We start from the raw sequence: 230,686 nt of genomic DNA, 5'->3' as shown, positions 1-230,686 counted from the left end.
CCCCGCCTGGCTCTCCGAGACCGAACTCGACGAACTGGCGGAGGAGTTCGAGCGTACGGGGCTCACCGGCGGGCTCAACCGCTACCGCAACATCGACCGGGACTGGGAAGACCTCGCCGCCTGGGACGGCGCGCCGATCACCCAGCCCTCGCTCTACATCGGCGGCGACCGCGACGCTTCCACGACCTGGCTGGCCGACGCCATCGAGGCGTTCCCCCGCACGCTCCCCGGCCTGTCGGCCAGTCACCTGCTCAAGGACTGCGGGCACTGGATCCAGCAGGAGCGGCCCGAAGAGGTCAACCGGATCCTCACCGGGTGGCTCCGCTCGCTGACCTGACGGCCCGGCGGTGACCGCGCCGCCGGACGCTACCGGGCGCTCGCCGTCGGCCGTACGACGAGTTCGTTCACATCGACGTCCGTCGGCCGGGCGACCGCGAAGGCGATGGCGTTCGCGACCGCGGAGGCCGGCAGGGCCACCGCGCGGTAGTCCCGCATCACCTGCCGGGCCAGCGGATCACCGATGCCGTCCGCCAGTTCGGACTCGGTGACGCCGGGGGAGACGACGGTGACGCGGATGTCTCCCCCGGACTCCTTGCGCAGCCCCTCGGACAGGGCGCGCACCGCGAACTTCGTGGCGCAGTAGACCGCGGCGGTGGGCGAGACCTCGTACGCGCCGACCGAGGCGATGTTCACGAAGTGCCCGCCTCCCTGGGCCCGCATCACCGGCAGCGCGGCGGCGATGCCGTGGAGCACGCCGCGGACGTTCACGTCGAGCATCCGGTCCCACTCCTCGGTCCGCAGCGCCTCCAGGGGCGAAAGCGGCATCACACCGGCGTTGTTGACCAGGACGTCGACCCGCCCGTACGCGGCGCGCGCCGCGTCGACGAAAGCCCGCACGTCGGCGGCGTCGGTGACATCCAGGCGCCGGTACGCCGCCGAGCCGCCCGCGTCGGTGAGCCGGCCGGCCAGCTCCTTCAGCCGCCCGGTGCGGCGGGCACCGAGGAAGACGTGGTGCCCGTCGGCGGCCAGCCGCTGCGCGGTCGCCTCGCCGATGCCGCTGCTCGCGCCGGTGATCAGGACGACCTTGCCGCGGTCCTCTCCCGTACGCGCGGGGGTGTTCACATTCATGCTGTGCTGCCTTTCGAGAGCTCGGTGCCAGCGCTCAAAAGGCTGGATCACGGCGCACGCGGCCACCAGGACGGACCGAACCCGGGCATCCCGCACCCACCCTCCGCCGCACCGTCCGCCGAGAGGCGCGGTGCGGTGGCCGCGGTCAGTGCACCAGCGGGAGGAAGACCGTGTCGACGGTCTCTTCGAGGGCGTGGTCGGGCACGGGCCCGGACGCGGGTGGCGTCGATCTCCGCCGCCAACTCCCCTCCCCGCTCAACCGATTGACCTCCGTGCCACTAGGATGGGCCCATGCACCTAGTCACTCCAGGCGCATAAAGGGAAGCCGGGCCCCGCGACGACAAGGGGCGTTGCGGGGCCCGGCGTCCCTTCTCCGGGCAGGGCGAGCTCCCTTACTCGCCCTGGCAGTGAAGGCACGTTCGCTTCACTGCGTCGTCTGGAGTAGAGGAAGGTGCAAGATGGCCGCGAAGGAGCAGAGGTCGTGGACCAAGGAGCTGGCCTCGCGATTCGCCGTCGCAGTCGCCGTTAAGGCGTTGTGGACGGCCATTTCGAGGATCGCTCTGCGCGACGACGCCTGAGTGACGCCGTCCGGCTGACCCCCGTCGGGTCCCCTTCCCGTCCGGGGGCCAGCCGTCCCGACGCGGCTGCCGTGACCTCGTCCACGTGTGCGCCGGTCGGCCGTAAGTGTGGCGCCGTGGCGCGTAGTTGTCGCTCCGTTGGTGCCTTTTCGGTCGGGTGCGCACCGGCTGCGCCCGGAGCGCATCGACACCCGGCCCGGCCGGGCAGGCTCCTCGCCTACATCGTCTGAACACGTGCTGTACGGGGGTGCCGGTGGGTCGCAACAAGGATCTGATGACGGCTCTGTTCAACATCCGCAGGACGCTCACCGAAGAGATCTCGGGGCTGGACCGGCGTCTGGGTGACTCGCGGCACGAGGTGCTGGAGCGCCTCACCGCGGAAGCGGCGGAACTGCGGCGTGACAGCCGCGAGGCCCGCGACCACGCCGACCGCAACACCGCCGCCGCCGTGGAGACGGAGCGGGCGGTGTCGCTGCTGCGGCAGGAGATCTCCGACGTCCGGCAGTCCATCGCCGGACTCCGGCAGTCGCTGGACGCGCTGGCGCAGCACCCGGTGTTCCGTACGGAGCCCGCCGACCGGCAGGGCCCTCCCGACGAGGAGTGCGAGGACCCCGTGTGGAGGGGGCCGGACTTGATCGACGCCGGGCAGGAGCCGCCCTTCCCGCCGCTCGCGGATGGCGATGAGGACGAGGGCGGCGTCGATGACGGCGAGGACGGCGAGGACGGCGATGACGACGTGGACGACGTGGACGACGCGAACGGTGAAGGTGACACCACCGAAGAGGCCGTCCCCGTCCCCGTCCCCGAATCGGCCCCCCTCCCCATCGGCCACCCCGACCACGAGCGTATCCGTCGCGAGACGCAGGAGGACGTCGACCACGGTGTGTTGCTCCTGAAGGCGGCCCAGGCCGGGTCGGCCGTCCTGGTCTGTCACCGTGAGGCGTGGGAGTTCTTCGCCGCCTGCGCCGCCGGCAACGAGCACTTCCGTTCCGCGTACGAGCTGGCGGACGAGGGTGACGGCCGGGTGCGGGCCGTGCTGTCCGGCCGGTCCGTCATCGGTGCGCTGACCGCTTTGCGCCGTACCCGCGACGACAGTCACCTGGACGGCACGTGGGCTCTGGCGAGCGCTTTCTACTCCCGTATCGCCGAGGGGCTGCGCGCCACGGCCCGGGACGGGAGGCGGCCGCTGACCGTCGTCTTCGACGACGGCGTGCACGGCGCGGTGGCCTGCCCGGGTGCCGACTCCGGTGCGGCGCGGACTCCCGACGCGTAGCGCTCGCTCGCCATGATCAGCGAACTGATGGGAATCGATTGATTTTCGATCGATTCCCATCGACAATCGATAGATGCACCGATACTTCATCGCCATACTCCGGGCGGGCATCGCCGCGGCCGTCCTGTTCGGCCTCTTCGGTCAGGCCGTGGTCATCCCGTCGACGGCGGCCGACGAGGTCGACCGCTTCCCTCCGTACGCCGCGTTCGCCGTGCCCTACGTGGTGGTGGCGATCATCGGTGTCGCCTGCGTGCAGGTGGGGCTCGCCGCCGTGTGGATGCTGCTCACCATGGTCGAACGCGACGCCATCTTCACGCCACGGGCCTTCCGCTGGGTCGACACCATCATCGGAGCCTCGGTCGTGGCGACGCTGCTGGCGGCCGGTGTCACCGTGCACCTGGCGGTTGCCGAGATCCCGTCGCCCGACGACGGCATGGACGTCATCGGCGCCCTGGCCGCCGCGGTCGCGGCCGCCGGCGTGGGAGCGGCATTCACGATGCTCGTCGTCGTCATGCGGAGCCTGCTGCGCAAGGCGACGGACCTGGAGACCGAGATGGCCGAGGTGGTCTGATGGCGATCGTCGTCGAACTCGACGTCCAGCTCGCCCGGCGCAACCTGTCCGTCGGCGAATTCGCGGACGCCGTCGGCATCACGCCCGCCAACATCGCCGTACTGAAGAACGGCCGCGCCAAGGCGGTGCGCTTCACGACGCTCGACGCGATCTGCCGCACCCTGGGCTGCCAGCCCGGCGACGTACTGCGGTGGGTGCCCGACGAGGGCGTGGACGACGACTGAGGGGCGTACGGAACTCCCCTGCCGGCGGCTGGGCTGACGGGGAGTCAGCCCGGACTCGCCCCGGGCCGGTCGCTCGGCGCGTTCTCCACGACGCACGGTACGGCCCTGAGCAGAGCACGGCCCGGCCGGAGCCGCCGTCCCGGGGTGCGCCCCGGTGGGATCAGTCGTCCACGGCCTTCAGCACGTCCCCGAGGCCGACGAACTTGAAGCCGGTCGAGGGGCGTTCGCCGTCCCCGGGGGTGTCGTGGCCGTCCTGTACGACGAGCAGGCCCTTCGGGTACTTGCGGCCCAGGGGAGCCGCCAGCGCGGCGGCGCCGTCGCACTCCTCCGAGCCGTCGAGGCCGGCCGAAGCGGCGGCGACACGGAAGCCGCCCTCGTACTCGTTGTCGTCGGACCTCTCGCGGTCGTACGCCACGAAGGTGTTGTCACCCTGGCTGGACGCCAGCAGGTACCCGTCGCCGCCGGACTCGGTGACCAGCGTCAGGCCCTCCACGTCGGCCGTCAGCCGCTTGCCGCCGTAACCCGGGTCGGCGCCCGCGACGCACTCCTCGGTGGCCTCGTCGTACGTGGCGGGGACGCCGTACTCGCGGACCTTGTCGATCAGCTTCGGCGTGCCGGTCAGGTCGGCGCGCAGCCGCCAGATGCCGACGTCCTCCTGGCCCGCGTACAGGGTGCCGTTGTCCGGGTCGACCACCATGCCCTCGACCTGCGGGAGTTCGCCGGGCTCGGCGCAGGGGGACCAGGACCTGCCGTTCGGGAGGCGGAAGGCGGCGGGCAGGTCCAGGGTGCGGACCTTGCGGTAACCGACCGTGCCGCGGGCGCCGGGGGTGAGCTCCAGGAGGGCGAGGGTGGTGCGTTCACGTCGGCTGACCAGGGCGTACGAGCGGCCGGTGGCCTGGTTGGTCCAGGTGGCGAGGCCGTAAGCGGTCCGCTGCTTGTCGACCTCCTGCTGGGAGGTGGAGAAGACGGGCGGGGCCGCGGGGTCCGTCACGTCGGTGAGCGGGCCGCCGGCCCGGTCGCGGTCGATGCGGTAGAAGCGCAGCCGGTCGCTGCCGCGGTCGCTGGTCACCGCGAGGTCGGCGCGGCCCGTCGACAGGCGCAGTCCGTGCACGAGGTCGACGTTGTTGAAGCGTCCGGGCGCGTGACCGGCGCCGGGCGCGGCGGGCGCGGGCAGCGACTGCACCTGGCGGGCGTCGAGGTCGTAGACGCGCAGGCCGCCCTGTTTCGCGGTGGCGATCACCAGGCTGCGGTCCGGGTCGGTGGCGTTGCGCCAGATCGCCGGGTCGTCGGCGTCGGCGTTGCCGCCGGCCTCGTCGTCGTGCAGGGCCGCGGTCTCGGCCCGCGGGGTGACGGCGGGCAGTGCCGCGGACGGGGCGGCCCCGGCCGGGAACGGCACGCTCGCGAGGCTGAGCGCGGTAAGTGCCGTGGCGAGCGCGAGTCCTGCCGTCCGGGCGCTGGGGGAGGTGGCCACGTGAAGGCTCCTTGTTCTCGGGAAACGGGAAGAAGCACGGGGAGTCTGGGTCCCGGGAGTGACGACCTGACAGAAGGTAACGTGGCGGCGGCGGGGCCGAGAGGTGAACGGCCGGTACTACGCGGCCACTTGGAGGAGCGCGGCCACCGCGCCCGCTCGGGAGCGCCCGGTCACCGTGCCCACTGCGGCGTCCACGTACCCCCGTCCCTGCGTGGACCCGGCTGCCCGGACTCCAGGAAGCCGCGGAGCGCGGCGAGCGCGGGATGCGGGTTGTCGCCGCGCCAGAGCAGTGAGTGCGGGTAGACCGGCGTCGGGTGGGTCACGGCGATCCGCCGCAGACCGTGGTCGGCGGGCGACACGAAGGACGTGCCCGCACCGACCAGCGTCGCCAGCGACGGCGAGCCGGCGATGGTGTCGAGCAGCGGCTCAGTGCCGAAGTCCGGCCCGGTCACCTCGATGGTGAGCCCGAACGCGGCGGCGAACTCCTCGTAGTATGCGGCCCACTCGGTACCGGCGACGAGGCCGGGCATCCAGATCCGGTGCCCGGCCAGCCGGCCGGGGGTGACCGCGCCGGCGTCGGCCAGCGGATGGTCCGGGCCGGTGAGCAGGTGGATGGGCTCGTCCAGGACCCGGGCGGCCGTGACTCCGCCGGGGAGCTGCCGCGCGGGCACGGTGACGGCGCGGAACGACGCGTCGACCGTGCCGGACCGGACGGCGGCGACGGCCGCCTCGGCGTCGAAGAGCGTCACCACGTCGAGACCGGCCTCGGGGTGCGCGCGGTGGAAGCCGCGTAGCAGACCGGCCGGCGCCAGACGTCGGCCGATCACGTCGACGCGCAGGGCGCGGCCGCCGTGCCGTACGGAAGCGACCGCCCGCTCCGCGACCCGCAGCAGCTCCCGGGCGTGCGGCAGGAACGCCTGCCCGTCGACGCTGAGTTGCGCCCCGCGCGCCGTACGGATGAACAAGCGCACCCCGAGGGCCTTCTCCAGTGCGGCGATGCGCTTGGAGGCAGCCTGCTGCGTGACCGACAGGAGAGCGGCGGCCTCCTGGAACTGCCCGGTTTCGGCGACGGCGGTGAAGGTGCGTACGGCATTGAGATCCATGCGCGCACGCTACCTACAACCAGAGGTTGTACAGCAGGCGTGCGCCGGTTGTTTGCGCCGCACCAGCCCGCCCCGCTTCGATGTCCGAGCCGGCCGGACGGGCGCACGCGACGAACCAGAAATGATGGGAGAAGCACGGATATGAGGGGGGCGAGGCGGGAGCCGTCGCTGGGGCGGCGCTTCCGGTGGCTGTGGGCGTCGTACACGGTCAGCGCGTTCGGGACGGGGATCGCCTTCGACGCGTTCCCCCTGATCGCCATCCTGGCGCTGCACGCCGGGCCCGCCGAGGTGTCGTCGCTGGCGGCGGCGGGCGCGGCCGTGGGAGCGGTGCTGGCGGTGCCGCTCGGCCCGTGGGTGGAGTTCCGCCGCAAGCGGCCCGTGATGATCGCGATGGACCTGGTCCGGTGCGCCGCGCTGGTGAGTGTCCCCGTCGCGTTCGTGCTGGGGCGGCTCGGCGTGTTCCAGCTGCTGCTCGTGGCGGTCGTCGTCGCGGCGGCGGAGATCACGTTCCGGGCTGCCGCCGGTGCCTGCCTGAAGGCCCTCGTACGGCCGTCGGACCTGATCGTCGCGAACGGCCGGTTCGAGGCGACGACCTGGACCGCGACCGTGCTCGGACCGCCGCTCGGCGGAGCCGCGGTCGCGCTGTGCGGGCCGGTGGTGACCGTACTCGCCGACGCGGTCAGCTATCTGCTCTCGGCCGCAGGAATCCGGGCGATCGGCGGCCGGGAACCCCACCCGGTCCGCGCCGGAACCTCGTCGCCGTCACGCGCCGCCGGCCTGCTCGAAGGCTGGCGGTACATCCTGGGTCACCCGGTGCTGCGCCCGCTGTTCCTGAACACGGCCCTGGTCAACGGGCTGACCATGGCGACCCAGCCGCTCCTCGCCGTCCTCATGCTCGGTCCCCTCGGCTTCGCGCCCTGGCAGTACGGGCTCGCCTTCGCGGTGCCGTGCCTCGGTGGCCTGGCAGGTTCGCGGCTCTGCCGTCGGCTGGTCGCGCGCCACGGGCAGCACGCGGTGCTGCGTACCGCCGGGACGCTGCGGGTCTGCTGGCTGCTCGGCCTGGCTCTCCTCCACCCCGGTGTCTCCGGGCTGGCGCTGGTCATGGCCGTGGAGCTGGGCATGATCTTCTGCATGAGCGTCTTCACCCCGGTGCTCGCCACGTACCGGCTGGAGCTGAGTCCGTCGGACCGCGTCGCCCGCACCTTGTCCGCATGGACGGTGACCAGCAAACTCACCACCGCAGCGCTGACCGCCCTGTGGGGTCTGCTCGCCACCCTCACCACCCCCCGCACCGCCATCATGACCGCCGGTCTTCTCATCCTGGTGACCCCGTTGCTCCTGCCCCGGCACGTCGCGGCAGGGGTGCGGGGGAGTGCGCAGGGTGTTTGCGGAGGAGGAGGCGGCCCTCTGCGTATGTCCGGGCCGCGGGCGGGAGGGGAGCGTGGCGGCCGTTGAGGAGGACTGTCAGGGTGCCCGTGGTGGGGGCTTCGGGGACGGGGAGGTGGCCCGTGCGGCGTAGCGCCTGCGCGGCGACCGCGTCGGCCGAGCCGTGCAGGACGAGGGGCGGCAGGCCCGGGCGCCGGACGGCCGCGCGGATGCGTTCGGCGACGAGTTCGTAGTGGGTGCAGCCGAGCACGAGGGCGGTGACGTCCTCCGGGGTGCGCCGCGCCGCGGCGGCGATGGCGCGGTCGACGGCTGCTTTGTCCGCCTGCTCCACGGCGTCGGACAGCCCGGGGCACGGGACCTCGGTGACGGGCAGGCCGTCGGCGAACTGCCCGATGAGGGAGCGCTGGTACGGGCTTCCGGTGGTGGCGGGGGTGGCCCAGACGGCGACGGGGCCGCCGCCCGCGGCAGCCGGTCTGACCGCCGGAACCGTGCCGATGACGGACAGTTCTGGTTCGAAGCGGGCGCGCAGCGCGGGCAGGGCGTGCACGGTGGCGGTGTTGCAGGCGACGATGAGCGCCTGCGGGTGGTGTGCGGCGGCCGACTCGGCGACGGCGAGCGCGCGGGCCGTGATGTCCTGCGGGCTGCGCGGCCCCCAGGGCATCCCGTCGGGGTCCGACGCGAGGACGAGGTCGGCGTCGGGGCGCAGCCGGCGTACCGCCGCGGCTGCTCCCAGCAGCCCGATGCCCACGTCCATGACGGCGATCCTGAGTTCGTCGTCGTATCCGGTCATGCCCTGTTCTCCCTGCGCTCTCCTGCGGCGGCCGGTCGGACGCCGGTGTGCCGGGCCGGAATTCTCTCCAGGTGGGCGGCCCGGACGGCATGGCCAATTCCGCGGAAGTGGCACGGAAGGCGGGATGTGAGGGGCGCTGCGGCCCGCGTGCCACCCGTAAGGACTCCGTGACCGTGGCAAACGGTGCGATCCCGGACCAAAGGGCGTTTCCCGCTGTGCACCGGCTCGTTGGGCGTGGACGAGTCCTTTCGTGCCGCCGGTTTCGGACGAGCTGCCGGAAGGCTCGGACGTGTCCGGAGCGCTGGGCTCCGGCGCAGGGAGAACCAAGGAGAGAGACGACCATGCGACGGATGAGCTTCGCCCTGGCAGCGGCTGTGGCGATGAGCGGTGTGCTGTTCAGCGGGGCGGCCGCCGAGGCAGCCGCGACGGCGCACTCCCGGCAGGAGAAGAGCGGTCCGCCGTTCCCGTACGCCGACTGCCTCAAGGAAGTGAAGAAGCAGTACAAGGGGAAGAAGGACCCGGTGGCCACGTGCGACGCCCTGGTGGAGAAGGGCTGGATCAAGAAGTAGCGGGCTCCGGCCGGCCGGACCGGCGCCCGCGGCCCCGGCCGCGCCTCTCACGGCGCGGCCCGGGGCCGCCGGGCGGGGCGTGGCGTCGCGGCCGTACCGTCACGCCTGCCGTCTCACCGGCCCCGGTTCCCCGCCTTCCCGAACCAGTCGAGGCAGAGCACCAGCGCGTCGTCCATCGACTCCGCGTCGCGGTGCTCGGCCAGGTCGCGCAGGACGGCCCGGGGGACGCTCGCGGCGGGGAGCAGGCTGGTGGCGTGGATCGCGCGGGCGAGGGCGTGCTCGCCGTACTCCTCGCCGGGCGGCGAGACCGCCGCGTACACGCCGTCGCTGACGAAGAGCAGCCGGTCGCCGGGGAGCACCTCGAACTCCTGGGCCACGTACTGCGTCTCCTCGAACATGCCGAGCGGCAGCTGTGGTTCCAGGGGGACGCGGTCGATGGTGCGGCCGCGGCGCCGCCACAGCTGCGGGGAACCGGCGTCCACGACCTCGGCCCGGCCGGTCGCGAGCTGGAAGCGGAGCAGCAGCGTCGAGACGTACGAGGAGCCGCGGTACTGCCCGTAGAGGGCCTGGTCGGCGAGGGCGGCCTGGTCCGCGATGCCGATGCCGGCGCGGCGGGCGTTGCGCAGCGCGTTGACCGCGAGGTGGGAGAGGACCGATGCCTCGACGCCGGTGCCCATGCCGTTGGTGACGGCAAGGGTCAGTTCGTCCGCGTCGGCGGCCCAGTCGTAATTGTCGCCGTGGATCGCGTAGGCGGGCTCCAGCTGGGCGCCGATGGCGTACTCCTCGGCCACGCAGGCGCGCGCGGGCAGCAGCTGCCACTGCATCTCGGCTGCCAGGGTGAGCCGGGTCGTACGGCGGGCCCGCTGGTAGACGTCGGTGTCGCGCTCGGCGACGAAGATCTCGTGGCCGAGCAGGTCGGCCGCGTGGGCGAGGTCGTCGGCGACCCCGGGCAGGTTGCGCCCGGCGGGCAGCCGGACGGTCAGGATGCCGAGGCGTTCGCCGCGGACCGTCACCGGCAGGTGGTGGTCGACGGCGTCGCCCTGGCCGGCCTGCCGTTCGTGCCGTTCCTGGCTGCCGAAGGCGCGTCCCTCCGGGGTGTTGGAGATGGACAGCGCGCCCACGGGATCCTCGTCGAGCGAGGAGAACGGCCTGAGCACCGTACCGCCGTAGTCCGCGAGGAACAGGTCCACGGCCGTGGCTCCGTAGGCCGCGGTGAGCGCTGCGCGCAGCGCGTCCACCAAGGCGTGCGGCGCCGCCGCGCGAACCGCTCTTTCCACATCACAGCTCAGGGTCACGGTCTCTCAAACATTCTTATTTCGGTGGATTTCGACTTGGCCGGGCTGACGCGGGCGGCCGGAGGGTGACAGAGTGGTCGTGTGTCCCGTTTCCCCGGTCAGTCGTACCCACGCGAGCAGGTGACCGAGGCCACCCTTGCCGCCTCCGAGTTGCTGGAGGTGCTGTGGGGTCGCGGTCAGGAGACGGCACGCTCGGCGCAGGTCTCGCCGTCCCAGTTGCGGGCTCTGCTGGTGATCGAGGAACACGAGGGTACTAATCTGCGCGCGCTCGCCGGCGAACTCGGCTCGCGACCGCCCGCGGTGAGCCGCCTGTGCGACCGTCTGGAGGCCATGGGCCTGGCCGAGCGGTGCCAGAGCGCCACGAGCCGGCGGGAGGTCGAACTGCGGCTGAGTCTGCGCGGGCGGGCGTTCCTGGAGGAGTACCGGGCGGCCCGGACGGGCGAGGTCGCGGCCATCGTGGCGCGGATGGATCCGGCGGAGGTCGCCGACCTGGCGTCGGGGCTGGCCGCGTTCCGCAGGGCGGCAGCCGTGCACCGCGCGGCCAAGGACGGCCGTCCGGTCACCGGACACCGCGCGCTCGGCGCGGACAGCGCGGACAGTGCGTGAAGACATTCAGGCCCCGCTTCTCGATCCGAAGTCACTCCGGGCAGAGCCGTGTTGCTCAGTGACGGGGACAAGATTGTTGCCTTTCTGGAATATTGTCAAACGGCAACAATCGCTTCTATTGTTGATCATCCGATCCGGTCGGACAGCAGTCCGCAACCGGCCACCGAACCCGTAACCGCTGAGGATTACCGTGCAGTCACAGCCCAGCCCGGACCGGCCGACGCAGGTCGTGGTGCGGGAGAGCCACCGTGCCGGGGACGCGGTGGTCGTCGCCGTCACCGGCCCGCTCGACATCGACACCGTCGCACCGCTGGAGGGCGCCCTCCGGGAGGCGGGCGGCGGGGCCGGAGCGGGCGGAGGCGGCACGCGGCCCGTCGTCGTCGATCTGTCCCAGGTGGATTTCGCGGACTCCACGACCGTCAATGTGCTGCTTCAGCAGCACGCCGCGCTCGGCACCCGGCTGCGCCTGGCCGCGCCCTCGCCCGGCCTGCGCCGCCTCTTCGAGCTGACCGGCCTCGAAGGAGTGCTCCCGCTGTACGAGACGGTGCGCGAGGCGGCGGCGGCCGACGGCGTGGCCGGCGCGGGGGAGTAGCCGTACGGCGGGCAGCCGGGGCCGCGTGCCTCAGCCCGCCGCGGCGGTCTCCGCGAGTTTCCGGAACTCCCCGAGGTCATGGTTGGCGAGGGTGGAGTCCAGATTCGTCAGGGCACCCAGATGCTCCACAAAACCTTCCGGCGAGTACTCTATTTGCAGCGTGACTCGGCTTGATGTGTCACTGAGCCGGTGGAAGGTGACGACGCCCGCGTGATGGACGCCTTCCGTCGTTTTCCAGGCGATGCGGTCCTGCGGTTTCACTTCTGTGAGTTCCGCCACGAAATTCTTGTCCGCGCCCGGCAGTGAGAGCTGCCAGGCGAAATGCGTGTCGCCCAGGCGCTCGACCAGCCGCACATGGCTCAGGAACTTCGGCCAGTTCGTCACGTCCGACCACAGTGCCCAGCTCACCGCGACGGGAGCCTTGATGTCCACACTCTCCAGCAGCGAGGACGACATGGCGCATTCCTCCTTGATCTCGTGAGCGGTTGCGCGCGGACATCCGCCCCCACGGCCGCGCACGGCCATATCCGCGGGTGTCCCGCTTTCCCGGCCGACGGTGTCGCCGGCCGGCCCGAGGTTGCCCTTGTACCCCGTCGAGAACGGGGTATCCGGTCTGGGGGCAGCGCTTACGAGCAGCCCGCCGGGGCCGGTAATCACGCCAAGGGGAATGTTCGGTTCCCTGTGAGCGGGGGTGATTGCGCCGTTGCCTGGCGGGCAAACTGCCTACTTGTACGCCTAACGGTTCAACGGGAAACGAGGTGAGTCCGATGAGCAGCGCCACGGTCGCGCACAGGGTTTCCGCCGCGCCCTCGGCGGTGGTGAGGCTGGAGAACTCCCCCGAAGCGGCAGCCGCCGCACGGGACGTGGCCGGTGACTTCCTGAAAGGCCTGGGACCGCCGCCGGGCCGGGACACCTCCGACGCCGTGGTGCTGATCGTCTCCGAGCTGGTCACCAACGCCGTCCGGCACACCCGTACCCGCACCTGCACCCTGAGCCTGACGGCCGGGCCCGGCACCGTCACGGTGGCCGTGGCCGACGCCAGCCCCCGGCCGCCTTGCGAGCGCAGCCCGGACGTACGCGGCGAGGGCGGCGGCTTCGGCTGGCCGATGGTCCGCCGCCTCGCCGTCTCCACCTCGGTGGAGACCACCTCCCAGGGCAAGACCATCAGCGCCGTCGTCGCCCGGGAGGACAAGCGCTCAGCCTGAGCGGGGTGACAGCCGGACGGCCAGGGCGAGCGTGTCGTCGGAGTGCAGGATGACGGTGTGCATGTCCTCGGCTATGGCGCCGGGAATCTCCCCGACGGGCCGGTTCCGGTGCCGCCTGGCGCTCTCGGCCAGCCGCTGCTCGCCCTCCCTGGGGTCCCGCCGGCTCTCGGTCAGTCCGTCGGTGTACAGGACGAGCAGGTCCCCCTCGTCCAGCTTCGCGCGCAGCAGGCGCTCGCTGCCGGGGAAGGGATAACCCACTCCGCGCCCCCTGACCTCCAGATATTCTTCCCCGCCGGCGGCCCGTACGACCAGGGCCGGGGGATGGCTGCCGTTGGCGAGCAGCAGGTCCCCGCTGACCGGGTCGATCCGGGCCAGCAGCACGGTGGCCATCAGCTCCGGGTCCAGCGGCGCGAGGATCTCGTCCGTCCGGGCCACGATGGACTTCAGCGGGTGGCCCTCCAGAGCCAGCGTCCGTACGGCGTGCGTGACGTTCAGCGCACTGCGCGTACTGCGTACGCCGTGCCCCAGCGCGTCGACGACGGTGATGTGGACCGTCCCGTCGGGCAGCGTGAACCAGTCGTAGAAGTCGCCTCCGGTGGGCGCGTCGGTACCGGCCGGCGCGTAGTGGACGGCGAGCTCCAGCCCGTCCACCGCGATCGGCGGCGGGCGCAGCGCGTCCTCCAGCTCGCGTAGGATGTGGCCGTGGGCCGTACGCAGCTGCTCGTCACGCTCCTCCAGCTGGACGTAGAGCGCCAGCACCCCGCTGTTCGTCTCGGCCAGCTCGTGCGTCAGGCGGCGCTGGTCGGCGGCGAGGGAGTCCACCCTGGCCAGGGCGGCCCGCAGCTCCTCCTCCAGCAGACGGTTCTCGGTGGCCGGATCGGTCGCCGAGCCGTCCCCGTTGCCGCCGGACGCGCCCGTCGGCAGGGGAGCGGCGTCGCTGCCGCGCCGTCGGCCGCGGCTGCCCGGCGTCGCGTCGCCCGGCAGCCGTCCCGAGGGGATCCGGACCTCCGGTGTGCCGGCCGGGAGCGGTACGTGCCAGGTGGCCGCGTCGGGCGACACCTCGGCGGGGAGCAGCAGGGTGGCGTCGGCGGGCGGGGTGAGCAGCGGGGCGGGAGTGCGCAGTGTGACGGCCAGGAAACCGGACCCGGCGGGCACGGCGGAGGCGTCGGCGGAGTCGTCCGCCGCCGGTGCGGACCCGTCGGCGGCGGAAGCGCCCGGGGCAGCGGCGGACGCCGTGTCCCCGTCGCCCGAGCGGGCTGCGGGAATCCCGGCAGCGGGCCCGGCGCCGCCCGCGGGCCCGGCATCCGACCGGCCACCGGGACCACGGCCGTCACGGGAAGCACCGCCGCTGGCGCCGTCCCGGGAACCGGTACCCGGCTCCCCGGCGTCCTGAAGACCGACCGCACCACCGGCGGCGCTCCCCGGCACCTCGCCGGAGCCGCCGGAACCACCGGAGTCGCGGGGCCCCGCGCCCGCACCGTCCCAGGAGGAACGATCCGCCGCACACGTACGGGACGACTCCAGCGTGACTCCGTACCCGGCCCGTATCACCGTGTCCGCCAGCGTGCTCACGGACAGCACGAGTCGCGCCCGGGTCTCGACGGGCAGGGCGTTGGCCGCGCCCAGCCGGCGCACGGCGTGGCGCAGGGGTGGCAGCGCATGGAAGGTGTGACGTGTCACGAGAGTCTCTGGTGAAGGTTGGCGGCGAATACGGTCGCGTCGTCCCGGCTGCGGCGGTGGCCGTGCACGAGGGCCGTGGCCAGCAGCGGCGCGGGCAGACGTATGAGGAAGGGGTCCGGGCTGTATGCCCAGCGGTGGTCGATGCCGTCGGTGTGCAGGAGGGCGGTGAAACGCGGCTCCCACGGGAACTCGCGGACCATCGGCTGCGGCATCTCCAGCCCCGCCACACCGGGCTGGCCGGTCAGGCGGCTCTGGACGTCCTGCTGCGTGAGCGTCAGACACCGTACGTTGCCGATGCCGCAGTACTGCGCGCGCCCGGCGTGCAGCCGCAGCAGCCCGACGGCCGCGCCCCGGCTGCGCCGCAGAGCGCGGTGGACCGTGGTCAGCAGCCCGGGCAGCGGCTGGTCCGGCACCCTGGCGAAGGCGCGCAACGCGAGCTGCGCCGCCTCGGCCGCCTCCGGGCCGTGCCCGAGGCCGTCGACCACGATCGCGGTCAGCCCGTGCTCGGTCTCGGTGACCGCGCACGCGTCGCCGCTGACCTCCTCCCGCTCGGCAGGCAGGCAGACGGCGCCGACCGAGCGGCGGGCGGCGTCCGCGTCCTCGGGCGGCGTGAGCCGGGCACAGGCCACGGTGCCGCCGGGCTCGTGGGTCCGGACGGTGAAGCTGGTCGCTATGCGGTTGACGCCGCCGATGCCGGCGCCGAGCGTCTCGGTCGTCGTGTATCCGTCGACCAGGCAGCGCCGGAACTCCCGCATGCCCGGCCCCCGGTCCGCGGCGATGATCTCCACGCCGGTGCCCAGCGGCAGGGCCTGGACGTACAGTGCCCCGTCCACCGCGTGCTTGGCGAGGTTGCTGCCCAGCTCGGACGCGATCACCGCGGCCTGGTCGGGCAGCGCCCCCTGGAGCCCGCAGCGCTGCGCCACCGACCGCGCGGCCTGGGCGGCCAGGTGCACGGCGCTGTAGTGGTCGACGGGGATGCAGGACGTCGGAGGTACGACGGGGGACAGGGTCAACGGTCGGCCCACCGCGTCGCGGTCACCGTCGTACCGCCGCCCTCCCGGGTACGGATCTCGAACTCGTCCATCAGGCGCTGCGCGCCGCCCAGCCCGTGCCCGAGACCCGCGCCGGTGGTGTAGCCGTCGGTGAGCGCCGCGTCGATGTCGGCGATGCCGGGGCCGGCGTCGACGACCGTCAGCCGCAGGCCCACCGCGCCGGGCCGGGTCGGGTACTCGATCCGTACCGTGCCGCCACCTCCGTGGATGTAGGCGTTGCGGGCCAGTTCGCTGGCGGCCGTGACCACCCGCGTCTGGTCGACGATGCTGAAGCCGACCGTGAGGGTGGCGTCGCGCACCGCGTGCCGGATCGCGAGCAGATCCTGTTCGCTGCGCACGGTGAGGACCGTGGGCTCGGCCGGGAGACCGGCCTGCTCCGTACTGTCACCGCTCAGCGTCGTGGTACCGGTGGCGCCGGTACCGCCGTGTTCACCGGGTCCCGTCATGTGGTGCCTCTCCTGAGGGACGGGGACTCTGATGCCAGCCCAGGGCCGCCATGCCGTGTTCCGTGTTCAGGGCGGTCTCCACGCCGGCCAGGCGCAGTCCCAGTTCGGCCAGGGTCATGGCCACCGGCGGACGCATACCCGCGACGATCACCCGGGCGCCCAGCAGCCGGGCCATCGTGGTGAGTTCCATCAGCGTGCGCGCCACGAAGGAGTCGATGATCTCCAGGCGGGAGATGTCGATGAGCACGCCACGGGCCCGGTCGGCCGTGATGCGGGTGGTCAGCTCCTCGGTGAAGGCGACCACCGTGGCGTCGTCCAGCTCGTTGAGCAGTCCGGTGACCAGGACGTCACCCAGCCTGAGAATGGGCACGCCGGCCGTGGGCCGGGCGTTCATCGCTTCTCCTGCGCGCCCGTGGACGTATGGGTGGACGCCTCGTCGGTCAGTTTGACGGCGGCGGCCAGCGCGTCGGCGAGGGTGGTGCGGGTCAGGATGGTCGACAGGTCGATGCCGAGCTGCGCGATGGTCTGTGCGATGGACGGCCGGATGCCGCTGATCACACAGTCCGCGCCCATCAGGCGTACCGCGTTGACGGTCTGCATCAGGTGCTGGGCGACCGCGGTGTCCACGGTCGGCACACCGGTGATGTCGATGATGGCGACCAGCGCCTCGTGCTCCTGGATGGCCTCCAGGAGGTTCTCCATCACCACCTGCGTGCGGGTGGTGTCGAGCGTGCCGATCAGCGGTACGGCCAGGACCTGGCGCCACAGCCGGACGACCGGCGTGGACACCTCCAGGAGCTGGCGGCTCTGCCGGCGGATGATCTCTTCGCGGCCTTCCACGTACGTCTCGAAGGAGAGCGTGCCGGCGCGGTCCAGCAGCCGGTTTATCAGCACGGCGGTGACGAACAGCTCCTCCGTGTCCCGGGTCTGCCGCTGCACCGCCTCCAGGAGCGCTTCCTTGAGCGACAGGACGGCCAGCGAGGTGACCGTCGGCATGGCGCCGTTGCGGGCTCTGCGCATGGAGAGATCGATCACAGCCTGGCGCAGCGGCCGGTCGGTGGCGACCACCCGGTTCACCGGAACGTCGCTCTCCAGGCCCCGCAGGAGGGCGCTCAGCAAGGCGTCCGCTTCCTCCCGCAGTTCGCTCTCGCTGACGATGTCGCGCATCTCGTCCTGCGCCAGTTGCAGCTGCACCCAGCGGTCGGAGACGGTGTCGCTCTCTGCGCGCAGCGCGCCGATGACACGCTCGCGTGCCGCGGCCTCGGTGAAACTCAACCCATGGTCCTTTCTTGGTGGTTGGCGGGAGCACAAGCGCGCGTCGTGTGCTGGCCGTGCGATGTGCATGCCACCGCACGCGATCTTCGATTGCCGTCCGGCAAATGTTACCGAGGGCAGACAAGGGCATGAAGGCCGGACCACCGCGGCCGCTCCCCGGGTCCCTTCCCGGTCGATCGCCCGCCACCCTTATGAGCAACTGTTTCCCACGGGCAAGGGTTGAACACCTAAGAGTAGGGCAGGTGCATCTGACCGTACGTACCGTGAAGGGTGAAGACGTGACCATGCTTGCCGTGCAGGACAGTGCAGCGGGGACGAAGGCGGCGGAGCCGGTGGGGACGGCGCAGCGGGCGCCTGAGCTGCCCAAGGTCCCTGATGCGACCAAGGTGGCTCCCCAGGACGCGCGAGCGCTGTCGAAACTGTTCCTCACCCGGCTGGCCGCTCTGGAGGAGGGGACGGCCGAGTACCAGTACGCGCGCAACACCCTCATCGAGATGAATCTCTCACTGGTGCGGTTCGCCGCCTCCCGCTTCCGCGGCCGGGGCCAGGACCTCGGGCACGCGGAAGACATCATCCAGGTCGGAACCATCGGCCTGATCAAGGCGATCGACCGGTTCGACCTCTCGCGCGAGGTCGAGTTCTCCACCTTCGCCGTCCCGTACATCGTGGGTGAGATCAAGCGCTTCTTCCGTGACTCCACCTGGGCCGTGCACGTCCCCCGCCGGGTCCAGGAGCTGCGGGTCGAGCTGTCCAGGGCGGGGGAGCGGCTCGCCGCGGACCTGGGCCGCGAGCCCACCGTCGCCGAGCTGGCCGCTCACCTGGAGATCGGCGAGGACGAGGTCGTCGACGCGATCGCGGCCAGCAACGGCTACACGGCGGGTTCGCTGGACAGCTCGGGCGACGGCTCCGGCGCGGCCGGCGAGAGCCGCGCCATCGCCGACGTCATGGGCGACGACGACCCGGCGATGGAGCTGGTCGAGAACCTGAACACGCTCGCCCCCCTGCTGCACGAGCTGGACGACCGGCGACGCCGCATCATCGAGATGCGCTTCGTCCAGGAGATGACGCAGGCTCAGATCGGTGCCGAGCTGGGCATCTCCCAGATGCACGTCTCGCGGCTGCTCGCCCGGACCCTGGAACAGCTGCGGAAGGGGATGCTGGAGCAGTAGCCGTACGCCGGCGGGCCGAAGTCGCTGGCCCGCGCCCCGCGTCCGGCGGGCGATACCGGCGCGTACGTCGCGCCGCAATCGGGGTGAAAAGCCTCATTGTGAACGGTGTACCCACTCCGCACCCGTACCGAACCGCCGTCACCGTCCCGGTGCGCCTCGGACAGGCGTCCGTCCTCTCACCGGCGGACACCGTTGCCCCGCGCACCGCGCGACCGGTAGACGACGTAGGGCCGGAACACGTACCCGACGGGGGCGGTGAAGGCGTGGACGAGGCGGCTGAAGGGCCACAGCGCGAACAGCGCCATGCCCAGGAGGGCGTGCAGCTGGTAGACCAGCGGCGCGTGCGCCATCGCCGGCACGTCCGGGCTGAAGGTGAACAGGGAGCGGAACCACACCGAGACGCCCTGACGGTAGTCGTACGGATGATCACTGGTGGTCGTGGCGGTGGCGGCCAGCCCGGCGACGAGCGTGGCGGCGAGCAGCGGGTGCAGGACGCGGTCGGTACGCAGCGTGGCGCTACGCACCGCGGGGACGCGGAGCCGCCGGTAGATCAGCACGGCCAGGCCCGCCGACGTGACCAGCCCGGCCACGCCCCCGACCGCGAGGGCGTTGGCGTGGTAGAGCCACTCGTGGATGTGCACGCGCTCGGTGAACGTCTCGGGGACGAGCAGGCCGGTGAGGTGGCCCGCGACGACGAAGAGCAGCCCGTAGTGGAACAGCGGCGAGCCGATGCGCAGGAGCGTGCTCTCGTGCAGCTGGCTGGAGCGGGTGGTGAAGCCGAAGCGGTCGTAGCGGTAGCGCCAGGCGGTGCCCGCGACGAGCAGGGTCACGACGACGTAGGGCAGCACGCCCCACAGTGCGGTGTGCAGGGGGTTCACCGGCGGGCTCCTCGGGGCTCGGGGCCGGGGAACGGGTCCAGGCCCACGGTCTCCACGGGTGGGGGCCCGGTACGGGCCAGGCGGCGGGCGGCGGCCCGGTCGGCGGGGCGCGGCCCGGGCAGGGTGCGGCAGACGGCGTCCAGGACGTCGCTGTAGGGGCTGCGGTGGTCCTCCAAGGCGAGGCGCAGCAGTTCCAGGGCGGCCCGGTGCTCGTGCAGCAGACCGCGGCCGGCTGCCGGGACGCGGGCGGCGAATTCCAGCATCAGGGGCAGGTGGTCGGGCAGTTCGTCCGGGGCGGGCTGCCAGCCGTCGGCGCGGTAGCGCGCCTTGAGCCGGGCGAGGGCGGCGCCGCGCCGCCGGGTGTCGCCGTCGGTGTAGTACGTCAGATGCAGGGTGCGGCGGGGGCTGCGGTCGAAGGTGGCGACATAGCGCGCGGCGAGGCCCAGCGTGGGCACGTCCTGTACACGGGCGCAGAACCGCAGCAGGAGAGCGGCCCGCCCGTCCGTCTCCGGCCGCAGGGCCGCGCGGACGCTCCGGAGCCGGTCGGGCCAGTCCGGCCCGGGGTAGGTGAGCAGCAGGGACGCGGCCTGGTGGACCAGCGCGGTGTTCATCACTCTCCCTCGGAGCGGTGCGGTGTTCATGCCCCTCCCCGCCGGCGGGGGAAGAGGCCGGCGGGGCGTCCGCGGCCGTTCCAGTTCAGGAGGTTCACCCGGTCCCGCAGCGAGCCCGCGTGTTCGGCCGGCGGTGCCGCGGCGGGCGGGGCGTGGAAGCCCTCCGGGTCGTACATGCCGGGTGCTCCCGCGCCTTCCAGGCTGCAGCCGGCGTCCGCGGCGTCGGAGCCGTCGACGGTGTAGCTGGTGGGGATGACGTAGCGCTCCTCGAACTTGGCCACGGCCAGCAGCCGGTACATGGCTTCCAGTGACGCGGTGGTCATGCCCGCCGAGGCGGCGATCGCCGGGTCCTGTTCCTCGCCGAGATTGGCGCGCCGCATGTGCGCGCGCATCGCGGCCAGCCGGCACAGGGCGGCTTCCACCGGCGCCGTGTCACCCGCCGTGAACAGGTGGGCCAGGTACTCCTGCGGGATCCGCAGCGCGTCGATGGCGGCGAAGAGTTTGGCCGGATCCTCACCGTCGTGCCCGGTGGCGGTCAGTGACTCCACCACCGGTGACAGCGGGGGCACGTACCAGACCATCGGCATCGTGCGGTACTCCGGGTGCAGCGGCAGCGCCACCCGGTAGGTGCTGATCAGCGCGTACGTGGGGGAGTTGCGGGCCGCGGTGACCCAGTCGTGCGGGATGCCGGAGTCCTCGGCGGCGCGGGCGACCTCGGGGTCGGCGGGGTCGAGGAAGCAGGAGAGCTGCGCCTCGTACAGGTCCCGCTCGTCGGGTGTGGCGGCGGCCTCGCCGACCCGGTCGGCGTCGTAGAGGACGACACCGAGGTAGCGCAGCCGCCCGACGCACGTCTCGGAGCACACGGTGGGCTCGCCCGCCTCCAGACGCGGGTAGCACAGCGTGCACTTCTCGGCCTTGCCCGTACGGTGGTTGAAGTACACCTTCTTGTACGGGCAGCCCGTCACGCACATCCGCCAGCCGCGGCAGCGGTCCTGGTCGACCAGGACGACACCGTCCTCGATGCGCTTGTAGAGGGCCCCGGAAGGGCATACGGCGACGCACGACGGGTTGAGGCAGTGCTCGCAGATCCGGGGCAGGTGGAACATGAACGCCTGCTCGTACTCCAGACGCACCCGCTCGCTCATCTTCTTCAGCACGGGATCACCGGCGAGGTGTGCCGGTCCGCCGCCGAGGTCGTCGTCCCAGTTCGGACCGCCGGTGATGTCGGTGGGCCGGCCGTCGGTCAGGGAGCGGGGCGGCGCGGTCGGCACGTCGTCGCCGAGCGGCGCGGTGGTCAGGATGTCGTAGTCGTACGTCCACGGCTGGTAGTACGCGTCCAGTGCGGGCAGCCGGGGGTTGGCGAACAGCCGGGCCAGGCGGCGGGCCCGGCCGCCGCTGCGCGGCACGAGCCGGCCGTGTCTGCGCTGCCAGCCGCCCTGCCAGGTGTCCTGGTCCTCGTAACCGCGCGGATAGCCCTGCCCTGGCCGGGTCTCGACGTTGTTGAACCACACGTACTCGGTGCCGGAACGGTTCGTCCAGGTCTGTTTGCAGGTGACCGAGCAGGTGTGGCAGCCGATGCACTTGTCGAGGTTCATGACCATCGCGATCTGTGCCATGACACGCATCAGTAGCTGACCTCCTGGGAGCGGCGGCGGATGGTGGTGACCGCGTCCCGCTGATTGCCGGTGGGGCCGTAGTAATTGGGGGCGAAGGAGAGCTGGGCGTGGCCGCCGATGAGGTGGGTCGGCTTGATCAGCAGCCGGGTCAGCGCGTTGTGGACACCGCCGCGCCGCCCGGTGGTCTGCGACAGGGGGACGTTCACCAGGCGTTCCTGCACGTGGTACATGAACACCGTGCCGGGCGGCATCCGGTGCGAGACGACCGCCCGGGCTACGACCACGCCGTTGGCGTTGACCGCCTCGATCCAGACGTTGTCCGCCACGCCGACGGCCTCGGCGTCCGCCACGCTCATCCAGATCACCGGGCCGCCGCGGGCCAGGGTCTGCATGAGCAGGTTCTCCTGGTACTCGGAGTGGATGGACCACTTGGAGTGCGGCGTCACGTAGCGCACGGTCACCGACCGCCCTTCGGACGCTCCGGGACGCGGCCGTTCCCCGAGCGCGGCCAGGTCCAGCGGCGGCCGGTAGACGGGCAGCTGCTCGCCGAACTCGGCGATCCACTCGTGGTCGAGGTAGAAGTGCTGGCGGCCGGTGAGCGTGTGCCAGGGCTTGCCGTGCTCGGTGTTGACGGTGAACGGCGCGTACCGGCGCTCCGGCCCCTCCTTGCCCGACCACTCGAAGCTCGCCGACACCTGCACCGGACGGGCCTGGGTGTCGGAGAAGACGACGCGCCGCTCGGCGACCGAGGCGGCCAGCTCCTCCAGACCGCGGCCCGTGCCGCAGCGTCCGGCGAGCGCGCGGAAACCCTCGGCGGCCAGCCGGCCGTTGGTGGTGCCGGAGAGCGCGAGGATCGCCTCGCACAGCTTCACGTCCGTGTCGAGCAGCGGACGGCCGCGCGCCGCACCGCCTGCCGCCGTACCGCAGCGCCTGGCGAGCCAGTCCGTCTCCGGACCGGCCTGGACGGTGACGCCCTTGACGGTCATGCCCTGTTCCCGCGGCAGCGGACCGAGGGCCGCCAACTGGTCGGCGAGCGCGGTGTAGTCCCGCTCCACCAGCGTGTACCGCGGCGCCGTCGGCCCCCGGGGCGGCGCCTCGCCGGCCGCCGTGTCGTGCTGGAGGGGCATTGCCACCAGGTCGCAGGCGTCGTCCAGGCGCCCGGCGGCCAGCCGGCTCACCTCGCGGGCGAGCCCGTGGAAGATCTCGAAGTCGGTGCGCGCCTGCCACGGCGGGCTGATCGCGGGCGAGAAGGCGTGCACGTACGGGTGCATGTCTGTGCTGGACAGGTCGTGCTTCTCGTACCAGGTCGCGGCCGGCAGCACGAGATCGGCGAACAGCGTGGTGGACGTCATACGGAAGTCCAGCGCCAGCAGCAGGTCGAGCTTGCCGCGCGGCGCCTCCGTACGCCAGGTGACATCCCGGGGGCGCACCTCCGGCGGCGCTTCCTCGGCACTCGCGTTGTCGTCGGCGCCCAGCAGGTGGCCCAGGAAGTACTCGTTGCCCTTGGCCGAGGAACCGATCAGGTTGGCCCGCCACACCGTCAGCACGCGCGGCCAGTTGGCCGGCGCGTCCGGGTCCTCGCAGGCGAAGGCGAGCCGGCCGGCGGCCAGCTCGTCCGCGACCCACCGGCCGGGCTCCGCGTCCGCGCCCTCCTGGCGGATGCGCCGTCCCAGGTCCAGCGGGTTGGCGCCGAAGGTCGGGTACGACGGCATCCAGCCCCGGCGGGCCGAGCGGGCCACCAGATCGGCGGTGTGCTGCCCGGTGAACAGGCCCCGGCCGGCCGGGGAGGCGAGCGCGTCGGCCGGGGCCCGGTCGTACCGCCACTGGCCGGTGTGCAGATACCAGTACGGCGTACCGGCCATCTGCCGCGACGGGCGTACCCAGTCGGCGGCCGTGGACAGCTGCTGCCAGCCCGCGTACGGGCGTACCTTCTCCTGGCCCACGTAGTGGGCCCAGCCGCCGCCGTTGACGCCCTGGCACCCCGTGAGCAGCAGCAGGGACAGAAAGGACCGGTAAATGGTGTCCGAGTGGAACCAGTGGTTGGTGCCCGCGCCCATCACGATCATGCAGCGGCCCCGGGTCTGCTCCGCCGTCCGCGCGAACTCCCGCGCCGCCCGCACCGCGGCCCGCGCCGGCACCGACGTGAGGGTCTCCTGCCACGCCGGGGTGCACGGCACGTCCGCGTCCTCGTACGAGCCGGGCCACTGCCCGCCCAGGCCGGCACGCCCCACCCCGTACTGGGCCAGCAGCAGATCGAAGACCGTGGTCACCAGCCGCCCGTCGACCCGCAGCGCCGGCACCTCCCGCTCCAGCGTGCCCCGCTCCCGGTCGAAGCGCGGCAGCACCACCCGCGCCGGGGCCGCGTCCGGCCGCCCGTACAGGCTCAGCCGCGGATCGATCTCCCCCAGGTCCAGGTTCCAGCGGCCCTCGCCGCCCGCGCGCCAGCGGTCTCCCAGCGTCCCGCCCGGTACGACCGGGTCACCGGTCACCGCGTCGATGAGGACGGGCATCCACCGCCGGGCCCCGGCGTCGGCGTCCGCGGCGAGGCCCGTGCCGTGCGCCGTGACGAACGCGCCCGGCAGGAAGGACACACCGTCCCGCTCCAGTTCGACGAGGAACGGCAGGTCCGTGAACCGCTTGACGTAATCGGCGAAGTACGGCACCTGCCGGTCCACGAAGCACTCGCGCAGGATCACGTGGCCCATCGCCATGGCCAGCGCCCCGTCCGTGCCCGGATGCGGGTGCAGCCACTCGTCGGCGAACTTCGTCGCGTCCGCGTAGTCGGGGGAGACCACCACGACCTTCTGGCCGCGGTAACGGGCCTCCGTCATCCAGTGCGCGTCCGGCGTACGGGTCACCGGCACGTTGGAACCCCACAGCATCAGATACGCCGCGTCCCACCAGTCACCCGACTCCGGTACGTCGGTCTGGTCGCCGAAGACCTGCGGCGAGGCGATCGGCAGGTCCGCGTACCAGTCGTAGAACGAGAGCATCGGCGCGCCGATCAGCGACATGAACCGGGCGCCGACCGCGTGCGAGGCCATCGACATCGCGGGAATCGGGGAGAATCCCGCGATCCGGTCCGGGCCGTGCTCCCGCAAGGTGTGCACATGGGCGGCGGCCGCGATCTCCAGGGCCTCGTCCCAGCCGATGCGCACCAGCCCGCCCTTGCCGCGCGCCCGCTGGTAGCGCCGGCGCCGGTCCGGGTCCCCGGTGACCTCCGCCCAGGCCGCCACCGGATCTCCGAGCCGGTCCCGCGCCTCCCGGTACATTTCGACCAGCACCCCGCGCGCATACGGGTGACGCACCCGGGTGGGCGAGTACGTGTACCAGGAAAAGGAAGCCCCGCGCGGGCAGCCCCGGGGCTCGTACTCCGGGCGGTCCGGACCCGTCGTCGGATAGTCCGTCGCCTGTGTCTCCCAGGTGATGAGCCCGCCCTTGACATAAACCTGCCACGAACAGGAGCCTGTGCAATTCACCCCGTGGGTGGAACGCACCACCTTGTCGTGCGCCCACCGCTCACGGTAAGGCGCGTCATTCACGCTCTGATCCGTGCGGAAAACCGCCCGCCCGTCCGCCGAAACCGGCGCCCGGCTCAGCAGCCGGCCGGCCGCCATGAGCCGCTCGGCCGCGTCCGCCGCCGCACGTTCCGCCTTCGCCCTGCCACGCCACATACGAGGGCTCCTCCTGAGGCCAGGAGTGGCGGACCCGCCCGGCTCGCCACTCCACGAAACAACCCCAGATTCCTCCCGCCATGGGCGGACACGGCATCACTTTTACGCCAGTTGGCCAGGTCGGGAAGCTATTTTCCCGGTGCTTTGCCGTGGTTGCCCGCGGAATACCTGAACAACACGTTCTCGTGTTCGAAAAAAGGGGGGTGAAGTGCGGCATGCGGCCGGTTACGGCTGATGAGCCCCGGGCACCGCCCACCCGTCGGCACCCGGGGGTTCCATGTCACCGCTGTCCAGGGCCGCCACGTAATGGATACGCACCGGCCGCCGGCCCGCCGGCACCGCGTAGGTGACCTTGCCGCGCGTGCATTCGCCGGCCCGGATCTGCGTTTCGACGGGGAACTGAGGTCGCGGGAAATCGTCGCGTGCCGTCTCGGACGGCGCAACGGCCTCACCATCGTCGTAAAGAAGGCGCCAGTCCGATCCGGTGGCGGACACACTCCCGGATTCCGCGCACACCTCTACATCCAGGGTGGCCCGGACGGAATGGCCGTCGCCCTCTTTCCCGGCGGCCGACTGCCGGTAACTGAAGACCTTCACCGTGCCTCGTCCGGAGCCGTCTTTGCGCTGCCATGCCAAGGGGCGGCCCACATCCAGAAGGCGGGGGGAGGTCTCCGCGGCCGTCGGTGTGGCGGCCGCCCCCTTCGCAGGCGCGCCGTCGGCAGGCGACGAAGGCGGGGCGGTGGTGCTGCAAGCACTGACGGCGACTGCGAGCAGCACGGGTAACAGCAGGCTGGTTCTGCGCATGACTCCTCCGGGAGAGCGGCCGGGATGAAGCTCGTACGTCATCTTCACACCCTGGCTCCCGGAAATCGGCCCATGGATGAATTCAGCAGGGGAGTTGGTTCTGCTTCCGCGAGAGCGGTTCGCCCCTACGAGCAGTCTTCGCGGGGTGCGGAAGGAAGTCCGGGACGGTTCCGGCAGAGTCACCGTGCAGCGGCCGGTGCCGCGCCGGCCACCGACGATCCGGCCGCTGTGCAGGCGGTCACAGCTTCCCGGACCGGTCGCGCGTCCGGGTGACGCGCAGACGACCCCGGAGCTTGTCCACCGGGCGGTACTTCGCGCGCTGCTCGCGGGACTCCCGGTCCAGTTCCTCGATCAGCCGCTGGGTGCGCTTCTCCACGTCCAGCTCGTCCAGGATGCGGTCGATCTCGGCCAGCAGGGCTCCGTGCAGCTGCCACTGGCGCGGGTGCTCCCGAACCCCGTCCAGGAGCAGGTGGGCCACGACGTCCCGGCTGGCGCGGCCCGCGGCGAGCTCCCTGGTGAGGTGCTCTTCCGCCTCCTCCGCGTTGGCGCCGACCTGTGTGGTGATGAGGACGGCGAAACTCTCGACCGCACGGGCCATGTGGTGGAGGACGTCGTGCAGGGCGGAGCCGATGTGCGGGGCGAACAGCGGTTCGTCGGTCCGTGCCTTGGCCAGGTCGGTCAGGGTGCGGCACAGCGTACGGAGGACCACCGCGGAGATTTCGAGGGTGTCCAGACCGGTGCGCAGGACGACGCGGAAGAGCAGGCCCTCCTTGACGCGGGGGTTGAGCCGCAGACTGTCCTCCGCCTGCCGGAGGGCGGCGTCCACCTGCACGATGTCGTGGTCCAGGCGGCGCGCCTCGTGCAGCCGGGCCGCGGCCTCCGGTACGGGAGTGTGGCCGCGCACCTCGTCGCCCAGGCACACCAGCATCCGCCCCATCCGCCGCGCCAGATCCTCGATGGCCTCGCCGGCGGGCTGTACCCACACCGGCGGGACGAACAGGACGTTGAACAGCAGCCCCACGCCGGCGCCGATCAGCGTTTCCAGCACCCGGTCCCAGGCCGTCTCGGCCACCCGGGTCACGCCCAGCACCAGCATGGCGCTGATCGCCACTTCGGGGACGAACTCACCGGCCCGGACGAACCGGCCGATCACCAGCGCGGCGAGGATGATCAGGCCCAGGCTCCACCAGGTCAGCCCCACCAGCGCGCTGAACCCGATCGCGATGAGGACGCCGACCACCACGGCGTTCACCCGCCGCATGCCGGTGGTGATCGTCGCGTACAGGGTGACCTGGACGACCAGCAGCGCGGTGAGCGGTGCGGTCAGCGGCGCCGGTTCGCTGCTCAGGAGCAGGGCGACGACGTAGGAGAGCACGGCGGCCACGGTCGACCGGACGGTCTGGACGACCACCGGCTCCCGGCGCCGCCGGACGAGATGCAGCCAAGGGTCGGTAACTACAGCCACTCCTGACTTCTTCCCCCTCTTCCGCCCCACAGGCATCTCTGGATGCGGGGTCACCGGTCTGTACGCCTGGCCGTGGCATCGGCGCCACGGGGAACGGCGGTGGGGGCCGGGGTGACTCAGGGGGCCGGCGGCGCCGGATGGAGCGCGGGGGCGGGCATGAGCATGTCGAACGATGCGGCGCTGAAGCCGACGCGGGCCCGGCTGCGACGGAGCGCGGGCAGCCTCGCCGGCCACTCCTCCACGCGTACCGAAGCGGCCCCAGGGCGGGCCGTGAACCGCGCGGTGAGGACCGTCCGCGCACCGTCGAGCGTCCCGAAGCCGGTCATCGGCAGGGGAACCCGGGGGAGCGACGGGCCGCTGGCCGACAGGCGCACGGCGGCGACGAGCCCCTGCCCGTCGGTCACACGGACACGCGGCCCCTCCCAGCGGAACTCCGCCAGTTGCTTGGGCACGCCCCAGATACGGCGGCCGCCCCGCAGCGACTGCTCGTCGTCGACCCAGATCCAGCGTACGTACACACCGGCCCGCAGACCGCGGCGAGCGAGCGTACCGACGATCAGTTCGTCATAGCTGAGCGTCCCCTCGCGGTACCGGATCACGAACACCGCCAGGGCCCGGCCCGCCAGAGGAGACAGGTCCGGGGGTGGGGCCGGGGCCGACTCCGCGGCGAAGAGACCACCCCACAGGTGGCCTGTCATGTGCCAGGGCGGTGGCGGGTACGGGCCCGGTACCGCGCCGGAGCCGGTCGCCGTCAGCTCTTGTCTCCTCCCGGCTCGTCCGCACGCTCCCCTTCCGCCTGGGAAGGAGTGGAGCGCGGCGTCTCCTCGCGGCCGCGTTCGCGCGCGGCGGCGCGCCGGTCGGCGGTGCGCGGTTCGTCGTCCCGCTCGCCCTCCGCCTGCGAAGGTGTCTGTTCGCTCATGTGCCATGTCTCCGGGGCTGCGACGTGACCGGTGTCGGTCGACGTGGTGATCGACGGACGTGTACGGAGGCTGTCTTCCCGGCCGACCGGCACGGGAACGCCGACGGCCGTCCGCGGCCCGCCGGGTACCCGTACCGATCACCCGCAAACCCGCACATTCCATACGGATCGAGGATGCGGGATCACCTTCGGCGGGGCGGCGTCCGTGCGGGTGGCGGGCCCCGGTGCCGTGGACGCGCGCCGGCCGGCGAGCCAGGACAGCTACGGGCCGCTGACCGCTTCCAGCATGCTGAGCCTGGCCGCCCGGCGCGCCGGCCACAGAGCGGCGAGCACTCCCACGACGGCGGCGGTGAGGAGGAAGGCGCGCGGACGTGACCGTGGCCGCCCCGGTGAGCCGGACACCGGGGCGGCCACGGGCGCCGTCGGACCTGCCCGAGGCCCGAGGCTGGTCCGGACCCCGCAGGTCAGCCCTTGGACGCCACCGCCGCCAGCCGTTCGACACCGGCGGCGAACTCGTCCGGCTCGAAGGACTGGAACGGCAGCCGCAGGAAGACCTTGCCCGCGGGCGGCGCCGCGTCGCCCGGGTAGAAGCCCGAGCCCCGGGTCAGCTTCAGGCTTCCGGCCGCCGCGGCCTTGAGGAACGTGTCCTCGTCCGTGGCGACGGGCAGGTGCACGCTCACGTAATAGCCGCCGTTCGGTACGGCGAGCAGCGCCTCCTCACCCAGCAGTTCGCGTACGGCCTTGACCGCGCCGTCGTGCCGGGGCCCGAGCAGCTCGCGGATTGCCGCCACGTTCTCCCGGGCCAAGCCCGCTGCCAGGGCCTTCGCGGCGACCGCCTGGAGCAGCGGGGCGGGGGAGAGGTACGTGCCCTCGGCGAGCGCGGCCAGCGTACCGAGCGTGCCGGGCTCGCCGATGACGTAGCCCACGCGGAGCCCGGGACTGAGGATCTTGCTCAGCGAACCCATCGTGAGCACCCGTCCGGCGGGCGCGAGGTCGAAGAAGCCGGTGGGCGCCTGGCCGCCGTACCGCAACTCCCGGTAGGGGATGTCCTCCAGGATCAGGAAGTCATGGGTCTCGGCGAGCTGTACGAGGCGGCGGCGCTTGTCCTCGCTCATGGTGACGCCGCTCGGATTCTGGAAGTCCGGGATGACGTAGACGAGCGCGGGCACGCGGGTCGCCAGGCGGGCCTCCAGGGCGTCCAGGTCGAGACCGTCGTGCTGGAGGGTGATGCCGCAGACCCGTCCGCCGTGCCGCTCGAAGATCTGCACCGCGCGGTCGTAGGTGGGGGCCTCCACGTACACGTCCTTGCGGTCGCCCGCCAGGAGGTGCGCGGCGAGCAGGTCCAGCGCCTGGAGGGAGCCGTTGGTGACGAAGACCTGGTCGGCGCCGACCGAGTGGAAGGCAGCGATCTGCTCCCGCAGCGCCGCGTCCCCCGTGTGGTTGCCGATCGGTGCGTACTGGAACACCCGGTCCTCGCTGTCCCGCAGGACGGCGGCGGTGTGCTCGGCGAGCTGCCGCGAGGGGATCGCTTCCTGCGGGGGGATGCCGCGCGAGAAGTGGAACATCGTGGATCTCCGTTCTCGGAAAGTCGTCATGCGGGTACGTCGTGCGGTGGGATCACGGGGACGGGGGGAGAGATCGTGATATGGGTGAGAGGCCGGGGTACGGGTACGAGGCCGGCGTACGGTGGGCGTTGCGATGCGGGCCGGTGTGCGGTACGGGTCCGGCCCGGGCCTGTCAGGCCGCTCCGGCTCCCACCCCGGCCCCGGCCCTGGTCACGAAGTGCGGTCCCAGCTCGTCGACGTCGGCCGCGCCGAGCTGCCGGAGGGTGTCCTCGATCTCCCGGCGCAGCAGCCGCAGCACCGCTTCGACCCCTTCGCGTCCGGCGACGCCGAGGCCCCACAGGTACGGCCGTCCCAGGCAGACCGCGTCGGCACCGAGGGCGAGGGCCTTGACGACGTGCACGCCGGAGCGGACACCGCTGTCCATCAGTACGGCGCACCGGCCGTCGACCTCGGCCGCGACCTCGCTCAGCGCGACCACGCTGGGCACCGCACCGTCCAGCTGCCGCCCGCCGTGGTTGGAGACGACGACGCCGTCCGCGCCGCTGTCCAGGCAGCGGCGCGCATCGTCGGCCCGCAGCACACCCTTGACCAGGAGGGGGAGCCGGGTCCTCGCGCGGATCCACAGCAGGTCCTCCCAGCTGAGCGGGAGCCGGTCGATGCGGGCCCCGGCCGGTACCTCGCCCTCCAGGATGCCCAGCGCGCGCAGCGTCCCGAAGTCCACGTGCCCGGGGGTGGCGAATCCGGCGCGCTGGGCGTGCACCCGCAGCGCGGCGTGACTGGCGTCCACGGTGACCACCAGGGCCGACGCACCGGCGGCCTCGGCCATGTCGATCGTCGCGGCGATGTCGTCGCGCGACCGGTAGGCGTACAGCTGGAACCAGCTGGCCCCGCCCGACGCCTTGGCGATCTCCGGGAAGGGCACATGGCTGTCCGTGCTGACGACGGGTACGACCCCGGCCGCCTCGGCGGCGAGGGAGGTGGCGATCTCCGCGTCCTCGTGCAGCAGCCGCTGCGGGCTCGTCGGCGCGAGCAGGACGGGCATCGCCATGCGGTGCCCGAGGACGGTCACTTCGGTGCGCGGCTCGGTCTCCGTACTGGCGAGGACCTGCGGTCTGAGCCAGATGTCGTCGAACGCCGCGATGTTGGCGCGGACGGTGCGGTCGGTTCCGGCGCCGCCGGCGACGTACGCCCGGCAGCCCTGGTCGAGTACCGCGTCGCTGGCGGCCTCGAAGTCCGGCAGGGTCAGGAGTTGTTCGAGATTCCGTACGGGGTCCATGGTGGCCTCCGGTCTCTCGTGATGTGGAAGTGTCGGATGTGTTCTCGCGTGGTTCCCATCAAGTGCTGACGTGCAGGATGTACTGACGTGCGGAATGTGTTGATGATGCGTTGACGTGCAGGAAGTGCCGCACGTACTGACCCCGTCGGGCGTATGGCCGCGGCCGCCGCCCCTCAGGCGAACTGGTCGAACGCCATCTTCGTCACCATGCCGATCACCACGAGCACCAGCACGGTACGGACGAAACCGGACCCCTTCTTCAGGGCCATCCGCGAACCGATCATCGCGCCGGTCACATTGCCCACGGCCATACCGAGCCCCAGTGCCCACAGCACGTTCCCCTGGAGCGCGAAGACCAGCAGGGCACCGAGGTTGGACGAGGCGTTGATGACCTTCGACATCGCCGCGCTCTCCAGGAACTGCGTGGCGAGCAGCGTGGTGAAGGAGATGATGAGGAAGGTGCCCACGCCGGGCCCGAAGAGCCCGTCGTAGAAACCGACCACACAGCCGGCGAGGAGCACGGCGACGACGCGCCGCCGCCGGGTCACCTCACGGGCCAGCGGCTGGGTGCCGAAGCTCGGCTTCAGCGCCACGAACAGGGCGACCGAGATCAGCAGGACCATGATGACCGGGCGGAAGTACGACGTGGGGACGGTGGCCGCCGACAGCGCGCCGAGCGCGCCGGCCGGCACCGCGCAGGCGGCGGCCGGGACGAGGATCTTCCGGTCCAGGGTGGTGCGCCGCGCGTACATGTAAGCGGCGGTCGCCGTGCCCGTGATCGCGGCGATCTTGTTGGTGCCCAGGGCGGTCGCCGGCGGCAGGTGCGGAAAGCTGAGCAGCAGTACGGGGATGAGCAGCACCCCGCCCCCGCCGACCACCGCGTCCACCCACCCGGCGGCCACCGCGGCGGTGAGCAGCCCTATGACGTCTATGAAATCCACGGTATTCCGGTCCTCAGTGCAAGGGCGCGCAGTCCTGGGCGACTGCACGGGCAGGGCGAATCCAGGAGCGGCCGGCCGCTCGGGGCGGCCGCGCTCGACGGGGTGCCGCGATCACGCGGGCGGGGAGGGCTCAGAGGACGCCCTGGATGTCCTCCATCGTCGGGATGACGCGTTGGCGGGGCATCATGTGCTGCGTCCAGCCGAGGATGGAGCGTACGGAGTAGAAGCGGCGCAGCCAGCGGTCCCGGCCGTCGTAGCGCGGGACGAACGCGCTGCGGCCGTGCGCCGCCACGTGGTTGTCGACCACGACGAGGTCGCCGGGCTCCAGGACGACGTTGTGGCAGACCGCCTCCAGCGCCTCGGCCAGCGCCTTCAGTGCCGCGGTCGCCCCGGCGCCGGCGGCGTGCGTGGTGTGCGAGTTGAAGCGCATGAACGGCCGGTCGTACGGGCCGAAGACGGCGGGGTGCGGGCCGGAGCGCGGCACCGGGCCGGTCCGGCCGCGGGTGAAGGACGCCGGGTAGGAGCTGTAGAACTGCGGGGTGCGCAGGATCGCCACCTGCTCCTCGGTCAGGTGCCGGACGGCCTCGCGCACCGAGGCGACGCGGGTGGCCGCGACGCCCTCGTGGTCCTGGCGCAAGCACAGCAGGCCCAGGTAGTCGGGGCGCAGCGGGTGGTGGACGTTCTCGGTGTGGAAGTCGAAGGCCACCGACCCGCTGTTCTCGATGCGTTTCTCCTCACCGGGCACGGCGTGCACATCGTGGATGAGCGCGCCGTCCTTCTCGTCCTGGTACCCGACGAGTGAGCCGAGCAGATCCGCCACCAGCGTCAGTGTGCCGTCGGTCGGGTGGCCTTCGAGGGCGCCGGAGTGGTGGACGGTGGGCGTGTCGGGGAGGTCTCCGACGGTGAGTCCGCGCAGCAGGAGGAATCCCGAGTCGGCACCGGTCTCGGCGAATTCGAGCAACGCGGTGCGCACGGATTTCGGCAGATCGAGAAGTAGACCGGAAAGCGCCAGTGCAGACGCCTCCGAGGCGCCGGCGGCCAGCTCCGAGAGCCGCCAGAGCTTGTGTGTTTCGGCCTCGGACAGGCGGTAGGTCTGCTGTTCGGCGAGTGCGGGGGTCACCGTGTCTCCTTGTTCTTGATTGCTGCGTTCGTGTTGCCTCTTCAGGCCGCCGCAGAGCGTGAACCTGGTCGGCAAACGCCAGAAAACATGCGCACGTGCAAATGGTGAACGGGTGGTATTCCGCTCACTATGAGCTGAAAGGAGGGGTTGGACCGGAATTCGCCGGTAACAGTAGAGACTGCATTTCTGGACTGTCAACGAAAGGTTCCGGTCAGCGTGACGAGCCGTCACGCAGGTGTCGGTCAACTGCACTTGCCCGCACTTGGCACGGTTGGGAAGGTACGCCGGATTTGTTCGACGCAGAGGTTGTAGAGGACATGTGAGGGTCCTGTGGTGGGCGTCGGAACTGCGGTGAGCACGCCAGGCGAGGCGCTACACCGTCCTGTCTCACCCACTGGACACCGCCGATGCGGCCGAGTCGCGACCCCTGATTCACGCCACCCCGAGCGCATCACTTTTGGTCATCGCGTGGACAACCAGCCATGCAGGATGACCAAAATGAGGCTCTGATGGCCTTTCAGTACAGCTGGCCGGCCATGGTGCCCGCGCCGGAGGCGGCGTTATGCTCGGCCGCGAGGGGGTGATCAGCTTCCTCCCCGCCTGTACCGCCCGGACCGCCCGGACCGGCCGGACCGGCGTGACGGCCGTCGTGGAGGAGACACGAGGAGACACCGTCGCCCTCCTCGAAACCCTGACCACGCCGGAGAACCGACCGTGAACGACATCTTCCGCCTGACCACCCGGCGTGCCGACGGCGACCTCGCCCTGACCGCCCTCGCCGGCGACCTGGACCTGACCACTGCCCCCGCCCTGCGCGCCGAGGCGCTGGACCTCATCGGACGGGGCCACCGCCATCTCGTCCTGGACCTGGAGGCCGTCGCCTTCTGCGACTCCTCCGGCTTCAACGCCCTGGTGGCGATCTGGCGCTGCGCCAAGGAGGCCGACGGCAGCCTCAGCCTGGCCGCCGTCTCCGGCCGGCTCGCCCGGCTGCTGAACATCACCGGCCTCGACACCCTGCTGCCGGCCTACCCCACCACGGCCGAAGCCCTCGCCGCACACCGCCGCGGCGGCGCAACGGCCACACCGTGAGCCGCCCCGGCCCCTGACTGCTCCGCCCCGGGCTGCCGTGACCTCCGTCGAGCCGAATCGTTCAGTGGACGGGGGATTCACATCGGGACCGCGACGAGAAGGCGGGGGAACATGGCCCGTAGGCGTGGCGCATTCTTCACATTGTCCACTGCGGTGATGGCGGGGGCGGCACTTCTGACCGGTGGGCCCGCTCTCGCCGTACCGTCATCGCGCGACGACACCCGGCGCCTTTCCTGCGACGGGCCGGTGGTCGCATGCGTACGCGAAGCGCGCCGGACCCTGACCCGGGTACGTGACGAACTGGGCTGTGACCACCGGGCCCCCTTTCCCGTGATCTACGTCCATCTCGAACGCGCTCTGGAAGCGGCCGCCGCGAAGCCGGATTCCTTCGACGATCCGGACTGGCTGGCCGGAGACCTGAATACCGGATTCGTCAATCTGTATCTGGACGCCTATCACGCGGACCGAAATGGACGAGCGGTTCCGCAGGCGTGGAAAACGGCCTTCGGGGCCGCCCGCACCGGTGATGTGAACGCCGGTCAGGACGTCCTGCTCGGCGCCAACGCGCACATCCAGCGGGACATGCCCCATGTGCTGGCGTCTCTCGGGCTCACCCGCCCCGGAGGAGCGTCACGCAAGGCCGACTACAACCGTTTCCAGGCCGTTCTGGACCGCGCGTACGCGCCCGCCGTCCAGGAGATCGCCCGCCGTTTCGACCCGGTGGTGGCCCTGGCCGACGCGCGGTGGAATCCCATCGCCGGTTACACCGCCGGCCGCCTTTTCCGTATCTGGCGGGAACAGGCGTGGGTCCACGCGCGGCAGCTCGCCGCGGCCACCACCCCCGCCGCCCGGCACGACGCCGAACGGCGCATCGAGACGAATGCGGCCCGCTGGGCGCTGCTGCTGAACACCGTGCACGTACCCGGATACCGTGCGATGCGCGACACGTATTGCCGGACACACGCACCTTCTGGTGGTCATGCCAAAGCCACGACGGATGGGTTGAACCGTTCCGCGACGTAGACCGGATACCGGCCCGGGCTCCGGATCACGTACTCCTTGAAGGCGCACCGGCCGAAGTGCGGCGCCTCGGGCGCGTGCGCGACACCGCACCGCAGCAGTTCGCGGTGGAGCGCGCGGCGTTCCTCGCGCAGCCGCACCCCGAGGGGCGTGGGATCCGCCGGTGGCGGCAACTGACCCGTCGCGGCCACCGCGGAGACGACCCGGTTGCGGCTGACCGGCCGCCCTACGGGGTCGACCAGTTCGGACAGCCGCTCCAGGAGCCGGGGCAGCCGCTCAGCCGCGAGGGCCCGGCGGATCGCGGGCGACACCGTCGCCGTGTCCACCACCCGCTGCTCGACGACCCGCACCCGCAGGGGCACGCCGAGCAGCGCTTCCAGCATGACCGTCGTCGCGCCGTCCCCGGTCAGCAGGATGCGGGTGGAGGAGGGGAGCCCGGCCAGGCCGTACCCGACGGCGTGGCAGACGTCGGTGGCAGAGGCGCCAGCAGCAGAGGCGTCTGAAGCCGGAGCCTCTGAAGAAGGGGCGGCTGAAGTAGGTGCGTCAGTAGTAGAGGAGACCACGGGACCAGTCCTCGTCGGGGCCGAAGAGACTGCGGGGCTTGAGCACGTCGCCCGGCGCGGACAGCACCTCGTCGGGCATCAGCGTGCCCGGCGGCACGGGAGTCACCGCGCAGTCCACGCCCAGGTGTACCCGTACGGCGTCGGCCAGTTCGGCGCGGGCGGCCGCTGCGTACGCGTCCGCCACCTCCACCTCCACGACGAGCCGCCGCGCTTCGGCCCGCGCCCGCCAGAACAGCACGCCGTACGCGGCGGGCAGGCGGAACACCAGCTCCTCCAGCTGGATCTGGGAGACGCGCCGCCCGGCGACCGCGAACGCCTGCGTCTCACGGCCCGCGAGCCGGATGACGGGCAGCCAGCTGCCGCAGGCGCACGGCTCGTGGCTCAGGTGGACGTGGTCCTCCAGGTCGTACCGGAGCAGCGGCATGGCCTCGCGGTACAGCGGGGTGATGACGAGGTCGCCGGTGCCGTCCGGAGTGATCTCCCCGGTGGCGGGGTCGAGGACCTCGGGTACGACGCGGTCGGCATAGAAGTGCCGCCGGCCGAAGCGGCAGGCTGAGGCGAGCGGTCCGACCTCGGTGGCGCCGTAATCCTCGATCACGGACGCGCCCCACAGCTCGCTCAGCCGCTCGCGGCGCGCATCGCTCAGCGGCTCGCCGCAGACCAGGAGCGCCCGTAGGCGCGGGAAGTCGGTGCGGGGATCGAGCCCCACCGCGCGGGCCGCCGCGGCCCAGATGAGCGGCTCGGTGGGATTGGACCAGGTGAGGGTGGTACCGAGGTCGTGCAGCAGCCGGACGACACGTGCGTACGGGGTGGCGAAGCTGCGGCTGTCGGCGGGCACCACGGTCGCGCCCTGCATCCGGGCGCCGAAGTGCCCGATGTGCCCGGCCAGCACCATGGCGTACGGGATGCGGACCAGCAGAGTGTCGGCCGCGTTGATGCTGACCGGCATACGGTTGAAGCGCTCGCCGATGTCCACCCAGTCGTCCTCGGTGCAGAACGAGGACGTCGCCCGGCCCGAACTCCCGCTGGACTCGTGGTAGGTGGCGACCCGCTCCCTCGGCACCGCCAGCATGCCGAACGGGTAGGCGGCGCGCAGATCGTCCTTGGTGGTCACCGGCACGTCGGCCAGGCTGGCGGGCATCGTGCCGCCCTGCCGGAGGCGGAACCGGCCGCGGTAGAAAGGGGAGTTCGCGGCGTGGCGCAGCGCCGTGCCGATACGTTCCCGCTGGAGGGCGTGGAGTTCCTCGAAGCCGTTCCACTTCCGGGGTGCGGCCGGTCGCGTCAGTGTCACGATGCGGTCTGCCTCTCCTGTAATCCTGAGCCGTGGCCCGTAGCCGTGACTGTGTCTGCGGCTGCGGCTGCCGTGCCGCGGGCCGGTCGGTGATGAAGGCCGGCGGATCGTCCGTCGTCCAGCAGCGAGAGCGGCATGATCGAGCGGAGCGCTTCGGTCCGGGAGCGCCGGAGCCCCTCGTCGGCCGCGAGCCGGCGCAGCGGCGCGAGGGCCCCGTCGAGCCGTGCGGGGTCGCGGGAGTCGAACACGAGGCGCTTCATGTCGGTCGCGATCGGCGAGAAGCGCGTCCGGAACGCTTCGCGGCTGAGGTGGGCGTAACGGTCCAGCACGTCCTCGCCGCACCGCCCGAGAAGGACGGCGGCCAGCGCCTCGCCCAGCGGGAAGGCGTCGTGCAGCCCGGCCGTCAGGCCCATGCCGCCGGTCGGGTTGGTGACGTGGGCCGCGTCGCCCGCCAGCAGGACCCGGCCCGCGCGAAACCGTTCGGCGGTCCGCTGGTGCGCGCGGTACGGGGCGTACGCGACGAGTGCGTCATGACGCGGCCCGGGCAGAATACGCGCGAAGAAGTCCGCCAGCCTTCGCGGCAGCGTTTCTTCCGGGAGGGATGCGTCCTCCGTCCAGGCCACTCGCCACAGGTTTCCGGAGTCGATACGCACGATGATCGCACCGTCGTCCGGATCGATGAGGAAATTCGCGTCGGCGTAACCGTGTGCGGCGAAGTCGTACCGGATGTCCGTGGCGACGAAGCGCTCCGGCCAGGTAAATCCATCGAATTTCACGCCGAGTGCTTTCCGTACGGTGCTGCGGGCACCGTCCGCACCGACGGCCCAGCGCGCTTCGAGCCGTCCGTGGCCCGCCCCGTGCCGATAGCCGACGCAGACCGATGAGCCGTTCTGACGCACCGTGTCGACCACGCAACCGAACTTCACCTCGGCGTCCGGAAAGCGCAGCAGCTGTTCCAGGAGGATTCGGCTGAGTACGTCCTGCCGCAGAATCAGGTTGTACGCGGGGACGGTGTCCATATGGAGATCCGGCAGGGAATGACGGATGCGCTCGCCGGTGCGGCGCACCACGAAGTCGCGTCCGCGCAACGGCGTTCCCGCGCGCACGATGGCGTCGAGTACCTGGAGCCGCGCGAAACCCTCCAGCGTGTGGCCCTGGTGAACCAGGGCACGGGAGGACGCGGCGATGTCCGGAGCGCTTTCCAGGACGGTCACCCCGACGCCCGCGGCCGCTAGCCCCAGGGCGGTGGTGAGCCCGACCGGCCCCGCTCCCACGACGCACACCTCCGGACTTCTCGACCCGGATGACATAGGCATTCCTCCTGCCGTGCCGCATGGCACGGGACATCGGCATGGACATGAATTCGGTCGTCACGCAACGGAAATTCGCCAACTCCGCGCGAGTGCGGGGAGGGTGAAATTCCGCCCTGTCCCCACACCCGGCCCTCGGAATGGCCGGAGTGCGGTCAACCGGCCGACTCCCCGCGGAACACGGCAGCAAGAGGACCAATGAGCACAAGAAACCTACGCGGCGTTCCGCGGTAATCCAAGGTTCCGTTTTGACGGTTGGACAGCGGAGTGCGGGCAGCGACCGGGAGCCCCGGATTGCGCGGCCCTGTGCCGACGGGCCCCACCGCTGTCCGGCGTGCCGCGCGCGTCTCGTAACCTGCTCTACCGGAAGTCGCACCGGCACGCCGGTCAAGCAGCATGGAAACTGGGGGATCTGTATGTCCGCGTACTCACCACCGCCCAACGGCGCGCCCAACGGCCCGGCAGGCGGCGGCCCCGCTCCGTACGGACAGCCCGCCCCCGCTCCGTACGGCCCGCCTCCTGGCCAAGGCACACCCGGCCCCGGCCCGTACCCGCCCCCGGGACATCCGTCTCCCTACGCCCAGCAGCCGGTGCACGGACAGCCGCCGATACCCGGACAGCAGCCCCCGCCCGGACAGCCCGGCTGGCTGCCCCCGGCCCCGGCCCCGGGCACGCCGATGTTCACGCCGACGGGGCCCCCGCGGCGCCCCTGGCTGCGGCCGCTCATCGCCGTCGGCATCCTCGCGGTCGCCGGAGCGGGACTCTGGGGGCTGACCGCGCTGACCGACGACGGCAAGCCGTCGCCGGAGGTCGCCGGCAAGGCCAAGGTCGGGCAGTGCCTGGAGAACCGCGGCACCCACGCCGACCCCGTCCTTTTCACCATCGGCTGCGAGGAGGACAAGGCCGACTACAAGCTCGAAGTCGACCCCGGACCGAACGGCAAGTGCCCGCCGGAGCTCGACGAGTACACCGAGCGGGGCCGCCACGTCGGGTTCGTCAAGCTCTGCCTGTCCCCGCTGCACGACTGAGACCGGGGCGTCCCGGGCCGGGCCGGTCCGGGCATCGGACGCGGTCGCCCGCGGCCAGGACGCGGTCAGCCCGCGACGACCCGGAGGTTTCCCCCGGGCGTCCCTCCGCCACCCACGGCGAGGCCGTTCTGCCCGGCAGGCGCCCCCTCGGCCGTCCCCGGCGTCCCGGTCAGGGCCGTGACCTCCGCGAAGCAGCGCCGGGCCTCGGTGTCGCGGCCGAGGGCCCGCAGTGCCTTGCCACAGGTGTCGAGGAGCAGCGCCCGCCGCTCGTCCGACTGCTCGTCAGGGGCCAGGGCCAGGCCCTGACGGCAGTGGGCCAGCGCCTCGTCGGGCCGGCCGACGGTGAGGCAGTGGGCGGCCAGATGGTAGAGGGACAGGGACTCGGTGTGCGGGTGGTCGAGGGTGTGCGCCATCCGCGCGGCCATCTCCCGCCGGGTTCCGGCGCCGGACAGGTCCCCGGCGTGCTCCAGCGCGGCCGCCCAGTTGATCAGCGCGATCACCTGACCGCGCGGGTCCCCGGCCCGTACGGCGAGGTCCGGGGCGCGGCACAGGTGCTCCAGCGCCGCGGTGTGCTGCCCGTTCTCGGTGAGCACCCAGCCGAGCAGCGAGCACAGCCGGGACTCGGCGTCCGGGTCGCCGAGCGCGGTGGCCGCGGTCAGGGCGCGTCCGAGGGTGGCTTCCCAGCCGTCGTGCACCTGGCGTACGACCAGGGGCCACAGCTGGACGGCGAGGCGCCAGGCCAGTTCAGGGTGCCCGGCGTCGGCCGCGGCGGCCACCGCGGCGGTGAGGTTGGCGCGCTCGGTGACGTACCAGGCCATCGCGTCGGCGCGGTCGGCGAAGACCGGCGGCGCTGTGGGCGGGGACACGCCCGGGGGCAGCGCGGAGCAGGGCTGACTGCCGGGTTCGGCCGCCGCGGCGGCCGCCTGGGCGGCGGACAGGTAGTGCACCAGCAGCCGGTGCAGCCCCGCCGTGTCGGCCCGTGCCGCGCAGGAACGGGCGTACAGCCGGGTCAGGTCGTGCATCAGGTACCGGTCGCCGGTCCACTCCTCGACGAGGTGCGCGGCGGCCAGCTCGTCCAGGGCGGCACGTGCCGCGGCGGGCGGCAGGCCGCTGAGCGCCGCCGCTGCGCCGCTGTCGAGTTCGGATCCGACGTGCAGCGCCAGCTGGCGGAAGAGCAGTGCGCCGGCCGGCGGCAGTTGCTGCACGCTCAGGCGCAGCGTCGCCTCGACTCCCAGGTCCTCGCCGGCCAGCAGGGACAGCCGCCGGTGTTCGTCGGCCAGGTCGTCCGCCATCGCGCGCAGCGACAGCCGGGGCCGTGCGGCGAGCCGGGCGGCGGCGAGCCGCAGCGCCAGCGGCAGGCCGTCGCAGAGGGCGGACAGTTCCGCGGCGGCGGCCGGTTCGGCGGCCACCCGGACGTCACCGATCACGGTACGCAGGACCCGTACACCGTCCGGCGGCGCCAGCCGTTCCAGCGGCAGCAGCCGGGCGCAGTCGGTGGCGGCCAGCCCCTCCAGCCGGTTGCGGCTGGTGACCAGCACGGTGGACCCGGGTGTGCCGGGCAGCAGGGGACGTACCTGCGCCGAGTCGCGGGCGTTGTCGAGCAGGACGAGGACGCGGCGGCCGGTGAGCAGTGAGCGGTACTGGTGTTCCGCGGCGCGCGCGTCCGCGGGCAGGCGCTCTTCGGGGACGCCGAGCGCCTGCAGGAAGTCGTGCAGTACTCCGGCCGGCTGCGGACCGGTGCCGTCCGGTTCCGTGGCGTGCAGGTCGGCGTAGAGGACGCCGCCGGGGAAGTCACCGGCGTACGTGTACGCCCAGTGGACCGCCAGCGAGGTCTTGCCGACACCGGCGGGCCCGGTGACCACACACAGCGCCGGGGTGCCCGGCTGCGTGGCCTCGGTGAGCCGCGCCAGTTCGTCCGTACGGCCCACGAAGCCGGCCGGCGCGCGCGGGAGAAGGCAGGGCACCGGGGGCACCGGGGGCACCGGGGGTACGGCCGTGACGGCGGGCGTGGGAGGCCGGGGCGGTGAGGGCACCGGCACGGGTATCTGCCCCTGTACCGGTACGTGTTCCTCCGCCCGCGCCGGCCGGTCGCCGGCCGGCCGGGTACGCAGGATGGTGAGGTACGCCTCGGAGAGCGTGGCCCCGGGGTCGACGCCCAGTTCCTGGGCGAGCAGGCGCTGCGTACGGCGGTAGAGGTCGATGGCGTCGGCCTGGCGGTCGGCGTCGTGCAGCGAGCGGACGGCGGCCGCGACCAACGACTCGCGCAGCGGGTGGCGTTCGACGGCGGCCTGCAGCGGTACGAGGGCCTCCGGGCCGCGGCCGCACGCGTGCAGGGCCGCGGCGAAGTGTTCCAGCGCGACGAGACGTTCCTCCGTCAGCCGTTCTGCCGCCGCGGCCATCAGTGGTGTGTCACCGGTCCCGCCGAGTACCCGGCCCCGCCACAGCCCGAGGGCCTCCCGCAGCAGGGCGGCCGCCTCCTCGCCGGCGGAGCCGGCGGTGGCCCGGCGCACCAGGTCACGGAAGCGCCACACGTCCACCGACTCCGGCGCGGCGTGCAGCGCGTAACCGCCTCCCTCGGTGGCCACACAGGCCGTGGGAGCCGTGTGCAGCAGCCCGCGCAGGGCCGACACATGGCCGTAGACGATGGTCCGGGCGTGGGTCGGCGGCCGGGTGTCCCACAGCGCCTCGATGATGCGCTCGGCACTCACCGGGGCGCCCTCGGCCAGCACCAGCAGCGCCAGCACGGCCCGGCGTTTGGGAGGCCCGACCGGCACCGGTACGTCCCCCGAGAAGGCCGACACCGGCCCGAGCAGCCGGAAGTCCATCAGCGTTCTCTCCCCTTGGCCGAGTCGTTGCGGCGTTACGGCGTCCTGGCACATGGCGTTACGGCGTTACGGCGGGAATCTTACGAGGTCACAGGGGCGAGATCGGACGGACGAGGCATGGGGGCCGGAATTGGACCATGGGCGTAGGCGCGGGCAACACGGCGTGACAGCGGGAAAGAGGCGGTCGGGGCCCTGCGGGCGGCCTCCGCCCTCCTCCGCAAGCTGCCCTGGACGTCGCGGCGTCAAGCCGTGGCGGTACCGGCGCTGTTCCACGTGGCCACCGCGATCCGTACGAAGGAGCGGACGAGCGGGCCGGGAGCCGTGCCGTTCCAGGCGATGACGAGGGGGCTGGGCGGCATGTCGGCCAGCGGGACCGCGGTGAGCCCTACGGGAAGGGGATGGCCCAGCGGCGTCAGCCCCACCGTCCCGCTCCACAGGACGGACTGGAGGCATTCGTGGGCCGTCCGTACGACGGGACCACTCCGGCGGGCGGTGGGCCCGCCGCCCCAGAACGCGGCCCACACAGGATCGGTGCCGTCCGGGAAGCGGAACCACGGGCGGTCGGCGAGGTCGTCGAGGCGCAGGCTGTCGCGTCCGGCGAGCGGGTCGTCGGCGCGCAGGACCACGCCGACCGGGTCCGAGCGCAGGACGTGGGTGGTGAGACCGGTGGTGCCGAACGGCGTGCGGGTCAGGGCCACGTCGACCAGGCCGGCGCGCAGCCCGGTGGCCGGATCGGTCAGGTCGGCCTCGCGGATGCGGACGTGTACGTGGGGGTGCCGGTCCCGGTAGGCGGCGGCGAGCCGGATGCCGGCCTGCTCGGCACTGTCGGCCAGGGTGCCGACCGTCAGCGTGGCCGTACCCGCGGCGGCCGCCACCCGGACGCGTGTCTGGTCGGCCCGCGCCAGGAGCGTACGGGCCTCGTCGAGAAGCACGATCCCGGCGGAAGTCAGGGCGACCCCGGCGGGGGAGCGGTCCAGCAGGACGCAGCCCAGGTCCGCCTCCAGTTGCCGGATCGCCCGGCTCAGCGGTGGCTGGGTCATCCGCAGCCGTGCGGCGGCCCGGCCGAAGTGGAGTTCTTCGGCGACGGCCACGAAGTAGCGCAGCACGCGTAGCTCCATCCGGCCACGATACCCGTGCGGTATCGGGCGGACGGGATCGGTGTTGGACGCCGCGGGGCACCGGGCGGTGGACTCGACGCCGTACCGGATCCGCTGCCGCGGGGTCGGCGGGTTCGACGGGCTCGGCGGAACGTATCGGCGGATCACGAACCCGTGCACGCCGAGAAGGTGGGATGGCCGAGATGCCCGAGACAACCGAGACAACTGATATGGCCGAGGCGGCCGACATGACGGAGATGGCCGGGAAACCTGAAGAGCCAGGGAGGCCCGAGACGCCCGGGCCGGCGTTGCCGGACCCCGTCGTACGCGTCGAAGGAGCCCGCGAGATCGCCCGTGACGTGGTGGTCATCCCCGACCAGGGCGTGCCGCTCGTGCCGAACATCGGGATCATCGGCGGCCGGGACGCCGTCCTGGTGGTCGACACCGGTCTGGGGCTCCGGAACGCGGAAGCGGTACGGGAGTTCGCGGTCGAGTACGCGCGCGGCCGCGAGCTGTACCTGACGACGACGCACTTCCACCCCGAGCACGCCTTCGGAGCGCAGGTCTTCGCCGGCGCGGCGACCTATCTGGTCAACCGGGACCAGGCCGAGGACCTGCGGGAACGGGGGCCCGGCTACCTGGAGACGTTCCGGCGGCTCGGCGAGCCGGTCGCCCGTCGGCTGGAGGGCGTCGTCCCGCCGCGCCCCGACCGTGTCCACGGCCCGAGTCGCGATCTCGACCTGGGTGGCCGGGTGGTACGCCTGCGGGCCACCGGCCGGGCCCACAGCCGGGGCGACCAGGTGGTCGGCGTGCCCGACGTGGACGTCCTGTTCACCGGAGACCTGGTGGAAGCGGGACAGTTCGCCATCTTTCCCTGGTTTCCGCCCCACGACATGGACGTCTCCGGCACCCGCTGGCTCGCGGTCGTGCGGCGGCTGGCGGCACGCCGCCCACGGACCGTGGTGCCCGGCCACGGAGCGGTCGGCGGCCCGCAACTCCTCGCCGACGTGCGCGACTACCTCGAACTGCTCCAGCGCGAGACGTGGCTGCGCCGCGACGCGGCCGTCAGCGAGCGGACGACCGCCGCCGAGGTGACGGAGCTGATGATCCGGCGGCACCCGCAGTGGGCCGGGCGGGAGTGGATCGAGAAAGGGGTGGGGTGCCTGTGCGCCGAGCACGTCCTTGCCGGAAGTCAGGAAAGCGTCAAGACGCCGCCGCGGCCCGCCCGGCGCTGATCGCGTAGGTCCTCCCGTGCCGCCCCGGACTTGCCAGGGTGGGCGGGGAAATCCGGGCTCTCCCCGCGCCCCCGCTCCGACACCGGGCAGCGGACCGCCCCGGCGCCGGGGAGAACGCCGGCGATCAGCCATGACATCCTGTGATCTCGCTACGCGCGCCGGGCCGGCTCGGCGGATTACAAGGAAGATCGATGAGGCTCTGCTTCCTGGTGGAGGAACACTACCGGCACGACGGAATGCCCAATGAGGTGATCCGTCAGCTGAGATCCTGGGGGCACCAGGTGGACGTGCTGCGGCCGGGCGGCTCCCTGCTGCGCATGACCGAGGCGGTCCGGGCGGGCTCGCACGACGCCTGGGTGCTCAAGACGGTCTCCGGCGGCCCGGGGCTCACCCTGCTCGAAGCGGCGGCCTCGGCCGGGATGACGACGGTCAACGACGCCCGGTCGATCCGGCGCGTACGGGACAAGGCGCTGGCCGCGGCGATCGGCCGCGGCCGGGGGCTCCCCATACCGCCGACCTGGGCCGCGGCGCGGCCCGAACTGCTCGCCGAGATACCGGAGTCGCAGTACCCGCTGGTGGTCAAGCCCGCCGACGGCAGCTCCGGGCGGGCCGTGCACCTGGTGGCGTCGCCGGACCGGCTGGCCGCGCTGGCTCCCGAACTGGCGCGGGAGGGCCTGCTCATCGCCCAGACGTACGTGGCCAACTCCGGCATCGACGTCAAGGTGTACTGCGTCGGCGGCGAGCTGTACGCCACCGAGCGCTGCTCCCCGCTGCACCCGGAACTCGGCGTACGGGAACGCCGCGTGCCGCTGCCGGCCGAGGTGGCCGCGATCGCCGGGCAGGTCGGGGCGGTCTACGGTCTCGACCTGTACGGCGTGGACGTCCTGCTGGGGCCGGACGGCCCCGTGGTCGTCGACGTGAACGACTTCCCCAGCTTCCGGCAGGTCCCGGACGCGGTGGCGCGGGTGGCACGCGCCGTACTCGGACTGGCCCGCGCGGGTCAGGGGCCCGCTTTGGCCCCCGCCCCGGCCCCGGCCCCACTGCACGTGCCCGCTGCGGCGGGGGAGAGCGCATGAGGATCGGCCTGATAACGGGCGATCCCGGCCATCCGCTGCTGGCCGCCACCACCGCCCTCCTCACCCCCGGACACCGGGTGGAGGCGCTCGACCCTGACCTGGCGGACGGCGCTCCTGAGCGGCCCGCCGACGTCTACCTGCTGAAGTCCCGTACGCCACGCGCCCTCGCCCTCGCCCTCGAGCTGGAGGGGCGCGGTGCCCCGGTGGTGAACTCGGCCGCGGCGACCACGCTGTGCCAGGACCGTACGGCGATGGCGCAATGTGCCCGGCACGCCGGTCTCCCGTTCGTCCCCACCCATACCTTCAGCACGCTCGCGCAACTGGCCGACGGGCCGGGCCTCCCAGGGCCCGTGGTGGTCAAGAGCCGGCACAGCCGCAAGCAGGACCTGGTGGCCCGCGTCGACAACGACGCGGACCTGCGCGAACTCGCCGCCGCGCGTCCGCAGGAGCCGGTCGTGGTCCAGGAGTTCGTGCCGAACAGCGGCTGGGACCACAAACTCTGGGCGGTCGACGGCCGGCTCTTCGCCGCCCTGCGCCGCTCCGAACTCTCGCCCGAAGGCCGGGGCCCCGCCCGGCCGCTCGCCCTCGGCGCCCTGCCGCCCGACTGGGCGGACATGGTGTGCCGGGCCGGCGAGGCCTTCGCGCTGGACGTCTTCGGCGTGGACGTCATCGACGCGGGCGACGGGTCACCGCTCATCGTGGACATCAACGCCTTCCCCGGCATCCGGGGCCAGGCCGGCGCCCCGGAGGCCCTGGCGGCGCTGGCACTGCGCCGCGCCGCCAGGGCCCCGGTCACCTGACGCGGTTCGTCCGGCCGGGCCCGGACTGCCGCCGGACCCGGCCCACGGTCCCTACGCCGCGGTGCCCGTACCGGCGCCGGTCTTGCGGCGGCGTACGGTGATGACCGCGCCCGCGCCGACCGCCATCGCCACGCCACCCACCAGGGCGATCGTCGGCAGCGCGGAGGACGAGCCGGTCGCGGCCAGTTCGCCTGTGCGGGAGGTTTCCGTGGCGCCGCCCTGTGTCTTGAAGCCGGCCTGCGGCGTGTTGCCGCCCGTGCCGCCGGCGCCGGGCTGGGCGCTCCCGCTGGGCTTGCCCGGCTTGCCGGGATCGCCGGGCTTGCTGTGCGCCGGGAGAATGGTGAAGTAGTACTGCCCGTGGTTGGAGCTGCCGCAGGAGCCGTCCTTGTTGCGGAACGAGCCCTCCATGATCACCCAACCGCGGCCGGGCGTGGCCGTGGCGATCGCGCGAAGGCGCAGCGGCAGGCTGACGGTGCTGCGCGGAGCGAGGGAGAGTCCGGTGAACTCCCTTTCGTTGCCGGCGTCGTCAAAGCTCACCCACCTGCCCGTACGGGGATCCTGGATCTCGCCCTGCACCTCCCAGTACGGGTAGTCGACGGGTTCGAAGGAGTAGGCGAGCGGCTCCAGCCTGATCTTGTCCATCGCCTTGTCGGTGGTGTTGGAGATCTTGATGGAGGAGTGGCTCCAGCCGGCACCGGCGACGAACTCGGTCTGCATCCCCTCGATGTCCATCTGCAGGCGCCCCGGCCCGATCTCGCACTGCCTGCCCGGGCCGTCGTCCTCGGACTTCGATCCGCCGGGCGTGGTGCCCGGCTCGGTCTCGGGGGCCTGGCCCGGCCGGGTCCCGGTGCCCTGCCCGGGCCCGGTCGTGGTGTCCTTTCCGGTGCCGGGCGCGGGTCCGGTGTCGTTCCCCGTGCCCGGTTTCGGGGCACCGTCGGTTCCGGTGGCCGGCTTCCCGGCACCGGACGAGCCGCCCGATTCCGTCGCCCCGCCCGGCTGCCCCGACGTGCCGGCGTCCTTGGGAGCGTCGGCCTTCTGCGACGTGCTGGTGTCTGCCGGCGATCCCGGGGTGTCCGTGGCGAACGCGGTGGCGGGCGCGGCCAGTACGGCCGCGGGAGTGAGCACGGCGGCGGCCGCGGCGGCCGTCAGCGCTTGGCGCAACTTCATCTACGAGACCTTCCTGAGATGCCACCTGAGTTGTCAGGTGCGTGCGCCTAGGTGACTACTGGTGGGGCAAATGGTTGTGCTGTGCCGCCTGTTGTGGGTGTAGATCACAGTGTTGTCGGCCTCACCCCCAGGTGAGCGGATCCAGATGCAGGTAGAAGCGCTCCCGCTCGCGGTCGAGGGCGATTCCGTACCGGGCGGCGAACGCGTCCTCCGCCGCGGCCGCCTGCGCGGCGTCGGCCCAGGTCTCCCGCGCGGTGGCGAAGAGGAGGGCGAGATCGGCGTACGGGTCGGCCTGCCCGAGGCGGCCGAGGTCGATGAAGCCCGACACGGTCAGGGTGCCGGGGTCGAGCACGATGTTGGGCAGGCACAGGTCACCGTGGCAGACGACGGTCTCGGCGGCTTCCTGCGCGAGGCGGTGCCCGAGCTGCGGGGCGATGCGCGCGAGCAGTTCCTCGGGGTCCGTCCGCTGCTGGTGGACGGGGAGGAACTCCGGGTTGACCGCTTCCCGGGCCACGACGTCACGGGCTGTCGCGAACATCCGGGTGAGATCGCGCGTGTAGGGGCACTGCGGCGCGGGCAGGCTGTGCAGTTGGCGTACGGCATCCGCGATCGGCCCCCACGCCGCCCGGAGCTCCGGAGCCGGTACCCGGTCGGCGGGGACGCCTTCGACGGCGGTGGTCACCATCGCGGCACCGTCGGCGCTCACGCGCCAGTCGAGCACGCGCGGGCACGGGACGCCCTGCCTGCCGAGCCAGTCGACGCGGTCCCGCTCCGCCTCCAACGACGCCGTGTGGCCGACGGGTACACACTTGGCGTACCGCTTCCCGTCCGCGGAACGGAAGACACCGGCCTCGGACTCCCCGTCCATGACGGGCGCCCACCCGGCACCGTCGGCGGGCAGCAGCGTACGGAAGTCGGTCGACGCATCGCTCACGCCCGCCAACCTAGCCAGCGGGGCCGGTCACCCGCACCGCAATTCCCACGTGGCAACCGAGGTGTCATGATGGGAGGGTGAGCGAGGAGAACGGCAGTCAGGCGCCCGGGGACCCGGGTGACCGGTTCGTGGAGGTCTTCAACCTGGTGGGGCCGCTGTACCGGCGGGCCCAGCGCAAGGTGGAGCAGGATGCGCCCCTCGAAGGGCTGTCGGTGGGGGTGCGGGCCGTCCTCAACATGCTCCGGGAGGACGGGCCCATGACCGTGCCCCAGATGGGCCGGGCCCAGGCGCTGAGCCGTCAGTTCGTGCAGCGGATGACCAACGACGCGGCCGGACTCGGCCTGGTCGAGTTGCTGCCCAACCCGGCTCACAAGAAGTCCTCGCTCATCGCGCTCACCGCGAAGGGCCGGGCCGCCATCACCGCCGTGATCGACCGTGAACGGGCAGCGCTGCGCCAGGCCGGCGCCGGTCTCACGGAGGATGAGGTCGCCGCGTGCGTCCGGGTCCTCTCCCGCCTGCTGCACTCTCTCGACGACGTGGATGTGAACTGAGCCCGCGTCAGGCTCCGGCGGACTGCCGGACGTGCGCCCGCACCTCACCTGGCCCCGCCCGCCTTCCTCCAGAAAATGACACCCGGGTTGTCATGACCCCTCGCTTGTGACACCTTGGTTGTCATGGATGACCTTTTCTGGCACGACTCCGGTAATGGCCGCCCTCTCGTCCTGCTCCACGGCGGCTTCCTCGATCACCGAATGTGGTCCCGTCAAATCCCGTACTTCGCCGGGGACTTCCGCGTCCTCGCCCCGGACGCCCGCGGTCACGGCCGCTCCGCCAACGCGACCGGGCCGTTCCGGCCTGCCGACGACCTCGCCGGGCTGCTGCGCCGGCTGGACACCGGCCCGGCGATCCTGGTGGGCGTCTCGATGGGGGCGGGTACCGCCGTCGACACGGTGCTGGAGTATCCGGAACTGGTCAGCGGCCTGGTTGTCAGCGGCGCGGGCACCAGTGAGCCGCACTTCTCCGACCCTTGGACCACGCGGACCATGGCCTCCTGGCACGCGGCGATGTCGGAAGGTGATCTGGACGCCGGCGTGGAGGCGTTCACCCTCTTCGCCGCGGGGCCGCACCGCGGCCTCGATGATGTCGACCCCGAGGTCGCGGACGAGCTCCGCGACATGACCAGGGGCACGCTGCTCAAGCACAGCAGCGGCGAGCCCAACCTGATCGACCCGGTCCGTGACACGTGGGAGCGGGCCGCCGGTATCGAGGTTCCCGTACTCGCCGTGAACGGCGGTATCGATGCGCCGGACCACGTCGGGATGGCCGAGCGCCTCGTCCGGACCGCCAGGAACGGCCGCGCGGTCTCCGTCGACGGTACTGCCCATTACCCCAACATGGAGCGCCCGGACGAGTTCAACGAGATCGTCGGGAGCTTCCTGAAAACCCTCTGACCAGCGCGTTTTCTCCGTCGGTTGCCCACCTGGCATCCTGACGAACTTGTTCGTCACGAACGTGTTCGTTACGGTGACGGGGTGACTCCACGCAACCCTGCCCCGCGCGGCCGCCGTGAGCGGCCCGCCAAGCCCGCCCTCACCTACGAGGGCATCGTCGCCACCGCCGTCGCCCTGATGCGGTCCGAAGGGCTGCAGCGGGTGACGATGCGCCGCCTGGCCCAGGAACTCGACACCGGCCCCGCCTCGTTGTACGTGTACGTGGCCAACACGGCCGAGCTGCACGCCGCGGTCCTGGAGGAACTTCTCGGCGAGGTCGACCTCACCCCGGTCCGTGCGTCCGGCGACTGGCGCGACCGGCTGGTGGCGCTCCTCGGCTCCTACACGCACACCCTCTTCCAGCACCCCAGCCTGGCGCAGTCCGCGCTGGTGGCCCGTCCCCGCGGGGCGAACTACCTGGCCCTGGTCGAGGCGGTCCTCGCCCTGCTGCACGAGGGCGAAGTCCCCGACGCGCAGGCCGCCTGGGGTGTCGACATCCTGCTCCAGGTGGCCACCGCCACCGCCGCCGAGCAGGCCGTCCGCGACCGCGACGCCGCCGCCGAGGGCGAGCACGAGGCACTTGTGAGCGCGCTGCGGCAGGCCACGCCCCTTACGTATCCGCGGATCGCCGCCCTCGGCGACGACCTGTTCTCCGGGACCGGCGAACAGCGGCTGACGTGGTTCTTCCGCCTCCTCGTCAATGGCATGGAGACCACTCCGCGGCGGCACTGAGGCACCTCCGCGTACCCCCGCGGGCGCGTCCCGGACCCACTCCACGTACGCCACCGCATCAGCCGTCCCGTCACCGAACGGAGAGACATCCCAGCATGACCATGACCGCCAGTCCCACCCCCGCGTCCCCCACGCACCACCGCATCGCCATCGTCGGCGCGGGCCTCGGCGGCCTGACCCTGGCCCGCGTCCTGCACGTACACGGCATCGACGCGGTGATCTACGAACTCGAAGCCGGCCGGCACGTCCGTACCCAGGGCGGGATGCTCGACATCCACGAGGACACCGGCCAGGCGGCCCTGCACGCCGCGGGCCTGCACGACCGGTTCCGTGCCCTCGTCCACCAGGGCGGTGAGGCCCTGCGCGTCGTCGACCCGCGGGGCACCGTCCGGCTGCGGGAAACGGACGAGGGCGACGGCACCCGCCCCGAGGTGGACCGCGGCCAACTGCGCGACCTGCTGCTGGACTCCCTGCCCGAGGGCACTGTCCGCTGGGGGAGCAAGGTCACCGGCGCGCGGGCGCTGGGCGGCGGACGCCACGAGGTGACGCTCGCCGACGGCACCGCCTTCACCACCGACCTGCTCGTCGGCGGCGACGGCGCCTGGTCGAAGATCCGGCCGCTGGTCTCGCAGGCCGTCCCCGCCTACACCGGCATCTCCTTCGTCGAATCCGACCTGCTGGACGCCGACACCCGTCATCCGGACAGCGCCGCGCTGGTCGGCGGCGGCTCCTTCTTCTGCCTCGGGGACGAGCGCGGGATCCTCGCCCACCGGGAGCCCGACGGGAGCCTGCACATCTACACGGCGCTCAAGACCGGCCCGGACTGGGCCGGCACCGTCGACTTCGCCGGTGCCGGCGAAGTCGACGGCACGGGTGCGGACACCGGCACCGGAACAGAAGCCGCCCCCGGCCTCGACACCGACACCGACACCGCCAAGAAAGCCGTCCTCGCCCACTTCGACGGCTGGGACGACGGCCTGCGGGCGCTGATCGCCGACGCCGACGGCGCGCTCGTCCCGCGCCCGATCCACGCCCTGCCCGTCGGCCACCGCTGGGACCGCGTCCCCGGCGTCACCCTGCTCGGCGACGCCGCCCACCTGATGTCCCCGTTCGCCGGGGAGGGCGCCAACCTGGCCCTCTTCGACGGCGCCGAACTCGGCCGGGCGATCGCCGCCCACCCCGGCGACACCGAGGCCGCCCTCGCCGCCTACGAAGAGGCACTGTTCCCGCGCAGCGAGGCGTCTGCCGCGGAGTCCGCCGCCAACCTGGAGCTGATGTTCAGCGAGCGGGGCCTGGCGCGCCTGCTCGCCATGTTCGCCTCCTACCAGCAGTAAGGCGCTCGAAAGCGGCGGCGGAGCCGCGTCAGACGCCGGTGCCCCGGTCCGTGAAGACTCCGCCCTCGGCGAAGACCAGCTTGGCGAAACGCTCACCGATCCGGCGGTGGGCGGCGGCGTCCGGGTGCAGATCGTCGGGGAGCGGCAGCTCGGCGGCGTCCGCCTCGCCGTACAGCTCGCGGCCGTCGAGGTGGTGCAGATGCGGGTCCCCGGCCGCCCGCTGCGCCACGATCCGCGCCAGCTCCTCCCGGATGACGTTCAGGGTCAGCTTCCCGCTCGCCCGCTCCGCCGGGTCACCCGCGGCCCGGAACCGCAGCCGCCCGGCGCCGAGGCCGGAGAAGTCCGGGACGCTGGGCCCCGGGGTGTCCTCGTGGACCGGGCACAGGATGGGGGAGACGACCAGCAGCGGCGTGGTGGGGTGCCCCTCGCGGATGGTGTCGAGGAACCCGTGGACGGCGGGCCCGAAGGCACGCAGCCGCATCAGGTCGGCGTTGACCAGGTTGATGCCGATCTTGACGCTGATCAGGTCCGCGGGGGTGTCCCGCAGCGTACGGGCGGTGAACGGGTCGAGCAGGGCGCTGCCGCCCAGCCCCAGATTGACGAGGTCCACGCCGCCCAGGGAGGCGGCCAGCGCGGGCCAGGTCGTGGTCGGGCTCGCGGCGTCGGAACCGTGGCTGATCGAGCTGCCGTGATGCAGCCACACCCTGCGGCCCCGGTCCGGCACGGGCTCGACGGGGGCGTCGGTGCGCAGGGCGAGGAGTTCGGTCGTCTCGTTGTGCGGCAGCCAGATCTCGACGTCCTTCAGGTCGCCGGACAGGCCGGCGAAGCGCAGGGTGCCGGCCGGGCCGGGCCGGTGCTCGGCGGTCCCGGCGGACATGTCGATGGTCAGCGTGTTGCCGCCCGGCACGCTCGCCTGGTCGGTCAGCCGGCCGTCGACGACCAGGTCGTACACGCCGTCCGGGCGGGGCGGGACGCCCACGTAGTCCCGTTTGGTGGGCCGCGTGACCAGCTCGACGGCGGTGGCCCGGGTGCGGAAGGCCAGCCGTACGCCGGAGGGCTGGGACTCGGCCATGGCCAGCTGTCCGTCGTTGCCCTGGGCGCGGGCCCAGGCGGGCAGCCGGTGCGGCAGCACCCCGTCCTCGGTGCGCTCCAGCTCCAGGGCACCGCGCAGGAGGTCCGCGGTGATGGGCGTGTCGGTCCAGTTGTCGTCGGTGTGCATGGGCTCAACCTGTCGATCGAAGTGTTCCGTCAGGGCAGTTGGGGTGCGGGCCAATTCCGCAGCAGGGCGTCGAGGGCGTCCAGGACCCGGGTCCAGGTCTCGTCCGAGTCGGGGGCGCTGTGGCTGAACCCGCCTCCCAGCTCCAAGCTGACGTATCCGTGGAAGACGCTGCCCAGCAGCCGGACCGCATGGGTCTGGTCCGGCTCCGTGAGGTCGTACCCGCGCAGGATCGCCCGCGTCATCTCGGCGTGTCTGCCACCGGCGCTGGCGGCGGCCGTCGCCGGGTCGAGCCGCAGCTGCGCCGCCGCGTACCGGCCGGGGTGCTCCCGCGCGTAGTCGCGGTAGACGTTGGCCAGCGCGGCCAGGGCGTCCTTGCCCGCCCGCCCGGCCAGCGCGGCGGCACCCCGGTCGGCGAGTTCTTCCAGGGCGAGCAGGGCGATCCGGGTCTTGAGGTCGTGCGAGTTCTTCACGTGCGAGTACAGGCTCGCGACCTTCACGCCGAACCGCCGGGCGAGCGCCGACACGGTCACCTCCTCGAAGCCGACCTCGTCGGCCAGCTCCGCACCGGCCTGAGTCAGCCGGTCCGTGGTGAGCCCTACGCGTGGTGCCATGGCCTTCCTTCCGTTTGCCGAATACGAGTGTGCACGTGCCTACAAGGCTTAGGCAAGTCATCCGCTTGCTTAGGTTCGTGTCTGCCGCAGCCAAGGGCGGCCGGGAGGCCGGCGGCGTACGAGCCCCCACCGGAAATCCGTTGGGCACCTCTTCCCGTACTTGGTAATGTGTGCGCCGCGGGGCGGCTCCGCAGTGTGCTTCCTTCTCTTCTTTCCTCGAAATCGAGTGCGCTCCCTTTCCGCCCCGCGTCAATGTCTTCTCCGCACTGCGTGTTTCGGAAGCGGACGGGCCGTGTACGGCGGCGGGCGCCGCAGAATGCGGATGCAACGGGCCGTACCGGCTTGATACTTTCGCCGCGTGCGGCACGGGGTGCCTGCGATTCGTCTCCTCGTCAATGCCGCGACGGAAAGCCGGCCCACCCCGTCGTGCCCACATCTCGTAAGAATGCGCGCGGCACCGGTTTTCGCAGACCGGTTTCGCGCCGGCGCCCGGGATTTCCGCCGGGTGGGGGAGGAACGGCCTTGACCATCACCACCAGTTCGACCCGTACCGACAGCCGCCGCGGCCTCGCTGCGGTGCTGCTGTCCCGCCGTGGCGCGGTCTATTTGCCCGCCACCGCCACCGCCACCGAGAGCGCGGACACTGCCTGGTCGGCGGTGGACGGCCTGGCCGGGGTCCAACTGCTGGAGGCCGATCTGCTGGACCGCGGGTACCTGATGTCGGCAAGCCTGCGGCAAGCCCTGGCCGCGATGAACGCCAAGGCGCTGACCGACACGGGACGCACCCTCCTGGCGGCCGTCGACGCGAGCCTCGGGGCGGACCGCGACCACACCCCGCTCTTCCGCGGCTTTCCGCAGACCACGCCCGCCGACACGTTCGCCCTGTACGTGGACCGCGTCCTGTCGGTGCTGCTCCAGGCGCCCCGGCAGCCGTGTGTCCTGTGCGGTACGGACGGCTCGGTGCACGCTCTCTCGCCGTGCGCGCACCTGGTGTGCCGCGTGTGCTTCGACGGTACGGACTACTCCGCCTGCCCCGTGTGCAACCGCCGCCTCGACGCCGACGAACCGTTCCTGCGCCCGCGGGCGCCGCGCCCGGCGGCCGATTCCCGCCGGGCCCTGCCGGACCGCCTGCGCGTCCTCGCCCACGGCGGTGACCTCACCGCCCGTACGACCGACGCAGGCCGTGAGCTGAGCACCCTTCTCGCCCGCACCGGCGCGCTCGGCCCGCAGGACACCGACGACCTGCACACCCTCCTGGAAACCCGCGACCGCACCGACCTGACCTGGCTGCCCCGCACCCTCCCCGGCCGCGAGACCAAGGCGCGCGTCCTGGCCTGGCTGCTCGCCGACCCGGCCGCGTACGCCGTGACGCTCCCCGTGGCGGCCGGGCTGATGGACACCGCGACCGACGTGCTGCGACTGCTCGTCGTGCGCTCCGGCGGTGACGCCGGCCTGGTCGACGTACCCCGTTTCGGCCAGGTGCCGCGCCCGCTGCGGCGCGCCTTGCTGTCCGTACTCGACCGGCTCGAACCGGCCCTGGCCGTCGAGGACATGCGCCGCCACCCGGCCGCGTGGAAGCACGCCGCCGAGCGCCTGCACCCCTTCGAGTACGCCGGGCGCTACCCGCGGGCCGCGCTCGCCGTCGCCGTACTGCGCGAGGTACGGCTCACCGACGACGCCCTGTCCCAGCGACTGCGGGAAGCAGCGCAGCACCTGTCGTACGCCGACGCCTCCGGTGACCGGGTCCGCCTGCCGCACTGGCCCGGCCGGGTCGAAACCGCCCTGGCCGGACGGGACCTCACGACCGCCGTCACGCTGCTCGCCCAGCGCCCCGGCGAACTGCTGCGCCGCCTGGACCACCTGCTGCGCCTGGCGGACGACGGCATCGACACCGTTCTGGCCGCGCTGGAGAAGGCCGTACGGCGGGTGTCCCCGGCCGTCCTCCTCTCGGCGCTCGGCGAGATCCGGACCCGCGCGACCGCGGGACACGACCGGGTCTTCTTCCCCAAGGGCGGCAACGCCAGGGCGCACATCGTCGAGGACGAGCGCGCCCCGCTGCCGGACGATGCCGTCGGCCGTACGGTGGCCGTCCTGACCGGCGAGGTCCTGCGGCGTGCCGCCACCCGGCCGGCGGTCGAACTGGCCCTCGTCGACGCGGCGCTGAACGGCGTGATCGCGCCGTTCGCGGAACGGACCGCTTCGCGCGCGCTCGTGACCCTGCCGCGCGGCAGCGAACTGCCCGTGCCCGAAGGGCGGACGCTCCGCCTGTTCCTGCACTGGATGGAGAGCGCCGCCTCCGGACGCACCGATCTGGACCTGTCGGTCGCGATGTACACCGCGGACTGGCAGCACACCGGCACCTGCGACTACACCAACCTGCGCTACGCCAGGACCGCCGCCGTGCACTCGGGCGACCTGACCAGTGCGCCGGCGCCGCGGGGCGCGGCCGAGTTCGTCGACCTCGACCTGGAGCAGCTGGCCGCCGCCGGAGTCCGTTACGTCGTGGCCGTGGTCTTCGCCTTCAACAACGTGCCCTTCGAAGAACTCGCCGAGGCGTTCGCCGGGCTGATGGTCCGCGACCGGCCGGGGAAGGCGGGCCCGGTGTTCGACCCGCGCCAGGTCGAGCAGCGCTTCGACCTGACGGGCGGCGCCCGCGTCGCGGTCCCGATGGTGGTCGACGTGGCGGGCCGTACGATGCGCTGGCTCGACATCGCCCAGGGAGTCACCGGCACCCACCACGCCGTACACCGCCACGCGGACGTCCTGGCCACCCTCGGCCGCGGCCTGACCGGCCTGTTCACCTCCGGCGCGCGGGTCGGCCTGGGGGAGCTGGCCACCTGGCAGGCCGCCGCCCGCGCGAGCACCGTCGTCGTACGCCATCACGACGGCTCCACGAGCACCTACCGGCGGCGCGACGACGAGGACCCCGCGGCGTTCGCCGGCCGGATCGGCACTCCGGCCACCGACGACGGCGCGGGCCCGGCCCCGGACCTCGGCCGGGCGCGGCTGGCGTACCTGCTGCGTGGCGACGTCCCGCTGCCCGCGCGGGCAGAGGTGTACGCACTGCACCCGGCGGGCCTGGACACGGGTACGGTCGGGCTGCTGACCGCCTCCGACCTCGTCACCTCGCTGGCGGACGCCAGCGGGTGACCACCAGGTCGGTCCCGGCGGACCAGCGACTGCCGGTGCTGGTCCGAGCCGTCGACGGGCTGGTCCACCCCGACGGCCTTCACCGACCGCGCCTTGCTCCTGAACTCCCCCGGAACAGCGCCCCCTGCTTGTTCCCGCCCTTGGAGAGGAAGACGAAGCCCTTGGCCGTCGGGGAGGCGGAGCGCCCCTGGGCGGTGCCATACTGGTCGGCACGCCCGGCCGCTGTGGACCGGTCCGTCCGGACGGGCGGCAGGGCTCCGTGGCCGCATCTGCCGCTCTGCCTACCGGGCCACCGGCACTGATCGGTACGCCTCGGGAGGAGGCGGGATGACCGCTGACGGAGGCCCCGCCCCGCGGACGGCGTACGAGGTGGCCGCCGAGGTGGCTGCGGGACGGCTCACGGCCCGGGAACACGCAGCCCGGGCGTTGACGCCACGCCGCCTGTCCCACGCGCGTGACCTGCGCGCCTTCATCAGCGTTGACCCCACTGCCGTGTTCGCCGACGCCGAGCGCGCCGACCGGGCAGCCATGACGGACGAAGCGGCGCAAGACCGGCAGGCGCCAGATCACCAAGTTCCGGACCGGCGGGACGGAGCCGAATCCACCGGCACCGAACTCCCCTTGCGGGGCGTACTGCTGGCGGTCAAGGACAACATCGATGTCGCGGGACTGCCCACCACCGGCGGAACGCCGGCACTGCGCCGGCACCGCCCGGTGCGTGACTCCACCGTGGTGCGGGCACTGCGCGACGCGGGAGCGGTCGTCCTGGGCAAGGCCGCCATGCACGAACTCGCCTTCGGTGCGACCAGCGACAATCACGCGTACGGCCGGGTACGCAACCCCTGGCGGCCCGACCGGATAGCGGGCGGCAGTAGCGGTGGCACCGCGGCAGCCGTGGCGGCCGGTCTCGTCACGGCCGGGCTCGGCACCGAGACCGGGTGTTCCGTACGTCTTCCGGCCGCCCTGTGCGGGGTGGTGGGTTTCCGGCCGACGACCGGCCGCTACCCCGCTCAGGGAGTCCTGCCCCTGTCGTGGACCCGGGACACCATCGGCGTCATGGCGCACACCGTCGAGGACGTCTGCCTCCTGGACGCCGTCATCAGCGGCACGAGCCCCTCCGGCCCTCCGCACCCGGCGGCATTGCCGGAACCTCGTACGGTGCTGCGCGGCCTGCGGTTCGGCGCTCCACGGCACCCGTTCCGGGACGGCATGCCCCTGCCGCTGTGCGCGGCGCTGGACGCCCGGCTCGCCGAACTCGACGCCGCCGGAGCCACCATCGTCGAGGACGATCTGCCGGACGGGACGCAAGCCCACGTGGCGGCCGCCGGGCTGCCCATCGCCCTGTACGAGGTGTCCCGCGCCCTCGACGGGTACCTCCGCGAGCACGGGCTGCCTCTGCGCTTCCCCGAGGTAGCCGCCCGGATCGCCAGCCCGGACGTCGCGGACCTCCTGCGCCCGCTGCCCGGCCACGGGCCGACCGAGGACGCTTACGAGCAGGCGCTGACGGTCCACCGGCCCGCACTCGACGCCCTGTTGCACGCCCATCTCGCGGACCGGCGGCTCGACGCCCTCATCCTGCCCACCGCCCCCGTGACCGCGCCGCGCCTGCTGCCCGGCGAGCGCATCCTCCTCGCGGGCCGCCCGGTCCCGGCGTTCCCCGCCCTCCTGCGCAACACCGACCCGTCGAGCATCGTCGGCTGGCCCGCCGTCACCCTGCCCGCCGTCCGCGACGAACAGGACCTGCCCTTCGGCATCGACCTTCAGGCCCCGGCGGGACGGGACATGACGCTCCTGGAGATCGCGCGCGCCTGCGCCGGTCTGTGGGGACTGCCGAGCCGGGGCCGGGTGGCGCCCTTCGGGTACGGCGGCTGAGCCCTTGCTCTCACCGCACCGCTCCCGCTGTCGCGCCGCATGCTGCCGCACGTGTACGCGGACGGCTCTGGGGCCGCGTCGTCACCATCTCCCGTGTCCACGGGGCTACGGGCGAGAGCCTTCAAGTGCCTTCAAGGCCGCCCAAGTCGCTACACAGCGCGCCCTGGAGGGACTGAGCAAAGGCACCGCGATGGAAGGCGCGGGGTGCGGCGTGACGAGCGACTGCATCAATCCCGGTCCGTGCGTACGCCCCTGGCCGGGAAGCGGATCAGCGACCGGGCCGCGGCTCACGGGATCGACGCGGGGGACGTGTTCGTCGGCGATCAGTCATCACGGTACGTAGCCGCGTGACGTGAGCTCGAGCCGTCCTCAAGGCGCGCGCCGGTAGGCGTCGGCCAGCCTGTTGCGGCGCAACGCCCCTGATCGTAGCCGCCAGTTCGATCCTGCCCGACGGCTTTCGTGGGCGGGATGACGTGTGCGGGTCATGGTGTTGGGTTTCGGCCGCTGTCACCCAGGGTGGTGCTTTGGTCAGTGCCTGGTGCGTTGGTCGGACGCGTCGGCGCCCCGGAGGGCAGTGCGCAACTCCCCCGCAGCGGTGCCCGCGTGGACCGGAACTGGCCAACCGGATCCTGGCCGTGTGCGCTGCGGAAAGGTTTACCCATGTCCCGGAAACGGGCCTTGGAGAGACGGGCCCTGAAGCCTGTCCCGCCGGCCGCACTGGCAGGCGTCGGTGCCTGCCTGGCCGTCGTCGTCGTGCCGTCCGCATTCGGCACGACCACCCCGGCGGCCCCGAGCGGCACCTGCACCATCCGCTCCGCGGACCAGCACTCCGAAGCCCCCCTCAGCTGCCTCGGCGTCACCGCCTCCCTCGACCGCCTGCCCGCCGTTGGCGAACAGGCCGCCCTCACCGTGGACGTCAAGGCGCAGGCCGACGTCGAGACGCCGACCTGGCCGTCCCACTGCCGCCCTCGCGTTGGTCGATCTGTGGTCCCAGGTCGACGGCGGCTGGATGAGGAGCAACACGATGATGTCCCGGAACGCGCAGTCCAGCTTCCGCGAGTACTTCGCCACCGACCGGCCCGCCTACGGCCTGGACACCGGCGCGAAGGCCCGAGGCATCCTCTGCAACCACACCATCCAGTACTGACAAATGACCGACCGGTACTGACCGCGGTCAGCTGCACCACCCCATGGACCGGGCCGGTCGCCGGCCCGGTCCATGTCCGTCCGGTGTGAGGGCCTGCGCCGCTTCCAAGGACTCGCTCGTCGCTACGCTCCGCAACGTCACACCGGGTGGGCGGGCGGCCTGGCGGGCTCGGGGAGGAGCCGCGCGAGGTGCTTCGCCATGTCCAGGAGTGTGCGGTCCGCCAGGTACGGGCCGATGATCTGGACGGCCAGCGGCAGCCCGTCGGCGGTCCGCCCGGCCGGGACGACCACGGACGGCAGGCCCACCAGGCTCGCCAGGTTGAGCCAGCTCGTCTGGTCGAAGAACGGGCGCTCGGTGCCGTCGACCGTGATGTACCGCTGTGGCGGCGGAGTACCGGTCCGGTCGGGGACGGCCGCCGTCGGCGCGGCCGGGGTGATCAGCACGTCGTGCCCGGTGAAGTAGGCGGCCCACTTCTCCCGGAGCCGGTGCCGCGCCTCGTCGGCGACGCACCAGTCCCGGTGCCGCATCGTCCGGGAGTGCAGGAACAGGCCGGCGGGGTCGTCGGCGGGTACCTTCTCCGCGGCTGCCACGTCGGCGGCGAACGCGCTGTCCGTGGCGGTGGCGGACCCGGTGGCGAACAGGAGGCGCTGGAACAGGGCGCTGCTCTCGGCGAAGCCGACGGGCCGGGCGGAGTCGTCGATGCTCGCGCCGGCGGAGCGCAGGAGCGCGGTGACCTGTTCGAGGAGTGCGCGGGTGTCGGCGTCGATGCGGCAGAAGGCGTCGTCGGCCCAGACGCCGACGCGGTACCGGGCCAAGTCGCTCTTGGCGGGCGCCGGGAGGCCGATCCGCCATCCGGGCCGGTCGGCGGGGGCCGGCGCGACGAGGACGTCCAGGAGGAGGCCGAGGTCGTCGGCCGTACGGGCCATCGGGCCCAGGGTGAGCATGTCGCTGCTGGTGGCCCAGCCGGGCAGCCGGGGAATGTGGCCGCGGGTGGGTACGACCGGCACGGCGCCGCGGGAGGTCCGCAGGGCGTACACGCCGCAGTAGGCGGCCGGCAGGCGGAGCGATCCGGCGAGGTCGGAGCCGACTTCGAGGCTGGTGAGGCCCGTGGCGACGGCGGCGGCCGCGCCGCCGGAGGAGCCGCCCGCGGTCCTGGTCCGGTCGTACGGGTTGTCCGTCTTCCCGAAGAGGGGGTTCGACGTCTGGATGTCCTGGCACATGACCGGCACGTTCGTCTTGCCGATGACGACGGCGCCGGCGGCACGCAGGAGAGCGACGGCGTCGGCGTCCCGGTCCGGTACATGACCGGAGAGATCGGGGGAGCCGCTGGTGGTACGCATCCCCTCGGTCTCCAGGGCGTCCTTGACCGTCATCGGAAGACCGTGCAGCGGACCGAGGGGCTCACCGGTCTCGGCGAGGTGCCGGTCGGCCCGGCCGGCGGCGGCGCGCGCGGCGTCGGCGTCGAGGGTCACGACGGCGTTGACGCGGGGGTTGGCCTGCGCGATGTGCCGGAGGTACTGCTCCAGGAGGTCACGGCTGCTGATCTCGCGGCGGCGCAGTGCGGCGACCTGGTCGCGGGCGGGCGCCAGGTGGAGCGCTTCGAGGCCGGCCTTGCGGACGCCGGGCCGGGACGTCCGGGGCCAGGGGGAGGCAGGGGCGGTCGCGGCGGCCGCGGTCGTGATGCCGGTGGAGGCGATGAGCAGGGTGCGGCGGGGGATCACGTACGAGCTCCTGATGCGGTGCCGGAGGAGGCGGAAGTGCTGGTGCGCGGGCCGGGAACGGGGCGCCCAGGGTCAGGAGGGCTGCTGTCCCGGGCCGGGCTCCAGCACCGGGCGGGCATCCAGGTTCTCCCGCAGCCGGCGCAGCACCGAAAGCGCGACATGCATGTCCTCGGGCGGGATGTTCCCGGCCAGGTGCTCCAGCCAGCGCTGTTCCAGAGGGCGTAGACCGTCCAGCGCCTGCCGCCCGGCCGGGGTGAGTTCGACCAGCGGGCTGCGCTGGTCCTGCGGGTTGGGGCGGGTCGTCACGACGCCCTCGGACCGCAGGCGGTCGACGGTCTGCTGGACCGCCTGTCGCCGCAGCCCCCGTTCGCGGGCCAGGCGGGCCACTGTCGACGGGCCGTCCAGCAGCAGTCCGGCCACCTGCCAGCGTGCCGAGGTGAGCCCCGCGTGGGCGGAGAGCCGGTCCCCTTCGCGCAGGAGGCGGCCGTTGACCGCGAAGACCTCGGCGGTCACCTCGATCAGTGCGTCCACGTCAGGGGGTGAGGAATCCATGGCCACAGCGTAGATCCCCGGACGTATGCGGGTGCCCGTGCCTCCTGGAACGGCCTGCCGGAGGTCGCCCCGCCGCGATAATGACAAGGGCTTGTCGAAATCCGTTCCGGAGATTACGCTCGGCGTCCGGCCGGGGCGCCGACCGCGACCAGGTCGTGCGGACGGAGCCGCGACCACCGGCCCGGAGAGTGAGGAACCGTGTCATCCGCGCATCCCGGCACCGCCGACGAGGCGACGCAGGCCGGCGGGGCGTTCACGCACCGGCAGATCCTGACGGCCATGTCGGGGCTGCTGCTGGCCGTCTTTCTCGCGGCACTGGACCAGACGGTCGTCGCCACCGCGATGCGTACCGTCGCGGACGACCTCCGAGGCCAGACCGAGCAGGCCTGGGCGACGACCGCGTACCTGATCGCCTCCGTGCTGGCGATGCCGTTCTACGGCAAGCTCTCCGACCTTTACGGGCGCAAGCCGATGTACCTCATCTCGATCGCCGTGTTCGTCGCCGGGTCCGTCCTGTGCGGCACGGCCGGGTCGATGGCGCAACTCGCCCTCTGCCGGGCGGTACAGGGGCTGGGCGGCGGCGGACTGATGTCCCTGCCCACCGCGGTGGTCGCCGACCTGGCACCGGTGCGGGAGCGCGGCCGCTACTTCGCCTTCCTGCAGATGGCCTGGGTGGCGGCCAGTGTCGTCGGCCCGCTGGCAGGCGGGGCCTTCGCGGAGGCCGGCGAGGTGTTCGGCGTGGCCGGCTGGCGCTGGGTGTTCCTGCTCAACGTGCCACTGGGACTGCTGGCCCTGGTCACCGTACGCAAGGCGCTCGCCCTGCCGCACGAGCGCCGCGAGCACCGGATGGACGTGCTCGGCGCCGCCGCGCTGGCGCTGTTCCTGGTGCCGCTGCTGATCGTGGCCGAACAGGGGCGCTCCTGGGGCTGGACCGCGCCCGCCTCCCTCGCCCTCTTCGCGCTGGGCGCCGCCGGGCTGGCGCTGTTCATCCCGGTCGAGCTGCGGCGCGGCGAGGAGGCCGTACTGCCGCTCCGGCTCTTCCGGCGGGGCGGCATCGCCCTGTGCTCGGCGGTCAACTTCACGATCGGCGTGGGCATCTTCGGTACGGTGACCACCCTGCCGCTGTTCCTCCAGCTCGTGCAGGGGCGGACCCCGACCGATGCGGGGCTGGTGGTGATCCCGTTCATGGTGGGCACCATCGCCTCCCAGGTGGTGTCCGGCAGGCTCATCGCCGCCTCGGGCCGGTTCAAGAAGCTCGCCGTCGTCGGCCTCGGCTCCATGGCCGGGGCGCTGCTGACCCTCGCCACCGTCGGCGCCGCGACCCCGATGTGGAGCATCGCCCTGATCGTGAGCTGGCTGGGCACCGGCATCGGACTGTCCCAGACCGTCATCACCCTGGCCATGCAGAACGCGGCGCCCAAGAGCCAACTCGGCGTGGCCAACGCCGCGTCCGGCCTGTGCCGGCAGATCGGGGGCTCCACCGGCATCGCCGTCCTGTTCTCCGTGATGTTCGCCGTGTCGCTCGGACACCTGGCCGACCTGCTGCGCTCCCGCCGCTTCGAGGGCGTCCTCACGGATCCGGCGGTCACCGGAGACCCCGCCAACCACCGTTTCCTGGCCATGATCGAGTCCGGCCGCGGAACGGGCATCGACCTCGACGACACCTCCGCGCTCCACGGCATCGACGTCAGACTGGCGCAGCCGGTCACCGAGTCCTTCGCCCACGGTTTCCACGTCATGTTCCTGGCCGCCGGTGCCGTGCTGCTGGCCGGCTTCGCCCTCACCTGGTTCCTGCGCGAACTCGACGACGGCGCGCGGGCACCGGAGCGCGGGCTGCGGGCGGTGGAATGAGATGCCATTTCGTTTGGCGTGATCTTGCGGCAGCCTGGAACGGTGACTTCTTCGCTTGTTGAGCGGACGGCGCCGAATGATCTGTGGGAGTTGTCCGAGCGGGTGGTGTCGGCAAGCTCCACGGCGACGAGGGCTATGACTTTCCCCACCTGCGCCGCTGGCTTTCCTTACGGCACATCCGACACCGCATCGTCCGCAAGGGCACTGACTCCTCCCAGCGCCTGGGCCGGCATCGCCGGGTCGTGGAACGCACAGTGTCCTGGCTTTCGGGGTGCCGGCGCCTCCACCGCCGCTACGAACGCAAGTCCGAGCACTTCTCAGCCTTCACCGCCATCGCAGCGACCTCATATGCCACTGCCGCATCACCAAATGAAATGGCGTCCGATACTCCAGTCCGGTTTCGTGATCTATCCAGTGAGCCCTCCGTCGTCGGGAGTGGCTGCGTCGGGTTGTTGCCAGTGGCGTAGATGTACCAGAGCGGGCGGGTGCCCCGCCTTCCCGTAGCGCCCCAGCGTCACCCCCGAGCCGGTCGAGGCGGTTGTCGATGATGGGCCTGGCAGCGCGGTGGGTCGCGGCGTGAGTGGCTCCGGCTGCCGCGAGGCCGACGCCGGGCTATAGTCATTCGGTCGCGAAAAACGATGTCCCGCAGGCCCATCCGCCGGACATCGCTCGTACATCGATGCAGATGGTTCTGATCGTTGAGCGTCTCCTTGCTGAGATCGGGCATCCCGTCCGCTTCCGGCACTGACCACCGCCGGCGTGTGCCGGCGCGACTGAGGAGCGCAGCATGCAGAAGACCATCGCCATTGTCGGAGCGGGACTGGGCGGACTGACGCTCGCCCGGGTGCTTCAGGCTCACGGCGTCGCCGCTACGGTCTACGAGGGTGAGACTTCGGCGACGACCCGTACGCAAGGCGGCCTGCTCGACATCCACGAAGAGACCGGCCAGGTAGCGCTTCGCGCAGCCGGTCTGTACGACGAGTTCCTCACTCTGGTCCGCCCGGGCGAGGACGCCAAGCGTGTGGTCGACCGCCACGGCACGATGCTGTTCGACATGCCTGCGGACCCCGGTTCGGCCCGTCCTGAGGTGGACCGTGGCGAACTGAGGCGCCTGCTCATCGACTCGCTGGCGCCCGGGACGATCAGGTGGGGTCACAAGCTCGCCTCGGTCCGGCGCCATGTGGAGGGCGGCTTGGACCTCGCCTTCGCGGATGGTTCCGCCACGCGCGCCGACGTCGTCATCGGCGCGGACGGTGCCTGGTCGAAGGTGCGTCCGCTGCTCACCCCCGCCAAGCCTCTCTACAGCGGAACCTGCTTCATCGAGATCGCTCTCGCCTCAGGCGGCCACGACGCTCGGGCGAGCGTGGCCGCGATCGGCAGCGGCACGCTGATGGCGGTCGCGCCGGGCCGAGGCATCATCGCCCATCGCTACGCCGACGGGCGCGTGCGCGGATACGTGGCACTGAACAAGCCCGAGGAGTGGATGAGGACGATCGACTTCGGTGACCCGTCCGCGGGCCTGCGTCAAGTCGCCGACGAGTTCGATGGCTGGTCGCCGCTGCTCACCGCCTTCGTGACACAGAGCGACGCGGAACCGTGGCTCCGCCCCATCCATGCCCTTCCCGTCGGGCTCACATGGGACAGGGTGCCCGGCGTGACGCTCGTCGGCGACGCCGCGCATCTGATGTCGCCCTTCGCCGGCGAAGGCGCCAACCTCGCCATGTACGACGGCGCCGATCTGGCGGGCAAGCTGGTTGGGCTACCCGACATCGAGGCCGCGCTCACCTCCTACGAAGAGCGGCTGTTCCTGCGTAGTGGCGACGCCGCCGGCCGCTCGGCGAAGAACCTAGAGAACTTCTTCGGCCGGGAAGCACCGCAGAGCGTAGTCAGTCTGTTCGATCACTCCTGACACCTCAGTCCGGGGTCGCGATCTTGCCGCGGACCCGGCGGGGAACGAGTACGGCCATCGCGTGATCATCGAGGGCTGTGCGGACTCTTGAAGATCGTGCGGTGGCCGCACGGCATAGCCCAGCCCCTGCCCGAGCGCTCATGTGCCGATGATCCCGAACGCCGCCACGCTGCCGGGATACCTGACGAAGTGCGGTTCTTGACCAAGCCCCGTCCGGCCGGGGAGATGATCGCCGCAGCGCTGGACGCCGGAATCGCTGCGTCCTGGGTGACCGGCGACGAAGCCCATGGCCAGGACCCGCGGCTCCTCGCCGCCCTTGAGGCACGCGGCACCGGCTATGTCCTGGCTGTCGCCTGCTCGACGCGGGTGAGCATCAACCACGGCCGCACTGCCGTTCGCGCGGACACTGTTGCCGGTCGGCTGCCCGTCACGGCTTGGCATCGTCAGAGTGCCGGCGCCGGCGCGAAAGGTCCTCGGTACTACGACTGGGCGCGCCGTTGCCGGCCAAAACGGTCTCCTCGGCCCTCCTATCGGACGGCGTATCGATGCTCAACGTGGAAGGGCGGATGCGGAGGCAGGGCGAAGAGGCACCCGATGAGACACCTGTGAGTGTCGGAAGAACCAACCGCCGCTCTTCGCTTCTGTCGCCCAGCCCGGCCGCAGCTTCTGAAGGCCACGGGCTGCCTGCTTCAAGCCGTGGGCAGGTACTACGCCACGGTGCGGCAGACGACGCGGCTCGTCGGTCACCTTCCGCCGAAGGACGAGGCCTGCTCCTGGAGAGCCCGGATCAGCGTCGCGACGTGGGGCTGGTGGCGGCTGCGGGCGGTGGCGACGCCGATGTGGCGGGCCGGACCCGGTGGCGTGACCGGGACGGTGCGCAGATTCGCCGGCGCCGGGGTGAACGCGATGGCCGGAACCAGTGAGATCCCCACGCCCGCGGTGACGAGCGAGCAGGCGAAGAAGTAGTCGGTCGTGCTCCCTCGTACGAGGGGTTCGAAGCCGGCGAGTTCGGCATAGCGCCGAAGGTAGGTCTCGGTCTTGCGGCAGCCGAGCACCCAGGGTTCGGCCGCGAGTTCGGAGAGGTCCAGGGAGTCGCGGCCGGCCAGCCGGTGGTTGTGGGGCAGGACGACGTACAGCGGATCGTCCAGCAGCTCGGTCCATTCCATGCCCGTACGGTCGCCGGGCCGTACCGGGAGCGGGCCGTCGAAATGGTAGGCGAGCGCGAGGTCCGCTGTGCCCTGCCGGACCAGAGGCAGGGTGACCTCGGGCTCGCCCTCCACGACGTGGATCTCGGCGTCCGGATGCTCGGCGGTCAGCCGGACCAGGGCACCGGGCAGTAGGAATCTGCCGCCGCTGGTGAATGTGGCGACGGTGAGCCTGGTCCGGCCCGTACCGAGCCGGTCGATCTGCTGTTTGGCGTGCGCGAGTTCCGCGGTGACCGCCTCCGCGGCCTCGACCATGATCTGACCGGCCCGGGTGAGGGTGACGCCCCGTGTGCTGCGCGCCGCGACCGGGGTGCCGAGGGCGCGCTCCAGGGCCGCCACCTGCTGGGAGACGGCTGAAGGGGTGATCAGCAGGGCCGCGGCGGCCTGGTTGAAGCTGCCGTGCTCGGCCACCGCTTTCAAAATCCGCAGCCGCTGGACGTCGATCAACAGTAATCCTTAATACGTGCGCAGTAAGCCAGCACTTCTGCTGACGCCTCCAGCTTGCCAGGGTGAGGGCATGCACAGCATCTACGGCGTTGGCGGCAGCCGGCACTTCGGCACGGTCCTGGTCCAACGACCGCATACGGCCGACCAGCGGGTCACCGCGATCATCCGGGGCTCCGGCCTGCCACCCCCGGACGCCGGACATCGCATCGCCGACCGCGGGGACGAGGCCGCCCTCGCCGCATCCGGCATGCCCGTACCTGCCGTATGCGCCATACCTGCCGCCTGACCAGGAGCACACCCATGAAGTACCGCACGGTCGCAGACACCACATTCAGCGCCATCGGCCTGGGGGCCATGCCGCTGTCCATCGAGGGCCGCCCGGACGAAGAGCGTGCCGTCGCCACCCTCCACGCGGCCCTCGACGCCGGCGTCACGCTCATCGACACCGCCGACAGCTACCACTGGCACGCCGGCGAGACCGGTCACAACGAACTTCTCGTCGCCCGCGCCCTCGCCCGCTACAGCGGTGACAGCTCGGACGTTCTCGTCGCCACCAAGGGCGGGCGGGGCCGGCCCGGCGACGGGAGCTGGACGGTCACCGGCAGCCCCGAACACCTCAAGCGCGCCGCCGAGTCCTCGCTCAAGCGGCTCGGTGGCGAGGCAATCGGCCTTTACCAGCTGCACAAGCCGGACCCGGCCGTCCCCTGGGCCGACTCAGTAGGCGCGCTGCGCGAGCTGCTCGACGCGGGTACGATCCGCGCTGCCGGGATCTCCAACGTGGACACCGGCCGGATCCACGAAGCCCACGCGATTCTCGGCGATGGGCTGGTCTCCGTACAGAACCGGTACTCCCCGGCCGTCCGCGACAGCGAGGCCGAGCTTCTGCTGTGCACGGAGCTGGGCCTGGCCTTCCTGCCGTGGAGCCCCCTCGGCGGTATCTCCCGCAGCTCCCTGGACGGCGCTTCGGGCCCGACCTCCGTGGGTACGGCCTTCCACCGGATCGCGGCCGAACGCGGCGTCAGCCCGCAGCAGGTGGCGCTGGCCTGGCTGCTGGCCCGCTCACCGGTGATGATCCCGGTTCCGGGGGCCAGCCGCCCGGCGTCCATCCAGGACTCGGCCCGGGCCGCCGAACTGGAACTGAACGAGGCGGAGATCAGGGAACTGGACGACACACCGCCGAACCAGGGCGTCTCGTCAAACGGATCTTGCCCGGAGCAGGAGTGACGCGAGTGTGATCACTGCTTCGTAGGGGGATGTCTCTTCGTCTCGGGTGACGACGCCGCGGAAACTCTTGAGCTTGCCGAAGCAGCGTGGGAGGAGGTTGTGCTCGCGGCGGCGGACCTGCGTCTACGAAGCCCGGCCGCGTGCGGACGCGGAAGGCGAAGCGATCGGTGTCGGCTTGGCCCTGCCGAGGGGCGGCTCGCCGCGCTGCGGCTGGTCTGGCAGCAGCCCCCTTGTGCCCAGTCCCGTGCCCCGGCCGAGGTAGGGGAGGCCCGAGCCGGGGGAGGCCGGGTAGGTCCTCAGGAAGTGGTTCCAGTAAGGCCCGGGCTCGGCAACCCGCCACCCGAACGGCCGAGTGGGCGAGCCCTTGGCGTACCGGGGGAGGACGATGGGCACGCGGGAGGGACCGCCCCTGTCAGCTGCTCCGGGAGCCCATCGTGACCTGTTTCGACCGACGTGACCTCGGCCTGCTGCTCCTTCGCGTGGGGGCTGGCGGAGTGCTGGCCGCGCATGGCGCGCAGAAGCTCTTCGGCTGGTTCGGCGGCGGTGGGATCGAGGGCACCGGACAGTTCATGGAGTCCGTCGGCTACGTGCCGGGCAAGGCCAACGCCAGGGTCGCGGGGCTCACCGAGGCCGGCAGTGGCGTACTGCTGGCCCTCGGCCTGGCCACCCCGGCCGCCGGTGCGGCCGCGGCGGGTGCGATGGCGGGCGCCGCCGCCGTACACGCCCCGAACGGGTTCTTCGCGCAGAGCGGCGGCTACGAGCACCCCGCATTCCTCGGCCTGACGACGACCGGTCTCGGCATCACGGGGCCCGGCCGGATCTCCCTCGACCACGCACTCGGCCACTCCGTCAACCGCGGCTGGATGGTCCCGGTGGCGCTGGCGGTGACCGGAGCGGCCACGTCACTGGTCGTGGGCGCGCGCAACAAGCGGGCGCGGCAGGCGGCGGAGGACGGGGAGGAGTGACGGTTCTGCCGTCCAGTTCCTCTGCCTGTGCGGGCCCCTCGTCCCGTGTCCCTGTCCCGCTCCGTCTGTCAAGAGCCCAAGGGCTCACGCGCCTTGGGTTCACGGGCGCATGTTTCTGAGCGGTGCTGACCCTAAGGTCCTTCGCAGCCCCGTAACGTCAGCACCGTACGGATTGCTGATCATGGCAAGGGAACTGGGGCGGTGTGTGCCGTGTCCCTTGTCCACCGACGAAACGGAGGACCTGAACCTATGCGTAACGTCAGCCGTGTCATCACGTCCGTGGCCGTCACCGCGATGGCGGTGACGGGCCCCGTCGCCCTCGGCGCGTCCACGGCGAGTGCGGCGCAGCGGCCCGCCGCCACCGCCTCCGCCTCGGTGCCCGCCGCCGAGAAGGCCAAGTGCAACCCGCTCGTACTGAAGCACAAGGCGGACAAGTACAAGGAGAAGTCCGAGACGTACAAGGCCGCGGCACGGCACGAGATGGGACTGGGCCACAAGAAGAAGGCGCGCGCCTACCTGAAGAAGTCGCGGGCCTACGACAAGAAGGCCACGCTGTACTACTACAAGGCCAAGCGGTGCCACGCCTGAGTTGAGACCCGCAGGAGGGCCGCGGCACCCGGCGATGGCATCGGGGACCGATACCGCAGCGAGGTGGTGCAGGCCTTCGTGGTGTGTGGTCATGCCATGAGCCCAGCCGGCTTGGCCGACCGCCTGGGTCGGTGGTCGGCCGGCCGCGGCCCGCTGCATCTGCTGCTCGCCGTGCGCCTGCGACGCCTCGTCGACGAGGGCGAGTTGCCGCCGGGTACGGCGCTGCCGTCCGACCGCGTCCTGGCGTCCACGCTCGCCGTCGGCCGGGGGACGGTCGTCGCCGCGTACGAACAGCTGCGCCTGCGGGCCCTTCCCGTCGGTCTGGACGGCTTCGAAGCGGCTACGCGTTCCCCACCGCACCGCCCGGATCTCGCCTTCCCCGGGCATCAAGTGCCTTCACCGCCCGCTGCGTTCGGGGCGTTGCAACTACCCTCTCGGCGCGTCTGCCGCACGGCGACGGGAACTCCTTCGCGCGGACGGCCCTGCGCCACGGCGTCGTCGTGCTGCCCGGCAGGGGACCTGACGCCTCAGGAGGCAGCAGGCGGTACCTCCGCCTGCACTTCGTCGCCGACACCGGCCGGCTGACCGAAGCGGCCCGCCGCCTGGCGCCGGCCTGGCACGATCACAGTGGCGGGCCCGGCGGACCGAACGTCCCGGCGTCCCGGTCGCCGGCGGTCTGACGCGGGCTCTCAGGCCCGTACCCCAGGATCCGGTACGCGGGTGAGGTGGAAGTAGAAGTCCTCCGGGTCCCCCTTCTTGTCCATCACGCACAGCAGGACGTCGTCGCTGAGCCGGCGGAAGTGGTCGATGACGGGCAGCTGGTCGTAGACCATCGCCGCGGACTGCTTGCCGCGGTGGACGACCTCACGCAGCGACGCGAGCCCCATCTCCGTGTACGAGTACACCGTCCCGTCCTCGTCACGGCACAGCAGCGGCTCCACGTGCTCGGCGTCGGTGAACCGTTTGCCGTACCACCGCATCTTCGCCAGCAGCGCGGCGTTCTCGCTGGAGTTCTCGAAAGCACCGCCCCGCCAGGTGCCGATCAGGAACGCGGTGTCGACCGGTTCGAGCCGGTCGAAGAGGTCCGCGAGCCGTGCGGTGTCGTACGTGCCGCCGGACGCGACGGCGTCCAGGACTTCCTGCTCGGTACCCATGGGCGGGGCCTTCCTCGGCGGGGGGACGGGCGGGGTGCGCGCGGTACTGCCCGGCAGGGGAGGGGCGGCCGCCCGGCCGGGCCGTACGGGGTCGAAGCGGTGGTACATCCGCGCGTGCCAGAGCACCACCCGCTCCAGTGCCACCGCGGAACCGTACCCGGCCCCGCTGAGCGGAGCCAGGGCGCGCCGGCAGTTCTCCAGCCCCGCCCCGGCACGCTCGTACGCCGTGCGTTCGGTCAGGCCGAGGGCCAGGACGTCGGTCTTCCCCTCGGCCTGCTCCCTGCGGTGCCCGCGCAGATCGTTGAGCAGGCGGATCGCGATCGCGGCCTCGCGCAGCGCGGCGCGCAGCACCGGCAGGCGCCGGGGCAGGTCCGGCTCGTCCAACAGCGCCCACAGGGCGGTGACCTGCTGTTCGACGCCGATGCTCCAGGCGCCGTGCCGCAGATAGTCGGTCAGCCGGGGCGCCGCGCCGCCGGCGGCCGCCGTCCGGGCCGCCTCGTGTTCGTGCCGCATGCCGATCAGTGTCTGATGCATGCTTTCCCGCCAGACGGCGACGAGTTCGGGCCGCCCGCTTCCGGCCACCTCGCCGGTGATCTCGGCCAGAGCGCGCGCCACGGGGTCGTCGCCGCTGTCGCCCTGCCCGTCGAGGACGCGGTGCCAGACCCGGACGCGGGCCGCGGGCCAGTCCGGTACCGCGGAGCCGGGCGTCCCCGGCGCGTCCAGGACGTTGTCGATCGCCATCAGCCAGACCGTGAGCCGCGACATCCGGAGGCAGGTGTCGGGCGGCAGCCACGGGGTGAAGAACGCGGTCTGCAGACACATGAGGGGAACGAGCGCGGTGTCCACGGGCAAACCGAGCCTTTTGAGCCAGTTTTCCAGGCGTGGCATGTTCTGCAACGCGGCGGAGCATGTGTCCGCTATGGAGACGATCTCCCGGGGAGGATGGCCGGCCGGCAGCGAGGTGTCCACACCGTCAGGCTACGTCCCGCGTGCTCGGGCCCGGTCCGCCGCCCCGTCCCCCGGTACGCCCCAGGTCCGGTGCGCGCACCCGCGGCCGGCCTGCCCGGTCGTCCACCGGTCACCCGGCAGCAGGCGGAGCCGTCCACCGCGCTGATGGCGCGGACGTACGAAGCACAAGCGGGACCAGCAGAAATCGAGGCAAGATGTCAGCAGGATGCTCGTTGCCGCACATACCGGTCGCTGGTTTGTCGCCCACGCTCGCGCCACGGGTGAACCACGCCCTCGCCCTCGCGACCCGGCACGTCCTCGCCACCCAGCGGGACAACGGCTCATGGCTCGCCGGCCCCGCCCCTCGCGTCACCGAGACCGCACTGTGCACGCTGGCCCTGGCGCGTTCACCGCACCCCGGCGCCGGCCGCGCCGTCGAGCGGGGCAGGGCGTGGCTCGCCGCCGGTGCCGCTCCCCAGGACCACCATCCGGTGGCCCAGGCCGTGGAGAGCGCGCTGCTGTCCCTCGCCCTCGGCAACAGCGGTCCCGTCGACGTGAGTCACCCCTCCTTCGGGGACCCGGCGCTGTCGGCCCGCGCCCGGCTCCTCCAGGCCCTCGCCCTGCACACCGGCCGGACGGCCCACGGCAGTACCGGCCCCGACGCGCTGCGCGCCCAACTGGCCACCGCGGTCGCCGCCCGGGGGCAGCTCAAGCGCTGGTCCCGGGTGGAACTCTGGTCCGCCCACGCCCTGGTGGCGGCACACTTCGGGGACCGGACGGCCGTCCGGCACGCCGCCCGCATGATCGCCGACCAGCAGTCCCCGTCGGGCGACTTCTTCGGCAACCCGGTCACCACGGCGCTCGCGGCGCTCGCGCTCCAGGCCGCCGCGCCCGGCACCGCTGCCGCCCGCCGCTGTACGGAACACCTGCTCAGCAGCCAGCACCCGGACGGCACCTGGCGCTTCTCGACCAGCGACGTCTGGGACACCGCGCTGATCGTACGCGCCTTCCGGGGCGCGGCGGACTTCGACCGGCACGGGCTGTCCGCCGCCGTCGCGTTCCTGGTCGCGGCGCAGAACCCGGACGGCGGCTGGCCGTACCGCCTGGGCGTCGAGTCCGACAACGACACCACCGGGGCCGCCCTGATCGCCCTGGGCGGCGCAAGCGGCGCTACCGGTGGGGCGGTACGGGCCGGACTGCGGCACCTGGCCCGGCAGCAACGGGACGACGGACTCTGGCGGACCTGGCAGTCCGCCGGGGACCCGCCGGTGGACGACGTGATCGCCCATGTCGTCACCGCGCTCGCCTGTCACTCCGGCCGCCACCGCGTGGACCTGTCCGCGGCGCGCGCCTGGCTCACCCGACGGTTCGACGGCCAGGGACGCTGGCAGGCCGGGTGGTACCGGGGCCTCCCGTACGCCGCGGCCGAAGTCCTCCCCGCCCTCGACACGCCCGCGCCGCCGGGCGGCCACCCCGCGGCCCACAGGCTCGCCGAGACCCGTAACCCCGACGGGGGCTGGCCCGTCGAAGCGGGCGGCCCGAGCACTCCCGCCGCCACCGGCCTGGCCCTCGCAGCCCTGGAACGCGGCGGCCTCCCCGACGAGGACCTCTGGGCACGGGGGCTCACCCACCTCGTGGAAACCCAGCGCGCCGACGGCACCTGGCCGGGCGTACCGCTCATGTACGGACCGCGGCCGCTCCTCACGCACTTCCCCACGCACACTCACGCGTTCGCCGTTGAGGGCCTGTTCGCGGGACAGCGCCGCCTCCGTGACGCGGCGGGAGGTGACTCCCCGCGACCGTACGAAGGGGAGCTGACCTGCGGCCGGACGGGAGGGGGAGCGACGTGAGCAGGATCGGTGCACGGCCGGCCGCGCGCCCGGGACGTCCCTCCGCCGATGCCCGCGTCGAAGCGCCCGTGCCTCCCGGCCGGATGCCGCTGGCAGGGCACGCCCCACGGCTCAGCCGGGACGCCCTGCGCTTCGTCCGCGAACAGCGGCAGCACGGGCCGGTGACGAAGATCTACATCGGCCCGCGGCCGGTCCACGTCGTCAACTCCGCTGAGCTGGTACGGGAACTGCTGACCGCGCAGGCCCGTTCCTTCGACAAGGGCGCGATGTTCGACGCACTGCGCGTCCCGCTCGGCGACGGGCTGATCACCGCCACCGGTGACCGTCACCTCCGGCACCGCCGGATGATGCAGCCCGCCTTCCACCACGACCGGATCGCCGGTTACGCCCGCGTCATGTCCGAACGTTCCCTGGCCCGGTCCGCCGCCTGGGAGCCCGGCGCCACGCTCGACCTGGTGCCGGAGATCCACCGCCTGACCCTCGACGTCCTGCTGCGCACCCTCTTCGCGGACCCCCAGGACCCCGAACTGCGCGCCGCCGTCAAGGACTGGCTGGCCGTCAAGTACCACTCGATGCGCCTCGCCCTGTCCCCGCTGCACGCCTGGGCGCAGCACCTCCCGCTGCTGCCGGGGTGGCGTCCGCCGGACGCCGGACCGTTGCGCAGACTGGTGGCCGTCCAGCAGCGGATCATCGGCACCTACCGTGCCGACGGCCGGGACCGCGGCGACCTGCTCTCGATGCTCCTGCTCGCGGACGGCCCGGGAGACGGAACGGGAGACGGCCCGGAAGGCGCTCTGACCGACACCGAGGTGACCGACGAGCTGATCACCCTCTTCCTGGCCGGAACCGGCACCGTCAGCGCGTCCCTGGCCTGGGCGCTGTACGAGATCTCCCGCCGCCCCGACGTCCAGCGGCGTCTGCACGAGGAGCTGGACACCGTCCTCGCCGGACGGCCACCGGGCTTCCAGGACGTGCCCGCGCTGGTCTTCACCCGGCAGGTGCTGACCGAGACCCTGCGGCTGCACCCGCCGTCGTGGCTGCTGATGCGCCGCGCCGTACGGCCGGTCACGCTCGGCGGCGTACGGCTCACCCCGGGCGCCGAGGTGTTCTTCAGCCCGTACGCCCTGCACCACGACCCGCACCTGTACGAGGACCCGGAGCGCTTCGCCCCCGACCGCTGGCCGCCGGACACCACGGCGAAGCCGCCGCGCCACACCTACCTGCCGTTCGGCGCGGGCAGCCGGCTGTGCATCGGCGAGGACTTCGCCTGGACGGAACTGACCCTGGCGATGGCCGCTTTCACCGCGCACCGGCGTCTGGTACCAGTCCCCTCCGCCCCCGTACGCACCCTGGTCGGCACCGTCCTGCGCCCGGACCGGCTGCCGCTCACGGCACACGCCCGCCCGTCCTGACCACACCCGCCCGCCACCTCGCCACCCCACCATCGGTCCAACAGGAGCCGCACATGTCAGCGCACAACCAGCCGAACGGCAACGGAACGCGGCACGGCCGGCTGCGGGACCGGGTCGCCCTGGTGACCGGCGCCGCCTCCGGAATCGGCGCGGTGTGCGCGGAACGACTGGCCGCGGAGGGAGCCGTGGTGGTGGCCGCGGACCTCGACGAGGACGGCGCTGCCCGGGTGGCCGGACAGATCACCGAGGCCGGCGGCACCGCCCTGGCCCGCCGGGTCGACGTCACCGACCTGGAGAGTGTCACCGGCGTCGTCAAGGAGGCCGCCGGCTTGGGCGGTGGCCTGCGGATCGCGGTCAACAACGCAGGGATCAGCGGCCCCCTCACCCCGCTGGCCGAGCTGGCGCCCGCCGACTTCGACACCGTACTGAAGGTCAACCTCTACGGCGTCTTCCACGCGATGCGCTGCCAGCTCCCCGCGATGGCCGCGACGGGCGGCGTCATCGTCAACCTCTCTTCCATCGCCGCCCATTCGGCCTTCCGGGGGCACGCCGCCTACGCCGCGGCCAAGCGGGGCGTCCTCGCCCTGACCCGGACCGCGGCCCGCGAATACGCGCACCACGGCATCCGGGTCCTGTCGGTGTCACCGGGCGTCATCGACACCCCGATGGTCACCTCGCTGCCGCCCGGGGCCGCCGACCACCTCATCGCCTCCGTCCCGTTGCGGCGCACCGCACAGCCGGACGAGGTCGCCGCCCTCATCGCGTTCCTGGTGTCCGACGACGCGTCGTACGTGACGGGGAGCGATCATGTGGTGGACGGGGGGTACCTGGCGAAGTAGCGGGCCCCAATACGTTGGCGGCCTCGACCCCGTGGGGCCTACCCGCTGCCGACATCACTCGCCCGACGGGAAGGACCGACGCGCATCCATGGACCCAGCCGACTTCTACACCGGTCTCGTCGCGGAGACCCATGCCCTGTTGAAGTCCTTCTCCCCGGACGCCGAGGTCTATGCGGCCTTCGTACGCGAAGTGGGCGGCCCGGCCCTGGAACTGGGCTGCGGAGACGGCGACCCGCTGCTCGCCCTGCGCCGTGGCGGACTGGATGTGGAAGGCGTCGACTCCTCCGCGGACATGCTGGAGCGCTGCCGCCGCCGGGCCGACGAGGCGGGCGTCGCCGTCACCCTTCACATCAGCGGATGGAAGCCCTCAGCCTGTCACGGCGGTTCCGGGCGGTCTTCCTGGCCGGGCCGACCTTCAACCTGCTGCCGGACGACAGCGTCGCCGAGGCGGCCCTCCACGGCATGCGCACGCCCCGTACAGGCCGCCTGACGTTCCCCGCCGCTGCCGCAGGGGGCCGCCCAGACAGGTGCGACAGGCCGTCGCCCTTCTTCGGGAAAGCGTTGCGGAAGGGTGCCGCGTCGTCGTCGGCGTGCAGGCGATCCGGACGGCGGTCCATCCGGACGGCGCCCGGGGCGGGGTCAGGCGAGGCCGGTCATGATGCGGCCGACGAGTTCACGGTTGGCCTGGGGGACCGCGGCGAACTCCGTGTCGGCCGGGCCGGCCGTGCCGGGCTTGGTGTCGGCCTTCGAGGCGCCTGCCGGGCCGTCGTGGGCCACGGCGGCGGACGCCGCGGGAACGACTGCGGCCGCGGCGAGGACGGCACCGGCGAGGGCGAGACGTACGCGCATGCGGATCACTCCTGTGGGACGGGGTACCTGGATCTCCAGCACAACCGTTCTTCGCGGCGCCCGCATTCTCTCCGGGGCACCCGGGTGGTCCGTCGCCCCGCTCGTGCCGGGGCCTTCGTGTGCGGTCCCGGCGGTGAGCGGGAGGGGGCAGAGAGGCGCGCCCGGTGTTTCGCGGAGAAAGGGGGCGGGCAGTGACGGGACGCCAGTCTTCGCGAAAGGAACTTTTATGGACGCCACCACCGCTAAGGGTCATATCTTCACCATGCTGGATGTGGACGGTGACGGCGTCATCTCCCGGGAGGAGTACCTGGCCCGCCCCGTACACGCGGCGGCGGCGCTGGGGCGGGGCGGGGACGATCCGCTGGTCGTCGTCGCCCGCACGGCCCACGAGCGGGTGTACGCGTCGATGGACGCGAACGGCGACGGGAAGGTGACCTTCGAGGAGTACGCGACGTGGGCGGGTGCCGACGCCTTCGAGGAGGTCTGCCGGCAGGCGCTGGGCTCGCTGTTCGATCTCGCCGACACCGACGGGGACGGCGCCCTGGACCGGGCGGAGTTCACCCGGCTGCGTGCGGCGCTCGGCAATCCGCCCGGCAACGCGGCGTCCGCGTTCGACGCGCTGGACACTGACGGGGACGGCCGCGTCGACCGGACCGCGTACCTCGACTCGATCCGTTCCTTCGTCATCGACGGCGCTTCCCCCATGGCCGAGGCGCTCCACGACGGCAAGCAGCCGACCACCGTGTGACGCGCCGGGGGCCTGCCGGGTCCTACCCGGTGGCGGGCGTGGGGCGCGGCCCCGCCGGACGGCGCCGCCCGGCGGGTTGCCCGCCCCCCCCGGCCCTCACGGCCGCCCCGCGCCCCGGTCCGAGCGGAAGAGGACCCACAGCAGGAACGGGCCGCCGAGCACGCTGGTGACCACGCCGACCGGGATCTCGACGGGGGCGATCACCCGGCCCAGCGCGTCGGCACCGGCGATCAGCGCGCCGCCCACCAGGCCGGACGCCAGCACCGGTACGCGCGACCGGCCGCCGAGCCGGTCGGCGAGCACGGGGGCCGCCAGCGCGACGAAGGCGATGGGGCCGCCGATGCCCGCGGCCACGCCGGACAGGACCACCGCGAGCGCCAGGGCGAGGGCGCGGACCCGCCGTACGGGTACGCCGAGCCCGGAGGCGGTGTCGTCGTCGAAACGCAGCAGCTGCAGCCGGTTGCCGGCGGCGAGGGCGAACGGGAGCAGCACGAGCAGGATCAGCAGCAGCGGCGTACCCACCGACCAGTCGCGTCCGCTGAGACTGCCGACCGTCCACAGGAAGACGCCGCCGGCGGTGTTGTCGTTCTGGCGGGACATGACGAGGTCGGTGACGGCCCCGACGACCGTCGACACGCCGATGCCGACCACGAGGACGCGGTGTCCCCGGTGGCCCGCGCCGCCCGCGCACAGCACCACGAGCGCGGCGGCCAGCACCGCGCCGACCGGCCCGAGCCACCACTCGCCGATCATGCCGGTGGACGAGCCGACGACGGAGGCGACGACGGCCGCGGTGGCGCCTTCGTTCACGCCGATGACGTCGGGGGTGGCGAGCCGGTTGCCGGCCAGTGTCTGGGTGAGGCAGCCGGCGATGCCCAGGGCCGCGCCGACCAGGACGCCGACGGCGATGCGCGGCAGCCGGAAGTCCTGGACCAGCATCACCGTCGCGGGGTCGCCCGTACCGAACAGGCCGGAGAGCGTCTCGGAGAGGCTCATGCCGGTGGAGCTGGCGAACGTGCCCAGCGCTACGAGGACCACGATCAGCGCGCCGAGCGCGACGGCGACCAGCGAGCCCCGGCGGGGGAACAGCCAGGAGAAGGCGCCGGTCCGGATGACGAGGCTGTCGGGGGGTGTCACGTCCGCGGCGGGGGAAGCGGCGGGGGAGACGGCCGTGGCGGGCACCGTGTCCGGCATGTCGGGTGTCCGTGCGTTCATGCCGTGCCCCCTGCCGTCGACAGCCGCCGGGAGCGGGCGATCCAGATCAGCAACGGCCCGCCGACGAAGGCGAGGAGCACGCTCACGGGGGTCTCCCAGGGGCGGATGGCGACGCGGGCGAAGATGTCGGCCGCGATCATCACGTCGGCGGCGATCAGTGCCGACAGGGCGAGCTGGGCGGCGATCCGGGGGCCGGTGACGGCACGGGCGGCGTGCGGGGCCATCAGACCGAGGAAGGCGATGGGTCCGGCGAGCGCCACCGCGGATCCGGCGAGCAGGGTCACCGCTCCGGCGACGACGACCCGGACCAGCCCGGGCCGGTGCCCCAGCGACCGTGCGCTGTCGTCGCCGAGGGCGAGTGCGGCGAGCGGGCGGGCGGCGCCGAAGGCGACCAGCAGGCCGGTCACGATGAGCGGGATCAGCGGGTAGGTGTCCGAGGTCTTGATGCCCGCGAGGGAGCCGATGGTCCAGTAGCGGAAGGTGTCGAACGTGGACTGGGTGCTGAGCAGGACGTACGAGGTCATGCCGTGGAAGGTGGCGCCGAGCGCGGAGCCGGCCAGCACCAGCCGCAGCGGTGACGCCGCGGCCCGGCCCGAGGCGGCCAGCAGCAGGACCACCGCGCTGGCGGTCATGCCGCCGACGAGTGCCCAGCCCAGCAGGGCGTAGGAGGACTCCACCCCGAAGTAGGTGAGGCCGATGACGACGCCGAGCGCGGCGCCCGAGTTCACGCCGAGCAGCCCGGTTTCGGCCAAGGGGTTGCGGGTGACGGCCTGGAGGAGGCAGCCGGCGGCGCCGAGGGAGACGCCGACGAGGACGGCGGCGAGGGTGCGCGGCAGCCGTACGTCCAGGACGGCGAGCCGCAGTTGGGCGTCGGCGCGGGCCGTCGGGTCGCCCATGAGGAAGTCCCACGCGCGTGCGAGGGGGCTGGATCCGGTGCCGATGAGCAGGGACAGCAGGACCAGGACGGCCAGCAGTGCGGTCAGCGCGACCGCGGCGGTCGGGATGCGCCGGCGGTGACCGGGCTTCCGTGACGGAGGGGGCTGGGTGTCGCCCGCGGGGGCCCCGGCCTCTTGCGCAACCAACATAAGGTTAGCCTAACCTAAGGGTTGACCGGGGCTTTCGCCGCCCGGCAGGCCCGCACACCCGGGTCTTCCCGGCGTGCCCCGCACCAGCTGTTCCGTCAAACGCCGACCCGGCGCCGGACTTCACCACTCGGAGACCACAGACATGTCCACGCACTCCCTGCCGCGTGTCCGCCTGACCGCGGCGGCCGCCGTCACCACCGCCCTGGCGCTGGCCCTCACCGCCTGCGGAGGAGACGAGTCCGGTCCCGAGAAGGCGAAGACCGGCGGCGCCGGCAAGGTCACCGTCACCGACGCCACCGGCGCCGAGGTCGAGGTCCCCGCCAAGCCCGCCAAGGTGGTCGCGCTCAGCGAGCTGGACCTCGACTCGTCGCTGGCCCTCGGGGTCAAGCCGATCGGCCTGACCGCCGGCCGCGGCCAGAAGGGCGCCCCCGGCTACCTCGCCGACCGCGCCCGGGACATACCGGTCGTCGGCGCCGTCACCGGCCCCGACATCGAGAAGGTGCTGCGCGCCAAGCCCGACGTCATCCTCGCCGGACAGCTCGCCGACCAGAAGGTGCTCCAGCAGCTGAAGGCCGTCGCACCGACCGTCGTGACCATCGGCAAGGACAAGGACTGGAAGAAGGCGCTCGACCTCACCGGCCGGGTCCTCGGCAAGCAGAACGAGGCCAGGGCCTTCCTCTCCGGATACGAGAACAAGGCCGCCGCCCTCAAGAAGAAGCTCGGCCCGAACGCCGGCGCCACCGTCTCCGTCGCCCGCTACTCCGCCAAGGGCACCGCCGTGATGCAGCAGGGCGTGTTCATCAGCGACGTCCTGAAGAACCTCGGCTTCAAGCGGCCCGGCATCCAGAACGACCGCGGGCAGGGCCACTCCACCCCGATCAGCGACGAGGACATCAAGCAGATCGACGGCGACTGGCTGTTCATCGGCACCCTCGCCGCCAAGGGCAAGGACGCCGACCTCTTCGCCGAGCTGAAGACCAAGCCCGCCTACCGGCAGCTCGATGCTGTCGGCAAGGGCCACGCCACCGAGATCGACGGTTCCAAGTGGACCAGCCTCGGCGGCGGCCTGGCGGCCCTGTCCGTCCTGGACGACATCGAGAAGGCCATGGCCAAGTGACGGACGGCGCCGGGCCGGACGGACACGCCCCGCCCGGCCCGGCGCCCGCCCGTACCCGGGAGCCCCGGCCGCACGCCGGCGCTCCGGCCCCAGCCACCACCGGCCCCACCCCAAGGAGAACCACCTGTCATGGCACTGACCATCGACCACCTGCGCGCGGACGTCGCCGATGTGCTGGGCGAGGACCCGGCCGACATCCCCGTCGACGAGAACCTCGTCGACTACGGCATGGACTCGGTCCGCATCATGGCGCTCCTGGAACGATGGCGGCGCGACCACGGCACCCGGGCCGGCTTCGTGGACCTCGCCGAGCAGCCCGCCATCGAGGCGTGGGCCCGCATCCTGGGCGCGGGCTCATGAGGGCGCTGCTCGACACCGGCGCGGACGGCCGCCCGACGGCCGGGGGTTCGCGTACCGCCGACGGCGGCCGTACCTCCGAGGGCCTGCCGCTGACGGCCGCCCAGACCGGTCTCTGGTACGCCCAGGCCCTGGACCCGGCGAGCCCCGCGCAGAACACCGCGGAGTACCTGGAGATCCACGGGCCGGTGGACCCGGCGCTGTTCTCCGACGCACTGCACCAGGTGGTCTCCGAGGCCGACGCGCTGCGCGTCCGGATCGTCGAGGCCGCCGAAGGGCCCCGCCAGCTTCCCCTGACCACCGGCCCGGCGCCGCTGCCGTTCCACCTGGCGGACCTGCGCACCGAGGCCGACCCGGACGGCGCGGCGCGCGCCTGGATGCGCGCCGACCTGGCCGAACCGTTCGATCTGGCCGCCGGGCCGCTGTTCGCGCACGCGCTGTTCCGGGTCGGCGACGCCCGCTGGCTGTGGTACCAGCGCGTCCACCACATCGTCATGGACGGCTTCGGCTACTCGCTGCTGGCCCGCCGTACCGCCGAGGTCTACACGGCGCTCGCGGCCGGCGAGCCCGTGGGCCCGGACCCCTTCGGGCGGTTGACCGACCTGGTCGCCGACGACGCCGCGTACCGCGCCTCGGACCCGTACGAGGCCGACCGGCGGTACTGGAACGAGGCGTTCGCCGACCGGCCCGAGGCCGTCAACCTGGCCGGGCGCACCGCCCTGCCCTCCCGCACCCACCTGCGCCGCACGGCCTGCCTGGGGCCCGAGAGCACCGAGCGGCTCAAGGAACTGGCGTCCTCGGTCCGCGCCACCTGGCCCGAAGTGCTGATCGCCGCCCAGGCGCTGTATCTGTCCCGGGCCACCGGCGCGGAGGAGGTCGTCCTCGGGCTACCGATGATGGGCCGCATGGGCTCGGTGGCGCTGCGCGTCCCCGGCATGGTCATGAACGTGCTGCCGCTGCGGCTGACCGCGGACCCGCGCGCCACCTTCGCCGAACTGACCCGCCAGGTCGTCCTCGGCATCCGCGCGGCCCGCCGCCACCAGCGCTACCGGTACGAGGACATCCGCCGCGACCTCGGACTGCTCGGCGCCGACCGGGCGCTGGTCGGGCCGCTGGTCAACGTCATGCCGTTCGACTACGGCCTGGACTTCGCGGGCGCCCCGGCCACCGCGCACAACCTCTCCACCGGCCCCGTCGACGAGCTGACCGTCAACGTCTACGACCGCGCCGACGGCCGCGGCCTGCGCATGGACTACGACGCCAACCCCGCCCTTTACGAGGAGACGGACCTCGGCCGCCACCAGGAGCGGTTCCTGGACCTGCTGTCCCGTCTGGCGCACGCCGATCCGCACGCTCCCCAGGGCGAGCACGGCATCGCCACGGCGGCCGAACAGGTCCTGGTGCTGGAGAAGTTCAACGCCACCGCCCGTACCCTGCCGCCCACCACCCTCATCGGGCCCATCGAGGCGCAGGCCGCCCGCACACCCGGTGCCACCGCGCTGGTATGCGGGGACACGACGTGGACGTACGCCGAACTCGACGCGCGCGCCAACCGGCTGGCCCGCCACCTGACGTCCTTGGGCGTACGCCCCGGCACGCTGGCCGCCGTCGCCGTACCGCGCTCCGCCGATCTCGTCCTCACGCTGCTGGCCGTCCTCAAGGCAGGCGGCGCCTACCTGCCGCTGGATCCCGACTACCCGGCCGACCGGCTCGCGTACATGGTCGACGACGCCCGGCCCGTGTGCGTGGTCACCGACCGGGACGGCCGCGTGCCCGGCGGCGGGCAGGTGCCGGCCGTCGCCCTGGACGGCCTCGACCTGGACGCGTACTCCGGCACCGCCCCGCCCCGCCCGCTCACCCCGGACCACCCCGCGTACGTCATCTACACCTCCGGCTCCACCGGCCGCCCCAAGGGCGTCGTGGTCAGCCACCGGGCCATCGACAACCGGCTGCGCTGGATGCAGGGACAGTACGGCCTGGAGCCGGGCGACCGGGTGCTCCAGAAGACGCCTTCCGGCTTCGACGTGTCCGTGTGGGAGTTCTTCTGGCCGCTGCGCCAGGGTGCCACGCTGGTCGTCGCCGAGGCCGGCGGCCACCGGGACCCCGCCTACCTGGCCCGCGTCATCCGCGAACAGGCCGTCACCACCTGCCACTTCGTGCCGTCCATGCTCCAGGTGTTCCTCACCGAGCCGGACGCGGCGCACTGCACCGGTCTGCGCCGGGTGTTCTGCAGCGGCGAGGCGCTGCCGCGCGAGGCGGCCCGGGAGTTCGCACGGGTGCTGCCCGGCGTGGGACTGCACAACCTGTACGGCCCCACGGAGGCGGCCGTCGATGTCACGCACCACGCGTGCGCGCCCGACGGCGACGGCCCGGTGCCCATCGGGGTGCCCGTCTGGAACACCCGTCTGTACGTCCTGGACGCGGCCCTGCGGCCCTGCCCGCCCGGCGTCCCCGGCGAGCTGTACCTCGCCGGCACCCAGCTCGCCGACGGCTACCTGAGGCGGTCCGGCCTGACCGCGACGCGCTTCACCGCCGATCCGTACGGGCCCGCCGGCAGCCGCATGTACCGCACCGGCGACCTCGCCCGCTGGACCGACCGCGGCGAACTGCTCTACCTCGGCCGCACCGACCACCAGGTCAAACTGCGCGGCCAGCGCGTCGAACTCGGCGAGATAGAGGAGGCGCTGGCCGCCCTGCCCGCCGTCGCCGCCGCCTGCGCGGTGGTACGCGAGGACCGGCCCGGCGACCAGCGGCTGATCGGCTACGTCACGTACGAGCACCGTGACGGCGCCGCCCCGCCGGACCCCGAAGCACTGCGCGAAGCGCTCGCCCGCACGCTGCCGGAACACATGGTGCCCAACAGCGTGATGCCCCTGGCGGAATTCCCGCTCAGCCCCAACGGCAAGCTGGACCGCACACAGCTCCCGGCCCCCTCCTTCGAGGCGGGACCGGGCCGCGCCCCGCGCACCCACCGTGAGGAGACCCTCACCCGGCTGTTCGCCGAAGTGCTGGGCCTGCCCCGGGTCGGTGTGGACGACGCGTTCTTCGACCTGGGCGGCACCTCGCTGCTGGCCGCCCGCCTGATGGCCCGGGTCCGGGACACGCTCGGTACCCACCTGGCCATCGGCGCGCTCTTCCAGGACCGCACCCCGGCCGCGCTCGCCGCCCGCCTGGACGGCGACGGGACCGGCGGCGACGCGCTGGACGTCCTGCTGCCGCTGCGCCCGGCCGGCGACCGCGTACCGCTGTTCGTGCTGCACCCGGCGGGCGGCATCAGCTGGTGCTACTCGGGCCTGCTCTCCCGGCTCGGCCCCGCACAGCCGGTGTACGGCCTCCAGGCGCGCGGCCTGGCCCGCGACGAACCCCTCCCGGCGACGATGGAGGAGATGGCCGCCGATTACGTACGGCACCTGCGCACCGTCCGACCGCACGGCCCCTACCGGCTGCTCGGCTGGTCCGTGGGCGGCGTCCTCGCCCACACCGTGGCGGTGCGGCTCCAGGAGGCGGGGGAGGAGGTGGAATTCCTCGCCCTGCTGGACGCCTACCCTTCCGACCAGTGGCGCGACCAGGCCGTACCCAAGGAGACCGACGCGCTGACCGCCCTGCTGCGGATGGCGGGCTTCGAGCGCACCGGCGAACTGACCCGCGAGGACGTCCTGGAGACGCTGCGCCGTGAGGGCAGCGCACTGGCCGGGCTGTCCGACCGGACGCTGTCCGCCGTCGTCGACATCGTCGTCAACAACGCCCGGCTCATGCGAGAGCACCAGCACCGGGTGTTCGCCGGCGACGTGCTGTTCTTCACCGCCGCCGCCCCGCGCGCCGAGGACTGGCTGACGCGGGACGCCTGGACGCCGTACGTGAAGGGCACGCTGGCCAACCACGACGTGGACTGTCTGCATCCGCAGATGACGCAGCCGCGCTGGATGGACGGGATCGCGTCGGTGGTTGCGGGGCGCCTGGCCGAACTGGACCGGTCAACGGGCCAGGCGGAGTAGGCGTGTTGAAGGGCGGCCAGCCGCTACCGGCATACCGACCCTCAAGTGCAACTTAGGTAAGGCTAAGCTAACCTTTGAATCGGCGTCGGGTGGAGCTTCCCCGGCCCATCCCCCTCGCCTGCCCTCCAGGAGGAGTGAAGACCATGCACGCCACCAAGCCCCCGCAGTCCCGCACCGTTTCCCGCCGCCTCGTCCGCAACACCACGGCCCTCGCCGTCGCCGCGGCCGGCGCCCTGGCGACGACCGGCACCGCCGTCGCGCACGACCGGCCCGCCCGCCCGGCGTCCTACCGTGTCGACAGCGCCCAACTGGCCACCGGCCTCTACCAGTCGGCCTACTCCGAGCGCCACCATGTCCTGTGGACCACGACCGCCGTCGGGCGGCCGCCGGTCACCCGGTCCAGACTGCTGAAGGTCGACCCCAAGACGCTCAAGACCGAGGCCGCGTACACGCCGCCGGTCACCGACCCCGCGACCGGCGCGGTCGAGGCGGTCTACGGCGTCGCCGTCGACGACGAGCACGACACCGTGTGGACCACCAACACCCGCAACAACTCGGTGGCCGTCTACAACCAGCGCACCGGCAAGCACCTCGCCACCCTGCCGGGCGTCGCCCACGCCCGCGAGATCATCGTCGACAAGCGCCACGACCTCGCCTGGGCCAGCGGCTTCGGCGACGGCTCCGTCGTCGCGTTCGACACCCGCACCTTCAAGGAGAAGAGGCGGGTCAAGGTCGAGGGTGCGGGCACCGCCGGCCTCGCCGTCGACACCCGTACCGGCACCGCCTACGCCACCGACCTCACCAACGACCGGATCATCGTGGTCAGCCCGTACAAGGCCGAGCCGCGCTTCATCCCCACCGGCGACGCCCCCATGGGCATCGGCCTGTCCGCCGACGGCCGCACCGCCTACACGGCCAACCAGGCCGCCGGCACCCTCTCCGTCGTCGACCTGCGCAAGGGCGTCGTCACCCGGACCGTACCCACCGGCGCCGGCGCGATCTCCGTCGCCACCGACCACCGCTCCGGCCGGGTCTTCGTCGCCAACCGCGGCAGCGGCACCACCACCGTCGTGGACCCGAAGAAGGGCACCGTCCTGGCCGACCTGGCCACCGGCCCCAACCCGAACCACGTCACGGTCCGCCGCGGCACGGCCTACGTCGTGGACAAGTCCGCGGCCGGCGACGACCGCATCGACTCGGTGCACCGCATCAGCCTCGCGCGTACCCACTGAGGCGGAGCCGTCCACGACGGCGCCACCCGGACCCGAGGCCCGGCCGCACCCGAGCGGCCGGGCCTCGGCGCGTCAGCCGGCCGAGGTCCTGGCCGAAGTCCCGCCCGGGGACCCGGCCGAGGGCCCGGCCTTTCCTGGGCCGCCGAGCAGGTCGCACAGTCCCTCCATCAGCTCCGTACGCCAGCACAGGTAATCGTGGCCGCCGTTGTACTCACGGTAGACCGCGTCGTCGTACCCCTTGGCCACCAAGGTGTCGCGCAGCCGCCGGTTCGCGGGCAGCGCCACCCACTCCTGCTCGCCCGCCGACAGCCGGAACCGCACCGGGAGCCGCGGCGACGCCGCGATCCTGCCCGTCAGCCACTCGGCACCCGGACCGTTCGGCCACCAGAAGGAGCCGGACTGCGCCAGCACGGCGCCGAACCGGCCGGGCGCGGACACCGCGGCGTACGCGGCGGTCAGACCACCCAGACTCTGGCCCGCCACGACGGTGCGGGCCGGGTCGGCGGTCAGCGGCAGGTCCGCGCCCGCCCGGGGCAGCAGCTCGTCCGCGAGGAAACCGGCGAACCGCGGGTCACAGCTCATCTCGGCCCAGCGGGAGTCCGCGCCCAGTGACTCCGGCAGCAGCGCGACCAGCGGCGGGATCCGCCCGTCCGCGACGAGGTTGTCCAGCGCGGTGGCCACGCCCAGCCCCGGCTGCCACATCTCCCCGTCCAGCAGGACGAGCACGGGCAGCTCCGCGCCCGGTCGCGCGCCGCCGGCCGGCACGTACCGCCACACCCGGCGCTCGTTGCCGAGCAGCGCGCTGCGGACGGTGTGCACCGAGACCGTGCCGCGCGGCACGCCGGGCCGCTCCCGCCACTCCGCACCGTCCGGCGCGCCGGACAGCGCGACGCAGGAAGCCGGAGCGCCGCCCCAACGGCTCGTGAGCGTGCGGGGGTTGTACGGGTCGGTGCGCCGCTGCGTGCGGAGCCACGGCCAGTACGCGGCGGCGTCGGCGGGGCCGTCGGAGGGGCTGCCGGTGGGGCCGCCGCCCTCGTCCACGCACAGGGTGTACGTGGCGTGCCAGTCCCGGCGCATCCGTACCGACCAGTGCCACACGTCCGTACCGGCAACGTGTGCCATGAGGTTGCCCGCCGGGTCGCGCGGGTCGGCGAGCTTGTTGGGCGTCACCAGGACCGCGCGGGTGGCGGGGGAGCCGCGCCACAGGAACGTGACCAGGGTGTGGTCCGCCGCACCCTGCGGATCCGGGCCGGTCAGCGGCGTGCCCGCGCGCTCCACCGCCCGCCAGAACTCCGCCCCGGACATCTCGGCCGCCCGGCGCACGATCCGCTCGTCGGTGACGCGCGGCACGGGGGAGGGACGCGGTACCCGGGGCGGGTGCCGGGGCGTGCCGGAGGGCGGGGCGGTGACGGTCATCGGGGCGGTCTCCGGGGCGGCGACAGGGAGGTAAGGTCACCCTTACCTTAGTGGTGCCATCGATAGAGGTGAAACCGCTCACCCAGCAGCTTTTGCCGGATCTGTCTTTGGGTACCGCCATGTCGACAGCTCGGCTGTGGGCGACCGGCGGCACACCGTTCCGGATCCGGACGCGGCCCGGTGCAGGGGAGGGGCACGGATGACGGCAGCAGACGGCACGCGCCCGTCAACAGGACGCCAGACCCGGGACGGGGCGGAACTCGGCCTGCCCCTCCCGCCGCCCGGTTCGGTCGGGCCGCCCCCGGAGTACCGGCGGCTCCGCGCCGAGTGCCCCGTCGTGCAGGTACGGCTCCCGGTCGGCGCACCCGGCTGGCTCGTCACCCGCTACTCCGATGTACGGGAACTGCTGGCCGACGACAGACTGAGCCGGCCCCCGGTGGACGGTTGGCCCGCATCCGCCGACGGGACGGCGACCGCTCAGATGATCACCATGATGGAGCTGGACGGACCGCGCCACCAAGTGCTGCGCGCTGCCGTCGCCGACGCTTTCAGCCTGCGCGCGATCCGCGCCCGCCGGCCGGTCATCCGGCGAGAAGCCGACCGGCTCCTCGACGAGTTCGAACGCGGTGGCCCGATCAGGGGACCTGGTCACTGGCTTCGCGGAACCGTTTCCGCTGCTCGCGGTGTGCGAACTGACCGGTGTTCCCTACGAGGACCGGCACGACTTCCTGGCACCTGCGGACGCCGCGCTGGGCGCACTGATCTCGCAGGAGGAATGGCAGGAGGTGGCCGGGCAGCTGCGCGGATACCTCACCGAACTGATCGAACGCAAGCGCCGGACGCCGGGCGACGACCTGCTCACCGACCTCGTGCGGCGGTGCGACGCCGGGGAGCTGAGCACCGAGGAGGTGATCGTCTTCGGGCTCTCCGTCCTCGTCGCGGGCTACCGCACCAGCACGATGTTCCTCGCCAACGCGGTCCACCAACTGCTGACCCGCCCGGCGGACCTCGCAGCGCTCCGCGCCGACCGCGGCCTGCTGCCCGTCGCGGTCGAGGAATTCCTGCGCTTCCTGCCCGTGATGAACGGTCCCGTGATCCTCCTGGCCGACGAGGACATCCCGTTCCACGGCACGACCATCCGGGCCGGGGCCGCCGAACTGGACCTGAACCGGCGGAAGAACCCCCATCTCGCCTTCGGGCGCGGCAGGCACAACTGCTTCGGCTCACATCTGGCCCGCGCGGAACTGCACATCGGCCTGGAGGCACTGCTGGACCGCTTCCCGCGGCTTCGGCTATCCGACAGCGCCCGGATCCGCTGGGACGACACCTCACCCGTCAGGTCGCCCCTCAGCCTGCCCGTCGAGTGGTGAGGCGCTGCCCCGCTCACCGGCCCGGGCACCGACCGGCACAACCAGCGGGACCGGCGGCCGATCGCGGCCCCGGTGCGTGATGTCGCCTCTGTAATGATGGGAGGAAGGAGATCCCGTGCGGTGCGGGCACCGGCCGCCGAGGCGACACGCGGGAGGCGGGCATGAGCACCCGACGCACAGCACTGCCGGGAGTCGGCACCCGGTACGACTTCACCACCCGCGGCGGGCGGCGCCTGTCCGTCGTCGTCCACCAGGACGGGCGCCGCTTCCTGGGGTTCTACTCGGCAGACGATCCGGACGCCTGCCAGGAATCCGTCCCGCTGGAGCCGGACGAGGCCACGGAACTGGCCCGCCTCGTCACCCCCTCCCCGCTGGACGCGGTGCCCACCGACGGACTCGACCTGGTCACCGGGCACATCCCGCTCGACGCCCGCTCCCCGTACGGCGGACGCCCCCTGGGCGACACCCGGGCCCGTACCCGCACCGGAGCCTCGATCGTCGCCGTCCTGCGCCGCACCAGCGCCCACCCCGCCCCGGGTCCCGACTTCCGGCTCGCCATCGGTGACACCCTCATCGCGGTCGGTACCCGCGAGGGCGTCGACACCCTGGCCGCGCTCGTCGCCGGAGGCTGACCATGCACGACACCAGCGCACTGCTGATCGAACTGGGCGCCGTCATCCTCGCCCTCGGCCTCATCGGGCGCTTCGCGGGCCGTATAGGGCTCTCCCCCATACCGCTGTACCTGCTGGCCGGACTCGCCTTCGGGCAGGGCGGAGTACTGCCGCTGGACGCCAGCGAGGACTTCACCGCGGTCGGCGCCGAGATCGGCGTCATCCTGCTCCTGCTCCTCCTCGGCCTGGAGTACAGCGCCTCCGAACTCGTCACCAGCCTGAAGACCCAGTACCCCTCCGGCGCCGTCGACTTCGCCCTCAACGCGCTGCCCGGAGCAGGAGCCGCGATCCTGCTGGGCTGGGGCCCGGTGGCCGCCGTCGCCCTCGCGGGCATCACCTGGATCTCCTCCTCCGGTGTCGTCGCCAAGGTCCTCACCGACCTCGGCCGCCTCGGCAACCGCGAGACCCCCGTCATCCTCGGCCTGCTGGTCCTCGAAGACCTCTCCATGGCCGTCTACCTGCCCCTGCTCACCGTCCTGCTGGCCGGGGCCTCACTCGCCGGCGGCAGCATCACCCTGCTCGTCGCCCTCGCCACCGCCGCCACCGTTCTCTACCTCGCCCTGCACCACGGCCGGCTGATCAGCCGCGCGGTCTCCTCCGACAACCCCGAGATGCTCCTGCTGGTCGTCTTGGGCCTGACCGTGCTCGTCGCCGGGGCCGCCCAGCGCCTGCAGGTCTCCGCCGCCGTCGGCGCGTTCCTCGTCGGCATCGCGCTGTCCGGCGAGGTCGCCGAAGGCGCCCGTACCCTCCTGACTCCGCTGCGCGACCTGTTCGCCGCGGTCTTCTTCGTCTTCTTCGGCCTGTCCACCAACCCCGCCGACATCCCGCCGGTCCTGATCCCCGCCCTGCTGCTCGCCGCCGTCACCGCCACCACGAAGATCCTCACCGGCTGGTACGCGGCCCGCCGCGCCGGCATCGGGCCCCGCGGCCGGCTCCGCGCGGGCGGCACGCTGGTGGCGCGCGGCGAGTTCTCCATCGTCATCGCCGGTCTCGCCACCGCGACGGAACCCCGCATCGGCCCCATCGCCACGGCCTACGTACTGATCACGGTCGTCCTCGGCACGCTCACCGCCCGCTGGACCGACCCCGCCGCCCACCGCGTACGCACCGCCCTGCACCGCCCGTCACGGACACCGCCCGGCCCGTCCGCCACACCGAGGCCGGAGGAGGAAACGATCACCAGCCGCCTGCCGTCCGACCACCCGCGCCCGACCCGCGGGACGACGTGACCGCGCGGCCGGTCAGGGGGCGGCGGGCCGGGCGTCGGTCGCGGCCGAAGCGTCCGTCACATCCGGCGCCCCCGGCATGTCCGCCACACCCGGCGCACCCGGCGCACCCATGGGATCCGTGGGGGCCGGCCGATCCCCGGATATCTGCCCGGTCGCGGACGGGTCTTCCGCATCCCCACCGCCCACACGCTCCGAAGCGCCGACTCGCTTCCCGGCGAGTTCCCTGGCCAGCTTCTCCGAGAAGAGACGCATCTCCGCCTCGGCCTTGAGATCGAACACGTTTCCTCCAGCCTGCCTCTTCCTGCCGACCCGCCCCGTCCGGCAAGACCTGTCTCACCTGCCGCTATACCTTCTCTTTACCTTCCGGCCGCAGACCGCAAACGACGTACGTCGAACGCGACATCACCACTTGGCGCACACCGAACACAGAGCGCCCCCGGCGTACGCCCAGGATCGCGCAGGTGCTTGGGGGTGCCGGATGGCCGGCGTTGGCCGTGGTGTCGGCCGGCCCACGCGTGCAACTGCTCCCTGTGGGCGGCGAGCCGTTCGCCGGATGCGGCGATGACACGGATGTGCAGCTCCTCGTGGCCGAACAGTGGAACGCGTGGAGGCGCTCTCAGTCGGATGCGAGGAGCTCGGCCAGCCGAAGGGTGTCTTCGAGGTAGCGCTCGTAGGGAAAATCGGCCGCGACGAGCCGGGCCCGGAACTCGTCGCCGAGCGGCTTTCCGGCGGTGTGGAAGGCGTTCCGGCCGGCTTCGGTGAGACGGACCAGCCGTCGCCGCGCGTGTCCGGGGTCGACGGTGATCTGTACCAGGCCATCCGCTTCGAGTGGTCGTAGCGCCCGGCTGATCGCCGGGTCGGACACCGACAGCGCCTGCGCGAGCCGATGCTGCGTCGCCGGCTCGATGTCCTCCAGCGTGCCCAGCAGTCGTATCTGGCTGTAGGTCAAGCCGTCGGGGGCATCGGTGCGCCGCCGGGCCGCCTCGCCCAGCAGCATGACCACGCGGTGCAGCAGGTCTGCAAGTCCGTCATCCACGGCTGCCACTATACCTGGTTATTGACTGGTTAATATTAACTGATTAAGAATGCCTCATGGACAACTTCTCCTACCTCGCCCGGTCCGCCTTCCCACTGGTCTGGATCCTCGTACCGGCCGTCGGCGCCTTCGTGCGGACCCGCCACGCCCGGTCACCCCAGCAGGCGCTGGAAACCTGGCAGCGCTGGTGGGCCATCGGCGCCTTCGGCTGCGGCAGCCTGTGGATGACGGTCGCGTTCCTCGCCTTCCCGAATGTCATGGCAACGGCGATCGGCTTCGACCGGACGCCCTTCATGTTCGAGATCGCCTTCGCCAACCTCGGACTGGCCGTCATGGGCTTCCGGGCCGCCTCGGCTTCTGCGCGGGAGCGCATCACCATCGGGCTCGGCGGTGGGATGTTCCTCTGGGGAGCCGTGGCCGGTCACCTCTACCAGTGGTTCGCCAACGGTGACCACGCCCCCGGCAACACCGGCGGAGTCCTCGTCAACGACCTCCTGATCCCGGCTGTCATGATCATCCTGGCCGTACGATCCCGACGCCTGGCGGCCACGCCCCGGCCGGCCGCGCACATCGGCGCCTGAGCCGCGGGAACTGTTCCCCACCAGGGCGACTCGCGCCGGCCAGGCGGTCTCCGCCGGTCTGCTGCTGACCTTGTCCTGCGGAGAGACGCTGCACAGCGCCGGAGCCCGCGTGATGAAAGGGAGTCGATGCTGTACGTGCTCGCGGCGGTGCAGGCGTGGAAGCCGGGTGGCGGCTCACCCCGGCCTGTGCCCTTCTGGGCGCCGTCCGCCCGCGCCGCAAGGGGCGTGAATCATTCTTACGGTGTGCCGCAGGGCCGCCGATGCTGGTGGGGCAGCGGAGGGAGTCGGGAGGCAGGGTGAGCGATTCCGGGGGCGAGGGTGAGGGTGCGGAGAGCCGGTCGCGGGGGCGTCGTGTGTGGCGCTGGCTGTGTGCGCACAGTACGCACGCGCTCCTGGTGGCACTGGCGGCGGCCGTGGTGGGCGGGGTGGTGCCGGTCCTGCTGACCGGGGCGTTGCAGGACTGGCTCTCGCCACCGCCGCCCGCTCCGGCCCCCTGCCCGGGGGCCGGATGCGACGGAAAGGACCCGCAGAAGGAAGGGTGCTCCGCCGATGCGGTCACATGGCTTCCGGCGAAGAACAACCCGGTCTCGCTGCACGTGCGTTACAGCGAGCGCTGCGGGGCCGTGTGGGGGCGTATCACCCACGCTGAGGTGGGGGACGTGGTGACCATCCGGGTGGAGGACGGCTCGGCCCGTAGCGCCGTCGTCGAGTACGGCACGGACCAGTACACGTCGATGGCGTCGGTGGGCGAAACGTTCCGGGCCACGGCCTGCGCGGAGCCGACCATCACGGCGTCGCGCACCGGGCGTTGGCGCAAGTACTGCATCGTCGTGACGGACGCCACCGCCTGGAAGTGAGCACCGCCCGGACCCGGGTGCTGCCCGGCCGATGTCTGTTCTTGCCCTTCCAGCCGTCGGCGTCCGCCACCCACACTGCTGGGATGCCAGGACCGAACAGGCGGGGCGGCGGGGGAAGAAGCAGCGGCGAGGGCAGGTGCGCAGGCGGTCGGGCTGTGGTTCGTACGGTGTCGGCGCTCCTGGCTCTGCTGATGGCCGCGGGCTGTACCGAAGGCAGCGAGCCGGACGGCCGCCGGGACGGCCGGACGGCCGCCATCGACCTGGACAAGCCCGCCGCCCTGGCGGACGAGCCGGTGCGCATCCGGATCAGCGGGCTCGCCGCCGGTGAGGAGACGACGGTCACGACGCACGCCACCGACCACCGGGGCGTGGCCTGGTCGGGGCGTGCGGTCTTCGCCGCCGATGCTGACGGAACCGTGGACCTGACCCGCGACAAGCCCCGGGCCGGTACCTACCGCGGAGCCGACGGCATGGGGCTGCTGTGGTCCATGAAACCCGCCAAGGGCGATCCCGATGCGACGTGGTTCATACCGGACACTTCGCAGACGGCGCGTTCCTTCCGGATACGGCTCACGGTGGCAGCGGGCGGCCGTACGCCGGTCGAGCGGTACCTCACGCGCACCTGGACCAGGACCGGAGTACGGCACAAGGACCTCACCGTCTCCGAGGACAAGGTGCGCGGCAGCCTCTTCCTGCCTCCCGCGCACGGCCCCAGGCGAGCGCCCGTCCTGCTCCTGGGCGGCTCGGAAGGCGGAGTCGCCAACGAGACGGCGGCAGCGCTGCTGGCCTCCCGCGGCCACCCCGCCCTGGCCCTCTGCTACTTCGGCTGTAAGGGGCGCCCCGAGAACCTGGACGGCATCTCCCTGGAGTACTTCGCCACCGCCGCCCGGCTGCTGCGCGGCCGGCCGCAGGCCGATCCACGGCGGCTCGCGGTGATCGGCGTCTCCCGTGGGTCCGAGGCGGCGCAGATGCTGGCGCAGTACCACCCGGACCTGGTCCACGACGCCGTGGCGTACCTGCCCAGCCGCGACACCTGGGACGCTTACCACCCCGGCTGCCTCAGCTGCGGACAGGGACACGCCGCGTGGACCCGCCACGGCAAGGACCTGCGCCTCACCCCCATTCCGCTCGACCGCGTCCGGGGCACCGTGCTGGCGATCGGCGGCGGGGACGACCGCCTCTGGGCCTCGCTCCCCGCCGCCCGGTCCATCGCACAGGAGCACAACGCCGCCGGCCGCAGGCACCGGGCTCTGCTCTATCCGAAGGCCGGGCACGCTGCCGCGTTCTTCCCCTACCTGCCCAGCGCGGTGGAAGGCGGCGGCCGGCCCCTGGGCGGAACCCGGGCGGCCGACGCCCACGCGAAGGCCGACAGCTGGCCACAGGTACTCCGGCTCCTCGGGCAGCGGCAGCCGGGGCAGTAGCCTGCTGGGTCTCCCGGACCCGGCGCGGCAGCGCCTCGTTGCCGTGAGCCGCTGACCGACCAGCCGGCTGATGGGCCGGAGTCCGGCCGGACGGCTTCCCGGACAGGCCCGCCGCCTGCCGCAGGGGTGCGGGCGTTCGGTGACCGCGAAATCGGTTCAGGTCATGACCATGTCGCACATATGATCCTCTCACTCTGTTTTTCTGTTTGTGGGGGGACTCTGCCCTGTGGGCACATCTCTGCGCGCCCTGCGCGCACTGTTCCTGCTGGCCGGCTTCTACGTCCTCGCCCTCGCCGTACTCGGCGCGCTCACCGCCGCCGCCCTCGCCGCCTGGAGCTGGGCACCGGCCGGGGGCGCGGTCGCGGTGACCGTCGTCGCCGTCCTGGTGGGCCTGCCGGTCCTGCGGGGCGTCTGCACGCTCGGCACGGGTGACGGGGACGGTACGCACGGGCTCGCGGTCACCGAGGCCGAACAGCCCGGGCTGTGGCGCGCCGTCCGCTCGCTGGCCGAGCGCACCGGCACCCGGGCACCCGACGCGCTGTTCCTCACCGAGGACGTGAACGCCTCCGTCCATGAGCGCACCCGTCTGCTCGGCCTGCTGTCCGGCCCGCGCCGCCTGTACCTCGGCGTACCGCTGCTGATCGGCCTGAACGAACCGCAGCTGCACTCGGTCATCGCCCACGAACTCGGCCACTACGGCAACGCCGACACCCGCCTCGCGGGCATCACCCTGCGCGGCCGCGACAGTGTGCTGCGGACGGTGCAGGGCTTCCAGGCGCCCCGGCGCGAGGGGGACGACCGGGCGGTCCGGTCGGCACTCGAAGGGATCGCCAGACGGTTCCTGTACGGGATGGTGGCCAGACCGTTCCAGTCGTACGCCGGGTTCTACCTGCGGGCCACGCAGAGCGTCGGCCGGCAGCAGGAGCTCGCCGCCGACCGGGTGGCAGCCCGTGTGGCGGGCCGCGACGCCACGGCCTCGGCGCTGCGGGAGATCGCCGTCCTCGACGCCGTACACGGCTTCTACGTGGGCCGCTACATCGGCCTGGGCGCCCGGGCGGGCCTGCTCCCGCCACGTGGCGAAGTCGTCGGCGGCGTACGGCGACTGCTCGACGACCCCAGCCTGCGGACCGACTTGGCGGAATTGCGCGGCGAACTGCCGGCCGGCGACGTGTCCCCGTACGACTCGCACCCGCCGGTGGCCGAACGGGTACGGCTGATCGAAGCACTGCCTGACGGCGGCCAGGACACGGCCCCGGCGCGGCCAGCGCTCACGCTGCTGCGCGACACGGAGCGGATGCTGGTCGAGCTGGAGAGCGCCGTCCTCACCCCCGAAGCACTGGCCATGGAACGCACCGACTGGCCGGACCTGACCCACCGGGCCGTACACACCCTGGCGGAAGCCGGCGCGCAGCCGTTGCGGACGGCGATGGCGAGTGCCGGGATCACGCCGGGCAGCGCCGCGGAAGACCTGGCGGCCCTGCTGGACGCCGCCGACTCGGGACGGCTGTGGGAGGTCGCCGGCCACTTGCCCAAGTCACCGGAGGCCGCCCGCGCGAGTGGCCGGGCAGCGCGCGAATTCCTGCGCCCGGAACTGGAGGAGGGCGCCCGACATCTGGCGGAACTGGTCCTCGTGGAAGCGGCTGGCGCGCGCTGGGAGCCGTCCTGGACCGCCGGGCCCCGGCTGCGGCTGCCGGAGGAGCGGGACGTGGAGGACGAGTTGGCGGCGGCGGTACGGGCAGCCGTCGCGGACGCCCCGGACACCGGGCCGCTGCGCAACCTCCTGGCCGAACGCTGACACCACGCCCGCTTCCCCCCGTCTCGCGCCCCAAAGAACTGTCCACTGCGCCGGCAGCTGCCTACCGACGTACGCCGCCCGGCAGAACCCTCTTGATCGGACCGCTGGAACCCATGCACGGAATCCTTCCTCTCATCGTCATCACCATCACCCTCTGCACCTGGCTGTGGAAGCGGAGACGTACGACGAAGCTCGCCGCGGCGGCCGGCGCGGACCTGCTGCCGCCGGAACGCCAGGACACGGACCGCTACCGACCGGACCCCGAGGCGGACGCCGTGACGGCCGCCCTCGGCCGGGGCGAGTGGCAGACCGCCGCCAAGGTGATCAGTGCCGCGGGTACGGACTGGGAACACCGCTCCCACCTGGTCGGCGTCGTCGCCGACCGGGCGGCCGAGGACGACACCTGGCTGCGGGCCTGGGAGGCGGAGCGCCCCGACGACCCGGACGCGGCCGTGGTCCGCGCGGCCGCGCAGGTGGCGCTGGCCTGGGAGATCCGGGGCGCCTACCAGGCCAAGCACACCACTGCCGAGCAGTTCGCAGGGTTCCACCGGGTCCTGGGGGAGGCCCGGGAGGCGTTCGCGCGGGCGGAGGCCCTGGCGCTGCCCGGCGACCCCACGCCGTACGTCAAGAAGATCCCGCTGTACATGGGTCTGGGCGCTCCGCACGAAGCGATGCTCGAACTGTGGGGAGAGGTCATCTCCCGTGCCCCGTACCACTTCGAAGGGCACAAGAGCGCGCTGCAGTACTGGTGCGCGAAGTGGCGTGGCTCCGCCGAGACCGCCCGCGACTTCGCCGGGCAGGCCGCGGCGGCCGCGCCGCGCGGCAGCCTGCTGACGGTGCTGCGGCTCATCGCCTGGTACGAGCACAACGACGACGAGGCGCCGTCCGAGGCGTACGGCTGGCCCGAGGTCATGGGGATGACCGACGACGCGCTGCGGGACGTCGGCGCGGCGCGGCCGGACGACCCGAGGGTGGCGTCGGTCCGGCACCTGCTGGCCTACTTCCTGACGCAGCAAGGCCGGCACGAGGCGGCCCTGGAACAGTTCCGCGAGGTGGACGGCTACGTGGGCGCGCTGCCGTGGCACTACTACCCCGACCCGGCCAAGACCTACTGCCGCTTCCGGACCAAGGCGCTGCGGGGTGCGGTGAGCGAGAAGTGAGCGACAGGCGAGTGAGACGCGAGCAGAGCCGTTGTGGAGGTAGCTGACGGACATTCGTGATCGATGTGACTGATAGTCTCAACGGCTTGTCTGTTTCGACCCCATTCGAGGACCGTACGTGACCGTTCCCACCCCGCCTGACGGTGAACAGCCCATCGCCCCGACGCCGGACGACCGCGACCCGTGGAAGCCGCCGGCCTCCGAACCCGGACCGGCCCCCGGAGCCGGACCGGCCCCCGCCCACTGGGGTCCGCACCCGATGGGCCCGCACCCCATGGGGCCGTTCCCGGCCCCGCAGCCCAGCAACGCCATGGCTGTCACGGCTCTGGTCCTCGGTGTCCTCGGCGTCGTACTCGGCCTGGCCGTCTTCCTGTTCTGGATGTCCTGGCTCCCGGCGCTGCTGGCCGTGGTCTTCGGGCTCATCGGGATGGGCCAGGTACGCAGGGGCCGGGCGCGGGGCAGGGGCATGGCGCTGACCGGTGTGATCCTGGGCGGAGTCGGACTGCTGACCGCGACCCTGGCCGGCTTTTTCGTCTTCGCCATGGCGCAGAAGTCGGCCGATGACAGGGCGCGTGCCCGGGCCGACCGGGAGAAGGCCAAGTCTTCCGCCGAAGCGAAGGAAAAGGCGCGGCATCTGTCGTTCGGCGGTTCCTACACGTTCGGAAGCGGTCTGAAAGTGACGGTCGCCAAGCCGGAGCCCTTCGTCCCGGACGGCTACGTCCTGGGCCACGCGAAGGGCAACAAGGCCGTCCAGGTGACGATCACGGTGGTCAACACCGGCACCGAGCGGGTCGAGATCGAGACCGGGCTGCCCTCCGTCAACGACGCCGACGGCGCCTCGACGGAGCTGGTGATCGACGGCAGCGGGCGGCAGAAGGTCCTCAAGGGCTACGCCCTGCCCGGGAGGGAGCTCGTCGGCAAGTACGCCTTCTCCCTGCCGCCGGACGCCGCCGACCGTATGGAGGTCGAGTTCACTCCGGACGCGAAGCGCTGGGAGAGGTCCTACTGGAGCGGCCCGACCGAACTGACGGGGAAGTAAACCGTCCCGGGCGGGGAGCGCTGTTCATGTCCGTCCCCGCGCGCTGCCACGCCCCGCTGATCCGGCCATGGTTCTCCGGCGTCCCCTTGCGGAGATCCCCCTACGACGGTTCTTTCCAGCGGTTCCCTTCGGTGCTTCCTCCCGTACCGGCGTCACCGGTCGCCCAGGCGGCCGGTTCCCGCGTTGGAGCAGGCCGACGGCGGTTCGTCGCCTTCGAATCGCCGTCGGGGACGCTCGACCCGCACGACGGCGGTGACGGCATGCGTCTTCGTCCGCGACCGTTGAAAGGGCACCAGGCGGCCCGTCAGTCCCTCACCAACGCCCCCGGCTCGGCCCCGGACAACGTCAACGGCGCGACAGGCGTCTTCTGACGGCGGTTGGGCTGGCGGGAAACGGTGCCCGCCTCTCGTCACGCACCCCGCCAGATGTTGTCGAAGGCCGCCTGCTCGACGGTACGCCGCTGCCGTACGGCCTCCAGCTCCACCACCGCCTCGTTCACGGCGGCGAGCACGGTCATGACCGCGTCGCCGGTCCCGCTCAGCGCATCGTCGGCCGGTGCGTCGCGGATTCCGGCGGCGGCCGCGAGGGCGGCGAGGACGGGCTCGCCCGAAGCCCAGCGTTCGGCCGCGTGACTGCGGGCGGCGGATGACGCGGTCAGCGTCGTCCGGCCGGTGCGGAGCGGAAGGCGGCGACGGCGCTTCCGCATGATGAGCCCTTCTTCCGTCATGGCGGCCCGGTAGACCGCGGACAGTCCGCGGCCCCGGCGCCACAGCCAGTCCTCGACCGACTCGTACGGTGCCTGCCGGACGAGTGAGGCCGCTGCCGCGTCCAGCAGGCGGTCGGCCGGCGCCCTGCGGGTGCGGTCGTGGTGAGGGTCGTCGTCGCGGTCGCCGGGAATGAGGCGGTCGCCGTCGAGGGTGAGGAGTTCGGCGTGCAGGAGGTCGATCACCTCGGCTCCCGCCAGGGCGAGGGACAGGTCGCCCGGGTCCACGGGTCGGGGAGAATCCGCGTCCGTGGCGACGATCATGGCGACGATCTGGAGATCCCGCGGTGTGGTCATGGAGGAGGCTCCGTCTGGGAGGGGCCGGGGTGAGGGTGCCGGGGGCGGTGCAGTGGTGGGGTACGGCGGTGGCGGTACGGCGGTGAGTGGCCGGGCTGCGGACGGGGGGAACGGGGTTTGAACGGGGCGGGCGGGCGCGCGGTCTGCGGGTAACGGGCATTGTCTCGTACGGAGTTGACTGTAGTCCGGTCCGCGTCGGGGAGGCGTCGACAGTCCCGCGGCCGCTGCGTGCGTGTCGAGAGCGCGAGCCTCCGAGCGGATATCCCGATACCCCGCCGGGTACCCGACGCAGTGGGGGCGCTGTAGGGCGGATGCGCTCCGTACCGACCCCGAGGGGTGCCTGGACATCCGCTGTCCCAGAAGCCCCGGAATACCCCGGGGGGTATCCCTGTTACGGTAGGCAACAGATACCCCCAGGGGTACAGCCGTTCTCGTGAAGGAGGCACAGCCGTGTTCTTCGTCGACACCCTGGCGTTCGAGGGCCTGGGCAACCGCAGCTACCTGGCCGGTGGCGACGGTGCCGCGGTCGTGATCGACCCGCCGCGCGACATCGACCAGGTGATCGCCGCCGCGGCGCGGCGCGGGGTGCGGATCGCGTACGTGGCGGAGACCCATATACACAACGACTACGTCACCGGCGGCCTGGAGCTGGCCCGCGTCACCGGCGCCGCCTACCTGGTCCCGGCCGCGGCGGACGTCTCGTTCGCCCGTACACCCGTCGCCGACGGCGACACGGTCACGGTGGATGACGGCCTGGTGCTGCGCGCCATCGCCACTCCCGGCCACACGCCGCACCACACCTCGTACGCGCTGGAGGACGGCGGCCGGGCCGTGGCGGCCTTCACCGGCGGGTCGCTGCTGATCGGTACGGTCGGCCGCCCCGACCTGGTCGAGCCGCGGCTGACCGAGCAGCTGGCCCGCGCCCAGCACGCCTCCGCCCGCCGCCTCGCCGACGAGCTCGACGACGAGGTGCGTGTGCTGCCCACGCACGGGTTCGGCAGCTTCTGTTCCTCCTCCCAGGCCGAGGGGGACGCCACCACGATCGGCAAGGAACGTACGGCCAACGACGCGCTCACCCTGGACGTGGACACCTTCGTCGCCCGTACGCTGGCCGGTCTGGAGGACGTACCGGCCTATTACGCGTACATGGGTCCCACCAACGCCGCAGGCCCGGCACCCGTCGACCTCACCCCGCCCGAGCCCGCCGACGCGCGGCAGATCGCCGAGCGGCTGGCCGCGGGGGAGTGGGTGGTGGACCTGCGCACCCGTGTCGCCTTCGCCGCAGGACACGTGGCCGGATCGTTCAACTTCGAAGGGGACGGCAAGCTCGCGACGTACCTGGCCTGGCTGATGCCGTGGGGCAAACCGGTCACCCTGCTCGCCGCAACGCCGGGGCAGATCGCCGACGCCCAGCGCGAACTGACCCGGGTCGGCATCGACCGCCCGGCCGCTGCCGCCACCGGCGACCCGGCCGGCTGGATCCGCGAGGGCGCGGAACTCGCCTCGTTCCCGCGCGCCGCCTTCGCCGACCTCGCCGCCGCCCGTGCACGCGGCGAAGAGGCCGTGGTGCTCGACGTGCGCCGCGCCTCGGAACGCGCCGGCGGCTACGTCGAGGGCTCGGTGCACATGCCGGTCCACGAGCTGCACGGCCGCATCGGCGAAGTGCCGCAGGGCGTCGTGTGGGTGCACTGCGCCGGCGGGATGCGCGCGGCGATCGCCGCCTCACTCCTGGACGCGGTCGGGCGGGAGGTCGTCGCCGTCGATGACGGTTTCGAGGCCGCGGTCGATGCGGGCCTTGCCGTCACTGCCTCCGGCTCCGGCTCCGGCTCGTGATGCCTGCCATGCGTACCTGTGCCGGTACTTGTACCTGCATCTGTACCGGTACCTGTATCCGTGCCTGCGCCTGTGGCTGTACCCGGGGCGGCTCGGCAGCGTGAGTGCACTGATCCTGGCCCTGGTCGCGGGCGGCGTGGTCGGCCTGGCGCTCGGCGCGCTCGGTGGGGGCGGCAGCGTGCTGGCCGTGCCGGCGCTGATCTACCTGCTCGGCTTCACGCCTGCCGCGGCCACCACCGCGAGCCTGCTCATCGTCACCGCCACCTCCCTGACCGCGCTGTACGCACACGCGCGGGCCGGACACGTGCGGTGGAAGGCGGGAGCGGCGTTCGCTGCCGCCGGGGTCCTGCCCGCAGCCCTCGCCGGAGCCGCGGCCGCCCGCCTGCCCCAGGCCGCTCTCACCATCGCCTTCGCGGCCATCGCCGCGCTCGCCGCGCTCATGATGCTGCGCCCCGCCGCGGCGAGGACCGAGGGCCGAGGGGTACGGCCGGGGAGGGCCGCGGGGGCCGGGGCAGGGCTCGGAACCCTGACCGGGCTGCTCGGCGTGGGAGGCAGATTCCTCGCCGTACCGGCCCTGGTCACCGTACTGGCCTTCGAGATGCAGGCTGCCGTCGGCACGAGTCTGCTGGTCATCACCGTCAACTCGCTGGCCGCACTGGCCACCCGCTCCGGGGTGGCCGGCTCCCTGGACTGGACGGTCATCGGTCCGTTCACCGCGGCCGCCGTGCTGGCGGCCTGGGACGGCAAACGCCTCGCCGCGAAGGTCTCCGGGCCCCGCCTGCAGCGTCTGTTCGCCTTCGCGCTGCTGGCCGTGGCGGCCTTCATGATCGTCGAGGCCGTGACATGACGCGGGAGGCAGGAATGCGTGACGCAGGGACGCGGGAGGCAGGGGCGCGGGATGCAGGGATGCGGAAGGCAGGGGCACGTGACGTCGTACGTCTCAGCCTGCCGTGCCCCCCAGGCCTGCGAGCAGCGCGGCCATCGAGTACCTCGTCGCCGACGAACGCCCCAGCCCTCCAGCTCCGTCAAGCCGGCTCGGAGCAATGCCGAGCCGGCCTCGGTCGGCCTCGGAGCAATGCCGAGTCGATCTCGGTCCGGCCTCGGGTCAATGTCAAGCCGACCTCGGTCCGGCCTCAGGCCAACGAAAGGAACAGCTTCTCCAGCCTCGCCCGCATCTGCTCCCGGTCCCCGCCGGCCTGCTCCCCGTCGGCCATGCAGTGCTGCAGGCCCGTCGCGATGATCGCGAACCCGGCCCGGTCCAGTGCGCGGGAGACCGCCGCGAGCTGCGTGATGACGTCCTCGCAGTCCCGGCCGTCCTCGATCATCCTGATGATTCCGGCGATCTGCCCCTGCGCCCGCCGCAGCCGGTTGAGCACGCTCTTCAGTTCATCGGCCGCCATCTCCAGCTCCACATTTCCTCCTCCGTGACCGGCCCGCGTCCTGGCAACACTCGGGCGTACCTCAGCCCGTCCGGGCGTGGTTTCGAGCGCATCTGATACCCCCACGGGTATTCTAGTCCGTTCGGGGCCCACCCCCGGGTGACGAATCGAAAAGGAGCCCCACGCACATGATCACCCAAGCTGCCGTCCACCCCGGCCAGGCCGTCGATCGCCTGAGCGCCTACACCGTCATCGACGTGCGCACTCCCGGCGAATACGCCGCAGGCCACCTGCCCGGTGCCCACAACATCCCCCTCGACCACCTCGCGACCGCCCTCCCCGCCCTGAAGGCGGCAGCCGCCCACGGCGAACTGCTGATGGTCTGCGCTTCCGGCAACCGCTCCGCCACCGCCTGCAAACAGCTCGCCGCCGCGGATCTCCCCGCCACCACCCTCACCGGCGGCACCGCCGCCTGGGCCGCACAGGGGCACCCGGTCGAGCGCGCGGCGAACACCGGCGCCAGGGCCGTCTGGCCCATGGAACGCCAGGTCCGCCTCGCCGCCGGCTCCCTCGTGGTGGCCGGTCTCGCGCTCAGCACCCGGTACCGCCACGCCCGCTGGCTGTCCGCCGCGATCGGCGGCGGCCTGGTCTTCTCCGCGGTCACCGACACCTGCGGCATGGCGTCCCTGCTCGCCAGGCTTCCCCACAACCGGCCCCGCGCCGCCGACCTCGACGCCACACTCGCAGCCCTCGGCGGCCGACGGTAGCCACTGGGCGCCCGACAAGCGCCAACGGGCGCCGTAGGCTTCCGCCTTGCCGCACCGCATACACTCGCCGTGGCGCCGGACCGTCGTGGCGCAGGTACAACCGTAAGGAGCAAGGGTGTTGGAGCAGGGCTACCCGGTGGACCGGATAGATACCGGTACGGCTCACTCGGCGCGCGTGTACGACTACATCCTCGGCGGAAAGGACCATTACGCCGTGGACCGCGAGGCCGGTGACGTGATGTGCAAGGAATGGCCGGCGCTGCCCGTCCACATGCGGGCCAACCGCAAGTTCATGCACCGCGCGGCCCGCTACCTGGCCCGTGAGGAAGGCATCGGGCAGTTCCTCGACATCGGCACCGGCCTGCCCACCTCCCCGAACCTGCACGAAGTGGTCCAGCAGGTACGGCCCGACGCCCGGGCGGTGTACGTCGACAACGACCCGATCGTGCTGACGCACGCGCGGGCGCTGCTCACCGGCTCCACGGAGGGCCGGACCGCGTACGTCGACGCCGACATGCGTGACCCGGAGGCCATCATCGGGTCCGACCAGTTCCAGGAACTGCTGGACCTGCGGCAGCCGGTCGGCCTGATGATCATCGGCATCCTCCACTTCATCCTGCCGCCCGACGACCACAGTCTGGTGCGCCGCCTCCTGGAGCCGCTGCCCGCGGGCAGCTTCCTGGCCATGACCATCGGAACCGCCGACTTCGCGCCGCGCGAGGTCAACCGGGTCGCGGACGAGTACGCGCGCCGGGGCATGCCCATGCGGCTGCGCACCAAGGCCGAGGCCGAGGCGCTCTTCGAGGGGCTGGACCCGGTCGCTCCCGGACTGACCCAGGTCCACCACTGGCGCCCCGACGCCGACCAGGAGCAGGTCGACGACCGGGACATCGCGATGTACGGGGCCGTCGCCCGCAAGTCCGCCTGAGGTGACCTGGCCGGTCACCACCGGGCCCAACCTGGTCGGCGACCACCCGGCTCCGTCGGCACGGCGGAGCCTCACCCTTCGTCACCTTTGAACGGGCAGGGGCCCCTCCGGGCCGGACCCGGACCCCCTCCCGTCCTCCGGAGCGGACCCCTGCCCGCCGACACTCTGGCTCGGCAGATCTGGCCGATGACGAGCTCTACACCACCGACCCGCCCGACCCGCCCGATCCGACCTGTCCGTCCCGTACGCATCGCAGTCCTCGTTCACGTCCCGGTGACGGCCGATGCTTCCCGGCACACTGGGCACCTATCCCTGCCGTCCCACCTGCCCCACCCGAAAGCCCCGGGAGAGAGGACCTGGCCCTCCAGTTCCTTGCGCACTGCGACCCGGTAGGACCAGACCATGCCGATGTAGGGGTGGTAGGCGGCGTGGAAGGCGGGAGATGCCGGTCCGGCGCCCGCCGCGACCGCGCGCTGGAGGACGCGGAGCTGCTCGAACAGGGCCTGCCCGGCGCTGGCGACCGCCGTGGTCGCGTCGATGAACAGCCGTTCGCGCGCTTCGTAGATCGCGGCCTCGCTCAGTGCCGTACGGGTGGCCGCGTCCAGGTCGGCGTCGGTACCGGGGGACTGGGCGATCTGGCGCAGCCGGGCATGGCAGGCCTCGGTGGCGGTGATGAACTCGATGTACACGGCCCGGCGCCGTTCCCCGACCCCGCGGTCGTTCTCGTGGCGGCGGCGTAGGTAGTCAGCCAGAACGGTGCCAGAAATGGCGAGCGACCCACCGCTGACCGTCGCGACAAGCGTCCCCCAGTCCACGCCGGCCCGCCCCCTCAAACCGTGATCACACCGCCGTAGTTGGAATCTACGCGCAGCGCCCGCCGAAGAACAGGGGCCGGGGCCCGCTCGGAGCGCGCGGGCGACGTGGACGACGGCATCCGCCGGTCACTGACCACCGACCGTAGCCGTCCAGCGGCTCAACTGCAGAAATTCGACGTGAAGTCATCACTTTGCTGGTTGTTGACTGTTTCTTGGTCGTTCATTGCCTGTAGCGTCCAGTCTTGATCGGTATTCCCGGTCGCCTGCTCACGGGTTCCTCGTGAGCCGTAGCCGCTGGATGTCACGTCACCGGAGGATGTATGACTTCTCGTATCGCCGCCGCCATAGCCACGTGCGCGCTGAGCCTCGGGGCGCTCGCCTCGGGCGTGGGTGCCGCCGCAGCCGCCCCGTCGGCCGCCGCCGACGGCACCGCCGCCGACGCGCCGTCGTTCCGGGCGGCGGTCGACGCGCGCGCCGCGGCCGTCGACCGGTGCAGCTATCAGGTGGTCCGGTCCGACGACTCCCGTTACGTCTACTCCGTGAGCGGAGTCGTCGGCGGCAGCACGCGCGAACTGCCGGTACAGAAGGAAGACTTCGTGAGGCTCTCCGGTCAGTGGTTCAAGGCCGTCCAGGTCGACGCGTGCGCGGGCGGGCAGAGTCAGGCCCCCGCAACGCTGCGCGTCACGGGCAAGCTGGAGCACCCGGAGCACTACGAACCGTCCGTACCGAGGACCATCCGCAGCGACGCCCTCAAGCCCGCCTCCTCCTCGGTGATCCCGAAGGCGCCGCGGCTGACGTCTGTCGACCGCCTCGATGCGGCCACCGTCCGCGTCAACTGGGAACCCGTACAGGGAAACCCGGACGAGGTGATCGTGCTGGAGCGCAAGCCCTTCTACAGCAGCGAGATCGGCGTGTGGCACCCCTACACGTTCCAGTGGAACGCTCCGAGCGGTACCACTTCGATGGACCGGAAGCTGCAGCGTGACCCGGACATCCCGTCCGAGGTGCGGTCGCACTCCTACTGGATGCGCGTGGCGAAGAACGGTTTCGTCAGCGATCTGCGCGCCGAGAAGCCGACGACCGTCGAACCGTAAGGAGCGAGCGCCGCGAAGGGCGTCCGACTGGTGTGGAGCCAGGGCGGGCGCCCTGCTGGTCCGCGGCTGGTGCGTGCCACTCCGTCAACGGCCGGGCTTCACCACCCGTAACCTGCTCAACATGACCAACTCACTCGAGAACCTTGACGATACCGGGGTCGCGACAGCAGCAGCCCGCGCCGGTGCGGACGTGGTGCGCGACATGTACGGGCAGCGGCTCGACCGTATCGACAAGGGGGCCGGAGACTTCGCCACCGCGGCCGATGTGGCGGCCGAGAAGACGATTCTCGACGTCATCCGCGCCGCCCGGCCGGACGACGCCGTGCTCGGTGAAGAAGGCGGGCAGCAAGGTGCCGCGGACGCCGCGCGGCAGTGGCTGGTCGATCCTCTGTGCGGCACGCTGAACTACGCCGTCGGCACCATGCTGGCCGCGGTCAACGTGGCGCTGCGCAACGGTGCCGCGGCCGTGGCCGACCCCTTCAGCGGCGAGGTCTTCTTCACGGACGGCGAGACCGCGTGGGTGCGGAACGAAGGTGCCGACAGCCGGCTGCTGCCCACGTCCGCCTCCCAGCTCGTGGATGTCAATCTCGACCCGCCGTTCCCCAGCGCGCCAGGCTTCCGGGCCGTGGAGCTGCTGGCCCGGGCTTCCTTCGCGGAGCACTTCCGGCCGCGCGTCGTATCCACGAGTCTCGCGCTGGCCTGGGTCGCGGCAGGCAAACGCGCCGCGTACGTCACGGACGGCGGCGACCTGTCCGGCAGCGTGCACTTCGCCGCCGGCATCGCTCTGTGCCAGGCTGCCGGCTGCGTCGTCACCGGGATCGACGGCGCACCGATCGGACAAGGCAGTCGCGGACTTGTCGCGGCCGCCGACGCTGAGACGCACCGGCTGCTGATGTCGATGAACGGTTAACGGCGGATCACGCCACCGAGCACGACTCGCGACGGTACCGGACCCGGACCCGGCCCCGAAGCCGGGTCCGGACCCAAAGCTGGATCCGGACCCAAAGCTGGATCCGGGCCCTGAAGTGCGATCCGGACCCGAACCCGGGATCGGAATAACGCCTTGCCGACCATACGGACGAACGGCCGCTCCCAATGCGACCGTTCGCCGAACCGAAGGGAGAGGGCGGGGCGTCACCCCCGGGACTGCGCCCCGATGGTCGGAGTGGCGCCGTTCTTGTAGAGGGCGATCAGCTTGCTGAAGTCGAACGGCCGCTGGTCCACGCAGGTACAGCGGTAGGTGTCGCACTGGTCGCAGCCGACGGTGCACGGCGGCTGGACGTCGGGGTTGCCCTGGTTGTGGTCGCGGGTGGCGTCCCAGCCGGAGAGGGCGCCGAGCTGGTTCTCGTGGGCGAACTCGACCAGGCTGCGCTGGTTGTCGAGGGTGAAGACCCGCTTGTTGATGTTGCAGCCGAACATCGGAGTGGCGCCCGTACGGTTCCAGACCTTCGTGGCGTTCCAGGTGGGCCACAGCGAACTGATCTGGCCGTGCATGGCCTTGAGCCCGATGACGCAGCACTCGTACATGTCGGGCGGCGCGCTCTGGCCGAACTCCATCAGCATGCCGTTGATCAGGCCCGGGTCGATGCCCGCGGCGGCGATCTTGGCCAGGAACTTCACGCCGACCGGGCTGAAGCCCGCCGACCCCTCACCGGGCTGTGCGTCGGCGGGGAGGGTGTACGACACCTTCAGGCCGGGGTGCTTGGCGAGGACCTGGGAGATCGCCGCCGTGTGCCGCAGATGGGCCGCCTCGTCGGACAGGAAGTCGCCCTCGAAGTCGAAGTCGATACGTGCCACCGCGTAGTTGCGCAGGAACGCCTCGTACTGCTCGACGATCTTCGGGACGCTCGTCTCGACGGCTTCGAGAGGCCGCCCGGAGGCGCCGCCGCAGGAGAAGGCGACCTTGCCGCCGGTGGCGGCCAGCTGCTCGATGTCCTTCTTGCCGTACGAGCTCTGGTCGACCTCCCAGTCGGCGCCGTCCTGCCCGGCCCACGCCAGCTTCTTGTTGTTGTTGGCGACGATGAAGCCCAGCATGAAACCGTCGACGCCGGATTCCTGGGCGTACTGGGGGAGGCTGGGGTTCGGCCAGGCCATGTAGTCCACGTACGGCGCGCGCGGCATGTCCCAGGGGCCGCCGTCCGGCAGCTTGTCGGACGTGGTGAACTCCAGCGGCTGGGACTGGTCGGAACGGTTGCCCGCGAGGTCCAGGGCCGTGACCCGTACGGTGTACTTGGTCGTCGGCGAGAGTCCCGAGATCACCACCGTCTCGTCCTTCACGCGCAGCGGCTGGGGGCCACCGTAGGCCACCTCGTAGCCCAGTACGCCGATGTTGTCGGTGGAGGGGTTCCAGGAGAGGGTGGCCTGCGTCGGGCCGAGGGTGTCCACCCGTACGTTGCCCGGCACGCCCGGCGGCGTCGTGTCGTCGGGTACGTCGGCGGACTGGCCGTTGATCTTGAACTCGGTCGGCAGCGGGCCGGGGCCCGGCATGGACCGGGCGAAGCCGAGCCTGAACTCCTGCGCGCCGCGGTGGGGCTGGACGGTCTGGCGCTCGGGCACCAGGCGCCCGGTGATCACGTTGCCCGACCGCTGCCAGACGAGGCCGTAGACATCGGTGACGTTCTGGTCCGACTGCACGCGGAAAGAGATCTCCGGGTTGACGAGTGGTTCGCTTTCGAAATTCCAGACCGTGGCCTTCATGGTGCCGTACCACTCACCAGGAGATTCCCATTCCGACGTGACGTACTGCTTTGCCATGACCACACCCCTCGCTTCCGTCGTCCGGTTCCCGGACGTTCCTTTCTCGGTTGCGACAGGGAACCTAGATACGGCAAGTACCGCCGTCAATCGCGGAATCGGCCAGTGGCGGACCGGCCAGAAGAGCGCGCGACGGACGGTGAAATCGCGTCGCCGGCGGGACGGAGCGGATGCGAGGTGATGGGGTGCAGATCGGTGCGAATGAGTTGGGCGCATGTGCTGATGAGCTGTGCGTCGGATGAGGACGGGGATCTGCGAGGTGCGGTGTGTCCGGACGGAGACGTGCCATGCGCGACGGCCTGACTACGCTGGGCCTCATGACGGAGCTGCCGTTGCATCCCCATGTCGAAACGGCCATTCAGTATCACGAGGCGGTCTCTCGCGGTGCGGTCGGCGAGGAACTGGCCCGTTACTTCGCCGAGGAGGTGGTACAGCAGGAGTTTCCCAACGTCCTGTTTCCCGAAGGCGTCCGGCGTGACCTGGCCGACGTGCTCCAGAGCGCGGAGCGAGGGCGTGGAATCATCGGCCGCCAGCGGTTCGAGGTGCACAATGCGGTCGCGGCCGGCGACCAGGTGGCCATGGAAGTGACGTGGACCGGGACTCTCGCCGTTCCGATGGGAAACCTGCCCGCCGGTCACGAATTGCGCGCCCATATCGCGGTCTTCCTCGAATTCCGCGACGGCAGGATCTCCGCCCAGCGCAACTACGACTGTTATGACCGCCTGGAGCGGGACCGGAGCCCGACGCGAAAGGGAGGCGCGGGCGCCTGACTTCAGCGGTGGCGGGTCACTCCAGGAAGCCCCGGCCCGGCTCAGCGAGTGTGAGGGGAGGCGGCAGGGCGTGCTGCCGCTGTCTCGGAGTTGTCCGTACGGCCAAGGAATGGCCTGCTGATTCGTCGTCCCGGACCAAGAGGCCGGGGGCTCGCCGTACGTACGCTGCGGCTGAGTTCATCCGAGCCATCCGGAGGCGTGCGTGAAGGCGACACGGAGCGCAGGGCAAGCCTTCCCGAGGCGCCGGTCTCTCCCGTCCCCCCATGCGAAAGGCTCCGTCGAGCTGTTCACCACCCTGTTCCGGCTGGGCGTACGGATGGCGTCGATCGCCCACCGGGGACGTACCCTGCTCGCAGACGGCAGCCGGGAGGACGCCACCGGCAGCCGGCTGACCGCCGACGGAGTGCGGGCGCTGCACGAGATGGAACGTCTGGGCATCCTGTTCGACATCTCCCACTTCCTTCTTCCGCTTGGTCAGGGGCGGGTTCCGGAATCCAACGGCAGTACACCGCACCGCGGGACCCGCCTGCGTGCCCGAAGCGTTCTTCGGCTACGAAGGGCGAGCTGCCCCCGTCATGCTCCCGCGAGCCCCCGCCTCGGCCCTGCCCCCAGGACCTGCCCCCAGGAGTTCGACTACCGATTGTCCTCCAGAAGATGTCCTGTTGAGCGCGCCGCCACCCCCTGACCTGCGGGTTTTTCGCGTATGTTGCCCGGCTGCCCGAAGAGCAGAACCAAGTCAAGACTTATCTCCGCGGGCCTTCTTTCCTATGTTTGGGGTCACCGAACCAGTCCCCTCAGAGGAATGTGACATGAGAAAGAACATCGGCGAGATGGCGACTCGGTGCCTGCGGCACCTGGAATCGCGTGACATCGACGAAGTGCGGTCCATGTGCACGGAAACGGCCGCGATGTACTTCCGGTTCGATCGACATCCCATCGACCGGATGGAGGAGTATTCCTATGAGGTGGGTCCGGTATGAGGGAAGGCAGGATTTCCGTACCGGGGGGCAAGGTGTGGTATCGCAGGACGGGCGGCGGTGGTGTGCCGTTGCTGCTCGTCCACGGCGGGCCGGGTTACCCGAGTGACCTGCTGTTCGACGCCTTCGCACCCCTCGCCCAGGAGCGCGAGGTCATCTGGTACGACCAGCTCGGCGTGGGGCGTTCGGATCCGGTCGGTGATGTCTCGCTGCTGACGGTGGACCGCTTCCTCGACGAGCTGGGCGTGGTGTGCGAGGGGCTCGGCCTGGAACGCCCGCACGTCTACGGACACTCCTGGGGAGCGATGCTCGGCCTTCAGTACGCCGCGGAGCGGGCGCCGGAATGGACCAGCCTGATCTGTGCCAGTGGCCTGGCGAGCGTGCCCCGGTTCGAGCAGGAGGTCCGGGACCTGATGGCGAAACTGCCGGGCAACGTACTCGACCGCACCTACGGCCGGGAGCTGAGAGGCGAGACGGACGATCCCGATTACCGGGTGGCCCAGGAGGAGTACCTGCGCGCGTGCGTGCTGCGCACTTCTTCCGTGAGCCTGGAACCGGAACTCATGAGTGTGACGACGTTCCGGACCATGATCGGGCACGCGGACTACCACGTGACCGGCACTCTCAAGGACTGGGACATTTTCGACGCACTTGAGCGGATCCAGGTTCCGGCACTCGTTCTCGGTGGCGAGTTCGACGAGTGCGTTCCCGCGCATCTCGCCGATATCGCCGCGAGGATTCCGGATTCCGAGCATGTGACACAGCCCGGCGCAGCCCATATGGGATACCTGGAGGAGGCGCCCCTTCGCGACGCGTACGTCTCCCTCGTTCAGGACTACATGGCACGCGTCGAAGCACGGGCGCGTCCGGACGAAACCGTCTAGCGGGCGGCACCGGCGGCCGTTTCCGGTGCTCAGCAGCGTGACGGCCGGCCCAGCTCGCGCCCGTACGAAGCCGGTTACTTCTGCTGAGTGACCGTGATCAGGTTCCCGCAGGTGTCGTCGCACACCGCCGTGACAGCCCGTGCCCCTGCCCAGGCGCCCCGTCAGCGAAGGTCACGGATGAGGTCGCCGATGATGGTGTTCACCTTGTCCGAGTCGAATGATTCCGAGCCGATCAGCAGGGTCACGGCCCGCTGTCCGTCATCGGTGACCGCGTTCCGGAATTTGTGGCCGCTCTCCATATGGCCGCTGTGCCCCCAGGTGACGAATCCCGGTACGCGCTCGTAGCGCTCGGCTCCCAGGCCGTAGTGCTCGCCCGGGAAGCTGTCCGGAACGGTCTTCTTCATCTCGGCGAGCTGAGCCGGGGCCAGCAGTCTCCCGGTCATCAGCGCGGTCCAGAAAGCGGTCGCGTCGGCACCGGTGGACATCAGCGCACCCGATGCGTCGGCCCCGGAGGTGTTCCATTCCGTGCGGTCCAGCAACGTCCCGTCCCGGTCCACGTAGCCGCGCATGTCCGGCTTGGGGAGCCAGGTCTTGGTGTTGCTGGCAATACGGCTGTGCTCATTGCCGACGGCCTTACGGCCCGGCCTGAGGTCGGCAAGCCCGACACCACCGTTCCAGGTACCGCAGCGCGGGCTCTTCACCGTCACGCTGATACCTGAGGCGCCGACTTCTTCGAGCGCCTTCAGCGCTGTCCGGATGGGTTCGGTGTCACACCGCGGTGGCGCGGCCGATGCGGGAGGCGCTGTGAGCAGAGAGGTGATTGCCAAGGCCACGACAGCACTCGTCCTGTATCGCATGGGTCTCCTTCTGTGAGGACTGATGCGTGCGGCGTTCGGTTGGTTCCGTCTTGTGCCGCGGAATGTGGCCGCTGCCTTCACAGCGAGGCCCGGGGCAGGCGCGGCCGCCGGAATGTGCATGCGGACAGCGTTGCCGTCGTCCTGGCCGTATGCATGCGGCGCCTGTCCAGAGATTCGGCGCATGATTTGTGCGTCTGGCTGTAGAGGCGGCTCGTCCTTGCGGTGCGATAGAGGTGCGGCAGGGGGCGAGTCCGGATGTCGGGCCAGGTGTCGGTGAGCCATGGAAGTGACACCGACGCCCGGCGGTCATTGCGCGCACGGGAGCGGGTACAGGTGTGGCGTCCGTACGAACTGTCCGTCCGCACGAAAGCGCACCTCGATGGAAGACCTTCTCTCCGCGGCCGTACCCGCGCCCGCGGTCCTGCGGGATTACGCGTTCCTGGGTGACGGTGAGCGCGGAGCGGTCGTCGGGCCGCAGGGGGAGGTGGTGTGGCTGTGTGCGCCGCGCTGGCATGACGACGCGGTCTTCTCCGCGTTGGTCGGTGGGCCGGGGCACTACACCGTGCGGCCGCAGAACGGCTGGCGGGTGCGGGGCGGGCACTACGAGGACGGCACGCTGATCCACGTCAGCCGCTGGGTCACCGACGAGGCCGTCATCGAATGCCGGGAGGCGCTGGCGCTGCCCGGGGCGCGGGATGCGCTGGTGCTTCTGCGGCGGGTGCGGGCGGTGCGGGGCGATGCCCGTGTGCACCTCGTGCTCAATCCGCGGCCCGGCTTCGGTGCTGAGGCCATGTCGGAGGAGCGCGGGGCGGCGGACGGCCGTAGAGCCGAGGGGGGCGGCCTGCATCTGTGGTTCGGTGGGGTGGCTGTCCGGCGGGGCCCGGGTGGCGGGTGGCAGGCCGCCATCACCGTGCCGGAGGGGGAGGAGCGCGACCTCGTCCTGTACGTCGGCCGGCGGCCGCCGGACACCGCGCCTGAGCCGCGGCGGCTGTGGCGGGAAACGGAAGAGGCGTGGCGCGCGGCCGTACCCGGCTGCCTCGACACCGCCGCGCCGCGTGACGCCCGCCACGCCTTCGCCGTACTGTACGGGCTGACCAGCGGTTCCGGTGGCATGGTCGCGGCCGCCACCACCTCCCTGCCCGAGCGTGCCGAGGCCGGACGCAACTATGACTACCGCTACACATGGATCCGCGACCAGTGCTACGCCGGGCTCGCGGTGGCCGCCCACGGCCCGCACCCGCTGCTGGACCGGGCCGTGCGGTTCGTGAGCGCCCGGGTCCTGGAGGACGGTGACCGGCTCCGGCCCGCTTACACGGTGGACGGCGGCCCGGTCGCCGACGAGCGTCCGCTGCCGCTGGTCGGATATCCGGGTGGCAGCGACTTCGTGGGCAACCGCGCGGGCCGGCAGTTCCAGCTCGACACGTATGGGGAAGCCCTGCAACTGCTCGCCGCGGCGGCCCGGCACGGCCGTCTGGACCGGGACGGGCAGTGGGCGGTGGAGGTCGCGGTGCGGAGCGTCGAACGGCACTGGCGGCGGGCGGACGCGGGAGTCTGGGAGTTGGAGGACCGCTGGTGGACGCATTCGCGGCTGAGCGTCGTGGCCGGGCTGCGGGCCGTGGCGCGCGACGTCCCGGGTCCGGCGGCGCGGAGCCGGAACGAGCTGGCCGACGCCGTCGAGGCGGAGACGCGGCGGCGCTGCCTGCGGTCCGACGGCGTATGGCTGCGCGCGGAGGACGACGCGGGCGCCGAAGGCGCCTTGCTGCTGCCGATGTCCCGCGGCTGCCTGGATCCTAGGGACCCCAGTACGTACCGCACCCGGCGCTTCATCGAGGAGCGGCTGGCCCAGGACGGATATCTCTACCGGTTCCGCCATGGTGACCGGCCGTTGGGCGAAGCCGAGGGAGCGTTCCTGCTCTGCGGTTTCATGATGGCGCTCGCCGCGCACGCCGGGGGCGACCGGGTCGCCGCCTTCCGCTGGTTCGAGCGGACCCGCAGCGCCTGCGGTACGCCCGGGCTGTTCGCCGAGGAGTACGACGTGGAGCAGCGCCAGCTGCGGGGCAACCTCCCCCAGGCGTTCGTGCACGCCCTGCTCCTCGAAGCGGGTGCCCGATTGACCGGGCCGGACCCCGCCTGAGCTGGGGCTCGGCCCGGGAGCGCCGCCACCGGGTGGTGTGCCGGCCGCCGCGCGAACAGCATGGACGTACGCGCGGCAGCCTGAGCGCATTCCGCCGTCCCGCGGAGCGGACCCGGACGCTCATGCTGCCGTCAAATGTCGCCTCCGATCAAGAACCTGTCGGCCGTACCCGCCGTCTCCTAGACGAGAGATCAGTCAGGAAGGCACCGGTCGACGCGCTGCACCGGCGCACCGCGCCGTGGACAGCGGGCCGCCCGCCGGTCTCTCCTCCTTCCCGCCCGGCGCCCGCCGCGGAGGAGGGCGCAGTCTTGACCCCCTATGAATGAGATCGTGAGAAAGCCTCTAGCAATGGTGACTCGGAGGACGGTTCCGGTGCAGCTCGTGGCCCGCAACGCAGAGCGGTGTGAGTTCGATCGATTAGTGACCTCGGCGGCCGCCGGGCGCGGTGGGGCCGTGGTGGTGGCAGGGGAGGCCGGGATCGGCAAGTCGGCGCTCATCGACGCCGTGGTGGGTGAGCTGAACGGGTTCGAGGTGTTGCGGGCCGCCGGTACGGAGTTCGAACGAGACCTTCTCTACGCGACACTGCACCAGCTGTGCGCCCCGCTCCTCGAACACCGACGGAGACTTCCCGTGGTGCAACAGCGGGCGCTGGAGGGGGTGTTCGGCCTCGGCACGCAGACCTCGCCCGACCCGTTGACGGTCGGGCTCGCCGTTCTGGGGCTGCTGCACGAGGTGGCGCAGGACAGGCCGGTCTGCTGCGTGGTGGACGACGCCCAGTGGATCGACGACGCTTCGCGGCGCGTGCTGGTGTTCGTGGCCCGGCGGGTGTCCGCCGAGCGGATCGCGGTGGTGTTCGCCGCCCGTGACGCCGGCCCGCCGTCCGGTCTCGCCGGGCTGCCGCGCGTACCCCTCGCGGGGCTGGACGACGAGGACGCCCGGACCCTGCTGGGCGCGGCGACGCATGTCGGGCTGGACGCCGAGGTCATCGACCGGATCCTCGCCGAGGCGCACGGAAACCCGCTGGCGTTGCTGGAGTTCGCCCACCACGCGGAACCGTTCGGCGTTCCCGGACCCCGGCGGTTCCGGGCCAGCGTGGTGGACACGCTGGAGGAACAGTTCGTCCGGCGCTTCGAGCGGTTGCCGGACGCGACACGATCGCTGGTGGTGCTCGCCGCGGCGGAGCCGGTCGGCGATCTCGACCTGCTGCGCCGCGCGGCACGGCTTCTCGGGCTGGACGCCGCGGGGCTCACGCTCGCGGAGAACGCCGGGTTGCTGGCCCTCGGGCCGCTGCTGCGCTTCCGGCACCCGCTGGTGCGCTCCGCGGTCTACGCGTCGGCCACCCCGGAAAAGCGCCGCAGCATGCACGGCGCCCTCGCGGAGGCGACCGACCCGGAGACCGATCTCGACCGCCGGGCGTGGCACCGGGCCCACGCGGTCATCCACGCCGACGAGGGCATCGCCGCGGAGCTGGAACGTTCCGCCGACCGGGCACGCCTGCGCGGCGGTTTCGCCGCGGCCGCCGCGTTCATGGAGCGGGCCGGGCAGTTGACCCCTGCCCGCGACCGCCAGGCCGGGCGGCTGCTCGTCGCGGCCCGGCTGCGGCTCCAGGCCGGGGCGCCCGACGCGGCCCGTGCCCTGGTCACCCGGGCGGAGCGGCGCCCGATGGACGACGAGGGCCGCGCCAGGGCGCGCCTGCTGCGGGCGCGGATCGACTACCAGCGGTCCCACAGCCCACGGGCCACCGCCCGACTCGTCGACGTCGTCACGGAGCTGGCCCCCGAACAGGCGAGGGAGACCTACCTGGAAGCGTTCGCGTCGTTCATGTACAACGACAACCACCCGGGCCGGCTCAAGGAGCTCGGCGCCCGGATCCGCAGGCGGGCGCCGCAGCGGGACACCGCCCGGCCGGCCGATCTGCTGCTGGACGCGCTGCTCGACCAGACCATGCTGCCCCCGCGGGAGGCGGTGCCCGCGATGCGCGACGCGGTGGCCGCGTACCGTACGGCTGCCCGCTCGTCGGGCCCGTGGCGGATGAACCTGCTGTGCCAGGTCGTCATCGACCTGCGGGACGACGAGGCGATGGAGGAGATCGCGGACGGCCAGGTGGACGTGGCGCGTCGCCAGGGTTCCCTCGCCTCGCTGCCGCAGGCCCTGCGGTACCAGGCGGTCGCCAGGGTGTCGGTCGGCCGGTTCGAGGAGGCGGCCGTCAGTCTCAGTGAGGCCCGGGCCGTCGACGAGGCGGCGGGTACGGTGCCCCTCGTGGGGCCCGAGCTCGTCCTGACCGGCTTCCGTGGTGACGCGGACCGGTTCGCCGAGCTGCGGGAGCTGCTGGGACGTGACGGGCGGCCGTTCGAAGCCGCCGGCGAGCACTACGCCAGGGCGGTACTGCACAACGGGCTCGGCAACTACGAAGCGGCACTGGACGCCGCGCTGACGGCCCAGCGCCGCCACCAGGCCGGCTCGTACTCGATCTGGGCCGTCTACACCGAACTCGTCGAAGCCGCCGCGCGCGCCGGGCGCGGTGCGGATGCCGCCGTGGCCATGGAACACCTGGAGACGCTGGCCCGCGCGCATCCCGTTCCGTGGGCGGTCGCCGAATGGCTCCAGGCGCAGGCCCTCCTCGAACGGGGCGAGGACTGCGAGGCGTTGTACCGGCAGGCCATCAGCCAGTTCGCCCGGACCCGGGTGCGGGTGCTCCACGCGCGCGCCCGGCTGACGTACGGGGAGTGGCTGCGCCGCGAGAACCGGCGGGCCGAGGCCCGCGACGAGCTGCGGGCGGCGCACGACATGCTGTCGCGTATCGGCGCCCGCGCCTTCGCCGAGCGCGCGGCCCGGGAACTGCGCGCCACCGGCGAACAGCCCCGCCGGCACGGTGAGGACCCCCTGGACCGGCTCACCGCGCAGGAACGGCTCATCGCCGGGAAGGTCGCCGCCGGGGCGACGTCCAAGGAAGTGGGCGTGATGCTCTTCCTGAGCCCCCGCACCATCGACACGCACCTGCGCAACGTGTACCGCAAACTGGGCATCTCCTCGCGCCGCCAGCTCCGCGAGATGTCGCTGTGAGGGCACGGCTGCGCGGTACGTCAGTACGTCGGCCACGGGGGCCCGCCCCCGTTCAGGACCGGTCCCCACCGGACCGGCCGAACAGCTCGATCTCCGCTATGGCCACCTGCTTCTCGGCGGACGCGGCGTGGGCCGACTCGATGGTGAAGCGGACCTTGGTCACCTCACCGACACGGAAGGCGCGCCGCTGCCCGCCCGCCCCCGGGTCCAGGGTGAGTTCGCGGGTCACCGTCTGTCCGTCCTGCCGCGTGACCGTCGCCTTGACCCGGTGCGGCAGGGCGGACTTGTCGAGCTGATCGGCGCGAACGGACGTGCCCGGCGTGATGATGACGTCGAGCAGCCGCGTCGGACGTGCGAACCGCACCTCGATCCACTCGCCCTGGCCCGATTGCGACACTCCCGGCCCCCACCAGGTGTTGTTGAGCTTGTCGAAGACCAGCTTCGGCGCGTGGCCGGGGTACGAGCGGGAAGCCCGGATCCCGTCCGGCTCGACCGGAGCGCGCTTGGCGAAGTGGTCGCGGGTGGCCTCGATGCCGTCGGGCAGGTACAGCACGCCGAAAATGATCAGGGTCACGGCGATGGCGAGGGTGACCCAGGTGCCCACGCGGTCGAAGGCGCGGCGGAGGCGGGGGCGGTCGCCGGCCCAGGGGGCTTCCTGGCCGCCGGGGCCCAGGAGGCGGCGCCACCAGGGGCGGTGCACGGGTGCGGCGGTGACGCTCTCGGCGAGGGGCATCGCGCAGCGGTTGCAGAAATGGCGGTCCGGGTGGTTCGGCGTGGCGCACCAGGAGCAGGGCGGGCCGTGCGTCGTCCCCTGGGGGACGGGGGCGCGTACGTGCGGCCGTTGGGTGTCGGGACGGCCCGGCAGGACCGGGGCAACGGCGGGGACCGGCACGGCAGGGGCGGCCTCCTGCTCCGGGACGGGCACGACGAGGGAACGGGCGCGGTCGGCCGTGGAGCCGTCCGCGGGGAAGCCGTCCCGCGGGGCGGGCAGCGGGATGCGGGGGTCGGTGTCCGCCATGTCCGGGGCGTCGGATGCGGACCGGGGCGCGCCGGCTGGTCCGGCACCGTCGCGGTCCCCGCTGTGCTCAGGGGCCGTATCCGAAGGGCGGTGCCCGCTCAGGGCGGCAGGAGCCGCCGGTACGCCGGCCTCGGGGCCGGTCCCGTGGGTGTCGGTTCCGGTGCCCTGCGCCGGCGCCCGGGCCGGCTCCGCGTCCAGGCTGCCGTGCGCCCGGCGGGCCGGGCCGATGCCGTCGGCGCGTACGGAGGCGGCCCGGCCGGAACCGGCGGCCTCTGAAGCTGCCGGGGAGCCGCTGCGGCCACCGGCAGAGTCCCAGCGGAGGACGGCTCCGCAGGCGTCGCAGAACGACTGCCCCGGCTCCGCGCGGGTCCCGCACTCACCGCAGTCCGGCGTGCTCATGTCTCCGAGGTCCTTTCGATGGGGGTCACAGTGACGGTGTAGGGCATGTGCGCGGGACGGGCCGCGGCCACGAGCGTGTCGAGGCGGTAGGTGTCGGCGGGGGTGGGACCGGGCAGCCGGAGGACGACGTGCAGGTGGGGGCGGGCGCTTCCCGGGAAGGAGCCGCGGGGGCGTGCGCTCCAGGCGGCGCCGCCGCTCTCCGTGATCTCCGGTTCGGCACCGAACGCGAGGCGTACGGCTTCCGACAGGCCGCGCCGGGTGCCCCGTATGCGGTGCAGGCCGACCGCGGCGGCCACGGCGGTGCGCAGCCGTGGTTCGGGTTCGGTGCCGTCGGTCTCGGCGCCCACCCAGGTGCTCAGCCACCGGGCGAAATCGACCGGGGTGAGCGCGGGGTCGAAGTAGGAGTCCAGGCAGTCGAGCACGTTCAGGATGGGCGCGAGGACGTCGTCGAGTCCCCCGACGAAGCGCTGGGCGAGATCGTCGTCCGCGAAGACGGCCGGCAGCATCACGCCGATGGGGGCGGCGGAGCCCAGACCGTCGATGGAGCCTCTCATGAGCGGCCTCCTGGGCACATCGCGCGCGTCACGACCCGTCCCCGATCACCCGAACGCGGTGGTCGAAGGAGAAGACCAGGGCCGGCGGTTCGAGATCGATGCGGTCGGTCGGGTCACCGCGTTGCCCGGTCAGCGGGTCGGCGGGGTGCAGCACGACCTCGTCGACCAGCTCCACGCCCGGGACGCGTTGCAGGATGGCGAAGACCTCACCGGCCTGGACCGGCCGGCCGAAGGGCCAGCCACGGCCCTCCGCGCCTCCGGTGAGCGGGTCCAGATGACGGTAGAGGACGTCGTGGGCCTGGCGGCGCACCCGGTCGGTGTCGGTGCCACGGAAGGCGTGGACGGTGGCGACGACCGTGACGCCCTGGTAGTACGGCGGGCCGACCGCGAGCCTGGTGCCGATCAGGCGGCGTTCGTCGAGGTGGCGGGTGATGCGGTCCAGCAGGCGGTCGCCGGGGACGAGCTGCTCGAAGCGGAGCCGGCCGCCGGGGTCGGGGACGGCCTGCGGTACGACCAGCACCCGTACCGCGTAAGACCCGTACTCGTCCCGTTCGCCCTCCAGGCACGTGATGCGGGCGGTGCCGGGCGCGGCCCGGCGGGCGAGTTCCTCGTAGTCGCGCAGGGTGACGGCGCGCTCCTGGGCGCGCAGCGAGATCGGGGCGCGGACCTTCGCCTCCTCGACGGTCTCCCCGTCGACTCCGCCGCGTGCGGCCTCGCCGTTGACGACTTCGGAGACGTACGGGATGGAGGTGCGCAGGACCCGGATGGCGCCCCGGGTGACGTTGCCGGTCCGGCCGCCGCCGGTGCGGTACCGGCGGGCGCGGATGACCGCGCCCTTGGGGGCGACCATGCCGTACTGGCGCAGCGTGCCGTCGGCCTCACGGACGGCGGGGCCGAAGGCGATGCCGCCGGTCGTGGCGTCGAGGGTGATGTGCCGGTCGTCCGGGCGTGACGCGGCGAAGTGCGGGACGACCTGCCAGTCCTGCCATCCGTCGTGTTCGGCGGTCTGGAGCAGCAGCGGCGGGTCGTCGCCGACGACCGGCGCCTGGGCGAGCCGTCGCCGCTGTCCGGGCAGGCCGCTGGATTCGCCGAGCGCCTCGTCGTACACGGTGGCGGCGTGGACGACGCGGGTGGTGCCGCCGATGGTGCAGGCCTCGGCTGACCGTACGGTCGGTGACGTGGTGTAGAAGGGCTGCCCGGGCAGCGGCTCGGTGACCCGGCAGCGCAGCCAGCCGGCTTCATGGCCGCTGTTGCGGGACAGGACGTGGCCGCCGGGGACGTGCAGGACGACGTCGCCGGCGCGGTTGAGACCGCCGGTGCCGTCCCGGTCGATGTCGCAGGACTGCCAGCCGTCCTCGGTCCACGCCTCCCACACCAGGGGCGGCTGCCGCGGGTCGACGCCGACACCGTCCACCCGGCTGTCGAGTTCCAGGGCGACGGCGCAGTGCGGGACGGCAGCCGTCAGGCCGATCAGCATGCAGTCCCCGGGCGCGGGGGCTTCGGAGAAGCACCGTACGTCGGTGCCTTCGGCCAGCGCGGCGGTGCGGTCGGTCACGGGCTCGCCCCGGTGCTGCACCAGCAGGTGGCTCAACGCGCTGGGGACGATGGCCAGTTCACGCTCGGTGGCAAAGACCACCGCCTCCTCCTGCTCCGTGCGCAGAGTGGCCACTTCGGTGCCGACCGGCACCGGGACGGTCTCCTCCTGGGGCGCGGACAGCCAGAAGGCGACGTCCGTACGGGCCGCCGACGGCGGGAAGAGGGTGACCCCGATGAGGTCCAGGAAGGCCAGGTGGTTCTTCTCGGGGACCCTGTTGAGGCGGTAGACGATCTGGTCGGCCATGTGGGCGACGGTCTCGACGAGGGTGACGCCCGGGTCGGAGACGTTGTGGTCGGTCCATTCCGGCGCGCGCTGCTGGATGTAGCGCTTGGCGTCGTCGACGAACTGCTGGAAGCGGCGGTCGTCGAGGTTGGGGGAAGGCAGGGACATCAGCGGTCGCTTTCGGGGGAGTTGCCGGAACCGTCGTCGAAGCGGCCACCGCCGGGGCCGTCGTCGTGGGAGGGGATGACGTAGAACGGGAAGACGAGGCTGCGCGGGTTGTTGGTGCCGCGGATCTGGTAGCGGATATCGATGTACAGGACGCTGCGGTCGGTGCCGGTGGTCACCTGGACGTCGGTGACCTCGATGCGCGGCTCCCAGCGGTCCAGGGAGGCGTACACCTCGTGCTGGATACGGCCCGCGGTCTGCTCGTTGACCGGGGCGAACACCAGGTCGTGGATGGCACAGCCGAACTCGGGCCGCATCGGCCGCTCGCCCGGCGCGGTCGCCAGGACCAGCCGGATGGCCTCCTCGATCTCCCGCTCGCCGCTGACCAGCGCGATACCGCCGGTCGGCCCGATACGCAGCGGGAACGACCACCCGGAGCCGACGAACTGTTCGGCCATCAGAACCACACCCGCCTTCCACGGACACGGAAACGCACAGAGACGCACACAGAATCGGACGGACAGAGGTACGGACAGAGGTACGGGCAGAAGTACGGACAGAGCCAGGGACACCGTTCCGGGAGACGTCGCTCACCCCGCCATCGGCATGGGCGGTGTGACGGCGGCGAAGAAGAAGGGCGACGTGATGGTGGTCTTGGCACCATTGATCATGTTGGCGGCCGAGGTGAGCTGGAGGGAACCTCCCGCGGTGAGGGTCGCGACACCGCCGGCGGTCATGTTCAGGGCCCCTCCCGTGGTGAGCCCGATCTGCCCCACGGACTTGAGGTTGATCAGACCGGTGGAGTCGACGGTGAGCGGGCCACCGCTCCTGATGCTGAGCAGGCCACCGCTCTGCAGACTCAGCCGGCGCCGGGCACTGAGCGTCAGGTCGGTGCCCGCCTCCACCGACACCGACCTGCTGCCCTTGATGGTGACCGACCCCTTGCTGTCCACGACGATCTCGGTCTTCGTCCGGTCCAGGTCGATGGTCAGCCGCTGGTCGCCGGACGTCAGCCGGACACCCTGCTTGCGGCCGCCGGTCTTCTGACTGAGCAGGTCCATGCGGTTGCCGTCCCGGTCGGACACGGTGTGCCGGCTGGCCTTCTTCCGTACGGTGTCGTGCAGCGGCACGTCACCGACGACGGTCGGCTTGTCCTTGCCGTTGTAGAGACCGCCGATCACGAACGGATGGTCCAGGGCACCCCGGTCGAAGCCGACCAGCACCTCGTCGTTGACGTCCATCGGGAACACCCCGCCGCCGCCGAGGCCGCCCATCTGCACCGTCCGCGTCCAGTCGCTGACGTACGTGTCGTCCAGCCAGGGGAACCGCAGCCTCACCCGGCCCTGCTTGAGCGGGTCGTTCACATCGGTGACCAGGGCATTGGCCACACTCGGCAGCTTGGGCCCGGTGCCCGTGCCACCCCCGCCGGAGGCCAGCCCGAACAGCGAACGCCACTGCCGGCCGCTGACCGTCACCCACGACTCGTAGTGCTTCCCGTCGCCGAAGACGTGCCGTACGGAGGTCGCCGTGTACTTGCCCTCGAAGGGCGCGCCGGTGTCCGAGAGCGTCACCGGCACCCCCGGCCGCAGTTTCGTGTTGCCCAACGCCACGACCTCGACCTCGGCGAAGGCCGCGGTCACGTCCTCGGCGAGAGCGTCGGAGGCGAACCGCACCTCGGCCGACTTGTCGTACGGGACCGAGGTCTCGACCAGCTTGCCCGCCTTGAAGCTGCCCGCGGCCTTGCCGGGCGTACTGCCGATGGAGAAGCCCGGATGGTCCGTGGCAGGCGAGACGGAGCTGAGCGCCTTCTTCTGGGTGACGTCCCAGCCGCGCGTCTCCACCTTGCCGATCTGATCCGCGGCGGTGACGGCGGCCCGCAGCCGCAGGATGTCGATCCCGGCCTTCAGTTCGAGCGGGTCCTCGCCGTCCACGCTCGACGCGGGCGCACCCGAGGCGGGCTTCGGCTTGACGAAGCAGAACCTGCCCTTCGCGTCGATGGACATGACCGTCTCGTTCTCATCGGCCAGCCGCGCCAGGAAGTCCCAGTCGCTGACGTTGGACTGGCTGATGAACTCGTACACCGTCTTCGTCGACTGGATCGTGCCGATCGGCACGCCGTCCCGCGCGGCCAGCTTCCTGGCGATGTCGGAGGCGGACTGGTTCCGGTACGCCGCCACCCGGCGCTGGCGCATGAGCCGGTGCCCGAAGTCGTAGCCCCGGATGACGGTGAACGTGCCGGTGCCGTCGTAATCGGCCTCGAAACCGGTGATCTCACCGGTCAGCAGCGTGTCACCGGCGCCTTGGCCGTCGGTCACGGTCGCGATGGTGACCGGGGTGCCGAACGAGGCCCCCAGCCGGCTGATCATCACCCGGTAGGGGTCCCGGAAGGTGAGCTCGAAGGCGGCGGGCACCCCGGCGCCCTGGTCGACCCAGCCGTCGACGAGAGCGAGGACGGCGTCGTCCGGCAACGTGTCGCCACCGATGGACACCTGGAGGACGGCGGACGTGGCGGGACCGAGCATCAGTGACGCACCTCCTCGGCGGCGGGCAGGACGAGTTCGGTGCCCGTGGGCAGCTCGGACGGATCGTCGATGCCGTTGGCCTCGGCGATCGCCCGCCACGAGGCCGCGTCCCCGTACTCCCGCCAGGCCAGTGACTGGAGCGAGTCACCGGCGACGACCTGGTGCACCCGCTGCGCGGTGAGCGCGCCCGACGTCGGGTTCTGCCGCCGGGTCTTGCGGGGAATCTCGTGCAGGCGCATCTGGCAGGTGGCACGGATGGGCACACCGGTGGTCCCGAACAGCGTGTACGAGGCTTCGACGGAGCTGACGTACGCGGTGAACCGGGCCGTGGAAAAGGACCCCCACTGGAAGACCACCCAGGGAGGAGAAGGCTGCTTGGCCGCCGTGCTCTTGGCGGTCACCACACAGCAGCTCATCAGTGCCGCCACCTTCTTCAGCACCGTACTGCTGGTCGGACGGTCGGAGCAGTCGAGGAAGACCTCCAGGGACATCGCACGCGGCTCCGACCCCATGAACTCCGGTCGCGCGCCGTTCCGTACGGCGATGGTCGGCGTCACCTTCCACTGGGCGGCACGGCTGAGGGACAGCTGCGCCGGATTGAAGTCGAAGTCGAACGTCTTGATGAGCGCGCCCGGGCTGGTGCCGGTGCCGAGCGGCGGCTCGTGGATGGCGAGGGTGGCACGGACCAGGCTCTTGCCGGCGCCTTTGCTGCTCTTGGGCATGGAGGTCGTCTCTTCGTTCCTCGGTGCGGGGGCTTCAGTCGGTGAACCCGTGGTGGGCGATCTCCAGGACCTCCGTGGCGACGGCCGGACTGGCCGGGTCGAGCGCGGGGCCCTGCCAGCTGACGGGCAGCACGTCGATCAGACCCCAGCGCGCGACCTCCGAGCCGTCCGCGCGCAGCGCCGTGATCTGGGCGGTGGGCCGCTTGATGCCCGTCTGGACGGAGGAGATCCATTTGGCCACCTTCGTGGTGTCCGGAGTGAGCGGACGGGTCAGCCGGATCGTGGAGAAGGTCACCCGGGTCGGCAGCTGCCAGACGAAGCCGTTGTTCCCGCCCTCCTGCCGCTGCTCCGTCTCCACCTGCGACGACAGCCCGTCACACCCGTTGAAGTAACCGAGGCTCTCGCCGTCGATGGACAGGGTGAACCAGAGGGACGAGCCCGGGTCCTGGCGGGACATCGCGGAGGGCCTTTCTGTCGGACGGTTTGTCGGGTGGTCCGGTGGGTCCGGCGGGTCTGTCGGAGGTACGGCATCGGGCGGTGGTCGGTCACTGGCGGGGGTCGCGGAGTCTGCCGATCCGCTCGCGGTCCATCCGCAGTTCGGTACGGATCAGCCGGGTGACGCGGCCGATGATGCGGTGCACCAGTTCGTCGAGCTGGAAGTCGGTGAGGGCGCGCGGGTCGAAACCGGTGGCGGTGGGTTCGGTGCGGGTGGGTTGGGCTGGTTGGCCCGCAGGGTGTTGCAGGGGAGTCGGGGTGTACGGAGGAAGGGGCTCACTGGGGGCAGCCGGCCGGTGTGGGGCACGGAGTTGGGGCAGCGGGTTCGCCACCGTGGGTGCGGCCGTGGCGGTGAGCGTGCCGGTGGCCGGGTTCGGGGTGCGCTGGACTGCCACGGGGCGCGATGCCGGAAGGGAGCCGGCTCTGGGGGCGGGCGGGAACGGCGGTGCGAGTGGGAGTGACGGTGCGGCTGGGGGCGGTACCGGGGGCGATGCGAGAGAGGCGACGGCGAGGGGGCGGGGAGTGGTGGTGGGGGCGTGCGGGGTGGAGCGGGGGGTGGGGCGGTGCTGGGATACGTGGGAACGCGCGGTGTGACGCTGGGCATTGACGGGGGAGAGCGCGGGGGTGGAGTCCACCGGGGGCCGCTGGGCAGCAGGGAACTCCGCCGCCGGGGGCACGGGGAGTGGGGCCGCCGGAGGTGCGGGGAGTGGGGTTGGAGCTGTCGTGGCCGCAACGGGCGCCGAGGGTACGGCCGGGAGGGGAGCGGCAGCGCGGGGCGACGGCGTGGCCAGGGGAGTCGCGTCCGCGGGAGCGCTGGTGACCGGGGCTCCCAGCGGGGAACGGCGCCGTGCGGTAGCTGCCGGGGCGCTGTGCCCCTTGGGCGTCGGCAGCGCGGAGCGCGAGGTGGGGCTTGTCGGAGTGGGGACCGAGGACGTGGAGCCCGTCCGGGGGCGGGGTGAGGGGGCCTGGGGCGCGGAGGCCCGGGGCATGGTGGCCTGGGGTACGGAGGACTGAGGCACGGAGGCCCGGGGCATGGTGGCCGGCGGCGCGGGCGTTGCCGAGACCGGGGCGCCGAGGCCGGTTCCGGTGGTCTGACGGGTGGCGCTGCGCTGGATGGGCCGGTGGGCGGTGGGGAGGGCCGGGGAATCAGGGGACGTACTTCCGGAAGGCGAATCTCCGGACGGCGTATGCGCGGAGGGGGCCTGCTCGGAAGGGGCCGGAGATGTAGCCGGGGGAACCGGGGAGTGGCCCGGGGCCGGGTGCGGTGCGTCAGGGCGGGGCGCCGAAGGCGCAGGGGGTACGGCGTGACCGCCGGCGGCCGGGAGCGGCCGCGGCCCGCGAAGTGACCGCTGAACGGGAGTGGTTGCCCGCAGCGGGTCCGAGGCCGGCACGGCGTCCCGCTCCCGGGGGAGTGCCCGCGGCGGAACGTCCGCGGTTCCGGCACTGTCCGGGGCGGGCGCCGGGTGGAGGTGCGCGCCTTGCGTCGGCCCAGACGGCGGAACGGTCGCCGGACCCGCACCCGTCGTAGCGGCGGAGCCCGTCGTGCCAGGACCGACCGTTGCGCGTCGGGCGTCAGGAGTTCGGGGCGGGCTCGGGGCCGGTCGCGGCGACGCGTGGGCAGGGCCGCCATGGCTGGGGGACGGTGTCGGTGTCGCGGCCGGGGAACCGGCAGTTCGAGTGGTGGCGGACGCAGGCTCGTCGGGCGCGCTGCTGGGGGCGGGCGCGGCGACGTCGCCCTGCCGGGCCGTGGCCCGCTGTACGGGGGCCGGGCCGGTGGCCTCTGTGCCCGTACCGGGCGCTGCCGGTGCACGATCGCGGCGGATGGCCGCCCGCTGCACCGTGGTACCGGCTTCCGGCCGCCCAGGCGCAGCCCGTCCAGGCGCTGTCGGCCCGCCCGGCGCAGACGCGGCGCCGGACGTGGACGGACCAGCACTCGCGCTCTTCGGCGACGGCGCGGAGCGGCTGAGAGGACCGCGCGGGGCAGCCGCGCCGGCTCCCCCTCGGCCATCCTCGGCCGATGCCGATGCCGATGCCGATGCCGGTGTGGGTGCCGATGCGGGTGTGACCGTTTCGGACTCGCTTTCCCGCGCGGCCTTGGTGGTACGTACCTCTGCCACCGGTGTTCCCGCAGGCGCGGATTCCTGCCGCGCCACCGGAAGGATCCGACGTTGCGCGGTCCCTGGCCCGGCCGGTGCCTTGGTCAGCGCAGACCGGGACGGGGCGGGCGGGGTAGGTGGTGTGGGCGTCAAGCGGAGGCCGCGCGCCGAGGGCAGGGCAGGTTCATGTGTGTTCCGGGGGGCCGGAGACGAGGACGTGGCGGGCGGAACCCCTGGTGTGGATGGTTCGGCAGGGCGTGCCCGCCGGGCCGGGGCGGCCTGCGGGCGCTCCGGCGCCGTCGTCGTCTTTCGCGTTGTGGCGGCAGGCGTGGACCGACGAGCGCCGATGAGAGGTCGAGCTTGCGAAGCCCGCTGGACCGCAACGGCGGGACCGGCGGGCTCCGCAGTCCCGTCGGAGCCGGCACTCCTGGCAACCTCGACAGCCCTACCGGCCCCGACCGGGGAAGCCGACACCGCCGCAGCACGCGCCGTAACAGCACCCGCCCCCACAGCCCTCGCCCCCACCGTGCGCACCCCCGCCTCCGGGCGGACTCCCGCCTCCATACGCCCCTGAGCCACCGGCCGCACCCCCGCTCCCGCTCCCCCTCCCGTAACCCTCGCGACCGGCACCCCCGCACCCCCGGCCGGACCCGGCACCCCCATCCCTCCAGTCGAATCCGACCCCGACTCCGTGCCCGCCATCCCGACCGTCCTCGCCACCACCGGCACCCCCGACGGCACCGCCCGCAGCGGAGCCACCGGCACCCGTTGCTCAGCCGGCTCCGGTGAAACCGGGGCCCAGGGCAGCGTGTTCGATGGCCGTTCCAGCCCTGTCACCGGCCGTGCCGTGTCGGTCATCGCCTCCGAAAGCCGGCCGGCGGGAGGGGTGCCGAGGACTCCGAGCCGGGAGGACGCGTCCATGAACGAGGGGTTCTGCCACGTCGGCAGCCGCTTGCCGAAGCCGGTGTCCGCGACCTCGGTCCTGCCGCCGGTCACGGACCGCTGGATGGACGGCAGCGTCCGCCAGGCGGCCGCGGATGCCGTACCGCCAGGCACAGCACCAGCCACCGACGGTTCCCCGCCGTTACCGGTGCCACCGCCGACCGCGCCGCCCCCATCGTCAGCAGAGTGTCCCGCCTCCGTGCCCCCACCGTGCTCACGGCCACCGCGGCCCCACAGCCGATCCAGGATTCCCATCGTTCAGTCCTCCGCCCCGGCGCGCGTCACGAAGGACGCGATCCGGTCCGTGTATCCGCGGCGGTCGTGGTGTTCCAGGTCCAGGATGGTCTCCAGATCCCAGTGGAAGTGGTAGGCGACGTACGCGATCTCCTCGTGCAGTCGGTCGGTCGCGTACGTCACGATTCCCCCAGGCGGCTCCCGCCGAGTTCCACCTCGAACGGTTCGCAGCAGTGGGGGCAGTCCACCGCGGCGCGGGTGTGGCCCTCGGCGTTGATCTGGCGGTAGAAGTCCTGGAGGAACGCGAGGTCGGAGGCGAACATGTTCTCCACGATCCCGTCGTGCACCATCGGCAGTGTGCCCAGGCGCGTGATGACGCGGCCGAGCAGCACCACCGACAGGTACGCGGGGTTCTCCTGGACCCGTACGTCGCGCAGCGGGACCAGTTCGTCCCGTGCCGTCGACAGGCGCATCACGCCGTCCCGGTGCACGGTGCCCGCCTCGTCGACGTACCCGCGCGGCAGCTGGAAGGGGAACTCGGTGCGCAGGCTGCGGGGTGCCGCGTCGGCCGGAGCGGCGGCGGGCGGAGTGGGGGCCTCCGCTCCCGCCACCGCGGTCTGAGGGGCCGGTGGCGCCGCCGCGGCCGTGCCCGCGCCCGGCGCACCGGCAGCCGTACGCCGCATTATTCGATGACCAGTTCTTCGAAGACGATGGTCACGGTCTCGCTGAGTACGGACGCCTCGCCGGCCTTCAGGGTACTGGCGTCGATCTTGCTGCACCAGGCGTTGCGCAGGTTGTACCGCTTCACCGGGTTGTCCTCGTAATCCATCATGATGATGGAGGCGTTCTTGCGGGCCGTGCTCATCCGGCCGTTGATCGAGTCGTTGATCCACTGCGTGAACGAGGACGACTGGGTCATGCCGCGCACCACGGTGCACTGCCCGTTCTTCTGCACGCCCGGCAGGATGTTGATGTCGACCTTGCCTTGCGCGGTGTTCTGCGGGCTGACGATGACGTCCTGTTCGATGGTGAGGCCGCTGACCTCCGAGAGGTACTCGACCATCACACCGTCGATCTGCAGGCCGAAATTGTGTGAGGTGAGGGAGTCACCCTGCATGAGAGCCATGGGTTCGCTGTCTTTCTGGGCTTGGTGACGGTGGTGTACGGGGGGTGGGGACGGGAGCGGGCGGCCTACTCGTCCAGCTCACCGCTGCCGCTGGAGAACTGCGACAACCGGAAGATCACGAACTCGGCGGGCTTGACCGGGGCGACACCGATCTCGCACACGACCCGGCCGAGGTCCACCGACTCCGGCGGGTTGGTCTCCTCGTCACACTTGACGTAGTACGCCTCCTGGGGCCGCTGGCCGAAGAGGGCGCCGCTGCGCCACTCGGTGACCAGGAACGCCGAGATGTTGCGCCGGATGCGGGCCCACAGGGCGTGGTCGTTCGGCTCGAACACCACCCACTGGGTGCCGATCAGGATCGACTCCTCCAGGTAGTTGAAGTACCGGCGGATGTTCAGGTAGCGCCACTCGGGGTCGGACGAGAGGGTGCGGGCTCCCCAGACGCGGACGCCCCGGCCGGGGAAGGCGCGGATGCAGTTGATGCCGACGGGGTTGAGCAGGTCCTGTTCCCCGCGGGTGATCTGGAGTTCCAGGTCGACGGCGCCGCGTACGACCTCGTTGGCGGGGGCCTTGTGCACGCCGCGCTCGGAGTCGTTGCGGGCCCAGATGCCGGCGACGTGGCCGCTGGGCGGGACCATGCGGGCCTGGCCCGTCGCCGGGTCGAAGGACTTCAGCCAGGGGTAGTACAGCGCCGCGTACTTGGAGTCGTAGCCCGCCGTCTCCTGCCGCCATACCCGTATCTGCTGGGCGTTGAGGCCGGGCGGCGGGTCGATGACGGCCACCCGGTCGCCCATCAGCTCGCAGTGGGCGATGAGCCCGAGCTGTACGGCCTTGACGGCCTCCAGGTCGATCGCGCCCCGCTGGTAGGCGGCCATCAGGTCGGGCACGGCCACCATGGAGATCTCGTCGACGGCCTCCAGGCCGCCGAAGCCGGTGCGGTCCGCGGAGTCGCCGAGGTACTGGGCCGGGCCGGGGTTCGCGGTGGTGTCCCGCTCCGCGGGGGCGGGCGCGGGGGCCGGGGCGGGCGGCGCGGCCAGGGTGACGGTCTGGTTCTCCGGGCGGACGAGCTGTGCCGCCGCCGCGGCCTCCGTCACGGTGATGAGCTTGGATCGCTCCTTGACCTGGGTGACGACGTAGGACCGGTTGCCCTTCTTGGCGCTCACGTCGAACGTCTCGACCGGCTTGTCACCGTCCTTGACGAGCAGCTTGAACCGTTCGGCGGGGCCTTCGCCTTCCGGGTCGGCGACCTCCACCGTCAAGGGGCCGTTCGCGCCCTGGGCGGTGGCCGCCACGGAGAACGCGCCGAGCTGCTTGGGTTCGGCGGCGGGCAGCTCCGCCGCGCGGGCCGGGCCGGTCACCGCGGCGGGGGTCTCACCGTCCCCGGCGGCGCCCCCGGTGGAGCCGCCGATCCGTACGACGTACGCGGCGGAGCCACCGTTGTTGAAGAATCCGAAGACGGAGTGGGCGAGGTAGTACCCGTCCGTGAAGTCACCGAAGGAGGCGACGTACTGGGTCCAGTTGGTCACCAGCGTGGGCTCGTTCAGGGGCCCGGCCGGCGCGAGCCCGACAAAGGCCGCCACGGACGTGCCCACCCCCTCGATCGGGCGCGAACCGCTGGCCACCTCCTCGACGTAGACGCCGGGCGACAGGTAGGACGGCATGCTCTGCTCTCCTCGGAGTACGAGACGGGACGTCCCCACCTTCGTGCGCCCGCCTCGCCGCCGAAACGTCCCCGGGTGCCGGGCCCCGGGCAAAGCTGCTGCCCCCAAGGGCGCGGTGACGTGCCTCCGGAGCAGGCCGGCGGCGGCCCGTGGCCGCCTGCGCCGAAGCCGCCGGGCGCGTCGGTCCGGCGCCGCCGGCGACCGGGGTGCCGCGCCGCGGGCCGAGGGCACCCCGCCCCGCCCGTCCGGGCAACCGGGTCTGCCCGGACGCCTCCTGACGGTGTCCGCCGCCTCTCCTAGCGTCGTGGCGTGAGCCCTTGGACTTCTTTGGAACCCGCCTCCGCGACCGTCGATCCCGGCAGCAGCACCTCGGTGCGGCTGCGGGTGCGCAACACCGGAGACATCGTCGACGAGTACCGCTTCGAACCGGTCGGTGATCTCGCCCCCTGGACCACCGTGGAGCCGCGGTCACTGCGGCTCTATCCGGGCACGACCGGCACGGTGGAGCTGACGTTCGCGCCGCCGCGTACGCCGGACGCGACCGCAGGACCCAATCCGTACGCGGTACGGGTCACGCCGACGGAACACCCGGACGCCGTCACCGTCCCCGAGGGCAACCTCACCATCACCCCCTTCGCCGAGGTGCGCGCCGAGCTGGTGCCGCCGACGGTCAAGGGGCGGTTCCGGGGGCGGCCGCGGCTGGCCGTGGACAACCTCGGCAACACCAAGATCACCGCATCGCTCAGCGGCAAGGACGCCGGCGAACGGCTCTCGTACGAACTCCAGCCCGGCAACGTCCAGATCGAACCGGGCCGGGCCGCTTTCGTGAAGGTGACGCTGCGCCCCCGGCAGATCACCTGGTTCGGTTCCCAGCAGGAGCAGCCGTACGCGCTGACCCTGCGGCGCTCCGGCACCGAACCGGCGGACGTGGACGGCACCTTCGTGCAGCGCGGGATCCTGCCGGGCTGGCTGGCCACCACCTTCGGTCTGCTCCTCGCGCTGACCATCGCGTTCGTGACGATCTGGCTGGCGTACCGGCCGCAGCTGCAGAGTGTGGCGAGGGAGAAGCCGGAGAAGGCCGGCCAGCTCGCGCCGGCCCGTCCGTCCCCGCCGATCAGCAGCCCGCCCCCCAAGCCGCAGGAGAAGCCGAGCGCGGAGCCGGACAAGTCCGGCGGCGGGGAGGAGAAGCCGAAGGACGGCGGGGGCGGCGGAGGCGGGGACGAGCCCGGGGAGAAGCCCGAGGAGCGCACCGCGGCCACCGTGGTGCGCGAGCTCGTCGCCCGCAGCGCGGGCCGCCACATCTGCTACCGCGCCTTCGTCCAGGACGACGGCTGGCAGGACCCGGTGTGCGACGGGGCCGAGGCCGGGACGGTGGGCCAGGGCAAGCCCGTCAAGGCCCTCAACATCGCGGTGTCCGGGACCAACGGCGTCACCGGCGCGTCCGCCTACGTGGGCGAGGGCTGGCGCAAGGGCGACGCGTGGCAGAAGGAGGACGACGCCAAGGACATGGTCCTCGGCAGCACCGAGAGCGCCGACCCCCCGATGGAAGGGTTCACCCTCCAGGTCTTCGACGGCACCGTGTGCCACGAAACCCGCGTGAAGGACCAGGACTGGACGGGCAAGCTGTGCACCGAGCCCGGCAAGTGGAGGTACGGCGGCAGCCCCATGGAACTGAACCTCCAGTTGGAGGCGGTCCGCTTCACCGTGTGACCACGTGCCGGCAGGGCGAGCCCCTCCGCGTCACCAGCTCGTGTCGCCCGGGACCAGCCGGCCCGCCTTGCGGTACTCGCGGCGTGCGCCTTCCCACAGGTCGCCCGCCGCGACCGGCTCGTCCCGGCCGGCCGCGAGGTAGGCGGCGGTGACCACCGCACTGCGGATCGAGCCGCCGGCCAGCTCGAAGTCCCGGGCGAGTGCGTCGGCGTCGATGTCCTCGGCCCGGGGCACGTGCGACAGACCGTGCCGCCACAGGGCCAGCCGCTGTCCGGCGTCCGGGAAGGGGAAGTCGACCACCAGGTCGAGGCGACGGGTGAACGCGTCGTCGATGTTGGCCCGCAGATTGGTGGTCAGCAGGGCGATGCCGTCGAAGGACTCCAGGCGTTGCAGCAGGTAGGCGCTCTCCATGTTGGCGTACCGGTCGTGCGAGTCCTTCACCTCCGAGCGCTTGCCGAAGACGGCGTCGGCCTCGTCGAAGAGGAGCACGGCATCCGTACGGTCGGCCTCCGTGAAGATCCGTTCCAGGTTCTTCTCGGTCTCACCGACGTACTTGTCCACGATCGACGACAGCTGGACCACGTACAGATCGACCCCCAGGTCGGCGGCGATCACCTCCGCGGACAGCGTCTTGCCGGTGCCGGACTCGCCCGCGAAGAGACCGAGGACGCCGCGTCCGCGGCCGCCGCCGGCGCTGAGCCGCCAGTCGCCGAGGACCCGGTCGCGGTGGCGGGCGCGCAGGGCCAGTTCCCGCAGCTGGGCGAGGGGACCGTCGGGCAGGACCAGGTCGCGCCAGTCCACCGCCGGCCGGATCCGGCGGGCGTGCCGTTCGAGGCCCGAGGCGGACTGCTGCCGGGCGGCGAGCCGTACGTGGTCGGCGGTGAGCGCGGTCCCGTCGAAGGCGGCGAGCGCCACCGCGGCACGGGCGGCGCGGGCGATGCGGTCACCACCGAGGTGGTACGGGGCCACGGTGGCGGCCAGGTCGAAGCCGTCGGCGGCCGGCCCCAGCGCGGTGCGCCAGGAGGCCGTGCCCCCGGCCGGCCGCCGGGGCGCCTGAAGCACCAGGGGGTCGCGCGCGGACCACTGCGGATCGTACGGGCGGGAGTCGGCCAGCAGCACGGTCACGCCGGTTGCCGCGGTCAACTCGGCCACCAGCGCGCCCGGTTGCTCGGGCAGGCCGCACACCACCACTGCCCGGCCGGTCAGGCGCGCCTCCCGCAGCAGCTCCGGGACACGGTCCGGGGGCCCCGCATAGCGCAGTGCGTCGGCGCCCGCCTCGCGCAGCGCGGACGCGAGGGCGGGCAAGGCGTCACCCTCACGGTGTTCCCGCAGATACGCGGTGAACGGTGCGCCGCCGAGACGGGCGGCCAGCCGCCGGACGAAGCCCTCGTCGCGCTCCGCGCCGGGCAGCGGGTCCGGCATCGGACGCAGCCGGCCCAGGAGTGCGGCATCCGGGGTGTCGTCACCGAGCAAGTGGGCGGTGAGCCGGTCGGGTACGGACAACGAGCGGGTCAGCAGCGGCCGGTCGGCCTCCTCGATGGTCAGCAGACCGAGGGCGCGCAGCGGCGCCGAGAGGTGGAACCGGGCGCGCCCCTCCGGCAGGTGCGCGGGTGACCCGCACAGGTCCAGGGCGAGACCCACGGTGGCGCGGCGGCGGCTCACGTCGTCGTTGAGATAGCCGTAGAGCGGCTCGAAGGTGCGGTCGAGGTCGGGGGCGAGGGCGATGAGGAGCACGGCCGTGTCCAGTGCGGTCAGCCGCAGCCGGGCCGCCGTCCGGGCCAGACGGTCGTCGGCGTGCTGCGGCTCTTGCGCCGGGATGCCCGGCTGCACGTCCGCCTCCGGAGCCGCGCAGGGCACCGCGTCCGGCATCGTGCTCAGCCGTACGCCCGCCTCCCGCACCGCGCAGGGCACCGCCTCCGGCACCGTACGCGGCCAGGTGCGCAGCAGATGCCCCACGGCCTCCTCCGTCATGTACAGCCCGCGCAACGGGTCCTTCGCGGTGGGGTCGCCGGCGGAGCGGTGTTCGACCAGCGTGGTCACCGCACGCCGCAGCCCGGCCAGCCGGCCGAGGAGCGAGCGGGCCGGACCGGCCGCGCCGGAGTCACCGGGCCCGCCGTCACCCGGCACGGTGTCGTCCCCGGGTGCAGCGGCCGGGTGCAGCAGGTCGTTCAGGGGCGAGGCGTTCATGTCTGCTCCGTGCGGCGGGCCGCCGCCTGCTCGTGTGCGGCGCGGGCTGCCGCGATCTGATGGGGCCGGTGGGCGCGCTCCTGCGACCGGGGCGGGCCGCCGTCCACACCGCGTACCCGGACCGCCGCGCCCTCCGTGACCGGGGGCCCCGCGTCGTAATCGGGAAAGGCCGGGAACGGCACGGTCACCGCGACCTCCAGCGAGGGTTTGAGCTCACCGCCCAGCGCGGACCAGATGTCGGCGAGGGAACGGGCCTCCGACTGGCTGCCGCCCACCGTCACCGGCACCGCCAGGCCGAGGCGTCCGAGCGCATCCGGAAGGTCCTCGGCGGCGAGCAGTTCGTGCGGCAGCAGTGTGGCCAGCACCGCGGACAGCAGCCGGTGTTCGTCCTGCGGCGTCTTCGTCCAGGCCGTCACCAGGTAGGAGAGCCGGAACCAGCGGGGCGGGCGACGGCGGCGTACGACGATGTCCCGGTCGTCACGCAGCGCCGTGCGCCCGCGCTGGCGCCGGGACATGTCCTCCCGGACGTCGTACAAGTAGGCATTGACGACGGGCGCGTTGCGCCGGGCCGCCCAGTCACGGGTGGGCACCTCGAAGGACACGTCGATGCCGGACCCGGCCAGCGTCCCGCCGCCGATGAGGCCCTTGAGGACCTCGTCCACCTCATGAATCACGTACGCGCTCCCAACCTGCCGACGGCCCCTGCCGGCTCCCGGCACCGGCGCTTCGCGGCCCTGCCGCCGATCGTGGTCCCTGCGCCGCCCGGGGCGCAGGCACGTCGGGGACGGCGGCCGGGCAGCGCTCGTGCCCCGAAGGGCCCCATCCGCCTGCCCAGGACGGCCCCGTCGCCCGTCCGGTCAGATGTAGCCCTCGCGGAGCGCGTACGCCACCGCGTGCGAGCGGTTGCGCAGATGCAGGCGTGTGGTGAGGCCGTGCATGACGTTCTTGACGGTGCGTTCGGAGTACGACAGCTTGGCGGCGATCTCCGAGGTGTCGAGCCCCTCGGCCACCAGCCGCACGACGTCCACCTCGCGGGACGTGAGGCCCAGGAAGGACCCCGGGTGGTCGGCGCCGCCCCGGTGCAGACGTCCTACCTGGCTGATGAGCCGGCCCAGCAGGTCCGCGGGCAGATCGCCGCCGCCCTCGGCCGCGGTCAGCACCGCCTGCACCAGCCGGTGCGCGGTGGCCTCGCGGCGCCAGACGATGGCGCCCGCGCCGCACTCGATGACGTCCAGCAGTTCGTTCTCCCGGATGGTCCCCACGACGAGCACCACCCGCGCCCCCTCACTGCGCACGACCCGCCGCAGCCGGGCGAGCGCGGCCTCGTCGAGTACGTCCTCGACGAGCACGGCCACAGCGGCGGAACCGTCCTTGTCGCAGAGGTCGACCTCCGGATGGCGGCGCAGCTGGCTGACGACGCCCTCGCGGCTGATCGGATCGGGCGCGGTGACCGCCACCCGCACCCGGCGCGCGGTGGGGACAAAAGCCGTGGAGGCCGGATGCGAGCTGAGCAAGCGCTTCCCCTGTTCTGTTCACCGGCACGTCCGCCGACGGGAGCCGTCGGCTGGAGGACGAGGTCCGTGACCGTGATCCGTATCCGTGACCACGTAGCCGTGTCCGTCCGGAACCGGTACGTGACTGCGGTACCGACCATGCCGCCGGGCAGGGGAACGTCGCGTCGGCGAGAACTACGTAGCCGGGCCCCTACGTAATCCTTCGTCACGGGCGGGCACGAGGGCATCCGGCACAGCCCCAGGGGCCGGCGCCGCCGACGCTCCGCCGGTCGCCGCCCAGGAAGCGGCCGATCTCCAGAGCCGCCGCTTCCTGCCCTTCTTCTTCGGCTTCACCCAGATCTCCTCCGGGCTGTCCACCAACGGCGTCCCGTCCTGGGCCAGCCGGGCGGGACCAGGCTCGGGAGAGGCGGCCTCCGCTTCCGTGTCTGCCTCCGCTTCCGCTTCCGCGAGGCGGGCCCTGATCTGCTCGTGCAGGACAAGGACCGCCGCGTGCAGAGCGCCGAGCCGACCCGCCATCCCGGGATACTCCGCAAGGTGGTGAATCAAGATTTTGCGCTCCTGCGCGCCCGATGCCTCGTCCATGGCGTGCACCTCCCCGAGGTACCGGCGCACCCGGGCACGCATCTCCGCGATCTCCGCCCGGTGGCCGCGGAGTGGCCCAAGGACCTGGTCGAAGGCGTCGGCGGCCGCTGCCGGCCCCGTACCACGGCTGCGTTCCACCCGGTCGATGAGTTCACCCACCTCCTGGTGGGCGGCGGAGAGACCGCGCTCCAGCGACGTCAGGCCGGACAGCAGGTTCCGCTTGGCGTTCCCCTTCCGGTGCTGCCCCAGGTCCTTCTCACGGTCGAGCATGTTGTACGGCACGCCGAAGTTCTGCGCGATGTCCATGACCTCGTGAAGGGGGTGGTACGCGAGGGCGGACGTGTGGTCGTAATCGAGACGCCAGAAGGCGAACGCACCCCACGCCACCGCGCTCAGCTCCGTCACGGTGCCGCCGACGGCCTTCGCCAGACCGAGCATGCGCATGGCGGTGAACGAAGATCCGGCCCACACCGGGACGCGGTGCTGCCGGGCCAGCCTGGTGCTCTCGGCGTCCTCCGCCCGCGTCGACGGAAAGGCGACGGGGCGGTCCTGCGGGCCCGTGAACCTGATCTGGCCACGGTCCGAGGTCGTAGCGGCCCGCTCGCCCTCCTCGTCGATTGCGGTGGTGGTCACAGTCGCCAACTCCTCGTCGGGAACCGTGTCGTTACCCGCGGTGCGGGCGTTCCAGCGCTTGTGCGGGCCGAAGTACTCCATGAGGTCGTGCAGGACGATGATCTTGTCGCGGAAGGTGAACCGCGTGGGGTCGGCCAGCACCTTCCACATGCCGCCGTCGATCTCGGTACGCAGCCTGCGGCGGATGTGCCCGGGCATGTCCTGCCTCGCCTGGAGCACCCGGTCGAAGTACTTCTGGTAGTGGCCGAACTCATGCAGGTCGTCGTGCCCCGTGCCGGGCGTGCGCCCGGTCTCCAGCTCCTGCCGTACGTCGGCCCACTTCCGGCTCTCCCCGGCGAAGGCGTGCGCCCGCCGCGTCTCGATCCACTGCCGGATGCGCAGCAGCAGGGATTCCAGGTGCAGCTCGACGTCGCTGTTCTCCTTCACCTCGTGGGCCAGTTCCTTCTCCCGGTGACGGTTCTCCTTGGCCTCCACCCAGCCGATCAACGCCCGCGCGAGGTCGCTGAAATTGCCGTACACACGGTCCTGCTGCTTCGCCCCGAAATCCGGATGGGACTTCGCTCCCCGAGTGCCAGGGGTGTCCGCGACCCATTTGTGCAGCTGTCCCTTGATCTTCGACTCGTTGTGCCGAAGCGCCGCCTCTTCGCCGGGTGAAAGGCGGCGCTCCTTCGTGACCTCCCCGTAAAGGAAGGTCAGCAGCCCATCGGGGTCGGTGGAGCCGACGCGATCGCGCAGGTCCGTCTCACCGGGAAGCGCCATCCGCACCGTCCGCTGAACGACCCCCGTCTCCCGCCGCACCGTCTGCCGCCCCAGCCCTCCCGGACCGACGTCTCCTGCCGGCCCCGCCTGTTCCGCTGCCATCGCGTCCGGAGCCGGCGGCTGGCTCATGACCTCGTGCGCCTTGGCCTCGGCGGAACGTTCCCCCGCATCCCCGGGGCTGGACATTGTGGTCCCGTCCCCCTGGCTGGTGCCGGGTACAGCGCCGTTCTCCTGGTCGATGCTGTGCGCGAGTTCATGGGCGACGGTGTGCTTGTCCCGCAGCGCGGCCGGGGTGAAGACCATGTGGTTGCCCGAGGTGTACGCCTCGGCCCCGATCCGGGCGGCCGAGTCCTGCGCAACAGCATCGGTGTGCACGCGCATGTGCGAGAACTTCCTGCCGAACCGGCACTCCATCTCGGTACGCAGCGGACCGTCGAAGGGCTCCCCAGGAGTCCTCAGCACTTCCAGCACAGCCGACCGCCGCTGCACGACCGGGCCGTCCCCGCAGCCTTCCGCGTGCTCGTGGGCCTGAGCCCCTTGCTCCTGCTGACCCCGCGCGAGCCGCTGTACCACGGCGGCGTTCCCCGCCGCGCTCTGGAGAGCGACGATCATCTGCTGTTCCGTCAGCGGCGTCCCGGAGCCGGCCGCGCGCCGCCCGACCGCACGTGCGGGGGAGGCCGACGACCGCCCGGAGTGCTCCTGGCTCCGGCCGGCATGCGACCTTGGCCGTTCGTACATGCGTCTTCCCGCCTCATGCGTACGCGCCTCCCCGCCCGCGGTACAGCGGACACCGAGCACCCTTCTACGGGCCCGCACCCGCGCGTGAGAAGAGCCGAGAGGGCAATCCGGGCGGTCTGCGGGGCAGAAAGTGCGGCACCTCCGACCTCACCCGTGCCGAGCGGTCCTCTCAGTTCGGCCGAGCAGCCCTACGCATGGCGGAAGCCGGAAGCCGCTCCTGAAAAGGCGGCCGACGGCTCGCGCCGGAAGCCCGAGCCAGGCGGCTTCCGACGTGAGCCGTGAAGGCTGTTCACTACCTGAACAGGCGGTCACCGCTGTTGGCCATGCGGTGGCTGGCGCCGTGGCGGTTCACCCAGTCACGGATGAGGTTGATGGCGTTGGCGCACTGCCAGCTGTCGTTGTACTCGTGCTCGCCGGTGAAGTTGCCGTAGCCCGCGATGATGCCGTCCACCCGCGCATCGCCCAGCAGTTTGTCGACGTACCACGGATCGTTGTAGGTGGTCGTCCAGGACAGTGTGGCCGCGAGCTGACCAGCGGCACGGTCCGCTGCGCCCTTCTTCAGTTCCGCGCACGTGTTGTAGGTGGCTTCCGTGCAGTTGCCGAACCCCTTGGAGATGTTGGTGTCGCCGTAGTCCATCACCCGGCGACCGGTCGGGAAGCCGGAACCGGACCGGTTGAAAGCGTTGCGGACCTGATCGCGGGTTCCGGTCGTCGTGATGCCCTCCAGCTTGCCGAGCTTGCCTTCGAGGCTCTTCCAGCCCCTGCCGCCGACGTCCGGATTGCTGCCGCCGTGGTACTCGTAGAACCCGTAGAGCACCTGGATTCCGGCAGCCGTCAGCCGCTGCGCCTTGTCGCGCAGCCCGGCGACGCTGCACGTACGGTTCTGTGCTTCTCCGCAGTAGTTCGGGTCCTTGATGTCCAGCCAGACCAGCGTCAGCCGCCGCCCCGCGCCGGCGTTGGAGACGATGCGGTCGATCATGCTGTCGAAGCTGGGGCCCAGCCGGTTCTCTCCGGCCGAGGAACAGTCGTGCCAAGCGCGCCATTCGTTCGGGTTCCACCAGGCGCAGACATCGATCTCGATGGCGTTGGCGCCGTGTTTGAGCGCGGCGTCCACGCCGTCCAGGGTGTTGACCCGGTGTGCGATGGCATAGATCGCGTGCCGCTGGTCGGCTGCTGCCGCCGGGGTCGTACTGAGCGCGGTGGTACCGATGATCCCGCACAGGGCCGCTAACAGCGCCAGTAACATCCGCTGGCGGGCGCCACGTCGACGGTGGGTGGTCAAGATGGGTACTCCTTCAAGTCGGTGTCCGGGAACGTCCTGAAGCGGACAGGCGCGAAGTACGGCGGCGAAGGGCGATCACGTGCGCCGACGCCGCCGTCGTCGCGGGCAGGCGCGGTGCCGTCTCCGTGCGCTCGCCGAGCGGGGCACCGCACGCCGGTGTCGTCGCCGCTGATGAGCCCGCGGCGCTCCTCTTCAGTACAAGACGTGACGGCAACAAGCCGTCTATCCGGCGCGAAGCTATCGCGCCCGCCACAGTTCTCGTGCCATGTTCTCGGCCTGTTTGCAGCACCAAACAGCCATTTTCCGCACCGAGTCGGGCTCGGCGACCGTCCGGGTGCCGTCAGTGAGTGCATGCACGCTGAAACCAATGAACGCGCACAGACGGTTGCGCCGCCCGTCTCCCCAGCGTCTTGTGCGTACCCCGTGCTGCCACGACCCTGGTGCGGTGGCTCGCCTTTCCGGGCGCGGTATGGCGGCTGACGAGCCCCCGTCCGTGAGACGCGGCTGTCACCGTGACGCTGCGGCGGGTCGTGCGCGCGGATCGGACCTGCCGGGTCTGCCGCACCCGGTGCCAGGAGCACGGCCGGGCCGTGCCCATCGAACGAGAGGACGGTCCGCTCGTGTCCTTACCGAACGGTCCCTACGTCGGCCCGTCGTTCCTGGCGGTGGCCAACCCCGGGTTCGAGCAGGGCGAGCAGGGGTGGATCTGGGACGACGGCACCGGCGTCGCCACCGGGAATCCGCACACCGGCCGCCACAACGCCCACTTGGACGCCGGAAGGGGACGGCAGGTGAGGCAGGTGGTGACCGCGACCGGGAAGGGCTCGTACGACGTGTCCGCGTGGATCGCTGCGGGCGGTCCGCGCGGCGCGTTCCTCGTACGGGTCAACGGTGCACCGGCCGGCGAGGTCGCCATCGCGGACCGCTCCTTCTACTCCCGCCACACCGTCTCGCGGATCGCCCTGGGAAAAGGGGACCGGATGGAGATCGTGTTCTCTTCCGGCGATGCCTGGGTCGATGCCGACGACGTCATGCTGTCCCCCGCGGCCCCGGCCGACCCGCGGATCACCTCCTCGGATCCCGTGCTGGTGGAGATGTTCGAGTGGGCCAAGCGCAAGGCCAACAGCTGGGTTCAGCTGGCCGGCACCGTCGGGCCCCTGAACGTGGACGAGAGGAATCCCAGCGGGACCGGAACCGCCGCCTATGCCCCCTCGTACTGGGCCGGCTACGCACACCGGAGCGGCTACTACGCACGCGATACCGCCCATCAGGTCGTCGGAGCCCAGATCCTGGGGCTGAACGAAGAGAACAAGACCATGCTGGGCTCTTTCGCTGTCTCGGCAGTCGCCGCGCACGTGTATTACCCCGTCTGGTCGTACAACTTCGACGCCGAAACGTACCTGAGCATCGATTACCGCAGTCCCGAGTCGTTCGTGCGCGAGGTGCCCGCGCCCTTCGAACTGGTGGAGAAGACGGAACAGGCCCACCGGTGGAGCGGCGACGCCTTCTACGCCGACGACACCATGTGGGACTTCTGCCGACACGCCACCACGGAATTCGTCGAGGAGCACGACCGGATCAAACCCAACGGCGTCGCCGAGGGCACGGGGCAGGGCATTTTCCAGGGGGCGGCAAGCTACAACGAGAACAGCGGCGAGCAACTGGTGGAGGCCGGCGACGCGATCGCTTCCCAGTACCGGGCCTACCTGGCCGCCTCGGCCCTCGCGTCGGCCCGGGGTGAGGAGGAACAGGCCGCCCGGTACGCCGGCCGGGCCGCGGAACTGCGCAGGTATTTCCACCATGACTGGGTCGCGAACCAGGGGGCCGCGATGACACGCGCCTACTCCCTTTCCGGCGCACCGCTGTCCGGATGGGGCAGGGAGAACAGCTGGTTCATGCCCATGAAACGCCTGCTGCTGCCCGGGCCGCGCAACGACGCCTACCTCGACTACATCGACGAGATGGCCGGGGGAGTGGGAAAACCGGTGAACATCGAGGCCATCACGTACCTGCCCGACACCTTTTTCGCCAACGACCGCGACCGGCAGGCGTGGAAGTGGATGCGTTATGTCTACGACCACCGTGACGACCGCCATCCCGTCGCTGCGCAGGGCCTCAACGGCGATTACCCGGAAGTCGCGTTCACCCTCGTCTCACAGGCCGTCGAGGGACTGCTGGGTCTTCGCCCGGACGCACCCCGCGCTCGGGTGACCACCCGCTCGCACCTGCCACGCGGCATCGACTGGGTACGCATTGACAGCATCCCTGTCGGCGACGGCTTCTTCGGCTTGCGGCACGACGGCACCCACAGGTCCACGCTGACCAACGGCACTTCGAAGGTGTACGCGTGGCAGGCCCGTTTCCCGGGCGGCCACCGCGCCGTCAGGGCCGACGGCAGGCCGCACGAGTTCCGGCGGAAGACGATCCATGGAAGGGTCCACACCTGCGTGAACGTACGGGTACCGCCGGGCGGGACCGCGACCGTCGAAATCGTGCGCGAGTGACCGCGCCCACCCGGCCGACCTGAACAGCCCCGACGGCCGGACACCCCGTCAACCCGGAGATCGACGCCACGGTGGCGGTACTCGCCGACCAGACGCTCGTCATGGCGGAAGCTGCGGACGAGGCCGTGGGCGCCGGCACGGCCCTCGGCCCGTTCCACGGCGTTCCCTTCATGGTCAAGGACTCGCCGGACATGGCCGGTGCGGTGACCACGCGCGGTGCGACGCTGTTCGGGAACCACGTCGCGGGCGCCGACGCGACCGCGGTGGCCCGCCTTCGGGCTGCCGGGGGAATTCCGCCGGCCAAGACGAACCTGCCCGAGTTCTCCTCCCGGACCGAGGCGGGCAATCCGCTCGTCGGCCGACCGTTTCCTTCAACCTCACAGGACTGCCCGCGCCGGCTCTGCCGGTCGATGTCGACCTTTTGACCACGGCAGCAACATTGACCCCGGCATGCGCCGATACCTGGTTTCGCCATGTCAGGTTTCCTCGGTTACGGGATGCCGGACTGTGGAAGGTGTCCGGCCGGCTGCCGGTGGCCGATCGGTCGGCCCGAGGAAGCCCCGGTGCGGCGACGAAGGGCTGCGGGCGCCGGTCCGGCGGCCCCCGCCCTTCGGGGGCGGCGATCGGTCCGTGGTCCTGCCGCGGCCAGGAGCAGGCCTCGGCCCGCAGCGCCCGGCGGCGGCGTCCCGGCCGGGCCCGCACCATATCTGTGACCGCGAAATGAGAAATAGGAGCAGGGCGCGGTGAAAACATCTCGCACGGCGCACCGGTTGAAATTATCTACTATTCAGTTCCGGCCCCGGCGTGCTACTGTCGGTGTCAGTTGCAGTTGTGGTTCCCAAAACTCCAAGTGCCCCCATCGGCCGATCGGCCACCGGGAGGTGCTTTTGTATTTTCGGTCATTTTCCGGATGGGTTAATCATCGCAGCGACGCGGGGTCTGCACAGTGCGGGCCCCGGACACTGCCCCGAAGGAGAATTGACATGGCATCTGGCACCGTGAAGTGGTTCAACGCGGAAAAGGGTTTCGGCTTCATCGAGCAGGACGGTGGCGGCGCCGACGTGTTCGCCCACTACTCGAACATCGCCGCCCAGGGCTTCCGTGAGCTGCTCGAAGGCCAGAAGGTGAGCTTCGACATCGCGCAGGGCCAGAAGGGCCCGATGGCCGAGAACATCGTTCCCGCCTGATCTCGCGCCGTACGAGTGGGGGCCGCACCTCGGGGTGCGGGCCCCACTCGTAGGCAATGCGTCACCACCCCGCATGGCGGCGATTCGCGCCGCTGCGGTTTCCCGGTCCGTGGACCTCGTCGTCCGGCCGGTGTCCCGGCTCGGCCCCGGCGCTCCGTGGATGCGCCGATCAGGCCAGGCTTTTTTCCTGCCGTCCGGAGCGCACGGCACGTTTCAGCGGACAGCCCGTCGTTCTCCTTGCTGCTCGGGCCCGCTTGCACTACTGCTTTCATTTCGGCTCGTTCTCGCGATTCCCCGTACTGCTCGTCGTCTGCGGGAATTCCTTGATACGTGCCACATCGAGGAAGGTTCCGCATGAACCGCACACGCACGAATCGCACAGGTACGAGTCGCACACGTACGAACGACCGTTTCTCCCGCAGCCGTACCGGCGGCGCCGACGGGGCCGGGCGGGGCAGCGGCTCCCGCTCGTCCGCCTCCGGCCGCTCCCGCGGGTCGTCGAACCGCCCCGCCGGCCACGGTCGCCGGCCCGCCGCGATGCAGGGCGAGTTCGCGCTTCCGGAGACGATCACCCCCGCGCTGCCCGCGGCCGGAGCGTTCGCCGATCTGGACATGCCCCGGCAACTGCTCGCCGAACTGAACGTCCAGGGGATGCGCGTGCCGTTCCCGATCCAGGGCGCGACTCTGCCGAACACCCTCGCGGGCCGGGACGTGCTCGGACGCGGGCGGACCGGTTCCGGCAAGACGCTGGCCTTCGGCCTCGCGCTGCTGGCCCGCACCGCCGGACAGCGCGCCGAGCCCCGGCAGCCCCTGGCGCTCGTCCTCGTCCCCACCCGGGAACTCGCGCAGCAGGTCACCGACGCGCTCACCCCCTACGCCCGGTCCGTCGAGCTGCGCCTGACGACCGTCGTCGGCGGGATGTCGATCGGCCGTCAGGCCGGCGCGCTGCGCGGTGGCGCCGAAGTCGTCATCGCCACGCCCGGCAGGCTCAAGGACCTCATCGAGCGGGGTGACTGCCGGTTGAACCAGGTCGGCATCACGGTGCTGGACGAGGCCGATCAGATGGCCGACATGGGCTTCATGCCCCAGGTCACCGCCCTGCTCGACCAGGTACGGCCGGAAGGGCAGCGGATGCTGTTCTCCGCCACTCTGGACCGTAACGTCGACCTCCTGGTCCGGCGCTACCTCACCGATCCGGTGGTCCACTCCGTCGACCCCACGGCGGGCGCGGTCACCACGATGGACCACCACCTGCTGCACGTCCAGGGCACCGACAAACACGCCACCGCCACCGAGATCGCCGCCCGCGAGGGCCGGTCGATCATGTTCCTGGACACCAAGCACGCTGTCGACAAGCTCACCAAACACCTGCTGAGCAGCGGTGTACGGGCCGCCGCCCTGCACGGCGGCAAGTCCCAGCCGCAGCGCACCCGGACCCTGGCCCAGTTCAAGGCCGGGCACGTCACGGTACTGGTGGCCACCAACGTCGCCGCCCGCGGTATCCACGTCGACGACCTCGACCTCGTCGTCAACGTCGATCCGCCCGGCGACCACAAGGACTACCTGCACCGTGGCGGACGCACCGCCCGGGCCGGTGCGTCCGGCAGCGTCGTCACCCTGGTTCTGCCCAACCAGCGCCGGGGGATGGACCGCCTGATGGCCGATGCGAGCATCACCGCGCAGTCCACCCGGGTCCGCCCCGGAGAGGCCGAACTGCACCGCATCACCGGCGCCCAGGCCCCCTCCGGAATCCCCGTGACCATCTCCAGTCCGCCCGTCGAGCCTTCCCGGCGCAGCAGTTCCGCCAAGCGCGGCCGACGCGGCCGTACCGCGCGGGCCACGCGCCGCCCCGTCCAGCAACAGCCGTCTCTCGGCGCGGCGGCCTGAGCGAACGTTCATGAACAGGACGTCAGCCCGACCCCGCAGGAGGCACATGTGAGACTGATTCAGCTGCAGCCCCGTCCGGTGATCCCCGCCCCCGCCGGCACCACCGCAAGCGACGCCATGGACACCGCGGGGCCCCGGGTCTGGGACGACATGACCGTCGAGGTGGCCCTGTCCGTCATGGCCGGTGCCCGCACGGAACGCCTGCTGGTCTGTGACGACGACGGGCAGTGCACCCGCGTGGTCACCCAGGCGCAGCTCACCACCGCCCGCAACGGCTCCACGTACACCGACCAGGCCCGCCTGCGCGAGATCCCTGGCGGCAGCGGTCCCTTCGCCTCGACCCCGGCCGACGAACACGGCCGCCTCCTGGGCGTCCTGTCCCGCTGAACCGGCTCGACCCTGGCCGGCCTTTCTCCCACCTCTCCTTGCGAGGCCTCATGCGCTGTGTCATCGCCCGCTTTCCCTTCGACCTGACCAAGATCGGGGTTCTGCAATCGATGCGGGCGGTCAAGCCCGAACCGGTCACCGGCGAGTCCGTGATCATCGGCCGCCGCCACTACCCCCTCAAACAAGTGGGCCAGGTCATCACCGGCCAGGACCGCCGCGACTTCAGCGCCTCCGAAGTCCTGCGAGCCATGACCCGCCTCGGCTTCACCTGCCACTCCGCCCCCGTCGCCGCGCCCGCACCCGGCCTCAGCCCGGTCCAGAGGGCTTCCGCGATGCTCGGCACCTCCGAGTCGGCCTGACCGGCAAGACGCAGCTCCCCGGCGTACGCGCGGACGGCGCCCCGGCCGCCATCGGCGGACAGGGGGCGTGTCCGGCGTTCGTCATACGGTGACGTACGCCCTCGGCGGGCGGATGCGCACGCCGGCGCTCAGGAAACCGAGCTGTCCCGGTGTGTGCCGGGTTGCGACGGGCTTCGGTACTACCCCGCCCGGCGCCCACGGCGCAGGCCCGCAGCAGTCTGCTCAGCGCCTACTCCGCGTTCGGTGTGAACCGACTGCGAAGCCATACGGGCTCGGTGACGGACGTTGCGTACTCCCCGGACGGGCGCACGCCGGCCACCGCGAGCCTCGATCACACCGCCAAGCTGTGGAACCCCGCCACAGACCAGCTGACGGCCACCCCCCGCGGCCACGGCGGGCGCCGACAGATCCGTGCGCTCCTGGCAGGTCCGCACGTACCGTCCGCTCGCCACTCTCACCGGATACACCGGAGCGGTGACAGCGGTGGTCTTCAGCGCTGACGGCCAAAGCCTCACCAGCGCCGGCACCACCGTGTACGTGTGGAACACGGCACCCCGGCGGCAGACCGTCGTCTTCACCGCTCACCGGGCCACTGTGTCCGGCCTGGCGTTCTCCCCGGACAGCCGGTTCCTGGCGATGGCGGGTGACGACCACGCCATTCGTCTCTGGAACACGACGACCCGCCGGCTCGACGCCACTCTGTCCGGGCCCGGCGACGTCATGGACGCTGGGGCGTTCGCGCCCGACGGCCACCGCCTCGTCAGCGGTGGCGGCGACCACACCGCACGCCTCTGGGAACTCGACCCCGCCGATGTCGCCGCCCGCATCTGCCGCCTCGACGCCACCCGTCACCGGCCACAGCTCGCGATCGGTACGCCATGCCCGTGAAGCCGGCGGCCGTCCGTGCCTTCCACGGCCGCCCGCGGCACGGTGGTGACCAGCGTGCCGAGGCCGGCCGGTCCGGGTGATCGTGGCGGCCCCGGGGCTGCCGGTCACCCTGGCCGCCCCCGTGCCCCCTGCTCGGTAGGTCATCCGGTGGTTGCTTCGAACAGGGCGACACAGCCGTGTGTGGTGAGGCGGAAGGAGGCGAACCGGGAGGCCAGTGCCGAGTGCAGGTCTTCCAGGTGGTCGGAGGCGTTGTGGAAGATGCCGCGGCGGTTGAAGTACGCCATCAGGCGCCGTGCCGCGGAAGTGACCGGGACACCGTGGGCCACCACCGTGCTGCCGAAGACCCTCCCACCGGGACGGACGCAGGCGGCCGCATGGTCCAGAGCACGGGCCTTGTCCGGGATGGTGCCGGGCAGGCAGTGCAGCAGGAAGGAGAGTGCCGCCGAGTCGAACGAGGACGACGGGAGCGGCAGCGGGCGCAGAGCATCGGCCCGGTGGCTGCTGACGTCGTACCCCTTCAGCCTGCGGGCCGTGTACCGCAGGGAGTGGGGGTTCAGGTCGACCAGGGCGATGCGCCTTCGGGCGGACGGGGAGCAGGCCTGGAGCAGGTACCCGGTGCCGACGCCGATGTCGAGGTGGTCGTCCGTGATGTTGCGCTCGTACAGGTCGGTCATGCGCTGCGGGTGGCAACGCCAGAAGAAGCGGTAGTTGACGCCGAACACCAAGGGGTCGTATCCGTGCAGGGTCAGAGGTGAGTAGGGCGCCTGGCCCTCATGGACGGCGCGTGAGTCGGGGGCGCTCACGGGTTCCGCCCGGGGAGGCCGCGTGTGTCGGGTGGGGCGGGCGACGGGGGGCCGCCGGGTGCCGGAGGCGCTTCGGGGGCGCTGCCGTTCGCGGCCGGGTGGCCGATCCTGGCCAGTACCCGGTGTGCCAGGGTGGCGATGTCACCGGCGTTGGTGATCTCCAGGGTGGAGAAGTCACAGCCGATACGGTGCCGGATGGCCTGGGCGACTTCGGTGGCCATCAGCGAGTCGACGCCGAGCTGGTCCAGTGGCCGGTCCTCGGCCAGGTGCTGTGGAGAGTGGTGCAGTACCTTGGCCAGCACCTCGGACAGTGTCTCCACGGCCAGTGCATGTGCCTGTCCGGCCTCGGCGGCCAGCAGGCGTTGCCGCAGTTCGTCCGCCGAGCCCGTCGGTTCGCTGTCGGTTCCGGGCAGCACCGCCGCGAAGCGGGGGGTGTCCACCGCCGGCAGGATCTGCCGTACCCGTCCCCAGTCGGAGCGGTCGACGAACACCACGTCGGTGCCCCGGCACAGGTGCTCGTCGAGGGCGTCGAGCGCCTCCTCCGCGGTGATCGGGAGCCATCCACGGGCCTTCATCGCGCCGGTCAGTTCCTCCCGGGCGACGTACCCCGCGTCGCTGACCGGTCCGTAGGCCAAGGCGAGGGAGGGTTCCCCGGCGCTGCGCCGGGTGCGGGTCAAGGCTTCCAGGAAGAGGTTCGCAGCCGCGTAGTTGGCCTGCTGGAGGTTGCCTACGGTACCGGCGCCGGAGGAGTAGACGGCGAAGAAGTCCAGCCCCTGGCCGCGGGTGGCTGCGTCCAGGAGCATCGCTCCCAGCATTTTGGGTGTCAGCACCCGCTGCACCTGTTCGTCCGAGAGGCTTTCCAGCGGGTTGTCGTCCAGCACCATGGCGGCGTGCACGACTCCGCGCAGCGGATGCCCGCTCGCTTCGACCGATGCCAGCAGGCTCTGGACGGTGAGCGGGTCGGTGATGTCGGCAGGGGAGTCGTGCACGTGTGCTCCCAGGGACTCCAGCGTCGCTCGCAGTTCCGGGGCCCCGGGGGTCTGCGCGCCGCGGCGTCCCGCGAGCACCAGGTGGCGGGCGCCTCGCCGGGCCAGTTCCACTGCGGTGGCTGCTCCGAGACCGCCCAGCCCACCGGTGATCAGGTAGGTGCCGTGGGGATCGAGCCGTAGCGTCCGCGCGGGCCGGTCGAGGGGCGGCGGAGTGTCGAAGGACACCACGGCTTTGCCCAGGTGCTTGGAGCGGCGCATCGCCTCGAAGGCTTCCTGGACCCGGTCGGCCGGCCAGACCTGGTGGGGCAGGGGCCGGTAGGTGCCGTCGGTGATGTGGCAGGCCATCTGCGTGAAGGCGGCCCGTACCGAGGGCAGGTGTTCGGTGAGCAGCTGGTGGACGTCCACTCCGAAGTACGCCAGATTGTTGCGGAACGGGCGAAGCAGCAGGGGCGTGCTCGCGTAGATGTCACGCTTGCCCAGTTCCACGAACCTCCCGCCGGGACGGAGTTGCTCCAGGCTGCGGGGGATCGCCTCACCCGCGATGGAGTTGAGCACCACGTCGACGCCGCGCCCACCGGTCAGCTCGGCGATCCGGTCGGCGAAGTGCAAGCTCCGGGAATCCAGGACGTGTTGCGCCCCCAGCAGCCGCAGAAGGTCCCGTTTGGCGGGCGTTCCCGCTGTCGCGATGACGGTGGCGCCCCGGTGGTGCGCGTACTGCAGGGCGGCCAGGCCGACACCGCCCGCGGCCCCGTGGATCAGCACGGTCTCCCGCGGGCAGAGGCGTGCCAGGTGCTCCAGACTGTGCTGCACGGTGAGGAAGACCACCGGGAGGGTGGCTGCCTCGGTGAAGCTCATGTGGGCGGGGATCGGTCCGGTCTGGTCCGCGCGCGCCACCACGTGGGTGGCCAGGCAGTGCGAAGCGATGGCGTAGACCCGGTCGCCCGGTGAGAAGCCGGTGTCCGGGGAGCCGACGGCGGTCACTTCGCCGGCGCACTCCAGGCCCAGTGCGATGCCGTCGGGCGGGACGGCCTCGCCTCCGGGCGGGTAGATGCCGATCGTCATCATCACGTCGCGGTAGTTCAGGGCCGCGGCCCGTACGGCGATGACGACCTCTCCCGGGCCCGGCCGGGGTGCCGGGCCGGGCTCCCACGAGAGCCGGTGGTGCCGGTCGGGGACGTCCACGCGCAGGAGGCGCGGAGCCGCGGTGAGAGCGGCGCCGGGCGACGCCGGTGCGGGATCGACGAGACGTGCGGCGAACCGGCCGCCGGGTGTGAGCAGCAGTTCGTCCTCGTCGTCGGGGGACAGCAGTTCCCGTGCGAGGCGTGCCGCGTCGAGTTCCGGTTCGTCGCCCTGCTGCAGGGCTGTCCGCCGGACGGTCAGCCGAGGCTGTTCGTTGGCCAGAGTGCGGGAGGCGCCCCAGACTATGGCGTCTCCGGGGGCTTGGGGCACTTCGGGTGCCGCGAGCGCTCCGCTGGGCCTGGTGACCACGAACAGGGTGGGGTCGGCGTGGGCGGGCAGTGACGCGCAGGCGCGGGCCAGGTCACGCAGGACGCGAATGCGGTGTACGGCCTGGTCCATGACGGCGCGGTGGTCGGCTGGATCGGGCGGGGGCTGGTTCAGGAGCAGTACGAGGCCGGGCCGGCGGGCGTGCGCCGGGACGTACGCGGGCCACCGCGAGGCCGCTTCTCCGGGCTCGGTGACGTCGACCGGGCTGCCGGTGGCCTCGGTGAGGGCCTGTACCAGGTGCCGGGCCGGCTCGGCTTGCGGGCGCTCGGCGATGATCAGCCAGTGGTCGCTGTCACCGGTCTCAAGTGGCTGTGCCAAGGGGGCGGCACGGCATGGACGCCGGGCCAGCAGCAGGGAGTGGTTGCCGGCTGCTGAGGGATCGTCTTCGTCAGGGTCGTCGTTGAGACGTGTGACGTCGAGGAAGCCGCTCTCCCGCAACAGCGGCGGCCATGCCTGGGCAGGCAGCAGCGGGGAGGCGGTGCGGCGGTGGGTGTCGGTGAAGGTCCAGAAGCTGTCCAGGAGTCCGAAGCACAGGGCCAGCGACTCGGCATCGTGGATCTCGATGGCCAGCAGCTGGCCGTCGTCGGCCAGGAGCCGGTGCAGCCGTGTCAGGGTCGCGTGCAGGTCGGCGGTGGCGTGCAGCACGTTGGTGGCGATCACCAGGTCGAAGCTGCCTTCGTCGAAGCCCTGCTCGGCGGGGTCGTGATCGAGGTCCAGGGGCTGGTAGTGGATGAAGTCGTACTCCGAGAAGCGGGCCTGGGCCCGCGCGAAGAAGGCGGGAGAGATGTCGCTGAAGACGTACCGGGTGCGCTCGGCGGGCAGCAGGGGCACCAGCCGCGCGGCCGTGGCGCCCGTTCCCGCCCCCACTTCCAGCACCCGCAGGGCCCGGTCGGCCGGCCAGGTGGCGGCCAGGGCCGACACCACTTCGGCAGCACGCCGGTGATCGGTGCGCAGGGCCGGATAGTGGCTGTAGAAGTGTTCGACGAGGTGCTGGTCGGCTTCGCCGAAGAGCAGGTCGATCGCGTCGTGCGCACCGGTCAGCACCTGGGGCAGGTGCAGGCCGCAGCGGGCGAAGAGCGTCGTGGACATCGCCTGGCCGGGGAAGCGGTCGACGGTGCGGCGCAGCAATGCGTCGGGGCGCGGCGAGCCGGTCAGCCGCCAGGTGGTCCGGCGGCTGTCACCCGCCACCTGTTCGGCCAGCTGCCAACGCGAGGCCAGGCTGAGCAGCAGCTCACTCAGCGCGGTGTACTTCTCCAGCATTCCGGCGTCCACCAGGTCCGCCGCGGTGAACGAGGTGCCCGTCGGCGCGAACCGCGCGAGGGCCTGGGCGGCGAAGTGCGCGCTGCACTCTTCGAAAGCGGCGGTGAAACCGTCCGCGGTCCGTTCGGCCCGCCCGGTGCCGCTCCCGGCTCCGTGCGCGGACAGGCCGGCGCGGGCTGTCGCCCTTCGCAGCTCCGCGGGGGCGGGCAGCGGGCTCGGACCGTGGACGGGGCCGGGCCGGGGCTGGGCCCGCAGTGCCGGTACGAGGTGCCGGGGCGGCCGGACGGCGGCACCGGCGTAGCGGCGCAGCCGGCATCCGGTCAGTTCCAGTGACACGGTTCCGTCAAGGCCGGTCACGGTGATGTCCCAGCTCGCTTCGTGGGGGCCCCGCTCCCGGCTGCGGACATGGACCAGGCCCCGGGCGGCGGGCCGGCGCCACATCCGGACCCGGTCGATTCCGACAGGGAGGAAGGCGGCGCCGCCCTTCTCCGGGGCCGCCAGGAGGGGCGCGCCGGCCTGCAAGGCGCCGTCCAGTACGGCGGGATGGACCTGGTACTCGTCGCAGGGCAGGTCGCAACGGTAGACGGCCAGTACCTCGTCGGTACCGAGGTGGAGCTCGGTCAGGACCTGGAAAGCAGGCCCGTAGGGGAGTCCGGAGCGGGCGGCCCGCGCGTAGTGCTCGGCGGCCGACCATTGACCGGATGCGCGTTCGCGCACCGTACCGACCGGAGCGGAGGGCGGCGCGGGGGCCAGCAGCGGGCGGACGCGGCCCCGGGCGTGCGTCAGCCACGGCGCCCGTACGTCCGCCTGGCCGGCGATGCGCACCATCTGGTCGTCCTCGGAGAACGAGGTCAGCACCCGGACGCCGCGGCCCTCCCCGTCCCGGCCGATGACCAGGGCACGGGCGATGTCCACATAGTCGATCTCCACCGGCGCGGCGAAGAGGCGCTGTCCGACCGCCAGCATCGTTTCGACGTACGCGGCAGCCGGCAGTACGGCCTCCTCGCCGACGCGATGGTCTTCCAGCCAGGGCAGCCGGGAGGCGTCCAGGCTGCTCTTCCACACCGGTTCCGGTTCGGTCAGCCGCGCGCCGAGTAAGGGATGGGCGTCGTCCTGGGGCGCGTCGGTGTCCGCGCCGGTCCCGTTCCACCAGCGGCTCTCCCCCCGCCAGCGCTCCTCGTGCTGCCACGCGTAGGCAGGCAGGTCCGTGACCGCTCCGGGGTGAGGGAAGAAGACGTCCCACTGCGCGCGGGCACCCGCTGCCAAGACGTGGGCCGCCGCTGTGCGCAACGCTTCGGGCCCGTCACCGTCCCTGGTGCACGTGGCCGTGACGGTCGCCACGGAGCCGGCCGTCAGCCGCCGCAGGTACCCCATGAGGACAGGATGCGGGCCTACTTCCAGGAAGATGTCGCAGCCCTCGGCGCGTACGGCCGCGACAGCGTCGGCGAACCGCACCGGCCTGCGGACATTGCGCCACCAGTACTCCGCGTCCAGTTGCCCGTCGGCCACCGGCGCGCCCGTGACCGACGAGACCATGGGAACGGCAGGCAGAGCAGGGCGCAGAGAAGCCAGCGCCGCCCGCATCGGCTGTTCGACCGCGTCCATGTCCTTGCTGTGAAAAGCGTGGTCGATGTCCAGCAGCCGGAAGAACCCGCCGCGTCCGCTGACGGCCTCACCCAAGTCCCGGAGGGCTTCGGGGTCGCCTGTCACGGTCACGTCCCGGTCGCTGTTGATTCCGGCGATCTCCAGAGCTCCGCCGTAGGCGGCCAGCTCCTCCTGGGCGGTTTCGGCGGACATGCCGACCGCCGCCATCCGGCCCTTGCCGGCGGTGGGTGCCTGCGCCTGGCTGCGGACCAGGACCACTTCCGCCGCTTCCCGCAGGCTCAACGCGCCGGCCGTGCAGGCGGCGGCCGTCTCTCCCACGCTGTGCCCGATCACTGCGGCGGGCCTGATTCCGTAGGATTCCAGTACCGCTACGAGACCCAACTGCATGGCGAACAACAGAGGTTGCGCCACATCGGTCGACGAAATTCGCCAAGTGCCGGGCGCGGAGGACATCGCGGCCCGCACCGACCATCCCAGCCGCGGCGCGAGGACAGCGTCCACCTCGTTCACCGCCCGCGCGAAGGCGGGTTCGGTGGAGAGCAGGTCCGCCCCCATGCCGGCCCACTGTGAACCGTTCCCGGAGAAGACGAAACCCGTCTTCCCGTTCGGCGTCCGCTGCTCCACGGCGCCGCCGGCCAGGTGGTTTTCACCTCGGGCCACGGCCCGCAAGGTGGCTGCGGTCCGATCCGCCGTGGGTGCCAGGACGGCGGCACAGTACGGGTGGTGGCCTCTGCGCAGACATGTCGTATGAGCGACGTCGTAGAAAGCAGCGGCCGGACCGGTACGGTCGGCGACGCCGTCCGGAGCGGCCGCGGTGCTCGGGTGCCCGCTGGCGCCGGTCTCCTCCAGCCGGGCGGCGAGCCGCTCGGCCATGGCGCGCAACGCAGCCGGGGTGCGGGCGGAGACCAGCACGGGCAGCACCGGCGGAGATCCGCCCGGTGCGGTGGGGGCAGCGGTCCGGCCGTCGGCCGGCCGCGGCTGTGGGGCGGGCGGGGCGGCGAGTACCACGTGGGCGTTGGCGCCTCCGAAACCGAAGGAGTTGACTCCCACGACCGAGCGTTCCGTCACACTCAGCGGCGCCAGACGGAGCGCGGGCCGCAACTTCAGGTCTTCGAAGCCGATGTCGGGGCTGAGCGGCTCGGCGTGCAGGGTAGGCGGAACGGCCTGTTCGCGCAGGACCAGGAGGGACTTGAGCAGGCCCGCCATACCGGACGCGGCTTCCAGGTGCCCCATGTTGGTCTTGACCGATCCGATGGGCAAGGCGTCGCCGGTACGCCGTCGGGCGCTGAGGGCCCGGCCGATGGCCCGGCACTCGGCCGGGTCGCCCACAGGGGTGCCGGTGCCGTGCGCCTCCAGGTAGACCAGGTCGTCCGGGGTGATACCGGCCGACGCATACACCTTGCGCAGCAGTTCCTCCTGCGCGCCGGAGTTGGGCACCGCGAGCCCCGGAGTCGTGCCGTCGTTGTTCGTGCCGCTGCTCCGGATGACCGCGTGTATCCGGTCGTCGTCGGCCAGCGCGTCGCACAGGCGTTTCAGTACGACCAGGCCACCGCCTTCGGCACGGACGTATCCGTCGGCGTTCGCGGAGAAGGTCCGGCACCGGTGCGTGGGCGAGAGCATCGAGGCGGCCGCGAAGCCGGCGTACACGTAGGGGCTGATCAGGATGTTGATGCCGCCCGCCAGGGCCACCCGGCTGCGCCCGTGGCGTACCTGCTCGCACGCTTCGTGCACGGAGGTGAGCGCGGAGGAACACGCCGTGTCGATGGCCTGGCTCGGTCCGCGCAGATCGAACAGATGAGAGATGCGGTTGGCGGTGTTCGCCGCCGCACTGCCGGCGATGGCGTACGGGCTGTTGTCCTCGGGCCGGCAGGTCTGCAGGTCGATGTAGTCATGACTGGAGACCCCGACGTGGACGGAGGTGCCGGAGCCGGCGAGCCGGTCGGGCGCGATCCCCGCGTCGTCGAGCGCTTCGACGGCCATTTCGAGCAGGAGGCGCTGCTGAGGGTCCAGCCACTCGGCCTCGCGCGGCGAGATGTGCGAGAAGAACGACGTGTCGAATCCGCGGATACCGTCGAGGAACCCCCCGGCCGCCGTGTAGCTCTTCCCGGGATGCCGCCCCTCGGCCACGAACCGCCGCGTGTCGAAGCGGTCACCGGGAACGTCGGTGATCAGGTCCCGTCCCGCGGCGAGGGCGTCCCACAGCCCGTTCAAGGTGGTGATGCCGCCGGGGAAGCGGCAGGCGACGCCGACGATGGCTACGGGCTCAATGTCATGACCATGACTATCAACTGACACTGGCTGTCCCTTCGGGAAGCGAGCGGCGTTTGCGGCATGTGACGGCTACCGGCCGGCCACCGCCCTCGGTGCGCGGGGCGCAGAGCCCGGCGTCGATCGGCGATCGCGCTCAACCGGTACACAAGGTGGGGGAGTGACCCCAGGGGCATCGTGGGAGGTGGCACCCGATGAGAACGCGCCTGCCGCGAGAAGTCCATGGACTAGACCTGGACAGCATGGCCGAGATCGAGAGCAGCCAGGTCAATCGGCCAACCCCGCTGCCATCGCCGCGCCCCTGCCAAAACCTGCCCGGCTCTCTCACCGTCCGGCCGCGCGACCTCGCAAGTCGGCCTCCGACGGAGCTGATCGATTCATGCGGAGTTCCTCGGCGGATCTCCGGCGGAAACAGCGATACGCCTGGCCAGGAGCGGGCCGTCCGGCAACGGAAAAGGGCTCGATCCTTGCCGTTGACAAGCCACTCCAGCCGCTGCACAGTGGCGGAGCCTCACCGGCCCCGGCTCGCACCAGAGCCCGGCGACCGGCCGACAGCACCGGCACAGGCACCTGAGACGTGGTGAATCCCTGAGAAGGTGACCGCATGCGAACCGCCGCCCGCCGGCACGGCATTCCCACCGCCGCCGGCGCCCTGCCGCTGCTCGGACACTCGGGACGGCTTCTGAGGAACCCCCTCGGATTTCTCGCGGAATGCCGCAGGACCGGCGACCTCGTGAGAATCCGCGTCGGGCCGAAACCAGCCGTCCTGGTATGCCGCGCTGACCTCGCACGTGCTGTGCTCGTCGAGCAGGCACAGCACTTCGAAAAGGGCGGCATCATATTCGAGCACTTACGGCCGATCTCCGGTAATGGTCTGTTCACCGTGGACCGGGCGAACCATCTGCACGACCGCCGCCTCATCCAACCGGTATTCACCCGGCCGGCGATCTCCCGCTACGTTCCGGTGATGAGCGAGGAAGCACACCGGCTGAGCGCCGCCTTCCACAACCGCGCCGCCGTCGACATCAAAGCCGAGACCCGGCTGGCCACCATCCGTATCCTCATCCGCTCCATATTCCCCACCGCGCGGCCGGAACAGGTCACACGCTTCCTGAAACTCCTCGACATCGTGTTCGCAGGAGTTTACGCGCGGATCGCGGTGCCGATAGCCGCCGCACACCGGCTTCCACTGCCGCGCAATCGCCGGTTCGAGCATGCGCTGGCCCTGGCCTGGGCCACCGCCGGGGAGATCGTCGCGCAGGCCCGGACGGACAGCGGCCGGTCGGTGGACGCCACCGGATTCCTGCCGGCGTTCATGCGCGCACGTCCCGATGGCAGCCGGCCGGGATTCACCGACGCCCAACTGCGCGACCAGGTGATGTCCTTGCTTCTGGCCGGAGCGGAGAACGCCGCCACCGTCGTCTCACTGGCCTGTCACCACCTTGCCCACGCACCTCGGCACGAACAACTGCTGCACGCCGAGGTGGACGAGGTGCTCACCGGGCAGGCCATCGGCGCCGAGGACGTGGGCCGGCTGCCTCGTACCTCGCGGACGGTCACGGAGATCCTGCGGATGTATCCACCCGTGTGGGCCCTCGACCGCAGGGCCCAGCAGACCGTCTCCCTCGGCGAGCACCGTCTGCCGGCCGGCACCGACGTGGTGATCAGCCCCTACCTCTTCCACCACGATCCGGCACTCTTCCCCGACCCGGAACGTTTCGATCCGGACCGCTGGGACCGCGACGGCATGTCCGAAGCGGCCCGGGACGCCTTCCTTCCCTTCGGCGCCGGCAGCCGCAAATGCCTGGGGGACAACTTCGGCATGGCCGAGGCCACTGTCCTGCTGGCCGCCATCGCCCGCTCATGGCGTCTGCGCCCGGCACCGGCGTCCCGAGTACGGATCTTGGCGCACGCCCCCCTGACGGTGAAGAGCCTGAGGATGACCGCGGACCCGCGCCTGAGCCCTGACGCGTGGCGCTGATCCGCCGGCGGCTGAGCTGTCCGCGGTTCCGAGGGGCCGAGGTGACGGCTCCGGGCAGGAGGGTCCCCAGGCCGTTGCGGACCAGGGCACGCTCGACCGGCTCACTGGTGGCTGCCGGCTCCAGCCGTCCCTGTACGGCGTGTAGGGCACCTCGCACGCCCAGGAGCGTGTAGAGGCTGGCGTTGTCGCACCAGGTGACGCCGGACAAGTCGAGCCGCAGACGGTGGTTGCCGGATTTCAGGTGAGTGACGGCGGCCTGGCACAGCAGCTCTACCGTGTGCACGTCGAACTCGCCGGTGAGGACCAGGGCCGTCGTGCCGTCGGCGGCAGAGCGGTGGATGGTCAGCCGGACATCGGGCGGCTCGGTGAGCGGACGCCGGTGAAGGGGGGCTGTGGGGCGCGGGCTGGTGCTCATCACGCCCTCCAGGAAGCCGCCGGATGGGCCCATGGCCCTCTTCACCGCCGACCAGACTTCCCGGCACACCAGCGCGCCGAGGCGCGTTCGGGCCACCGTAACGGCCGCAGCTCCGGCACGGAAGGTGATCTGCCGTTTCGCTCCGAGGTTCGGCGTACGACGCAGATGCGCGCCGGTGCCCGCTCACCTGCCCGGTTTCCGGGCGGGAGAAGGGCCGGGGCCACAGCGGACGGTGGGTGGCGGGGACGGAGCCGGTCGTCGTCGGGAAGAACGTTTCGGAGGAGCAGTCGAGTTCACCGGGGACTCGCAGATTTCAGCACAGGCGTCACGACTGGTGACGGTGGTGACGGTGGTGACGGCCGGCGGCCCTTGTGCGGCCGGGCCGCCCGGCCGGCCTTTCCGATGTCGCGCCGTACCTGCCGGGAACCGGCCTGCTGCCAAGACGGGCGTACGACCGCCGACCGGCCACCGGTCGATCGGCAGCGGCCGTTCCGGGTACGTCGTCCGCAGCCCCGGCATTTCAGGCTGGGCCCAAGGGGCCATCGGCGCCTTTGAGTTGTGCCGACGCGGGCACCACCGGCAGCGCCTTGGTCAGATCGTCGGTGCTCGCCGGGCCCCGGCAGGGCACCAGGCGGCTGCGGACCCGGTAGCGGGCGCGCCCGCCGTCCGGGTGGGCCCTGAGGCCCACGGTGACCGGACCGGCGAAGCTGTAGGACCGCTCGGCGGCGTAGCGCCGGACCTCGGCGGCCAGCTCGGGGCCGAGCCGCTCCTGGTGGCCGGCCAGCCGCCGGTGGCTGGCCGCGGGCAGCTCGACGGTGAAGCAGTTGGGCACCACTGTGCGCCCCCGCCCCACGATCAGGGCATGGTCATCGCACTCCCGACGCAGCCGGATCACGACGTCCAACGGTTTCTTCCCGGGCTTGCGCACGGTGGTCCACGCGGCGGCTGTCCAGCGTTCCATGGCCCGTTCGAATCGTCCGATCATGTTCATCCCTGGCACCTGTCCGTCCGCACTCCGGCCGTGTTCGCCCATCCGGGTGGTCCCCGGGGCTCCTGGGTTCAACGGCCGTCCCCGGCTCCCCGACACGCCCCACCCGGCGGCCGCTCGCACGGGGCTTCCCCGGGCCAGGACGACCGGCGTTCCCGTTCCGGGCAGACGGCACGTCCGCTGTGCAGTTGGGGAGTTCCGGTGACGGCCGGGTTGGCGACCGGATGGAGCGGGCATGTGCGTCAGATCGGACCGGCCGCTCACCACGAGCGGCCTCGCCGGCCCGCGCCGCGGTCCGGTGGCGGTCCGGGGGAGGGAAGTGGTGGCGATGCGCCCGTACCGGCGTGCACCTGCCCGACGGCGCAGGGACCGAGTGGAATACACCCTGCCGGACGATGCGGAATCGGCCCGCTAGGCACGGCAGTTGACCACGGCGTTTCTCACCGGCCGTGGTACCCCCGCCGGGGCGTGCGGGCAACTGGACGACGCCCGGCTGATCGTCTCGGAGCTGGTCGCCAACGCCGCCGAACACGGTCACAGCGCCTGCCGCCTGCGGCTCCGCGTCGATCACGGCGAGCTGACGGTGGAGGTCCATGACGACAGCCCGCTGTACCCCCGCGCCGGGAGGCTGTCGCCGTGGGCGGAGAGCGGGCGCGGCCTGGCGATGGTGCGGCTGCTGGCGAGCCGCTTCACCGTCACCGGTGACCGGGGCGGCGGCAAGACCGTCCGCGCGGTCCTGGCCGCCTGCTGACCACTCGCACCGGAGCCCGCCGGGCCGACAGGCCGCCTGCCCGGCCCGGGGCGCTGACCGGGTACCGCAGGACTCCCGGGCCGCTGACCACGCGGCAGGGGAGGACGGGCTACGGGTGGCCGACGCGCCGGCCGACCGGCTCCTGGCCTGGCGGCCGGATGCCGGGGACTCCCGGACGGGCCGGGTGACGTCCGGCACGGGGCCGCTGCCTTCAGCGGGCGCCTGCGCACCGAGGAGTCGCGGCATGAGCCGAGAACAGAGGATCGCAGAAACCTTCGGGTTCCTCGCCGCCCTCGTCATCACCGGGTTCCTCTGACACCAGGCCCGTGCCCTGTGAGTGCCCCCCAGAGCGTACGGCAGCCCCGGGAGAGGTTTCCGATCGCCTGAAGCAAAGAAGTTCGGCGGCACCCGATTGAGCAAATCTGTCTTGGCCGGAGTAGACATGGAGGCTTTTCGGGGTTAACGTCGTGACGTAGCCAAGAGATCGAGAAGGCGCGGCAGGGGTGACCTGCCGCACGCAGGACCGCAGTAGGCGGCCCGGCGGCGGAGTGGCGGGGCCGATGATTCCAGGGTCCTTCCGCTGGTCGCCGGGCCGGGCGGCCCGGTGCAGGGGCCGCAGGCAGTACCGCAGTGACAAACAGGTTCACCAGCACGAGAGAAGAAAGAAGGAGGCAGACGCCATCAGGATCGCCCGGGCCGGAAACGGGTCTGCCCGGGTACCGCAGGCCCCGGAACGGAAGGTGGTCTCACGGTCACGCATCCGCGATCCCCGCACTCCAGCCCCTGCCTTCAGGGGCGGCGCGGAAAGATGAGTCCGGCAGTGCAGTAAGCCGGCAGATGGTGTTTCAATCCTCGGGGCCCTGGTGCCGTACGGCACCAGGGCCCCTCGACGCGTTCCCTGACAGATTCCACAGATACGACAGAGGTGCAAGTGACCGCAGAAAACTCCCTGGGCCGTCTCGATGACGATGATTACCCCGCCTACACGATGGGCCGCGCCGCCGAAATACTCGGCACCACCCCCGGCTTCCTGCGCGCCATCGGCGAAGCCCGCCTCATCACGCCCCTGCGCTCACAGGGCGGACACCGCCGCTACTCCCGGTACCAGCTCAAAATCGCCGCCCGCGCCCGCGAACTCGTCGACCAGGGCACCCCCATCGACGCCGCCTGCCGCATCGTCATCCTCGAAGACCAGCTCGAAGAAGCCCAGCGCATCAACGAAGAACTGCGCCGCTCCGCCGCCGAGCCCCGCCACCCGGCCGACGACTGACCCGTTCGCCTGCCTGCCTGCCTGCCCGCAAAGAGCCTGCGCCCTGAGGGAGCACCCGCCCGGCGTTCAGCGGCGCGGGGGCCGGGCGGGCGTCTTGTGTGTCACCGCGCCAGAGGTGTGGACATCCGCCTGGGCCGGACGCTTCGAAAACCAACCGCCTGAGCGTGCTCCTTCGGCGAACCGTGTTGCCGCGGCAGCGTCCCGGCCAGAAGAACGGGCCGCCGGGGGAGCGCCTGCGGCCGGGGTCGCACCCTGACGAGGGAGTGCGGCCCCTTCGCGCTCCACATCGGGCGCTGGAAGTGCAGGGTCCTGGATATCGCCGAGGCCGCGCGTGAAGACGAACTTCGTCTGCCGGTCCGGGCTGACACCGGCCGCCCAGAGCTCGTTCTCGACGGCGACCAGTCCAGGGCCCTGCGCCGGGTCCTCGTCTTCGAGCTGTCCGACGGTGACCGTGTACGGGGCACCCGGCACGGGTTCCGTCGCCTCGACGGTCCACTCCTGGAGGAACGAGGGGTACTGCGGGCGGTCAGCGAGGAGGAGATTGCCGGACTGCGGGCGACAAGCCGGAACCTCTGGGTCAGACTTGCTTGTAGAGCCAGGTGTTCACCCTGTGGCGTGAGGGGTTTCCGTGCTCGATGTGCCGATCTGGCTGTGGGTGGCGTTCGCCGTCACCGTGGTCGTGTCGCTGGCCGTGGACCTGCTGGCGCACCGGGAGGCGCATGTCATCGGGTTCAAGGAGGCTGCGGCCTGGAGCGGGGTGTGGGTCGGTCTCGCCGTCGTCTTCGGCGCCGTCGTCTTCCTGGTGCTCGGCGCGTCGCCGGGGGTGGAGTACACCACCGCGTGGCTGCTGGAGAAGAGCCTGTCGGTCGACAACCTGTTCGTCTTCGCGCTGATCTTCGCCTATTTCCGGGTGCCGCGCGCCTACCAGCATCGTGTGCTGTTCTTCGGCGTCATGGGCGCGCTGGTCTTCCGAGGCGTCTTCCTGGCCGCCGGAGTGGCCGTGGTCAGTCGGTTCACCGCGGTGCTCTTCGCCTTCGCGGCCGTCCTCTTCTACAGCACCTACAAGATCCTCAAGGGGGAGGAGGAGAGCTTCGACCCGGGCCGGAGCATCGCCGTGCGGCTGCTGCGCAAGATCGTGCCGGTCCGGGACGAGTACGCCGGGATGAGGTTCTTCGTCAAGGAAGCCGGCCGGCGGATCGCCACCCCGCTGCTCGCGGTCGTCGCCGCGATCGAGGCGGCGGACTTGATCTTCGCCGTGGACAGCGTGCCCGCCGTCCTCGCGGTCAGCGATGACGCCTTCATCGTCTACACCAGCAACGCCTTCGCCATCCTCGGCCTGCGCGCCCTGTACTTCCTGCTCGCCGGGCTGCTGGACCGGTTCCGCTACCTCGGCAAGGGGCTGGCGCTCATCCTCTCCTTCATCGGCGTGAAGCTGATCCTCCAGGCCTCCCACAAACTCTTCAGCAGCAGCGTTCCGGAGATTCCGTCACCGGTCAGTCTGGCGGTCATCGTCGTCGTCCTGGCGGTGGCCGTCATCTTGAGCGTGAGGCTTCCGGGCCCGCCCGACCGGCACGGTGTCGCCCCTGGGCCGGCCGGCGACAGGCCGGGGCAGGAGCTGCGGAAACCGGACGGTCCACCGCGGGGCGGCTGAACCGCCCACGCCCACCGGCCTGGGCCTGTCGTTTCTCCGGTTTATGGAAAAGTTCTACCAAGGGTTGGCAAAAAGGGCTATCGTTGCCTTATGGACAGAGCTGAGCATGCGACGACACCGCAGGCCGGAAACGTCTGTCATGTCTGTCACCACTCCGTGTCCGCGGTGCTCACGCGATACAAGACGATGGGTGTCTTCGTTCCCCTGTGGAAACCGGGCTCCTGCCGCAACCCCGACTGCCCGAACTGCCCGGAGCACACGAAACGGGCGCAGCGCCCGGCGGCGGGCGGGGCGAAGCCGTAACGCCTCCGGGAAGCCGGCCTCGGGCCATGACGGGAGCCGAGGCCATGGCCCGCATGCACCAGGAGATCGCCATGACAACCGGGGCCCACCCCACTCCGACGTCCTCTCCGCCGGTGACCGTCACCAGCGTCGACGACCGCCGAGTCGTGCTCACCCTCCGCGGCGATCTGCATGCCGACACACTCCGCGCGCTCGAAGCCCGGTTCGCCGACCCGCGTCTGCGCGCAGCCGATGCGTGGGTGCTGGAGCTGCGGGAGCTGACCCACATCGACCTGGCCTGTGCGTACGCCCTCCTGCGGGCCCTTTCCCGGCGCCCCGACGGCGCCTCGCTCACCCTCCGCGGTGCGCGCCGCACGGTGGCGCGGACCCTGCGCCACGCCGGCATCGACGCGGTCGGCGCGATAACGGGGTGATGCTGAGCAGGCTGCCCGCGGTCCGGCCACCGGCCTGCCGCCTGGGCGTCGGCCGCTCGCGGGCATGGTGGTCAGGGGCGCTCGCCGCCTTCCCGCTCGGTGATGTCGGCGCAGGTGCCGGCTGGGCTCTTGTCCTTGGCCAGGAAGATGGTCTGCGCCATCATCCGGTATCCCGACATCCCCTCGCGCAGCGTCTCGATGGACTCCTCCGGGTGCACCGAGTCGATCACTGCGTTCGGCCCCACCGCGTTGAACTGGTGTGACACCCCGCGCGGGATCTGCAGGTCCACCCAGGAGTTCGGCGGCACGATCACGTTGTGCCGGTCCCGGTCCACCCCGGCGGGCGTTGCGGGCAGCGCGTCGGTGAACGTGCTCAGCGGGCCGGACCAGCCCGCCGCCGCGGGCCGCACGGTGATCGGGGACAGGCTGGAGACCCGGATCGTGGTCCCCGGGCCCGTCATCATGCGGACGAACCGCAAGCCGGTGTGCAGGTGCATGCGCGAGCAGATGTCGCGCTCTGCGGTGTCGTAGAAGTCCATCAGGTAGCGGTCGGCGAAGAAGCCCTCGAAGGGCGGCTCCAGCATGAAGACGTCGCCTTCCTCGAATTCCTGCGCCTGTTTGAGAGCGCCGGCCGGGGGAGGGTGCGCCTCCTCCCTGCGGTGCGCCGCCCGGACCAGGCCGGCGAGGGCGTCGACCACGCTCAGGGCGGCCTGTGGGGGCAGTTGCACCACAGGGGTGAGCCGGTTCCGGTCGGGGTCCTGGTGCCGTCGGACGTCGAGGATCTCGTCCTCGTCGTCCGGGGACCGCTTCATCCGGCCGGTCGTTTCGGTGCCTTGGGTCATCCAGTTGCTCCAGTGTGCTCGTTCGGTCCGGAATCCGGCTGTCGTGCCCACAGCACGCCGCCCACGTCGTGTCGTCCGGCGCGCAGCACCGAGCAGCCCACCATGGGGAATCCGTTCGCGCGCAGCCGGGTCAGGTGCGTCCAGCGGTCCGTCTCCCCGCCCCCGGTGGGACCGCCCAGAAAGGACAGCAGCGGGCCCAGCGGCCACACCGGGCCGTCGGCCGCGGGCCCGTGCGGGAGGACGAGCAGTGCGCCGTCACCGAAGCGGGCCTCGGTGCCCAGTGGCACGGGTGATCCTTCGAAGCCATGGCGGGCCGCCACGTCCGCGGCGAGTTCCGTGTGTACGGCCAGGGGCCACTCGGTGAGCAGCGCCGTACGCCACCGTGCCTTGGTCCGGGACAGTTCCGCGTCGTCCGGGCTGTGCCAGTGCTCGCGCAGGAAGTCGAAGGCGTCGAAGACGGCCTCGCCGTCCGCTTGCGGGCGGGTCCCCACCCGCGTGGCCAGCGCGCGCAGGCCGGGGTGCTCCGCTCCTGAGCGCAGCAGGTCGTGCGCGGTGGCCGCGGCGTAGCGCAGCAGGCGTTCGTACCGGGCGGGAGCCAGCCGGCGCGCGGTGAGGGCCCGGCTCATCGCCTTGCGCCGGGGCTTGCCGGTGGAGGTCGCCAGGAACCCGCCGAACTGGATGGCCGCGGGCCGCAGCGGCACCTGTGCGTACAAGGTGCGTACGGAGGAGACGGGCTGGTCGGTGACGACCAGCCCGATGTCCTGGCCCAGTGCGGGTTCGTCCACGGCGGCCGCCGCGAACCGGCCGGTCAGGCCGGCCCCGCGCCAGTCGTGCTCCAGGTCGAGTGGGTGGTGCTTCTCCCCGCCCCGGTTGATCCGCTCGCCGGCGCGGCCACGGAGGACCAGCAGCCCGTCGCGCAGTTCGCCCAGGTCGCCGGTGCGCAGCCAGCCGTCGTCGGTGACCGTGGCCGCGGTGCTGCGGCCGTCCTGCCAGTATCCCGTCATCAGGTCCGGCGTTCTGATCCACACCTCGCCGGACTCCAGGCGCAGCTCGGTGCCCGGAAGCGGAGCCCCCACCGGAGGAATCTGCTCCAGGTAGTGGCGGCGGAATTCCGCGTCGTCGAGCCGGGGCATGGTGAAGCTGAAGTTGACCGCCTCGGTCAGGCCGTAGCCCTGACGCAGGCGCGGGCCGTACCGGCGGTGGAAGCGGCGGGCGAGGTCGGTGGTCAGCGGCGCCGCCGCGGTGATCAGGTAGTCCAGGCCGTCCGGCCAGTCGGGACCGTCCTCCAGCAGATCCGCCAGGAGGGCGGGCACGATGGACGCGGTCCTGGCCCCGGCGGCCTGGAGCGCGGCGAAGTACCCGGCCGGGTCGAAGGGGGCGTGCAGGGTCAGCGGCGCGCCGGTGAGGTGGGTGCCGAGCAGCGACATGACCAGCGCGTTGCAGTGGTACAGCGGGAGGCAGGTGCCGTGCGGGCGGTCCGGCGTCAGCCCGTGCAGTGCCGCGGTTCCGGCCGCGTTGCCCAGCACGGCGCGGCGGCTGAGCATGACACCTTTCTGCGGGCCGGTGGAGCCCGAGGTGAACATGATGAAGGCGAGGTCGTCCGGGACCGGGTGGATGTCGGGCAGGCCGGTCCGGCGCGCCCCGTGGACGTCGACCAGAGCCGCCGCGGACACGCGCCCGGCGATGCCGGCGGCCGCCCGGTCGGTGGTGCGCGGGGGCAGGGGGACCGCGACGAGCCGCAGGTCGAAGCAGGTGAGCAGCACCTCTGCCAGGTTTCGGCCGTTGGGCAGCCGGACCACCACCCGCGTACCCGCGGGCAGCTCGGTGAGGACGCCGGTACCGGTGCTGATCAACGCTGCCTCCTCAGCAAATCACCGAGCTGGGCTCCGACTTCGTCCACGTGCTGCGGCTGCATCGCTCGGTGGTGGCGTGCGTTGACGTGGCCGACGGCCAGTTCGCCACCGACGTGGGGCCGCCACAGTTCGTGGTTCGCGACGGGCTGCGGCGCGTGCGCCACCGCCTCGATGAAGGTGGTGTCACCCGGATAGAACGATGGCCGATAGGCCCGTGCGAGCTTGTCGTTGTGACGTGAGACCGCGATGACGCGGCCGATGTCGTCCTCGGTGAACCGGGCGAAGACGCTGCCTTCCCGGCGCAGCAGGGACGAGACGGTGGCGAAGTCGAGGCCCGCCGCGGCGCAGCGGTCGTCGTCCAGGCCCGCGGCCGTCAGCAGTACCTGGAAGACGCGCTGGTCGTCGATGGGTTCTTCCGGTTCGGCCGCGGTAGCGGCGATCGCGTCCACCAGGAACAGGGCTCCGGCGGGCTCGCCGAGTTCGTGCAGCCGGACCGCCATCGCGTGTGCGACCAGCCCGCCGAAGGACCAGCCGACCAGGTGGTACGGCCCGCTGGGACGTACCGAACGCAGCAGGGCCACGTACCGCTCGGCCATCGCTTCGACCGTGCCGGGGAGATCGTCCAGCCCGCCGGGCCCCTCGGCCTGGATGCCGTACACCGGGTGGTCGCGGTCGATGTGCCGCAGCAGTCCCGAGTACAGCCAGCTGATTCCGCTGAGCGAGTGCACGCAGAACACCGGTGCCGCCGGCCCGCCCGCGCGGAACGGCACGAGGTGCGCCGGCGGGCCCTCCGGCGGTGCCTCCTCCAGGAGGCGGCTCAAGGCGGCGGGGGTGGCCGCCTCGAAGACGTTGCGGACCGTCGGTTCCAGACCGAGCACGGTGCGCACCCGGTCGGTCAGCCGGGCCGCCAGGAGTGAGTGCCCGCCCAGCTCGAAGAAGTTGTCGCCGGGGCCGACCCGGGGCAGGTCCAGTACGTCGGCGAAGAGTTCGCACATCAGCTGCTCACGCAGGGTCTCCGGTGGTGGCGAGTCGCCCGCGCCGGCCCAGTCCGGTTCGGGCAGCCGGTCGCGCAGCAGCTTTCCGTTGGCGCTGAGGGGAAGCCGCTCCAGCGCGATCAGGCGGGCGGGTGTCATGTAGTCCGGAAGGTGCCGGGCCAGGTGCGCCGCCACCGACCGCAGATCGGCGTCGGCAGGGGTGACGTACCCGGCCAGGCGGCGGTCGTCGGCATTCCGGTCGTGCACGGTCACCGCGGCTGCGGCGACGTCTTCGTGGCCGGTCAGCACGGCCTCGATCTCCCCGAGCTCGACGCGATGGCCGCGGATCTTGACCTGTTCGTCGGTCCGGCCGTGGAAGCGCAGCACTCCGTCGGCGGTCCACGACGCGAGATCGCCGGTGCGGTACATCCGGTGCCCGCCCGGGCCGAAGGGGTCCGGGACGAACCGGGTCGCGGTCAGTGCCGGCCGGTGCAGGTATCCCGTCGCCACGCCCGCACCGGCCACGTACAGCTCGCCGGTCACCCCCGGCGGGACCGGCCGCAGCCGGGCGTCGAGCACGTAGCACCGGGTGTTCCACAGGGGGCGCCCGAGCGGCACCCATCCGGTCGCCACCCGGCCGACCGGGTGGGTGGTGGACCAGACGGTCGTCTCCGTCGGGCCGTAGCAGGCCAGCAGTGACGCCGTGCGGCCGGACAGCGCCTTGGCCAGTTCCGCGGGTACGGCTTCGCCGCCGATGACCGCGCGGACGTGGCGCAGCCGGTCCGGCCGCCGGGTGAGGAGGGCCTGCCACAACGACGGGGTCGCCTGCATGACGGTGACCCGGTGCCGTTCGAGCAGGGTGGACAGCTCGTCGGGGTCCCGGAGGGCGCCCTGCTCGGCGAGGACCATCGCGGCGCCGGTGACCAGCGGGAGGTACAGCTCGGGCTTGGACATGTCGAAACCCGCCGGCGAGGCCGCCAGCACGCGGTCCTCCTCGCCGACCGCCAGGTGCTCGCGCAGGGCGAGCACCAGGTTCACCAACGCGCTGTGGGGCACGACGACCCCCTTCGGCCGTCCGGTGGAGCCCGAGGTGTACGTCACGTACGCGGTGTTCTCCGGCACGGGCGCCGGTTCCTCGGCGCCTGCGGTGATGGTGAGTCCGTCGTCGCCGCGTACCACCAGCAGGGGCCGGGCGTCCGCCAGCAGCGCCGCGATCCGTCGCGGCGGCAGCGTGCGGTCGAGGGGCAGATAGGCGGCACCGATCGACTGGACGGCGAGCAGGGTGGCGGGCAGGTCGGGGTCACGCCGCAGCACCAGGGCGATCAGGCTGCCCGGACCGGCCCCGCGGGCTCTGAGCTGCGCCGCGATGCGGGCCGTTCGCTCGGACAGCTCCCGGTAGGTGAGTACGGTGTCCCCGTGCCGTACGGCCGGTGCGCCGGGAGCGCGGAGCACCTGTGCCGCGAACAGTTCGGCCACGGTGGTCGCGGGCACGTCGTGGGCGGTGGCGTTCCAGCGCGCGGTCAGCTGCTCCCGCTCACCGGCGACGAGGACCGGAAGGTCGGCGATCCGGCGGTGCGGTCCGGCCACCACCGCGCGCAGCAGCCCCTCCAGCCGCGCGAGCAGGCGTCGCGCGGAAGCCGGGGTGAACAGTTCGGTGTCGTACTCCAGCTGGCCTTCAACACCGGCTTCCGCACCGTCGGCGCCGTGGTGCTGACGCAGGCTCCACAGCAGGTCCAGGCGGGAGGCACCGCCGTGCGCCGCGACCGGCTCGACGCGCAGCCCCGGCATGTCGAACGCGACGGGCGGTGTGTCCTGGAAGGCCAGCATCACCTGGAAGACGGGGTGGCCGGACAGGGAGCGTGTCGGGTTGACCGCCTCCACCACCTGCTCGAAAGGCACTTCCTGATGAGCGAAGGCGTCGAGGTCGGTGGTCCGGACCCGCTCCAGCATGTCGGCGAACGTCGGCGTGCCGCTGAGGTCCGTACGCAGCACCACCGTGTTGACGAAGCAGCCGACGGTCTCGTGCAACGCGTCATCATGGCGCCCGGCCACCGGTGTACCGATGGGGATGTCCTCCCCGCCGCCGAGTCGCGACAACAGCACGGCGATCGCGGCGTGCAGCACCATGAACAGGCTGGTGCCGGTCGACCGCGCGAGCCGGGTGAGCCGCGCGTGCAGGTCGGCGTCCAGCGTGAATTCGACGGTCTCCCCGCGGTACGCGGACACCGGTGGCCTGGCGTGGTCGAGCGGCAGGGGCAGCGTCTCCGGGGCGCCGCGCAGCGTCTGCGTCCAGTACGCGATGCCGGCGTCGAGGTCGAGACCGCGCTGCCAGAGGGCGTAATCCGCGTACTGCACGGGCTGGTTCGCCCACTGCGGGGCCTCGCCCGCGACGCGTGCCCGGTAGGCGGTGGACAGGTCGCGGGCCAGCGGGGCCAGTGACCAGCCGTCGGCGGCGATGTGGTGCAGCAGGATCAGCAGCACGTGCCGTTCGGGCGCGGTTTCGAGCAGGAGGGCCCGGACGGGGAGTTCGGTGGCCAGGTCGAAGGTGTGGGTGGCCGCGTCCGCGAGGAGGCGGGGAACCTCCGCCTCCGAGGTGGTCACCGTCCGAAACGGCAGCTCTTCGCCTGTGCCGATGTGCTGGTAGGGCTCTCCGTCGACTTCGGTGACGGTGGTGCGCAGGCTCTCGTGCCGGACGAGTACGTCACCGAGTGCCGCGTACAGGTGGTCCGCCGACAGGGGGCCGCTCAGCCGGACCGCGAAGGACATGTTGTACACCGGGTTGGGCCCGGCGAACCGGTTGAAGAACCACAGCCTGCGCTGCGCGGGCGAGAGCGGAATCCGCTCCGGCCGCGCGGCCGGAGCGAGCCCGGCGCGCGCTGCGCCGGCCGGCTCCGCCAGGCAGCGCGCCAGGTCGGCGACGACCGGGGTGTCGAAGAGGGTACGGATGCTCAGTTCACGGCCGGTCTCCGCGCGCACCCTGTTGATCAGGCGGGTGGCCAGCAAGGAATGGCCGCCCAGGTCGAAGAAACTGTCCTCCGCGCCGACTTCGCGGACTCCCAGCGTCTCCGCGAACAGCCTGCACAACAGGCGCTCCCGTTCGTTCCCGGGCGGGCGGCTCACCGGCAGCGCCGCCTCCGGTCCCGGCAGGGCCCTGCGGTCCAGCTTGCCGTTACCGGTCAGCGGAATCTCGTCGACCGGCAGGACGAAGGCGGGCACCATGTGCGCGGGCAGGACCGTCCGGGCGTATGCGCGCAGCTCGGCGGGGGCCGGCCCGCCCTTCGTCACGGCGTAGCAGAGCAGCCGGCCGCCGTCGGCGTCCGCGTCGGCGAGCACCACGGCCCGGTCCACGGCCGGGTGCTGTTCGAGGACGTGCTCGATCTCCGCGGGTTCGATGCGGTACCCGCGGATCTTCACCTGGTGGTCCACCCGGCCCAGATACTCCAGCGTGCCGTCGGCCCGGCGCCGTGCGAGGTCCCCGGAGCGGTACATCCGGGTACCGGGCGCGCCGAAGGGGTCGGCGACGAAACGGCTCGCGGTGAGCCCCGGCCGTCCCAGGTAGCCCCGGGTCACTCCGGGGCCGGCCACGTAGATCTCACCGGGGCAGTCCGGCGGGACCGGCCGCAGGGCGTGGTCCAGCAGGTGCAGGCGCAGGTCGGGCAGCGCGGTGCCGATGACGCCGGCGGTCTCGTCGGGGTCGGTCAGCTCGGTGTGGGTCGCGTGCACGGTGGTCTCGGTGATCCCGTACATGTTGACGAGCGCCGGCCGTCCGGGTCCGTGCCAGGACCGGATGCGGGTGAGGTCCAGCGCCTCACCGGCGAACACGACGACCCGCAGCGCGGGCAGTTCCGGCCCGGCCTCCGCTTCGGCCCGCATGAGCTGGTAGAACGCCGAGGGTGTCTGGCTGAGCGCGGTGACCTGTTCCCGGGCGAGCAGTTCCAGGAACTCCCGTGGCGACTTGGTGACGTCGTCCGGCACCACCACCAGGCGGCCCCCGCGGCCCAGCGCCGACCACAGTTCCCAGACCGAGACGTCGAAGGCGTAGGAGTGGAACAACGTGTGCACGTCGTCGTCACCGAAACCGAACCGGGTGCCGGTCACCGCGAGCAGTCGCGCGACATTGCGGTGCGACACCACGACACCCTTGGGCGTTCCGGTGGAGCCCGAGGTGTAGATGACGTAGGCGACGCTGTCGGGATGCACGGCCAGGCCAAGGTCCTCCGCCGGATAGTGGGCGGCCGGATCGCTGCCGTCCAGCACGATCTGTGTGTGTGGCACCGCGATCGGCTCGCCGGTCACGACGAGCACGGGAGCGGCGTCGGCCATCGCCTGCCGGATCCGCTCCTGGGGGTGGGCCGGGTCCAGAGGCAGGTAGCCGGCTCCCGACTTCAGTACGGCCAGCACGGCGACCACGAGGTCGACGGAACGCCCGAGCCGCAGGGCCACCAGACGTTCCGGCCCGGCCCCGCGCGCGACGAGGAGCCGCGCGAGACGGTTGGCCCGCGCGTTGAGCTGCCCGTACGACAGAGTGGTGCCCCCGAAGGTGAGGGCCGGGGCCGTCGGCCGACGGCGTACCTGATCCTCGAACAGCGCGGGCAGGGTGGTCAGGACGGGCTTCGCCGCGACGTCGGCAGGTCTGTCCTGCCCGGCCGGGAGCAGCGCGTCGAGTTCGTCCGGTAGCAGCAGGCCGAGCTGCCCCAGCCGCGCCTCCGGACACGCGGTGATCCGGTGGAGCAGCGCGCTGAGACGGTCGAGCAGGCGGCGGGCCCCCGCCTCGTCGAACAGGCCGGTGCTGTGGTCGAGGCGGAGCCGCAGGCGCCCGTCGCCCGGCATGGCGATGAGCGTCAGCGGGTAATGCGTGCCGTCCCGCCCTTGGACGTCCAGGAGTTCCAGGCCGGGCACGCCATCGCGCAGTGCGTTCATATCGACCGGGTAGTTCTCGAAGACCACGACCGTGTCGAAGAGTTCGGGATGTCCGGCGATCGACTGCAGCCGCGTCAGATCGGCGTGCTGGTGGTCCAGCATGGACAGCTGCTGGGCGCGCAGCCCGGCGAGGGACTCGGCGACCGACCGGTGCGGGTCGAGGCGGACCCGCACGGGAATGGTGTTGATCAGCAGGCCGACGATGTGCTCCGAACCGGGCAGCTCCGCCGGTCTGCCGGAGACCGTCGCCCCGAAGACCACGTCGTCACGGCCGGTCAGGGTGGACAGCAGGACGGCCCATGCCAGCTGTACGACGACGTTGGCGGTCAGCCCGTGCTGCCGCGCCACGGTGTCGATCCGCGTGCTCGTGGTCCCGTCCAGTTCGGCCGTCAGCGTGTGGCGGGCCGCGGCCGAACCGCGTCGCCCCGCTCCGCCGACCAGCGTCGGACCGTCCACGGAGGACAGCAGCGCGCGCCAGGCGGACTCGTCCGCGCGGGAATCCCTCGTCGCCAGCCAGTCGAGGAAGTCGCGGTACGGCGGCGCGGGCGGGAGCGCGCGGCCGGCGTAGAGCGAGAACAACTCCCTGATCAGGATCGGCATGGACCAGCCGTCCAGCAGGAGGTGATGTGTGGTCAGTACGAAGGTGTGACGGTCGTCGGCCCGGCGTAGCAGGGCCGCCCGGACCAGCGGAGGGCTGGCGAGGTCGAACCGTCGCCTGCGGTCGGTCTCCAGGAAACATGCGAGATCCTGGTGCCCGGGTATCTCCTGCCACTCCACGGCGGAGTCCGGTACGGCCACCAGCACGGGGCGGCCCGACGGTCCGTGCCGGACGCCCGCGGCGAGTTGGGGATGGCGCAGCAGCAGGCGGTGGAGTGCGTCGCGCAGCGCGGCGGGATCCAGCGTTCCGCCGAGTTCGAAGACGAACTGGACGAGGTACGGGTCCGCGCCGTCATGGTCGTAGAGTGAGTGGAACAGCAGCCCCTGCGCCAGGGGCGGCAACGGCAGTTCGCCCGTCGCCCGGGCGCGGGCCCGGTGCACCAGCGCCGTCAGCACGTCGAACCACCGCCGCCCGAGCCCGGCGACCCGCTCTTCGGCGAGCAGCCCGTCCGGCCAGGACCAGTTCGCCACCAGGCGGGGGCCGTCGGGATGCTCGGCGATCACCGCGTCGAGTTCCACAGCGTGGCTCATCGCCAGTCCGCCGCCGGCCGGCGCACCGAGCACCGTGGCCTCGGCCACCGCCCAGTCGCCGTCACCGCCGACGTCGAACCGGCCCAGGTAGTTGAAGGCGAACTGCGGCGTCGGCCGGGTGGCCAGCACCGGGCCGCTCTGCGGGTTGAGATGACGCAGCAGACCGTGAGCGAGCCCGGCGCGCGCGGCGTCCCGTACGCACGACCGCACCATGGCCACCGCGCCGTCCAGCGCCGCCGGATCGGTGCGGGCCTCCGCCCAGGAACACCCGGGATCGAGCACCACGGGGTACAAGGTGGTGAACCAGCCGATCGTGCGGGACAGGTCGAGGTCGGCGGCGAACTCCTCACGCCCGTGGCCTTCGAGGTCGACCAGCAGCGTGTCCGGCCCCTCCCGCCAGTCGGCGGCGGCCAGTGCGAATGCGGTCAGCAGCAGTTCGTGCACCGAGCAGTCGAAGGCCGCGGTCGCGTCGGACACCAGGCGCGCGGTGAGAGCGCCGGACAGGGTGGACGCGTGCCGGCGCCGGGCGTCCTCGGTGTCCACCGCGCCGTCCAGGGGCCGGAGGGTGACCGGGGGATCCTCGGGAGTCCTCTGCCACCGGGAGAACTCCTCCAGCACGGACGGCTGATGCGCGTACTGGACCAGGGCCTTCGCCCACTGGGGGAAGGAGGTCCCCGTCGGCTGGAGGCGTGGTGTGCGCCCGTGCCGGACGGCCTCCCACGCGGCCCGCAGGTCTTCCTGGATGATGCGCCAGGAGACACCGTCGACGCTCAGGTGATGGACGGTGAGGGTCAGTTCGCCCCGTTCCGCCGGTCCGGCATCCCGCCAGCTCGCCTGGACCACCTGTCCGTGCCCGGGACGGAGCACGGTGCCGGGCCGGTTCAGCTCGACGGTGGCGCTGGGCCGCACTTCCAGAGCCCACAGCCCGTCCACCATGGTCAGCGAGAGCCGCAGCATGCCGTGGTGGTCGACCAGCGCCTGCACCACCGCGCACACCTGCGCTGCGGTCATGCCCGCAGGGGTGCGTACGGTCAGGGACTGGGCGAAGCCGTCGATGGGCCCGCCGCGTTCGCGCAGCCAGTGCATGATGGGTGTCAGCGGGACCGTGGGGTCGTCCGCGTCGCCCAGCACGACCCGGTGCCCCGGCTCCGGCCGCTCCGCTTCGGCGGCAACGGCCAGGGCGGAGACGGTGGGCGTGCGGAACACGTCCGGGGTGCTGACGGCCAGACCGGCCCGCTGGGCCGCGCCGGCGAGCTGGATCGCCTTGATGCTGTCGCCGCCGAGCTGGAAGAAGTCCCGGTCGAGCGGGACGTCCGTCAGGCCGAGGATGTCGCCGAACAGCTCGGCCAGCCGGCGTTCCGCTGCGGTGCGCGGGGCGCCGGCCGGGGCCACGTCACCGGCGTCCGGAGCGGGCAGCGCGGCCCGGTCGAGCTTGCCGTTGCGGGTCAGCGGCAGCCGGTCCACTGCCACCAGGGCCGACGGCACCATGTACGGGGGCAGCCGGTCCGCCAGGCGCCCGCGCAGCGCCGTCGTGTCACCCGAGGCGGCCACGTAGGAGACCAGCTGGCGCACTCCGGGCCGGTCCTCACGCAGGACGGTCGCGGCCTGCCGCACGCCGGGCTCGGCCAGCAGCGCGGCGTCGATCTCGCCCGGTTCGATCCGGTAGCCGCGGAGCTTGACCTGCCCGTCGGCCCGCCCGGCGAATTCCAGCTGTCCGTCGTGGTTCCAGCGCGCCAGGTCACCTGTGCGGTAGACGCGGGCGCCGGGCGGACCGGAAGGGTCGGGGACGAAACGCTCGGCGGTCGCGGCCGCCCTCCCGAGGTATCCGCGCGCCACCCCCACGCCCCCGAGGTACAGCTCACCCACCACGCCGGGTGGCACGGGCCGCAGCGCGTCGTCGAGCACCCGTACCCGCTTGCCGTCCAGCGGTACCCCGATGGGGACCGATCCGGCGTCTTCGGCCACCTTCCCGACGGTGTACCTGGTCGCGAACACCGTGGTCTCGGTGGGCCCGTACCCGTTGACGACGGTGAGTTCCGGCAGCGCGGACCGGACGGCGCGCGCCGCCGCGGGGGACACCACGTCGCCGCCGGTCCAGACCTGGCGCAGTCCGGCCAGCCACGCGGGGTTGTCGGTGGCGATCGCGTTGAACAGTCCAGCGGTCAGCCACAGCCCGGTGATCCCCGTGGCGGCCGTGAGCCGGGGCAGCCCGGCCGGGTCCAGCCGCCCCGGCGCGGCGACGACCACCTCGCCACCGGTCAGCAAGGGCACCCACAGTTCCAGGTTGAACGCGTCGAAGGCGTGCGGCGAGTGCAACAGCACCCGTTCCGCGCCGCCTTCGTTCCACCACCGGTCGGCGGCGAGCCCGGCGAGGTCGCCCTGGGTGACCGCGACGCCCTTGGGCCGCCCTGTGGAGCCGGAGGTGAACATCACGCACGCCAACGCTTGTGGCGTGGCCGCCCGCAGCTCCGGGCTGCCGGTTCCCCTCGCCCGTACGTCCAGCTGCCGCACCCCCTGGGCACGGGCCCGTGCGACGATCCGGTCTCCTTCGGTGTCCCGGTCGGTGAGCAGCACCTGTACGTCCGCGTCGGACAGCACCGCTTCCTGCCGTGGGATCGCGTCGTCCCGTTGCAGGGGCACGTAGGCCGCGCCCGCCTTCACCACCGCGAGCGCCGCGACGACCAGCTCCACCGACCGGCCGAGCAGCAGCGCGACGGTCCGCTCCGGGCCCGCGCCCACCGCGGTCAGCTCGACGGCCAGCGCCGAACTCCGCACGTCCAGTTCGCGGTAGGTCAACCGCTCACCGGTCTCGACCGAGCGCACCGCGAACGCGCCGGGCGTGCGGCCGACCTGTTCGGCGAACCGGCCGACAGCCGTGTCGTGAGGCGCGGCCGACGCGCGGGCGCCGGTGCCCAAGGCGGCGCTGCGCCGGCGCTCTCGCACGGTGGTCGCCGCCACCCGCGCCGACGGCGTGTCCCGGTCGGCCTCCGCCACCTGCCACAGCACGTGCAGAAAGCGGTCGGCGATGTCGCGCAGCAGTTCCTCGCCGTGGTTGGCGGGGTTGGCGTCGAAGTCGAAGCGCAGCACGCCGTCGCCACGGTCGTAGGCCACGATCGAGAGGTCCTCCGACGGTGGCGCCTGCAGGTTGTGCACCGTCGCGGTCACCGCGCCGAACCGTAACGGGCGGTCGAAACGCTGGATGTTGAGCACCGGGCCGAAGAACTTGCGGCCGTCCTCCGGGCAGCGCAGTTCCCGCCGCAGGTGTTCACCCCGGTAACGCTGGTGACGGCGCACCCGCCGCAGTTCGTCGGCGGTCCGGTCGAGCAGCGTGCCGATCGAGGCGGCCGGATCGGCGTGCAGTCGCAGGGGGAGGACGTTGGCCGACATCGCCGGTACGGTGCGGGCGAGCTCGGGCGGACGGCCGGCGACCGGCAGACTCAACACGACATCGCGGCTACCGGTCACCGCGTGCAGATGGACGGCGGTCGCCGCGGGGAGCAGCCGGGTCCAGCGGTGCCCGAGCCGTTGCGCACCGGCCCGCAGTCTTTTGAACTCCTCCGGCGACAGCACCCTGGTCAATCGCAGCGAACCAGCCGTGGCCGCGGCCGGACAGGTGCCCAGACTCGGGAAGTCCGGCCGCCCGGCCAGCTGTTCCAGCCACCACTCCCGGTCCGCGGTGCGGTCGGCGGACCCTTGGTAGGCGGCCTCGGCACGTAACAAGGAGCGGAGCCCGGCCCAGCCGCTCCCGGGGACGGCGCGCCCGGCGTACAGACAGCTGTAGACCTCGGCGACGCGTTCGGCGAACAGGGCCATCCCCGCGCCGTCGAGAGCGATGTGGTGCACCCGGTGGAACACCAGCGAACGGTTATCGGCGACGCGCAGCACGGCCCCCAGGAACAACGGCCCGGCGCCGCTGCCCCCGGCTTCGGCCATACGGGCCCGCATCCACTCCAGCGCGGCGGCGTCCGGATCGGAGGTTCCCCGGAGGTCGACCACCTCGACGCAGTGTTCCCGGTCCCGGAGAAGCCGCTGCACCGGCGCAGAAACCGCCGCCCCGACGATACGGACGTTGACCGCCTCACAGTCGGTCGCCGCTCTGCCGACCGCGGCGGCCAGGAGGCCGGCGTCGGCATCACCGTCCAGCACGAGGTACTCGGCCCACTGATAGGCGCCGGGCCGGCTCAGGCCCGCCTGCTCCGCAAGCCAGACCCCGAGTTGGGCATCGGAGAGCGGCAGTTCAAGGCGGTCTTCGGGCATGAGAGCGAGCATCCCCATCGGTCGTGCCGGCATGACGCCGGCGGGCTGCCGTCGGATGTGGCCAGGCTGATCGAAGAACGGACCGCCTCATCGAAGCACGGAAGGCAATGAAACAGTAAAGAGACAGCAATGCGTTCTATCTCACGTTTGGGAGAGGTCTCTCAAGTGTGCTGGTGAGCAAGGCGGAGGCCCCGGCCGACGTAAAAAATTCCCGCAGACCGGCGCGGCCCATCGTGCAGGCCGGGTGGCCGTCGTCATCGAGACCGGGCGTCGGCCTCCTCAGAGCCAGCCGCGCCGGGCCGCCTGGACTCCCGCCTGGAAACGGGTGGTGGCGCCCAACCTGTCCAGGAGAGCGGATACGCGCCGTACGACAGTGCGGCGGCCCACTCCCAGGTGCCTGGCGATCGCGTCGTCGGTGGCACCGCTGGCCATGAGAGTGAGGATTTGGCAGTCCCGGGCGTCGATCTGCGTACCGATGCCCGCTGCCGACACCGGAACGGCGAGTCTCCACAGGGATTCGAAGACGTTGGACAGCGCTTGGAACAGGCTGGACGGACGTATCAGGAGGGAGACGACCTCGCAGTGGTCGTCGGCGGGGAGGGTGACCACCGCCAGCTCGCTGTCGCAGATGGCCAGCTTCATGGGGGGATCGTCCAGGGTCCGCGCCTGTTCTCCCGCCTCGATCATGCGGGCCATGTTGGGCCACGCGATGGGGTCGTCGAATGCGGAGCCGTGGTAAATGGCTCGGTAGACGACTCCGGCGGCCATGCGTTCGCGCTGCAGGGCTTCCTGCGCGAGATAGTGGTCGGACGTGCCGGAGTACGGCGGCACGTCGATGACGCGGATCTGGTGGCGCGCCGACTGCTGGAGCTGCCGGCTGACCGCCAGGATGCGCGCGGCGTCCTCGACGACTTCCAGCGCGCCGTAGTGACCGGCGTCCCTCCTGGCGAAACGGTAGAGCCGTTCCAGCTCCGTGCCGGTCCGGCGCAGCGCTGTCCGCAAGGCGTCATCGCGCTGCAGCAGCGCCTCGACGACCTGCGTCGGTGGTGCCGCTTCCCAAGAGGCCTCCGCCTCCGCGGTCCCGGGGGCCGTCGTCACGACGATGTTCTCGGCGGTGAGTTCTTTGAGCACCGCCCGGACGGCGGTCTCGCTCAGTCCGGCCCGGGCCGCCAACCGCCCGGCGGACTGGTGCGGGTGACCGACCAGGGACCGGTAGACCCGTCCGCGGTCGGAGTCCGGGTCCAACACGTCGTGCACGACTTCCCCCTCGCCGTACCGGGGCCGGACCGTCCGGCTCCCGGAGCCTACTGCGCGGTCAGCGCACTCGCGCCAGTGGCCCAACTGCGCCACCTGCGCCTATGGCGCCACGCGGGGCGATGCGATGAGATTCCCGGTGACCGGCTGCATCACCCGTCCCACGGTCTTCAACCCACCCCGAGGACACCTGATGAGATCAGCTTCGCCCGCCCGGCTGCGTGTGAAGGCAGCAGTCGTCGCCGTGGCCGCGACCCTCCTTCTCCTGGGGCTGCCGTCCCCACGCGCCGAGGCCACGGGCTCGGAACCGCCAAAGATGACCGACGGTTTCGGCCTGACCCAGGTCGGCAGCACCACCGGCTCCGCAACCAACTTCGTGATCACCGTGACCACGCCCGAAGTCGCCGGTGAGCACCGTATCCGCATCCTGCTGCCCGGCGACTACGCCGCCCACCCCGGCAAGCGTTACCCGGTGCTGTACTTCTTGCACGGCGCGTCCGACGACCCGGGCAACCCGAACCTGGCCTACCCCGCCCTGACCGCGGCACAGTCGATGATCACGGTCATTCCGGACGGCGGACGACGGGGCTGGTACTCCAACTGGCTCGACCAGGGAACCGCCGCCGGCGCGCAGAACTGGGAGAACTTCCACATCAGCCAGGTGATCCCGTTCATCGACGCCAACCTCCGCACCGACGCGAGCAAGAAGGGACGGGCCGTCGCCGGCCTCTCGATGGGGGGATTCGGCGCCCTGCACTACGCCCAGCGGCACCCCGGCCTGTTCAGCCAGGTCGCCACGCTCTCCGGTGCCAACGAACTCTCGATGAACCACGCCGTCATGCGCGCGGCCGTCGTCGCCACGCTCACCAACATCGGCGCCCCGCTCTGCGGCAGCTCCGACCCCACGTGCAGCCTCGACTTCGGACCCCCGGTGTCCAGCGACGCGATCTTCGGCACGCCGTACCCGATCCTGGGCGCCGACTGGCGCTGGAACGAGGCGGACCCGGTCTCGCACATGGACGTGCTGGCACGGGCCGGGACGGGTGTCTCGATCTACACCGGCAACGGCAAGGGCAGTTCCACCGAGCCGGAATTCTGGGTGCAGTCGGCGTCCCAGCACGCCAAGGAGCGTCTGGATGCTCTCGGTCACCCCTCGCACTACGTGGACTACGGCGACGGCTCCGGCTGGGGCACCGCCTGCGACGGCGGCCACACCAGCGGTTGCTGGGCCCAGGACCTCGTGGACTTCGTCCCGCGGCTCGAAGCGGCCTTCGCGGCAGCCGCCTGACTTCCGTCACCGACAGACAGGGTTGCTTTCATGATCAGACGACTGGGCATTCTGCTGCTGAGCCTCACGGTCATCTGGACCGTGGCGGTCGGCGCCGCCCGGGCCGAGGCGGGCAAACGCGTCCACAACGGGATGCAGATCCTCTTCAGCCCGTCGCTGCCGTTCGCCTTCTGCACGATCGGCGCGGTGGGTACGGACAAGTACGGGCATCGGATCGCCATTTCGGCAGGCCACTGCCTCAAGGACCCCGACGGCACCTACGCGGACCGCGAGATCCCCGAGGACGTCGCGCCGGTGTACGACCGGGCGGACACCGGGTTCGGCCCGATCGGGCACGTGCGCTACTTCAAGGACCCCGAGGGCTCGGACACGGGGCACATGACCAAGGACTACATGATCATCGAGCTGGTGCCGCAGGTGACGCTCTCCTCGCAGGGCCCCTACCTGAAGCAGACCGGCGAGGTGGAGGTCCCCGGCGGGACCGCCAGCCCGAACGCCCCGCACCCCGCACTCGACACCGAGCGGCTGCTCGCGACCGGCGACAACGAACTCATCGTGTCGGGCCAGACGGGGGTGTGGTTCGGCACCATCATGGACAACACCGGCGGCATCTACCGGTCGGCGGCCGCGAACCTGACGGGTGACTCGGGCGGCCCGGCCATCCGGCACGTACCGGGAACCGAGCTTCCCTCCCAGGACAACAACTTCCAGGCCGCCGGCCCCTGGGCCGGGATCACCAAGGCGATCACCTTGTCCTTGCCGCCGTTCGAGTACACCAGCTCGGCCAACATCCTCGCCGACCTGCGCGCCCGTGACCGCGCCCTACCCGCCGGCGTCTTCGGCGCGGGCTTCGAGGTGACCGACAACCCTTGAGGCCGGCCACCGGCGCGGAACGCGCGCCACCGCCGGGGGAGAAGCCGACGCTGATCGTCCCACTCCCACCGGTTCTGTCTTCACGGACCACCCCGAGGAGGGAAAGCATTGCTCACCACCACGCCGTCAAGACGTGCGATCACCACCGTACTCGGCCTGCTCACGCTGGTGGCCGCGCTGCTCACCGCGGCGCCCCCGGCACGAGCGGCCGCGGTTCCCGCGTTCGAGCTCACCCCGCTGGTCCCGGCCGGTCCCGACCACCAGCAAAGGCTCAGGGCCGAGGTGGAGTACTGGACCCTGGGGAAGATGGCCGACGCCGGCCTCAACAACGAAGACCGGGACGCGACCCCGCCCCCCGGAGGCTGGGACGACCTCAGCAAGCCGTGGCCGCGGAAACAGGGGCTGGTCTCCCGTACCGCCGGGAAGATCTTCATGGAGTACACGGACGTGGAGACCGGCGCAGTCTCGACGTCCTCGTGCTCCGGCAACGTGGTGAACAGCGCCAACCGCAGCGTCGTACTGACCGCCGCTCACTGCCTGCGCATCCACACCCCGCTCGACGTGGGTTTCGGGAACGTCGTCGCCACCAACATGGTCTTCGTACCGGGGTTCAACGGAGCGAACCTGCCCCGCGACCCCTCCCGCACGGAGCTCCCCGGCAAGGACATCGCCCCGTACGGGGTCTGGGGAGTCACCCGCCAGTGGATCACCAACACCTGGAGCCAGAGCGCCGACTGGCTCCTGGGGCGTGACATGGCCGCGGTCCTGGTGGCCAGCCCCGACGACCCGCGCCCGATCGGTGAGGTCACCGGAGGCCATGAGGTCGGCTTCGCCCAGCCACAGAACCGGACCCACCACATCTTCGGCTACCCGACCATCAACGAACGCAACTACTACCGCCCCGGCAACGTGCCCGCCGCACTCCAGCGGACCTTCGACGGCCGGAGCCTCATGGTCACCCAGGGCACCAGCCGGAACGACCCCGTCTACTACAACGACGTGATGGCCGGCGCGCAGTCACCCGGCTGCAGCGGCGGTGCCCTGCTGCAGAACTTCGATCCCGCCACCGGCGCGGGCCTCCAGGTTGGGGTCTTCTCCCGCTACGACGATCCCGCCCAGATCATCGGCATCCTCGGCTGGGTACAGGGCCCCAACATGAGTTCCACCCACTTCGGTGCCGAGGAACAGGCCGTCTACAACGCCGCCCAGACGGCCAGCCTGGCGTAGGCCCGTCGGCGCCTGGTCGCCGTGCAGCCCGCTCCGACCGGAGGACGGCCGAAGCGGGGTGGAGCCGGCAGCGCACCGGTTTCCCGGCGGATCGCCCCTGTGCGGGGCGCCGCCGGGTTTCCCGGCCGAGGGCCGGCGGTCGGGCGTTGTCTGACGGTGCCGGTCGTGAGGTGGCCGGTCACCGCACCTCGTCGAAGGCCATTCCGCGGAGCTGGGCGCGGGAGCCCACCCCGAGTTTGGGGAACGCCTTGTAGAGGTGGTAGCCCACGGTGCGGGGGCTCAGGAAGAGGCGCGCGCCGATTTCGCCGTTGCTCAGTCCTTGTGCCGCGAGGTGCACGACCTGGTGTTCCCGCACGGTGAGGGAGGGCTCGTCGGCGGCCCTGGCGGGCGTGGCGGCCCGGGCGGACCGGTCGCCCGCCGCTGCCAGTTCCATACGGGCCAGCCGGGCCCACGGCAGGGCGCCGGTCCTGCGCAGTTGGTTCTCGGCCAGCCGCAGCTGCCTGCGGGCGAGCTTGATACGGCGCTCGCGGCGCAGCCACTCGCCGTACAGCAGCAGGGTGCGGCCCGTTTCGAAGGGACAGATGCCGGTCTTGTCCAGGGCGGCGGTGAACAGTTCTTCGGCACGGTCGCCCCGGGCGAGCAGGGCTTGACAGCGCAGCCTGGCCGCGAGCAGGGGCGGGCCGTCGTGCGGGTGGAGGCCGCCGATACGCCGCAACGCCTCCTCGGCGCGCCGGGGCTCGCCTGCCCGGACGCAGGCCTCCACGTAGTCGGGAAGGACGAGGCGGCGCAGCATGAAGTGGCCGGCCGCACCGCCCACCGCACAGACCTCACCCAGCAGCTGCGCGGCATGCGCGGGCCGCCGTTCGGCCAGGCTGTTCAGGCCCAGCGCCCAGTGGCCGAGCGTCACCGCGCTGGCTATGCGGCGCGGCACGGCGACATCCAGGGACTCCTGCGCCAAAAGGAGGCAGCGGGCGCTGTCGCCCTGGGCCGCGGCCAGCCAGGCGAGCATGGCGCGCAGGTGGCTCGCGGCACCGAGCTGTCCGGTCTCCAGGGCCAGGGCGAGGGCTTCGTCGCCGTGGGCGATGGCCTCGGACCACTGCCCGGTGACCACCTGGAGGGCGACGAGCGGCGCCAGGGACATGGGCAGCGCGCCGATCGCGCCGTTGTGGCGCAGGGTGTCCACCGCCCGCTCCAGGCTGTCGCGCAGGGGCAGGGTGGCGTTCAGGAGGTGGGGCAGGAACGTCGGTGGCCACACCCAGGGGCGGGGGTCGTCGGTACGGATCCAGGTGTCGGGGATGCGGGCGCCGCGCGCGTCGGCTCCGGCGGAACTCTTGGGAGCGGCAGTGCGGTCGGCAGCGAAGCCGCTCAGGTACCGCAGGTGTCGTGCCAGCGCGTCGGGGGATTCGCCCTCCGATGCGCCGGATCGGCCGCCGTCCGCCGTGGCCAGACGTTCCAGCATCTCGGCTGTGTGTGTCAGACGCCCGGGATCGTCGGCGACCCAAGCGGAGCGGGCGGCCATGGCCAGGGACTCCCGGGCGAGGTGCGGGTCGGAGTCCCCTACCAGTTCGGCGCCTTCGAGGAGCGCCGCGCACGCTACGGACGGGTCGCTGGAGGCATGGGTGATGGCACCGCGCACCCGCACCAGCCGGGCCCGCAGAGCCGGCCGGTCCACCAGCGGCTCCGCCTCCTTGAGGAGTGCCTCGGCCTGGCTGGTCTGGGCCGCGGTCCAGGCGCAGTCGGCGGCGTCGATGAGCAGCCGGGCCCGTAAAGGGGGCGACGGAGCGAGGGCGGCGGCGCGGCGCAGAGCCCTGGTGGCGGTGGCGACGCCCCCGGCGCGCCGGGCCCGGGCGGCCATCTCCGCCAGCAGGTGGCAGACCTGCTCGTCCGGGCCCACCGCCGCGGCGGCCCGGTGCCACACGTGCCGGTCGTCGCCTGCGTCGAGAGCCCCGGCCAGGGCGATATGCGCGGCGCGGCGCATACTCAGGGGAGCGCCCTGGTAGAAGGCGGAGCGGACCAGGGGGTGTCTGAAGCGCAGGCGCTGCTCATGGAGGGTGAGCAGGCCGGCGCTCTCCGCGGCTGCCAGTTCGTCCATGGCCCGGTCGGTGTCGCCGGCGGCGCGCAGGATGACGACCAGATCGCCTTCACCCTCGGCCGCGGCCAGCACGCAGGCATTGCCCGGCCGGGCGAGCAGGTCGCTGACCCGGTGCCGGTAGAGCCGCTGCAGCCGCTCCGTGAGCGGCAGTTCCTCGGGCAGTGCCGCCGCGCCGTCGAGCTGGGCGCGGCTGAGGGCGAGGGGCAGCTCGGTCAGGGCCAGCGGGTTGCCGCCGGCCGCGCGCAGCAGCCTGTCGCGAGTGGCGGGAGCGGCATGCGGCAGGTGCCGGGCCATCAGGGTCGCGGCGGCGGCCGGGGCAAGCGGGCCGACGTGCAGTTCGGCCAGGCCCGGGGCGGGAAAGGGACGCGAACCGTCGCGTACGGCGAAGACGATGCCGACCGCTTCCGCGCCCAGCCGCCGGGCGACGAACAGAAGGGCGTCCGCCGACGGAGCGTCGAGCCATTGGGCATCGTCGACCAGGAGCAGCAGGGGAGTGGTGCGGGACGCCTCCGACAGGAGGGTGAGCGCCGCGAGCGCCACCAGGAACCGGTCGGCGGGGGCGCTCTGGAGGCCGAAGGCCGAGCGCAGGGCGACGCTCTGGGGCGGCGGAAGCCGGTCCACAGAGGTGAGTAAGGGCAGGAGTAACTGATGCAAAGCGGCGAAGGGGAGTTCGGCCTCGCTCTCGACACCGACCGCACTGAACACCGTCACGTTCGGTTTCACTTCGTGTGCCATCTGCCGCAGTAGCGCGCTCTTGCCGATACCGGCCGCGCCTCTGATGACGAGGGAGCCGCTGCGCCCCTCGCTCAATGCGGAAGCGATCCGCGTCAGTTCGCGTTGTTCCTGCTCCCGACCGACGAGCATGCCGGATTGCCTTTCTTCGCGACCACCCCCGTCGACTGATGCATTGACTGATGAGCGGGGATTTATGCCATCTCATTGCGTAATCCTGGCCCGCTGCGCCGCCCGGAAAGACTCGTAACCCGACAGATGCCCGGTCGTCGGCCCCCGGCGGAAGGTAGCTGCCGAGGCCGATCACCGGACGCTTTGCACAGAGCACCGACTCGGCCGTACCGGACCGTTCTCACGAGGAATGCACGCCTGGCGTGGGTGGAGATATGTCGGTATCTGAAGTGGATTCGAGTCACACTCGGCATGCGGCGGAGACGCCGGACTCCGGGCCACCGGGCCCGTTCGAGGTCGTGGACGGCCGGCTGGAGCCCGCCGCGATCCTGGCGGCCGTGCGTACGGTGATCGCCGGCCAGACCTGGCCCCGGGAACCGGCGCGGCTGGAAGACGAAGGGCCCGGCCGGTGCACCGTACGCGTCGAGGACACCGCGCTGACGATCCGCAGCGCCCCCCTGCCCCACCGGCCGCCCGGCACGCTCGACCCCGTCCTGTCCGGGGCCGGCGAACACCGCGTCCTGGTGACGGCGTCCGGGCCGATGCCACCCCGTGCGCAGACGGTGTTCGCCGCGCTCGTGGAGGAGCTCGGCCGGCGGGCCCGCTGCTACACCGATGCCGAGATCGATTCCATCGTCGCCGCGATGCCGCTGCTCAGCCGCTACGACGCCCCCGAACCGTCCCTCGCGGGCTGGGCCCTGGTCTTCCGTGACCATTACGTGGAGAACAGCGTGGGTTTCCTGCTCGCCATGGAAAGAGCCGGGCTCGACCCCGAGTGGATCTACGCCCTGTCCAAGGGCGACCGCACCCTGCACCGCGACCGGGTGCACGCGTGGTTCGTGCATCGCGGCTACGCCAGCGATGTGCTGGACAACTCGGTGATCAACGGTACGGCGGACGAGTCCGCCCGCGCCGAGGCGCTGGCGGTCGACGCCCGCGTGGAGGACTTCATCCGCCGGGCGCACGCCGCCGGCCGCAGGGTCCTCGTCATAGACGACGGCGGCCTGCTCGCTCAGGGCCGCGGCAGCGACAACGGCCTCGTCGAGCGGGTGGACGCGGCCATCGAACTCACCGTCAGCGGCCTCAAACGCATCAGGAACGCCCCGGGCCGGCTGGCCGTCCCGGTGCTGAACATGGCCCGCTCACGCCTGAAGTCGCACCTGGGCTACAACGAGATCGCCGACTCCTGCATCCGGCGGCTGCGGGCCATCGTCCCCGGCGAGAAGTTCATCGGGCGGCACGTCCTGCTCCTCGGCTACGGCACGCTCGGCAAGCGCGCGGCGCTTGCCCTGCGCGGGCTCGGCTGCCGCGTCCACATCGTCGACACCGACATCCTGGCGCTCATCACCGCCGCGGAAGACGGCTTCGAGACGCACCGCACCATCGCCGAGGCGCTCACCAGGCACCGGCCCTTCCTCGTCGTGGGCAGCAGCGGCGGCACCGCCATCACCGAGCAGGACGTACCGCTGCTGCCCGACGGCACATTCCTGGCCGGCTTCGCCACCAAGGACTTCAGCGTGCTCAGCGAGGGCCGCTGCGGCGCCACGGCGACACCCGTCCCGCACGTCGGGGTCCGCCACCGCCTGCCGCACGGCGCGACGGTCACCCTGCTCGGCGACGGCCGCTCACTCAACCTCTTCGAGTACGAGGGCATCGCCAACCGGGGCTACGACGCGTACCGGGCCGGAACCCTGCTCGCGGCGAAGAGACTCTGCCGGGACCTGGAGTCCTTCCCCCCTGGCGTCCACCTCGATGCCGTCGACGAACTCATCGACGAGGCGGGCCTCTTCGCCGCGTACTACGACTGCTACCTGCGCGACGGGCAGCCCGACGGCACCCGCCCGCACGACACCGCCGCGCCCGCGGGAGACACCTATGCCCGGTAGGACCCACGTGTGCGTCATCGGCCACGGCGTGGCGGGCCGACTGCACCACCGGCTGCTCACCGGACTGGGCGTACGCGTCACCGTCGTCGACCCGCTCGTCACCGCACTGCCCTCCGCCACCACCGCGGTCGCCCGGATCGAGGACGTACCGCACAATGCGCCGGTGGACGTGTGGTCGGTGTGCACGCCGACCGCCGCGCACCTGGAGACGGCCGCCGCCGTGCTCGACCGGGACCCGCGCGCCCGGCTGCTGGTGGAGAAGCCGGTGTGCCGCTCCTGGGAGGCCCCCGAACTGTCCGCGCTGCTCGCCAAGTACGACGAGGCCCGGCTGGTGGTGATGAACCAGTACGCGCACGCCACGGCACTGGGCGTGCTCAAGGCCGCCATGAAGGAGTGGGCGCCCGGCCACCCCCTCGACGCCGTCCGGATCGCCTTCGGCAAGGACCGGCGGGCGGACATCGCGGCGGGCCGCTTCGTCGACCGTGACTACGGTGTGTTCGGCTACGAATGGCTGCACATGCTCGCCCTGTTGGGCACGGTCCTGCCGCGCGACGTCCAGCACCGCTACTTGACCGCCGATCCGGACCCACGGGACCTGCGGGTCGCCCACGACCCGGAGCTGACCAGCGTCGCGGCCCACGATCTGTCCCGCCCGGACGGCGGCCCCGCCGTGGAGCTGTACTCGACGATCGCCGGCCCCCGGGCGGCACCCGGCTGGACGGTGCCCGCGTGGTGCCCCCGTCCGCTGCCGGGCGCCGAGAGCAGGCAGCGGCTGGTCCAGGTCGACGCCGGACCGGTGCACTTCACCCTCGAACTCGCCCCGGTCAGCCTGCCCAGCGGCATCCCCCTGCCCGGCAACATGCACCGGCTGACCATGCGGCGGCCCGAGGGCGGCCGCGAATGGCTCATCCACGACTCGCCCATGGAGAACGCCCTGCGCTGGGCCCTGTCCGCGCTGTTCGCCCCGGGGGCGCGCCCCGAGGCGGACCTGCGCGGCATCGGCCGGATCAGCCGGCTCGCCGCCCTGGCCCGCACCCGTGAGCGGCTGCCCGTCGGCGCGCCGCCATCCGCCCGTGTCCCGGACCCGACTGTGGAAGTGAAGCCCTCATGAGCAGCGTCTGCCTCGTCATCCCCAGCAACCCCTTCGACCAGTACTTCATCCAACTGCCCCTGGACGCGGTGACCGCGGCCGGACAGCTGCGGGCCGCGGGCCACTCCGTCACCATCTGGGACCAGCGCCTCCAGGACGCGCCGGCCGGCGACGCCTACGACGTGCTGGTCGTCTTCACGGCCATCGCGGACCGGGCCCAGTGCTACCCCCTCGACCTGGATCCGGTACGGGCGGCCGTGGAACGGGCCGTCGCCCGCTTCCCCTCGGCCCGCACCATCGCGGTCGGCCCGCACGGCACCCACCTGCCCGAATCGACGCGCGCCGACCTCGCCGTCGACCACATAGCCGTCGGCGAGACCGACTCGGCCACCGTCGGCGCGGTCGCCGACGTACTGGCGGGCGCCGAAGGGCCGGTGCTGTGCGACCGAAGTACTCCCCACAACCTGCTGGACTCCCCGGCCCCCCGCCCGCGGCCGTACCCCAACATCCCCCTCGACGCCTTCGCCTTCCCCGCCTTCGACCTGGTGCCCACCGCCGACTACACCGCCGAGGTCATCTCCGGCGGGCTGCCGCTCCCCGGCCCGTGCGGCATGGTCCTGGCCGCCCGCGGATGCACGTACGGCTGCACCTTCTGCCACCTGCCGTTCGGTACCCGCATGCGCAACCAGCCGCTGGACCGGGTGGCGGCGGAGATCGACGCCCAGCAGGCCGCGGGACTGGAGTTCGTCTTCTTCCTCGACTACGTCTTCGGCATCAACCGCACCTTCTACGGCGAGTTGTGCGAGCGGCTGCACGGCCGCGGCCTGGGCTGGGTGGGGCAGACCCGCGCGGAGATCGTGCTCAAGAGCGACGTGTCCCAGTGGGCACGGGCGGGCTGCCAGGGCATGTGGCTGGGCGCCGAGTCCCCCGCCATCGCCGGTACCGGCGTGCACAAGCGGGTCAGCGAGGAGCAGATCAGCCAGGCAGTGATCAAACTGCGCGACGCCGGCATCGTGCCCTTCGCGTTCGTCCTCATGGGCCTGCCGGACGACGAGGCGTGCGTCTCGGGCCGGCTGGTCGACTGGGCCGCCGGACTGCCGGCCTGGTTCGGCATCAACCAGCTCTACCTGCGCCCCGGCACCACGCTCTACGACCAGCTCGCGCCCGCCCACAACGGCGGCCGGACGCCGACCACGTGGCGCGAGGTGCAGGAGGTCACCCGGCACTACCGCGCCACCTACCCGACCGACCTGGACGCCCAGCAGGCAAGGCTGACCGAGCTGCCGAACTATCTGGGCAACGCCATCGTCCCGGCGGCGGGGTGAGCGCAGTGCTGCGCTTCGGCATCATCGGATGCGGTGTGCTCGGCTCCTTCCTCGGGCGACTGCTGACCCACGAGCGGGAGGGCCTGCCGGACGCGGCCCGGCTGACGGCGGTGGCCGGCCGCGATCCACGGCGCACCAAGGACGCGGCCGACGCCCTGGGCTGCGACCCACTGACCGTCACCGACCTGCTCGCCCGCCCGGACATCGACGCCGTAGCGGTGTGCACTCCGAGCGGCACCCACGCCGAGCTGGGCGTCCAGGCGCTGCGCGCAGGCAAGCACGTACTGGTCGAAAAGCCCATCGACGTCACCCCCGCCGCCGCCGACCGGCTGCTCCGCGCCGCACAAGACAGTGGTCTGACCCTCGGCGTCGTCTCCCAGCACCGCTTCGACCCCGCCGTCCGCATCGTCAAGTCCGCGGTCGACGACGGCCGGTTCGGACGCCTGACCTCCCTCGTCGTCGAACTGCCCTGGTGGCGCGAGCAGTCGTACTACGCCTCCGGCTCCTGGCGCGGCACCCGGGAGCTGGACGGCGGCGGCGCGCTGATCAACCAGGCCGTGCACCTGGTCGACCTGGCCCAGTGGCTGGCCGGGCCGGTCACCGAGGCCGCCGCGCACACCGGGCTGCTGGCACACGACGGCATCGACGTCGAGGACGTGGCGACCGCGAGCCTGCGGTTCACCAGCGGCGCTCGGGGCGTACTGCTGGCCACCACGGCCGCGTACCCGGGCTGCACCGCTCGCCTGGCGGTGCACGGCGACCGCGGCAGCGCGGTGATCGAAAATGACGAGCTGGTCTACTTCCACGCGGCACGTGACGGCGAACGGGCAGCGGCCTACGGCGCGTTCGGGGCGGGCAACCAGGTCGCCGACATCCTTCCACGGCAGCCGGCCGAGCCGGTGCGCGACCAGGGCGGACTGCTGTACCAGCCGCACCGCGACCAGATCGCCGACTTCTGCGCCGCCGTACGCGACGGCCGTCCGCCGCTGGCCGACGGTCCCGGCGCGCGCCGGGCACTGGAGGCGGTGACCGCGATCTACGCCTCGGCCCGCGCCGGCACTGCGGTCCGAACCCACCGTGCCGCTCCCACCGGCCCCGCCGGCCTCGCCGGCAGGACGGACGCCACCGAAAGGACATCGCCGTGACCGAGACCGCGCCTCCGCCACCCGTGACGGACACCGCGCAGGACCGCAAGACCGCGCTCGCCGGTCTGTTCGACCGCAGCGCGCCGACCTACGAGCGGGTGGGGGTCAGCCACTTCGCCGAGCTGGGCCGGCGCCTCGTCGGACACGCCGCCATCCTCCCCGGCGACCGGCTGCTGGACGTCGGGTGCGGCACCGGCGCCGTGCTCGTCCCGGCGGCCGAGGCGACCGGCTCCACCGGCAGCGCGATCGGCGTCGACCTGTCCTGCGGCATGGTCGCGCGCTCTCGTGAGGCGCTGCGTGCGGCAGGCCTGACGCACGCCCACGCGGTGGTCGCCGATGCCGAGACGATCGACTGGGACGCCGGCGAACACGCCGTGCCACCGCCGGCGAACGGGTCGCTCGACGCCGTGTTCGCCGGCATCTCCATGTTCTTCTTCCCGCACCCGCGCCAGGCCGCGGCCCGCTACCGGCAACTGCTGTCCCCCCAGGGCAGGCTCGCCATCTCCTGGTGGGGGCGGCCGGACCCCCGCTGGGACCCGGTCTTCGCCGCCAGCGCGCCCTACGGGCGGGCAGGCTCCTCGCACGCCCTGCCCGAGGACAGCCCCTTCCGTTCCGTCGAGGCGCTGCACGCCATGCTCAAGGAGTCCGGGTACGCCGCCGTGGAGACGGTCGAGCAGCAGTACGTGACCCGCTTCCGAGGGACGCACCAGTGGTGGGACTGGGTGTGGTCCACCGCCGGGCGGATGTTCTGGGAAGGGGTGCCGGCCTCGTCGATGGAGCGCGCCAAGGCGGCGGTCGACGCCGAACTCGACCGGCTGCGGGCCCCCGACGGGAGCCTGACCAACACCTCGGCGGTGCGCTTCACGATCGCGCGTACGCAGCCGACGACGGCCACGGAGACGATGCCGTGACGGGGGCCGGTGAGGTGATGCAGACCGACGCCCCGACGGCCACCGCCCCTGCCCCCTGCCCCCTCTTCTCCCCGCGATGGCTCCGGCACGCCGCCGAACTGACGGCAGCCGACCCCCTGGACAAGGCGTCGGCGCTGAGCCTGGGACTGTGCCTCACCGACGCCCCCGCCGGCACCGCCGACCGCGTTCTCGTCCGGGCCGACCTGTCCGCGGGACACCTGCGGTTCACCGGCGGGGACTGGGACGAGCGGCCCACCCTGGTGCTCACCCTGAGCGTCGCGGACGCCGCGGTCCTGCTGTTCGGGGACGGCAGGCAGCGAGTGCGGCTGTTCGAACACGGTGGGTTGCGTCTGGAAGGCGTCTTCCTGTTCGTCTTCTTCCTGGACCGCATGCTCCAACAGGACCGGGCCGGCGCCCTGGCCCGGCTGCGGGCCGTGACCGCGGGCCTCGCTCCGGCCGCGGGCCACGGCCCGCCCGCCGCACAGCAGCCGTCCGCGGGGCCCGGCCGCCGGCCCTGCCCGCCGCCGGAGCCCGGCACCGCTGAAGCGGACCCGGACGCGGACGCGAGAAGGCAGGCCGAACGGGACCTGCCGCGCACCATGTCCGTACTGCGCGACGAGATCGGCCGGAGCACGCCCGGCGCGCAGTTCGCCGTGCTGCACCGCGATTCGGGAACCAGGCTGTCCGTGGCCCTCGGCGACTGCCGGCCCGGCGTACCGTTCACCCGCGACGCCCTGCCGATCTGGTACTGCTGCTCCAAGCCGGTCGGCGCCGTGGCCGTCGGCCGGCTGTGGGAGCGGGGCCTGCTCGACCCGATGCGGCCCGTCGCCACCTACCTGCCGTGGTTCACCGGGGACGGCAGGGAGACCGTCACCCTGTACCAGCTGCTCACCCACACCTCGGCCGTCCCCATGGGGCTCGACCCCCTGCACGGCACCATGGCCGCACCCGTGGCGCTCCGCCGCGAGCAGCTGCGCACGATGACGGTGCCCCGCGACGCCCGGCCGGGCGCGAAGATCGCGTACGGGCCTTGGTGGGCGTGGTTCCTGCTCGCCGAGGTGGTCCGGGCGGTCGACGGACGCGACTACGAGCGGTTCCTCGCCGAGGAGGTCCTGGCACCCTGCGGCATGCGCGAGACCCGAGTGGTCCTCACACCGCGGGAATACCGGCGGACGGCGGACCGGCTGCCGCTGATCCACGTCGCCGGGGGCGGCGCCCCCATCCAGCCCACCCACTGGTACGCCACCGAAGCGTCCTGCACCCGGCCCATCCCCGGACTCAACCTGCGCGGCCCGATGTCCGACCTCGCCCTGTTCTTCGAGGCGCTGATGAACGGCGGTCAGGGCCGGGTGGGCCGCGTACTGCGGCCCCAGACCGTCATGGCGCTCACCGCGCGGCACCGGGTGGGCCTGGTGGACCCGTTCGGCAACGCCGACTGGGGACTGGGCTTCCGCAACGAGTCGCACCACCTGGGCGAGATCTGCACGGCCTTCAGCCGCCACGCCTCGCTGCGCACGTTCGGCCACTACGGACTGTGGACCTCGGCGGCCTTCGCCGACCCCGACGCCGGGCTCGTCGTGGCGCTGCACCTCAATGGCAAGACCTGGCAGGAGGAGCACCAGAAACGCATGATCGCGATCGGCGACGCCCTCTACGAAGACCTGGGCCTGGCGTGATCCGACGGCTTCCTCCCCCGACCCGCCGGCCAACCGCCCTTCACATCCCTTGAACGGAGTCCCGCATGACCAAGCCTTCGGTGTCCGACTCGCCGCACGCCATCCTCGATCTCGCGGTCGCCTTCTGGAAGTCGAAGGTCCTGCTGAGCGCCGTGGAGCTCAAGGTCTTCGAAACCCTGGCCCGGCAGCCGGCGACCGGTGAGGAGCTGTGCGCCCGCCTCGGCATCACCGGCCGCGGCGGCGCCGACTTCCTCGACGCCCTCGTCTCGATGGGCCTGCTGATGCGACAGGACGGCATCTACCGCAACTCCCCGACGGCCGACCGTCACCTCGACCCCGGCAAACCCGCCACCGACATCTCGGGGTACCTGGAGTTCCTCAACGCGGGCTTCCCCTGCTGGGCCGGTCTCACCGAAGCCCTGCGCACCGGCGGACGGCTCGACTTCTCCCGCGCCCTCGCCGTATCCGGCGGTTCAGGCGACGCGGCACCGACCGAGCCCGAACCGGTCGCCGCCGACGCCGACAGCGACACCTTCGGTGCGGCGTTCGCCGCTCCGGACCAGGTGACCGGCTTCCTGCGGGCGATGACCGGATACAGCATGGGCGCCAACCAGGCGTTGGCCGAGACGTACGACTGGCACACGGTGCGCTCCGTGGCGGACGTGGGCTGTGCCGAGGGCGCCCTGCTAACCCAGATCCTCACCCGCCACGAGCACGTGGAAGGCATCGGCTTCGACCTGCCCGCGGTCGAAGCGGGTTTCACGGCCCACACCAAGCAGCTGGGCATCGCCGACCGGGTGCGGTTCGAGGGCGGGGACTTCTTCACCGGGCCGCTGCCGACGGCCGAGGTCCTCGTCATGGGCCACGTCCTGCACGACTGGGACCTGGACACGAAGAAGATGCTCATCCGCAAGGCGTACGACGCACTGCCCCAGGGCGGTTCGCTGCTCATCTACGAGTCCCTCATCGACGACGACCGCAGGGACCGCACCACCGGCCTGCTGATCAGCCTCAACGTCTCGCTGGTCTCCGCCGGGGGACTGGGATACACCGGCGCCGACTGCCGGGCATGGATGGACGAGGCCGGGTTCCGGGACACATCCGTCCGTCACCTCGACGGTCCGGAATATCTCGTCGCCGGTACCAAGTAGCCGGCACCGAGTAGCAGGTGGCCGACGGGCGCCGGGCGGACGGACGGCCCGGCGCCGCGCCTGGCGCCGTCCAGCCGCCCCGTCCAACCGTCCATGGGGAGCGAGTGAGCACCGATGAACCACCCGGACCAGCCCGGCGGGGCCGCACCGCACGGACGATGCGCCTCCCTTGCGCCCACGGTGCCCGCCGGCCATCCCCACCACGCCCGAGCCGCCCAGCGTGGGCCGCTTCCCGATTTCCTGCCCACCACGGACGGCGTCGCGGACGTCGTCCCCGTCGTCGCTCCCACGGGCGACCACATCTGGCTGGTCACCGGCTTCGACCTGGGCCGCAAGGTCCTGACCGACGACCGGTTCAGCCGCGCCGCGGCCGCCGCACCCACCGCACCGGCCATCCACCCGCTCCGCCCCGACCCGGCAGCCCTCACCAGTCTCGACCCGCCGCAGCACACCCGCCTGCGCAGGCTGGTGAACCGGTCCTTCACCCCTCAGGCCATCGCCCGCCTGGAGGACGGCATCCGCCGCACGGCCCGTCGGCTCCTCGCCGGCCGTACTCGTATCGACCTCGTCGCGCAGTACGCGATGCCCCTGTCCGCCGCGACCATCTGCGGCGTACTCGGCGTCCCCGAGGCCGAACACGCGCACTTCGCCGACCTGGCGGACCGCGCCCTGGGCATCACCACCGGAACTTTCGAGGAGCGGAGCCCGGCCCACGACGCGCTGCGCGACTACATCGGGAAACTGATCACCGAAGCCCGGCGCCGGCCCGGCGGATACATGCTGGGCTCGCTGGCCACCGCGCACGACGAAAGCGGAGCGCTGAGCCACCAGGAGCTGACGGCGCTGGTCGAGCTGCTCCTCAACGCGGGCTACGAGACCTCCATCGGCCAGCTGGGCCTGGCGGTCGTCGCCCTGCTCGACCACCCCGAGCAGTGGCGCCTCCTGGCGACGGCGGCGCGCCCGGAGCGCGCGTCGTCCGCAGCCGTGGAGGAACTGCTGCGTTACGCCCCCGTCGTACCGATGAGCTTCACCCGCGTCGCGCGGCAGGACCTGGCCCTCGGCGCGGTCCGGGTACGTGCCGGGGAGGCCGTCGTGGTGTCTCTGCTGCACGCCGGCTTCGACCCGCGTACGCACGTGGACGCCTCCCGGCTGGACATCACCCGCTCTCCCGCCCGCCACCTGACCTTCGGCCACGGCGCCCACATCTGCCTGGGCGCCCAACTGGCCCGTACGCAGCTGCGCGTGGCCCTGGAGGAACTGGCCGCGGCGGCTCCCGGCCTCACCCCGCACATTCCCCTGCCCTCCCTCCGCTGGCGGCGGCCCGAAGCAGTCGTCCGCGGCCCGGTCGCCCTGCCGGTGACCCTTTCCGGCAACGCCTGCGCAACCGGCGCAAGGTGACCGGGCCCGGCGGCACCCCGCACGTCCTTTCCGTGGACAGCCACAGCGGCAGGGAATCCGGCGCCGATCTGGCAGGCGCCGACGGGGGTGAAGACGACAGGCCCTGCGCCCGTCAGCGAACCCGCAGCCGGAACTATTCGTCGTGGTGAATATTGCCGTCCTCATCCAGGCGAGGGTGCATCTGGATCGGCGTCTGACTGTTGACGTCGGACGGGCGCGGCCCCTCCGGTCCGTCGGGGCCCCAGCGCAGCAGCCGGCGAACGCGGCAGATCCGGTGCAGGGTGCCGCGGGCCTCGACCTGGTTGGCGAACTCGGTCCGGAGCCGGTCGGCGGCCCGGGCGTACTCGGCCAGCTCTTCGGCCGCGGGGCCGGTGCCTTCGGCGGCTACCGTACGGGCGTCGGCGTCCCTGTTGTCGACAGCGTGGGGGATGAGTCCGCGCAGGCGCGGCTGGAGCCAGGTGAGGGCGAAGTCCAGGGAACTGCGGGCTCCGTGCGCGCTGGCGTGCAGGCCTCCGCCTGTCTGCCATGCGGAACCGCTCTTCTCCACGACCCTGAAGGTCGTGGGGAGCAGCAGCACGTCGGGGTGGGTCTCCAGCGCCCGGCGGGAGTCACTGCGTACGGTCTCGGGGAACCGGGACCCGGTGTAAGCCAGGCTGCGCAGCGCCAGCCGCTCCGCGGCCTGGGCGGGCGTGACCGGCGCATCCGGGTCCAGGACCAGGCCGTCGTCGATCGGCTCCTTGGCGGCGCGGCTCCAGTCGGGCACGGCGGGCTCAGGGTCGGTCGGGCGGGGCTGCTCGATGCCGTCGGGCCCCGTGCCCGCGTACTCCTCGGCACGTACGATCCGGTAGCGGGTCCCGAGTACGGTGAGGTCGTCGACGCGTTCGCTCTCCAGCCGGGCGACCGCCGCCAACAGGGCGCGCCGTTCCTCCCGGTCCCGGGCTTCGTCCTTCGCCCGGTACCACAACACGGAGTTGAGGCTGTCCCGGGCCTGCTGCGGACACCCGGCCTCCACCGCGCTCACCACCCGCCACCGTGGTGCCTGCCCGGCGTCCTGTGCGGCCACCCCGAACAGCGGGCCTCGTACGAGTATCGTCGTGGTACCCAGTGCGGCGTCGAGCGCGTCGGCCTCCATGACCGCCTCCACGGGATTCTCCGGTTGCCGCACCGCGATCGGCCGCATCCGGCCCCGACTCACGTTCTCATGGCCCATGCCCCCATCCTGCTGACCGCGGCAGGTGCTTGACATGGTTTTCCTGAATTTCCTCAGCGGCCTCAGCTGGTTGGCCGCGACGGGTTCGAACTCTTCCGCGGACGAGCCGTGGTGGTGAGACCTGGCGGATGGCGCTGAAGAACCGGACTTCGGCGCCTACGCGAGGCCACCGTTGCTCATCAGCAGCTGACCGTTGATCCACTCACCCTCCTTGGAGCACAGGAAGTCCACGAGGTGCGCGGTGTCCTGCGGAGTGCCCAGCCGGCCGAGCGGAGTGCTGCGGACGCAGTACTCCCGGACTTCCTCGGGCATCCAGCCGGTGTCGACCGGCCCGGGATTGATCACGTTGGCGGTCACGCCGAGATGGGCGAGTTCGCGGGCGGCGGCCAGGGTGATGCGGTCCAGGGCCCCCTTGCTCGCCCCGTAGGGCAGGTTGCCGACGGTGTGATCACTGGTGAGGCTGACGATCCGGCCGGTTCCCCGTTCCGCGGCGAAGCGGCGTCCGAACTCGCGGATGAGCAGCCAGGTGGCGCGCGCGTTGACGGCGAAGTGCCGGTCGAAACTCTCGACGGTGGTGTCGAGCAGCCCGGAGTCGACGGACTCGCAGTGGCTCATCACCAGCGCGGTGACACTGCCCATCCGCTGTTCGACCGCATCGAAGACGCGTGCGGGGGTGTCCGGGTCGGCGAGATCCGCCTCGATCGCGGTGGTGGACGCACCGTGCCCGGCCAGAGCTTGGCTGATCACTTCGGTCGCGCCGGGCTCGCTGCCCCAGCTCATACGGTCGTCGTAGGGCGTCCAGTAGGTGAAGGCGATGTCCCAGCCCGAAGCGGCCAGCCGACGGGCGATGCCCGCGCCGATACCGACGGTGCGGCCCACCCCGGTCACCAGGGCGAGCGGACGGTCGGCCGAAGTGCCGTGTCCGTGGGCAGGCCGGTCATGATGGGTGTTCGTCGCCACGGGCCGGAATAGTGCACGAACGGCACCGCAGCGTCAATCGTTTTCCTGCGACATCACAGCAGACGGCAGGGGCAGGCGGCTCTCACCCCGTGAACCAGGAGAGATCGAGCGCTCGTTCAGGGAGTGCCGAGCTTGCTCGCCATGGCACGCGTCGCGGAGCGCACGGCGTGCGCGGTATCGATGGCACGGGTGCGTGCCTGGAAGCCGACATTCCGCCGAAAGCCGATCGAACGGCGTCCGGCGCCGCGCCGGAGCAGTTCCTGATAGAGATCCTGGTGCCGCTCGGCTATGAGTGAGGGATCGAAGCGGGCCGAGTTCCTCAGCGCCGCCTCGCCCATGCGCCGGCGCAGACGGTCGTCGCCCACGAGTCTGAGCAGTGCCGTGGCCATGCCGCCGACACGGCCGGTGGGCACCAGACAGCCGTCGACACCGTCCTTGATGATTTCACGCGGTCCGACAGGGCAGTCCGTGGAGACGACGGGCAGACCACACCGCATCGCCTCGACGAGGGTCATGCCGAACGACTCGCGATCGGAAGCCGAGGCGGCGATCGATCCCTTCACCCATTCCGGTTCGAGCGGGTCGGCCTTGCCCATGAGACGCGCGTTGTGACTCAGCCCGAGTTCACTGATCAGGCTGGTGAGGGATTCCCTCTCATTGCCTGTGGTGTCACCTTCACCGAAGATCCGAAGATGCCAGTCCGGGTGTTTGCCGGCCACTTCGGCGAACGCCCTGATCAAAATATCGTATCGCTTGAGCGGGATCAGCCGCCCCGCTGCGACGATGACCTTGCCGCTGCCGTCGGCAGGCTCGACGGCCGCCCGGGGGACGCTGTTCGGTATCGCCTCCACCCGCACTCCCGGGAAATTGAGCTGCCGATACGCCCGGGCATCGGACTCGGACACCGTGGTGATGGCATCCAGCAGCTGGTAGCGATGGCGTATCTCATGACGCAGCCGGAAACCATGGCCCGAGAACGTCAGGTGCTCCTGCCCCACACGGATGCCGGCCGCGCGTGCCTGGCGAGCGATGTGCGTGTTGAGACCAGGCCGGGTCCCGACGATCACGTCGGCCTCCGACCGCGACAGGTAGTGGCCGATACGGGAATCCGTGAGACGGCTGTACTGCCTGTGCCGTCCGTCCGCGCGGGGAAAAATCCTGGCGGGCTCCGCATGACGGGGGTCGTCGCCCTCGAAATCGGCGGACGCGGCACGCAGGTCCACAAGAGGGGTCAGACGGACCTTCGCCGGCACATCCATGACCGGAATGTCACGGTGCCTGAACACCGAGACCATCTCCACGTCATGCTGCTCGGCCAGAACCGAAGCGAGATTGTACGTGGCCCGAATCGTGCCGCCGATGCCGTAGGCATTGTGAATGAGAAAGACAATGTGCACAGGCCGTCTAACCTTCAAAGCGTCGTGAGTGCGGGGCCGCCCCCCTCTCGCGATGGCATGGCCGATGGGAAGGTACCGGCACGCGTGGCGGGGCTTTCCGGCGCGGCGCCGGAAGGGGGGGCGGCTGCATTCTGCGCACACCGACCCGAAGAAAACCTGAAGATCCGCCGCCGGCGTCCGGGCCTGCCGGGAGCCTGAAGATTTCTTAAGAAAGCAAAGCGGAAAGTGTGCCAGGCTTTAAGGCATGCACCGCATTCTGCTCGTCGAGGACGACCCCCAGGTCGGCCCCGCGGTCCGACGGGGCCTGACCGCCGAGGGTTACACCGTGGACGTCGCCACCGACGGCGTCACCGGCCTGGAACTCGCACTGACCGGGGACCACGACGTCATCGTCCTGGACGTGATGCTGCCCCGCCTCCACGGCTACGGGGTGTGCGGCCGGCTGCGGGCCGCCGGCGTCACCACGCCGGTGTTGATGCTCACGGCGAAGGACGGCGAGCACGACGAGGCCGAGGGACTGGACACCGGAGCCGACGACTACCTCACCAAGCCGTTCTCCTACGTCGTCCTCCTCTCCCGGCTGCGGGCCCTCCTGCGACGCGGCGGCCGCACCGGCGCCTCACCCGTGCTGAGACACGGGGACCTGTGGGTCGACCTGGCCACCCGCCGGGCCGGACGCGGTGCCACGGCCGTCCATCTCACCGGCAAACAGTTCGGCGTGCTCACCGCGCTGATCCGCGCCCAGGGGCGCGTGCTGTCCAAGGGAGAAATCCTCGACGAGGTGTGGGACCCCGCCTTCCGCGGCGACGCCTCGATCGTCGAGGTGTACGTATCCGCTCTCCGCCGCAAAATCGACACTCCTTATGGGACACGTTCGATCGAGACCGTCCGCGGCTACGGCTACCGCCTCACCCCCATCGGGAGCACCGGTGGCTGAGCGCGCCGATCCTCCGGGCCGCTCGGGCCGGACGGGCCAGAGGGCCCGGACGAGCCGGACGGCGGTGCATCGGCCGCGGGCCGGGGTGCTGCGATGGGTACCGACCGAGCTCCGGGCCGCGATCCTCGCGGGACTGGCCGCCTGCGTCGTCTTCACGGCCGGAGCGTGGTGGCTGCGCGGCCACGTCCACGACGAGACCCTCAGGCAAACCGCTCACCTCGCCGCGGTCCAGGCCCGCACCACCGCGGCGACCGAGGCGACCACGGACCAGAGCCACGTCTTCGAGCAGGGCTTCTGGCCCAAGGCCGAGATCGACGACAGTGGCCGCATCCACCCAGCACCCGGCATCGCCGTCACCCTGGACGGCCTTGCCGACCTACTGCCGCCCGCCCCGCCCGACGCCGGCCCCGACTGGATCCGCACCGTCACCCTCAGCGCCGAGCAGACCCGCGGCCTCGCGCAGCGGTGGCGCGCCCAGATCGAGTCCGCTCTCCCCCAGGGAGACGATCCCGCCGCCGCGACCCTCCGGACGCAGGTCCGCCAGCGCATCGAACGCCTGCTCCACCGCGACCTCACCGCCGTCGCCGCCCGGTACACCCTCCCCGACCGCCGCTGCACCGACCCCGCCGACGCGCCCGGCAGGTGCCGGCGCACCGTCTATCACCTGGTTCCGCCCGACGACGCCAACGCCGCCGTCGCCACTCTCGACGTGCCCCTGAAGGCCGGCGTCCCCGCCGCCGCCCTGATCGTGGCGGCCACCGCCTGGATCACCACCCGCAGGTCCCTCAAACCCGTCGAGGCCATCCGCGCGCAGGTGGCGGACATCACCGACACCACCGACCTCAACCGGCGGGTCCCCGTCCCCGCCGCCCGTGACCGGATCCGTGCCCTGGCCGAGACCACGAACACCACCTTGAACCACCTCGAAGAAGCCGCCGAACGGCAACGCCGTTTCGTCACCGACGCCTCCCACGAACTCCGCTCACCCCTCACGGCCCTGCACACCCAGCTCGAAGTCGCCCTCGCCCATCCCGAACACCTCACCGACGCCGTCCACGACGCGCTGAAGGCCACCGACCGGCTCCGCCGCATCACCGACGACCTCCTCTACCTCGCCCGTCCCGATACGCCCGGGCCCCGGGACGCCGTCGACCTGGTCGAGATCGCCCACGAAGCCGTCCACGCAGACGGCCACCGCGGTCGCCAGGTCATCCTCGGGTCCTTCCCCGAGGAAGCGCCCGCGAGCGGTGACGCCCTCCAACTCCACCGGCTCCTGCGCAACCTCCTCGACAACGCCCACCGGCACGCCACCGACCGCGTCACGCTGAGCATCACCCCGTACGACCACGGGTGGGACCTCTCCGTACACAACGACGGCACCCCGCTCGCCCCGGAAGACCTTGAACGGGTTTTCGAACGCTTCACCCGCCTCGACGAGGCCCGCGACCGGGACTCCGGCGGCAGCGGCCTCGGCCTGGCCATCGCCCGCGACATCGCCCACCGCCACCACGGCACCCTCACCGCTCACACCCACCACCCCCACCCCGGCACCACCTTCACCCTCCATATCCCCTCCGCTCACAACGCCGGCGAGTCCGCTCCCACCGACCCGGCCCGCCCGCCCCGCAGCACGTGAGCCCATGCGCGGCCCCGGCCACCCGCGACCGCCGGTGGCGCGGTGACGGAGCGGGGCCGGCCTCGATCACCGTCCCAGCCACCCCGAACGGCGTGCGGACGCCATCACGGATGCTCTCGGACGGCTGTCCGCGCGGGCGGCACCGCGATGTGCCAGTCGTTGTACGTGTCGGGGACCGGCACGACTCGCCAGTTCCGCCGGGGTGGGGGAGGGGTGGTGGTACCGCGGAGTACGAGGGCGTCAGGGGCGCGGTGCGGGTGTTCGGCGGCGGGGTGGCAGCGGGCCGTGTAAGCGACGGGGATGACCGAACTGTTGCCGCCGAGCACGCAGTCGGGCCCGACACCGACCGCACGCAACACCGCCGTGATGCGGGTCCAGTCCTCGCGGGCGGCGGACTGTATGGCGGCGTGACGGTTCACGGTGACGAGTTGGGCGGCCACATGGGCGCACAGGACGACGGCGAGCGCGGCGACGCCGAAACGGCTGCGCGCACGGGCCGCCCGCCACAGCGCGTGCAGCGCCACCGCCGCGGGGAGCATCAGCAGGGCGTACGAGGTGAGCAGGAACCGGGGCGCCGCGTAGTCGATCAAAAAGACATAGGTGAGTGCCGAGGACGTCGCGACCGCTGTCGCGAGCCAGAGAGCGGGGCGTCGCCCGGGCAGTGAGCGGCCGGCGAGCAGCAGACCCGCGCCGGCCAGGAACGGCAGCGCCCACCACCACAGGGAGGCGGGCAGGGAGAGGTCACCGCCCGCACAGGGGCGGCACAGCAGTGGGCCGTCCAGGGAGGCGACCACGGCCGGGAGGTTGAACTGCGGCCGTATGCCGCCTTGCTGGTCGGTGGCCAGGACGAGGCGCTCGCCGATGCCGCCGAAGCGCGTGACCGACTCGACCGCCCAGGGAAGTATCGCCGCAGACACGCCCACGGCCATCGCCGCGACGGGCGCGACGAGTGCACGCCCGGGGCGGTGTACGAGCAGGGCGAACAGCATCGGGCCCACGATCCACACCGCGTCGTTCGGGCGCATCAGCGTGACCAGGGCCAGACCGAGGGCAAGGCCGTACAGCAACCGTTTTCCGCGCTCGCCGCCCACATGACGGGTGAAGCAGCCCACCGCCGCCGTGGCGCCCATCGCCGTGTAGTGGTTCGGCATGGCCGACGGGACGTAGAACAGGGCGAACCAGAGGCTGCCGTACGCGGCGGCGGCCAGCGGCACCACGGCCGGGCAGGCGGCGAAACCACGCAGCCACGGCCGGAACCCGGCGTACAGTGCGGCCCCTGCGAGCAGGCTCAGCCAGCCCCGCAACAGCGGCAGGGAGTCCGACCACACGGCCACCGGGGCGATCAGGACGGGGACGCCACGGGTACGCGGCGCCTCGAAAGGCACATCGAGGCCGTGGGCGTACGGCGTGAAGCGGCTCGCGTAGACGATCTCGTCCCAGCCGAGCGGCAGCGACAGGGGGAGAAAGATCAGGGGAAGGAAGGTGAACGCGGCACACACGGCGAGCAGGGCGCGGTGCGCGCGCCTGTGGGGCCGCGAAGGGCCGGAGGACTCTGGTGTGTCCGGCAGATGAGGGCCGGTCGCGGCACTGGGGCGTCGGGGCGTCATGATCTACGAGAGCTGGGCGAGGCACGGCGCGGGGGCGACCGGGGCGCTGCCGTCGGGCGGCGCTCCTGACCGCCGGGTCCCGTGAGGGCGGAGCGGGCGGGCAACGTGTGGGCCGAATCCGGTGATCCGCTGCTCGGCACGGCGGTGACGCTGCCCGGCACGGTCTTCGCCCGCGACGAGGCAGGGGAGGTAGAGGCCGATCGGCCCGGCACACGAATCCGCCACGTCCGTCACGTCCGCCGTGGACGTGCGGCGGCTCCCCGGGGCGGGCACGGGCACTGCCGGTCCCGGTGCGAGCAACCGTTTCGCCTGGTTCCGGACGGCGTGCACGAGGCGCAAGCCGTGCCACTCGGAGGACGAGGCCAGGTTGTTGCGGGCCGTTCGAGTGATCCCACCGACGGCGTAGGCATGGGGTACCAAAAACACCATACGCACAGAAACGTCACCTGCTGTCTTCACCAGCGTTGCACGTTCCGGCATGCGGAATGCGAGCCCTTCCGGAGCCGGACGGACATCGAGCGCGACAGGAAAACTGGAACAGCCCACAAAGGCAAGCTAAAGGCGGAAAGCGACGGCGGCATCAGCAGAGCGCCCGGCACCGCCCTGTCATGGCCCGGGGCGGAGCACTGGTCCGTGTACGGTCCGGTCTTGGCCTCTGCCGACGAGAGCTGGGACGGGCTGGGCTGTCGGGACAGTCCGGTGGCGATCCTCACCGGGTGAGCACGTACGTGGAACCAGTCCCTCACGAGCGGAGACCGTCCCGACGGCGTCGGGTTCGGGATCGCCGTCATCGGTCATGGGAATCCGCACGTCCGCGTTCACGCCCCGTCCCGTGACGGAGCCGATGTCCGCTCCGGTGTGGAGCGGACATCGGTACGGCTGCCGATCGGCGTTGCCGAAGGGGGTGTCGGACCTGCCGGGGTACAGCCGTTCGGGGGCGGCGCCGGGCGGCGGCTTTCAGCCCAGGGGGAGTTCGAGGTAGGACGCGTTGCCGTCGGGGGAGCTGATGGTGAGGGTGTGCGGCGCCTCGTTGGTGTCGCTGTAGAACGCGTCCTTGCTGTCGATGACCAGCATCAGGCGACGCCCTGCGCGGATGTCGTAGCCGGTGGCCTGGAGTTCGAGGTCGACGGTGTTGGAGCCGCCGACCGTAGCGGCCGGCGCGGTGAACGGCGCGTGGGTGATGATGTGCGCATTGCCGTCGGCTCCTGCATCGAGCAGGTAGGCGATGAAGGTGGCTTCGCGCGTGCTGCTGGTGACGTTCAGGTGCAGCTTGGGGGTGCCGTGCAGGCGCAGACGCTCGGAGGCCGCCGGCGCGGACCAGACAAGCGCGTCGGAACGGGGGATGTCAGGTGTCGCGTACACCTTGGGACGCCCCAGCATCTCAGCCATGCCGGTCCAGATGACGGTGTCGGCGACCACGGCCAGGGTGGGGGTGCCGACCTGGAACGCCCGCTCCCAGCCGACCGACTCGGCTTCGGCCAAGTGCCCGTCGTCGCCGCCCTCGGCGGGGGTGGTGAGGTACAGCTTCCGGGTGTCCTGGGTGACCGCAGCCCAGTCGGGGTGGGTCTCCACGGCACGGGACCACATGATCTGGCTGACGACCTTGCCCTCGTTCCCGGTGCCGTTGTCCTCTTCCATGAGGAAGTGGTCGAACCATCGGTTGGCGGCGGACCAGATCCGGTTGGGCAGGCCGATCATGCCGGACATTTCCGGCCCGGAGTGGTCGCCGATCGAGAAGAGCAGCTGCTTGGGTCCTTCGAGCCTGTTGAACATCTCCAGTGTCTGGTTGGACGGGAAGAGCGTCTCGTGCCACGCCTGTGCGAACAGGACGGGTACCTGGCGCGCGTTGAGCGCGTCGATGTGCGTCAGCGGGGACCGGTCCTCGGCCCACAGCAGGATGTTTTCGATGTCCGCGCCGGCCAGGACGAGGTCGAAGATCTCCTGTGTGCGCTTGCTGAGCCGGGCGTTCTTGGCGGCCCCCAGGAGCGCCGTGACGGAGGCCAGGTGGCGGGTACGGTTCTCGTAGAACGCTTTGCCCAGGTCGCCCCAGGTGCTCATCGCCACGACGGCGTTGACCCGGGTGTCCTGCGCGGCGACGATCTGGCTGATGCCGGAGCCGTAGGAGTCCCCGAGGAACCCCACCTTGCTGGGCTCCTGCCCGAGTGCGCCGGTGAAGTAGTTGAGCGCCTGGATGCCGTCGTGGATGTCGGCTTCGCCGGCGACCTCGACCTCACCCTCGGACTGGCCGAAGCCGCGGGCGCTGTAGGCGAGCACGTCGTAGCCCTTGACGGCGAACCGCATACCCTGGACCGCATACGCGAGCCAGCCCATGTCCGCCCACGGGGAGGGCATGATGATGGCCGGCCGCGGCGTGCCGTCGCCGTGGATCCACTGGACGGCGTCGAGCGCGTCCCCGCCGGCTCCGGGCACCCGCACCTTGCTGAAGCGGGTCACCCTGCGGGCCTCGTCCACCTCGGAGGCGAGGGCGGGAGGCAAGCCGGAGGTGTCGCCGGTTTCCAGGGCGTGGGCGACGCCGGGGAGGTCGGTTTCCTCGGGCGAGATGTACAGGCCGGCCATGGGCGGGACCTGTAGGGTGCTCGGCTCGCCGGTCGTCCGGGCGGGGCCGGGCTCCTCAAGTGGGGCGTTGAGAGCCAGCAGGCTTACCGGGTCGTTTGCGAGGCGTCGTGCCCAGACGGTGCGCTCGGTCATGGCGGAATGCTCCTTTTCCGGAAGGATGTGCGACGGAGTGCGGATGTCGGCGCGAATTCATCTGGCCGCCTGTTGGAAGAATGGCGAGCGGCCGAGTGATCAGAGGGGAGTGATTCCGGCGGACATGCTTGCTGTATGCCAACCGAGCGGCATTTACCGTTTCCTGTAGCGGTTGTCCCGCCGCATCAGGATGTACTTTCCGAATTCGACCGTCAATGGGGCCTCAAGGTGATCCGCTTCATGGCCGGTTCTCGCCCGGAGGGCCGTGATGTGGGCCGCGTGCCGAGGACATCACAGGCCCGTCAAGTGGCCTGTCGGAACAACAGTCGCATCCGATTCAGCCCGGCACCTCGGCTGTGACCGTTCGTGCCCACCGCGGCCAGGAGAATCGGTGTGCCAGGTCGGCCGGGTCTGGGGTCGTCGTCCGGTTCGGACCCGAGGAGACGTGCGGATCGTCTCCACCGCTGCTGTGGCCATGGGCGCGGTATTGTCCGGCGCGTGCTCCGAACGTGAATTCGGTCGTACGCCCAAGGAGGTCAACCGTCAGTTTTGTGCCGCCATTCTTCCAAACGGGGCGCGTCCACCGCCTGGTGCGGTCGGAAGGGGAAAACCGGAGCCGCATGCGGGACACCCCGGGCGCCACTGACGCGTCGCTTACTCAGCTCCGCATGAAACGGCCCACCTTGTAGGGCTCCTTTCGGGATCAGCGGTACGGTGCGGCTGGTGTTCTGCGCGAATCGGTCGAGCGAGGTACCTCGCCTGCGCCTCGGCGACAGGAACGGCCTCATCTTTCACTCTTCTCTCCACAGCCCTCATGAATTGATCGCAAGAAGTGGCAGGAAGCGGCTCGGGAGTTGCCCGCCACCGGAATCGGGACACTCGACTCACCCACTCTCGTCACGGACGCCACACGGACCTCCGCTTCACCGATTTCGGCACGGACCATTCGGACACCCTTGAACGCGACCCGCCGGTAACTATGCGTTTCAACAGTACTGCCACCCTTGTGTCGAGGGTCGGTGGCGCAAAATGTGGAGCGTGCCGACGAAAGATGTGGCCTGTTCTGTTGCGGACTCATCGCCCTGCATCCTCTGGCTGATACGGCCCCTGCCCGTGTTTCATCGCCGGCAGGAGACTCCTTTCACCCGCCGAGGACTGTTTCTCTCCTCGCCCGGGCCTGCGACACATCGGGCGCATGCATCGGCGCGTTCAGCCGGATGCCTGCAACGGGAAAGGAAAGTACATGGCAGAATCGGTATACAGCGTCGGCATTGAAATGTCGGTGCAAACGGCCCTCGCGCTGGAACAAGGGGGCTACCGCCTCTTCGGTTTCAAGGGAGTCCAGAGCTCCACCCCCAACGGAGCGCCGGTGGTGTGGCTCAACACGGGTACGTACTCCACGGAAACCCAGATCAAGTGGGAGCGACAGTTCGAGGCCTACGGCTCGACGAGTGAGATCAAGCCGGGCGTCGAAATCAGCGGACGGAACTCCCAGCCCATCAAGCTGGGGGAAAAGTTCACCATCATCTCCGACCTGGGAATCGGAGAGGTCTCGACCGGTGGGCCGTCCGGGATCATCACGGTCATCAACAACCGTACGAAACCGTTCGCGGTCGGCGTCTCGCAGGCTCAGACCGGCCAACGTGCCGCGCCGTTGTGTGCGGTCCAACTTTACGGCCTCAATTCGGCCACCTTCCTCCCCGTGGAGAAGGTCCTCCTCACCTTCGCCACCCAGCCCTTCCAGGTGGGCACGGTCATCGTCCAGATGTTCGCCCCCGGGCTGTTGATCGACATGGGAACGGAGCAACAGCGGAACGTCACCTTCGACATCAACCATGGGTGGTCCGCAGCGGGGAACCCGCCGTGGGCGTACAAGGTGAACTCGGGTGATCTCATCACCCCGCTGCTCATGACGCACTCCATGGACCTGGCCATGCAGGTCGAGGAGGTGAAGGTGCTTCCCTGAGCAGCCGGCGACAGGCATGCGGCCCCTTACCGGTATCCGGCCGGTAAGGGGCCGTTTCCTGCCGGCGGGTGCGCAGGACCGTGGGCTGCGCGGACGCACACGCGAGCAGGGCTCTTTCCTCGTCCAGGGGTCCGTCACCGGTGCTGCGCGGCGTGGTGACGGTGACCGCGTCGGGTCGTCGGCCCCTCGGTGCCCGTGCCGTACGGGCCTGTCGTTCGGGTCCTCAAGGCCGGAGGCCAACCATGTCCCGGCCGGCCCGTCGGCGGGCCGTTCGGCCCACGGAAGCGGTGGAGGCGGGTTTCGAGCCGTAACGCGCCCTGGCGCCCTGCTGTTCCGGGAGCGCCGCGGGGCTTGCTCTGCCGCGCGGGCCTGCCGCTCGCGTCCGGCTCTTCTCGGTCGCGCCTCGGTCGCGTGTTCTGCCGCCACCCGTTCCATGCCATCACCGCAGTCTCGGCGTTCCGCCGCGACCGCCGTCCTTGCCTGCGGTGAGTCTGCCCGCGGTGCCTCGCTGGCTGTCAAAGGGCGGAACGCAGGCTGAGGTGGGGGGTGAGGGAGAGGTAGAGGCCGGCGGCGGCCTGGTCGGGGCTGGTGGGAAGGGGGACCATGTGGCTGGTGCCGTGTCCGCCGAGTCCGCGGGCACGGTGTCCCTCCAGGGGGCGGCGCAAGGTCTCGTAGAGGCTTTCGAGGGTGTCGTGCTGGGCGTCGTAAAGGTCTTCGGCGCCGGTGACGATGTTGAGGAACGACTCGTGCAGGCGCAGTGTCCGCTGGTCGCGGTGGCTGAGGGCCTGGGCCTGGCGGAAGTAGGTGTCGCGGCCGTCGTGGAGGCGGTAAAAGGCACCGACGAGGATGAGCAGCCGTTCGTAGGCATGTCGGTAGGCGGTCTGATAGAAGCGGCGGTCTCGTCGACGTCACCGCGCAGGACGCCGGCGATGGCGGCAGCGCTGAGCAGGCCGCTGTACATGGCCAGGTGCACACCGGTGGACAGCAAGGGGTCGAGGAAGCAGGCGGCGTCGCCGGCGAGGTAGTAGCCGGGGCCGCAGAAGGTGTCGGTGGTGTAGGAGTAGTCGCTCTCGACCTGGATGCCGGGGATCTGCTGGGCGTCATGGAGCATGCGGGCCAGGAGCGGGCAGTGGCCGAGGGCTTCGTTGTAGACGGCGCCGATCGAGCCGTGGTGGTGCCGGGCGCGGCGGAAGGAACGTTTGTCGGTGACCAGACCGACGCTGAGAGTGCCGTCGTGGAGGGGGATGGCCCACACCCATCCGTGCTCGGGCAGGGAGAACACGCTGATCGCTCCGTCGGGAGCCTCCGGCAGGGGGGTGGTGCCACGCCAGTACCCCCATGCGGCGACGTTACGGAACACGTCGTGCATCCGCCGGGCGCGCAGGTGGCGGGCGCCCAGGATTCCGGCCCGGCCCGAGGCGTCGACCAGGTAGGTGAAGGTCATCTCCCCATCGCGGACGTCCTTCGTGGACCATGAGGCCGCTCTCGCCCGGCCGCCGGACAGGGCGACATGGCGTACTCGGGTCTCCTCGCGAACGTCCGCTCCCTGGTGGCGGGCGTGTTCCAGCAGGAGTTGGTCGAACTGGGAGCGGATGACCTGGAAGCTGTGGGGGGCCGGCCGGGTGGGCTCATCGAAGCGCAGCGCCCACTCCTGGCCGCTCCAGCCGTAGAAGGCGCCGGTCTTGCGAAGGAACCCGTGCTGTTCGATCACCTGTCGGGCACCCATGAGGTCCAAGATCGGCAGCAGGGAGGGCAGCAGGGACTCCCCGATGTGGTAGCGGGGAAAGCGTGCGCGTTCCATCAGCACCACGTCGATGCCCTGCCGCGCCAGCAAGGTGGCCGCCGTACTTCCGGCAGGGCCGCCGCCGGCAATCAACACTTGTGTCCGCTCACGCACGTTCCGCTCCCCGGTGAGTCGCGAAGATGCCGCTCTCGTATTGCCGCTCGACACTTACCGCACCTGCCAGCATGGTCACCATGGCGAGAAGAGGTCAGACACCGGCCGCCGCGCACGAGCCCGCGAGCGCGGCCCACGGCCGCAGCCGCACCGTCGGCGAGAGCCCCGGCCCGGTGACGGCGGGAGTGGAAGAGGAGTATCTGCTGGTCGACCCGGTGACGCGGGAGGTGCGCCCGGAAGCCGAGAAGGTCGTGGCCGAGGCCGCGCGGGAACTGGGGGAGCGGGTCGCCACGGAGATCACGCGTTACCAGGTCGAGGTGCGCACCGATCCGCACACCCACCTGGCCGAACTCGCCGAGCAGGTCCGTTTCACGCGGGTCGCCGTCGCCCGTGCCGCCGCACGCCAGAACCTGCGCGTCATCTCCAGCGGGACACCCGTACTGGGCCAGGCGATCCCCCCGCCTTTCACCAACCGCCCCCGATACGCCCGGAGCGTCGCAATGTTCCGCGCCCTGGACGACGAGCAGAGCGCGTGCGCCTGCCACATCCACGTCGGCGTACCCGATCTGACGACGGCCCTGCACCTCAGCAATCACCTGCGTCCCTGGCTCCCCCTGTTGACCGCACTCGCGGCCAACTCCCCCTTCTGGGCGGGGCGGGACACCGGCTACGCCAGTTGGCGCACCACACTCTGGGGCCGGTGGCCGGTGGCCGGTCCTCCGCCCTACTTCGAGTCTGCCGCACACTTCGAGGACCTCGTCGCCGGCCTCATCGCCACCGGTACGGTCATGGACCGCGGTGGCCTGTACTGGGACCTCAGGGCCTCTCACCACGTCCCCACCCTGGAGGTGCGGGTCGCCGACGCGACGGCCACCGCCGAGGACACCGTCCTGCTCGTCGGCATCGTCAAAGCACTGACCGCCACCGCCCTGCACGCCATCACCGCCGCGGAAGAGCCCTTGCGGCCCCCGCCGGAAATGCTGCGCGCCGCCTGCTGGCGCGCAGCCCGCGACGGTCTGGCCGGCCAGAGCATCGATCTGGCCACCGGCCGCCTGTCGCCCGCCACCGCCCAGGTCGATAGCCTTCTGGCCCGGCTGGAACCGGCTTTGCGGCAGCACGGCGACGCGGCGACCGTCCATGCCCTGTGGTCGCGCCTGCGTGCCGGCGGCAACGGCGCCGAGCGACAACGCGCCGCCTATCAACGCCGCGCCGGCCTCATCGATGTCGTCGACCACCTGATCACCACGACCACCGATCACCGATGGTCGACCTGAGCCGGGAACCAATGGTCCACGGCAAGACCCTGGTGTGTACTCGGGCAACGGCCGTCAGCCGGGCCGTCGATCACTTGACATGTTCAGCGATGGTCCGTGCGCACTCCATCGCCTCCCTCTCAGTGGTGTCCACCTCCAGGTCATAGGTCACACCCTGGTGGGCCACGGCTGTCAAAGACTTGAGGTCAGGCTGGGGACGCCTGGTGTGCGCAGCTGTCGGCCAGGAGCGTCGCCCGTCGGACCGTCGCGGGGGAGGCGGCAAGCAGCGGCATCCGGACGGCCGGGCTGGGAATGCGCTTCTGAGCGTGCAAAACTCCCTTGAGCACTGTCGGGTTGGGTTCGGCGAAGAGAGCGGCGGAAAACCGGGCCAGCTCGGCTCCGAGCTCGCGGGCGGGTACACCGGAGCCACACCGCCACAACGCGATCAGCTCGGCATAGTCGGCTGTACGCACATTGGCCGACGCGATGATCCCACCGTGGGCGCCTGCCGCGAGGAGCGGCGAGATGACGACGTCGTCGCCGCCGAGCACGGCGAAGCCGGGCGGGGGACAGCCGACCAACTCCATCGTGGTCGCGTCGATCGCACCGGTCGCGTGCTTGATCCCGACGACCCCTGACAGGCGGCTGAGGGCCACGATCGTGTCGACGCCGAGCGTCTGTCCCGTGCGGTAGGGGATGTCGTACACGACGAGCGGAACGCCGCCGTGTTCGGACAGGGCGGAGAAGTGCGCGATCGTCCCCGCTTCGCCGGGCCGGGTGTAGGGCGGCGCGGGCACCAGCGCCGCGGCCACGTCACCGGTGTCCGCCAGCTCGCGCAGCGACTCGATGGCGGCAGCGGTGTCATTGGTGCCCACCCCGACGATCAGTGCAGCGCCGTGCGCCCGGCAGACGGTCGAGCAGACGCGCACCACGGTCCGCTTCTCCTCCGGGGTCAACGTGGCGGGTTCCCCCGTGGTGCCGAGGGCGACGAGCCCGGCGGCGCCGGCCGACAGCGCTTCTTCGGCAAGTCGGGCCAGTGCATCGGGGGCCACGCGCAGGTCATCGGTGAACGGAGTCACCAGGGGAACGTAAAGGCCGTTGAAAATCGGGTCGGGCTTCATGGGTCAACCCTGGCCCACACCAACCAGGTAGATCCATCTCTGATTTCTTCCCCCATGCCTAAGCTGAGCTTATGATTGATGTTCGTCGTCTCTACCTGCTCCGTGAGCTGGACCGGCGGGGCACGATCGCAGCCGTGGCCGGGGCGCTGTCCTTCACCGCATCCGCCGTCTCCCAGCAACTGGGTGTGCTGGAACGGGAGGCAGGCGTCGCCTTGCTGGAACGCAGCGGAAGGCGTGTGATCCTGACACCCGCGGGGCGGACCCTCGTCGAGCATGCCGACGCCGTGCTGGAACGCCTTGAGCTCGCGGTCGCCGAGCTGGCAAGCGCGCGGGACGGCATCGGTGGGCCGCTGCGTATCGGGACCTTTCCTTCCGGCGGTCACACCATCGTGCCCGCCGCGTTGGCCGAGCTGGCGCATCGGCATCCCGCGCTGGAACCGATGGTGCAAGAGATCGATTCCGCCCGCGTCTCGGACGGCCTGCGAGCCGGCGAACTCGACGTGGCGCTGGTCCACGACTACGACTTCGTACCGGCGTCCCCGGACACCACCGTGGACGAGGTACCCCTGTTGGAAGAGCCGATGTATCTGGTAAGCAATGCGGAGGCCGAGAACGGCAGCGACAGCAACACACTTGCGGAATTGCTCGGACCCTATGCCGACGGTCCGTGGATAACCGCACGGGACGGTACGACCGGTCACGCGATGGCCGTACGTGCCTGCCAGGCGGCCGGGTTCCAGCCCAGGATCCGTCACCAGGTCAACGATTTCCGCACAGTGCTGGCCCTGGCCGCCGCTGGGCAAGGAGCCGGGCTGGTACCGGAAATGGCCACTGAACCAAGCCTGCCGAGCGCGGTGTTGACCAGGTTGCCACTGTTCCGCCGTACGAAGGTCGCCTTTCGCGCGGGCGGTGGTACCCACCCGGCCATCGCTGCTTTCGTGACCGCGGCCAGAACGGCGGTAAAAGCTCCTGACGCACCATGGGACGCAGGCGGCGCCAGCAGATGAGTGAGCAGGCGAGTATCAGGAATGCCCCGCGGATGCCGTCGTGGGTCTTCAGCGGACGCGCAGGCGGCCGAACCAGTGCAGCAGCGCGATGGTCTGCTCGGGGCGCCGGCCCCGGTACGGCTCGGGCATGAGCGATGACGAGTGGGCTCTGGTACGGGATCTGCCGCCGGTTCCGGGTTGGCCGGCGGCCGGAGGGGCACTGCCACCGGCGGATGAGCGACGCGACGCGCTACCTCGCCGACAACGGCATCAAGTGGCGGACGCTGCCCGCCGACGTCCCGCCGTGGGGCCGGGTCTACGTCTTCTTCCGTCGCCAGGCGCGACCATGCTCTGGTCAAGGAGTTCCATGACCGGTTGCGCGGCCGGGTACGCGAGAAGCTGGGCCGGGACGCGGAGCCGACGACCGGCGTGATCGACTCGCGGTCCGTCAAGGCGGACGCCGTCGTCGGCGCCGACAGTCGCGGCTTCGACGGCGGCAAGCTGATCAACGGCCGAGAGCGGCACGTCGTGGTCGACGCCGTCGGCCTGCTACTGGGCGTCATGGTCACGGGCGCGGGTGTCGGCGACCGCGCCGCCGCCCAGGGCCTGCTGCGCCGAGCCGCCGACGCTCACCACCGCCTCGCCCTCATCGGGGCCGACGACGGCTGCACCGGCGGCCTCGTCGAATACTGCCTGGCTCCCGGTCAACGGCCGGGGCCAGCCGTCCGGCGGAGTGGCGGAGGGGGGTTCGGGTGCGGCGGGCGTCAATCATCAGATGCAGGACAAGGGCCTGGAGCGCCGGGCACTTTGGCTAAGCGTATCTATTCGGATACTCTACGTAGTCGTGCGCTCTGGTGTCACACTCTCGGAGTCGGGATGGCGTGCAGACCTCCGGTTGCCGGCGTGTCTCTGGGCGAGGCCACGAACGTTGGGCAGTTGCTGGTACGGGCGGCCCGGGCGACGCCGGAGCATGGTGTGCGTTACTGCCGTCCGGAGTCGCCGGACGAGACCGACGATCTCTCCTATCCCCGCCTGCTGGACGAGGTCCTGCGCCTCTTGTCCGAACTGCGGCGACGCGGTGCGCAACCCGGCCGGGTGGTGGCACTCCTGCTGGAGCGGCCGGAGGAGTTCCTCCCCGCCTTCTGGGCGTGCCTGCTCGGCGGCCTGACCGTATGTCCTCTGGTGCCGCTGCGCCGTGACCCCGTGCGATGGGCCGCTCAGCTGGCCCATGTTCATACTCTGCTCGACCAGCCGATCGTCGTGACGACGGGCGGGCTCCGGGAAGAGATGCCGCAGGTGGACGGCCTGACGGTGGTCGTCCCGGAAACCGGGGCCACCGGCAGCAGTTCGGCCGCGATCCACCCCGCGCGGCCCCAGGACGTGGCTCTGCTGGTGCTGACCTCCGGTTCCACCGGCGACGCCAAGGCCGTCAGACTCACGCACGCCAACGTGCTGGCGTCGATGAAGGCCAAGGCCGAGACGCAAGGACTGACGTCTGAGGACGTCACGCTGAACTGGATCTCGTACGACCACGTGGCCGCGCTGCTCGAAGCCCACCTGCTGCCGGTGTCCGTAGGCGCCACCCAACTGCATGCCGTGCCGGAGGCGATCGTCGCGGAGCCGCTGCGCCTGCTGCGGCTCGTCGAGGCACACCGAGTGACGATGACCTTCGCGCCGAACTTCCTGCTGGGACTGGTCAACAGGGAGCTGACGCGGCTGCCGGCGGACGTGCGCCTGGACCTCTCCAGTCTCCGGGTGATCATCTCTGGTGGCGAGGCGAACCCGGTCGCCACCGGCAAAGCCTTCCTGAACGCGCTGGCGCCGCACGGCCTCGTCGGCACCGCTCTGTGGCCGGCCTTCGGGATGACCGAAACGTGCTCGGGCAGCATCTACAACCGGTCCTTCCCGGAAGCCGACCTGGGCGCGGAGTTCGCCGCCGTGGGCGAGCCCGTGCCCGGTCTGAGCGTCCGCGTCGTGGGCGCCGACGACATTCCGGTGCCGGAGGGGCAGACGGGCGATGTGCACCTGCGGTGGCCTCGTGATCACCAGTGGTTACCACAACAACGCCCGGGCGACACAGACGGCCATGACGGCCGACGGATGGCTGCGCACCGGGGATCTCGGCGTGATCCGTGACGGCAGAGTCACCCTGGCCGGGCGCAGCAAGGACAGCATCATCGTCAACGGCGTCACTTACTACAGCCACGACGTGGAGTCGGGCCCTCGCCCTCGCGGCGCTCGCCACCGTGTCGGGCCGCCTCGTCGCGGCGAAAGGGCCGAGACTGCCTCTGGTGCTGGCCGGCACACTGCAGACGATCGGCACCCTGCTGTTCCTGCGGCTCGATGCCCACACCCCGCTCTGGTACCTCACGATTGCTTACGTCGTCTTCGGCGCCGGGGCCGGGCTGGTGTCCGGCCCGGCCACCCACACGGCCGTTTCGGGGATGCCGGCCGATCAAGCGGGCGTGGCCGGGGCACTCACCTCGACCGGCCGCCAATTCGGCACGGCTGCCGGCGTCGCCGTAACGGGATCAATCCTCGCCGCAGCCGCCGATGGCGGCTTCGTAGCCGCGGGCCACACCGTCTGGACCGTCCTCGCCGGCTGCGGCGCCGCCGTACTGTTCGCCGGCCTCGCCTCGACCAGCCGATGGGCAGAGGACACCGCACAGCGCAACGGCGACAAGCTCACCCGTTTCCAGGGGCAGGAGGACCAGGCGTGATGGTCGGAGGAGATCGCCGCGCTCGGGACGGGTGCCCTGGACGTGTCGGAGATACCGCCGCGGCGGCCGGCGGAGCTGTCGCGCTACGGGGGTGGACGGGAAGGCGACGCCACCGCGCAGGCACGGGGAAGCGCGGCGCCTGGCGACGCTGCCGGCCACCACGGTGTACCGGATGGCGCGGGTGGTAGACGACGCGCCGGGCCTCTGGATCTGCTGGGCGCAACGAAGCTGCCGGCCTGCGCGGAGCGGGAGAGCGCGATGGAGAAGTGGAAGACCCTGCCGCGGGTCGAGGGGGCGTCGGCGAAGCCGGCGACCGCGTTCCAGGTCGTGTTCAACACTGATCCCTGACCACTGACCAGCATGTACTCCACCGCGTTGAGTCCACTTCGACCTCGCGGTACTGCTCATGACCCGGGCCGGATCGCCACCGGTCTCGCGGTGATGCCGGCTGATGGCGGCGGGACGATCGCGGATCTGGCCGTGCTGCGCGACGACATCGGTACGGCTGTCGATCGGCGTGGCCACCAGGGGCCGGACTCGCCGCGTACAGCCGGTTCGGGGCGGTCCGGGCACGGCCGGGCCGGCACTGGCCCTTTGCGAACCGCACCCCGAGCGGGAATGCCGGGTGGGCGAGGAGGTCGGGTAGGACCGTGCCGACTTCCAAGGAGACAAAGGACACAGCGGAACGTTCAGGATGAGGCCGTACACACCGAGTAGGTGACGATGACGCCGTACCCCCCCGAGTACCGGCCGAATCGGCGCCCATGCAGGCTGTGAACGTTGCCTCCGGGTCCGCGCGCCCCCGTCCTGGGCGTCTGGGACTGTGAGGTTCGGCCTGCTGCTCATGACGGCGCCGGACGACAGCGTCATCACTGCCCGTTAGGCGGGTCAGGGGGCGGTCCGGGCCTCCTGGCGGATCGGGGTGCCGGCGCGGTGCAGGCTCGTGAGGACCTGCCGGTAGGAGGCGAACAGGCCGGTCTCCAGGTAGTCGATGCCCGCCTCCTGGCAGTACCGGCGGACGATGGGCTGCGCCTTGCGCAGGTGCGGGCTGGGCATGTTCGGGAACAGGTGGTGTTCGATCTGGTAGTTCAGGCCGCCCAGTGCGATGTCGGTGAACCAACCTCCGCGTACGTTGCGGGAGGTGAGAACCTGACGCCGCAGGAAGTCGGGACGCTCGGGGCCGCGCAGGGTCGGCATGCCCTTGTGGTTGGGAGCGAAGATGGAGCCCAGGTAGACGCCGAACAAGCACTGGTGAACCGCCAGGAAGGCCACCGCCATACCGGGCGGGAGCACCACGAACAACGCCGTCAGGTAGAGCGCGAAGTGACCGAACAGCAGCGTGCCTTCCAGGCCCCGGCGCTTGAGTGAACGGTTGGCCAGTGCCCTGACACCGGCCACGTGCAGGTTGAACGCCTCCAGGAGGATCAGCGGGAAGAACAGGAACGCCTGGGCGCGGCCGAGCAGCCGGGGGAGCCCGGTGGCGGCGCGTGCCTGGGCCTGGGACCAGACCAGCAGGTCCGGGACGACGTCCGGGTCCAGCTCTTCATGATTGGGGTTGGCATGGTGGCGGGTGTGCTTGTCCTGCCACCAGCCGTAGCCCATGCCGATGCCCAGGTTCGCAGCCCCCCGGCCAGAGCGTTCACTGGCCCGGCGCAGCCGGAACACCTGGCGGTGGGCCACATCGTGGGTGACCAGGGCGACCTGGCCGAAGACGAGGGCCAGGAACGCGGCCACGGCCAGACTCCACCAGCTGTCGCCGACCAGGGCGAAAGCGGCCCAACCGATCACGTACAGCGCGGCCACCGAGGCGACCCGCACCGCATAGTAGGCCGGCCGCCGTTCCAGCAGGCCGGCCTCCGCGATCTTCTTGGAGAGCCGGGCGAAGTCACTGCCGCCCTTGTGCTGGGGCGGCGGCAGAACCGGGTGTAGCGGGATGTCAGAACTCATACAGCCAATCTCGCCGGCCCCGACGGGCCGGCTGCGCTCACGGAATACGACAGGGCCGGATGCTGCCCATGGCGCGATGCCACAGTGGACAGGCGGCGGACCGTACGGACGTGCGGCAGATGCACCGGCAGCCGGGCACCACGCTGCGCGAGCTTTGTGAACTCGTGGAAAGAATGGTGGGCTTTGGGATGCTTGGCCCTCCCTCCGGGCGGATCCTCACGCGGCCGGGGGCTGGGGCATCTGCATCCACCATAACCCTCCCAGCCCTCCTTGAACAGACGCGACTCCGGCCAAGCACTTACCCACGGCAAGGGGGCAGGGGAAGGACCGGGCGTACGGTCACCTTGCCGGATGGGAGGAAGAGTGGAGGGCGGGTGGACAACCGCCGGCCCACCGCACATCTCCGGGAGGCACCCCCGTGCGGTCCCGACGGTCGCGGTTCTCCCGGTAATCCTGGTACTCCCCGTGTGGCCCCGGCCCCCGCGTAGGCCGCCAACGCGTCGGCCGTAGTGGAGGATTCCGTAGAGCAGCACGGCCGCGGCCACCCACCAGAGAGGCTGGAGGAAGCCGAAGCCGACCAGGGCGATGAAGACGAGAAGAAGCAAAACGGGCAGGACGCCCTCCACAGGGACACACGTGCTCTTGACCGTTTGAGGCCGTGGTACGTGCGGTAGTCGTTCGCGTGGTCGCGAACGGTGTCTCCGTGTCTCCACCGCGACCGTACGGTGTCCGTGCTCCTCCGGGCTTTACAGGGGTGTCGCGGAACAGGTCACCTGGTGGCGTCGACCGTGTGGCTGAGCAGTGGGGCCCGGGTGTGGCGCAGGACGTGCCGGGCAGGTGGATGCCGTCCGACGGGAGCTGCCCGGCTTCGACGATCCGGTCGGCTTCCACGAGGGTGGTGCGGCCGGCGCCCGCGCACAGCGGGTTGATGTCGGCGGCGGCGTGGAAGACGCAGTTGCCGTGCCGGTCGGCGATCGCCGCGCGGATCAGGGCGAAGTCGGTCGTGATCGCCTCTTCGAGCAGGCAACGGCGCCCGCTGAAGGTGCGGGCCTCCTTGGGCGGCGAGGCCAGGAGCACGGTGCCGTCGGGCGCGTAGCGCCAGGGCAGTCCGCCTTTCTCCAACTGGGGTCCGATTCCGGCAGGAGTGTAGAAGGCGGAGGTGCCGGCCTAGGGCGCTTCCGATGGATCTCCGTGGCCTCGCGACGCCCGGCACGCACCCTCGCCGCACGGCGCGAAGGGACAGGTGGCTCCGCCACATGACCCTTCACACCGCACCCCGAGCGCACGCACCGAACGCCGCTCGGTGCCCTCCACGGAGATCCATCAGAAACGCCCTAGCCGGCGCGCAGGCATTCGGCGAGCGTGCCCTGGGGGATGAGTTCGACTTCGAGTTCGCCGGCGAGGTAGCGGCGGGCGAACTCCTTGTTCTCGCCGACGTAGGAGGAAGTCATGCGGCTGATGCGGTCGGCGGCCAGGAGCCGGCCCAGGCCGCAGTCGTCCACACCGCAGTCGTCCACACCGCAGTCGTCCACGCCGCAGTCGTCCACGCCGCAGTTGTCGGACACCACCTGCAGCCCGGATGCGCCGGCGTGCAGCAGAGCGGTGATGAGGGTGGTGGGGATGCCGCACAGTCCGAAGCCGCCGACGGCGAGGGTGGCGCCGTCGGGTAGGTCGGCGACCGCGAGATCGGCCGAGGCCAGCACCTTGTCCATGTACGTCTCCCAGTTTCCGCCGCCCAGAGGGCGAGAGGTTGGCGCTGTCCTGACCACCCTCACGGAACCGGGAGCCGTACGGTACAGGTGCCGTGCACACTGATCGCAATGGCACGGGGTGGCCCGCCTGCACAACGTCGCGGTGCCTGGTACCCGGCCGGCCGGTCAACCGCTCAGCCGGTGCAGGCGCAGCGCGAGGTGCAGCTCCAAGGCGCGGTCGGGCCGGTTCCAGTCGGGACCGAGGAGGGTCTGGATGCGGTCCAGGCGCTGGACGACGGTGTTGACGTGGACGTGAAGAGCGTCCTTGGCACGGGTCAGGACACCGCCGGAGTCGAAGTAGGCGTTCAGGGTGCCCACGAGCTCGGTGCCGCGTTCGGCGTCGTAGGCGAGCAGCGGGCCGAGGGTGGCGTCGACGAAGTGGCGGGTGTCGCGTTCCTCCCCCAGGAGCACGCCGAGGAAGCCCAGTTCGGCGGTGGTTGCGCCCTGCCCGGTGCGGCCCAGCACCCGTAGCGCGCGGACGGTGCGTACAGCTTCGGCGTGGGCGGCGGCCACGCACCGCGGGCCGCTGGCGGGTCCTGCGGCCGCCACGGTGACGGGGGCGGTGACAAGGGTCGTCAGACGCTGTGCCACGGTCCGGGCGACAGCTCCCGGATCGTTGTCGGCGGTGCCCGGCGGCGTGTCGTGGCCGGGTGCCTCGACGGGCCACAGCAGGACGAGGGCCCCGTGGTGCTCGGCTCCGGTGCAGCCGGCGCGCCAGGTGCGCAGATGCGGTATCCAGCCGGTGAGGCGGTCGCGGACGTGTTGTTCGGCGTCGGCGACGAGCACCAGGTACGGGTGGGCGAGGTCGATGCCCAGGTGACGGCCGCGCTCAAGGACGGCCTGCTCGTCCTGGCCGGGGGAATCGAGCAGGTCGGTGATGAAGTTGCCGCGCAGCCGGTTCTCGGTTTCGGCGACGGTACGGCGCAGGAGCAGTAGCAGCGCGGTGACGAGGGCGGCACGTTCGAAGAGCCGGCGTTCGGCGTCGTCCAGGGCGCGGTCGTCATGGAGGACGAGGGTGGCCAGCGGTTTCGGCCCGGCCAGGACAGCGCACACCCACTGGCCGGCAAGGTGGACCGCTCGGCCGGTGGCGCGCGACTGCTGGAAGGCTTCGTGCAACTGCCGCTCGCCCATCGCTTCGTCGGGGCGGTGCGCGCTGTCGTGGGTGCCGGTATGGGCCAGGAGGGTGCCGTGCGGGTCGTGGAGGCTGATCGGTGCGGTGAGCAGAGCAGCCAGCGCGGCGGCGACCTCGACGAGGTCACCGCCGCGCAGGACCAGATCGGTGAGCCGGTCATGGGCCTGTTCGGCGCGGCGCAGGGCGGCGGACTGGCGCTCGACGGTGGTGTTGGCCTCTTTCAGTTCCCGCAGGGCGCGGCGCATGTCGGTGACGGTAGCGGCGTTGTCGATGGCGATGGCGGCGTGGGCGGCCAGCGAGCACAGCAAGGCGATCTCGTCCTGGCTGAAGGAACGGGGAGCGCGGTCGGCCGCGAACAGCACGCCGATGACCTTGCCTGTGCTGCCCTTGCGCGAGCCGAGCAGCAGAGGAACGCCGAGGATGGCCAGGAGCCCCTCGTCCAGGACGCCGGCGTCGATGGTGGAGGTGTGGTGGAAGCGGGGGTCGGCGCGGTAGTCGGCGGTGGCGTAGGGGCTGGCGGATTCGGCGACCAGCCCGCCCAGTCCTTCTCCCAGGCCGAGCCGCAGCTGCTGGAACAGCGGCGAGACGGAGCCGTCGGTGACCCTCATGTAAGTGTCGCCGGCTTCTTCGTCGGGCAGGGTCAGATAGGCGGTGTCGGTGCCCAGCAGACCGCGGGCGCGGCGCACGATGGCCTGGAGCACGGTGTCGAGATCGGTCGACGCGGCCAGGTCCCCGGCCGTGTCGAACAGCGCGGACAGTTCCCGCTCACGGCGCCTGCGCTGCTGGAGGACCGTGGCGATGCGCAAGGCGGTCGCCGCGGCCCGTTCCACCTCTTCCCGTTCGTCCGCCCCCAGGTCCTGGGCGCGGGCCCGGGTGACGACCGCGCCGACCTGCTCGATGTCTCCGCCGGATTCCAGCACGTCCAGCAGCTGGCGCAGATATCCGGCACCGGTGACGGGGCGGGGGCGGGAGGTCGGCATGGGCTCACCCTTCTCGTACGGACCGCGAGCCGGACGTCACCCTACGGCGCACACCGGCCCGCGTTTCCCGAGCGCCGACGAGCGGCTTCAGGAAGCCGCCGTGCTCGGCAACTCCTTGGGGCCGCCGCCGCAGGGCGACGCCTCGCCGGACGGGATGTCGTCCGCCTCGGCCAGGTCCCGGCCCTGGGTCTCGCGGGCGGCCAGTACGGCGACGGAGGTGACGGTCGCGGCCACGGTGACGTACAGGGCGACCGGGGCGGCGCTGTGGTAGGCGCCGACCAGAGCGGTGGCGATCAGCGGAGCGGGGGCGCCGGCGGCGACGGCGGACAACTGTGCGCCGATGGAGGCGCCGGAGTAGCGCACCCGGGTGGCGAACAGTTCGGAGAAGAACGCCGCCTGCGGGGCGTACATGGCGGAATGGAAGACGAGGCCGACGGCGACCCCCAGGGTCAGGGCGGCGGGGGAGCGGGTGTCGGCCAGGGCGAAGAACCCCCAGATCCAGGCGCCGGTGCCCACCGAGCCGGCGAGGTAGACGGGCTTGCGGCCCAGCCGGTCGGACAGGGCTCCGAAGAGGGGGATGAGCGTGAACTGGAGGGCCGAGCCGATGAGCACGGCGTTCAGGGCCGTGCTCTCGGGCATGCCCAGGTGCCCCACGCTGTAGGCGAGGATGAAGGCGGTGAGGATGTAATAGGAGATGTTCTCCGCGATGCGGGCGCCCATGGCGACCAGGATGTCCTTGCCGTGCCGGCGCACCACCTCCACCGCGGGCAGCCGAGGCGGGGCGCCTTCCTCGGCGCCGCGTGCCTCGGCCTTGGCCAAGGCCTGCTGGAACACCGGGGACTCATGCACGCTCAGCCTGATCCACATGCCGAGGGCGACCAGGACGGCCGAGAGTAGGAAGGCCACCCGCCAGCCCCACGCGGCGAAGGCGGCCGGGGTGGTGACGGAGGTCAGTACGGACAGGACGCCGACGGCCAGCAGGTTGCCGGCTGGCGCGCCGCTTTGCGGCCAAGAGGCCCAGAACCCTCGGCGGCGGGCGTCACCGTGTTCGGAGACGAGCAGCACCGCCCCGCCCCACTCCCCGCCCAGCGCGAAGCCCTGGATCAGCCGCAGTACGGTGAGAAGGACCGGAGCGGCGATCCCGATGGTGGCGTACCCGGGAACCAGACCGATGGCCACGGTGGCGCCGCCCATCAGCATCAGACTGGTGACCAGAAGTTTCTTCCGGCCGATCCGGTCGCCGAAGTGACCGAAGACGATGGCTCCGACCGGGCGGGCGAAGAACCCGATGGCATACGTCATGAAGGCCAGCAGCGTGCCGGTCAGCGGATCGGAGGCGGGGAAGAACACGTCGCCGAAGACCAGGGCGGCGGCCGAGCCGTAGAGGAAGTAGTCGTACCACTCGACGGTGGTGCCGATGAGGCTGGCGGCCACGATCCGCTTGAGCCGTGGCGGTGCGGTGGGAGCTGGAGAAGACACGCTGATCACCTCGTGTGCGGATTTCCGTGAGTGGGGTGCGCGGTTGACGGACCCGCCCGGCGCCCCGGCGTGCTCGCCGCTGGGCGGGGCCGGTCAGGAGGCGGTCCAGCCGCCGTCCAGAACGAGGTCGCTGCCCGTGACGTACGAGGTGTGCGGGCCGCACAGCCACAGCACGGCCTGGGCGACTTCGTCGGCTTCGATCAGCCGCTTGAGAGCGGGGCGCTCCAGGAGGACCTGGTCGAGCACCTCGGAAGGCGCGATGTCGTGGGCCCGGGCCTGCTGTGCGATCTGACGCTCCACCAGTGGAGTACGCACGTAGCCGGGCGCGATGCAGTTGCTCGTCACCCCGTGCTCGGCGCCTTCGAGCGCGACGACCTTGCTCAGACCCTGCAGGGCGTGCTTGGCGGTGACGTAGGCGCACTTGTAAGGACTGGCCCGCAACCCGTGCACCGAGGAGATGTTGACCACCCGTCCCCAGCCGCGTGCGTACATGTGGGGCAGTGTGCGGTGCAGGATCCGGAAGGGTGCCTCGACCATGACCCGCTGCATCAGGGCGAAGCGTGCGGGGTCCAGCTCGGTCACGGCGGCCACGTACTGCAGTCCCGCGTTGTTGACCACGATGTCCGCATCGGCCGGCAGCGCGTCCACGGCCACCGGGTCGGACAGGTCGGCGCGGTGTGCGCTGCCGCCGACCAGGGCGGCGACCTTCTCCGCCTCCTCACCGTCGATGTCGACGACCCGGACGAGTGCGCCCTGCCCGGCCAGGGCCAGCGCACACGCCTTGCCGATGCCGCCGGCGGCACCGGTGACCAGTGCTGTACGGCCGTCCAGCCGCTCCTGTGGGCCGGGCAGCGGGAGGGGACGCGTCTCGGTGCCGGGTGCGGCTCCGGGCTCCGGCGCATTCGGGCTTGTCATGCGGTCACCGTAGGAGCCGGACCCCGCCGTCCCTATGGTGGCGAAGCACATGAAGAGCGGGGGAGATGTGGCCGGGGCGGCCATGCCATCGGCCTGCGCGGATCGAACGGGCCCGGGCGCGGAACATCGTTGGGTCTGTGGACTGGGACAACGCGGGCGGGCCATGTGCCCCGGCCCGTTGTTGTGTGGTGCGGCACCATAGGCCCGCATTTCGGCCAGGCGTAACGTCCTCGCACCGCAGCCCGTCCGGAACACGCCCTTTCCGCGCGCCCCAGGAGCCGCACTCCGGCCGGGCATCCGCCCCGTTCAGCGAGGGAGCTGATGATGTTCTCCTCTTCCCCCACCGCTGCTCACCGCGCAGGAGCGCGGCACATGGCCGTGCTGTGCGCTGTGCTCCTGCTCGCTGCCGTCGCGAGCCTTGCCGCCGGGGCCCGTCCGGCGGTCGCCCGGCCGGCCGCTGCGCAAGCCGGATTGCGGCAGGTCACCGGCTTCGGCAGCAACCCGGGCAACCTGTCGATGTATCTGTACGTGCCCGACAACCTGCCGGCCAACGCCCCGCTGGTGGTCGCGCTGCACGGCTGCACGCAGAACGCCACCGATTACTACACCCACTCCGGCTGGGCCCAGCTGGCCGACCGGTGGCGCTTCGCCGTGGTCTTCCCCCAGACCTCGGCAGCCAACCAGGCTCTGTCGTGCTTCCAGTGGTTCGACGCGGCCAAGAGCGCCCGTGGCCAGGGTGAGGCCGCCTCCGTCCGGCAGATGGTCGCCAAGGCCGTCACCGACCAGCGCTCCGATCCGTCCCGCGTCCACGTCACCGGGCTGTCGGCCGGTGGTGGCATGACGGCCAACCTGCTGGCCGCCTATCCCGACGTCTTCGCCGGCGGCGCGGTCAACTCGGGCCTGCCCGCCGGCTGCGCCACCAGCCTCGCCGGCGCGAGCACCTGCCAGTACACCGCGCAAAACCTCACCCCCGCCCAGTGGGGTGCCAAGGTCCGTGCCGCTCACCCCGGCTACCGAGGCCCCTGGCCGCGGGTGGCCATCTGGCAGGGTACCGCCGACACCACCGTCATCCCGGCCAACGGCACCAAGCTGCGCGATCAGTGGACCGATGTTCACGGTGTCGGTCAGAGCCCCACCGCCACCCGCAGGCTGCCCGCCGGTACCACCCAGACCCTCTACGGCGACACCGCCAGGCCTCCCGTCGCCCTGTACTCCATTCAGTCCATGCGCCACGGACTGGCCGTCGATCCCGGAACCGGCGGTACCCAGTGCGGCAGGACCGGCGCCTACTTCCTCGACACCATCTGCTCCAGCTACTACACCGGCCTGTTCTGGGAACTGGACAAGGCCGGGGACCGGCCCGGGCGACGCGGGTGACCGTTCCCTGCCCTCCCGCCCGGCTCACCGCCGGGAACGTCCCGCCATCACCCCGCGCGGGATCCAGGCCGACGGCGCCACTTCGTACGTCCTGACCCGCGACGGTACGGAGCTGTCTGGTGCCCAGGGGCAGGCCGTACACCGACGCCCCGGTCACCGGAGCCCGGTCGCGCCTGTCGCCCCTTCCTCACACCCGCCGCTTCGACAGCCGAGGGCTGTCGAAGCGGCGGGCGCTTCACCACCCCGACCGTCCCGCCATGCCACGGAGCACACCCATCGTTCCGGTCCTGCTCGGCCAGGCGGTTCAACGGCCGCCCCGCGAGCGCCGGTTCATGCCGCTCGGTCTGGACTTCTTGGAGTTGCGTGGCCAACTTCTCGGCGAGGGTGCCCAGTGCACTCCGACGGGCGGTGATCCACTGCCGCTCCTGCATCACCCACGCCCTCCCGCGTTCTCACGGCGTGCCGACCTGTCATTCCAACTGCCGCCGCCCAGACAGGGCTCGGCGGGTGGAGGAGCCAGCAGCTCCAGAGCCGCCAGGCACACCGACCGCAGCCACAAGCAGCACTGAACCGCGCCTTCCCTGTCCTGGTCCGGCGACGCGCACGTTCCGCCCCTCCCACGGACCGGGACGCGGAGCCCCGGTATGCGGCCTTGCCGCGGTCCAACCCCTTGGGCCGCCCTGTTCACACGAACGAAGGGGAAGCCCGCACCTTTGTCCTCGCCTCTCCGCGTTCCGCTACGCTCACGCTGATGCCCACATACCCAGTGGGGACACGTCCGTCCTCGTGCGGGCGGGCGCCCGGTGGCGGACGACGCGGCCTGCCGCGGCTTTCCACCGGGCCCTGTGCCGCCGTGACGGGCGGTGACCAGGGTGGGCGCGAGCTGCCAGGCCCTTCCGCCCGGCCGGACGGGAGGGCAGTATGAGCACCGTTGTCGGGGAAAGAGACCGGCTGGCCGCGGTGGCCCGCTACGGGATCATCGACACCCCCGCCGAGCCGTCCTTCGACCGCATCGCCTCGCTGGCGGCCCGCTGGTTCGACACGCCCATCGCCACCGTGACGATCGTCGACGCGCACCGTATGTGGTTCAAGGCATCCCGCGGCCTGGAAGGGGTCACCCAGGTCCCACGGAGCCCGGGCCTGGCGGACATGGCACTGCGGGCCGAGGGCCCCTACGTCGTGTCCGACACGCGGTGTGATCCGGCAGCGTCCCTCCACCCCCTGGTGACCGGGCCGCCGGGCGTGCGGTTCTACGCCGCCGCCCCGCTGATCACGCACGAGGGCTACCGGCTGGGCACCGTGGACGTATGGGACACCCGCCCCCGCCACGCCGACGCCGAGCAGCTGGCGGCACTGCAGGACCTGGCCGCCGTGGTCATGGACGAACTGGAGGAACGCCACCGCGCGGTGTCGACGGTGCACGCCGAGCGCCGCCGTCGAAAACGGGCCGAGGCGGAATCGGCCGAAAGCGAGCTGCTGGCCGCGACACTGCAACGCATGCTCGCCCCGCCGCAGATGCCTGCCGTGCCCGGGCTGGAACTGGCCAGCCACCTGCGCACCGTCGGCCCCCGGCAGATCGGCGGCGACTTCTACGACGTGTTCGCCCTGCCCGGTGGCCGGTGGGCGTTCGTGATGGGGGATGTGTGCGGCAAGGGCGCCGAGGCGGCGTCGCTGACCGCGCTGATCCGTTACACGGTGCGCGCCCAAGCACTGCACGATCCGGCTCCTGTGGCCGTGCTGAGCGCCTTGAACCGGATTTTGCTGTCGGCGCCCGCGGAGGGCCGGCCGGGTTTCTGCACCGCGATGTACGGCCTGCTGGAGCGCGAACCCGCGAGCGGGCCGGAGGCCGAGCGGGGCTTTGGCCTGGTTCTCGGCAGCGGCGGACATCCGTGCGCCTACCTGCTGCGGGCCGGTGGCGCAGTCGAAAGTGTCCGCCCGGTGGGCGGCATGCTCGTCGGGGCGCTGGCGGAGGCCACCTTCGCCGAGCGCGGCGCCCGCCTGGGGCCTGGCGATGCGCTGCTGCTGTACACCGACGGGCTGACCGAGGCCCGCTCCGCCGACGGAAGCCTGTTCGGCGAGGACGGCCTGGCAGGATTCCTCGCCGCACACACCGGGCGCGGTGCCGCCGCCCTGACCGAGGCGATCACCGCGCTGCTCGACGACCTGGGCTCCGCGGTATGCGACGACGTCGCCGTGGTGGCACTGGCCGTGCCGACCACCGGGTCCTGCGACGGCACCAGGGGCGTGCCGGGCCCCCGGCAGGCGGAGTTCAGCAGCGAAGGGCAGGCACATGGCTGATACGGACCTGACGGTGCGCAGCATGCGCCAGGTGGGCGACTGGACGGTGGCCGCCGTCGCCGGCGACATCGACTTCACCAGCGCCGACACCCTCTACACCCAGGGCCACCAGCTGCTCGTGAACGGTCCCGGGTGCCTGCTCCTGGACTTCTCCGCA

The 230,686-nt window shown here is 71.9% G+C and carries 180 protein-coding genes and 12 pseudogenes (2 of these 192 running past the window's edge); 104 read left to right on the top strand and 88 right to left on the bottom strand.

The window, feature by feature from the left end:
* A protein-coding gene (locus ACZ4Z1_RS19590; protein ID WP_468487840.1) for an alpha/beta fold hydrolase crosses the window boundary here: on the top strand, positions 1-337 show its 3' end. Its footprint begins 674 nt before the window's first position; the window shows 337 of its 1,011 coding nt (coding positions 675-1,011); its start codon lies off the left edge, out of view; it ends in the stop codon at positions 335-337.
* Positions 338-366: 29 nt separating this feature from the next.
* Here the strand turns inward: ACZ4Z1_RS19590 and ACZ4Z1_RS19585 are convergent, their stop codons facing one another.
* Positions 367-1,128 (bottom strand): SDR family oxidoreductase, encoded by a 762-nt coding sequence (locus ACZ4Z1_RS19585; protein ID WP_468487839.1) that lies wholly within the window; start codon positions 1,126-1,128, stop codon positions 367-369.
* Positions 1,129-1,980: 852 nt separating this feature from the next.
* Between ACZ4Z1_RS19585 and ACZ4Z1_RS19580 the strand changes: the two genes are divergently transcribed.
* The 3 genes from ACZ4Z1_RS19580 to ACZ4Z1_RS19570 all read left to right on the top strand — a co-directional run bounded on the left by ACZ4Z1_RS19580 (position 1,981) and on the right by ACZ4Z1_RS19570 (position 3,774).
* Positions 1,981-2,979 carry a hypothetical protein gene (locus ACZ4Z1_RS19580; protein WP_468487838.1) on the top strand — a complete coding sequence of 333 codons (999 nt, stop codon included), beginning with the start codon at positions 1,981-1,983 and terminating at the stop codon, positions 2,977-2,979.
* A 73-nt stretch (positions 2,980-3,052) separates the two neighbouring features.
* Positions 3,053-3,550 (top strand): DUF2975 domain-containing protein, encoded by a 498-nt coding sequence (locus ACZ4Z1_RS19575; protein WP_468487837.1) that lies wholly within the window; start codon positions 3,053-3,055, stop codon positions 3,548-3,550.
* On the top strand, positions 3,550-3,774 hold the full coding sequence (locus tag ACZ4Z1_RS19570) for a helix-turn-helix domain-containing protein (RefSeq protein ID WP_468487836.1): 225 nt from the start codon (positions 3,550-3,552) through the stop codon (positions 3,772-3,774). The genes ACZ4Z1_RS19575 and ACZ4Z1_RS19570 overlap by 1 nt, the downstream gene beginning before the upstream one ends.
* A gap of 160 nt (positions 3,775-3,934) precedes the next feature.
* On the opposite strand, the gene ACZ4Z1_RS19565 is transcribed toward ACZ4Z1_RS19570, so the two are convergent.
* Both ACZ4Z1_RS19565 and ACZ4Z1_RS19560 read right to left on the bottom strand, forming a co-directional pair.
* Positions 3,935-5,245, bottom strand: a complete 1,311-nt coding sequence (locus ACZ4Z1_RS19565; RefSeq protein WP_468487835.1) for a phytase — start codon at positions 5,243-5,245, stop codon at positions 3,935-3,937.
* Between the two features lie 170 nt (positions 5,246-5,415).
* Complete coding sequence (locus ACZ4Z1_RS19560; RefSeq protein WP_468487834.1) at positions 5,416-6,348, bottom strand: LysR family transcriptional regulator; 933 nt, start codon at positions 6,346-6,348, stop codon at positions 5,416-5,418.
* Positions 6,349-6,489: 141 nt separating this feature from the next.
* Here ACZ4Z1_RS19560 and ACZ4Z1_RS19555 point away from each other — a divergent pair.
* A pseudogene (locus ACZ4Z1_RS19555) lies at positions 6,490-7,746 on the top strand (MFS transporter); the annotation flags it as partial.
* On the opposite strand, the gene ACZ4Z1_RS19550 reads toward ACZ4Z1_RS19555, so the two are convergent.
* On the bottom strand, positions 7,664-8,524 hold the full coding sequence (locus ACZ4Z1_RS19550; RefSeq protein ID WP_468487833.1) for a glutamate racemase: 861 nt from the start codon (positions 8,522-8,524) through the stop codon (positions 7,664-7,666). The pseudogene ACZ4Z1_RS19555 and the gene ACZ4Z1_RS19550 sit on opposite strands and share 83 nt — an antisense overlap.
* A 341-nt stretch (positions 8,525-8,865) precedes the next feature.
* On the opposite strand from ACZ4Z1_RS19550, the gene ACZ4Z1_RS19545 reads away from it, so the two are divergent.
* On the top strand, positions 8,866-9,093 hold the full coding sequence (locus ACZ4Z1_RS19545) for a hypothetical protein (protein WP_468487832.1): 228 nt from the start codon (positions 8,866-8,868) through the stop codon (positions 9,091-9,093).
* Positions 9,094-9,206: 113 nt separating this feature from the next.
* On the opposite strand, the gene ACZ4Z1_RS19540 is transcribed toward ACZ4Z1_RS19545, so the two are convergent.
* Entirely contained in the window at positions 9,207-10,370 is a 1,164-nt protein-coding gene (locus tag ACZ4Z1_RS19540) for a PP2C family protein-serine/threonine phosphatase (RefSeq protein ID WP_468487831.1), read from the bottom strand.
* Positions 10,371-10,469: 99 nt separating this feature from the next.
* Between ACZ4Z1_RS19540 and ACZ4Z1_RS19535 the strand changes: the two genes are divergently transcribed.
* Both ACZ4Z1_RS19535 and ACZ4Z1_RS19530 read left to right on the top strand, forming a co-directional pair.
* On the top strand, positions 10,470-10,994 hold the full coding sequence (locus tag ACZ4Z1_RS19535; RefSeq protein ID WP_468487830.1) for a MarR family winged helix-turn-helix transcriptional regulator: 525 nt from the start codon (positions 10,470-10,472) through the stop codon (positions 10,992-10,994).
* Between the two features lie 190 nt (positions 10,995-11,184).
* On the top strand, positions 11,185-11,586 hold the full coding sequence (locus tag ACZ4Z1_RS19530; protein ID WP_468487829.1) for an STAS domain-containing protein: 402 nt from the start codon (positions 11,185-11,187) through the stop codon (positions 11,584-11,586).
* Between the two features lie 30 nt (positions 11,587-11,616).
* On the opposite strand, the gene ACZ4Z1_RS19525 is transcribed toward ACZ4Z1_RS19530, so the two are convergent.
* Positions 11,617-12,042, bottom strand: a complete 426-nt coding sequence (locus ACZ4Z1_RS19525) for an SRPBCC family protein (RefSeq protein WP_468487828.1) — start codon at positions 12,040-12,042, stop codon at positions 11,617-11,619.
* Positions 12,043-12,353: 311 nt separating this feature from the next.
* Between ACZ4Z1_RS19525 and ACZ4Z1_RS19520 the strand changes: the two genes are divergently transcribed.
* Positions 12,354-12,791, top strand: coding sequence for an ATP-binding protein (locus ACZ4Z1_RS19520; RefSeq protein WP_468487827.1), 438 nt, complete (start codon positions 12,354-12,356; stop codon positions 12,789-12,791).
* Here ACZ4Z1_RS19520 and ACZ4Z1_RS19515 read toward each other — a convergent pair.
* From ACZ4Z1_RS19515 to ACZ4Z1_RS19495, 5 genes are read right to left on the bottom strand one after another with little or no spacing between them, the layout of a single operon-like run.
* The gene (locus ACZ4Z1_RS19515) at positions 12,783-14,471 is read right to left on the bottom strand and encodes a PP2C family protein-serine/threonine phosphatase (RefSeq protein ID WP_468487826.1); all 1,689 of its coding nucleotides are present in this window, start codon (positions 14,469-14,471) and stop codon (positions 12,783-12,785) included. The genes ACZ4Z1_RS19520 and ACZ4Z1_RS19515 overlap by 9 nt on opposite strands.
* Positions 14,468-15,496, bottom strand: a complete 1,029-nt coding sequence (locus ACZ4Z1_RS19510) for a SpoIIE family protein phosphatase (RefSeq protein WP_468487825.1) — start codon at positions 15,494-15,496, stop codon at positions 14,468-14,470. Before ACZ4Z1_RS19510 ends, ACZ4Z1_RS19515 begins: the two co-directional genes overlap by 4 nt.
* Entirely contained in the window at positions 15,481-15,969 is a 489-nt protein-coding gene (locus tag ACZ4Z1_RS19505) for an ATP-binding protein (RefSeq protein ID WP_468487824.1), read from the bottom strand. The genes ACZ4Z1_RS19510 and ACZ4Z1_RS19505 overlap by 16 nt, the downstream gene beginning before the upstream one ends.
* A complete protein-coding gene (locus ACZ4Z1_RS19500; RefSeq protein WP_468487823.1) occupies positions 15,953-16,363 on the bottom strand; it encodes an STAS domain-containing protein in 411 nt (136 codons plus the stop codon). The genes ACZ4Z1_RS19505 and ACZ4Z1_RS19500 overlap by 17 nt, the downstream gene beginning before the upstream one ends.
* Positions 16,360-17,244: an STAS domain-containing protein gene (locus tag ACZ4Z1_RS19495; protein WP_468487822.1), complete on the bottom strand. Its 885-nt coding sequence runs from the start codon at positions 17,242-17,244 to the stop codon at positions 16,360-16,362. The genes ACZ4Z1_RS19500 and ACZ4Z1_RS19495 overlap by 4 nt, the downstream gene beginning before the upstream one ends.
* A gap of 284 nt (positions 17,245-17,528) precedes the next feature.
* On the opposite strand from ACZ4Z1_RS19495, the gene ACZ4Z1_RS19490 reads away from it, so the two are divergent.
* Entirely contained in the window at positions 17,529-18,413 is an 885-nt protein-coding gene (locus tag ACZ4Z1_RS19490; protein WP_468487887.1) for an RNA polymerase sigma factor SigF, read from the top strand.
* Positions 18,414-18,589: 176 nt separating this feature from the next.
* On the opposite strand, the gene narI is transcribed toward ACZ4Z1_RS19490, so the two are convergent.
* From narI to ACZ4Z1_RS19430, 12 genes are all read right to left on the bottom strand, one after another.
* Positions 18,590-19,291: a respiratory nitrate reductase subunit gamma gene (gene narI / locus ACZ4Z1_RS19485; RefSeq protein ID WP_468487821.1), complete on the bottom strand. Its 702-nt coding sequence runs from the start codon at positions 19,289-19,291 to the stop codon at positions 18,590-18,592.
* Positions 19,288-19,902, bottom strand: coding sequence for a nitrate reductase molybdenum cofactor assembly chaperone (gene narJ / locus ACZ4Z1_RS19480; protein ID WP_468487820.1), 615 nt, complete (start codon positions 19,900-19,902; stop codon positions 19,288-19,290). Before narJ ends, narI begins: the two co-directional genes overlap by 4 nt.
* 26 nt (positions 19,903-19,928) lie before the next feature.
* Positions 19,929-21,527 carry a nitrate reductase subunit beta gene (gene narH, locus ACZ4Z1_RS19475; RefSeq protein ID WP_468487819.1) on the bottom strand — a complete coding sequence of 533 codons (1,599 nt, stop codon included), beginning with the start codon at positions 21,525-21,527 and terminating at the stop codon, positions 19,929-19,931.
* Positions 21,527-25,192 (bottom strand): nitrate reductase subunit alpha, encoded by a 3,666-nt coding sequence (locus tag ACZ4Z1_RS19470; protein WP_468487818.1) that lies wholly within the window; start codon positions 25,190-25,192, stop codon positions 21,527-21,529. Before ACZ4Z1_RS19470 ends, narH begins: the two co-directional genes overlap by 1 nt.
* Before the next feature lie 225 nt (positions 25,193-25,417).
* Entirely contained in the window at positions 25,418-25,996 is a 579-nt protein-coding gene (locus ACZ4Z1_RS19465; protein ID WP_468487817.1) for a hypothetical protein, read from the bottom strand.
* Between the two features lie 238 nt (positions 25,997-26,234).
* Entirely contained in the window at positions 26,235-27,461 is a 1,227-nt protein-coding gene (locus ACZ4Z1_RS19460) for an FUSC family protein (protein ID WP_468487816.1), read from the bottom strand.
* A 116-nt stretch (positions 27,462-27,577) separates the two neighbouring features.
* Entirely contained in the window at positions 27,578-28,159 is a 582-nt protein-coding gene (locus tag ACZ4Z1_RS19455; protein WP_468487815.1) for an acetoacetate decarboxylase family protein, read from the bottom strand.
* A 53-nt stretch (positions 28,160-28,212) separates the two neighbouring features.
* Positions 28,213-28,380, bottom strand: a complete 168-nt coding sequence (locus tag ACZ4Z1_RS19450) for a hypothetical protein (RefSeq protein WP_468487814.1) — start codon at positions 28,378-28,380, stop codon at positions 28,213-28,215.
* A gap of 464 nt (positions 28,381-28,844) precedes the next feature.
* Positions 28,845-29,945, bottom strand: a complete 1,101-nt coding sequence (locus ACZ4Z1_RS19445; protein WP_468487813.1) for an aminotransferase-like domain-containing protein — start codon at positions 29,943-29,945, stop codon at positions 28,845-28,847.
* A 172-nt stretch (positions 29,946-30,117) separates the two neighbouring features.
* The gene (locus ACZ4Z1_RS19440) at positions 30,118-31,221 is read right to left on the bottom strand and encodes an alpha-hydroxy acid oxidase (protein ID WP_468487812.1); all 1,104 of its coding nucleotides are present in this window, start codon (positions 31,219-31,221) and stop codon (positions 30,118-30,120) included.
* Positions 31,222-31,394: 173 nt separating this feature from the next.
* Positions 31,395-32,162, bottom strand: a complete 768-nt coding sequence (locus ACZ4Z1_RS19435) for a TSUP family transporter (RefSeq protein WP_468487811.1) — start codon at positions 32,160-32,162, stop codon at positions 31,395-31,397.
* A 130-nt stretch (positions 32,163-32,292) separates the two neighbouring features.
* Complete coding sequence (locus ACZ4Z1_RS19430; protein ID WP_468487810.1) at positions 32,293-33,282, bottom strand: TauD/TfdA family dioxygenase; 990 nt, start codon at positions 33,280-33,282, stop codon at positions 32,293-32,295.
* Between the two features lie 562 nt (positions 33,283-33,844).
* Here ACZ4Z1_RS19430 and ACZ4Z1_RS19425 point away from each other — a divergent pair.
* The 3 genes from ACZ4Z1_RS19425 (at position 33,845) to ACZ4Z1_RS19415 (ending at position 35,394) form a co-directional block, all read left to right on the top strand.
* Positions 33,845-34,000, top strand: coding sequence for a hypothetical protein (locus ACZ4Z1_RS19425; protein WP_468487809.1), 156 nt, complete (start codon positions 33,845-33,847; stop codon positions 33,998-34,000).
* On the top strand, positions 33,997-34,371 hold the full coding sequence (locus ACZ4Z1_RS19420) for an STAS domain-containing protein (RefSeq protein ID WP_468487808.1): 375 nt from the start codon (positions 33,997-33,999) through the stop codon (positions 34,369-34,371). Before ACZ4Z1_RS19425 ends, ACZ4Z1_RS19420 begins: the two co-directional genes overlap by 4 nt.
* 156 nt (positions 34,372-34,527) lie before the next feature.
* Positions 34,528-35,394: a DUF5995 family protein gene (locus ACZ4Z1_RS19415; RefSeq protein ID WP_468487807.1), complete on the top strand. Its 867-nt coding sequence runs from the start codon at positions 34,528-34,530 to the stop codon at positions 35,392-35,394.
* Here ACZ4Z1_RS19415 and ACZ4Z1_RS19410 read toward each other — a convergent pair.
* The 3 genes from ACZ4Z1_RS19410 to ACZ4Z1_RS19400 are packed head-to-tail and all read right to left on the bottom strand — an operon-like array spanning position 35,349 to position 38,555.
* A complete protein-coding gene (locus ACZ4Z1_RS19410) occupies positions 35,349-35,954 on the bottom strand; it encodes a hypothetical protein (protein ID WP_468487806.1) in 606 nt (201 codons plus the stop codon). The two genes, ACZ4Z1_RS19415 and ACZ4Z1_RS19410, sit on opposite strands and share 46 nt — an antisense overlap.
* On the bottom strand, positions 35,935-37,245 hold the full coding sequence (locus ACZ4Z1_RS19405) for a phenylacetate--CoA ligase family protein (RefSeq protein WP_468487805.1): 1,311 nt from the start codon (positions 37,243-37,245) through the stop codon (positions 35,935-35,937). The genes ACZ4Z1_RS19410 and ACZ4Z1_RS19405 overlap by 20 nt, the downstream gene beginning before the upstream one ends.
* A complete protein-coding gene (locus tag ACZ4Z1_RS19400; RefSeq protein ID WP_468487804.1) occupies positions 37,242-38,555 on the bottom strand; it encodes an FAD-dependent oxidoreductase in 1,314 nt (437 codons plus the stop codon). Before ACZ4Z1_RS19400 ends, ACZ4Z1_RS19405 begins: the two co-directional genes overlap by 4 nt.
* A 590-nt stretch (positions 38,556-39,145) precedes the next feature.
* On the opposite strand from ACZ4Z1_RS19400, the gene ACZ4Z1_RS19395 reads away from it, so the two are divergent.
* A complete protein-coding gene (locus ACZ4Z1_RS19395; RefSeq protein WP_468487803.1) occupies positions 39,146-39,583 on the top strand; it encodes an LppU/SCO3897 family protein in 438 nt (145 codons plus the stop codon).
* A gap of 65 nt (positions 39,584-39,648) precedes the next feature.
* Here ACZ4Z1_RS19395 and ACZ4Z1_RS19390 read toward each other — a convergent pair whose 3' ends face one another.
* The gene (locus ACZ4Z1_RS19390; RefSeq protein ID WP_468487802.1) at positions 39,649-42,408 is read right to left on the bottom strand and encodes an AfsR/SARP family transcriptional regulator; all 2,760 of its coding nucleotides are present in this window, start codon (positions 42,406-42,408) and stop codon (positions 39,649-39,651) included.
* A gap of 242 nt (positions 42,409-42,650) precedes the next feature.
* Complete coding sequence (locus tag ACZ4Z1_RS19385; protein ID WP_468487801.1) at positions 42,651-43,526, bottom strand: LysR family transcriptional regulator; 876 nt, start codon at positions 43,524-43,526, stop codon at positions 42,651-42,653.
* A 182-nt stretch (positions 43,527-43,708) separates the two neighbouring features.
* Here ACZ4Z1_RS19385 and ACZ4Z1_RS19380 point away from each other — a divergent pair, with 182 nt between their 5' ends.
* The 3 genes from ACZ4Z1_RS19380 to ACZ4Z1_RS19370 all read left to right on the top strand — a co-directional run bounded on the left by ACZ4Z1_RS19380 (position 43,709) and on the right by ACZ4Z1_RS19370 (position 46,616).
* A complete protein-coding gene (locus ACZ4Z1_RS19380) occupies positions 43,709-44,740 on the top strand; it encodes an MBL fold metallo-hydrolase (RefSeq protein ID WP_468487800.1) in 1,032 nt (343 codons plus the stop codon).
* A 191-nt stretch (positions 44,741-44,931) separates the two neighbouring features.
* Positions 44,932-45,816, top strand: coding sequence for an ATP-grasp domain-containing protein (locus tag ACZ4Z1_RS19375; protein WP_468487799.1), 885 nt, complete (start codon positions 44,932-44,934; stop codon positions 45,814-45,816).
* Positions 45,813-46,616, top strand: a complete 804-nt coding sequence (locus ACZ4Z1_RS19370) for an ATP-grasp domain-containing protein (RefSeq protein ID WP_468487798.1) — start codon at positions 45,813-45,815, stop codon at positions 46,614-46,616. Before ACZ4Z1_RS19375 ends, ACZ4Z1_RS19370 begins: the two co-directional genes overlap by 4 nt.
* Before the next feature lie 51 nt (positions 46,617-46,667).
* On the opposite strand, the gene ACZ4Z1_RS19365 is transcribed toward ACZ4Z1_RS19370, so the two are convergent.
* Both ACZ4Z1_RS19365 and ACZ4Z1_RS19360 read right to left on the bottom strand, forming a co-directional pair.
* On the bottom strand, positions 46,668-47,783 hold the full coding sequence (locus tag ACZ4Z1_RS19365; protein ID WP_468487797.1) for an LPXTG cell wall anchor domain-containing protein: 1,116 nt from the start codon (positions 47,781-47,783) through the stop codon (positions 46,668-46,670).
* A gap of 121 nt (positions 47,784-47,904) precedes the next feature.
* A complete protein-coding gene (locus ACZ4Z1_RS19360; protein WP_468487796.1) occupies positions 47,905-48,717 on the bottom strand; it encodes an APH(3'') family aminoglycoside O-phosphotransferase in 813 nt (270 codons plus the stop codon).
* A 77-nt stretch (positions 48,718-48,794) separates the two neighbouring features.
* Between ACZ4Z1_RS19360 and ACZ4Z1_RS19355 the strand changes: the two genes are divergently transcribed.
* The 4 genes from ACZ4Z1_RS19355 to ACZ4Z1_RS19340 all read left to right on the top strand — a co-directional run bounded on the left by ACZ4Z1_RS19355 (position 48,795) and on the right by ACZ4Z1_RS19340 (position 52,273).
* The gene (locus ACZ4Z1_RS19355) at positions 48,795-49,268 is read left to right on the top strand and encodes a MarR family winged helix-turn-helix transcriptional regulator (RefSeq protein WP_468487795.1); all 474 of its coding nucleotides are present in this window, start codon (positions 48,795-48,797) and stop codon (positions 49,266-49,268) included.
* A 123-nt stretch (positions 49,269-49,391) separates the two neighbouring features.
* Positions 49,392-50,168 (top strand): alpha/beta fold hydrolase, encoded by a 777-nt coding sequence (locus ACZ4Z1_RS19350; protein ID WP_468487794.1) that lies wholly within the window; start codon positions 49,392-49,394, stop codon positions 50,166-50,168.
* A gap of 81 nt (positions 50,169-50,249) precedes the next feature.
* Positions 50,250-50,939, top strand: a complete 690-nt coding sequence (locus ACZ4Z1_RS19345; protein ID WP_468487793.1) for a TetR/AcrR family transcriptional regulator — start codon at positions 50,250-50,252, stop codon at positions 50,937-50,939.
* A gap of 101 nt (positions 50,940-51,040) precedes the next feature.
* Entirely contained in the window at positions 51,041-52,273 is a 1,233-nt protein-coding gene (locus ACZ4Z1_RS19340) for an FAD-dependent oxidoreductase (protein ID WP_468487886.1), read from the top strand.
* A 28-nt stretch (positions 52,274-52,301) separates the two neighbouring features.
* Here ACZ4Z1_RS19340 and ACZ4Z1_RS19335 read toward each other — a convergent pair whose 3' ends face one another.
* Positions 52,302-53,492, bottom strand: a complete 1,191-nt coding sequence (locus tag ACZ4Z1_RS19335) for a GDSL-type esterase/lipase family protein (RefSeq protein ID WP_468487792.1) — start codon at positions 53,490-53,492, stop codon at positions 52,302-52,304.
* Positions 53,493-53,521: 29 nt separating this feature from the next.
* The gene (locus tag ACZ4Z1_RS19330; RefSeq protein ID WP_468487791.1) at positions 53,522-54,103 is read right to left on the bottom strand and encodes a TetR/AcrR family transcriptional regulator; all 582 of its coding nucleotides are present in this window, start codon (positions 54,101-54,103) and stop codon (positions 53,522-53,524) included.
* Between the two features lie 522 nt (positions 54,104-54,625).
* Between ACZ4Z1_RS19330 and ACZ4Z1_RS19325 the strand changes: the two genes are divergently transcribed.
* From ACZ4Z1_RS19325 to ACZ4Z1_RS19310, 4 genes and pseudogenes are all read left to right on the top strand, one after another.
* Complete coding sequence (locus ACZ4Z1_RS19325) at positions 54,626-57,253, top strand: MXAN_6230/SCO0854 family RING domain-containing protein (protein WP_468487790.1); 2,628 nt, start codon at positions 54,626-54,628, stop codon at positions 57,251-57,253.
* Positions 57,254-57,580: 327 nt separating this feature from the next.
* Positions 57,581-59,125 carry an amidase family protein gene (locus ACZ4Z1_RS19320; RefSeq protein WP_468487789.1) on the top strand — a complete coding sequence of 515 codons (1,545 nt, stop codon included), beginning with the start codon at positions 57,581-57,583 and terminating at the stop codon, positions 59,123-59,125.
* Between the two features lie 9 nt (positions 59,126-59,134).
* Positions 59,135-59,422 (top strand): annotated as a pseudogene (locus ACZ4Z1_RS19315) (SDR family NAD(P)-dependent oxidoreductase); the annotation flags it as partial.
* Between the two features lie 727 nt (positions 59,423-60,149).
* Entirely contained in the window at positions 60,150-60,272 is a 123-nt protein-coding gene (locus tag ACZ4Z1_RS19310; protein WP_468487788.1) for a hypothetical protein, read from the top strand.
* Between the two features lie 137 nt (positions 60,273-60,409).
* On the opposite strand, the gene ACZ4Z1_RS19305 is transcribed toward ACZ4Z1_RS19310, so the two are convergent.
* Together ACZ4Z1_RS19305 and ACZ4Z1_RS19300 are read right to left on the bottom strand one after the other, a co-directional pair.
* Positions 60,410-61,993 (bottom strand): amidase, encoded by a 1,584-nt coding sequence (locus tag ACZ4Z1_RS19305; RefSeq protein WP_468487787.1) that lies wholly within the window; start codon positions 61,991-61,993, stop codon positions 60,410-60,412.
* 72 nt (positions 61,994-62,065) lie between these two features.
* Positions 62,066-62,545 (bottom strand): MarR family winged helix-turn-helix transcriptional regulator, encoded by a 480-nt coding sequence (locus ACZ4Z1_RS19300; RefSeq protein ID WP_468487786.1) that lies wholly within the window; start codon positions 62,543-62,545, stop codon positions 62,066-62,068.
* A 198-nt stretch (positions 62,546-62,743) separates the two neighbouring features.
* On the opposite strand from ACZ4Z1_RS19300, the gene otr(B) reads away from it, so the two are divergent.
* The 4 genes and pseudogenes from otr(B) to ACZ4Z1_RS19280 form a co-directional block, all read left to right on the top strand.
* Positions 62,744-64,396, top strand: coding sequence for an oxytetracycline resistance efflux MFS transporter OtrB (gene otr(B), locus ACZ4Z1_RS19295; RefSeq protein WP_468487785.1), 1,653 nt, complete (start codon positions 62,744-62,746; stop codon positions 64,394-64,396).
* A 110-nt stretch (positions 64,397-64,506) separates the two neighbouring features.
* A pseudogene (locus ACZ4Z1_RS19290) lies at positions 64,507-64,769 on the top strand (IS5/IS1182 family transposase); the annotation flags it as partial.
* Positions 64,770-65,183: 414 nt separating this feature from the next.
* The gene (locus ACZ4Z1_RS19285; protein WP_468487784.1) at positions 65,184-66,305 is read left to right on the top strand and encodes an FAD-dependent oxidoreductase; all 1,122 of its coding nucleotides are present in this window, start codon (positions 65,184-65,186) and stop codon (positions 66,303-66,305) included.
* A 93-nt stretch (positions 66,306-66,398) separates the two neighbouring features.
* Positions 66,399-66,797: pseudogene (locus tag ACZ4Z1_RS19280) on the top strand (transposase); the annotation flags it as partial.
* A gap of 251 nt (positions 66,798-67,048) precedes the next feature.
* On the opposite strand, the gene ACZ4Z1_RS19275 reads toward ACZ4Z1_RS19280, so the two are convergent.
* The gene (locus ACZ4Z1_RS19275; RefSeq protein WP_468487783.1) at positions 67,049-67,957 is read right to left on the bottom strand and encodes a LysR family transcriptional regulator; all 909 of its coding nucleotides are present in this window, start codon (positions 67,955-67,957) and stop codon (positions 67,049-67,051) included.
* Positions 67,958-68,027: 70 nt separating this feature from the next.
* Here ACZ4Z1_RS19275 and ACZ4Z1_RS19270 point away from each other — a divergent pair, with 70 nt between their 5' ends.
* From ACZ4Z1_RS19270 to ACZ4Z1_RS19250, 5 genes are all read left to right on the top strand, one after another.
* The gene (locus ACZ4Z1_RS19270; protein ID WP_468487782.1) at positions 68,028-68,243 is read left to right on the top strand and encodes a hypothetical protein; all 216 of its coding nucleotides are present in this window, start codon (positions 68,028-68,030) and stop codon (positions 68,241-68,243) included.
* Positions 68,244-68,257: 14 nt separating this feature from the next.
* The gene (locus ACZ4Z1_RS19265) at positions 68,258-69,181 is read left to right on the top strand and encodes an aldo/keto reductase (protein ID WP_468487781.1); all 924 of its coding nucleotides are present in this window, start codon (positions 68,258-68,260) and stop codon (positions 69,179-69,181) included.
* 434 nt (positions 69,182-69,615) lie between these two features.
* The gene (locus ACZ4Z1_RS19260) at positions 69,616-70,146 is read left to right on the top strand and encodes a DoxX family protein (protein WP_468487780.1); all 531 of its coding nucleotides are present in this window, start codon (positions 69,616-69,618) and stop codon (positions 70,144-70,146) included.
* A 249-nt stretch (positions 70,147-70,395) separates the two neighbouring features.
* A complete protein-coding gene (locus ACZ4Z1_RS19255; RefSeq protein WP_468487779.1) occupies positions 70,396-70,734 on the top strand; it encodes a hypothetical protein in 339 nt (112 codons plus the stop codon).
* 96 nt (positions 70,735-70,830) lie between these two features.
* Entirely contained in the window at positions 70,831-71,319 is a 489-nt protein-coding gene (locus ACZ4Z1_RS19250; RefSeq protein WP_468487778.1) for a GntR family transcriptional regulator, read from the top strand.
* 104 nt (positions 71,320-71,423) lie between these two features.
* On the opposite strand, the gene ACZ4Z1_RS19245 is transcribed toward ACZ4Z1_RS19250, so the two are convergent.
* A complete protein-coding gene (locus ACZ4Z1_RS19245; protein ID WP_468487777.1) occupies positions 71,424-72,857 on the bottom strand; it encodes a DUF4334 domain-containing protein in 1,434 nt (477 codons plus the stop codon).
* A gap of 260 nt (positions 72,858-73,117) precedes the next feature.
* Here ACZ4Z1_RS19245 and ACZ4Z1_RS19240 point away from each other — a divergent pair, with 260 nt between their 5' ends.
* From ACZ4Z1_RS19240 to ACZ4Z1_RS19225, 4 genes are all read left to right on the top strand, one after another.
* Entirely contained in the window at positions 73,118-74,686 is a 1,569-nt protein-coding gene (locus tag ACZ4Z1_RS19240; RefSeq protein WP_468487776.1) for a prenyltransferase/squalene oxidase repeat-containing protein, read from the top strand.
* Entirely contained in the window at positions 74,683-76,098 is a 1,416-nt protein-coding gene (locus ACZ4Z1_RS19235) for a cytochrome P450 (RefSeq protein ID WP_468487775.1), read from the top strand. The genes ACZ4Z1_RS19240 and ACZ4Z1_RS19235 overlap by 4 nt, the downstream gene beginning before the upstream one ends.
* Before the next feature lie 122 nt (positions 76,099-76,220).
* Positions 76,221-76,937, top strand: coding sequence for an SDR family NAD(P)-dependent oxidoreductase (locus ACZ4Z1_RS19230; RefSeq protein WP_468487885.1), 717 nt, complete (start codon positions 76,221-76,223; stop codon positions 76,935-76,937).
* Positions 76,938-77,025: 88 nt separating this feature from the next.
* Entirely contained in the window at positions 77,026-77,427 is a 402-nt protein-coding gene (locus ACZ4Z1_RS19225; RefSeq protein ID WP_468487774.1) for a class I SAM-dependent methyltransferase, read from the top strand.
* Positions 77,428-77,576: 149 nt separating this feature from the next.
* Here ACZ4Z1_RS19225 and ACZ4Z1_RS19220 read toward each other — a convergent pair whose 3' ends face one another.
* On the bottom strand, positions 77,577-77,786 hold the full coding sequence (locus tag ACZ4Z1_RS19220) for a hypothetical protein (protein ID WP_468487773.1): 210 nt from the start codon (positions 77,784-77,786) through the stop codon (positions 77,577-77,579).
* 226 nt (positions 77,787-78,012) lie between these two features.
* On the opposite strand from ACZ4Z1_RS19220, the gene ACZ4Z1_RS19215 reads away from it, so the two are divergent.
* Positions 78,013-78,534, top strand: a complete 522-nt coding sequence (locus ACZ4Z1_RS19215) for an EF-hand domain-containing protein (protein WP_468487772.1) — start codon at positions 78,013-78,015, stop codon at positions 78,532-78,534.
* 96 nt (positions 78,535-78,630) lie between these two features.
* Here ACZ4Z1_RS19215 and ACZ4Z1_RS19210 read toward each other — a convergent pair whose 3' ends face one another.
* Together ACZ4Z1_RS19210 and ACZ4Z1_RS19205 are read right to left on the bottom strand one after the other, a co-directional pair.
* Positions 78,631-79,749, bottom strand: a complete 1,119-nt coding sequence (locus tag ACZ4Z1_RS19210; protein WP_468487771.1) for a FecCD family ABC transporter permease — start codon at positions 79,747-79,749, stop codon at positions 78,631-78,633.
* The gene (locus tag ACZ4Z1_RS19205) at positions 79,746-80,834 is read right to left on the bottom strand and encodes a FecCD family ABC transporter permease (RefSeq protein WP_468487770.1); all 1,089 of its coding nucleotides are present in this window, start codon (positions 80,832-80,834) and stop codon (positions 79,746-79,748) included. The genes ACZ4Z1_RS19210 and ACZ4Z1_RS19205 overlap by 4 nt, the downstream gene beginning before the upstream one ends.
* Before the next feature lie 142 nt (positions 80,835-80,976).
* Here ACZ4Z1_RS19205 and ACZ4Z1_RS19200 point away from each other — a divergent pair, with 142 nt between their 5' ends.
* The 4 genes from ACZ4Z1_RS19200 to ACZ4Z1_RS19185 all read left to right on the top strand — a co-directional run bounded on the left by ACZ4Z1_RS19200 (position 80,977) and on the right by ACZ4Z1_RS19185 (position 87,535).
* The gene (locus tag ACZ4Z1_RS19200) at positions 80,977-81,951 is read left to right on the top strand and encodes an ABC transporter substrate-binding protein (protein WP_468487769.1); all 975 of its coding nucleotides are present in this window, start codon (positions 80,977-80,979) and stop codon (positions 81,949-81,951) included.
* Between the two features lie 129 nt (positions 81,952-82,080).
* Positions 82,081-82,311 (top strand): phosphopantetheine-binding protein, encoded by a 231-nt coding sequence (locus tag ACZ4Z1_RS19195; protein WP_468487768.1) that lies wholly within the window; start codon positions 82,081-82,083, stop codon positions 82,309-82,311.
* On the top strand, positions 82,308-86,303 hold the full coding sequence (locus tag ACZ4Z1_RS19190) for an amino acid adenylation domain-containing protein (protein ID WP_468487767.1): 3,996 nt from the start codon (positions 82,308-82,310) through the stop codon (positions 86,301-86,303). Before ACZ4Z1_RS19195 ends, ACZ4Z1_RS19190 begins: the two co-directional genes overlap by 4 nt.
* A gap of 143 nt (positions 86,304-86,446) precedes the next feature.
* Positions 86,447-87,535 carry a YncE family protein gene (locus ACZ4Z1_RS19185; protein ID WP_468487766.1) on the top strand — a complete coding sequence of 363 codons (1,089 nt, stop codon included), beginning with the start codon at positions 86,447-86,449 and terminating at the stop codon, positions 87,533-87,535.
* 72 nt (positions 87,536-87,607) lie between these two features.
* Here ACZ4Z1_RS19185 and fes read toward each other — a convergent pair whose 3' ends face one another.
* Positions 87,608-88,951 carry an enterochelin esterase gene (gene fes, locus ACZ4Z1_RS19180; protein ID WP_468487765.1) on the bottom strand — a complete coding sequence of 448 codons (1,344 nt, stop codon included), beginning with the start codon at positions 88,949-88,951 and terminating at the stop codon, positions 87,608-87,610.
* Between the two features lie 626 nt (positions 88,952-89,577).
* Between fes and ACZ4Z1_RS19175 the strand changes: the two genes are divergently transcribed.
* From ACZ4Z1_RS19175 to ACZ4Z1_RS19165, 3 genes are all read left to right on the top strand, one after another.
* Positions 89,578-90,321: a cytochrome P450 gene (locus tag ACZ4Z1_RS19175; RefSeq protein ID WP_468487764.1), complete on the top strand. Its 744-nt coding sequence runs from the start codon at positions 89,578-89,580 to the stop codon at positions 90,319-90,321.
* Between the two features lie 161 nt (positions 90,322-90,482).
* Positions 90,483-90,953: a cation:proton antiporter regulatory subunit gene (locus ACZ4Z1_RS19170; protein ID WP_468487763.1), complete on the top strand. Its 471-nt coding sequence runs from the start codon at positions 90,483-90,485 to the stop codon at positions 90,951-90,953.
* A gap of 2 nt (positions 90,954-90,955) precedes the next feature.
* Entirely contained in the window at positions 90,956-92,221 is a 1,266-nt protein-coding gene (locus ACZ4Z1_RS19165) for a cation:proton antiporter (RefSeq protein ID WP_468487762.1), read from the top strand.
* Between the two features lie 12 nt (positions 92,222-92,233).
* On the opposite strand, the gene ACZ4Z1_RS19160 is transcribed toward ACZ4Z1_RS19165, so the two are convergent.
* Both ACZ4Z1_RS19160 and ACZ4Z1_RS19155 read right to left on the bottom strand, forming a co-directional pair.
* Positions 92,234-92,500, bottom strand: a complete 267-nt coding sequence (locus ACZ4Z1_RS19160; protein ID WP_468487761.1) for a hypothetical protein — start codon at positions 92,498-92,500, stop codon at positions 92,234-92,236.
* A 337-nt stretch (positions 92,501-92,837) separates the two neighbouring features.
* Positions 92,838-93,257 (bottom strand): MarR family winged helix-turn-helix transcriptional regulator, encoded by a 420-nt coding sequence (locus tag ACZ4Z1_RS19155; RefSeq protein WP_468487760.1) that lies wholly within the window; start codon positions 93,255-93,257, stop codon positions 92,838-92,840.
* A 56-nt stretch (positions 93,258-93,313) separates the two neighbouring features.
* On the opposite strand from ACZ4Z1_RS19155, the gene ACZ4Z1_RS19150 reads away from it, so the two are divergent.
* The 7 genes and pseudogenes from ACZ4Z1_RS19150 to ACZ4Z1_RS19120 all read left to right on the top strand — a co-directional run bounded on the left by ACZ4Z1_RS19150 (position 93,314) and on the right by ACZ4Z1_RS19120 (position 100,110).
* Positions 93,314-93,838 (top strand): DUF6790 family protein, encoded by a 525-nt coding sequence (locus tag ACZ4Z1_RS19150; RefSeq protein WP_468487759.1) that lies wholly within the window; start codon positions 93,314-93,316, stop codon positions 93,836-93,838.
* A gap of 40 nt (positions 93,839-93,878) precedes the next feature.
* Positions 93,879-94,138 (top strand): annotated as a pseudogene (locus ACZ4Z1_RS19145) (hypothetical protein); the annotation flags it as partial.
* Entirely contained in the window at positions 94,135-94,695 is a 561-nt protein-coding gene (locus tag ACZ4Z1_RS19140) for a DUF2690 domain-containing protein (RefSeq protein WP_468487758.1), read from the top strand. The pseudogene ACZ4Z1_RS19145 and the gene ACZ4Z1_RS19140, both read left to right, overlap by 4 nt.
* A 167-nt stretch (positions 94,696-94,862) precedes the next feature.
* Positions 94,863-96,116 carry an acyl-CoA thioesterase/BAAT N-terminal domain-containing protein gene (locus tag ACZ4Z1_RS19135; protein WP_468487757.1) on the top strand — a complete coding sequence of 418 codons (1,254 nt, stop codon included), beginning with the start codon at positions 94,863-94,865 and terminating at the stop codon, positions 96,114-96,116.
* A 226-nt stretch (positions 96,117-96,342) separates the two neighbouring features.
* Complete coding sequence (locus ACZ4Z1_RS19130) at positions 96,343-97,911, top strand: M48 family metallopeptidase (RefSeq protein ID WP_468487756.1); 1,569 nt, start codon at positions 96,343-96,345, stop codon at positions 97,909-97,911.
* A gap of 113 nt (positions 97,912-98,024) precedes the next feature.
* Positions 98,025-99,071 carry a hypothetical protein gene (locus ACZ4Z1_RS19125; protein ID WP_468487755.1) on the top strand — a complete coding sequence of 349 codons (1,047 nt, stop codon included), beginning with the start codon at positions 98,025-98,027 and terminating at the stop codon, positions 99,069-99,071.
* A gap of 118 nt (positions 99,072-99,189) precedes the next feature.
* Positions 99,190-100,110 carry a DUF4190 domain-containing protein gene (locus ACZ4Z1_RS19120; RefSeq protein ID WP_468487754.1) on the top strand — a complete coding sequence of 307 codons (921 nt, stop codon included), beginning with the start codon at positions 99,190-99,192 and terminating at the stop codon, positions 100,108-100,110.
* A gap of 409 nt (positions 100,111-100,519) precedes the next feature.
* On the opposite strand, the gene ACZ4Z1_RS19115 is transcribed toward ACZ4Z1_RS19120, so the two are convergent.
* Positions 100,520-101,170, bottom strand: a complete 651-nt coding sequence (locus ACZ4Z1_RS19115; protein WP_468487753.1) for a GPP34 family phosphoprotein — start codon at positions 101,168-101,170, stop codon at positions 100,520-100,522.
* A gap of 450 nt (positions 101,171-101,620) precedes the next feature.
* Here ACZ4Z1_RS19115 and ACZ4Z1_RS19110 point away from each other — a divergent pair, with 450 nt between their 5' ends.
* Together ACZ4Z1_RS19110 and ACZ4Z1_RS19105 are read left to right on the top strand one after the other, a co-directional pair.
* Entirely contained in the window at positions 101,621-103,003 is a 1,383-nt protein-coding gene (locus tag ACZ4Z1_RS19110; RefSeq protein WP_468487752.1) for an MBL fold metallo-hydrolase, read from the top strand.
* A 100-nt stretch (positions 103,004-103,103) separates the two neighbouring features.
* The gene (locus tag ACZ4Z1_RS19105) at positions 103,104-103,850 is read left to right on the top strand and encodes a TSUP family transporter (protein ID WP_468487751.1); all 747 of its coding nucleotides are present in this window, start codon (positions 103,104-103,106) and stop codon (positions 103,848-103,850) included.
* Positions 103,851-104,136: 286 nt separating this feature from the next.
* On the opposite strand, the gene ACZ4Z1_RS19100 is transcribed toward ACZ4Z1_RS19105, so the two are convergent.
* Entirely contained in the window at positions 104,137-104,415 is a 279-nt protein-coding gene (locus ACZ4Z1_RS19100) for a metal-sensitive transcriptional regulator (protein ID WP_468487750.1), read from the bottom strand.
* A 155-nt stretch (positions 104,416-104,570) separates the two neighbouring features.
* On the opposite strand from ACZ4Z1_RS19100, the gene ACZ4Z1_RS19095 reads away from it, so the two are divergent.
* Entirely contained in the window at positions 104,571-105,149 is a 579-nt protein-coding gene (locus ACZ4Z1_RS19095; RefSeq protein ID WP_468487749.1) for a rhodanese-like domain-containing protein, read from the top strand.
* Between the two features lie 118 nt (positions 105,150-105,267).
* Entirely contained in the window at positions 105,268-106,077 is an 810-nt protein-coding gene (locus ACZ4Z1_RS19090; protein WP_468487884.1) for an SAM-dependent methyltransferase, read from the top strand.
* A 263-nt stretch (positions 106,078-106,340) separates the two neighbouring features.
* Here the strand turns inward: ACZ4Z1_RS19090 and ACZ4Z1_RS19085 are convergent, their stop codons facing one another.
* Positions 106,341-106,892: a CchlQ gene (locus ACZ4Z1_RS19085; RefSeq protein WP_468487748.1), complete on the bottom strand. Its 552-nt coding sequence runs from the start codon at positions 106,890-106,892 to the stop codon at positions 106,341-106,343.
* A gap of 320 nt (positions 106,893-107,212) precedes the next feature.
* Here ACZ4Z1_RS19085 and ACZ4Z1_RS19080 point away from each other — a divergent pair, with 320 nt between their 5' ends.
* Complete coding sequence (locus tag ACZ4Z1_RS19080) at positions 107,213-107,986, top strand: hypothetical protein (RefSeq protein WP_468487747.1); 774 nt, start codon at positions 107,213-107,215, stop codon at positions 107,984-107,986.
* A gap of 121 nt (positions 107,987-108,107) precedes the next feature.
* Positions 108,108-108,896 (top strand): inositol monophosphatase family protein, encoded by a 789-nt coding sequence (locus tag ACZ4Z1_RS19075; RefSeq protein WP_468487746.1) that lies wholly within the window; start codon positions 108,108-108,110, stop codon positions 108,894-108,896.
* 224 nt (positions 108,897-109,120) lie between these two features.
* Here ACZ4Z1_RS19075 and ACZ4Z1_RS19070 read toward each other — a convergent pair whose 3' ends face one another.
* Positions 109,121-110,740, bottom strand: a complete 1,620-nt coding sequence (locus ACZ4Z1_RS19070; protein ID WP_468487745.1) for a fibronectin type III domain-containing protein — start codon at positions 110,738-110,740, stop codon at positions 109,121-109,123.
* A gap of 317 nt (positions 110,741-111,057) precedes the next feature.
* On the opposite strand from ACZ4Z1_RS19070, the gene ACZ4Z1_RS19065 reads away from it, so the two are divergent.
* The 4 genes and pseudogenes from ACZ4Z1_RS19065 to ACZ4Z1_RS19050 all read left to right on the top strand — a co-directional run bounded on the left by ACZ4Z1_RS19065 (position 111,058) and on the right by ACZ4Z1_RS19050 (position 113,371).
* Positions 111,058-111,510, top strand: coding sequence for a nuclear transport factor 2 family protein (locus tag ACZ4Z1_RS19065; protein ID WP_468487744.1), 453 nt, complete (start codon positions 111,058-111,060; stop codon positions 111,508-111,510).
* A gap of 268 nt (positions 111,511-111,778) precedes the next feature.
* A pseudogene (locus ACZ4Z1_RS19060) lies at positions 111,779-111,967 on the top strand (membrane dipeptidase); the annotation flags it as partial.
* Positions 111,968-112,319: 352 nt separating this feature from the next.
* On the top strand, positions 112,320-112,490 hold the full coding sequence (locus ACZ4Z1_RS19055) for a hypothetical protein (RefSeq protein ID WP_468487743.1): 171 nt from the start codon (positions 112,320-112,322) through the stop codon (positions 112,488-112,490).
* Complete coding sequence (locus ACZ4Z1_RS19050; protein WP_468487742.1) at positions 112,487-113,371, top strand: proline iminopeptidase-family hydrolase; 885 nt, start codon at positions 112,487-112,489, stop codon at positions 113,369-113,371. Before ACZ4Z1_RS19055 ends, ACZ4Z1_RS19050 begins: the two co-directional genes overlap by 4 nt.
* 161 nt (positions 113,372-113,532) lie before the next feature.
* On the opposite strand, the gene ACZ4Z1_RS19045 is transcribed toward ACZ4Z1_RS19050, so the two are convergent.
* A complete protein-coding gene (locus ACZ4Z1_RS19045) occupies positions 113,533-114,204 on the bottom strand; it encodes a serine hydrolase domain-containing protein (RefSeq protein WP_468487741.1) in 672 nt (223 codons plus the stop codon).
* Positions 114,205-114,607: 403 nt separating this feature from the next.
* On the opposite strand from ACZ4Z1_RS19045, the gene ACZ4Z1_RS19040 reads away from it, so the two are divergent.
* Both ACZ4Z1_RS19040 and ACZ4Z1_RS19035 read left to right on the top strand, forming a co-directional pair.
* Positions 114,608-116,362 (top strand): glycoside hydrolase family 15 protein, encoded by a 1,755-nt coding sequence (locus ACZ4Z1_RS19040; protein WP_468487740.1) that lies wholly within the window; start codon positions 114,608-114,610, stop codon positions 116,360-116,362.
* Between the two features lie 381 nt (positions 116,363-116,743).
* Positions 116,744-119,425, top strand: coding sequence for a helix-turn-helix transcriptional regulator (locus ACZ4Z1_RS19035; RefSeq protein ID WP_468487739.1), 2,682 nt, complete (start codon positions 116,744-116,746; stop codon positions 119,423-119,425).
* A 52-nt stretch (positions 119,426-119,477) separates the two neighbouring features.
* On the opposite strand, the gene ACZ4Z1_RS19030 is transcribed toward ACZ4Z1_RS19035, so the two are convergent.
* The 12 genes from ACZ4Z1_RS19030 to ACZ4Z1_RS18975 all read right to left on the bottom strand — a co-directional run bounded on the left by ACZ4Z1_RS19030 (position 119,478) and on the right by ACZ4Z1_RS18975 (position 133,178).
* Positions 119,478-120,842: an NADase-type glycan-binding domain-containing protein gene (locus ACZ4Z1_RS19030; RefSeq protein WP_468487738.1), complete on the bottom strand. Its 1,365-nt coding sequence runs from the start codon at positions 120,840-120,842 to the stop codon at positions 119,478-119,480.
* Positions 120,839-121,396 (bottom strand): phage tail protein, encoded by a 558-nt coding sequence (locus ACZ4Z1_RS19025; RefSeq protein ID WP_468487737.1) that lies wholly within the window; start codon positions 121,394-121,396, stop codon positions 120,839-120,841. Before ACZ4Z1_RS19025 ends, ACZ4Z1_RS19030 begins: the two co-directional genes overlap by 4 nt.
* Before the next feature lie 28 nt (positions 121,397-121,424).
* Positions 121,425-123,383 carry a putative baseplate assembly protein gene (locus ACZ4Z1_RS19020; RefSeq protein WP_468487736.1) on the bottom strand — a complete coding sequence of 653 codons (1,959 nt, stop codon included), beginning with the start codon at positions 123,381-123,383 and terminating at the stop codon, positions 121,425-121,427.
* Positions 123,383-123,838 carry a GPW/gp25 family protein gene (locus ACZ4Z1_RS19015; protein WP_468487735.1) on the bottom strand — a complete coding sequence of 152 codons (456 nt, stop codon included), beginning with the start codon at positions 123,836-123,838 and terminating at the stop codon, positions 123,383-123,385. The genes ACZ4Z1_RS19020 and ACZ4Z1_RS19015 overlap by 1 nt, the downstream gene beginning before the upstream one ends.
* Positions 123,839-123,970: 132 nt before the next feature.
* Positions 123,971-125,902, bottom strand: a complete 1,932-nt coding sequence (locus tag ACZ4Z1_RS19010) for a VgrG-related protein (protein ID WP_468487734.1) — start codon at positions 125,900-125,902, stop codon at positions 123,971-123,973.
* On the bottom strand, positions 125,902-126,624 hold the full coding sequence (locus ACZ4Z1_RS19005) for a CIS tube protein (RefSeq protein WP_468487733.1): 723 nt from the start codon (positions 126,622-126,624) through the stop codon (positions 125,902-125,904). Before ACZ4Z1_RS19005 ends, ACZ4Z1_RS19010 begins: the two co-directional genes overlap by 1 nt.
* Before the next feature lie 34 nt (positions 126,625-126,658).
* Positions 126,659-127,081, bottom strand: coding sequence for a phage tail protein (locus tag ACZ4Z1_RS19000; protein WP_468487732.1), 423 nt, complete (start codon positions 127,079-127,081; stop codon positions 126,659-126,661).
* Positions 127,082-127,169: 88 nt separating this feature from the next.
* Positions 127,170-127,514, bottom strand: coding sequence for a hypothetical protein (locus ACZ4Z1_RS18995; protein WP_468487731.1), 345 nt, complete (start codon positions 127,512-127,514; stop codon positions 127,170-127,172).
* A 2,901-nt stretch (positions 127,515-130,415) separates the two neighbouring features.
* Entirely contained in the window at positions 130,416-130,574 is a 159-nt protein-coding gene (locus tag ACZ4Z1_RS18990; protein ID WP_344093983.1) for a DUF6760 family protein, read from the bottom strand.
* Positions 130,571-131,074 (bottom strand): hypothetical protein, encoded by a 504-nt coding sequence (locus ACZ4Z1_RS18985; RefSeq protein ID WP_468487730.1) that lies wholly within the window; start codon positions 131,072-131,074, stop codon positions 130,571-130,573. The genes ACZ4Z1_RS18990 and ACZ4Z1_RS18985 overlap by 4 nt, the downstream gene beginning before the upstream one ends.
* Positions 131,074-131,517, bottom strand: a complete 444-nt coding sequence (locus ACZ4Z1_RS18980) for a phage tail protein (protein WP_398351356.1) — start codon at positions 131,515-131,517, stop codon at positions 131,074-131,076. Before ACZ4Z1_RS18980 ends, ACZ4Z1_RS18985 begins: the two co-directional genes overlap by 1 nt.
* Before the next feature lie 65 nt (positions 131,518-131,582).
* On the bottom strand, positions 131,583-133,178 hold the full coding sequence (locus ACZ4Z1_RS18975) for a phage tail sheath subtilisin-like domain-containing protein (RefSeq protein WP_468487729.1): 1,596 nt from the start codon (positions 133,176-133,178) through the stop codon (positions 131,583-131,585).
* A 309-nt stretch (positions 133,179-133,487) separates the two neighbouring features.
* Between ACZ4Z1_RS18975 and ACZ4Z1_RS18970 the strand changes: the two genes are divergently transcribed.
* Positions 133,488-134,888 carry a hydrolase gene (locus tag ACZ4Z1_RS18970; RefSeq protein WP_468487728.1) on the top strand — a complete coding sequence of 467 codons (1,401 nt, stop codon included), beginning with the start codon at positions 133,488-133,490 and terminating at the stop codon, positions 134,886-134,888.
* 30 nt (positions 134,889-134,918) lie between these two features.
* Here ACZ4Z1_RS18970 and ACZ4Z1_RS18965 read toward each other — a convergent pair whose 3' ends face one another.
* The 5 genes from ACZ4Z1_RS18965 to ACZ4Z1_RS18945 all read right to left on the bottom strand — a co-directional run bounded on the left by ACZ4Z1_RS18965 (position 134,919) and on the right by ACZ4Z1_RS18945 (position 142,583).
* The gene (locus tag ACZ4Z1_RS18965) at positions 134,919-137,075 is read right to left on the bottom strand and encodes an ATP-binding protein (protein ID WP_468487727.1); all 2,157 of its coding nucleotides are present in this window, start codon (positions 137,073-137,075) and stop codon (positions 134,919-134,921) included.
* Positions 137,072-137,749, bottom strand: a complete 678-nt coding sequence (locus ACZ4Z1_RS18960; RefSeq protein ID WP_468487726.1) for a Pvc16 family protein — start codon at positions 137,747-137,749, stop codon at positions 137,072-137,074. Before ACZ4Z1_RS18960 ends, ACZ4Z1_RS18965 begins: the two co-directional genes overlap by 4 nt.
* Before the next feature lie 183 nt (positions 137,750-137,932).
* The gene (locus ACZ4Z1_RS18955) at positions 137,933-138,589 is read right to left on the bottom strand and encodes a helix-turn-helix transcriptional regulator (RefSeq protein WP_468487725.1); all 657 of its coding nucleotides are present in this window, start codon (positions 138,587-138,589) and stop codon (positions 137,933-137,935) included.
* A gap of 174 nt (positions 138,590-138,763) precedes the next feature.
* On the bottom strand, positions 138,764-141,175 hold the full coding sequence (locus ACZ4Z1_RS18950) for an eCIS core domain-containing protein (protein WP_468487724.1): 2,412 nt from the start codon (positions 141,173-141,175) through the stop codon (positions 138,764-138,766).
* Positions 141,176-141,593: 418 nt separating this feature from the next.
* Positions 141,594-142,583, bottom strand: coding sequence for a PI-PLC domain-containing protein (locus ACZ4Z1_RS18945; protein WP_468487723.1), 990 nt, complete (start codon positions 142,581-142,583; stop codon positions 141,594-141,596).
* 620 nt (positions 142,584-143,203) lie between these two features.
* Here ACZ4Z1_RS18945 and ACZ4Z1_RS18940 point away from each other — a divergent pair.
* The 8 genes from ACZ4Z1_RS18940 (at position 143,204) to ACZ4Z1_RS18905 (ending at position 149,795) form a co-directional block, all read left to right on the top strand.
* On the top strand, positions 143,204-145,087 hold the full coding sequence (locus tag ACZ4Z1_RS18940) for a hypothetical protein (RefSeq protein WP_468487722.1): 1,884 nt from the start codon (positions 143,204-143,206) through the stop codon (positions 145,085-145,087).
* Between the two features lie 59 nt (positions 145,088-145,146).
* Complete coding sequence (locus ACZ4Z1_RS18935) at positions 145,147-145,512, top strand: amidase family protein (RefSeq protein ID WP_468487883.1); 366 nt, start codon at positions 145,147-145,149, stop codon at positions 145,510-145,512.
* A 558-nt stretch (positions 145,513-146,070) separates the two neighbouring features.
* On the top strand, positions 146,071-146,274 hold the full coding sequence (locus tag ACZ4Z1_RS18930) for a cold-shock protein (RefSeq protein WP_398346036.1): 204 nt from the start codon (positions 146,071-146,073) through the stop codon (positions 146,272-146,274).
* 354 nt (positions 146,275-146,628) lie between these two features.
* Positions 146,629-148,161, top strand: coding sequence for a DEAD/DEAH box helicase (locus ACZ4Z1_RS18925; RefSeq protein WP_468487721.1), 1,533 nt, complete (start codon positions 146,629-146,631; stop codon positions 148,159-148,161).
* A 48-nt stretch (positions 148,162-148,209) separates the two neighbouring features.
* The gene (locus tag ACZ4Z1_RS18920) at positions 148,210-148,548 is read left to right on the top strand and encodes a CBS domain-containing protein (protein WP_468487720.1); all 339 of its coding nucleotides are present in this window, start codon (positions 148,210-148,212) and stop codon (positions 148,546-148,548) included.
* A 50-nt stretch (positions 148,549-148,598) separates the two neighbouring features.
* The gene (locus ACZ4Z1_RS18915; RefSeq protein ID WP_468487719.1) at positions 148,599-148,907 is read left to right on the top strand and encodes an SCO5918 family protein; all 309 of its coding nucleotides are present in this window, start codon (positions 148,599-148,601) and stop codon (positions 148,905-148,907) included.
* A gap of 149 nt (positions 148,908-149,056) precedes the next feature.
* Complete coding sequence (locus tag ACZ4Z1_RS18910; RefSeq protein WP_468487718.1) at positions 149,057-149,407, top strand: WD40 repeat domain-containing protein; 351 nt, start codon at positions 149,057-149,059, stop codon at positions 149,405-149,407.
* Positions 149,319-149,795: a WD40 repeat domain-containing protein gene (locus tag ACZ4Z1_RS18905; RefSeq protein ID WP_468487717.1), complete on the top strand. Its 477-nt coding sequence runs from the start codon at positions 149,319-149,321 to the stop codon at positions 149,793-149,795. The genes ACZ4Z1_RS18910 and ACZ4Z1_RS18905 overlap by 89 nt, the downstream gene beginning before the upstream one ends.
* Positions 149,796-149,935: 140 nt before the next feature.
* Here ACZ4Z1_RS18905 and ACZ4Z1_RS18900 read toward each other — a convergent pair whose 3' ends face one another.
* Both ACZ4Z1_RS18900 and ACZ4Z1_RS18895 read right to left on the bottom strand, forming a co-directional pair.
* On the bottom strand, positions 149,936-150,598 hold the full coding sequence (locus ACZ4Z1_RS18900) for a class I SAM-dependent methyltransferase (RefSeq protein ID WP_468487716.1): 663 nt from the start codon (positions 150,596-150,598) through the stop codon (positions 149,936-149,938).
* Positions 150,595-158,253 (bottom strand): SDR family NAD(P)-dependent oxidoreductase, encoded by a 7,659-nt coding sequence (locus tag ACZ4Z1_RS18895; protein WP_468487715.1) that lies wholly within the window; start codon positions 158,251-158,253, stop codon positions 150,595-150,597. Before ACZ4Z1_RS18895 ends, ACZ4Z1_RS18900 begins: the two co-directional genes overlap by 4 nt.
* A 577-nt stretch (positions 158,254-158,830) precedes the next feature.
* Between ACZ4Z1_RS18895 and ACZ4Z1_RS18890 the strand changes: the two genes are divergently transcribed.
* A complete protein-coding gene (locus ACZ4Z1_RS18890) occupies positions 158,831-160,207 on the top strand; it encodes a cytochrome P450 (RefSeq protein ID WP_468487714.1) in 1,377 nt (458 codons plus the stop codon).
* 76 nt (positions 160,208-160,283) lie between these two features.
* On the opposite strand, the pseudogene ACZ4Z1_RS18885 reads toward ACZ4Z1_RS18890, so the two are convergent.
* A pseudogene (locus tag ACZ4Z1_RS18885) lies at positions 160,284-160,622 on the bottom strand (STAS domain-containing protein); the annotation flags it as partial.
* 520 nt (positions 160,623-161,142) lie between these two features.
* Complete coding sequence (locus ACZ4Z1_RS18880; RefSeq protein WP_468487713.1) at positions 161,143-161,607, bottom strand: DUF3662 domain-containing protein; 465 nt, start codon at positions 161,605-161,607, stop codon at positions 161,143-161,145.
* 427 nt (positions 161,608-162,034) lie between these two features.
* On the opposite strand from ACZ4Z1_RS18880, the gene ACZ4Z1_RS18875 reads away from it, so the two are divergent.
* From ACZ4Z1_RS18875 to ACZ4Z1_RS18860, 4 genes are all read left to right on the top strand, one after another.
* Complete coding sequence (locus ACZ4Z1_RS18875; RefSeq protein WP_468487712.1) at positions 162,035-162,361, top strand: ATP-binding protein; 327 nt, start codon at positions 162,035-162,037, stop codon at positions 162,359-162,361.
* Between the two features lie 931 nt (positions 162,362-163,292).
* The gene (locus ACZ4Z1_RS18870; protein ID WP_468487711.1) at positions 163,293-163,631 is read left to right on the top strand and encodes a MerR family transcriptional regulator; all 339 of its coding nucleotides are present in this window, start codon (positions 163,293-163,295) and stop codon (positions 163,629-163,631) included.
* 628 nt (positions 163,632-164,259) lie between these two features.
* On the top strand, positions 164,260-165,282 hold the full coding sequence (locus ACZ4Z1_RS18865; protein WP_468487710.1) for a TerC family protein: 1,023 nt from the start codon (positions 164,260-164,262) through the stop codon (positions 165,280-165,282).
* Between the two features lie 329 nt (positions 165,283-165,611).
* Positions 165,612-165,998, top strand: a complete 387-nt coding sequence (locus tag ACZ4Z1_RS18860) for an STAS domain-containing protein (protein WP_468487709.1) — start codon at positions 165,612-165,614, stop codon at positions 165,996-165,998.
* 71 nt (positions 165,999-166,069) lie between these two features.
* Here ACZ4Z1_RS18860 and ACZ4Z1_RS18855 read toward each other — a convergent pair whose 3' ends face one another.
* The 4 genes from ACZ4Z1_RS18855 to ACZ4Z1_RS18840 form a co-directional block, all read right to left on the bottom strand.
* Entirely contained in the window at positions 166,070-166,840 is a 771-nt protein-coding gene (locus tag ACZ4Z1_RS18855) for a hypothetical protein (RefSeq protein ID WP_468487708.1), read from the bottom strand.
* On the bottom strand, positions 166,837-168,693 hold the full coding sequence (locus ACZ4Z1_RS18850; RefSeq protein ID WP_468487707.1) for a class I adenylate-forming enzyme family protein: 1,857 nt from the start codon (positions 168,691-168,693) through the stop codon (positions 166,837-166,839). Before ACZ4Z1_RS18850 ends, ACZ4Z1_RS18855 begins: the two co-directional genes overlap by 4 nt.
* On the bottom strand, positions 168,690-180,032 hold the full coding sequence (locus ACZ4Z1_RS18845) for an amino acid adenylation domain-containing protein (RefSeq protein WP_468487706.1): 11,343 nt from the start codon (positions 180,030-180,032) through the stop codon (positions 168,690-168,692). The genes ACZ4Z1_RS18850 and ACZ4Z1_RS18845 overlap by 4 nt, the downstream gene beginning before the upstream one ends.
* A 279-nt stretch (positions 180,033-180,311) precedes the next feature.
* Complete coding sequence (locus tag ACZ4Z1_RS18840) at positions 180,312-181,289, bottom strand: LuxR C-terminal-related transcriptional regulator (RefSeq protein WP_468487705.1); 978 nt, start codon at positions 181,287-181,289, stop codon at positions 180,312-180,314.
* A gap of 187 nt (positions 181,290-181,476) precedes the next feature.
* Here ACZ4Z1_RS18840 and ACZ4Z1_RS18835 point away from each other — a divergent pair, with 187 nt between their 5' ends.
* From ACZ4Z1_RS18835 to ACZ4Z1_RS18825, 3 genes are all read left to right on the top strand, one after another.
* Complete coding sequence (locus ACZ4Z1_RS18835; protein WP_468487882.1) at positions 181,477-182,574, top strand: alpha/beta hydrolase; 1,098 nt, start codon at positions 181,477-181,479, stop codon at positions 182,572-182,574.
* A gap of 30 nt (positions 182,575-182,604) precedes the next feature.
* Positions 182,605-183,447 (top strand): chymotrypsin family serine protease, encoded by an 843-nt coding sequence (locus ACZ4Z1_RS18830; protein WP_468487704.1) that lies wholly within the window; start codon positions 182,605-182,607, stop codon positions 183,445-183,447.
* 108 nt (positions 183,448-183,555) lie between these two features.
* On the top strand, positions 183,556-184,674 hold the full coding sequence (locus ACZ4Z1_RS18825; RefSeq protein WP_468487703.1) for a trypsin-like serine peptidase: 1,119 nt from the start codon (positions 183,556-183,558) through the stop codon (positions 184,672-184,674).
* Positions 184,675-184,852: 178 nt separating this feature from the next.
* On the opposite strand, the gene ACZ4Z1_RS18820 is transcribed toward ACZ4Z1_RS18825, so the two are convergent.
* Positions 184,853-187,630, bottom strand: a complete 2,778-nt coding sequence (locus ACZ4Z1_RS18820; RefSeq protein WP_468487702.1) for a helix-turn-helix transcriptional regulator — start codon at positions 187,628-187,630, stop codon at positions 184,853-184,855.
* Between the two features lie 269 nt (positions 187,631-187,899).
* On the opposite strand from ACZ4Z1_RS18820, the gene ACZ4Z1_RS18815 reads away from it, so the two are divergent.
* The 8 genes from ACZ4Z1_RS18815 to ACZ4Z1_RS18780 all read left to right on the top strand — a co-directional run bounded on the left by ACZ4Z1_RS18815 (position 187,900) and on the right by ACZ4Z1_RS18780 (position 198,251).
* Positions 187,900-189,555 (top strand): Rossmann-fold NAD(P)-binding domain-containing protein, encoded by a 1,656-nt coding sequence (locus tag ACZ4Z1_RS18815; protein ID WP_468487701.1) that lies wholly within the window; start codon positions 187,900-187,902, stop codon positions 189,553-189,555.
* Positions 189,545-190,666, top strand: coding sequence for a Gfo/Idh/MocA family oxidoreductase (locus tag ACZ4Z1_RS18810; protein ID WP_468487700.1), 1,122 nt, complete (start codon positions 189,545-189,547; stop codon positions 190,664-190,666). The genes ACZ4Z1_RS18815 and ACZ4Z1_RS18810 overlap by 11 nt, the downstream gene beginning before the upstream one ends.
* Positions 190,663-191,970, top strand: coding sequence for a B12-binding domain-containing radical SAM protein (locus ACZ4Z1_RS18805; protein ID WP_468487699.1), 1,308 nt, complete (start codon positions 190,663-190,665; stop codon positions 191,968-191,970). The genes ACZ4Z1_RS18810 and ACZ4Z1_RS18805 overlap by 4 nt, the downstream gene beginning before the upstream one ends.
* Positions 191,967-193,115, top strand: a complete 1,149-nt coding sequence (locus ACZ4Z1_RS18800; protein ID WP_468487698.1) for a Gfo/Idh/MocA family protein — start codon at positions 191,967-191,969, stop codon at positions 193,113-193,115. The genes ACZ4Z1_RS18805 and ACZ4Z1_RS18800 overlap by 4 nt, the downstream gene beginning before the upstream one ends.
* Complete coding sequence (locus ACZ4Z1_RS18795) at positions 193,112-194,026, top strand: class I SAM-dependent methyltransferase (RefSeq protein WP_468487697.1); 915 nt, start codon at positions 193,112-193,114, stop codon at positions 194,024-194,026. Before ACZ4Z1_RS18800 ends, ACZ4Z1_RS18795 begins: the two co-directional genes overlap by 4 nt.
* Positions 194,023-195,702 (top strand): serine hydrolase domain-containing protein, encoded by a 1,680-nt coding sequence (locus tag ACZ4Z1_RS18790; protein ID WP_468487696.1) that lies wholly within the window; start codon positions 194,023-194,025, stop codon positions 195,700-195,702. The genes ACZ4Z1_RS18795 and ACZ4Z1_RS18790 overlap by 4 nt, the downstream gene beginning before the upstream one ends.
* 65 nt (positions 195,703-195,767) lie before the next feature.
* On the top strand, positions 195,768-196,853 hold the full coding sequence (locus ACZ4Z1_RS18785; protein ID WP_468487695.1) for a methyltransferase: 1,086 nt from the start codon (positions 195,768-195,770) through the stop codon (positions 196,851-196,853).
* 114 nt (positions 196,854-196,967) lie between these two features.
* Positions 196,968-198,251 (top strand): cytochrome P450, encoded by a 1,284-nt coding sequence (locus ACZ4Z1_RS18780; protein ID WP_468487694.1) that lies wholly within the window; start codon positions 196,968-196,970, stop codon positions 198,249-198,251.
* A 133-nt stretch (positions 198,252-198,384) separates the two neighbouring features.
* Here ACZ4Z1_RS18780 and ACZ4Z1_RS18775 read toward each other — a convergent pair whose 3' ends face one another.
* The 3 genes from ACZ4Z1_RS18775 to ACZ4Z1_RS18765 all read right to left on the bottom strand — a co-directional run bounded on the left by ACZ4Z1_RS18775 (position 198,385) and on the right by ACZ4Z1_RS18765 (position 201,818).
* Positions 198,385-199,461, bottom strand: a complete 1,077-nt coding sequence (locus ACZ4Z1_RS18775) for a DUF5954 family protein (RefSeq protein ID WP_468487693.1) — start codon at positions 199,459-199,461, stop codon at positions 198,385-198,387.
* A 156-nt stretch (positions 199,462-199,617) separates the two neighbouring features.
* Positions 199,618-200,421, bottom strand: a complete 804-nt coding sequence (locus ACZ4Z1_RS18770) for an SDR family oxidoreductase (RefSeq protein WP_468487692.1) — start codon at positions 200,419-200,421, stop codon at positions 199,618-199,620.
* Between the two features lie 116 nt (positions 200,422-200,537).
* Positions 200,538-201,818, bottom strand: coding sequence for a glycosyltransferase family 4 protein (locus tag ACZ4Z1_RS18765; RefSeq protein ID WP_468487691.1), 1,281 nt, complete (start codon positions 201,816-201,818; stop codon positions 200,538-200,540).
* A gap of 244 nt (positions 201,819-202,062) precedes the next feature.
* Between ACZ4Z1_RS18765 and ACZ4Z1_RS18760 the strand changes: the two genes are divergently transcribed.
* Together ACZ4Z1_RS18760 and ACZ4Z1_RS18755 are read left to right on the top strand one after the other, a co-directional pair.
* Positions 202,063-202,755 carry a response regulator transcription factor gene (locus ACZ4Z1_RS18760; RefSeq protein ID WP_468487690.1) on the top strand — a complete coding sequence of 231 codons (693 nt, stop codon included), beginning with the start codon at positions 202,063-202,065 and terminating at the stop codon, positions 202,753-202,755.
* A gap of 64 nt (positions 202,756-202,819) precedes the next feature.
* The gene (locus ACZ4Z1_RS18755; protein ID WP_468487689.1) at positions 202,820-204,391 is read left to right on the top strand and encodes a sensor histidine kinase; all 1,572 of its coding nucleotides are present in this window, start codon (positions 202,820-202,822) and stop codon (positions 204,389-204,391) included.
* A gap of 104 nt (positions 204,392-204,495) precedes the next feature.
* Here ACZ4Z1_RS18755 and ACZ4Z1_RS18750 read toward each other — a convergent pair whose 3' ends face one another.
* Together ACZ4Z1_RS18750 and ACZ4Z1_RS18745 are read right to left on the bottom strand one after the other, a co-directional pair.
* Positions 204,496-205,890, bottom strand: coding sequence for a hypothetical protein (locus ACZ4Z1_RS18750; protein ID WP_468487688.1), 1,395 nt, complete (start codon positions 205,888-205,890; stop codon positions 204,496-204,498).
* Between the two features lie 1,065 nt (positions 205,891-206,955).
* Complete coding sequence (locus tag ACZ4Z1_RS18745; protein ID WP_468487687.1) at positions 206,956-208,707, bottom strand: alpha/beta fold hydrolase; 1,752 nt, start codon at positions 208,705-208,707, stop codon at positions 206,956-206,958.
* Between the two features lie 1,243 nt (positions 208,708-209,950).
* Between ACZ4Z1_RS18745 and ACZ4Z1_RS18740 the strand changes: the two genes are divergently transcribed.
* A complete protein-coding gene (locus ACZ4Z1_RS18740) occupies positions 209,951-210,673 on the top strand; it encodes a hypothetical protein (RefSeq protein WP_468487686.1) in 723 nt (240 codons plus the stop codon).
* A 439-nt stretch (positions 210,674-211,112) separates the two neighbouring features.
* Here the strand turns inward: ACZ4Z1_RS18740 and ACZ4Z1_RS18735 are convergent, their stop codons facing one another.
* A complete protein-coding gene (locus tag ACZ4Z1_RS18735; RefSeq protein ID WP_468487685.1) occupies positions 211,113-212,507 on the bottom strand; it encodes an NAD(P)/FAD-dependent oxidoreductase in 1,395 nt (464 codons plus the stop codon).
* Positions 212,508-212,650: 143 nt separating this feature from the next.
* Here ACZ4Z1_RS18735 and ACZ4Z1_RS18730 point away from each other — a divergent pair, with 143 nt between their 5' ends.
* Positions 212,651-213,844: a carboxylate-amine ligase gene (locus ACZ4Z1_RS18730; protein ID WP_468487684.1), complete on the top strand. Its 1,194-nt coding sequence runs from the start codon at positions 212,651-212,653 to the stop codon at positions 213,842-213,844.
* Positions 213,845-213,914: 70 nt separating this feature from the next.
* Here the strand turns inward: ACZ4Z1_RS18730 and ACZ4Z1_RS18725 are convergent, their stop codons facing one another.
* The gene (locus ACZ4Z1_RS18725) at positions 213,915-214,010 is read right to left on the bottom strand and encodes a phosphotransferase-like protein (RefSeq protein ID WP_468487683.1); all 96 of its coding nucleotides are present in this window, start codon (positions 214,008-214,010) and stop codon (positions 213,915-213,917) included.
* Positions 214,011-214,029: 19 nt separating this feature from the next.
* Entirely contained in the window at positions 214,030-214,944 is a 915-nt protein-coding gene (locus tag ACZ4Z1_RS18720) for a 4-hydroxy-tetrahydrodipicolinate synthase family protein (RefSeq protein WP_468487682.1), read from the bottom strand.
* A 71-nt stretch (positions 214,945-215,015) separates the two neighbouring features.
* Here ACZ4Z1_RS18720 and ACZ4Z1_RS18715 point away from each other — a divergent pair, with 71 nt between their 5' ends.
* The 3 genes and pseudogenes from ACZ4Z1_RS18715 to ACZ4Z1_RS18705 form a co-directional block, all read left to right on the top strand.
* Positions 215,016-215,951 (top strand): LysR family transcriptional regulator, encoded by a 936-nt coding sequence (locus ACZ4Z1_RS18715; RefSeq protein ID WP_468487681.1) that lies wholly within the window; start codon positions 215,016-215,018, stop codon positions 215,949-215,951.
* Positions 215,952-216,085: 134 nt separating this feature from the next.
* Positions 216,086-216,301 (top strand): transposase, encoded by a 216-nt coding sequence (locus tag ACZ4Z1_RS18710; protein WP_468487680.1) that lies wholly within the window; start codon positions 216,086-216,088, stop codon positions 216,299-216,301.
* Between the two features lie 58 nt (positions 216,302-216,359).
* A pseudogene (locus ACZ4Z1_RS18705) lies at positions 216,360-216,542 on the top strand (transposase); the annotation flags it as partial.
* On the opposite strand, the gene ACZ4Z1_RS18700 reads toward ACZ4Z1_RS18705, so the two are convergent.
* A complete protein-coding gene (locus ACZ4Z1_RS18700; protein WP_468487890.1) occupies positions 216,480-216,638 on the bottom strand; it encodes a hypothetical protein in 159 nt (52 codons plus the stop codon). The pseudogene ACZ4Z1_RS18705 and the gene ACZ4Z1_RS18700 sit on opposite strands and share 63 nt — an antisense overlap.
* 195 nt (positions 216,639-216,833) lie before the next feature.
* Here ACZ4Z1_RS18700 and ACZ4Z1_RS18695 point away from each other — a divergent pair, with 195 nt between their 5' ends.
* The 4 genes and pseudogenes from ACZ4Z1_RS18695 to ACZ4Z1_RS18680 form a co-directional block, all read left to right on the top strand.
* A complete protein-coding gene (locus ACZ4Z1_RS18695) occupies positions 216,834-218,066 on the top strand; it encodes an AMP-binding protein (RefSeq protein WP_468487881.1) in 1,233 nt (410 codons plus the stop codon).
* A gap of 155 nt (positions 218,067-218,221) precedes the next feature.
* Positions 218,222-218,650: a hypothetical protein gene (locus ACZ4Z1_RS18690; protein WP_468487679.1), complete on the top strand. Its 429-nt coding sequence runs from the start codon at positions 218,222-218,224 to the stop codon at positions 218,648-218,650.
* Between the two features lie 6 nt (positions 218,651-218,656).
* A pseudogene (locus ACZ4Z1_RS18685) lies at positions 218,657-218,989 on the top strand (Tn3 family transposase); the annotation flags it as partial.
* Positions 218,990-219,001: 12 nt separating this feature from the next.
* A pseudogene (locus ACZ4Z1_RS18680) lies at positions 219,002-219,145 on the top strand (IS1380 family transposase); the annotation flags it as partial.
* 393 nt (positions 219,146-219,538) lie between these two features.
* Here ACZ4Z1_RS18680 and ACZ4Z1_RS18675 read toward each other — a convergent pair.
* The 6 genes and pseudogenes from ACZ4Z1_RS18675 to ACZ4Z1_RS18650 all read right to left on the bottom strand — a co-directional run bounded on the left by ACZ4Z1_RS18675 (position 219,539) and on the right by ACZ4Z1_RS18650 (position 226,854).
* Positions 219,539-220,597: a fatty acid desaturase family protein gene (locus ACZ4Z1_RS18675; RefSeq protein WP_468487678.1), complete on the bottom strand. Its 1,059-nt coding sequence runs from the start codon at positions 220,595-220,597 to the stop codon at positions 219,539-219,541.
* An 828-nt stretch (positions 220,598-221,425) separates the two neighbouring features.
* Positions 221,426-221,764 (bottom strand): annotated as a pseudogene (locus ACZ4Z1_RS18670) (CoA-transferase); the annotation flags it as partial.
* Between the two features lie 98 nt (positions 221,765-221,862).
* Positions 221,863-222,309, bottom strand: a pseudogene (locus ACZ4Z1_RS18665) (CoA transferase subunit A); the annotation flags it as partial.
* A gap of 165 nt (positions 222,310-222,474) precedes the next feature.
* Positions 222,475-224,460: a helix-turn-helix domain-containing protein gene (locus ACZ4Z1_RS18660; RefSeq protein WP_468487677.1), complete on the bottom strand. Its 1,986-nt coding sequence runs from the start codon at positions 224,458-224,460 to the stop codon at positions 222,475-222,477.
* A gap of 87 nt (positions 224,461-224,547) precedes the next feature.
* Entirely contained in the window at positions 224,548-225,945 is a 1,398-nt protein-coding gene (locus ACZ4Z1_RS18655) for an MFS transporter (protein WP_468487880.1), read from the bottom strand.
* A gap of 87 nt (positions 225,946-226,032) precedes the next feature.
* Positions 226,033-226,854: an SDR family oxidoreductase gene (locus tag ACZ4Z1_RS18650; protein ID WP_468487676.1), complete on the bottom strand. Its 822-nt coding sequence runs from the start codon at positions 226,852-226,854 to the stop codon at positions 226,033-226,035.
* Between the two features lie 372 nt (positions 226,855-227,226).
* On the opposite strand from ACZ4Z1_RS18650, the gene ACZ4Z1_RS18645 reads away from it, so the two are divergent.
* From ACZ4Z1_RS18645 to ACZ4Z1_RS18635, 3 genes are all read left to right on the top strand, one after another.
* On the top strand, positions 227,227-228,231 hold the full coding sequence (locus ACZ4Z1_RS18645; RefSeq protein WP_468487675.1) for an extracellular catalytic domain type 1 short-chain-length polyhydroxyalkanoate depolymerase: 1,005 nt from the start codon (positions 227,227-227,229) through the stop codon (positions 228,229-228,231).
* A gap of 921 nt (positions 228,232-229,152) precedes the next feature.
* Positions 229,153-230,529 (top strand): PP2C family protein-serine/threonine phosphatase, encoded by a 1,377-nt coding sequence (locus ACZ4Z1_RS18640; RefSeq protein ID WP_468487674.1) that lies wholly within the window; start codon positions 229,153-229,155, stop codon positions 230,527-230,529.
* Positions 230,522-230,686: the 5' portion of an STAS domain-containing protein gene (locus tag ACZ4Z1_RS18635; protein ID WP_468487673.1), read on the top strand. The gene runs 210 nt beyond the window's last position; 165 of the gene's 375 nt are visible here — the first part of the coding sequence; it begins with the start codon at positions 230,522-230,524; its stop codon lies off the right edge, out of view. The genes ACZ4Z1_RS18640 and ACZ4Z1_RS18635 overlap by 8 nt, the downstream gene beginning before the upstream one ends.

The sequence above is a fragment of the Streptomyces sp. NPDC030165 genome, assembly GCF_055573595.1.
The sequence above is the reverse complement of the archived record's forward strand: the minus strand, read 5'-3'. Positions and strand labels throughout refer to the sequence as shown.

What these genes read in the sequence shown, in the direction of transcription:
- ACZ4Z1_RS19585 (WP_468487839.1), bottom strand. Translation starts at nt 1,128, where the DNA reads ATGAATGTGAACACCCCCGCGCGTACGGGAGAGGACCGCGGCAAGGTC.
- ACZ4Z1_RS19580 (WP_468487838.1), top strand. Translation starts at nt 1,981, where the DNA reads ATGACGGCTCTGTTCAACATCCGCAGGACGCTCACCGAAGAGATCTCG.
- ACZ4Z1_RS19575 (WP_468487837.1), top strand. Translation starts at nt 3,053, where the DNA reads ATGCACCGATACTTCATCGCCATACTCCGGGCGGGCATCGCCGCGGCC.
- ACZ4Z1_RS19570 (WP_468487836.1), top strand. Translation starts at nt 3,550, where the DNA reads ATGGCGATCGTCGTCGAACTCGACGTCCAGCTCGCCCGGCGCAACCTG.
- ACZ4Z1_RS19560 (WP_468487834.1), bottom strand. Translation starts at nt 6,348, where the DNA reads ATGGATCTCAATGCCGTACGCACCTTCACCGCCGTCGCCGAAACCGGG.
- ACZ4Z1_RS19550 (WP_468487833.1), bottom strand. Translation starts at nt 8,524, where the DNA reads ATGACCGGATACGACGACGAACTCAGGATCGCCGTCATGGACGTGGGC.
- ACZ4Z1_RS19545 (WP_468487832.1), top strand. Translation starts at nt 8,866, where the DNA reads ATGCGACGGATGAGCTTCGCCCTGGCAGCGGCTGTGGCGATGAGCGGT.
- ACZ4Z1_RS19525 (WP_468487828.1), bottom strand. Translation starts at nt 12,042, where the DNA reads ATGTCGTCCTCGCTGCTGGAGAGTGTGGACATCAAGGCTCCCGTCGCG.
- ACZ4Z1_RS19520 (WP_468487827.1), top strand. Translation starts at nt 12,354, where the DNA reads ATGAGCAGCGCCACGGTCGCGCACAGGGTTTCCGCCGCGCCCTCGGCG.
- ACZ4Z1_RS19505 (WP_468487824.1), bottom strand. Translation starts at nt 15,969, where the DNA reads ATGACGGGACCCGGTGAACACGGCGGTACCGGCGCCACCGGTACCACG.
- ACZ4Z1_RS19500 (WP_468487823.1), bottom strand. Translation starts at nt 16,363, where the DNA reads ATGAACGCCCGGCCCACGGCCGGCGTGCCCATTCTCAGGCTGGGTGAC.
- ACZ4Z1_RS19490 (WP_468487887.1), top strand. Translation starts at nt 17,529, where the DNA reads ATGCTTGCCGTGCAGGACAGTGCAGCGGGGACGAAGGCGGCGGAGCCG.
- narJ (WP_468487820.1), bottom strand. Translation starts at nt 19,902, where the DNA reads ATGAACACCGCGCTGGTCCACCAGGCCGCGTCCCTGCTGCTCACCTAC.
- narH (WP_468487819.1), bottom strand. Translation starts at nt 21,527, where the DNA reads ATGCGTGTCATGGCACAGATCGCGATGGTCATGAACCTCGACAAGTGC.
- ACZ4Z1_RS19470 (WP_468487818.1), bottom strand. Translation starts at nt 25,192, where the DNA reads ATGTGGCGTGGCAGGGCGAAGGCGGAACGTGCGGCGGCGGACGCGGCC.
- ACZ4Z1_RS19465 (WP_468487817.1), bottom strand. Translation starts at nt 25,996, where the DNA reads ATGCGCAGAACCAGCCTGCTGTTACCCGTGCTGCTCGCAGTCGCCGTC.
- ACZ4Z1_RS19455 (WP_468487815.1), bottom strand. Translation starts at nt 28,159, where the DNA reads ATGACAGGCCACCTGTGGGGTGGTCTCTTCGCCGCGGAGTCGGCCCCG.
- ACZ4Z1_RS19450 (WP_468487814.1), bottom strand. Translation starts at nt 28,380, where the DNA reads ATGAGCGAACAGACACCTTCGCAGGCGGAGGGCGAGCGGGACGACGAA.
- ACZ4Z1_RS19445 (WP_468487813.1), bottom strand. Translation starts at nt 29,945, where the DNA reads ATGTTCCACTTCTCGCGCGGCATCCCCCCGCAGGAAGCGATCCCCTCG.
- ACZ4Z1_RS19440 (WP_468487812.1), bottom strand. Translation starts at nt 31,221, where the DNA reads ATGGACCCCGTACGGAATCTCGAACAACTCCTGACCCTGCCGGACTTC.
- ACZ4Z1_RS19425 (WP_468487809.1), top strand. Translation starts at nt 33,845, where the DNA reads ATGCTCGGCCGCGAGGGGGTGATCAGCTTCCTCCCCGCCTGTACCGCC.
- ACZ4Z1_RS19415 (WP_468487807.1), top strand. Translation starts at nt 34,528, where the DNA reads ATGGCGGGGGCGGCACTTCTGACCGGTGGGCCCGCTCTCGCCGTACCG.
- ACZ4Z1_RS19400 (WP_468487804.1), bottom strand. Translation starts at nt 38,555, where the DNA reads ATGTCATCCGGGTCGAGAAGTCCGGAGGTGTGCGTCGTGGGAGCGGGG.
- ACZ4Z1_RS19390 (WP_468487802.1), bottom strand. Translation starts at nt 42,408, where the DNA reads ATGGACTTCCGGCTGCTCGGGCCGGTGTCGGCCTTCTCGGGGGACGTA.
- ACZ4Z1_RS19385 (WP_468487801.1), bottom strand. Translation starts at nt 43,526, where the DNA reads ATGGAGCTACGCGTGCTGCGCTACTTCGTGGCCGTCGCCGAAGAACTC.
- ACZ4Z1_RS19380 (WP_468487800.1), top strand. Translation starts at nt 43,709, where the DNA reads ATGCCCGAGACAACCGAGACAACTGATATGGCCGAGGCGGCCGACATG.
- ACZ4Z1_RS19375 (WP_468487799.1), top strand. Translation starts at nt 44,932, where the DNA reads ATGAGGCTCTGCTTCCTGGTGGAGGAACACTACCGGCACGACGGAATG.
- ACZ4Z1_RS19370 (WP_468487798.1), top strand. Translation starts at nt 45,813, where the DNA reads ATGAGGATCGGCCTGATAACGGGCGATCCCGGCCATCCGCTGCTGGCC.
- ACZ4Z1_RS19365 (WP_468487797.1), bottom strand. Translation starts at nt 47,783, where the DNA reads ATGAAGTTGCGCCAAGCGCTGACGGCCGCCGCGGCCGCCGCCGTGCTC.
- ACZ4Z1_RS19350 (WP_468487794.1), top strand. Translation starts at nt 49,392, where the DNA reads ATGGATGACCTTTTCTGGCACGACTCCGGTAATGGCCGCCCTCTCGTC.
- ACZ4Z1_RS19340 (WP_468487886.1), top strand. Translation starts at nt 51,041, where the DNA reads ATGACCGCCAGTCCCACCCCCGCGTCCCCCACGCACCACCGCATCGCC.
- ACZ4Z1_RS19335 (WP_468487792.1), bottom strand. Translation starts at nt 53,492, where the DNA reads ATGCACACCGACGACAACTGGACCGACACGCCCATCACCGCGGACCTC.
- ACZ4Z1_RS19330 (WP_468487791.1), bottom strand. Translation starts at nt 54,103, where the DNA reads ATGGCACCACGCGTAGGGCTCACCACGGACCGGCTGACTCAGGCCGGT.
- ACZ4Z1_RS19320 (WP_468487789.1), top strand. Translation starts at nt 57,581, where the DNA reads ATGACCGCTGACGGAGGCCCCGCCCCGCGGACGGCGTACGAGGTGGCC.
- ACZ4Z1_RS19310 (WP_468487788.1), top strand. Translation starts at nt 60,150, where the DNA reads ATGATGTCCCGGAACGCGCAGTCCAGCTTCCGCGAGTACTTCGCCACC.
- ACZ4Z1_RS19300 (WP_468487786.1), bottom strand. Translation starts at nt 62,545, where the DNA reads ATGGATTCCTCACCCCCTGACGTGGACGCACTGATCGAGGTGACCGCC.
- ACZ4Z1_RS19285 (WP_468487784.1), top strand. Translation starts at nt 65,184, where the DNA reads ATGCAGAAGACCATCGCCATTGTCGGAGCGGGACTGGGCGGACTGACG.
- ACZ4Z1_RS19270 (WP_468487782.1), top strand. Translation starts at nt 68,028, where the DNA reads ATGCACAGCATCTACGGCGTTGGCGGCAGCCGGCACTTCGGCACGGTC.
- ACZ4Z1_RS19265 (WP_468487781.1), top strand. Translation starts at nt 68,258, where the DNA reads ATGAAGTACCGCACGGTCGCAGACACCACATTCAGCGCCATCGGCCTG.
- ACZ4Z1_RS19255 (WP_468487779.1), top strand. Translation starts at nt 70,396, where the DNA reads ATGCGTAACGTCAGCCGTGTCATCACGTCCGTGGCCGTCACCGCGATG.
- ACZ4Z1_RS19250 (WP_468487778.1), top strand. Translation starts at nt 70,831, where the DNA reads ATGAGCCCAGCCGGCTTGGCCGACCGCCTGGGTCGGTGGTCGGCCGGC.
- ACZ4Z1_RS19225 (WP_468487774.1), top strand. Translation starts at nt 77,026, where the DNA reads ATGGACCCAGCCGACTTCTACACCGGTCTCGTCGCGGAGACCCATGCC.
- ACZ4Z1_RS19220 (WP_468487773.1), bottom strand. Translation starts at nt 77,786, where the DNA reads ATGCGCGTACGTCTCGCCCTCGCCGGTGCCGTCCTCGCCGCGGCCGCA.
- ACZ4Z1_RS19215 (WP_468487772.1), top strand. Translation starts at nt 78,013, where the DNA reads ATGGACGCCACCACCGCTAAGGGTCATATCTTCACCATGCTGGATGTG.
- ACZ4Z1_RS19210 (WP_468487771.1), bottom strand. Translation starts at nt 79,749, where the DNA reads ATGAACGCACGGACACCCGACATGCCGGACACGGTGCCCGCCACGGCC.
- ACZ4Z1_RS19205 (WP_468487770.1), bottom strand. Translation starts at nt 80,834, where the DNA reads ATGTTGGTTGCGCAAGAGGCCGGGGCCCCCGCGGGCGACACCCAGCCC.
- ACZ4Z1_RS19200 (WP_468487769.1), top strand. Translation starts at nt 80,977, where the DNA reads ATGTCCACGCACTCCCTGCCGCGTGTCCGCCTGACCGCGGCGGCCGCC.
- ACZ4Z1_RS19195 (WP_468487768.1), top strand. Translation starts at nt 82,081, where the DNA reads ATGGCACTGACCATCGACCACCTGCGCGCGGACGTCGCCGATGTGCTG.
- ACZ4Z1_RS19190 (WP_468487767.1), top strand. Translation starts at nt 82,308, where the DNA reads ATGAGGGCGCTGCTCGACACCGGCGCGGACGGCCGCCCGACGGCCGGG.
- ACZ4Z1_RS19185 (WP_468487766.1), top strand. Translation starts at nt 86,447, where the DNA reads ATGCACGCCACCAAGCCCCCGCAGTCCCGCACCGTTTCCCGCCGCCTC.
- fes (WP_468487765.1), bottom strand. Translation starts at nt 88,951, where the DNA reads ATGACCGTCACCGCCCCGCCCTCCGGCACGCCCCGGCACCCGCCCCGG.
- ACZ4Z1_RS19170 (WP_468487763.1), top strand. Translation starts at nt 90,483, where the DNA reads ATGAGCACCCGACGCACAGCACTGCCGGGAGTCGGCACCCGGTACGAC.
- ACZ4Z1_RS19165 (WP_468487762.1), top strand. Translation starts at nt 90,956, where the DNA reads ATGCACGACACCAGCGCACTGCTGATCGAACTGGGCGCCGTCATCCTC.
- ACZ4Z1_RS19150 (WP_468487759.1), top strand. Translation starts at nt 93,314, where the DNA reads ATGGACAACTTCTCCTACCTCGCCCGGTCCGCCTTCCCACTGGTCTGG.
- ACZ4Z1_RS19125 (WP_468487755.1), top strand. Translation starts at nt 98,025, where the DNA reads ATGCACGGAATCCTTCCTCTCATCGTCATCACCATCACCCTCTGCACC.
- ACZ4Z1_RS19115 (WP_468487753.1), bottom strand. Translation starts at nt 101,170, where the DNA reads ATGACCACACCGCGGGATCTCCAGATCGTCGCCATGATCGTCGCCACG.
- ACZ4Z1_RS19095 (WP_468487749.1), top strand. Translation starts at nt 104,571, where the DNA reads ATGATCACCCAAGCTGCCGTCCACCCCGGCCAGGCCGTCGATCGCCTG.
- ACZ4Z1_RS19080 (WP_468487747.1), top strand. Translation starts at nt 107,213, where the DNA reads ATGACTTCTCGTATCGCCGCCGCCATAGCCACGTGCGCGCTGAGCCTC.
- ACZ4Z1_RS19075 (WP_468487746.1), top strand. Translation starts at nt 108,108, where the DNA reads ATGACCAACTCACTCGAGAACCTTGACGATACCGGGGTCGCGACAGCA.
- ACZ4Z1_RS19070 (WP_468487745.1), bottom strand. Translation starts at nt 110,740, where the DNA reads ATGGCAAAGCAGTACGTCACGTCGGAATGGGAATCTCCTGGTGAGTGG.
- ACZ4Z1_RS19065 (WP_468487744.1), top strand. Translation starts at nt 111,058, where the DNA reads ATGACGGAGCTGCCGTTGCATCCCCATGTCGAAACGGCCATTCAGTAT.
- ACZ4Z1_RS19055 (WP_468487743.1), top strand. Translation starts at nt 112,320, where the DNA reads ATGAGAAAGAACATCGGCGAGATGGCGACTCGGTGCCTGCGGCACCTG.
- ACZ4Z1_RS19050 (WP_468487742.1), top strand. Translation starts at nt 112,487, where the DNA reads ATGAGGGAAGGCAGGATTTCCGTACCGGGGGGCAAGGTGTGGTATCGC.
- ACZ4Z1_RS19040 (WP_468487740.1), top strand. Translation starts at nt 114,608, where the DNA reads ATGGAAGACCTTCTCTCCGCGGCCGTACCCGCGCCCGCGGTCCTGCGG.
- ACZ4Z1_RS19030 (WP_468487738.1), bottom strand. Translation starts at nt 120,842, where the DNA reads ATGAGCACGCCGGACTGCGGTGAGTGCGGGACCCGCGCGGAGCCGGGG.
- ACZ4Z1_RS19025 (WP_468487737.1), bottom strand. Translation starts at nt 121,396, where the DNA reads ATGAGAGGCTCCATCGACGGTCTGGGCTCCGCCGCCCCCATCGGCGTG.
- ACZ4Z1_RS19020 (WP_468487736.1), bottom strand. Translation starts at nt 123,383, where the DNA reads ATGTCCCTGCCTTCCCCCAACCTCGACGACCGCCGCTTCCAGCAGTTC.
- ACZ4Z1_RS19015 (WP_468487735.1), bottom strand. Translation starts at nt 123,838, where the DNA reads ATGGCCGAACAGTTCGTCGGCTCCGGGTGGTCGTTCCCGCTGCGTATC.
- ACZ4Z1_RS19010 (WP_468487734.1), bottom strand. Translation starts at nt 125,902, where the DNA reads ATGCTCGGTCCCGCCACGTCCGCCGTCCTCCAGGTGTCCATCGGTGGC.
- ACZ4Z1_RS19005 (WP_468487733.1), bottom strand. Translation starts at nt 126,624, where the DNA reads ATGCCCAAGAGCAGCAAAGGCGCCGGCAAGAGCCTGGTCCGTGCCACC.
- ACZ4Z1_RS19000 (WP_468487732.1), bottom strand. Translation starts at nt 127,081, where the DNA reads ATGTCCCGCCAGGACCCGGGCTCGTCCCTCTGGTTCACCCTGTCCATC.
- ACZ4Z1_RS18985 (WP_468487730.1), bottom strand. Translation starts at nt 131,074, where the DNA reads ATGCGGCGTACGGCTGCCGGTGCGCCGGGCGCGGGCACGGCCGCGGCG.
- ACZ4Z1_RS18980 (WP_398351356.1), bottom strand. Translation starts at nt 131,517, where the DNA reads ATGGCTCTCATGCAGGGTGACTCCCTCACCTCACACAATTTCGGCCTG.
- ACZ4Z1_RS18975 (WP_468487729.1), bottom strand. Translation starts at nt 133,178, where the DNA reads ATGCCGTCCTACCTGTCGCCCGGCGTCTACGTCGAGGAGGTGGCCAGC.
- ACZ4Z1_RS18965 (WP_468487727.1), bottom strand. Translation starts at nt 137,075, where the DNA reads ATGAACGCCTCGCCCCTGAACGACCTGCTGCACCCGGCCGCTGCACCC.
- ACZ4Z1_RS18950 (WP_468487724.1), bottom strand. Translation starts at nt 141,175, where the DNA reads ATGATCGTCGCTCTCCAGAGCGCGGCGGGGAACGCCGCCGTGGTACAG.
- ACZ4Z1_RS18930 (WP_398346036.1), top strand. Translation starts at nt 146,071, where the DNA reads ATGGCATCTGGCACCGTGAAGTGGTTCAACGCGGAAAAGGGTTTCGGC.
- ACZ4Z1_RS18925 (WP_468487721.1), top strand. Translation starts at nt 146,629, where the DNA reads ATGAACCGCACACGCACGAATCGCACAGGTACGAGTCGCACACGTACG.
- ACZ4Z1_RS18915 (WP_468487719.1), top strand. Translation starts at nt 148,599, where the DNA reads ATGCGCTGTGTCATCGCCCGCTTTCCCTTCGACCTGACCAAGATCGGG.
- ACZ4Z1_RS18890 (WP_468487714.1), top strand. Translation starts at nt 158,831, where the DNA reads ATGCGAACCGCCGCCCGCCGGCACGGCATTCCCACCGCCGCCGGCGCC.
- ACZ4Z1_RS18880 (WP_468487713.1), bottom strand. Translation starts at nt 161,607, where the DNA reads ATGATCGGACGATTCGAACGGGCCATGGAACGCTGGACAGCCGCCGCG.
- ACZ4Z1_RS18860 (WP_468487709.1), top strand. Translation starts at nt 165,612, where the DNA reads ATGACGGGAGCCGAGGCCATGGCCCGCATGCACCAGGAGATCGCCATG.
- ACZ4Z1_RS18855 (WP_468487708.1), bottom strand. Translation starts at nt 166,840, where the DNA reads ATGACCCAAGGCACCGAAACGACCGGCCGGATGAAGCGGTCCCCGGAC.
- ACZ4Z1_RS18845 (WP_468487706.1), bottom strand. Translation starts at nt 180,032, where the DNA reads ATGCCCGAAGACCGCCTTGAACTGCCGCTCTCCGATGCCCAACTCGGG.
- ACZ4Z1_RS18830 (WP_468487704.1), top strand. Translation starts at nt 182,605, where the DNA reads ATGATCAGACGACTGGGCATTCTGCTGCTGAGCCTCACGGTCATCTGG.
- ACZ4Z1_RS18820 (WP_468487702.1), bottom strand. Translation starts at nt 187,630, where the DNA reads ATGCTCGTCGGTCGGGAGCAGGAACAACGCGAACTGACGCGGATCGCT.
- ACZ4Z1_RS18810 (WP_468487700.1), top strand. Translation starts at nt 189,545, where the DNA reads ATGCCCGGTAGGACCCACGTGTGCGTCATCGGCCACGGCGTGGCGGGC.
- ACZ4Z1_RS18805 (WP_468487699.1), top strand. Translation starts at nt 190,663, where the DNA reads ATGAGCAGCGTCTGCCTCGTCATCCCCAGCAACCCCTTCGACCAGTAC.
- ACZ4Z1_RS18785 (WP_468487695.1), top strand. Translation starts at nt 195,768, where the DNA reads ATGACCAAGCCTTCGGTGTCCGACTCGCCGCACGCCATCCTCGATCTC.
- ACZ4Z1_RS18780 (WP_468487694.1), top strand. Translation starts at nt 196,968, where the DNA reads ATGAACCACCCGGACCAGCCCGGCGGGGCCGCACCGCACGGACGATGC.
- ACZ4Z1_RS18775 (WP_468487693.1), bottom strand. Translation starts at nt 199,461, where the DNA reads ATGGGCCATGAGAACGTGAGTCGGGGCCGGATGCGGCCGATCGCGGTG.
- ACZ4Z1_RS18760 (WP_468487690.1), top strand. Translation starts at nt 202,063, where the DNA reads ATGCACCGCATTCTGCTCGTCGAGGACGACCCCCAGGTCGGCCCCGCG.
- ACZ4Z1_RS18745 (WP_468487687.1), bottom strand. Translation starts at nt 208,707, where the DNA reads ATGACCGAGCGCACCGTCTGGGCACGACGCCTCGCAAACGACCCGGTA.
- ACZ4Z1_RS18740 (WP_468487686.1), top strand. Translation starts at nt 209,951, where the DNA reads ATGGCAGAATCGGTATACAGCGTCGGCATTGAAATGTCGGTGCAAACG.
- ACZ4Z1_RS18730 (WP_468487684.1), top strand. Translation starts at nt 212,651, where the DNA reads ATGGCGAGAAGAGGTCAGACACCGGCCGCCGCGCACGAGCCCGCGAGC.
- ACZ4Z1_RS18720 (WP_468487682.1), bottom strand. Translation starts at nt 214,944, where the DNA reads ATGAAGCCCGACCCGATTTTCAACGGCCTTTACGTTCCCCTGGTGACT.
- ACZ4Z1_RS18715 (WP_468487681.1), top strand. Translation starts at nt 215,016, where the DNA reads ATGATTGATGTTCGTCGTCTCTACCTGCTCCGTGAGCTGGACCGGCGG.
- ACZ4Z1_RS18710 (WP_468487680.1), top strand. Translation starts at nt 216,086, where the DNA reads ATGACGAGTGGGCTCTGGTACGGGATCTGCCGCCGGTTCCGGGTTGGC.
- ACZ4Z1_RS18675 (WP_468487678.1), bottom strand. Translation starts at nt 220,597, where the DNA reads ATGAGTTCTGACATCCCGCTACACCCGGTTCTGCCGCCGCCCCAGCAC.
- ACZ4Z1_RS18660 (WP_468487677.1), bottom strand. Translation starts at nt 224,460, where the DNA reads ATGCCGACCTCCCGCCCCCGCCCCGTCACCGGTGCCGGATATCTGCGC.
- ACZ4Z1_RS18650 (WP_468487676.1), bottom strand. Translation starts at nt 226,854, where the DNA reads ATGACAAGCCCGAATGCGCCGGAGCCCGGAGCCGCACCCGGCACCGAG.
- ACZ4Z1_RS18645 (WP_468487675.1), top strand. Translation starts at nt 227,227, where the DNA reads ATGGCCGTGCTGTGCGCTGTGCTCCTGCTCGCTGCCGTCGCGAGCCTT.
- ACZ4Z1_RS18640 (WP_468487674.1), top strand. Translation starts at nt 229,153, where the DNA reads ATGAGCACCGTTGTCGGGGAAAGAGACCGGCTGGCCGCGGTGGCCCGC.